The organism is Variovorax paradoxus, assembly GCF_040544635.1.
Classification (GTDB): domain Bacteria; phylum Pseudomonadota; class Gammaproteobacteria; order Burkholderiales; family Burkholderiaceae_C; genus Variovorax; species Variovorax paradoxus_R.
Genome location: NZ_JBEPKJ010000007.1, coordinates 1 through 225987, shown reverse-complemented (window position 1 = coordinate 225987; position 225987 = coordinate 1). Strand labels below are relative to the sequence as shown.

Here is a 225987-nt window from a genome sequence, read left to right as displayed (position 1 = left end):
CACAGGCAAGTTCAAGGCCTTCTACGACAAGTGGGCCGAACTGCGGGCACTGCAAGGCGATGTGGATGTTCTGGCCTGAGCTGCGTGCCGCTGTTTGCCGCAACCTTCTCCCGTTTGCGGCGGTGCAAATGCACTCAATGCCTCCATCGCCCGTGCTTTTGCCGAACTCAATCTAACGTACCGAGCCCCTCCGAATGTCCCGACAGAAAAAAATAGCGCTGTGCGTGATTGGCTTCGCCTGCCTGTTTCATGTGCTCGCCGTGATGGGCTACCTGCAGCGCAGCGGGCGCTTGGCGATCGTTCCAATCTACGACGACGTTGTCTACTTGATCGATGGCTTGAAGAGGCTCGAGGTGCTCGATCGCTCGGGCTTGATCGGGTTTGCGGCCAGCTTTTTCTCGTTGCCGGCGCACTCTCCTTTCAACACGCTGTCTGCGACCTTCGGGCTCATGATGAGTGGGGGGGCGGTATGGGGGGCGTATCTTCTCAACGCAAGCTGGGTGTTCGTGATCGTCGGACTCGCGCTGTTGGTGCTTCGAAAGTCCGGCAACTACGGCCAGATCGGAATCGTTCTAGCGCTACTCGCGACGCCAATTCTCGGCAGCTTGGTCGCGGAGTTTCGGCCAGACCCGGCCTGGGGATTGCTGGTTGGATTTTCCTTGGCGCTGACCGCTTCTGTCGACGTCACGCTTTTGCGCACTTCGCGCCTGCTCGGGTTGGGGCTGCTTTTCGGTGCCGCTGTGCTTGCAAAGCCGACGGCTGCTCCAGCCACGGTCGTCGTGCTGGGTGTTGGCCTGGTGACGCAGATGGCGCTGACCCTGATCTTGCAGCGCAGGTGGTCAACCAGGCTTTTCGTCCGCGCACTGGTGCTCGTGGCCGTCGGTGCCGTGCTGTTCATCACTCCTTATGCCGTAACGAACGGCTTGGAGATCCTCGCTTACATCCGTACGGTCATGGGCTCGGACATTGGCGTGTGGGGTGTGCAGGCCTCCTTGTTTGAGCACCTGACGTTCTACCTGAACAGGGGCGCCGGAGCATCGATGCTGGGATGGGTCTGGTATTGGATGGTGCCCATTTTTGCAATTTGCGTTTACGTCTTGATCCGCGTTCGCGATAAGCGGTCGCTGTGTGGGCTGGCGGGCATGGCCGTCGCAGCGCTCGCGGCCTACGCCATCGTGACCGCAAGCCAGATGAAGACGATGATGATCGGCAGCATCCTCTACGGGACGATCGTTGCGATCACAGTCTGGTGCCTCGGGCAGATCGTGATTCACATCCGTGTCCGTCGAAAGCTCCTGCCGGTGTTGGGCGCCTTGGTCTTTGCTACGCAATGGGTGCCGCGCGCAGGCATGATCCAGCAGGCGGACCCGGCGATGGTGACTACCGACAAGGCGAGTCGGGCGGTCTTCCCCGAGGTGCTCCGGGCTTTTGCCTCCGGCAATGCAAAGACAGCCCTGGTCACCGTGCCGGGCCCTGTCTATGCCGGCACCCTGGATTTTCTTGCGCGCCAGCAGGGGGTAGCCCGCAATTTCATCTGGGCTGATACGTGGAATTCCTGGGACCTGTTCCTTAAAGGTGTTGCCGTTTCGGATGTGATCATCTTGAGTGAACCCGGCATGAAAGGGCAGGCACTCGGATTCAATTTTCCGGGCGTGAAGTTTCAGGCACCTTTGCTCAAATTGCTGCAGGGCGACCAGGCGTTCTCCGGACGGCCTGTCTATACGGATGAGCAGGGGCGGTCCGTCTGGGTGTTCGTTCGCAAGTAAGGACAGTTCGACAGGCGCTGGCATCCCGAGCATTGCCTCATGCTCGAATCGTAGATGCCGGCGGCAGTTTCGCGAGTGAGCTAACCCAGTGCGGGTTGCGGCATCCGCGGCCGCGAAGCCGGCATGCCGGTGAACACGAAATCGATTTCAGGCGCAAGCCCGCTCACGATCCGCGCAATCGACTTGCCCGAGCCGCAGGCGTGCGTCCAGCCGAGCGTGCCGTGGCCGGTGTTCAGGTACAGGTTCGGCAGCTTCGTCTTGCCGATCAGCGGCACGTTGCTGGGTGTCGCGGGGCGCAGGCCGGCCCAGAATTGCGCTTGTGCGGTGTCGCCGGCGCCCGGGAAGAGTTCTTCGACCCGCCGCACGATCGCTTCGCAGCGCACCCGGTTCAAATCGCGGTCGTAGCCGTTGAGCTCGGCCGTGCCGGCAATGCGCAGGCGGTCGCCGGAGGCCGAGGTATAGCGCGAGAAGACCAGTTTGAACTCGTCGTCGGTCAGCGAAACCTGGTGCGCCTTGGAGGCGTCCTTCACGGGCAGCGTGACCGAGTAGCCTTTCGCCGGATAGATCGGCAGGCGAATGCCCAGCGGCGCGGCGTACAGCGGGCTCAACGAACCCATCGCAAGCACGAAGGCGTCGCCGCGAATGCGCTGGAAGCGGCCTTCGTTGTCGGTGGCTTCCACGTGGTCGATGCTGCCGCCGGCTTCTCGCAGCGCGGTCACCGTATGGCTCATGAGGAACTTCACGCCGGCCGCAGCTGCGAGGCTTGCCAGCTCACGTGCGAAGAGGTTGGCATCGCCCGATTCGTCCTCCGCGGTGTAGGTGGCGCCGGCCAGCTGCGGGCGGATGTGGGCAAGGGCGGGCTCGATCTTCACGGCTTCGTCCGCGGAGATGACTTGCCGTTCGCATCCGAGCGCGCGCATCTGCTCGGCGGGCTCGAGGGCGCCGTCGAATTCCTTTTGCGTTGTGTAGAAGTGCAGGATGCCCTGTGTGCGTTGGTCGTAATCGATGCCGGTGTCGCGGCGCAACTGCTGCAGCACTTCGCGGCTGTAGGTGCCGAGGCGCACGATCTGCTCGATGTTGTGCTTCGTACGGGCGGGCGTGCATTCGCGCAGGAACTGCAGCCCCCAGAGCCATTGGCGCATGTCGGCGCGTATGCGAAAAAGCAGCGGGGCGTCTTCCTTGCCCAGCCATTGCAGCACCTTGAGCGGTGCACTCGGATTGGCCCAGGGTTCGGCGTGGCTGACCGAGATCTGCCCGCCGTTGGCAAAGCTGGTTTCGGCGGCGGGGGTGGCCTGCCGGTCGATGACGGTCACTTCGTGGCCGAGTTGCTGGAGGTAATAAGCCGAGGTCACGCCGAGCAAGCCGGCGCCGAGAACGATCACGCGCATTTCAAGTACCTTTGAGGTTGAAGCGCTTGAACGGCGGGGTAAGCGCGCTATCGGATAGATAGCAAGCAACCGGACGACGCCGTCCAAGTTGCCGCTCCCCCTGTCCTCGGTACCTGAGAGATTCACCCGTTGCGCCCGCAGCGGGTTTGCTCCTTCGGTGCATCACGCGAGGTGATGGCTCTCCAGACGGCGTGTCAGTTGGTGCAGTACAAGCCCCTTGCCGAAGTTTCGGGAACTTCGTCGGGCCGACCTGAGCGTTTATGGGAGTTTGCGCCTTCGGTAGGGCAACCGGGGTTGCCCGCTCTCCTGCAGTGGGGCGATTGTAGGCGGGGCTCGCGTGCTCGCCAACCCCCGGCTCTGGCCCCGGCGGGGGCAATGGGATAATCGCCTGTTCATTCGCCAGAGGGCGATCGTTCGACAACAACAGGGGACCTCATGATCCTGGTAACCGGCGGCGCGGGCTTCATAGGCGCCAACTTCGTACTCGACTGGCTGGCGCAGAGCGACGAGCCCGTCCTCAATCTCGACAAGCTGACCTACGCCGGCAACCTCGAGACGCTCGCCTCGCTTAAAAGCGACCCGCGGCACATCTTCGTGCAGGGCGACATCGGCGACAGCGCCCTGGTCGATCGCCTGCTGGCCGAGCACAAGCCGCGTGCTGTGGTGAACTTTGCCGCGGAATCGCACGTGGATCGCTCCATCCACGGCCCCGAGGACTTCGTGCAGACCAACGTGCTCGGCACCTTCCGCCTGCTCGAATCGGTGCGCGGCCACTGGAGCGCGCTGCCGGCCGAGCCAAAGGCCGCCTTCCGCTTCCTGCACGTGTCCACCGACGAAGTCTACGGCTCCCTCTCCAGGACCGACCCCGCCTTCACCGAAGAGCACAAGTACGAGCCCAACAGCCCGTATTCGGCCAGCAAGGCCGCCAGCGACCACCTCGTGCGCGCCTGGCACCACACCTACGGCCTGCCGGTCGTCACCACCAACTGCTCCAACAACTACGGGCCGTTCCACTTCCCCGAGAAGCTCATCCCCCTGATGATCGTCAACGCCCTGGCCGGCAAGCCCCTGCCCGTGTACGGTGACGGCATGCAGGTGCGCGACTGGCTCTACGTGAAGGACCACTGCAGCGCCATCCGCCGCGTGCTCGAAGCCGGCAAGCTCGGCGAGACCTACAACGTCGGCGGCTGGAACGAGAAGCCCAACATCGAGATCGTGAACACCGTGTGCGCGCTGCTCGACGAACTGCGCCCGCGCGCCGACGGCAAGCCCTACAAGGAACAGATCAGCTACGTCACCGACCGCCCCGGCCACGACCGGCGCTACGCCATCGACGCGCGCAAGCTCGAACGCGAATTGGGCTGGAAGCCCGCCGAAACCTTCGACACCGGCATCCGCAAGACCGTCGAGTGGTACCTCGCGAACGGCGAATGGGTGCGCAACGTGCAAAGCGGCGCCTACCGCGAGTGGGTCGAGAAGCAATACGACGCCGCACCCGCGCCCGCGGCCAAGGCCACCGCATGAAGCTGCTGCTGCTGGGCAAGGGCGGACAGGTCGGCTGGGAGCTGCAGCGCAGCCTCGCGCCATTGGGCGAACTGGTCGCGCTCGACTTCGACAGCACCGATCTCAACGCCGACTTCAGCCGCCCCGAGCAGCTGGCCGAGACCGTGCTGAAGGTGCGCCCCGACGTCATCGTCAATGCCGCCGCGCACACCGCGGTCGACAAGGCCGAGAGCGAGCCCGAGTTCGCGCGCACCCTCAACGCCACCTCGCCCGGCGTGGTGGCCGAGGCCGCGCAGCAGATCGGTGCGCTCATGGTGCATTACTCCACCGACTACGTGTTCGACGGCAGTGGAGCCACGCCCTGGCAGGAAGACGACGCCACCGGCCCGCTCAGCGTGTACGGTCGCACCAAGCTCGAAGGCGAGCAGCTGGTGGCCCGGCACTGCCCGAACCACCTGATCTTCCGCACCAGCTGGGTGTACGCCGCGCGCGGCGGCAACTTCGCCAAGACCATGCTGCGGCTGGCCAAGGAGCGCGACAAGCTGACCGTCATCGACGACCAGTTCGGTGCCCCGACCGGTGCCGAGCTGCTGGCCGATGTCACGGCGCATGCGATCCGCGCCACCTTGCAAGACCCCGCCAAGGCGGGCCTGTACCACGCGGTGGCCGGCGGCGAGACCACTTGGTGCGGCTATGCGCGCTTCGTGCTCGAGCAGGCCCAGGCGGCCGGCGTCGAACTCAAGGCCGGGCCTGAGCAAGTCGAGGCCGTGCCCACCACTGCATTCCCGACGCCGGCCAAGCGCCCGCACAACTCGCGCCTCGACACGCGCAAGCTGCAGTCCACCTTCGGCCTGGTGCTGCCCCATTGGCAGCAAGGCGTGGCCCGCATGCTGCGCGAGACCCTTTGACCGCAGAGCGGCAAGCAAGCACAAAGACACACAACGATGACGACCAAGACCACGCAACGCAAGGGCATCATCCTGGCCGGCGGTTCGGGCACCCGCCTGCACCCCGCCACGCTCGCGCTCAGCAAGCAGCTGCTGCCGGTGTACGACAAGCCGATGATCTATTACCCGCTGAGCACGCTGATGCTCGGCGGCATGCGCGACATCCTCATCATCAGCACGCCGCAGGACACGCCGCGGTTCCAGCAACTGCTGGGCGATGGCAGCCAGTGGGGCATCAACCTGCAGTATGCGGTGCAGCCGAGTCCGGATGGGTTGGCGCAGGCGTTCATCATCGGGGACAAGTTCGTGGGGAACGACCCGAGTGCGTTGGTGTTGGGCGACAACATTTTCTACGGGCACGACTTTGCTCACTTGCTGTCGGGCGCGGACGCCAAGGATTCGGGCGCGACCGTTTTTGCGTACCACGTGCACGACCCCGAGCGTTATGGTGTGGTGGCCTTCGATGCGCAGGGCAAGGCCAGCAGCATCGAAGAAAAGCCCCTTGAGCCCAAGAGCAGCTACGCCGTCACGGGGCTGTACTTCTACGACAACCAGGTCGTCGAGATTGCCAAGGCCGTGAAGCCCAGCGCGCGCGGCGAGCTGGAGATCACGGCGGTCAATCAAGCCTACCTGGACCTCAACCAACTCAACGTGCAGATCATGCAGCGCGGCTATGCGTGGCTGGACACGGGCACGCATGAAAGCCTGCTCGAAGCCGGCCAGTTCATCGCGACACTGGAGCATCGCCAGGGGCTGAAGATTGCTTGTCCTGAGGAGATCGCTTGGCGCAACGGGTTCATCACCACCGAACAACTGGAAAAGCTAGCGGTTCCCCTGGAGAAGAGTGGCTACGGAAAGTATCTGCGGCATCTGCTTAAGGACGAGGTGCGTTCTTAAGTGAAACGCGCACCTCCCTGGAAGTGCAACTTGCAATGACAAAGCGACCACGCTTCAGTGTTGTTGTTCCGACGCGCAATCGCCCGGAGACATTGCGACACGCATTGAAGACTTGTCTCGACCAGGATTTCGACGACTACGAGATCATCGTTTGCGATAACAGCGATCCCGTGGCCGCGGCGGAGGTGGCTGCAATCGTAGAGGCGGTGAATTCGCCCAGAATTCGCCACCTGCCTTCCGATCGTCCGCTGGCGATGAGTGCCAACTGGGAGCGTGGCTTGAATGAGGCGCGAGGCGAGTACGTTACGGTGCTGGGTGATGACGACGGCCTTATGCCTTATGCATTGCGCGAGCTGGATCGCCTGGCATCGCGCACTGGTGCGAAGGCCATTCGATGGCAGCGCTGTATCTACACCTGGCCGACGATCGGCGTAGAGGGCGAGGCAAACCTTCTCATCCTGCCCCTTTTTCGAACCCTCGCCGAGATCGACGGAAAGACGCAGATCGCAAAGGTCATGCGGTTCGAAGCCGGGACCGATTCTCTGCCGATGATCTATTGTTCCGTGATTCATCGGGACCTGATCGAGCAGCACCGCGCAACGGTTGGCCGAGTTTTTCTGAACATCTACCCGGATATTTACTCGGCTTTTGGTTTTGGCTATCTCGTCGGAACGTACTTGTCAGTCAGCGTACCGATGAGCATCGCCGGGCTCTCTCATGCGAGTAATGGTGTAGCGACCCTGATGAAGGAAAAGCAAACCGCGGTCGCCAGCGATTTTTCGCGGCTGAACGAAGCGTTCGGCTATGTCCACCATCCGCAAGTGCCTGAAAAGACGATTCTCGGGCCGGTTCATATCGCGGACTCCTTTCTGCATGCCCGAGATGCGCTTTTTCCGCTCGAGGACGCCCTGGTGTTCGACCGCAAGCTGTTCGTGGAGCGCTGCCTCGGGGCGATCCCAGACACAGACCCAGAAGACCGCAAGCGTGTGCGCCAGGTCATCCGGGCGTCTATTGCAGACAGCCCTGAGCTGCTGAGGTGGTTCGATGACGAGGCTCCCAGCCTTCCACCGGCACCCTTGCACACCTTCCGACCGCAACGCTTCGGTTTCGACGGTGCGACGCTGAGCCTGGATGTTGCAGCCCTAGACATCAAGGATGTTTCGCAGGCGGTCGGCTTGGCGGCTTCGCTGCTGGGTATCGGAGAAAAAGAGATTCCCTTCGACGTGCCGGCCTTGGGTGACGTGTACGCCCATGTTTGGGCGGAACAAGAAAAGGTCGCGCGCGCAGAGCGCGAAATCGAGCAAATGCGGTGCCAAGCTGCGAGCAGCACCGCTGATGCGAACACGCAGGTACTTGCTTTGCAGGAGCTTTGCGCGCAGCAAGGGCGCCAGTTGGACGAGGCGCGCCATGCGGGCTCGCTGCGCTACGTGCCCAAGAGAGTTTTGCGCAAGATGTTCGATCTGTTTCGCAAGCCTCCCAGCGCCGTCTAGAGCGTGGGGAACATTTGCAATCGATTGCGATATCAGCGACAACCGTCAGTAAGCATCATTGCAAGCCCGGCCGCACGAAGATTTATCTCACGAAAAGATTGGCACTTTCATGGCTAGGTTTTCCATTCGAGATACAAGTTTGAAGGGACTCCACGTCGTACAGCGGCGGAAAGTCGAAGATTCGCGTGGGTTCTTCAGCCGATTCTTTTGCGCTGATGAAATTGCAGCCGTGGGCTTCCTTCGGCCCATTTCTCAAATCAATCACACCTTGACGAAGCGCCGCGGCTCTGTGCGTGGCATGCACTTTCAGTTTTCGCCTCACTCAGAAGACAAATTCGTGAGTTGTTTGCGAGGAGAGGTGTTTGATGTTGCTGTTGACTTGCGAAAGGACTCGCCAACATTCCTTCAATGGCACGCTGAAATCCTTACTGCCGACAACGACCGCAGCTTGCTGATTCCCCAAGGGTTTGCGCATGGCTTTCAAACTCTGGTGGATGACGTCGAGTTGCTATACCTCCATTCGGCTCCTTATGCTCAATGTGCAGAAGGGGGAGTGAGCCCCACTGATCCAAAGCTTGCTATTGCGTGGCCGCTGGAACTGACCGAGTTGTCGCCTCGCGACGCAGCGCATCCTCATTTAACGAACGATTTCGGTGGAATCTGAAATGAAATGCCGCTACTGTCATTCAGGCCTTTCGCTGGAATTGATGGATTTGGGAACGTCGCCTCCCTCGAATGCGTATCTTCGCTTGCCCCAGCTCTCTGCGCCTGAACAGTGGTATCCGCTGCGTGTGTTGACCTGCACGAAGTGCTGGTTGATCCAGACGGATGACTATGCGCACTATGCGGAGCTGTTTTCCAGCGACTATGCGTATTTCAGTTCCTATTCGACAAGCTGGCTTGCACACAGCCGCCGTTATGTCGCTGAAGTTGTGCAGCGGTTTGCCCTCTCGTCGGAATCGCATGTCGTTGAGATTGCGGCAAACGATGGCTATTTGTTGCAGTACGTCCGGGAAGCAGGGATCCCGTGCCTTGGTGTGGAGCCGACCGCGAGTACAGCGCGTGCGGCGCGTGCCAAGGGGCTTGAAATTGTCGAGAAATTCTTCGGTGTGGCTCTGGCGGAAGAACTTGTTGCCGATGGCAGAGCCGCCGACCTGACTGTGGCCAATAACGTCCTTGCGCACGTTCCCGATGTCAACGATTTCGTCGCCGGTTTTGCGAAGTTGTTGAAGCCCCAAGGCGTGGCCACGTTCGAGTTCCCTCATCTGATGCGCTTGATTGAGGAATGCCAGTTCGACACGATTTATCACGAGCACTTCTCGTATCTTTCGTTGGCAACCGTGCGTCGGCTGTTCGAATCGAACGGCCTCGGGATCTTTGACGTCACAGAACTCGGCACGCATGGTGGGAGTCTGCGCCTCTATGCGCAACGGCTCGACACCGGAAGGCGTCGCGAGGAAGAAAGCGTCGGGCGGCTTCTGCGTGTTGAAGCAGACGCAGGCGTGGAGACGCCCGCCTATTACGCTGGTTTCCAAGCCCGTGCCGACGATATTCGCGATGGGCTGATGACGTTCTTGATCGAAGCCAGGCGGGCGGGCAAGCGCGTGGGCGCCTATGGCGCGGCAGCCAAAGGCAATACCTTGCTCAACTACGCCGGCGTGCGCGCGGGGTTGCTGCCTTGGGTGGTGGATCGCAATCCCTCCAAGCAGGGGCTCTACCTTCCGGGAAGTCGGATCCCGATCGTCAGCGAGGAGCAGCTGAAGCGTGAGAAACCCGACTACGTACTCATCTTGCCGTGGAACCTCAAGGCGGAGGTGATGAGCCAGCTTTCTTATGTCCGAGATTGGGGAGGCCAGTTCGTCTGCGCGATTCCCCAGATCCAAATCTCATGAAGATCGCGGTCACTGGCGCCAGTGGATTTATCGGTCGGCATCTGCTGGGCGTACTCGCGACTGCAGGCCAAGACCAGGTTGTAGCGGTGTCGCATCAAACGCAGGACCTGTCATGGCTGCCCAACGGCGTCGCGCATGCCTCCATCGATCTGACGCGGCCGCCGTCGAACGCATACAGAGTGCTCGGTGAACCCGACGTGTTGATCCACCTGGCCTGGAGCGGCCTGCCAAACTACCAGTCGCTGCATCACTTCGAGACGCACCTAGGTGAGCAATACCAGTTTCTTCGTCTGCTCGCGACCAGTGGCCTGCGGTCCCTTGTGTGTGCTGGCACCTGCTTCGAATACGGCATGCGCACTGGCGAGCTCGACGAGGCGTTGCTGGCAGACCCCCGCAATCCGTATGGTTTTGCCAAGGATGCGTTGCGTCGTGAGCTCGAGTTTCTAGCTGCCGAAACAGGCCTCGCTCTGACTTGGGCAAGACTGTTCTACATGTATGGAGATGGGCAAGCTCCTACATCGTTGTACAGCCAATTGATGGCTGCCGGCGCGCGTGGTGATGCCGAGTTCCGCATGTCCGCGGGCGAGCAGCTTCGCGACTACCTGCATGTGCGTGATGTAGCGCGCTATCTCGCGGCATTGGCCAGGAATGCGCCCGGTGCGGGTATTGTCAATGTGTGTTCCGGCAAACCCAGGTCCGTTCGATCCCTCGTCGAGGAATGGCGAGACGCTTATCGGATATCGGCGAAGCTCGTGTTGGGACACTTTCCCTATCCGTCATACGAGCCCATGGCGTTTTGGGGGCGAAATGCCAAGCTAAGGCAACTCCTGGGAGGCGAGTGATGCAGCGCAAGTTGTTGCACATCGAGCGATTGCCCGTCCTCCAGAACCGTGTCTACGATTCCGCGCTGGCCGGCAGGGAGTCGCCCACAGGGGACATGATGCTTGTCCAGGACGCTGTAAGTGGACTGGTGTTTAACACAGCCTTCGACTCTTCGCTGCTTGCCTACGATGCGGACTATCAGAATGAGCAGGCTTGCTCTGGTGTTTTTCGTGAGCACCTGGAGGTCGTTCTCTCCATCATCGGGCGACACTTCACGCATCGTTCTGTGATCGAGGTTGGCTGCGGCAAGGGCTACTTTCTGAACCATCTTCGCGAAGCTGGGTATGAAGCAACAGGCATCGATCCGGCGTATGAAGGGGACAGCCCTCATGTGATCAAGGCGGCGTTTTCGCCGGGTCTTGGGCTTTCAGCCGATGCGCTCGTTCTGCGCCACGTTCTCGAGCACATCCAGAATCCGGTGAGCTTTCTTCGGTCCATTGCGGCTGCCAACGGCGGGCAGGGAAAAATCTATATCGAGGTCCCGTGCTTCGACTGGATTCGCGCACGCAGAGCGTGGTTCGACATTTTCTACGAACACGTCAATTATTTTCGTGCGTCCGATTTCCAACGGATGTTCGCGACCGTCCACGAGCAGGGCCATGTCTTCGGTGGGCAGTATCTGTACGTTGTGGCCGATCTGGCAACATTGCGCCCCCCGGTTGCTGACGCTCGAGACCAAGTTGAATTGCCAAGCGACTTTCTGGCCGGAGTTGAACGCGGCAGGGTGGTTGCCAGCGCCACTTCGGGTCCCAAGGCTATCTGGGGCGCATCGTCCAAGGGTGTAATCTTTGCGCATCATCTAGGTCATGCCGGCATCGCCTTCGACATGGCGATAGATATCAACCCGGTCAAGCAAAACCGCTATATGGCGGGGACAGGCTTGCGAATAGTTTCGCCACAAACCGCATTCGAGACGTTGCCTGCCGACGCGCTCATGTTTGTAATGAACTCCAACTATTTCGACGAAATCCTCGAGCAGTCTCGAGGAAAATTCCGTCTTGTGAAGGTAGACCAGAATGACATTTGAAGCTGAAGTCGCGGCCCGCATCGCCGCCAACGAAAGCAACGCCGCGCTGCAGGTTGATGCCAAGGCGCTGATGAACTCTTCCATCAGCGCCGGCTACTCCTACAACTTTTCCTGGATGGGGCGACCGATCATTCAGTATCCGCAAGACATGGTGGCAATGCAGGAGATCATCTGGCGCGTTCAGCCTGACCTGATCATCGAAACAGGAATAGCGCACGGCGGATCTTTGATCTTCTCTGCCGCCATGCTGGAGCTGAACGCTGCATGCGGTGGACCTACCAATGCGAAAGTGGTGGGCGTTGACATCGACATTCGCGCTCACAACCGGCGCGCCATTGAGGAGCACCCGATGGCGAAGCGCATTTCAATGATCGAGGGCTCGAGCATCGCGCCCGATATCATCGCGGCAGTCCAGCGCGAGGCGCTGGGCAAGAAGAGTGTTCTTGTTTGTCTCGACAGCAATCACACTCATGCACATGTCCTCGACGAACTGAAGGCTTACGCGCCGATGGTATCGGTCGGTAGTTACTGCGTGGTATTCGACACGATTGTCGAAGACCTACCCGCCGACTTCTTCCCGGATCGTCCATGGGGGCCGGGAGACAATCCGAAGACTGCAGTGCATGAGTTTCTCAAGACGCACGGTTCTTCGTTCGAAATTGATCGGGCTGTCGATAGCAAGCTGCTGATCAGCGTTGCGCCCGACGGCTACCTGAAGCGCGTCGCCTGATCTGCCCCACTTATTCTTTGCTGCGCCATGAAAGCCACGCCCACAGCCATCCCCGAGGTCCTTGTGATCGAGCCGAAAGTGTTCGGCGATGCACGCGGATTCTTTTACGAGAGCTTCAACAACAAAGCCTTTGACGAGGCCGTTGGAAGACATGTCGATTTTGTTCAAGACAACCATTCGCGTTCCGCCAGAGGCGTGTTGCGCGGACTTCACTATCAACTCGCGCAGACACAAGGCAAGCTGGTGCGCGTTACGCGCGGCGCGGTGTTCGATGTGGCCGTGGATATCCGCCGCTCTTCATCGACATTCGGTCAGTGGGTAGGGGTCGAGCTCAGCGAAGACAATCACCGGCAGCTTTGGGTGCCGGAAGGCTTTGCGCATGGGTTCCTGGTGCTCAGCGAATCTGCCGACTTTCTCTACAAGACCACCGACTACTACGCACCCGCGCACGAGCGGGCGATCCGCTGGGACGATCCGATCGTGGGCATCGCGTGGCCGGATGTTGGCGCTGCGCCGACGTTGTCGACCAAAGACCTCGCCGGCGCGTCGTGGGACAGCGCCGAATTGTTCGAGTAGCAATCATGTACCGCCTCGAGTGCGAGACCAAGTTGAAAAGATATGGAATGAAGGCGAAGCAGGAATGAGCGAACTGGCAGATTTCGAGAAGGTGCTGCAAGGCCGTCGCGTCTTCGTGACTGGCCACACCGGATTTACCGGCAGCTGGGTTTGTCTTTGGCTGCAATCGATTGGTGCGATTGTGGAAGGCTACTCCTTGCCCCCCGAGACCTCGCCGTCGTTGTTCGAAGCGGCAGACCTTGGAAGCGCCGTCAAGGGCACCTTCGCGGACATCTGTGACTACCCCCGTCTGCTTGCCGCGATGCAGGCTTTTGCGCCCGAATTGGTGCTGCACCTGGCGGCGCAGCCGCTGGTGCGCCGGTCGTATCGCGAGCCGCTTCGGACATTCGAGGTCAATGCCCAAGGCACGGCACATGTCCTGGAAGCTGCGCGCACAGTTCCCGGGGTCAGAGGGGTGGTTTGCGTGACTACCGACAAGGTTTACCGGAACAATGAATGGCCTTGGGCCTACCGGGAAAACGATCCGCTGGGCGGCAAGGACCCCTACAGCGCATCGAAGGCCTCTGCCGAGATGGTCATCCAGAGCTACGCCGCGTCGTACCCGTTCGCCGAGGGAAAGGGCCCTGCCATCGCCACGGCGCGCGGCGGCAACATTGTCGGCGGCGGCGACTGGTCGGAGGATCGGCTCGTCCCTGACTTCGTGCGAAGCGTTGTTGATGACCTTCCTCTAACGCTGCGCTACCCGCAGGCGACGCGCCCCTGGCAGCATGTGCTGGCTTTGGTGCATGGTTACATGCTGTTAATGGCCAAGTTGATTGGTCCGGAGCCGGAGTCCGCGGCGCGCGCTTGGAACCTCGGGCCCCATGACCCACGGCAGTTTTCGGTCCGCGAGGTGCTGGAGCTTATGAGCGACGAGTGGCGGCGTCCGCCGCTCGAGTTCATGAGTAACCCTCTGCCGGAAGCCGGGGCGCTCGCGCTAGACAGTGCACTCGCGCGCAACCTGCTGGGCTGGACGCCGGTGTGGGATACGCATCGCGTGGCGCGCGAGACAGCGACCTGGTACCGCAAATACTACGAGGCGCCGCAGTCCGCGCGCGAAATCACGCTGGCACAGATCGAGAGCTGGCGCCGGGACATGCGCGCATGATCTATCTTGTCGGCGGGCGAGGCCGGGTCGGACAGGCGATTACTGCGTCGCGTCCGGCCAGCGAAGTCACGCTGCTGGAGCGGGACCGGTATCAGGATTGGTGGCGCCCGGGTTCGGCCAAGGACGTTGCGCAATTTTTCAAGGGCGCGCCCGCAGGATCGGTCGTCGTCGTGGCGGCGGGGTTGCTCGACCCTGCATTGCCGCACCAACTGCTGCGTCGCGTGAACGTAGATCTGCCGTTGCAGGTCCTTGAGGGTGCGACCGATGCCGGCTTGCGCGTCATCACCCTGGGCACCGTGATGGAGCAGCTGACGTCTCATCCCAACGTCTATGTCGCCAGCAAGTCCGAACTTGGGTTGCAAGTGGCACGGCGGGCGGGTGCTGGCGATCCGGTGCTGCATTTGCAGATACATACGCTCTATGGTGGTGGACCACCCGCGCCGTTCATGTTTCTGGGGCAGATGTGCCACGCGATACATCGAGGTATTCCGTTCGAGATGTCGCCGGGCCGCCAATTGCGCGAGTACCACCACGTCGACGATGACGTGAGCGCATTGCATGCATTGATTGCGGCCGGCGTGGTGGGCATTGCACCCGTCAGCCATGGCGAACCCAGCACGCTGGCCGATCTTGCTTCAGCGGTTTTCAAGGCTGTCGGCCGCATGGACCTGTTGCGTATTGGGGCGCGTCCGGAGCCGCCCGACGACAACTATGCGACCGTGTTGGCCAGGCCGGCGGTGCTTGCCGGTATCAGTTTCAGGCCCGCTCAGGCTGGCGTCGCAGAGTACGTCAAATCTCAGCTGTCGAGGTCGGAGAGGCTGCCAAAGTGAACAGAGGTACTGATTTGCCTGGACTACGTCCGTTGATTTCAATTGCGATCCCGGTGCTCAACGAAGCGGGAAATCTCCAAGCGTTGTACGCCCGACTTGTTGCGCTAGGCGAGCGCATGCGCGACCGCTGTGATCTCGAGTTCGTTTTCACGGACAACCATTCGGACGACGATACCTGGCCGATGCTGACGCAACTCGCCCTTGCAGACCCTCGTGTGCGGGCATTGCGGTTCTCGCGCAATTTTGGTTTTCAGAGTTCGATCCTTGCCAACTACCTGCATGCCCGCGGTGACGCGGTGATGCAGATCGATGCCGACCTCCAGGACCCGCCCGAGATGCTCGAGGATTTCTTCTTGCTTTGGCAGCAGGGCTATCACGTGATCTACGGAATCCGTCGCAAGCGGCAGGAGGGCGTGGCGATGAACCTGATCCGCAAATGCGGCTACTGGGTCATCGATCGCGTGAGCGAGCACCCGATTCCCCGTGATGCTGGTGATTTCAGGTTGGTCGATCGTGCGGTCATAGAGGCAATCGCAAGGTCGCGCACGAGCAACCCCTACTTGCGCGGAATGATCGCGGGCATGGGATTCAATCAGACCGGCATCGAATACGACCGTGACGCGCGCACGGCAGGCGAGAGCAAGTTCAACGTCATGCGGTTGATGCGGCTGGGCCTTACAGCCGTGTTTAACCATTCGACAGTGCCGCTTCGGATGGCTTCCTTCTTGGGAGTTGTCATCCTGCTCGGCTGTCTTCTAGCTTCGCTGTATTACGTGGGGCTGCGCTTGCTGCAACCCGATCTGCCTCGCGGCTTTGTCAGCATCCAGTTGTTGATCCTGTTCGGCATCGGGCTCAACGCTTTCTTGCTTGGCATCATCGGCGAATACATCCTGCGCATCTATCGCCTGTTGCGTGCCGATCCGGTGGCGATCGTTGAATGCACGCTTAACATGCAACCAAGCGAACTCAAGCTCTAGGAACACTCATATGAAAGCAGTCATCCTCGCAGGGGGCCTCGGAACGCGAATTGCCGAGGAATCCGATACAAAACCAAAGCCGATGGTCGAAGTGGGCGGACGCCCCCTGCTATGGCACATCATGAAGATGTACGCTCACCATGGGATCAAGGACTTCGTCGTTTGCCTGGGATACAAGGGCTACGTGATCAAGGAGTTTTTTTTCAACTATTACCGACATATGTCGGACATGCGTATCGACTTGCGCAACGGCGATCACCAGATCCTGGACAGTCACGCCGAGGACTGGCGCATTACGCTGGTCGATACGGGATCTGAGACTATGACAGGTGGGCGCCTCAAGCGTGTCGCCAAGTACCTGGACGACGACGCGTTCTGCATGACGTATGGCGATGGACTGTCCGACGTCGATATCTCCGCCGAGGTCGCGTTTCACAAACGGCAGGGCAAACTCGCCACTGTTCTTGCGGTTCAGCCGCCTGGCCGGTTTGGCGTTCTCAACATCGGTGCGGACCAAGCGGTATCGAGCTTCGAGGAAAAGCCGAGCGACGAGATCGGCTGGATCAACGGAGGTTTCTTCGTGTTGGAGCGCTCGGTGATCGACTATGTGGCGGACGATGCCACGTCGTGGGAGCGCGCACCGCTGATGAATCTGGCGCGTGATGGCCAACTTGCGGGATTCCAGCATCACGGCTTCTGGCAGCCCTGTGACACCTTGCGCGACAAGCGCGAACTGGAAGCGCTTTGGAACAGCGGCCACGCTCCGTGGCGCAAGTGGGAGTGAAGCAGCTCCTGCGTTTTGCAGCCGTCGGCGTGTTGAATACTGCCGTCGGCTACACCGTCATCTTCGCGTGCATGTACCTGCTTGACATGGGGCCGGTTCCGAGCAATGTGACTGGCTACGCCTTTGGCCTCGTGGTGTCGTATGCCCTGAACAGGACGTTCACTTTCCGCAGCGTCGCGGGAAAGAAGCGTGAAATCACGCGCTTCTTGTTGATCTTCGCTGTCGCCTATCTCGCAAATATCGGTGTTCTGGTTGTGTTGACCGAACATGCCAATGTGCATAAAGGCTGGGCACAGTTGGTCGCTGGCGTGGTTTACACGTGCTTATTCTTTTTGCTGAGCAAGTACTACGTTTTTGTCGACAGGCAGCCTCGGACGCCGACCCGGTGAATGTCGAATTGAACGACAAGGCTTTCGAGTTGTCCAACGATATGCATCTCGACTTTCTCAGTTTCCCGTTTACGATTTGACCATCTGACGACTGCCGGCTCGACGGTCGCGACACTTTCAAGCATGAGGGAGAAGTTGCAATGAAATGGCTTGCTTTAGCGGTCAGCACCGCGGTATTCGTGGGAGGAGTGACAGGGTGTGGCGGCGGCGGTGGAGGAGCCCCCATTCTTCCCATCACTCTTCCGATCTCAGTCAGCGTGACGGTCAACGGCAATGCTGTGAACTCCAGCAACGACCATTATTCCGTGAGGCCCGGTGACAAGATCACGGTCACGCCAAACCAAAGTGCGGACTGGACCATGATTTCGGATCCCGACGGCTCGATAAGCCTGCGCAATCCCGAGATCTCCGCCGCCAAGTGGTCGGCGCAACTCGTCAACACAACTGGCGCAGCAGGAGTGCTCACCGTCAGTGCGAAAGCCACTGCCAATGCCGCGTTCATCAAAGACGTTGTGTTCAACGTTGCTGCGGGCGACGCGCGCAATGGCATATACAAGGTTTTCTCGACCAACGGAACGAAGCCGACGCTGTCCCTCAATTTCGACACGATGTCGTACACGTTAACGGATTCTGGGGGCACCACCCTATCGGATGTTTTTGTCCCCGATCCCTCGGAGGTGGGTGCCTATGTGTTCAAGAGCGTCCGCAACACGCCGCAGGCGGTTACTACGCGGTTCCGGCTTGCTGGCGACACGGTCGTCGGTACGTTCCCGTTCGCCGTGACAGCTACGCTTGCGTCCAACGTCTACACAAGCCAGCCGTTCGTCGCATCTCGTGCACTCGTCACCACGCAAAGCGCGCTGGACGGTGTCTACAACCGTCTCGGTCTCGATCGATGGATACTGACGCACGACAAAACACTGCACAACTCCGAAATCCGCCAGGTCCAGGTAACCGCCGGCGGCACGGTGTACCTTCTGTGCGACGAGCCGAGCATCACATCCATAGCGTCTTGCCCCGCGGCCTCTTTGCGGACCTATAACGTTTCCGCAGGCATCGCACCCGACGAATGGAGCATCACAAACGTTGCAGATTCGTCCGACACGGATACCTTCTCCGTCGCCCGTGTGGCTGGAAAGAATGTCTACCTCGCAGCCGGGCCCTACCCGAAACTTCCGAACAGCATGGTGTTTCGTATTGGATTGGCCGAGTCCGCGACGTGGCCGGTTACCAATGCCAGCGGCGGCGATACCGCATGGAATTGGGGATCACTGAATTTCGATGCCACGACCTACAGTACTGTGCGAATCGCGCAAGACGGCACGACTTCGGGATTCGTGGCCAACCTGAGTTCGCCCAGCCCAACGATTATGGGTTTGCGGACCTTCGTCGGCCCCGATGCGGGTAACTACTTTGCGATGCAAGACGGCGCGCTGTCAGTCGTGATTGGCGCTCCCAGTACTCCTCCCACTGCCCCTTTCGACGCTGGTGATCCAGTATCTGGCTATTTGCAGATTGGCTTGGTGCACTGATGGGCCTGGGGGCCAGATATCCTATGGCTGTTGGATTCCATCGATTCTGACCCCAAATTTCCATTGAATACTGACCCATTCGCTTTGTGAGCCCGAAGGCGTCGCGGTGTGGATAAGTGCTTGGTTGTGTGGATCTGCCGCAGATTGCGCTGCTGTTTCCTCGATTTGGTGGCCTCGACCGCGAGCTTGCTCGAGCTCGCCCGCTCGCAGGTACTTCTTTACGGTGTTGCGAGACAGGTCTGTACGCCTGGCTATCTCGCGGATGGACATCTGCTCACGCAGGGCCCAGCGTCTGATGACACCCAATGTCGCCACGTCTATTACTCCTAGGATCCTCTGCCTTAAAAATGAGCAGGGCAGGGTTCTACGTGGGTCAGTCTGAGACGGAAATTTGTGCGTTAGCCGGGTCAATTTTCGGTGGCAATCAACACAAAGGCGCCGCGTGACTCCTACCTAAGCCCGCGCAACTGACCAGGGCGCGCGAACTCGGATGCTGATGCTGGTCGGGCCAATCGCTGCGCTTGAAGGGCTGAACGAGGACTCCGCATGGAATGTGAGCACATAGAATGCCGCTCTGGAGACAAGGCGTCGCCCTCATAACGCTGACCGCGGCGCAGCCAGAACATCAATGCTCTTCAACTCACTCGAGTTCCTCTTCGCGTTTCTTCCCTTAACTCTGTTTGCCACTTGGTTGGCGATACGGTGGGGTGGGCAGCAATCAGGCATCTTCGCACTCACCTGTGCGTCGATCTTCTTTTATGGTTGGTGGGAGGTTGGAGCCGTTTTGGTTCTTGGCGCCTCGGTCGCTTTCAACTTCACCATTGCGCAGAAGTTGGCAGAGCAGAACGAGTTTGCCCGACGCAAGAAGCTTCTTGTCTTGGGAGTGGCTTGCAACTTGTTTGCCCTCGGATACTTCAAGTATGCAAACTTCTTCGTTGAGAACGTTGCTGCAACGACCGGATGGCGTGTGCAGCACCTGCACATCGTTCTGCCGCTTGCCATCTCGTTCTACACCTTCCAGCAGATCGCCTTCCTCGTTGATACCTATCGCGGACAAGTCGGACGCGTCGCGTTCAAAAACTATCTGATCTCGGTGGTCTTCTTCCCGCATTTGATCGCGGGCCCGTTGCTGCACTACCGCGACATCATTCGTCAGTTCGAAACAAAGTTCGCGCTATCGACTTCGACGCTGTCTGCGGGATTTCCTGTTTTTCTCATGGGCCTGTTCAAGAAGGTCGCCATCGCCGATCCGATTGCGCAGTTCGTTTCGCCCTTGTTCGCCAAAGCGCAGAGCGCGCCGCTGGATTTCGTCGAGGCGTGGGCCGCCTCTCTCGGGTATACGGCACAGCTGTACTTCGACTTCTCCGGCTATTCGGATATGGCGATCGGCCTCGGGCTGATGTTTGGGATCACACTTCCGCTGAACTTCTTCTCGCCCTACAAAGCCACTTCGATCATCGAGTTCTGGCGCCGCTGGCACATGACGCTGTCGAGCTTTCTGCGGGATTACCTCTACATCCCGCTGGGTGGCAGCCGTGTGCATCCGGCCAGGCGCTATGTGAATCTGATGATCGTCATGTTGCTCGGAGGCCTTTGGCACGGGGCGGCATGGACGTTTGCCTTTTGGGGAGCGCTCCATGGTTTATTTCTCGTGGTGAACCACCTGTGGCGACATTTCGTACCGGAGCGCTTGGACTCGTTGCATCGCTTGCTCACACCGGTCTACGGCGTGCTGACCTTCTTACTCGTTGTCGTTGCCTGGGTCTTCTTCCGAGCACCTTCGTTCGACTCGGCTTTGCGAATCCTGGCGTCGATGTTCGCGCCTGCGATGGTCGCGCTGCCGAGCGAGATCGCCTATCACTTCGGCGCGGACATCCTGAGTGGGATCTCCTGGGGCCAGGGCATGAGCTTCGCCGACTTCACGGCCTTCTTCACATACCTTTTCTTCGCGTACCTGATCATTTTCTTCGCGCCGAACACCAGCGAGATTTATGGTTTTGGCCAACAGCATGGTTTCGCGCGACAACCGATCGGCCGGACACGGAGTGCCGCTCGTGTACTTGGCACGGCGGCATTGGCGTGGGCTGTTGGGTTCGGCGTATTCAGTGCGGCGCCGTCCGAGTTTCTCTACTTCAAGTTCTAGAGATGCGCCTGAGGCCTTTCCTGCTCGGAGCCGCGGTGTTCTTCTGCATGATGGCTCTTTGGGTCGCTGCACTGCAGCTGTTTCCGCGGCCCATCGAGGCGTCCTGGATCGAGGGGATTTACGAGAAGAAGGAGGCCGCTGCGTCTCGGATCGAAGGGCCGAAGCTGGTCATCATCGGCGGGTCGGGCACACACTATTCGTACTCTGCTGAAGAGTTGTCGAGGCTCACCGGCTTTCAGGTTGTCAATCTTGGAACTCACGCAGGATTGGGAGGCGACTACATATTGCACCGCGCAAGGGCGTCGTTGAAGTCCGGCGACGTTGCCGTGCTCGCTTTGGAACATCAGTTGGTTTATCGCTCACGGCCCTCGACGGTTCTTTCGACGTTCGTGCTGACGAGCGACCCTCGCTATCTGCTGAGCGCGCCCCTTCAGAATATTCCTGCACTTCTGTTCGGTTATCCGCCAGTACAAGTAATCCGGCAAGCGGCCGCCAGATCGATCCCCTACAACTCTCCGCTTTATCGCCCTGAGACTGTCACGGCTTCGGGAGATGAGAGTGCCAACATGGTGGCGAACAAGCTGCCCTATATGGCAGCCACTGTTAGTGCACTGCCGGCCCTGAATCTCAGATTGACGCCCAACCCTCACGTCCCAGCCCCATTTCTGTTGGCCTTCGCGCGCTGGGCTAGGAAGCACCAAGTCGGCGTGGTTCAAGCTTGGCCGGCCACAACTTTCAGAAGCGCGTATCTCACGCCGAACTACGAAGCGTACTTCGAACGTTACGCTCAGACTTACCGGAATGCTGGCTTCTTGGTTGTGGGGCGGCCCGAAAGATACCTGCTTCCGGAGAACCTCATGCTCGATTCCATGTATCACGCGGACTTCGAGGGAGCCAAGAGGATCTCGCGGGTATTTGCAGAAGATCTCTGCAAGGCAATCGTCTGCCCCCGCAATCCGCTTCGGGTTACAGGCGAGTAGCCGGGTTAAATTTCGATGGCCTTCAACACGAAGAGGCTGTGGCCGCGTCTGAGCCAACAGCCACGAGCGCATGGCATGGTTGTCGGTATTCCTGAGCTACTACGACGCCCGATGGCCCATGCTGCACTGAGCTACAGGCCTCCGGCTTCCCGTCTCGGTGGGAATAATCTATTGCAACTCGGCATCTAGCGGGGTGAAGCGCCAGCGGCGGCAACGTCCAACATGCGCTGCAAAGTATCTTTCAAAGAAGGCATCTGCAACGGCGCTCGATGCGCTGAGGCAACCTTGTTCAGCTTGTCGGGATTCCCGCAAAGCCGATGCACTTCGTTGGGTCTGACAAACCGCGAATCGACCTCTACCTTGATCGAGTGTCCCGTCAGTTGTTCGAAGGTATCGATGACATGCTGCAGTGTGTACGGCTGACCCGAACATACGTTGTAAGCCTCGCCCGGCTGCCCATGCGAGAGCAGCAGCAGATAAGCATCGCACACCATGCGGATGTCGTTGAATTCACGCTCCACCAGCAGGTTGCCCAGCGAAACTGAAGGCGCACGTGCGGCAAAGTGCTCGGCCAGCTTTGGGATCAGAAAATTCGAATCCTGCCCTGGTCCGGTGTAATTGAACGGCCTCGTGATCACGAGGTCGAGCCGCTCGGCGTACGTGCGAGCCATGTATTCCATGGCCAGCTTGCTCATCGCGTAGTGATTGACCGGCGCGGGCGGCTGGGTTTCCGCAAGCGGCGATTGCTCGCTGTTGCCGTAGATGTTGGCGCTGCTGGCCAGCAACACACGCCGTGGAGGCACGGGTAGCTGCACGAGCGCATCGAGCAGGTTCGTGGTGCCAACTACATTGACGGCGTAAAACGCTTGCTCTGCCGCATGCCCGACGAAGCTGATTGCCGCCAGGTGAACGACCGCATCCGGTCGGGCATCCTGGATTTCCTGCAGGAGGCCCGCCCTATCCGTGAGGTCAGCACGCAAAGCAACAACTTCATGGCCCGCATCGCGGGCCTGTTGTGCGAAAGGACGGCCGGTGAAACCTCCCGCCCCGGTCAGCAAAATTCTCAAAACGAGAAGCCTTTGGTGTTTCGCCGCAAATCGGCCTCGACCATCATCTGGCAGAGCTGTTCCAGCGTGGTTTTGGGCTCCCAGCCCAGTTTTGCTTTCGCCTTGGCGGGGTTACCAATGAGCAGTTCGACTTCTGCGGGCCGGTAGAACTTCGGATTGATGCGCATGACGGTCTTGCCTGTGGCGGAGTCGACTGCCACTTCGTTTTCCGCAGAACCCTTGAACTCCACTGCAATGCCTGCGCCCTTGAAGGCCATTTGAACGAAGTCACGCACGGTTTCCGTGCGATTTGTGGCAAGTACAAAGGTATCGGGCTCGTCGGCTTGCAGCATGAGCCACATGCCTTCCACGTATTCCTTGGCAAAGCCCCAGTCGCGCTTGGCGTCGAGATTGCCCAGCTCGAGCGTGTCGAGCAGGCCGAGCTTGATCTTGGCCACCGAGTCGGTGATCTTCCTGGTTACGAATTCGCGGCCGCGCAGCGGGCTTTCATGATTGAAGAGGATGCCGCTGCTCCCGAAGATGTCGTAGCTTTCGCGATAGTTGATGGTGATCCAGTGGGCATAGAGCTTCGCCACACCGTAGGGGCTGCGCGGATAGAACGGCGTTTCCTCGATTTGCGGAATGGCTTGCACCTTGCCGAACATCTCCGAGGTCGACGCCTGATAAAAGCGGATCTTGGTGTTTGTGAGGCGGATGGCTTCGAGCAGATGCAGGGTGCCGACGGCGGTGATCTGTGCGGTGGCGGCTGGCTGGTTGAAGCTCACGCCCACAAAGCTTTGCGCGGCAAGGTTGTAAACCTCGTCGGGCTTGGCCTCATTGATCAGCGCAATCGAACTACCCAAGTCCGTCAGGTCGTACTCGACCAGATGCAGGTCGGGATTGTTTTGAATCCCGAGTTCCTCGATGCGCCAGAAGTTCACTGAACTCGTGCGGCGATAGGTGCCATAGACCACATAACCCTTGGACAAGAGCAATTCAGCCAAATAGGCGCCGTCCTGCCCTGTAATGCCGGTAACAACAGCGCGCTTCTTCATAACAACCTCTTTCCTGAATTCTTGATGATGGATACAAACTTGCGAGGGCCAGGACCGTGATCGCAGGCCATATTTTGCTGCATACGCAATGAGGCCCTGCTACGGCAGGTGCCGATCATCGGATCGAGGCACGCTCACAGCGTTCCCCTCGAGCAATGCGGCCTTGAACTGCTCGGCACTTTGTTGCCAAGTCAGATACGGCATTTTCGTGGATGACGGATGGCGGCCTTGGCTGAACAGTAGGAGCCATTCAGTGACCGACTGGGCGATGGCTGCGGCGTCGCCGCTGAAGTAGAGGGCGTGGGAGCCCGCAACTTCACGAAACACCGGCAGATCGCGCGCAATGATGGGAGTGTCGTGTCTTGCAGCTTCGATCAGTGGCAATCCAAATCCTTCGCCCTCGGAGGCCGCGATGAGGCATGCCCCCACGGCATAGACGCGTTCGAGGTATTCATCGCTGATGCCTTCAAGCCAGAACAGGCGCTTTCCCAGTTCCGGATGCTGGCGCAGACGGGAGACCAGGTCGTCCACCATCCAGCCCTGTTTACCAACAATAACGAGATTCGCCTGGAGTTCCTGGTCTGCCCAAAGGTGCTCGAACGCCTTCAGCACCTGCTCGTACCCTTTGCGGGGTTCGAGGGTGCCAACCATGAGAAAGCTCGGCCTCGCCGAAATGTTCTCGAGAATGGCGACCGCTTGGGTGGGCATGCCCGATGTCGGCCGCGAAGACGCGAGATCGGCACCCAAGTGGAACGACCGAATCTTGAAGCGGGCCAGGTTGCAGCTCGGGACGTTGCGGGCCAGCCAGTCCGTCAACTCGTCGGCCACGGCCTGCGATATACAGATGGCACCGTCGTTCTCGGCAACCGCCCGCAGCCAACGCTCATGGCCTTCGTTCAGGTTCTGGGCAAAACGCGAGCTGAGCAGGATGGGGAGAAGGTCATACACCACAAAGTCGACCTGCACTCCCAAATGGCGCAGTCGGCGGAAAAAATCTCCTTGCTCAGGAACGATTTGTGGCGAGAGGTCCAAGCCGACGAAAACGTCGTCTCGTCGCGCATCAATCCATTCGTCCTGCAAGCTTTCTGGCGGGCATTGCAAGAACTGAAGGGTGAATCTGCGTGCGTATTTGTAGCCTTGTTGCCCTGCAGCTGAATAAACGGGCTCGATTCGATAGCCTTCAGGCGGGGAATCGAAAAGCGCCTGCAGCAATGACTTCACGAGTCGCTGGATGCCGCTGCGGGAGTCGTGGCGAACGAGTTCTGAAACGTCCACGAAGAGCTGGCGGCGTGGAGCGGGCAAAGGCAGCGAAGCTGTAATGCTTCGCGCCATTTCGGCAAGCTCGACCGGCGTCAGGCGATCGCTCTCGCCGATGGCTTTGATGAGGCCATCGCGTCCCTGCATGGCCTTGGCAGCAAAAATCTCGATTGCGCCGGCATACTGGCGCGCGCAAGTTTCGGGCGCATGCACCGCCTGAATCAATGCCCGGCCGCTCGTCGCGAGCGCCAGGCGTGCAGAGGCCGAGCCTCTCAGGTCTTCGAGTGCTTTGATCAGATCCGCATCCGAAAAATCATCCGGCAGCATCCGGACCGCATCGCTCGGCAGGCCCGCCATAGACCCGTTGGCATTCGTGATGGTCGCGACCTCGTTCGCCATTGCGTCGAGCACCGCCGCTGAGGTTTCGCCGCGCGACAAGGTTCTCAGCTGAACCGCAATGTCGGCGGCTTGGAGGTAGCGCTGGAAAGCCGCTTGCTCCGCCCAGCCGGTGATGGTGACTTGCCCTTGCGTTGCCAGCACATCTTGCTGAATCTGGGCGCCATAGGTGCCCTGGTCGTTCTCGCCAACGAAAACCAGCTTGCATCTGGCATCTCGGGCCAAACTTGACGAGAGCCACGCCTGAAGCAGACGATGGTTGAGCTTGGTGGGCCCGAGCATGCCGAACGCGCACACCAAGACATCTGGTTCGCTCAATCCCAGTTCCGCACGTGCGCTTGCCCGGCGGTCCGGGGAGGGCGCGGGCAAGGTGCGGAGCAGAGGAATCAATGCCCAATCGGTTGCTGCATCGTTGCCGAGCCATGCACTGGCCAGTTTCTTCGAGTGGTCGGAGTGAACGATGACCCCTTGGGCAAAACGAAGAACGTCGAAATTGCACGGGTACTTGAAGACGACGTCTGCGAGTTCGTTCGCCTTGGAGCGGTCGACAACGGCGGGATAGCCATGCGACGCGTAGAGGGCCTGAGTCCAGCTGTTGGCTCGCTGGCTGGCAAATTCGCGATGAGCTTGAATGTTGCCCAGAAAAAAATCGTGGAGGACGACGATCCCCGGGATTTCGGCAATCAGATCGAACATGTGTTCGTGAAGATCTGAATTGCCGAAGTGATACAGCACACGGTCGAATTCGCCTGAATGCTGCCGAAACCAATCGATGCTGCGTACCGCGAAGCGGCCGCCCAAGCGTGCGTCCTCGACATTCGAGAGAGGCGTGATCAGGTCGATTTCGTAGTGCCGGGAGAGCTCTGGCAGCAGTTCTGCACTGTAGTCCGCGATACCACTGCGTTCCGGCGGAAGCGGCGACACATAGGCGAGTCGTGGTCGCGGTTGGCGGCGGTGCACTGCCGGCGCTCCATTTCGCAGCGTGGAGGCATGCAGTGCCTCCAAGCCGTCTAGTGCTCGACGCGCGGATTCGTCCCACGAGAATTTCTTCGCCTGGGCGAGTCCATGCTGGGCCAGGTCTTCTCGAAATTCGTGGTCCGTCAGCGCTTGATTTATCTTGGCCGCGATGGCTGCTTCGTTGCGCGGATCGAACAGGGCATCATCGCGGCCAATGACCTCGGGCAAGCTCGACGTGTTGGCGCCGATCACAACGGCGCCGCACTGCATTGCCTCGAGCGCAGGCAGCCCGAATCCTTCGTGCCATGACGGAAAAACGAAGAGCTTGCACAGGTTGTACAGGTCTACGAGGTCCGGCTCGGGAACAAAGCCCGTGACGACCACCCCATCATCGGCCAATCCCAGGCTCTGCCCCAATTCAAGCAGCCGACTACGATCCTCGGGCCGCGCGGAGCATACGATGGCCAACTGGTGGCTTTGCCGCACGTCGCTAGGTAGCAGCGCGAAGGCCTTGATCAGTCCATCGAGGTTTTTCCGGTGATCGATGCCCCCCGTGTACATCACGAACGGCTTGTTGAGTCCATAGTGCGTCTTCAGCTGCTGTTGGCGTTCTACCGGGACATCGGTCTGCCGGAAGTGGTCGTACGCCGCAGTCGAGACGTTGATGCAGCGTTGCGGATCGAGATCGAGCTGTGTGATCCCTTCCTGGCGGGACGATTCCGAAATGGCAAGCCACATGTTCGCCCGTTGCAGCGCCTCGACCTTTCCCATGTACCACGCGCGAACGCTTCCATCGTCCAGATAGGGATGCGGATTGATCAGCGGAATGAGGTCGTACAGCGTGACGGCTGTCGGCAAGGTTGCGAATCGGCCCACGCTCGTGACAGAAGCATCGCCTAATCCTTCGAACAGGCTGGCCACATGCACGACGTCGGGACGCAAACTTTTCAGGAAGGCCTCGTAGAGCTTTTCTTGCGCGCGGCGGCCATGAGCACTGACCGATCCGGGGGCGGCGTACCAGACGTGAACATTCTTCGGATCGACCAAGCCGTCGAAGGCAACGCGTACTTCATCGACCGCATCGGCGAAACACCCATTCAAAGCCAGCACTACTTCATGGCCACCCGCGCGGGTCGCCATCGCTTGGGCAAGGGACGACGAATAGCGCCCGATGCCTCGTGTTCTGCTGCCGACGGATTGCGCCCCCTGAAGATCGATCACTATCCGCATCAGGGGCCCTCCTGCCCGCGCTGGCTTTGTGCCAGTTGACGCAAGGTGATGAGGGTGTCGGGCGATTGCGTGTCTGAGCCTGGGGTTGCAACTGTCGTGGATTCGGTTGCAAGCACCGCGCTCAGCCGCCGCTTCAGCGGAGGGATGAGGCCGATGATCGATCTGGCGGCCTTGCCGAGCGCTGGTGAACGGCTGACTGCAGTGGCTGAGAGGCGGAGCGCGGATTTCACGCGTCGTTTGCCCCCCTCGAGCAAACGACCATCCCGGGCTGCGGTAATGAGCCGGCGGCCCAGTGTGCGTTCAGCAAGGCGGGCACGTTCTTCTGCGAGTGCGACACGAGCTTCCAGATGCTTGGCGCGTTCCTCCGCGCGGCCCATGCGCACATCAGCTTGGCTGGCACGCGCTTCAGATTGGGCGGTCTGGGCATTGAGTTGAACGACGCGCGCCTCGGCCAGAGCAGCCTTTGCTTCGGCTTGGGCAGCCTTCGCCTCGGCCTGGAGCGCGCGCTCTTCAGCATGGTGAACCTGCGCGACGGCTTGGTCTCGCAGCGTAGAGAGCTGATTCACGGCGTCCTGCATCTCCGCGCGAACGCGCGCAACCGCACCTACGCACCAGGTCCCGGACAGCCCACTGAGCTGCGCTTCGTCGAATACGTTGGGTGGAACCTGCAGCTTTGCCGCGAGTTCCCTGTGCTCGGCTGCGACATAAAACCGGTTCAAACCGTCGAAATAGGCAAACTCGTAGCCCGAATTGACGAGGACCCGTTCGGCACCTTCGTAGCGAAGCTCGGTCGACATTGGAACCGTTGCTTCAATCGCGATGATCCATGGGCGCAATGCCTTGCTGTCCCAGCCCCGGAGTACCTGCTCCTCCAATCCTTCCACGTCGATCTTGAGCCAGTGCACATCCCTGCCTGCCAAAGACGCGAATGCCGTTTTCATTGTCAACACGGGCGTCTGGATCACCTGGTGGGCGAATCCATGCTTTGCCTCATGGAGATCTGCAAAGGCTTTCACTCCGGTGCTGAGGCCTGAGTTTTCGATGACGTACAGTTCCATCACGCCTTCCTGATCTGAAAGCGCAACCTGCAATACTTGCTCGCCCGGGCGGTCCTCCCGGATCATCGCCGCGTAGTGGGGCACCGGCTCAACGTGAATTCCGCGCCAGCCGTGTTCATAGAAGGCCTTGCTGACGGAATCGAGCACGGGGTGCTGGGCACCTATGTCGATGTACAGGCCTTCGGAGATGTGCTTCAAAGCCCGCCACAACACGACGTCTTCAAAATTTTGTGCGTACGAAGTGAAGACTTCGGGCTTGGTGTCATCTGTCATGGGCGACGTGTGGGTGGTCTGCTTCTTTTAGGAAAAGAACGTTGATCTCTAGTGCATTTTACAAGGTGGAATACGGATTCTTGGCATGATGCCGCTCGACCCAAGATCCTCCTCGATGAAGACAAAGACAATAAAGACAAGTTTTGCAGTGAAAGTAAACACAGATGTCCAAGCTTGACACTTTGCGGCGAAATGCGCGCCGGGCTCCCAAGCTTGCGTACTGGCTGCTCACGCCTTGGCGCATGCCTGAACGGTTGCGCTTGCTTAAGGAAGGCGCGGCCCGTGAGAAGCGGGCACGTGCATTGGCACTTTTTATTGAGCAGGAGCGTGCTCGGCTGGATGCTTCTCATAGAGGAGGCAACACTGGCCATGTCGGCGGGCTCGATCTTTACAACATCGCAGACGTGCTTGATGCATTGGCCGCCCGCGAAGGTGAGGTGGTTTGGCCGCTCCAGGAGGCGCGGTCGATTCGTGATCGCTTGGCGGCCGCCCGCTTTGTCCTGGACCTGCTCCGTACGCGCCCCGATCTTCGAGAGCGCTTTCCCTTGGCCTTGTCTGCACCGCAACAAGATGGATTTCTGGCGTGGCTGCAGAGCCAAGGCACTCAACGAGAACTGGGGCTGGACAGCGAGGCAGGGCAACATCTGGGTGCGCTTTTCTCGAGCGACTTTGGAGGCCGGGCGAGACAACTCTTCCTCGCAAATGACGAGATCCGAACGGTGTTGCCTCACGGGCTGACTCCCGCTGGCGCCCGGAGCTTGTTCAGGTGGTTCGTGCACCACGGCATGGAGCTTGGCGACCTTCAGATAGAAGAGGTGTGGTGGCTGTTCATCCAGGCTGCTGAAGCACCGCAGGCCGAACTGGTTCGCGCATATCTTTTCACGCCCGAGTGGCAGCGGCTTTTTCCCGATGCGCTGACAGTCTTTGCTTGGGATGAGTTTTCTGCCTGGTTTATCGAACGTTTCGGTGCGGAAGCAGCATGGGCCGGTCCTGCCGCGATGCCTGACGTCTACGAACCTGCGCTGCAAGTCCGCATTGCTTATTGGGCACGCCCCACGTGGCGAGCAGCGCATCCAAATGCCTTGTCGGATGTGTCTGCGGCGCGGGCGATGTTGCAATGGCTTACCTCAAGCCTGGACGCAGAATTGTCGCCAGGGGCTCGGCAATGGTGCGCTTCGCTGGATTCGACCCTTGTTGTTCCAGCATTGCTACAGCCGCGAGTGAACGTCATCGGACACTTTTGCTATCCCTCGGGACTGCGTGTTTCGGTGGAAGCAATGACCGAGGGTCTCGGACTTGCAGGCACGGCCACGTCGCTTCGAGATGTGCGCACCGACGTGCGGGACGATCCTCGTCATGTGCACTTCGACGGCCTGGAAACTGGCGATATCACCATCATCCATGTTCAGCCCGAACCGTTTTTTCCCGATGCCTACGCGCGCGCGGACTTGGCTGAGCGGGTGCCACGTACCTACAGGATTGCCTACTGGTATTGGGAATTCGATTCGATCCCGAGTTCTTGGACGGTTCATGCTCAAGAGGTGGATGAAGTGTGGGCGGCCACAGAATTCATCGCTCGAGGCCTGCGAGAGCAATTGACCGTTCCGGTCAGAACACTCTTTCCCGGCGTGACTCTTGCACCATTTCAGGTTCGAGAACGTGCGCACTTCAACCTGGATGAGAGCCGCTTCACCTTTCTGTTCACCTTTCACATGCTGAGCGTGATGGAACGGAAGAATCCGATGGGGCTCATCCGTGCATTCAAGATGGCGTTCGATGCCAGCGAGCCCGTCACACTCGTGCTCAAGACTTCATTCGGCGATCGGCATCCTGAGCAGTTCCGAGAACTGTGCGAGGCGGCAGCCGACATGCCGTCCATCACGATCATCGATCAGGTTCTCAGTTCCGACGAAGTGCTGTCGCTCATGCATGTGTGCGACGCCTACGTGTCGCTTCATCGCAGCGAAGGTCTGGGCCTGACGATGGCCGAAGCAATGCTGATGGGCAAGCCCGTGATCGCGACCGGCTTCTCGGGCAACATGGATTTCATGAATGACGAGAACAGCCTTCTTGTGTCGTACGAGCGCGTGAAGGTCGGACGTCCCATTCCTCCCTACGATGCGGATCTGGAATGGGCAGCGCCTTCGGTTGAGCACGCAGCGAAGCTAATGCGCCGCCTCTACGACGAACCAGAGTGGGCTCGCGAAGTTGGGGCCCGCGGCAAGCTGAGTGCAGAGAAGAACCTATCGCTGGGAGCAGCAGGACGGCGGATATCGGACCGCTTGAACGAGATCAGTGCCTTGCGTGTCGGTGCTCCGGCGACGAATCTGCCCTAGCGCTCGACGATCCGTCCGTGCTCGAGGTGGATCACGCGGTTGCATTCCTTGGCGATGAGCTCCGGTGAATGCGACGCGAGTACCAAGATACCGGATTTCGAGACCACGTCCCTCATCCGCTTTTCGGCCTTCTCGGTGAACTCCGCGTCTCCCACAGACAGCCACTCGTCCATGAGCAGGATGTCGGCCTCGACGCTGGTGGAGATCGAGAACGCCAGGCGCATCATCATGCCGGTCGAATAGGTGCGCACCGGCATGTTGACGTATTCGCCCAGTCCGCTGAATTCGCAGATGTCGGGCGTGAGGCGGTCGACGTCCTTCTTGCTCATGCCCATCACGAGTCCGCGCAGCATGATGTTCTCGATGCCTGTGGCGTCCATCTCGATGCCGAGCGAGGGGTCGATCAAACTGGCGACCGAGCCTTGCCGCGTGAATTCGCCCGACGAGGGTTCGTAGACGCCGGCGAGGGTGCGAAGCAAGGTCGACTTGCCTGCGCCATTGTGGCCAACCAGGCCCAGCCGGTCGCCGCTCTTGAGCTCGATGTTGATGTCACTGAGCGCCTGAACCACGGTGACGCCGGTTTCCTTGCCGAAGCGTCCGCCAGTGACGGAGGCTGCGAGGGTTTTCTTCAGGGAGTTGGCGCCGGCGCCGTAAATAGGAAAATTGACGGCGACGTTCTTGAGTGAAATGAATGCCATGGATCAGAGCCAGTAGACCACGCGGCGGCGGTACTTCGAGAACAGCAGAACGGCCACGACGAGGCACAGCACCGTCCAGAACAGGATGCCGATCCAGCTGTGAATGTGCGCGACACCGCCCATCAGCGGGGTGCGAAGAAGGTCGAGCATCTGCGCAAACGGGTTCCACAGCACGTACTTGGCGCGTCCGGGCAAGCTCTCGGGCAACCAGAACACCGGCGTCAGGAACATCAGCATCTGCATCACGCTGGTGACGATTTGCGTGACATCGCGATAGCGTGTGCAGATCAGGCCCAGCAGCAGTCCCAGCGCATGCGCGTTGATGATGAGGATGGCGAAGGCCGGCAGGACAAGCAGCACCGACCAGGACAGCGAAATGCCGGCCCAGATTGCCACCGGGATATAGAGCACGATCTGGTGGGCAAACTGGATCAGGTTGCGTGCCAGGCTGCGCCAGACGAACAGGCTGATTGGAAAGTAGCCTTGCTTGAGGTAATTGGACGACCCGACGAAAGCATTGCACGCGTCCGTCACGATGCTGGAGAAAAAAGCCCAGAAGATGATGCCCAGCGCAAGATGCGGAAAGAACCTTGAAAGCTCGGTACCGAAGAGCGAGCTGTACAGCGGGCCCATGCCTGCAATCATCACGCCCATGCTCAATGTGAGCCACATGGGCCCGAGCATCGAGCGTCGGTAGCGCAGCACGATGTCGAACCAGGCGAGAGTCCACCAGATGTCTGTCCGGCGGGTGCCTTCCCACCAATCGGAAACCGCGCTTCGGTGGAGATTCGAATGAACTTGACTCATGTACGCCCGTAAGTGTCTGCAAGGCGGACGATGTCGTCTTCGCCGAGGTAGCCGCCGCATTGGACTTCGATGAGCACCAGCTCTTCGTCGCCGATATTGGTCAGGCGGTGTTTTTCCTTCAATGGAATGTAGCGGTACTGGCCTGGAAGCGTTTCATGCTCGGTTTCTCCGATTTGCACGATGGCTCGACCCTGAACGACCACCCAATGCTCAGCGCGCTGGTGATGATATTGCAGGGACAGCGCTTCGCCGGGCCTGACGGTGATGCGCTTGACCTTGTAGCCTTCTTCTTCCTTGAGCGAGGCGTATGTGCCCCACGGACGATGGACCACCGGCGGCAGGTGCACCGTGTCGTGCTTGCGGGCCTTGAGCACGTCGACAACCTTCTTCACCTTTTGCGCGCTGTCCTTATGAAGGACAAGCAGCGCGTCGGGCGTGTCGACGATCACGAGATCGTGAACGCCGACGGTGGCAACGACCTTCGGGCCGTAGCTTTCGACCTGTACGTGCGTGCCGGTCGTGTCGAGGGCCACGACGTCGTCGGGAAGCGTGTTGCCGCTCGCGTCAGGCGTCAGCGCGTTGGACACCGCAGGCCACGAACCCACATCGCTCCAGCTGAACTTGGCGGGCACCACATGGACATTCGAGGCGCGTTCCAGCACCGCGTAATCGATGCTGATGTCGGGTTGCAAGCCGAAGGCATGCAGATCGAAGTTGATGGATGCACCGGAGGTCTTGGCGGTTTCGAGCGCATGCCTTGCTGCCCTGATCACGTCCGGGGCGTGCTTTTCCAGCGCCGCGATGATGGTGTCTGCCGTGAACGCGAACATGCCGCTGTTCCAGTAGTACCGGCCGGTGGCCAGATACTTCTGCGCCGTCTCGAGGTCGGGCTTCTCGACGAAGCGCTTGACCCCCTGGCTCTCGCGTGAAACGTGCTCGACCTCGATGTAGCCGAAGCCCGTGTCGGGGCTCGTCGGGCTCACGCCGAACACCACGAGCTTGCCCTCCTGGGCCAGGCGGAAGGCTTCTGTTGCGCTGGCCACGAAAGCGTGCACGTCCGGTACGAGGTGGTCTGCAGAAAGAACCAGCATCACCGTGTCGCCGCTGAACTGGCGCGCACATTGGAGCGCTGCCAGCGCGATGGCCGGACCGGTGTTGCGCCCCTTGGGCTCGAGGAGAAAGGTCGTGGCGGGCGGATCGCTCATCTGCCCGAGCACGTCCTTCGTGAGGAACAGGTGGTCCTTGTTGGTCACGACCATCAGGTCGCCGGTCCCGCAAGCCTGTCCGCGCTCGACGGCCTGCTGAAGCAGCGTGGAGTCGCCGATCTTCATGAATGGCTTGGGAAAAGCCTGACGCGAGGCAGGCCAGAGCCTGGAGCCGGCGCCTCCCGAGAGCACCACAGAGAGTAGTCTCATTGTTTTCCTTTAGCTTTTTAACGGGGCAATTTTACGGGCAGCCCTCCGGCGGTCAGCGGCGGGGTGAACAGTTGCCGCCGTCCTTTGTTGCGGGGCGTTGCGAAGATAATGCCTGCCGCAAGACCAGCGGCGCCATGTTTCGGCATCGCGCCGTCTATTTCAGGTATTTCCTCACAAGCGCCGCTTCATCCGCCCAGCGGACGCGCTCAATCTCTATGAAATCTGTCTATCGATTCATCCTCGGCCTGGCCGGACTCTGGCAAGGACCCGGAATGATGGGGCGCGTGCAGCGGGCATGGCGAATGTTCAAGAAGTCGGGCTGGCCCGGCATCCGCTGGGAGCTGGGACGGCGCATCGGCGGCTACAACGACTATTCGAAATGGGTGCGGCGCTACGACACGCTCACGCCCGAACTGCGCGAGAAGATTGCGCAGCGCGTAGCCACCATGAAAGACCGGCCGCTGATTTCGGTGCTGATGCCCACCTACAACCCGAACCCGGCTTGGTTGCGCGAAGCCATCGAATCGGTGCGCGGGCAGATCTACCCGCATTGGGAACTGTGCATTGCCGACGACGCTTCGCCCTCGGCCGAGGTGCGGCAGATTCTCAAGTCGTACAGCGAGACAGACCCGCGCATCAAGGTGGTGTTCCGACCCAAAAACGGCCATATCTCGGCGGCTTCGAACAGCGCGTTGGAGTTGGCTGCGGGGCCCTGGGTGGCGCTCATGGACCACGACGATCTGCTGCCGGCGCATGCATTGTTCTGGGTGGCCGAATGCATTGCCGAACACCCCGGCGTGCAGCTGATCTATTCGGACGAAGACAAGGTCGACGAGGGCGGCCATCGCTTCGGGCCGTATTTCAAGTCCGACTGGAACGTCGATCTCTTTCGTTCGCAGAACATGTTCAGCCATCTGGGCGTGCTGTCCACCGAGCTCATGCGCTCGGTCGGAGGCTTTCGCGTGGGGCTCGAGGGCTCGCAGGATTGGGACCTGGTGCTGCGCTGCATGGAGCGCACAGAGCTTGGGCAGATTCGCCATATTCCCCGCGTGCTTTATCACTGGCGCGTGCATGCCGAAAGCACGGCCCGTTCGATGACTGCCAAGCCTTATGCGGCCATAGCGGGCGAGCGGGCGCTGAATGAGCATTTCGTGCGCACGAGGGTGCGCGCTACCGCCGAGCATCTCGATTTCGGCTATCGCGTGCATTACGCCTTGCCCGATGTCTTACCGCTGGTTTCATTGATCATTCCCACGCGCAACGCCTTGCACCTGATGCGCCAGTGCGTCGACTCCATCCTGAAGAAGACGAGTTACTCGCGCTACGAAATCATCATCGTCGACAACGGTTCCGACGATCCCGCCACGCTCGCCTGGTTCAAGACCATTGCCGCAGATAACCCGAACATCCGTGTGCTGCGTGACGACCGGGACTTCAACTACTCGGCACTCAACAACGGCGCGGCCGCCATCGCACAAGGCGATGTGCTCGCGCTGGTCAACAACGACATCGAAGTCATTTCGCCCGATTGGCTCGGCGAGATGGTCAGTCTCGCGTTGCAGCCGGGTGTCGGTGCGGTAGGTGCGAGGCTCTGGTATCCGGACAAGACGCTCCAGCATGCTGGCGTGATCCTGGGCGTCGGGGGCATTGCCGCGCATTCGCATCGCGGCATGCCGGCGGGAAGAGAGGGCTACGCTGGACGCGCTGCGCTCATCCAGTCGCTCTCGGCCGTCACGGCCGCATGCCTGGTAATCCAGAAAAGCCACTACCAGGAGGTTGGCGGCCTCGACGAGGTGCACCTCAAGGAGTCCTTCAACGACATCGACTTTTGCCTCCGGCTGCGCGAGGCGGGCCTGCGCAACGTGTGGACGCCCTATGCGGAGCTGTTCCACCATGAGTCCGCCACCCGTTCCAAGAATGTCTCGCAGCAGAGAAAAGAACAGTTCCAGGAAGAGGCGGCCTACATGCAGCAGCGCTGGGGCGATTTGCTGAAGAACGACCCTGCCTACAGCCCGAACCTGATGCTGGCCCGCGAAGACTTCAGCTACGCGTGGCCACCGCGCCTGGCGCCGGTTTGAAGATGCTGGGTATTTCAGTCGCGCTTTGCACGCGCAATGGCGCACGCTTTGTGGCGGCGCAGGTGCGCAGCATCTGCACGCAGGACAGGCTGCCGCATCAAATCGTGCTTTCCGACGATGGTTCGACGGACGACACCATTGCCATCGTGCGCGATACCCTGGCCGCCTGCGGTGTTGCCGAGCGCGTCGAACTCGTCGTCCTTCAGAATTCGCCGGCGCTGGGCGTCACGCGCAATTTCGAGCAGGCGGTGCGGGCATGCACCCACGAGCTCATCGCGCTCAGCGATCAGGACGACGTGTGGCACCCCGGCCGGCTGGCCCGCATGGCGGCCCGCTTCGAAGCCGAGTCTGAGTTGCTGCTGCTGCACACCGATGCCCGGCTGGTCGACGCCGAGCTCGTGCCGCTCGGCCATTCGCTCTTTCACGCGCTGGAGGTGCGCCCCGCCGAGCTGGCCGCCATTGCCGATGGAAACGCCTTCGACGTCCTGCTCCGGCGCAATCTGGTGACCGGCGCCACCACCATGTTCCGCAAGTCGCTGCTCGCATCGGCGCTGCCGTTCCCCGAAGACTGGGTGCACGACGAATGGCTTGGCGCCATGGCCGCAGCCACAGGCCGTGTCGACGTGCTGGCGGAGCCGCTCATCGACTACCGGCAGCATGCAAGCAACCAGATCGGCGCGCGGCGGCCGACGCTCTCCGAAAAGATCCGCAAGGCCTTTGCCGAGCGCGGCGACAAGCACTGGGCGCGCCTGCGCAGGGCCGAGGCCCTTCTGAACCGATTGAACTCCCTCGGTGCGAAGGTGCAATCGAAGTACCTCGAGGCCCAGCGTGCCAAGGTGGCGCACCAGCGCTTCAGGGCTGAATTGCCGCGTTCGAGGCTTGTGCGCCTCGGCCCCGTGATGTTGGAGGTTGCCCGCGGTCGCTATGACCGTTTCGGGCGCGGCTGGCACGCCGTGGCGCAGGATCTGCTCGAGCGCGGATAGTTTTCTTCAGCCTCAGCTTCAGCTTCAGCGCGCGGAAGTCGACGGCTGCGCGCTCGCTCTGAGCCGCCTGTAGCGCCAGAAGGCGGCCGAGGTCCATACCTTCAGCAGGCTGGTCACGTGCCAGTACAGGTGCTTCTTGCTGCTGCGGCTCGCGCGCTGGGCCTCGTGGCGCGCCAGCAGGTCTTCTCCCACCTGCAGCTTCCAGCCCGCGAGTTGGGTCCGGGCGCAGATGTCGAAGTCTTCGCCGTACATGAAAAAGCGCTCGTCGAAGCCGCCGATCTGGCGGTAGGCGTCGCTGCGAAACAGCATGAACAGGCCCGGAATCCAGGCCGGCACCGCCGGGCGCACATAGCCGGGCCTGCGGCGGGTCACGATTTCGAGCGGAGTGATGATCTCGCGATGCTGCTCGGGTGTGTTCTTGCCCGGTTCCAGAATGCGCGGCGTCAGCAGGCCGGCCTCGGGTGCGGCCTGTGCCATCAGCGGCGCCAGCACGTCGCCGTCGAAGCGGATGTCCGGGTTGAGCACCAGAAACCACGGCGTTTCGCAGCGTTCGAAGGCCTGGTTGTGGTTGGCGCCGAATCCCTTGGGGCTGGCGTTTTCGATGCGCTCGACCGGAAAGCGCCACTCCAGGCCCGCCAGCACGTCGGGTTCGGGGATGTTCAGCGTGAGCACGACCTTGGCGGTCGACGCCTCGCTGAAGCAGTTCAGCTGCTCGAGCAGCGGCCGTATCAGCGCGAGCTGACCGTGACTGACGATCGAAACGGTGATGGGGGGAAAGGAGGGGGAGGGCGCTGGCATGGTCTAATTTCGCTCGGGAATTCTAGAGTTCCCCAACACCCACACATGATTGCTCTGATCGTCATCAGTTTTTTTGCCTCCGCCTTCGCGGTCCAGCTGTTCATGCGCCGGGCACGCAGGCATGCGCGGCTCTACGGCACGGACATGCCCCAGCGCTTCCACAAGGGCCACGTGCCCCGGCTCGGCGGCGCCGGCATCATGTTCGGCATGGGGGTGGCCTGGCTGGCGGCCGGCGTCACCGGAACCGATCCGTTCAACGTGTCGTGGCCGGTCAAGACCTCGATGCTCACGCTGCTGTGCATTGCACCGGCCGTCATCGCCGGCATCGTCGAAGACGTGACGCAGAACGTCCGGGTGCGCTACCGGCTGGGGCTCACCATCGGGTCCGCCTTGCTGGCGTGCTGGCTGCTGGGGCTCAGCCTGTCGCGCACCGGCGTCGAGGCCGTCGACGGCTGGCTGGCAATGGTTCCTTACGGCGCCGTGCTGTTCGCGGCCCTGGCCATCGGCGGCCTGCCCCACGCCTTCAACATCATCGATGGCTACAACGGGCTCGCGGGCACCGTGGCCGTTCTGGTCTGCCTTGCCATTTCGCACGTGGCCCTGCAGGTGGGCGACCGCCAACTCGCGGCGATGATGGTCTGCCTGGTCGGCGCCACCGTCGGTTTCCTGATCTGGAACTACCCGCGCGGCAAGATCTTTGCCGGCGACGGCGGCGCCTACGTGTGGGGCATGGTGATTGCCGTGGCCTGTGTAACCCTGGTGCAGCGCCACCGCGTCGTTTCGCCATGGTTCCCGATGCTGCTGCTGATCTACCCGGTCTGGGAGACGCTGTTTTCCATCTACCGCAAGCTTGCGCGCGGGCAGTCGCCCGGCACGGCCGATGCGCTGCATTTCCACCAGCTCATTTTTCGCCGCATCGTGCGGGTGGCGTTCGCGGACGACGAAGCCCGGCAATTGCTCGCCCGCAACAACAGGACGTCTCCCTACCTGTGGATGTTCGCAGCGCTGTCGGTGGTGCCAGCCGTGCTGTTCTGGAACAACACCGTCGTGCTGATGCTGTTCTGCCTGCTGTTCGTCACGACGTATGTGGGCGCGTACCTGATGATCGTGCGATTCAAGGTGCCGCGCTGGCTGCGCCCGTGACGGCATCGTTGTTGCGACAATTTCCTCTATTCATCGTCCTCCTCACCGTTTTGGAGCCTGCCCGCCCATGACCGACCCCGTCCTCAACATTCCTCCGCGCGACAAGGCCGAGATATTGGCCCAGGCGCTGCCCTACATCCGCAAGTTCCACGGCAAGACCATCGTCATCAAATACGGCGGCAACGCCATGACCGACCCGGCCCTGCAGGCCGACTTTGCGGAAGACGTGGTGCTGCTCAAGCTGGTGGGCATGAACCCGGTGGTGGTGCACGGCGGCGGCCCGCAGATCGAGGCGGCGCTCAACCGGCTGGGCAAGAAGGGCAGCTTCATCCAGGGCATGCGCGTGACCGACGCCGAGACCATGGAAGTGGTCGAATGGGTGCTGGCCGGCGAGGTGCAGCAGGACATCGTGGGCCTCATCAACCAGGCCGGCGGCAAGGCCGTGGGCCTGACCGGGCGCGACGGCGGCATGATCCGGGCGCAAAAACTCAAGATGGCGGACCGCACCGACCCCAACCTGCACCACGACGTGGGCCAGGTCGGCGACATCGTTTCCATCGACCCCAGCGTGGTCAAGGCGCTGCAGGACGACGCCTTCATCCCCGTGGTCAGCCCGATCGGCTTCGGTGAGGAGAACGAGAGCTACAACATCAATGCCGACGTCGTCGCAGGCAAGCTCGCCACGGTGCTCAAGGCCGAGAAGCTCATGCTCCTGACCAACACGCCCGGCGTGCTCGACAAGAACGGCAACCTGCTCACCAACCTGAGCGCGCGCGAAATCGACGACCTGTTCGCCGACGGCACCATCTCGGGCGGCATGCTGCCCAAGATCGAAGGCGCGCTCGATGCCGCGAAGAGCGGCGTCAACGCGGTGCACATCATCGACGGCCGCGTGCCGCACGCCATGCTGCTCGAAATCCTGACCGACCAGGCCTACGGCACGATGATCCGCGCGCGCTGAGGCACCTGCAGGGCTGGCCTCAGCCCTCGTACCCGTTCGGATTGCCTTGCTGCCAGCGCCAGCTGTCCGCACACATCTGGTCCAGCCCGCGATGCGCACGCCACCCCAAGGTCGCCTGCGCAAGCGAAGGGTCACCCCAATACGCAGGCACATCGCCGGGCCGGCGTGGACCGATTTCATAGGGGAGCGACCGCCCGCTCGCGCGTTCGAAGGCATGCACGACCTCCAGCACGGACGCGCCGCGGCCTGTGCCGAGGTTCAGCGTGACCAGGCCCGGATGGGTCTGCGCGTGCTGCAGGGCCGCGACGTGGCCTTCGGCCAGGTCCATCACATGCACGTAGTCGCGCACGCCGGTGCCGTCGGGCGTCGGATAGTCGTTGCCGTGGATGACCAGCTTGTCTCGCTGCCCCACCGCCACCTGGCACACGAAGGGCATCAGGTTGTTCGGCTTGCCTTGCGGGTGTTCGCCGATGAGCCCGCTTTCATGCGCGCCGACCGGGTTGAAATACCGCAGCAGCGCAATGCGCCACCCGGCCTCGGCGCGGTGCAGATCGGCGAGCGCTTCTTCCACCATCTGCTTCGAGCGCCCGTAGGGGTTGGCTGGCCGGCAGGGCGCATCCTCCGGAATGGGGGAGTGGTCGGGTTCGCCGTACACCGTGGCGGAAGACGAAAAAATCAACGTCCTGACCCCCGCCTGCTGCATGGCCGAGGCAAGCACGAAGCTGCCGTGCACGTTGTTGTCGTAGTAGGCGAGCGGGTCGGCCACCGAGTCGCCGACGGCCTTGAGGCCTGCAAAGTGAATCACGGCCGAGAAGCGTTCGCTGCCCAATACACGGTCGAGCAGGGCCCTGTCGCGTACGTCGCCCTCGATCAGCCGCGGCGCGCTGCCCGAGATCTGGCGCAAGCGTTCGAGCACCCGGACATCGCTGTTGCCCAGGTTGTCCAGAATCACCGGCACATAGCCGGCGGCCGCCAGCGCCACGCAGGTGTGGCTGCCGATGAAGCCCGCACCGCCGGTCACCAGAACGCTGCTTTGGGACATGTGAACTCTTTCCTGTTTGCAGGGCCCGATTCTGTACGAGCTTTCCCGGGGCTGGTTTGCACGCGCTCACTGCGAGCAGCCCTGTGCGAGAATCAATTGATTACATCTTTGCACGCGCTCCCATGCAGAACGAAGAGACAAGCTATCCCGGCGTAGAAACTCCAACAGAGACGCTGGCAGCCGCCGCCCCGGTGCGAAAGCGCCCCAAGCCAGGGGAGAGGCGCGTGCAGATCTTGCAGGCGCTGGCCGCCATGCTGGAACAGCCCGGTGCCGAGCGGGTGACCACCGCGGCATTGGCCGCGCGGCTGGACGTCAGCGAGGCCGCGCTTTACCGCCATTTCGCCAGCAAGGCCCAGATGTTCGAGGGCCTCATCGATTTCATCGAGCAGAGCGTCTTCACGCTGGTGAACCAGATCCTTGAGCGCGAAGGTGCGACGGGCGCGCAGCAGGCCGCAAGAATTCTCACGCTGCTCGTGCAGTTTGCCGAGCGCAACCCGGGCATGACGCGCGTCATGGTGGGTGACGCGCTGGTGTTCGAGAACGAGCGGCTCCAGCAGCGCATGAACCAGTTCTTCGACAAGATCGAAGCGACCCTGCGCCAGGTGCTGCGAAGCACCGCCGCCGCGGACGGCTCCGCGACTCCCAGCGTGGATGCGCAGGTGCGCGCCGCCGCGCTCACGGCCTTCGTGGTCGGCCAGTTGCAGCGTTTCACGCGCTCGGGCTTCCGCCGCCTACCGTCGGAACATCTCGAAGCCACGATCGCGCTGATCGTCTAGCCGGCAGGACCGCTCGGTCGGCTACTTCCGCCAGGCCGCGCCGGCCGCAGGGTACCCAGGGGTCGGCGCGGGGCCGGGTGGCGCGCTCGACTTGCTTCGTTGCGAAGCGTAGGATCAGCGCCCCCCTTGCCGCCGAGTTGCGGCGACAAGTCCGTGTTCGTGTGGCTTCTGAACGGAGGTTCGTATGAGCTATCACCTGGAAGGTCGCCTGCTCGAGGTCTGCAACTGCAACGTCCTGTGCCCCTGCTGGATCGGCGAGGATCCTGACAACGGCACCTGCGACACCATCGTCGCGTGGCGCATCGACAAGGGAACCATCGACGGCGTCGATGTCGGTGGCAACACCATCGCGGCCGTGGCGCATGTCCCCGGAAACATCCTGGAAGGCAACTGGACGGCGGCGATCTTCGTCGACGACAACGCATCCAAGGCGCAGGAAGAGGCGCTGCTCAAGGTCTACACCGGGCAGGCCGGCGGACCGATCGCCGACCTGGCAGCGCTCATTGGCCAGGTGGTGTCGGTCGAGCGGGCGCCCATTCGCTTCACTGTGAACGAAGGCAAGGGCGAGTTGGAAATCGGCAAGGACTACTACGCCGAACTCGAGCCCTATCGCGGCGCGACCGGCGGCCAGACCACCCTTTCCGACACCGTGTTCTCCACCGTTCCGGGCGCGCCGGTGTTCGTCGGCAAGGCCCCGACCTACCGCTCGAAGAATGCCGCGCTGGGCATCGACCTCGACATCAAGAACCACAACGCCCTGCAGAGCACCTTCGTCTTCGATTCATGAGCGCCGCGCCGGGCCGCCCCAAGCAAGCTCGCACCGCAGTGCGAAGCACGGAGGTCGCCCAATGAATCCGACGGCCGGCTTGCCGCCGCGCAACGCCGTGCGCCACCGCCGCGTGTTCCTGCCGGTTCTCGCCGCACTGGTCACGCTCGCGTGGATGGTGTTGTGGGCCTGGGCACGCAGCCCTTACGGGCGCTATCTCGAACACGGCGACTGGACCGCCTCGGGTCCGGCCGCGTTCCTGTGCCAGGCCATTCCCGCCGGCAACGTGGTCGTGCCCGCGGTGCTCTACGCCGCTGCGTGGATCCTCATGACGGCGGCCATGATGCTGCCGACCACGCTGCCGCTGTTCAACGCCTTCGACCGGTTGACCGCGGGGCGCCCGGACCACGCGCGCCTGCTCGTGCTGCTGGGGCTGGGCTACATGGCGGTGTGGGGTGCCTTCGGGCTGCTGGCGCACGCGCTCCACAGCGGGGTGCTGGCCCTGCTTGCCAGCGCGCCGACGCTGGCCTGGCATGGCTGGGTGATCGGCGCCGCGACCATCGCGCTGGCCGGCGCCTTCCAGTTCAGCCGCCTCAAGCACCGGTGCCTGGAGAAGTGCCGCACGCCGCTGAGCTTCGTCATCGAGCATTGGCGGGGGCAGGCGCAGGCCAGGCAAGCATTCGCGCTGGGCGCGCACCACGGCCTGTTCTGCGTCGGCTGTTGCTGGGCGCTGATGTTGTTGATGTTCGCGCTCGGCACCGGCAGTCTCGGCTGGATGCTCCTGCTTGCCGCCGTCATGGCGCTGGAAAAGAACGTTCCCTGGGGCCATCGACTCAGCGCGCCGCTCGGGTTCGCGCTGCTGGGCTGGGCCGTGTTCATGGTGGCGACCCATGTCTGAAGCCATGTCCGAAGCGCGCCGCGCGCCGTCCACCCTGCAGACCGTCGCCCTCACCGTGGTGGCCATGGTCGCGTTCGCGGCCAATTCGCTGTTGTGCCGGCTGGCGCTGCAGCAGCGGGGCATCGATCCCGCCAGCTTCGGCAGCATCCGGCTGGTTTCCGGTGCGATCACGCTTGCAATCGTCGTGCAGCTCCGGGCGCGGCCTGCTTCGCCCGACAGGGCCGACTGGCTCGCGGCCGCGATGCTGTTCGCTTACGTGGCATTCTTTTCTTTCGCTTACCTCTCTTTGTCCGCGGGCACGGGCGCGCTGATTCTGTTCGGTGCGGTTCAGCTCACCATGCTCGGCGCGGGCCTGGGCTCCGGCGAGCGCTTCGGGCCGGTTGCGTGGCTCGGCTTCGTGCTGGCGGCCGGCGGGCTGGTCTACCTGGTGTTGCCCGGCGTCACCGCGCCGCCGCTTCTCGGCGCCGTGCTGATGGCTATCGCCGGCGTGGCGTGGGGCGTGTATTCGCTCCGCGGCCGCGGCGTGGCCGATCCGCTGGCCGCCACAGCCCGGAATTTCACGCGTGCCGTGCCGCTGGCCCTGGCGCTGAGCCTTGTCTTCGTGGCCCGCGCCCATGTGGATGCCACCGGCATCGCGCTGGCCGTGGCTTCCGGCGCATTGACCTCGGGCCTCGGCTATGTCGTCTGGTATGCGGCGCTGGCCCGTCTGTCGGCCATGCAGGCGGCCACCGTGCAGCTGTCGGTGCCGCTCCTGGCTGCAATCGGCGGCGTGCTGCTGCTTTCGGAAGCGATCACGCCGCGGCTCGCGGCCGCCTCGGTGGCCATTCTGGGCGGCATTGCGATCGTGCTGAGCCAGAAGTCGCGCAACGCGCGCCGCTAGCAGCGCGAGCCTTTACGCGACGGCCACGTCCACCTTGGCCCCGGCCGCGACGATTTCCCCCCACGTCGCATCGTCCAGCCAGATGCCGTCGCGCTCCCGCGCCACGCGCGCGGCGCGTTCCGGTTCGCCGGCGATCTGCACCTGGTCGAAGCCCGTACCCGGCGGGCTCTGGCGCAGCCATTCGACGAACGCCGTCGCTTCCTGCGCAAAGCTGGCCTGGGTTCCCAGCTTGGCAGGGTCGATCAGTATCGTCAGCATGCCGTTGAGCACCGTGCGGGCGGTATCGGCCGGGCGGTGCCAGGTTCCTCCGCCGGTGAGTGCGCCGCCCAGCAGCTCGCAGGCCATCGCCATGCCGTAACCCTTGTGCTCGCCGAAAGTCATGAGCGCGCCGAACAGGCCGTTGGCCTGCGGCACCACCACCACCCCGGGGTCGTTGGTCGGCGCGCCGCGCTCGTCGATCAGGTAGCCGTCGGGCACCCGTTCGCCCTTGTTGTGGGCGACGCGCATCTTGCCCTGCGCCACGCGGCTGGTCGCGAAGTCGAGCAGGAAGGGCTCGGCCCCCGCCAGCGGAATGCCGATGCAGCACGGATTGGTGCCGAAGCGTCCGTCCCCGCCGCCCCACGGCGCCACCACGGGCCGTGACAGCACGTTGACGAAGTGCATCGAGACCAAGCCTTCGGCCGTTGCCATTTCGGCGAAGTGCCCGATGCGGCCCAGGTGGTGCGCATTCGCGAGCGTGAAGATGCAGCTGCCGTGCTGCTTTGCACGCGCGATGCCGAGTTCCATCGCCTGCACGCCGACGATCTGCCCGTAGCCATGCTGGCCGTCGAGCGCGAGCATCGTGCCGATGTCGGCATTGACCTTGACCGACGCGTTGGGCACGAGCCCGCCCTCGGCCACCGCATCCACATAGCGCGGCAGCATGCCCACGCCATGCGAATCATGGCCGCTCAGGTTGGCCAGCACCAGGTTGGCGGCTACCTGTTCGGCTTCTGCCGGCGTGCTGCCCGCGGCGACCAGGATGCGGGCGCAGTGCGAACGGAGATCAGAAGCTGGAAGAGTTTGGGGCATAGGTTCCTTACATCACGGCGCCGACTTGCCACGGCACGAATTCGTTCTGGCCGTAGCCGTGTTTCTCACTTTTCGATGGTTCGCCGGACGCAGTGGCCAAGACCAGTTCAAAGATGCGCTGGCCCATTTCCTGGATCGACGACGTGCCGTCCACGATCTCGCCGCAGTTGATGTCCATGTCCTCTTCCTGCCGCTGCCACAGCGCCGAATTGGTCGCGAGCTTGAGCGAAGGGGAGGGCGCGCAGCCGTAGGCCGAGCCGCGCCCGGTCGTGAAGCAGATGATGTTCGCGCCGCCGGCCACCTGCCCGGTGGCGCTCACGGGGTCGTAGCCCGGCGTGTCCATGTAGACGAAGCCGTGCGCCGTGACCGGCTCGGCGTATTCGTACACCGCCTCGAGATTGCTGGTGCCGCCCTTGGCCACCGCGCCGAGCGACTTTTCGAGAATCGTCGTGAGGCCGCCCGCCTTGTTGCCCGGCGAGGGGTTGTTGTTCATCTCGCCTTCGTTGATCTGGGTGTAGTGCTCCCACCACTTGATGCGGTCCACCAGCTTCTGGCCCACCTCGCGCTTTACGGCGCGGCGCGTGAGCAAGTGCTCGGCGCCATAGACCTCGGGCGTTTCGCTGAGGATGGCCGTGCCGCCGTGCGCCACCAGCAGGTCGACCGCCGCACCCAGTGCCGGGTTGGCGCTTATGCCCGAATACCCGTCCGAGCCGCCGCACTGAAGCCCGATCGTGATGTGCGCTGCGCTGCAGGGCTCGCGCTTCGCCGCGTTGGCGCGCGGCAGCATCTCGTTGATCAGCGCAATGCCTTTCTCGACCGTCTTGCGCGTACCGCCGGTGTCCTGGATGTTGAAGGTGCGGAAGTTCTCACCCTCGGCCAGGTGGCCGGTCGCGAGCCAGGCGTTGATCTGGTTCGCCTCGCACCCCAGGCCCACCACCAGCACGCCAGCAAAGTTGGGGTGCGTGGCATAGCCCGTGAGCGTGCGCTCCAGGATCTGCATGCCCATGCCCTGCGTGTCCATGCCGCAACCCGTGCCGTGCGTGAGCGCCACGATGCCGTCGACGTTCGGGTAATCCGCCAGCGCCGACGGATTGGTCTTGCGCGAGAAGTGGTCCGCAATGGCGCGCGCAGCGGTGGCCGAGCAGTTCACGCTCGTCAGCACGCCGATGTAGTTGCGCGTGGCCACGCGGCCGTCCGCCCGCTTGATGCCCATGAAGGTGGCCTCGCGCTTGGCGGGCGCAGGCTTCACGTCGGCACCAAAGGCGTAGTCGCGTTCGAAGTCGCCCTTGTCCGGGCCCATGTCGAGGTTGTGCGTGTGCACGTGCTCGCCGGCGGCAATCGGCTTGCTCGCAAAGCCGATGATCTGGTTGTAGCGGCGCACCGGCTCGCCCGCGGCAATGGCATGTGTCGCCACCTTGTGCCCGGCGGGAATGAGGCCGCGCACGGCAAAGTCTTCGACCTTCGCGCCGCCGACCAGCTGGCTGCGCGCGATCACGACATCGTCGGCCGGATGGAGACGAATAAACGGGGTCATGGATGTCATGGATGAATCTCCTGGGGAACACCGCGGAACCGGCTTTGCCGGGCCGCTGGTGTTGCCCCCTGCAAGGGGGTTGGCGAAGCGACACGAAGTGCGCGAAGACTGGGGGTGTGCAACATTTCTCAGAAGAACATTTTCGGCAGCCACAGTACCAATGAGGGCACATAGGTAATCACGACCAATGCCAGCAGCAGCGGAATGAGCCACGGCAAGATCGCCATCGTCGTGCGCTCGAAGCTCAGCCCCGCCACGCGCGCCAGCACGAACAGCACCATGCCCATCGGCGGATGCAGCAGGCCGATCATCAGGTTCAGCACCATCACCAGGCCGAAGTGAATCGGGTCGACGCCCAGCTGCGTGGCAATCGGCAGCAGGATCGGAACCAAGATGGTGATGGCGGCCGTGGGCTCCAGGAAGCAGCCCACGAACAGCATCAGCAGGTTGGCCAGCAGCAGGAACACCCAGGCTTCCTTGGTGAAGCCCAGCACCCAGCTCGCAATGTCGGTGGTCACGCCGGTGGCGGTCAGCATCCAGCCGAAGATGGAGGCCGCGGCCACGATGAACAGCACGGTCGACGTGGTCTCGATGGTGTCAAGGCAGACCTTGACGAACATCTTCCAGGACAGCGTCTTGTACCAGGCGAAGCCGAGAATCATGGCCCATACGCAGGCGGCAATCGCGCCTTCGGTGGGCGTGAACAGGCCCGTGCTCATGCCGCCGATCAGCAGCACCGGCGTCATGATGGGCAGCAGCGCCTCAAACTTGAAAATCCTGTCGAGCACGAAGAGCGACGCCAGGCCCGCAAACACCGTGAGCTGCGGCGGCGTGCCCAGCTTGGACACCAGCAGCCAGATCAGGAGCGGCCAGCCGATCACCACGGCCAGCTCGCACATGGCCTTGAAGAATCGCGTGCTCGAGAACTTGACGTCGCCGCCCCAGCCGTTGCGGTGGGCAAAGTAGGCCACCGTGAGCATCATCAATATGGCCAGCAGCGCGCCGGGCAAGATGCCCGCGAGGAACAGCGCTCCTACCGACACGTTGGCCATCATCCCGTAGATCACGAACGGCAGGCTGGGCGGAATGATCGGGCCCAGCGTGGCCGATGCGGCGGTCACGCCGACCGCAAACTCGGTCGAATAGCCGTGCTCCTTCATCGCCTTGATCTCGATCGTGCCCAGGCCCGCGGCATCGGCAATGGCGGTGCCGCTCATGCCCGCGAAGATCACCGAACCGAGCACGTTCACATGGCCGAGGCCCCCCTTGAGCCAGCCGACCAGCGCAAGCGCGAAGTTGTAGATGCGGGTGGTGATGCCCGCGTTGTTCATCAGGTTGCCGGCCAGGATGAAGAAAGGCACCGCCAGCAGTGGGAAGCTGTCGATACCGCTCACCATCCGGTGGATGACGACGAAAGGCGGCAGGCTGCCGCTCACGAGGATGTAGGCCAGCGAAGCGCCGGCCATGGCCACGGCCACCGGAATGCCGCCCGCCATGAAGATCAGGAAGAATATTTTCAGCATGCAGTTGTTCTCGTCGGGCTCAGGGCTCAGGGCTCAGTGGTCGGCCAGGGTGGATTCGGGTCGTTCGAGCACGCTGTAGCCGCGCTTCCAGTGAATGCGTGCCACCTGGATAGAGCGCCAGGTCATTGCAATGAAGCCGAACAGGCACAGCGCGTAGACGATGTTCATCGGTGCATCGACGATGGTCATGCGCGTGTTGTTGCCGATCTTCAGCATCATCTGCACCGTCATGATTACGGCCGCAACGAAGAAGGCAGTGCGCAGCACGTCGACTGCGCGCGACATCCAGCGGCCCATGGTCGCCGGCATGTGGCGATAGAAGAAGTCGACCTGGATCTGGTTGTTCTTCGCCACGCCGATGGCCGCACCGATGAAGACCACCGCAATCAGCATGTAGCGCGCCACTTCTTCCGTCCATGCGGCCGAGTCGTTCATCACGTAGCGCGTGATGAACTGGTAGAACACCGTGAGCCCGAGCATCCAGAAGATCGCGAGCGAGATCCAGCCTTCGGCAATGGTGTGGGAAAGGTCGACGGCCTCGTCTTCTGCGTGGAAGTGGCCTTCGTCATCAATGATTTTCTGTTCGGTCATGCCAAGTCTCGTGAAAGGGTGCGGGCCCATTCCAGAAACACCGCGGAACCGGCTTTGCCGGGCCGCTGGTGTTGCCCCCTGCAAGGGGGTGGGCGAAGCGACACGAAGTGCGCGCAGACTGGGGGTTTACTTAATTGCAGTGATGCGGTCGTAGTCCTGCTGGCGATAGCCGTGGTCCGTGGGCTTGGTGTTCTTCAGCACGGCTTCGCGGAACGCGGCCTTGTCTACCGTGATCACGTTGTTGCCCTTCTTCTTGAACTCCTCGACCAGGCGGGCTTCCGAAGCGATGATGTCGCGGCCCGTTTTTTCAGCGGCTTCCTGCATCACCTCGGTGAAGATCTTCTTCTCGTCGGCCGAAAGCTTGCCCCACAGCTGGCCGGAGGTCACGGTGAGCAGCGAATCGATGATGTGGCCCGTGAGCGAGATGTTCTTCTGCACCTCGAAGAACTTCTTGGCTTCGATGGTCGGCAGCGGGTTCTCTTGCGCATCGACCGTGTTGTTCTGCAGCGCAAGATAGACCTCGGCGAAGGCGATGGGCGTGGCGTTGGCGCCCAGTGCCTTCGGGAAGGCCAGGTAGGCCGGCGCGTCGGGCACGCGGATCTTCAGGCCCTTCATGTCCTCGGGCTTGGTCACGGGCTTGGCGGCGCTCGAGGTGACGTGCCGCGCGCCGTAGTAGTTGAGCGCCGTGATGTGGTTGCCGCTCTTGTCGTCGTAGCCCTTGGCAAGCTCCTGGAACACATCGCTCTTGGCGTACTTCAGCAGATGCTCCGCATCGCGGAAGATGAACGGAAAGTAGGTCACGGCCAGCGGCTTGTAGGTGTTGCCCGCAAAGCTGGCGCCGGTCAGAACGATGTCGACCGTTCCGAGCGTCATGCCCTGGTTGATGTCCGCTTCCTTGCCCAGGCTGGAGGCCGGGAACACCTGGATGTCGTACTTGCCATTGGTGCGCTTCTTGATCTCTTCGGCGGCCCACACGGAATACTTGTGGAACGGCTCCGAGGTTTCGTACACGTGCGCCCACTTGAGCTTGGTTTGCGCGCCGGCGATGCCGTAGGCGCCCAGGGCGGTGGCCGCCAGGGCGCAGGCGGCGATGGCTTTCAAGGTGTTGCGTTTGCTGTTCATCGGTTTGTCTCCGTTGTAGTAGTGGCTGAAAGGAAATGCTGCTGGCGATTCAGGAGGCTTTTGCGCGGCGCCAGCTCGCGCTGAATCTCTGGTGCGAGTTGTCCATGTGGGTGTGCATCGCGGCACGCGCGCCCTCGGCGTCGTGTGCGGCCACCGCATCGCGAATGGCCTCGTGCTCGGCAATGGCCGAGCGCCAGGAGGGCACCGTTTCGAAATAGCCGCCCAGGCGCGTGAAGATCGGCCCGTTGCGGGAATCCCAGAAGCTTTGCACCGTTTCGATCAGCACGGCGTTCCCGCTGGCGGTGACGATGGCCACGTGGAACGCGCGGTCGCCGTCCAGGGGCAGCACTTCGCGGTCGGCGAGTTCGCGCATCAGTTCGATGGCGCGGCTCATGGCGTCGACGTCCTTGCGCTTGCCGATGGTGGCCGCAATGGCTGCCGTTTCGCCCTCGATCACGCGGCGCGCGCGAATCAGCTCCAGCGGCCCCCATTCCGTGGGCGCCACCGGCTTGCTTGCGCGATGCGACCGGTCGAGCACATACACGCCCGAGCCCGTGCGAACCTCGACCCAGCCTTCGACCTCGAGCGCAATCAGCGCCTCGCGCACCGAGGGCCGGCTCACCCCGAGCTGCTTGGCCAGGTCGCGTTCGGCCGGCAGCCGCGCGCCGACCGCGAATTCGCCCTCGCCGATCAGCCCGCGGAGCTGGTCGGCAATCTGGCGGTACAAGCGCTGGGGTTCGACGGTCTGGAGCGGCACGGGGTTGTTGTCAGGGGTTAAGGGTTGTCCTGAATTGGACAAGTGGTAAGGCCAATTCAGAATACGATCCGCACCGCGCCATTGCCATCAGGCCAAACCCTGAACGGGCCGGTTCCCATCTTTCAAGGAGACATGCATGAGACTCAAGGGCAAGACCGTGCTCGTGACGGCGGCCGGACAAGGCATTGGCCATGCGAGCGTGCTCGCCATGGCGGCCGAAGGCGCACAGGTCTGGGCAACCGACGTGAACGAGAAGCTGCTCGAGCGCTACGCCGGCGTGGCCAACGTTCGCACGGCCAGGCTCGACGTGCTCGACAAGGACGCCATCGGCGCCTTCTTCAAGAGTCTTCCCGCGCTCGACGTGCTGTTCAACTGCGCGGGCGTGGTGCACAACGGCACTGCGCTCGACGCCACCGACAAGGACCTGGAGTTCGCGTTCAACCTGAACGTGCGCGCGCAGTTCTGGACGATCCAGGCCGCGCTGCCCGGCATGCTGGCCGCAGGAAGCGGCAGCATCATCAACATGGCGAGCGTGTGCTCCAGCATGAAGGGGCTGCCCAACCGCTTTGTGTACGGCACCACCAAGGCTGCGGTGCTCGGCCTCACCAAGAGCGTGGCGGCGGACTTCGTGGCGCGCGGCATCCGCTGCAATGCCGTCTGCCCCGGCACGGTCGACACGCCTTCGCTCGGCGAGCGCATCAACGCCAACGAAGACCCCGAAGCGGCACGCAAGGCCTTCATCGCCCGCCAGCCCATGGGGCGGCTCGCACAAGCCGAGGAAATCGCACCCGTGGTGGTGTTCCTGGCCAGCGACGAATCGGTGTTCGCCACCGGCCAGGCCTTCACGGTGGACGGCGGCCTCACCATATGAACCAGCTCGACTTCGCCGGCCGCCATGCCGTGGTGACCGGCGGCGCAGCGGGCTTGGGCTACGGCATCGCCGAACGGCTGATCGCATCGGGCGGCAGCGTCACGCTGTGGGACCGCGACGAGGCCGCGGCCACCAAGGCCGCAGCGGCGCTGGGTCCCAGGGCATTTGCGGTGAAGGTCGACGTGGCGCAGCAGCCTTCCGTCGTCGCTGCCGTGGCGGCCACGCTGGCGCATTCGCCGCGCATCGACGCATTGGTCAACAGCGCCGGCATCACCGGCCCCAACACCAAGCTCTGGGACTACCCGGTGGACGATTGGCGGCAGGTGATGGAGGTCAACATCAACGGCGTCTTTCTCTGCTGCCGCGAAGTGGTGGCGCAGATGCGCAAGCAGGGCTACGGCCGCATCGTCAACATCGCTTCGGTGGCGGGCAAGGAGGGCAACCCCAACGCCAGCGCCTACAGTGCGAGCAAGGCCGCCGTGATTGCGCTCACCAAATCGCTGGGCAAAGAGCTGGCCGACACCGGCATTCGCGTCAACTGCGTAACGCCAGCGGCAGTAAAGACCGCTATCTTCGACCAGATGACACCCGAGCACATCGCGTTCATGCGCTCGAAAATTCCCATGGGCCGCTTCGGCACGGTGGAAGAGGTTGCCGCGATGGTCGGCTGGCTCTGCAACGAAGATTGCTCGTTCTCCACCGGCGCTGTGTTCGACCTCTCCGGCGGCCGCTCCACTTACTAATTAATCAGTCTCCCCCCAAGAAAGGACAACATGAAACTCGTTCGCTATGGCAATCCCGGCAAGGAAAAGCCCGGCCTCATCGACGACAACGGCAAGTTGCGCGACCTGAGCGCGCTGGTCAAGGACATCGGGCCCGAACAACTCGGCGACGCCGCCATTGCCAAGCTGCGCAAGCACAAGGTCGACAAGCTTCCGCTGGTCAAGGGCAAGCCGCGCTTCGGCAGCCCGGTGGCCAATGTCGGCAAGTTCATCGCCATCGGCCTGAACTATGCCGACCATGCGGCCGAGTCCGGCTTGCCGATCCCCGCGGAGCCGGTGGTCTTCATGAAGGCGACCAGCTGCATCCAGGGGCCGAACGATCCGGTCATGCTGCCCAAGAACTCGGTCAAGAGCGACTGGGAAGTGGAGCTTGGCGTGGTCATCGGCACGCGCGCGCGCTACGTCTCGCAAAAGGACGCGCTCAACTTCGTGGCCGGCTACTGCACCATCAACGACGTGAGCGAGCGCGAGTTCCAGATCGAGCGCGGCGGCACCTGGGACAAGGGCAAGGGTTGCGACACCTTCGGCCCCCTCGGCCCGTGGCTGGTAACGCGCGACGAAGTGCCCAACCCGCAAAAGCTGTCGATGTGGCTCGACCTCAACGGCAAGCGCATGCAGACCGGCAGCACCAAGACCATGATCTTCAGCATCGCGAAGATCGTGAGCTACCTGAGCCAGTTCATGACGCTCTTGCCCGGCGACGTGATCACCACCGGCACGCCGCCCGGCGTGGGCCTGGGCATGAAGCCGCCGCTCTACCTGAAGAAGGGCGACGTGATGACGCTGGGCATCGAAGGGCTTGGCGAGCAGCGCCAGGAAGTGGTGCCTTTCAAGCTTTGAGCCGACCAAGGCCAGCAACGGCGCGGCGGGCGAGAGCCCGCCGCGCCTTTTTGTTTGTTTGTTTGCGCGCCGTGACGCGCTCAGCGCAGCACCCGGATCAGCTCGTCATACACCAGCCGCACGCGCGCGGGCACCGGCGCGCGTTGCGGACGGTAGACGTGAATCGGAAATGGCTCCGGCGCGTCCGCCTCCAGCACGGACACCAGCGCGCCCGAGCGCAGCCAAGGCTCGGCCAGCGGCCCGATCAGCTGGCCGAAACCCACGCCAGCGAGCACGGCAGCGCATTCGGCATCGATGTTGTCCGTCACGAATGCGGGCGATGACACGGTCACCACGCGCCGCTTGCTGAAAGGCCATGGCCACGGACGGCCCGAGCTGCGGTCGATCAGCGCCGTGAGCGGCAATGCCGAAAGCGCATCGAGGCCCTGCGGCGTGCCGACTCTTTCGATAAGCCCCGGCGCCGCCACCACATGCAGCGGCATTTTTCCGACAGCGCGCGCAACGAACCGGGCGTCGCGCATCGGTCCGACGCGCACGCCAATGTCGATCTGCTCGTCGACCACGTCGGCATGCTGCTCCGACAGCCGCAGGTCGAGAACCAGCCCGGGGTGTGCTGCGAGCAGCGGCGCGAGCGCCCGCGGAATGAGTCGGGCATACACATGCGGCGCCGTGACCCGCACCGTGCCCGCATGCTGCGACAGCGTGCGCCGGTCGATCTGATGAAACAGCTCGTCCACGCCGCCCACCGCCACACGGGCGCGCTCCGCAAGCTGACGGCCGAAATCGGTGAGCTGCACGCCGCGCGTGCTGCGGTGGAACAGCGGCTCGCCCAGTTCTTCTTCGAGCTCGCGCACCGCACGCGTCACCACCTGGGGCGAGACCGACAGGCGCACGGCGGCCTCGCGAAAGTTGGCGGCATCCGCGGCAGTGCAGAACACGCGCAGGGCTTCGAGGCGGTTGGCCATGGGGGGCTTTCGGGAGATCAGGAGAACGAGTATTCCATTTTCAGGAATTCTGAAGTCGCAAGAGTTTCATTTACGGGAACGCGTGGATTTTCCACACTGCATGCACTTCTTGTTTTTCTTCAGCACACCCGAAAGGAACTTCCATGACATCCGTTCAAGACAATATCCGCGGCAAGGTTGCCATCGTCACCGGCGCGAGCAGCGGGCTCGGCGAATCGACCGCCCGCCACCTGGCCGCACGCGGCGCCAAGGTGGTGCTCGCGGCGCGCCGCACCGACCGGCTCGACAAGGTGGTCGCCGAAATCCGCGAGGCCGGCGGTGAAGCGATTGCGGTCGCCACCGACGTGGCCCAGCGCGCCGACCTGGAAAAGCTTGCAGCCGCCACCGTCGAAGCCTTCGGCCGCATCGACGTGCTGGTCAACAACGCGGGCGTGATGCCGCTCTCACCCCTCGAAAAGCTCAAGGTCGACGAATGGGACCGCACCATCGACGTCAACATCAAGGGCGTGCTCTACGGCATTGCCGCGGTGCTGCCGCGCATGCAGGCACAGGGCAGCGGCCACATCGTCAACGTCGCGTCCATCGCTGGGCTGAAGGTGTTCACGCCCATCGGCACCGTGTACAGCGCGACCAAGCATGCGGTGCGCGCCATCTCCGAAGGGCTGCGCGTGGAAATGGGCAACAGCGGCGTGCGCGTGACCATCGTCTCGCCGGGCGCGGTGGAGTCGGAACTGAAGTTCGGCAGCTCCGACGCCGAAAGCGCGGCCGGCGTGAAGGCGTTCTACGAGGCCAACCAGATTCCGGCCGATTCCGTGGCGCGCGCGGTGGTCTATGCCGTGGAGCAGCCTGCAGACGTGGCCATCAACGAGGTGGTGCTGCGGCCGGTTTCGCAGGAGTTCTGATCCGGGGCGGGGCGGCAGCGGCCCCGCTCCGCACCAATTAACCTTCAACCTCTGAAGGACATTGACAGCCAAAAGTGCAAAGCCCCTGCAAAATAGAACGACCGTTCGTTTTATTCGGAGCTTTCCACGATGTCTGTCAATGCCGTTCCCGCCAAGCCGGTCCGCGCCGCCCAGAAGGGCCAGCAGACCAAGGCCGTCATCGTCGACGCGGCGCTGGCGCTGGCGGCGCAGATCGGGCTCGAGGGCTTGTCGATCGGCGCCGTGGCCGAGATCACCAAGATGAGCAAGTCGGGCGTATTTGCCCACTTCGGCTCGCGCGAGGAGTTGCAGATCTCGGTGGTTCGCGAGTATCACGCGCGCTTCGAACAAGAGGTGTTTTTCCCCGCCCTCAAGGCGCCGCGCGGCCTGCCGCGCCTGCGCGCGATGTTCGCCAACTGGATGAAGCGCACCTCGGCCGAGATCGACTCCGGCTGCATCTACATCAGCGGCGCTTCCGAATTCGACGACCGCCCCGGCCCGGTGCGCGATGCGCTGGTGGAGTCGGTCAGCATCTGGCAGGCGGCCGTTCTGCGCGCCATCGTGCAAGCAAAGAGCGAAGGCCATCTGCGCGCCGACGCCGACGAGCGCCAGGTTGCATTCGAAATCCATGGCCTGATCCTCGCGCTGCATTACGAAGCACGCTTCCTGCAGGTGCCCGGCTCCATCGGCCGCGCCAACATCGGCTTCGACAACATCCTGGCGCGCAGCGCCACGCCCGATGCCCCGGCGGCCGAAGCCGCTGTTTCTGCGCCGGCCGGCCGCCGTCTCAAGCCCGTGCGCTGAGCTCGCGGCCCCGTTTTCTTTTCGCTTCCCCCTTTTTTTATCTAGCTTCGACCAGGAGAGTTCCGGATGCCTACCTACAACCCACCCGTACGCGACATGCAGTTCGTGCTGCACGAAATGCTCAACGTCGCCGAAGAACTCAAGGCGCTTCCGGCCCACGCGGAAACCGATGCCGACACCATCAACGCGGTGATCGAAGAAGCCGGCAAGTTCGCCGCCGAGGTGACCTTTCCGCTGAACATCAGCGGCGATGAAGAGGGCTGCAAGCTCGACAAGACCACGCACGAAGTCAAGACGCCGAAGGGCTTCAAGGACGCCTACGCCAAGTACGTCGAAGGCGGCTGGCCCGCGCTGTCGTGCGACCCGGCCTTCGGCGGCCAGGGCCTGCCCTTCGTGGTGAACCAGTGCCTGTTCGAAATGCTCAACAGCGCGAACCAGGCCTGGACCATGTACCCCGGCCTCTCGCACGGCGCATACGAAGCCCTCGTGGCCCACGGTACCGAAGAGCAGAAGAAGACCTACCTGCCCAAGCTCACGAGCGGCGAATGGACCGGCACCATGTGCCTGACCGAACCCCATTGCGGCACCGACCTGGGCCTGTTGCGCACCAAGGCCGAACCGCAAGCGGACGGCAGCTACCGCATCACCGGCAGCAAGATCTTCATCTCGGCCGGCGAGCACGACATGACGGACAACATCATTCACCTGGTGCTGGCCCGCCTGCCCGATGCGCCCAAGGGCAGCAAGGGCATCAGCCTGTTCGTGGTGCCGAAGTTCAAGGTCAAGGCCGACGGCTCGCTCGGCGAGCGCAACCCGATCTTCTGCGCCGGCCTCGAGCACAAGATGGGCATTCACGGCAACGCCACCGCGCAGATCGTGATCGAAGGCGCCATCGGTTCGCTGGTGGGCGAGCCCAACAAGGGCCTGGCCGCGATGTTCGTGATGATGAACGCCGCGCGCCTGGGCGTGGGCAACCAGTCCCTCGGGCTGACCGAAGTGGCTTACCAGAATGCACTGGCCTACGCCAAGGACCGCACGCAGATGCGCTCGCTCTCCGGCGTGAAGGCCAAGGACAAGGAAGCCGACCCCATCATCGTGCACCCCGACGTGCGCAAGATGCTGCTCACGGCCAAGGCGTATGCCGAAGGCGGCCGCGCGCTGCAGATCTTCTGCACGCTGCTGCTCGACAAGGAGCACCACCACCCCGACGAGAAGGTGCGCAAGGACTCGGGCGAACTGGTGGCGCTGCTCACGCCCATCGTCAAGGCCTTCATCACCGACAACGGCCACATCGCGACCAATTCGTGCATGCAGGTGTTCGGCGGCCACGGCTTCATCAAGGAATGGGGCATGGAGCAGTTCGTGCGTGACAACCGCATCAACATGATCTATGAAGGCACCAACACCATCCAGTCGCTGGACCTGCTGGGCCGCAAGGTGCTGGGCAACAATGGCGCGTCGCTGAAGAAGTTCGGCAAGCTCGTCGCCAAGCTGGTGGAAGAAGAAGGCGTGAACGAGAAGATGGCCGAGTTCATCAACCCCATTGCAGGCCTGGGCGATCAGCTCACCAAGTTCACGACCGAGATCGGCTTCAAGGGCTTCCAGAACCCCGACGAAGTGGGCGCCGCCGCGGTGGACTACCTGCGCGTGGCCGGCCACTTCGTGTTCGGCTACCTGTTCGCCCGCATGGCCCAGGTGGCCCTGCGCGAAATTGCTGCCGGCAACACCGACCCGTTCTACGTGGCCAAGCTGCAAACGGCGCGCTTCTACTTCGCCAAGCTGTTCCCCGAAACCGCGACGCTGATGCGCACCGCGCGTGCCGGCAGCAAGGTGTTGATGGACACCGAAGCGGCGCTGGCATAAAGCCGCAGCCTTTCTTCATCGCTCAACCGGCACTGCCCATGAAATCGACGCTTGCAGCCATCTTTCTCGCCGCCATTTCTGCCACAGCCATGGCCCAGGGTGCAGCCCTGACTCCGGTGGGCTTGTGGCGCAACGTCGACGACAAGACCGGCGAGGCCAAGGCCGAGATCCGCATCGGCGAATCCAACGGCGCGCTCATCGGCCGCATCGAGAAGTCGCTCCGGAAGGACGCCAAGCCCGACGCGATCTGCGATGAATGCAGCGACGACCGCAAGGGCAAGCCCATCACGGGCCTCGACATCATCCGCGGCGGCAAGAAGGCCGAAGGCAAGGACGTCTGGGAAGGCGGAAAGATCCTCGACCCCGAGAACGGCAAGGAATACCGCGCGAGCTTCACGCCCATCGATGGCGGCAAGAAGCTCGAAGTGCGCGGCTACCTCGGCCCCTTCTGGCGCACCCAAACCTGGAACCGTGTCCAGTAAACCGCCGCGTTTTCAATCCAAGAAATACCAATCAACATGTCCCGATTTCAAGTGAAGAAGGTCGCCGTGCTCGGCGCCGGCGTGATGGGCGCGCAGATTGCGGCCCACCTCGTCAACGTGCGCGTGCCTGTCGTGCTGTTCGACCTGGCCGCAAAGGACGCGACCGGAGCTGTCGCTCAAGGTGCAGCGAAGAACGGCATCGTCACGCGCGCCATCGACAACCTCAAGAAGCTCAAGCCCGCGCCGCTCGGCGACGTGGCCGATGCGGTGCTCATCGAGCAGGCCAACTACGAAGACGACCTCGCCAAGCTCGGCGAGTGCGACCTCATCATCGAAGCCATTGCCGAGCGCATGGACTGGAAGCTCGATCTCTACAAGAAGATCGCGCCGCACGTGGCCAAGCACTCGATCCTGGCCTCGAATACCTCGGGGCTTTCGATCACCAAGCTCAGCGAGGCGCTACCCGAAGCATTGAAGCCGCGCTTCTGCGGCATTCACTTTTTCAACCCGCCGCGCTACATGTTCCTGGTGGAGCTGATCAACACGCCCACCACCCAGCCGCAGGTGCTCGACGACCTCGAGGCCTTCGTCACCAGCACGCTCGGCAAGGGCGTGGTGCGGGCGCACGACACGCCCAACTTCATCGCCAACCGCGTCGGCATCGCGGGCATGCTGGCGACGCTGAAGGAAGTCGAGAAGTTCGGCCTCACACCCGACGTGGTGGACGACCTCACCGGCAAGAAGCTGGGCCGTGCAAGCTCGGGCACCTTCCGTACCGCCGATGTGGTGGGCCTTGACACGATGGCCCACGTCGTCAAGACGCTGCAGGACAACCTGAACGCCGAGACAGATCCGTTCTACGCCAACTTCTCGACGCCGCCGGTGCTCGCGAAGCTGCTCGAGATGGGCAACCTCGGCCAGAAGACCAAGGCCGGTTTCTTCAAGAAGGTTGGCCGCGACATCCTGCGCTTCGACCTCCAGAGCGGCGAGTACCTGCCCGCCGGCGCCAAGGCCGACGAGGTGTACGGCCGCATGCTCAAGAAGCCCGCGGGCGAGCGCCTGAAGCTGCTGCGCGAGAGCGAAGGACCGCAGGGCCAGTTCCTCTGGGCCATTCTGCGCGACAGTTTTCACTATGCCGCCGTGCATCTGGCCAGCATTGCCGAGAGCGCGCGCGACATCGACTTTGCGATGCGCTGGGGCTTCGGCATGAAGCAGGGCCCGTTCGAGCTCTGGCAGGAAGCCGGCTGGGCGCAGGTCGCCAAGTGGATCCAGGAAGACATCGACGCGGGCAAGGCGCTGAGCACGGTGCCGCTGCCGAAGTGGGTGTTCGAAGGCGCGGTGGCCAAGGCCGGCGGCGTGCACACGCCCGAAGGTTCGTGGAGTGCGTCGCAAGGCCAGTTCGTGCCGCAGCGCAAGCTGCCGGTGCATGAACGCCAGCTGTTCCCCGAGAGTGTGCTCGGTGCGAACGCGGCCGACGCCAACACCGCGGGCACCACGATCAGCGACGAAGGCGATGTGCGTGTGTGGACGCTCGATAAGGAAGGGTTTGAAGGAGTGCTCATCGCCAGCATCCATTCGAAGATGCACGCCATCAGCCCCGACGTGGCCGAAGCGCTGGGCGCTGCCGTCGACTTGGCCGAAGCCGAATACAAGGGCCTGGTGATCTGGTCGCCCGACGAGATGTTCTCGGTTGGCGCCGACCTGCAGGCGATGCTTCCGGCCTTCGTGGTCGCGGGCATCGGCGCGGTCGAAGGCGCCGAGGAAGAGCTGCAGAACGTGATGCTCAAGATCCGCTATGCCAGCGTGCCGGTGGTGTCGGCCGTGCGCGGCATGGCGCTGGGCGGCGGCTGCGAACTGGCCGTGTACTCGTCGAAGCGCGTGGCCGCGATGGAAAGCTATATCGGCCTGGTCGAGGTGGGTGTCGGCCTGATTCCCGGTGCGGGCGGCCTGACCTACATCGCGCGTCGTGCGGCCGAGAACGCAGCGGCCTCGACGGGCACCGATCTGCTGCCTTTCCTTACCGAAGGCTTCACCGCCGCGGCGATGGCAAAGGTGGGCACGGGCGCTCTGGACTCGAAGAAGCTCGGCTATCTGCAGGGCAGCGACGTGATCGTGCCGAACAAGGACGAGCTGCTGTACGTGGCGTTGCAGCAGGCCAAGGCGATGGCCGATGCCGGCTACCGCGCACCGCTGCGCCGCACCTTCCGCGTGGCGGGCCGCAGCGGCGCCGCGACGATCAAGGGACAACTCGTGAACATGCGCGACGGCGGCTTCATCAGCGCGCACGACTTCCACATTGCCAGCCTGATCGCCAACGTGGTCACCGGCGGTGACGTGGACGCGGGTTCGCTCGTGACGGAGGAATACCTGATGACGCTGGAACGCAAGGCGTTCTGCTCGCTCATCGTGCATCCGAAGACGCAGGAGCGGATCATGGGGATGCTGAGTACCGGAAAGCCAGTGCGCAACTGACGAGGTTTCCTCTTCCTCCTTCCCCCTCTGGGGGAAGGCCGGGATGGGGGCATCGGCCTATGCAGAACCAATCCACTCCCAACGCGCAAAAAAATGCTCGCGCCCTTCGGCGCGAGATGACCGACTCCGAACGAAAGCTCTGGAGTGGTCTGCGCAGCGAGCAATTGGGAGTGAAGTTTCGCCGGCAGCATCCGCTCGGAAATTACATCACCGACTTCGCATGTCTCGATCCGAAACTGATTGTCGAACTCGACGGATCGCAGCATCAGGCACAAGAAGGCTACGACGCGCGACGCGACGCTTTCCTGCGCGCGCAGGGTTTTGAGGTCTTGCGCTTCGGGTCGAACGATCCGTTTGTCAATTTTGAAGGGGTGTTGCAGGCGGTCATCAATCGACTTGATGAATTGACGGCCGCTTGCCCCCATCCCAGCCTTCCCCCAGAGGGGGAAGGAGCCAAATCCAGGAGCTATCCATGAAACAAATCCAAGACGCCTACATCGTCTCCGCCACCCGCACCCCCATCGGCAAGTCGCATCGCGGCTACTTCCGCAACTACCGTCCCGACGACCTGCTCGCGACCACGCTGAAGGCTGCACTCGCCGCTGTGCCCGGCCTCGACCCCAAGGCCATCGAGGACATCATCTGCGGCTGCGCGATTCCCGAATCGCAGCAGGGCCTGAACGTCGCGCGCATTGGTGCGGTGCTGGCGGGTCTGCCGACCAGCATCGGCGGCATCACCGTGAACCGGTTCTGCGCTTCGGGCCTCTCTGCAGTGCAGATGGCCGCGGACCGCATCCGCGTGGGCGAGGCGGACGTGATGATCGCGGCCGGTGTCGAAAGCATGAGCATGGTGCCGATGATGGGCAACTCGCCGTCGCTCTCGCCCTCGATCTTCGAGCGCGAAGGCGACGTCGGCATTGCCTACGGCATGGGCCTCACGGCCGAGAAGGTCGCGCAGCAGTGGAAGGTGAGCCGCGAGGCGCAGGACGAGTTCGCGCTGGCTTCGCACCAGAAGGCCCTTGCCGCGCAGAAGGCCGGCAAGTTTGCCGACGAGATCACGCCCATCGAAGTGACCGACCGCACGCCGAACTTGGAGACAGGTGAGTCTATTGCGAAGACACGCACGGTGAACCTCGACGAAGGTGCGCGCCCCGACACCAGCCTCGAAGGCCTGGCCAAGCTGCGCACCGTGTTCGCCGCGCGCGGCACCGTGACAGCCGGCAACAGCTCGCAGACTTCCGACGGCGCGGGCGCGCTCATCCTCGCGAGCGAGAAGGCCGTGAAGCAATACGGCCTCACGCCGCTCGCGCGTTTTGTGAGCTTTGCGAGCAAGGGTGTGCCGCCGCACATCATGGGCATCGGGCCGATCGAAGCGATCCCGGCCGCGCTTCGCTACGCCGGGTTGAAGCACGAAGACATCGACTGGTTCGAGCTCAACGAAGCCTTCGCCGCGCAGTCGCTCGCGGTCATCAACACGCTGGGGCTCGATCCGAGCAAGGTCAACCCGATGGGCGGCGCGATTGCACTGGGCCACCCGCTCGGCGCGACGGGCGCGATTCGCGCGGCGACCGTGGTGCACGCGCTGCGCCGCGAGAACCTGAAGTACGGCATGGTCACGATGTGCGTAGGAATGGGGCAGGGCGCTGCGGGAATTTTCGAGCGCGTCTGATCGGGAACGCGCAAGACACCGCAACGAGTGTCGGAAGGAGACAGCATCATGCAGACGCAGCAGATCCCGGTCGACAACGGCGTGCAGGTGGCTGTGCGCCGCTACGATCCGGCCGGTGAACCTCGTGCCAGCATCGTCATCGGCGGTGCGATGGGCGTGCGCCAGTCGTTCTACGAACCCTTCGCGCAGTGGCTCGCCGGCCAGGGCCTGCGGGTGTGGACCTTCGATTACCGCGGCAGCGGCGATTCGCGCAACGGCGCCTCGCTGCGCGGCTTCGAGGCCGACCTGTTCGATTGGGCGCGCGATTACGAGGCGGTCGTCGACGCGGCCAAGGCTGCGCTGCCTGCGCATCCGCTCTATCTTCTGGGCCACAGCCTGGGCGCGCAGCTGCCGGGCTTCCTGCAGCGGCCCGAGCAAGTCGACGGCCTGATCAGCATTGCCGCCGGCAGCGGCTACTGGCGCGAGAACGCGCCGAAGCTCAAGCGCAGCATTCTCTATTTCTGGTTCGTGCTGGTGCCGCTGGTCACTCGGGTTTGCGGCTACTTTCCGGGCCGCAAGCTCAAGAAGGTCGGCGATCTGCCGCGCGGGGTCATCCTGCAGTGGCGCCGCTGGTGTCTCCATCCGCGCTACAGCGTGGGTGCCGAAGGCGACAGCGCTTTGCAGAGCTATGGGCGTGTGCGCTTCCCGGTGCTCGCGCTGTCGATGACCGACGATGAACTCATGACGCTCGCGGGCACCGAAAGCCTGATGAGCTTTTATGCGGGCGCGCCGCGTGCGGTGGAGCGCATCGCACCGGCCGACGTGCAGGCGCGGCGCATCGGGCACTTCGGCTTCTTCCGCGAACAGTTCAGCCAAAGCCTGTGGCCGAGCATGCTCGACAAGCTGCACCGCCTGGCCGCACTTACCGCGGTGCAGCAAGCCAGCGTCCCGCACACGACTGCGTGACGCGGCCCACCGGAGGCACACTGCAAATCATCATGAGTACGCATCCCTTCGACAAAGCCATTGCGCTGCACCACAGCGACATCCGCGTCGGCCATTTCACCGGTGCCACGAGCCCGGACTACTGGAACATGGTCGGGCCCTTCGGCGGCGCCACGGTGGCCATTGCGCTGCAGTCTGTGCTGCGGCATCCTGACTTGCTGGGCACCCCCCTCGCACTGACCGTCAACTTTGCGGCTGCACTCGAAGCCGGCGCTTTCGACGTGCAGGCCACGGCCGTGCGCACCAACCGGTCGACCCAGCACTGGACCGTGCAGATCACGCAGCCCGGCGCGGGCGGCGTGCCGAACATGACGACCACCGCCACGGTGGTCACGGCCGCACGGCGCGAGACATGGGGCGAAAGCGACATGCCGATGCCCACCGAGGCACCGAAGCCCGAAACGGTCGAACGTTTCAGCATCGGTCCGCCCGGTGTGGCCTGGCTGAACCGGTACGAGATGCGCCCGTTCAGCGGCGGTATCCCGACGAAGTGGGACAACAGCCTGCATCACAGCGAAAGCCGGCTCTGGCTGCGCGACGCGCAGGAGCGGCCGCTCGATTACTGCTCGCTTGCTGCAATGAGCGACATGTTCTATCCACGCGTCTGGCTGCGCCGCGCCAAGCATGTACCGGCAGGCACGGTGTCGATCACGACGTACTTCCATGCCGGGCCGGCGCAACTGGCGGAGGTGGGCACAGGCTACCTGCTGGGGCGCGCGGTGGGGCAGCAGTTCTTCAACGGCTTTTTCGACCAGGCGGCGCATCTGTGGAGCGAGAAGGGCGTGCTGCTTGCCACTTCCAACCAGATCGTCTACTACAAAGAGTAGGGGAGAACACCATGCAGAAGACCGCACTCATCGTAGGCGCCGGCGACGCAACCGGCGGCGCCATTGCCCGGCGCTTCGCACGCGAAGGCTATGCCGTCTGTGTGACGCGGCGCAGCCTCGACAAGCTGCAGCCGCTGGTCGCGCAGATCGAAGCGGGGGGCGGCCGCGCCCATGCGTTCGGCTGCGATGCGCGCAAGGAAGAAGAAGTGGTTGCGCTGGTCGAGCAAATCGAATCGACCATCGGCCCCATAGAGGTGATGGTGTTCAACATCGGCGCCAACGTACCCGAGAGCATCCTGACGGAAACCGCGCGCAAGTATTTCAAGGTATGGGAGATGGCCTGCTTCTCGGGCTTTCTCAACGGGCGCGAGGTGGCGAAGCGCATGGTGGCGCGCGAACTCCCGAAAGGCGGGCATCGCGGCACGATCATCTTCACGGGCGCCACCGCGTCGCTGCGCGGCGCCGCGAACTTCGGCGCCTTCTCGGGCGCGAAGATGGCCTTGCGTGCGCTGGCCCAGTCGATGGCCCGCGAGCTCGGTCCCCAGGGCATTCACGTGGCGCATGTGGTGGTCGATGGCGCCATCGACACCGAGTTCATCCGCAGCAATTTCCCCGAGCGTTATGCGCTGAAGGGGAACGACGGCATCCTGAACCCCGAGCACATTGCCGACAGCTATTGGATGCTGCATTCGCAGCCGCGCGACGCTTGGACGCACGAGCTTGATTTACGGCCCTGGTCGGAGAAGTTCTGAGATGCCGGTTTGCTGCGTTGTGCGTTCGATGGCTCATTCAGGGCGCGCACCCGCCGACGGGGTACCTTTCTCCGCGAATGTCCCCCGGCCTGCGGCCTCCTCCTTTATTTCGCTGCGCAAGGCACCCCATCGACGTGAGCGTTGGAAAGAGCGGTGGTTGATCAGCGATACACCACGAGCGTGCCCCAGTGCACAGGGCATCGGGTGCTCCCCGCAGCGAAATAAAGGAGGAGCCGAAGGCGGGGGACATTCGCGGAGGGGAGTACCCGGTGGCCTTTGCACACGCCCTGAACAGCAGCGCCCCGAACAGCAGCGCCCCGAACAAGAGCACTCTGAACAAGCCCGCGTCCCAAACTGACAGTTGCACCGCGAAGCATCAAAGGAGACATCATGACCAAATCCGTCGACTTCTATTTCGACTTCGGCAGCCCCGCCGCCTACCTGGCCGCCACGCAGTTGCCGCATGTGTGCGCCGACACCGGCGCCGAACTCGTCTGGAAGCCCATGCTGCTGGGCGGCGTGTTCCAGGCCACGGGCAACCGGTCTCCGGCCGAGGTGGTGCCCAAGGCGCCGTACATGACCATCGACCTGCAGCGCTTTGCAAAGCGCTACGGCGTGCCCTTTGTGCACAACCCGCACTTCCCCATCAACACGCTGCTGCTGATGCGCGGCGCCACCGGCCTGCAGATGAAGGAGCCGGCACGCTTTGGCGCCTACGTCGACGCCATCTTCCACGCCATGTGGGTCGAGCCGAAGAACATGAACGACCCGGCCGTCGTCGGCGCCGTGCTTCAGAATGCGGGCTTCGACGCCGCCGGCTTGCTCGCGCTGGCCGGTTCGCAGGAGGTGAAAGACCGCCTGAAGGCCGTCACGCAAGAAGCCGTGGAGCGCGGCGTGTTCGGCGCGCCCACCATGTTCGTCGGCGACCAGATGTTCTGGGGCCAGGACCGGCTGGATTTTGTGCGAGAAGCCCTCGACGCCTGAGCGCGGCGTGACCCGTTTTTATTCAAGGACCATTCCCATGAGCGACATCCTCGTCCACACCGAAGCCGGTGTGATGACCATTACCTTCAACCGCGTCGACAAGAAGAACTCCATCACCAGCGGCATGTACGCCGAGCTGGCCGACGCGCTCGCCACGGCCGAGAACGACGCGGCCGCGCGCTGCGTGCTGATCCAGGGCGACCCGACCATTTTCAGCGCCGGCAACGACATCGGCGACTTCCTGAACGCCCCGCCCGCCGGCAAGGAGTCGCCGGTATTCCGCTTCCTGCGCGGCATCGCGACCTTTCCCAAGCCTGTCGTCGCGTCCGTCTGCGGCCCGGCCGTCGGTATCGGCACCACGATGCTGTTCCACTGTGACCTCGTCTATGCCGGCGACAACGCGGCTTTCTCGATGCCCTTCGTGAACCTGGGCCTGTGCCCCGAGGCGGCCTCGAGCCTGCTGGTGCCGCAGATGCTGGGCTACCACCGCGCGGCCGAGGCGCTGCTGCTGGGTGAGCCTTTCATGGCCGAGGCCGCACTCGAAGTGGGCCTGGTCAACCGCATCGTGCCGCCGACCGAAGCCAACGCCATCGCCCAGGTGCAGGCGCGCAAGCTCGCGGCCAAGCCGCTGAGTGCGCTGGTCGAGACCAAGCGCCTGCTGAAGAAGGCGCAACTGCCCGCCGTGCTCGAGCGCATGGACGAAGAGGGCGCGAGCTTCGGCCGCATGCTGCGGGAACCAGCCGCACGCGAAGCCTTCGGCGCGTTCATGGAGAAGCGCAAGCCGGATTTTTCGAAGGTCTGAGGGCTCGACGTCCCCTGCGCTGATTACTTCTCGATCGGGCGGGGGCGGCCGTTGTCGTCGATGGCCACATAGGTGAAAGTGGCTTGCGTGACCTTGATGTACTCGCCCTGCGCCCGAAAACGCTCGGCGAACACCTCGACGGTCACCGTGACCGAGGTGCGCCCGATGCGCACCAGCTTCGAATAGAACGACAGGATGTCGCCCAGCCGCACCGGCTGCTTGAAGATGAATTCGTTCACCGCCACCGTGGCCTGGCGGCCCTTGGCGTAGCGCGCCGGAATGACCGAGCCGGCCAGGTCGCACTGCGCCATGACCCAGCCGCCGAAGATGTCGCCGTTGGCGTTGCAGTCCGCCGGCATGGGAATGACCTTGAGCACCAGCTCCATGTCGGTGGGCAGGCTTTTGAGGGTCGCGGCGGCGTCGGTGCTGGAAGTATCGGACATGGGCACAATCTGAGGCAGAACAAAGCAACCACGATTGTCCCTCATGCGCCGCAGCGGCGAAGCCCTACCTCCTCCCTCCCATCCCGTCGCCGGACACCCCCCGGCGCGCAGCGATCGCTCCGACTGGGCCACGCTGCGCCGCCTTTTTCCCTACCTCTGGCAGTACAAATGGCGGGTGATCGCCGCGCTCGCCTTCATGGTGGGGGCCAAAGTGGCCAACGTCGGCGTGCCGGTGCTGCTCAAGAACCTGATCGACACGATGACGCCCAAGCCCGACATGGCGCAGGCGCTGCTGATCGTGCCCATCGGGCTTTTGCTGGCCTACGGGCTGCTGCGGTTCTCGACCGCGCTCTTCGGCGAGCTGCGCGAACTGATCTTCGCCAAGGCCACCGAAGGCACGGCCCGGCAGATCGCGCTGGAGGTGTTCGGCCACCTGCATTCGCTGAGCCTGCGCTTCCACCTGGAGCGCCAGACCGGGGGCATGACGCGCGACATCGAGCGCGGCACGCGCGGCGTGCACTCGCTCATTTCGATGTCGCTCTACAGCATCGTGCCGACCATCATCGAGCTGGTGCTGGTGCTCACCATCCTGGGCGTGAAGTTCGACTCGCTCTTCGTCTGGATCACGGGGGCGGCGCTGGTGCTGTACATCACCTTCACGGTCACGGTGACCGAGTGGCGCACCCAGTTCCGCAAGACCATGAACGAACTCGACTCCATGGCGCAGAGCCGCGCGGTCGATTCGCTGTTGAACTACGAAACCGTCAAGTACTTCAACAACGAGGAGTTCGAGGCGAAGCGCTACGACGCCAGCCTGGACCGCTACCGCAAGGCCGCCATCAAGAGCCAGCGCACGCTGAGCATGCTGAATACCGGCCAGCAACTGCTGATTGCCATCAGCCTGGTGCTGATGCTCTGGCGCGCCACCTCGGGCGTGGTCGAAGGGCGCATGACGCTGGGCGACCTGGTCATGGTCAACGCCTTCATGATCCAGCTCTACATTCCGCTCAATTTCCTGGGCGTGATCTACCGCGAGATCAAGCAGAGCCTGACCGACCTGGACAAGATGTTCGTGCTGATGGAAAAAGAGCGCGAGGTGCGCGATGCGCCCGGTGCGCAGCCGCTCGCGGGCGTCGACTCGACCATCCGCTTCGAAGACGTGAGCTTTGCCTACGAGCCCGCGCGCCCCATCCTGAAGCACGTGAGCTTCGAGATTCCGGCCGGCAAGACCGTGGCCGTGGTCGGCCCCTCGGGCTCGGGCAAGTCCACGCTGGCGCGGCTGCTCTACCGCTTCTACGACGTGGGAATTGGCCCCCCACCCCCCGAGGGGGGCGCCGCCGACTTGGGGCGGCCCGGCGTCGGCGGGGGCCGCATCACCATCGGCGGCCAGGACATCCGCGAAGTGCAGCAATCCAGCGTGCGCCGCGCCATCGGCATCGTGCCGCAGGACACGGTGCTGTTCAACGACACCGTGGAATACAACATTGCCTACGGCCGGCCGGGCGCAACCCGTGAAGAGGTGGAGGGTGCTGCGCGCGCGGCCCGCATTCACGACTTCATCTCGGCCACGCCCCTGGGCTACGAGACCACCGTGGGCGAGCGCGGCCTCAAGCTTTCGGGCGGAGAGAAGCAGCGCGTGGCCATTGCGCGCACGCTGCTCAAGAACCCGCCGATCGTGATCTTCGACGAGGCCACCTCGGCGCTGGATTCAGCCAACGAGCGCGCCATTCAGTCCGAACTCAAGAGCGCGGCGCAGGACAAGACCACGCTGGTCATCGCACACCGCCTCTCGACGGTGGTCGACGCGCACGAGATCCTGGTGCTCGAAGCGGGCGTGATCGTCGAGCGCGGCACGCATGCCGAGCTGCTGGCCAGGCAAGGCCGCTATGCGCAGATGTGGGCTTTGCAGAAGAGCGAAGCAATGCCTCTGCTCTAACCCGATCATTCATTCCTCTGCTTTTATCGATCCAGGAGTTCAGACGTGTCGACCAAGATTCCCCTGCTGGTGCTCAACAGCCTCTCGAGTGCCCACCAGGCCCAGATTGCCGAGGTCTACGACGTGACCTACGCCTTCGACGCCGCCGCGCGTGCCGCGGCCATTGCCGAGCACGGCAAAAAGTTTCGCGCGGTGCTGACCATCGGCGTGATCGGCATCACGCCCGAAGAGATCGCGGCCATGCCGGCGCTCGAACTCGTCTGCTGCATGGGCGCGGGCTACGAAGGCGTGCCGCTGGAGGTGACCCGGGCGCGCGGCATCGTCACGGCGAACGGCGCGGGCACCAATGACGACTGCGTGGCCGACCATGCCTTCGGCCTGCTGATCAGCATCGTGCGCGGCTTTCGCCAGCTCGACCGGCTGTGCCGCGAGGGCGTGTGGCGCGAGGCCATTCCGCAGCCACCGAACGTGTCGGGCAAGAAGCTCGGCATCCTCGGGCTCGGCACCATCGGCCAGAAGATCGCCAAGCGCGCCGCCGCGTTCGACATGGAAGTGGGCTATCACAACCGCAAGCCGCGCGAGGGCGCGACGCACCGCTACTTCGACGACCTGAAGTCCCTCGCCACCTGGGCCGATTTTCTGGTGCTCGCCGCGCCCGGCGGGCCGGCCACGCGGCACCTGGTGAATACCGAGGTGCTCGATGCGCTCGGCCCGCAAGGCTTTCTGGTCAGCATCGGGCGCGGCAGCGTGGTCGATACCGAGGCGCTGGCCGCGGCGCTGCGCGAGAACCGCATCGCGGGTGCGGGGCTCGATGTGTACGAAAGCGAGCCGAAACGGCCCGAGCCGCTGGTCGGCCTAGACAACGTGCTGCTCACGCCGCACATGGCGGGCTGGTCGCCGGAGGCGACGCAGAAGTCCGTCGACCATTTCCTTGCGAATGCCGAAGGGCATTTCGCGGGGCGTGGTGTCTTGACACCGGTCTGATGGTTTTGCCCCTTCCCCCAGAGGGGGAGGGAGTCAAGCCAAGACCGGAGGGCGCCGGGCGCCCCATCCGGACGCCTTCTCATACACATGCCCCAGCCGCAGCACGCCGAGATCCGCATGGGTCGGCCCGGCCAGCTGCAAGCCCATCGGCAACCCGCTTTCGCCGAAGCCCGCGCGCACGTTCAGCGTGGGCAGGCCGGCCAGCGTGAACGGCGTCACGATTTCCATCCAGCGGTGGTACGTGTCGCTCGGCACGCCGGCCACTTCGGCGGGCCAGTGCAGTTCCGCATCGAAAGGGAACACCTGTGCCGTCGGCGCCAGCACGAAGTCGAAGCGCTCGAAGAGCTTGACGAACGCGCGGTACACGTTCGAGCGATAGAGCGAAGCCTGGTACAGCGATGCCGCATCGAGATGGCGGCTCTGCTCTATTTCCCACTGCGCCTCGGGTTTGAGCTGGGCAAACAGCTTCGGGTCGCTCACATAAGCCCCGAGCTTGCCGCCGACCAGCAACTGCCGCAGGCGCAGCCACGCGCTCCAGTTGTGCTCGCGCGGCACGTCGAGCGTGCAGGGTTCGACCTCGCAGCCGATGGCGCGAAAGGTGTCGAGCGCGCGCTCGCCCAGTTCGCGGATGCCCGGCGCCAGCGGCAGATCGGGCCAGATGCTGCCGAGCCAGCCCACGCGCAGGCCCTCGACGTTGTCGTCGAGCCGCAACGCATCGGGTGCCGGCAGGGCCTGCGGCGACGACAGCGGCACGCGCGTGTCGAAGCCCGCCTGCACCGCAAGCAGCCGCGCGGTGTCTTCGACCGTTCGGCCCATCGGCCCTTCGGTGCCCAGTTGCTGGAAGAACAGTTCCTGCTCCGGATCGCCGGGCACGCGGCCGCGCGAGGGCCGCATGCCGATCACGTTGTTGAAGGCCGCCGGGTTGCGCAGCGAACCCATCATGTCGCTGCCGTCGGCCACCGGCAGCATGCCCAGCGCCAGCGCAACGGCAGCGCCGCCGCTGCTGCCACCGGCGCTGCGGTCGGGCGCATAGGCGTTGCGGGTGATGCCGAACACCGTGTTGTAGGTGTGCGAGCCCAGGCCGAACTCGGGCGTGTTGGTCTTGCCGATCACGATGGCGCCGGCCTCGCGCATGCGCGCGACGTGCAGGCTGTCGGTGCGTGCCGCAGAGCGCGGCGACAGGGGCGAGCCCATGGAAGTCGGCAGGCCGGCGGCGTGGCTCAAATCCTTTACCGCCAGCGGAAAGCCGTGCATCCAGCCGCGCCGCTCGCCGCGTGCCAGCTCGGCGTCGCGCTCGCCGGCTTCGGCCAGCAGGGCCTCGGGTTCGCGCAGCGACACGATGGCGTTGAAGCGCGGGTTGAGCGCCTCGATGCGGGCCAGCGAGGCTTGCATCACCTCGCGGCAGGACACCTTGCGCCCCGCAATGAGGTTCGACAGGTCGGTGGCGGTCAATTCGAGCAGGTCGGCAGAAAACATGGCGAGTGCGGGAAAAGGAGGGGGGGCCCAGTATGGCGCGGCGCTCGCATAATCGCCGCGTATGGAAACAAAGTGGCTAGAAGACTTCATCAGCCTGGCGGAAACGCGCAGCTTCAGCCGCTCTGCCCAATTGAGGCACGTCACCCAGCCGGCTTTCTCCAGGCGCATTCAGGCGCTCGAGGGCTGGGCCGGTACCGATCTGGTCGACCGCAGCTCCTATCCCACGCGCCTCACGCCCGCGGGCCAGACGCTCTACAGCCAGGCCATCGAGATGCTGCAGTCGCTGCAGAGCACGCGCGCCATGCTGCGCGGGCACTCGGCCGCCGGGCAGGACGTGATCGAGATTGCCGTCCCGCACACGCTGGCCTTCACCTTCTTCCCCTCGTGGGTGACCAGCCTGCGCGAGCACTTCGGGCCCATCAAGAGCCGGCTGATCGCGCTCAACGTGCACGACGCCGTGCTGCGGCTGGTCGAAGGCAGCTGCGACCTGCTCATTGCCTATCACCACCCCTCGCAGCCGCTGCAGCTCGACGCCAACAAGTACGAGATGGTCAGCCTGGGCGAGGAAACCGTGGCGCCCTGGGTCAAGGCCAATGCCGACGGCGCGCCGCGCTTCCGGCTGCCCGGCCGGCCCGGCCAGCCGCTGCCTTACCTGGGCTACGCGCCCGGCGCCTACCTGGGACGGGTGGTCGACCAGCTGCTGAAAGAGTCGGGCACCGCCATCCACCTCGACCGGGTCTATGAAACCGACATGGCCGAAGGCCTGAAGGTCATGGCGCTCGAAGGCCACGGCATCGCCTTTTTGCCGCAGAGCGCGGTGCGCAAGGAAATCAAGGCGCGCAAGCTGGTGAGCGCGCTGCCGCCCGAGATCGACAGCCTGGAGGCGACGATGGAAATCCGCGCCTACCGCGAACGGCCGAGCGCACCGGTCCCTGTAAAGACCGGCACCGGCCGCTCCGCGAAGGCCGTTGCGGGCTCGGAAGGCTTGCAGCCCAAGCGCACGGCCGATGCGCTGTGGTCGTACCTGGTCGGCGCCCAGCCCAATCGGTGACCTGATTGACGGATGGAATTTGTGCGCTGCACAATCTATAAATGCTGCGCATAGGGGCCCCCGCAAACGGCATTGGCGTCGCAGACTGGGCGCCACTAAAGTCGCGGCAGTTTCCGATCACACCGCTGTCACAGCAAGACTTCCGGCACGCGCCACCCGCGTGCTTTTTTTTAGCCGAGGAACCTGTATGACCCCCAATTTCAGGACCGAACACGACTTCCTCGGCGAAAAGCAGATTCCTGCCGTTGCCTACTGGGGCGTGCACACGGCGCGCGCGGTCGAGAACTTCGCCATCTCCGGTACCCGCGTGTCGGCCATGCCCGACCTGGTGCGCGCGCTGGCGTTCGTGAAGAAGGCCGCCACGCGCGCCAATGCCGACCTCGGCGCCATCGACCGCGACCGCGCCGCGGCCATCATCCTGGCCTGCGACGACCTCATCGAGGGCAAGCTGCTCGACGAATTCGTGGTCGACGTGATCCAGGGCGGCGCCGGCACCTCGACCAACATGAACGCCAACGAGGTGATCTGCAACCTCGCACTCGAGAAGCTCGGCCATGAAAAGGGCCGCTACGACGTGCTGCACCCCAACGACCACGTCAACGCCTCGCAGAGCACCAACGACGTCTACCCGACGGCGGTGCGGCTGGCCCTGTGGTTTGCCATCGACAAGCTGCTCGAATCCATGGCCGCGCTGCGCCAGAGCTTCGAGGCCAAGGCGCTCGAGTTCAAGGACATTCTCAAGATCGGCCGCACCCAGCTGCAAGACGCCGTGCCCATGACGCTGGGCCAGGAGTTCCTGACCTACGCCATCATGATCGGCGAAGACGAGGCCCGGCTCGGCGAGGCGCGCGCGCTCATCGAGGAAATCAACCTCGGCGCCACCGCCATCGGCACCGGCATCAATGCGCCGCACGGCTATGCCAACCTGGCCTGCCAGTACCTGGCCGAGCAGAGCGGCGTGCCGCTGAAGCAAGCCGCCAACCTCATCGAGGCCACGCAGGACACCGGCGCCTTCGTGCAACTTTCGGGCGTGCTCAAGCGGGTGGCTACCAAGCTCAGCAAGACCTGCAACGACCTGCGGCTGTTGTCCAGCGGCCCGCAGGCGGGCTTCGGCGAAATCCGCCTGCCGGCGCGCCAGGCCGGTTCGTCGATCATGCCGGGCAAGGTCAATCCGGTGATTCCGGAAGTGATGAACCAGGTGGCCTTCGAGGTCATCGGCAACGACATCACGGTCACCATGGCGTCGGAGGCCGGCCAGCTGCAGCTCAACGCCTTCGAGCCCATCATGGGATGGAGCCTGTTCAAGAGCATCAAGCACCTGAGCAATGCCTGCATCACGCTGCGGGAGAACTGCATCGTCGGCATCGAGGCCAACCGCGAGTTCCTGGCCAAGCGGGTGCGGGAATCGGTCACGCTGGTCACGGCGCTCAACCCCCTCATCGGCTACGAAAAGGCGGCGCTCATCGCCAAGACCGCGCTGGCCACCGGCGGACCCATCGACCTGGTGGCCGAATCGCTGGGCATCATGACGCGCGCCGAGATGGAAGCGCTGCTCGTGCCCGAAAATCTGACCCAGCCCGTGCGCCTGTCCGCGCCGGTGCCGGCGGCTGCCGAGCCCTCGGGCACAAAGGCTGCTTAGTGAAAGTCGGACAATGCCAATTGGTTCGCCTGCACCACGAAAGCGCTTCGATGCGCGCGGCCGGTGCGGGCGTCATCGAGAATGCACCGGGTTGGCCCGGGTATTCCCCATGACGTGAATGTCTAGAATTTCGTTGTATCTGTATCTTCCAGTCACCCTCAGGAGTTTTCCGTATGAATAAGCAAGTATTGGCATTGGCAATCGCAGCCCTGGCTGCCGGCGGCGCGTTTGCACAGGCCAATGACACCCTGGCCAAGATCAAGGCTTCGGGCAGCATCACCGAAGGCGTGCGGGAATCTTCCGGCCTTTCGTACACGCTGGGCAACGGCCAGTACACCGGTTTCCACTACGACATCTGCGCCAACATCATCAAGGACATCCAGAAGAACCTGGGCCTTGCCAAGCTGGAAACCAAGTACCAGCCCGTGACCTCGCAGAACCGCGTGCCCCTGGTGCAAAACGGCACCGTCGACCTCGAGTGCGGCTCCACCACCAACAACGCCACGCGCCAGAAGGACGTGTCGTTCGCAGTCACCACCTACGTCGAGGAAGTGCGCATTGCGGTCAAGGCCAACTCGGGCATCAACAGCATCAAGGACCTGAACGGCAAGACCGTGGCCACCACCACCGGCACCACGTCGGTCCAGACGCTGCGCAAGAACGAGCGCGCCGGCGGCATCGACTTCAAGGAGCTCTACGGCAAGGACCACTCCGACAGCTTCCTGCTGCTCGAATCGGGCCGCGCAGACGCCTTCGTGATGGACGGTTCCATCCTGGCCTCGAACATCGCCAAGTCGAAGGCGCCCGCCGAGTACAAGATCGTCGGCGAAGTGCTCAGCGTCGAGCCCATCGCCATCATGATCCGCAAGGACGACCCGGCCTTCAAGAAGGTGGTGGACGACAGCATCAAGGCACAGATCAAGAACGGCGACCTCGCCAAGCTCTGGGACAAGTGGTTCCTGAAGCCGATTCCCCCGGCAAACGTCACGGTGAACCTGCCGCTGTCCGATGCCACGAAGGCGGCTTGGGCCAACCCGAACGACAAGCCGATGGAAGACTACGCCGCCAAGAAGTAAACACGGCAAGGTCATCCGCGCAACGCCCGCCGCCCCCGGCGGGCGTTTGTTTTCGCAAGGCAGCGCAACGCGGCGCGCGGGCACGGCCTGTGCAAGCTAGCAGTCTGGAAATCTGAAAGAAGGAGAGTCCCCGATGGGATCAAACTGGGATTGGCAGGTCTTCTTGCAAGACCCGGGCGGGAAGTACCCGACCTACTGGGAGTGGATGCTGTCCGCATGGGGCTGGACCGTGTCGGTCGCCCTGCTGGCGCTCATTGTCGCGCTGGTGCTGGGTTCGCTCGTCGGCATCATCCGCACCTTGCCCAACAGCCCATGGCTCATACGCCTGGGCAATGCCTGGGTCGAGCTGTTCCGCAACATTCCGCTCTTGGTGCAGATCTTCCTCTGGTACCACGTGATTCCGGCCATGATTCCGGTCATGAAGGGCGTGCCGAGCTTCGTGCTGGTGGTGCTGGCGCTGGGCTTCTTTACCTCGGCGCGTATTGCCGAGCAGGTGCGCTCGGGCATTCAGGCGCTGCCCAAGGGCCAGCGCTATGCGGGCATGGCGGTGGGCTTTACCACGCCGCAGTACTACCGCTACGTGATCTTGCCCATGGCCTACCGCATCATCATTCCGCCGCTCACGAGCGAAACGATGAACATCTTCAAGAACTCGTCGGTGGCGTTTGCCGTGTCGGTGACCGAACTCACGATGTTCGCCATGCAGGCGCAGGAAGAAACCTCGCGCGGCATCGAGGTGTACCTTGCCGTGACGGGCCTCTACGTGATCTCGGCCTTTGCAATCAACCGCATCATGGCGTTCATCGAGAAGAAGACGCGTGTGCCGGGCTTCATCGTTTCGGCCAGCGGCGGCGGGGGACACTGACATGATGAATCTCGACCTGTCGTTCTACAACTGGGACGTCATCAGCAATTTCGTCGTCAAGGGCTTCTACTTCAGCATCATGCTGACGATCGTGGCCACCATCGGCGGCGTGCTCTTCGGCACCGTGCTGGCGCTCATGCGGCTGTCGGGCAAGAAGTGGCTCGACGCGCCAGCCGCCATCTACGTCAACGGCATGCGCAGCATTCCGCTGGTGATGGTGATCCTGTGGTTCTTCCTGCTGGTGCCGGCCTCGTTCTACGCGGCCTTCGGCTCCATCGGCTCGAACTACCGTTCGGAAATCTCGGCCGTGATCACTTTCATCGCGTTCGAGGCGGCCTACTTCAGCGAGATCATGCGCGCGGGCATCCAGTCGATTCCGCGCGGCCAGGTGAATGCGGGCCAGGCGGTCGGCATGACCTACGGGCAGAACATGCGCCTGATCGTGCTGCCGCAGGCCTTCCGCAACATGCTGCCGGTGCTGCTCACGCAGACCATCATCCTGTTCCAGGACACCTCGCTGGTGTATGCCATCGGCGCCTACGACATGCTCAAGGGCTTCGAGACCGCGGGCAAGAACTTCGGCCGCCCGATCGAGGCCTACCTGCTCGCTGCCGTCGTTTACTTCATCATGTGCTATGCCTTGTCGTGGCTCGTCAAGCGCCTCCACAAGAAGATTGCCATCATTCGCTGAGTGGCTGAACCGGAGAAAGAAATGTCCGAAAAAATGATTGAAATCAAGAACGTCTCCAAGTGGTATGGCCCGGTGCAGGTGCTCAACGATTGTTCGGTGAGCATCTCCAAGGGCGACGTGGTGGTGGTGTGCGGGCCCTCGGGCTCGGGCAAGTCCACCCTCATCAAGACCGTGAACGCGCTCGAGCCCTTCCAGAAGGGCGAGATCACCGTCAACGGCATTCCGCTGCACGACCCCAAGACCAACCTGCCCAAGCTGCGCTCCAAGGTCGGCATGGTGTTCCAGCACTTCGAGCTGTTCCCGCACCTCTCGGTCACCGAGAACCTCACGATCGCCCAGATCAAGGTGCTGGGCCGCAGCCCCGACGAAGCCAAGACCCGCGGCCTGAAGATGCTCGACCGCGTGGGCCTGATGGCGCACAAGGACAAGTTCCCGGGCCAGCTCTCGGGCGGCCAGCAGCAGCGCGTGGCCATTGCCCGCGCGCTCAGCATGGACCCGATCGTGATGCTGTTCGACGAACCCACGTCGGCGCTCGACCCCGAAATGGTCGGTGAAGTGCTCGACGTGATGGTGAGCCTGGCCAGGGACGGCATGACCATGATGGTGGTCACGCACGAAATGGCCTTCGCCCGCAAGGTGGCCAGCCGTGTGATCTTCATCGACGTGGGCGGCAAGATCCTGGAAGACTGCCCGAAGGACGAGTTCTTCAGCCACCCGGAAAACCGCCAGCCGCGCACGAAGGACTTCCTGAACAAGATCCTGCAGCACTGATCTGCTGCGGCGCCAAGGCAAAAGCCACGCTGTTCGCAGCGTGGCTTTTTTATGGGCGATCAACTGCGTTCAGGGCAGCCGCGCGATGTGCTCCGTCAACAGGTCGAAGAAGCCCTGCGCATCGCCCCCCACGATCCAGTTCACATTGGCGGGGCGCTGGAGGCTGCCGTACCAGTCGGCCGCCGTCTGGCCGAAGCCCATGCCTTCGCGGCTGTCGACTTCGACATTGATCCGCCTGCCCCTGAAGAGCGATGGCTGCAGCAGGTAAGCGACAACGGTCGCATCGTGCACCGGTCCGCCGGGCATCTCGTAGTGCTGCATTTCCTGCGGCGCGTAGGCGCCCAGGATGTCGGCGACGATGGCACCGGCCCGGTTGCCGATGTCGCGCAGTCGCGCGATGCGCTCGTCGCTCGTGAGAATCTTGTGCGTCACGTCCAGCGGCAGCATGGTCGTCGGCACGCCGCTTTTCAGCACGGCCTCGGCCGCGTGCGGATCGGCGAACACGTTGAACTCCGCGGTCGGCGTGATGTTGCCGCCGTTGAAATGCGCGCCGGCCATGAGCACCAGTTCGCGCAGGCCGCGCACGATGTCGGGGGCTTGTTCAAGCGCGAGCGCCAGGTTGGTCTGCGGGCCGAGCATGGCGAGCGTCACGCTCTTTTCGGGCGCCGCACGCAGCGTGCGAATGAGGTAATCGACCGCGTGCCCTTTGGCCAGCGGCACAGCCGGCTCGTGAACCTCGACGCCGGTGATGCCTTCTTGGCCGTGGATGTTGGCCGCATAAATTGGCGTGCGCTGCAGCGGGCGCTCGGTGCCGGCATACACCGGAACGTTCGGACGCCCGGCCCATTCGCAGGCGAGGCGGGCGTTGCGCGAAGTCTTGGCCAGCGGAACGTTGCCGGCCACCGTGGTCAGCGCCTGGAGCTTCAGCGTTTCAGGCGCCGCCATGGCGAACAGCAGCGCGATCACATCGTCCGCGCCGGGGTCCGTGTCGATGATCAGGGTGTGCATCGCGACATTGTCGCGGCGCCACCCTGAATCGACGCCGGTGCTGTCTTCCTGCTGAGTTACTTCCTGCGCGCCGCGATCGCCTTCTCGGCCGTTGCCACCAGGTCTGCGCCCACGGTGGTCTTCCACTTGTCGTACACCGGCCGCGTGGCCTTCACGAAGGCTTCGCGCTCGGCTGGCGTGAGGCTGGTCACCGTCACGCCCATGGCGGCGATGTCTTTCAGCACCGGCTTGTCGGCTTCGACGAGGCCCTTGCGCGCAAGGGCGATTTCCTGCTGGCCGGCGTCGACAGCCGCCTGGCGCACGATGGCCTGGTCGGCTGGTGTCCATGAAGCCCAGATTTCCTTGTTGACCACGAACACCAGCGGGTCGGCCACATAGCCCCAGGTGGTCACGAACTTCTGGCCCACGTTCTGCATCTTGAGCACGGTGAACAGGAAGAGCGGGTTCTCCTGGCCGTCGACGGCGCCGCTGGCGAGCGCGGGCTGTGCGTCGGCCCAGCTCATCTGCGTGGGGTTGGCGCCCAGCGCGGTGAACATGTCGGAATAAATCGGCGAGCCGACGACTCGGATCTTCATGCCCTTCAGGTCTTCGGGCGACTTGATCGGCTTCTTGGAGTTGGTAATTTCGCGGTAGCCGTTCTCGCCCCAGGCGAGCGGCACGACGCCGGCCTTGTCGAGGGTCTTGAACATTTCCTTGCCGACTTCGCCCTGGGTGAGCGCGTCGATGGCCGCGTAGTCGGGCATCAGGAAGGGCATGGAGAAGAGGTTGAGCTGCTTGACCTGCGGCGACCAGTTGATGGTCGAGCCTACGGCCATGTCGATCACGCCCTGGCGCAGCGCGCTGAACTCGCGGGTCTGGTCGCCCTGGATGAGCGACACGCCGGGGTACAGCTTGATGTTGATGCGGCCCTGGGTACGCTCCTTCACGAGGTCGGCCCAGATCTTTCCGGCCTGGCCCCAGGGTGTCGGCGGGCCGAGCACGAGCGACATCTTGTATTCGGGCTTGTAGGTGGCCTGCGCCATGGCGCCGGTCGAGAACATGCCCAGGGCGGTGGCTACGGCGGCAAGGCCCAAGAGGGTGCGGCGGAATTTCATGAGAGGTCTCCTTGTTTTCTGAACACAACTAAGCGATGGATGTTTTTGGGAACATCGTTGAACTGGGAATGGTTGCTGATGTTTTGGCGCTGCTGTTCAGGGCGCGTGCAAAGGCCACCGGGTACTCCCCTCCGCGAATGTCCCCCGCCTTCGGCTCCTCCTTTATTTCGCTGCGGGGAGCACCCGATGCCCTGTGCACTGGGACGCGCTGCTGGTGCGTGGCCGATCAATGACCGCTCTTTCCAACGCTCCCGCTGATGGGGTGCCTTGCGCAGCGAAACAAAGGAGGAGGCCGCAGGCCGGGGGACATTCGCGGAGCAAGGTACCCCGTCGGCGGGTGCGCGCCCTGAACAAAGCACCCAAACGCACGGCCCCATCTCAATACCCCAGCTTGCGCGGCAACCAAAGCGCGAGCTCAGGAAACGCGATCACCAGCACCATCACCAGGAACATCGAGAACAGCATCCAGCCCACCCACCGCACGGTTTCTTCCATGCGCACCTTGGCAATCCGGCACGACACCATCAGGTTGACCGCGAGCGGCGGCGTGAACTGCCCTAATGCCACCTTGAGCGTGAGGATGACGCCGAACCACACCGGATCCCACTTGTAATACTGAACGATGGGCAGCAAGAGCGGCACGAAGATCAAAAAGATCGACACGCCGTCGAGGAACATGCCCACCGTGATGAGCAGCAGGATCAGCAACGCCAGGATGCCGTATTCGCCCAGGCCCGAATTCACGATGGCGCGCGTCACCGGGTCGATGATGCCGAGCGTCGAGAGGGAGTACGCGAAGATGCCCGCAAGCGACACCACCAGCAGGATCACGGCCGAAAGCTCGCCCGATTCACGCAATATGACGAACAGGTCGCGCACCTTGATCGTCCGGTGCACGCACATGCCCACGAACAGGCCGTAGAACACCGCCACTACCGCTGCTTCGGTTGGTGTGAACCAGCCCGCGCGCATGCCGCCCAGAATGAGCACCGGCGCCGCCAGGCCCCAGATCGCTTCGCGAAAACTCTTCCAGAACGGCGGGCGCGGCAACGTCGATTCGAGCGCGCCCATCTTGTGCTGGCGGGCCAGCAGCACGGCCGGAATCATCAGCGCCAGGCCGGCCATCACGCCCGGGATCATGCCGGCGGCAAACAGCGCCGGCACCGAGGCACCCGGGACCAGCACCGAGTAGACGATGAACGCGACCGAAGGCGGAATCAGGATGTCGGTGGCCGCCGCGGCGCCCACTACGCTGGCCGAGAACGCGGCAGGGTAGCCGGCGCGCGACATGGCCGCGATCATCACCGCGCCCACGGCGGCGGCATTGGCAGGGCCCGAGCCCGAGATGCCGCCGAGAAACATGGCCACCGCAATCGCCACCAGCGGCAGCATGCCGGGGCCGCGGCCGACGATGGCGACCGCAAAGTTCACCAGCCGCAGCGCCACGCCCGAGCGGTCGAAGATGGAGCCCACCAGCACGAACATCGGAATGGCCAGCAGCGGGTACTTGCCGAGGCCGGCATAGAAGTTTTGCGGCACGGCCAGCAAGCCGAACCACTGCGCGTCGCCGTTGGCGAGCGCAATGCAGGCGGCACCGGCCAGGCCGAGGGCGGCGCCAATGGGCACGCCCACCAGCATCATCGCAACGAAGGCGACGAACAGGAGGGTGGCGATCACGATGCGTCGCCTTTGAAGTTCCGGCTTTCTTCGCCGGCGTACGCCTTGCGGCCGCGGCGGATCATCAGGCCCACGGCGCGCAGCGCGATGGCAAAGGACACGATGGGCAGCCACATCGAATACCACCAGGCCGGAAGGCCGATGCCCGGCGTGGTTTCTTCGAAGCGGTAGTCGTCCCACACCATGCGGATGCTGAGCGCGCCGATCAGCGTGAACAGAATGGCGATCATGAGCGCGCCGAACTGCGCCAGGCGCTTGCGCCGCGCCATGGAGCCGCTCTCCGAGAAGTACTCGATGCGGATGTGCCGGTCGCGCGCCACCGCGGCCGAGCCGGCCACCAGCGCCAGCATGATCATCAGGAAAACCGAGAACTCTTCGGTCCACGCGAACGAAGAGTCGGTGAAGTAGCGCACCAGCACGTTGGCAAAGGTGATGAGCGCCAGCGCGCCCATGATGATCACGGTGAGCCAGTCCTCGATGGCGAGCGGCACCCGGGTGGGCTCGTCGGCGGCTTCGATGTCTGGGGGGAGGGGGCTGGCGGCGTCCAGCAAGGGGCCGGACTCGTTGGGAGTGGTCATCGAGAGGGAGGGGGAAAGCAGCTATGGATGGTAACGATCCATGTCCATCCGTTCATCGGGGTTTTCCTAAGCTGCGGCCCCGTTCCGCGCCCCTCCGGCCCCTCTGGAATCGGGCTACTCGAGCTTGGCGCCCGAATCCTTGATCAGGCGCTCCCAGATCGGGCTTTCCTTCTTGTACACGGCGGCAAAAGCCTCCGGCGAGCTCTCCTTCAGGTCGAAACCCATGGCCGCCACGCGCGCCTGCACGTCGGGCTGGCGCGTGGCCTTACCCACTTCTTCGGCGATGCGTTGCACGATCGGCTTGGGCGTGCCAGCCGGCATGGCAATGGCGAGCCAGCCGGTCACGCGGTAGGCCTCGTCGCCCAGGCCCTGTTCGGCCAGCGTCGGCACGTCGGGCAGCGTGGCCATGCGGCGCTCGCCGCTCACGCCGACGGCCTTGAGCTTGCCCGCCTCGATGTGCGGCTTGGCCACCAGCGCGCTGGCAAAGGCCATCTGGATCTGGCCGCCGATCAGGTCTTGCAGCATGGGCGCCTCGCCCTTGTAGGCCACGTGGTTCATTTCGGCCTTCTGCGTAAGGCTCATGTGTGCGCCGGCCAGGTGCGGATACGCGCCGACGCCGTACGAGCCGTAGGCTACCTTGCCCTTGTTGGCGGCCACGTATTTCAGAAGCTCCGGCCCGTTCTTCACCGGCACGCTCGGGTGCACCACCAGCACCAGCGGCGCGGTGGCAATCTGGTAGACCAGCGTGAGGTCGCGCTGCGTGTCGTAGGGCAGCTTCTGGTAGAGGAACTGGTTGGTCAGCAGCGAATTGCTCAGCGCCAGCACCAGGGTGTAGCCATCGGCCGGCGCCTTGGCCACGGCGTCGGTGCCGATGATGCCGGCGGCGCCCGGCTTGTTGTCGATGATGACCGGCTGGCCCAGCCCGGCTGCCATCTTCTCGCCCACCACGCGGGCCAGCACGTCGGTGGCGCCGCCCGCGGCAAAAGGCACCACCATGCGGATCGGCTTGGTCGGATAGGTCTGCGCCCAGCCGGCGGTGGTGGCTGTGAGCGCGAGCGATGCAATGGCAAGGCCGTGCAGTGCGCGGCGGGTGATGGTGAATGTGGCGTTGTTCATGTTCTCGATGTCTCCGATGGTTGATTTATTTTTGTGTGCGTGCCGCCAGTCAGCCGGTGCCTCGGCTATTCCGTGCGCACCCTGGTCTTGAACGGCAGCGGCGCAAGCGCCGCTTCGATCCGCTGCTGCAGCGCCGCCGCAAGCGTGCCCGCGGCGGCTGCGTCGACGCGCACCTCCACCAGGCTTTCGCCCTCGCTGCGTACGCTCGGCCGGGCGGCTTCCGCCACGCCGAGTTCGTTGCAGATCTGCACCACCGCGGCCGCCACCACGCGGCTCGCCGCCATGGCGCGCAGCTCGGGCTTGTAGATCTTGCCGACGTTGGTCATCGGCATGTTCTCGATGACGATCACAGACTTGGGCTTGGCGGGTGCCTCGTCCACGCGCGCGGCGGTAAAGGCCAGCAGTTCGTCTTCCGTTGCCGATGCGCCCGGCACCAGCGTCGCGAACACCACCGGCAGTTCGCCCGCATACGCATCGGGCGCACCCACTGCCGCACACAGCTGCACCGCCGGATGCGCGCCCAGCGCGTCTTCGATCACCTTGGGGTCGATGTTGTGGCCGCTGCGGATGATCAGGTCTTTCGAGCGGCCGCTGAGGTTGAGCCGCCCCTCGCCATCGATCCAGCCCAGGTCGCCGGTCGCAAGCCAGCCGTCGGCCGTGAAGGCCTTGGCGTTGTCGGCCGGGTCGACGAAACCGGAGAACAGGTTGGGCGACTTGAACAGCACCATGCCCTGCTCGCCCGGCGGCAGCTCGCGGTCGCTGGCGTTGCCGTTTTCGTCGAGCGCCACGATGCGCATCCGCATATACGGCAGCGGAAAGCCCACGCAGCCCGCCGGCCCGTCCACGCCGGGCGGCGTGATGGTCGAGATGCCGGCCATCTCAGTCATCCCCAGGCTCTCGTGCACATGCAGCCCGAACAGCCGCTCGAAGCGCGCGGCCAGCTCCGGCGAGAGCACCGCAGCGCCCGTGCGGCAGTAGCCGATCGATGAAATGTCCGCGCCGTCCAGCGGCACGTTCGCCAATGCGGCCAGCACCGTGGGCACGGCCGAGAGCGAGGTCGGCCGGTATGTCTCGACCAGCTTCCAGTAGTTGGCCAGCACCTCCTTGTTGCGCAGCAGCGAGGTCGTCGGAATGATCACCTCCATGCCCGCCGAGAGCGATGCCAGCGAGGCCGGCAGCACGCCCGCCACGTGGAACAGCGGATAGCCGTTGATCGAGATGCCCTGGTCGTTCATGCCCGCGACCTGCACGCTGGCCCAGGCGGTAAACACCTGCGCGCCGTGGCTGTGGCGCGCGAGCTTGGGGGCGCCGGTGGTGCCGCCGGTGTGGAAGTAGGCGGCAATGTCGGTGGGCGCGATGTCGCGGCCGCTCACGAGTCGGTCGGCAGGCTGCGCGGCGCGCAGCGTGTTGAACTCGGCGACACCTTCGGGCAGCCCGCCCGCGGCGCTCGGTGCCTCCTCGTGCGGCGCCACGCGCAGCACAGTGGTGAGTGTCGGCACCTGGCTGCGCAGCCGCATCGCCTTCGACCACATGCCCGATTCGCTGTCCGAGCCGTAGGCGATCAGCACCTTGGCGCGGCCCGCCGTCATCAGCGCGACCAGCTTCTCATCCGTGAGCAGCGGATTGAGCGGCTGCACGATGCCGGCCGCTTCGCCGCCCCAGAGCGCGAGGTGGTATTCGAGGCAGCCCGGCAGCAGCACCGCCACCGCGTCTTGGGGGCCCACCCCCAGCGCATGCAGCATGTTCGCGGTCTGGTGGATGCCCGCGAGCAAGTCGGCGTACGACCAGCGGATCGGCTCGTCGGCCGGGTTGCCGGTGCGCAGGAAGGTGAGTGCCGTCTTGCCGCCGAAGGCCGCGCCCGCGTTGCGAAAGATCTCGTAGGTGCTGCGCACCGTCAGCGCCTGTGCGAGCGGTGTTTCCTCGAGCCGCCGGATATCGGCGAGGCTGCGCACCGGAAGCAGGGGGCGGAACGGCTCGCCGGCCACCTTCGTCTTCTTGCTGTCTGCCATGCGTGTCTCCTGATGTTGTCTTTTGCCGGCCGCGTGCGAAGCGCTGTTTTACTGGTTCGTGATCTTGTTGTCCCGAATGACCTTGCCCCAGCGCTCGAAATCCTGGCGCATGCGCGAGCCCGTCTGCTCGGGCGTGCCGTAGGCCGCGAAGGAGCCGACGCTTTCGAGCTTGTCCTGCACTTCCTTGTCGGCCAGCGCCGTCTTCAGCTCGGCGCTCATGCGGTCGACCACGTCCTTGGGCGTGCCGGCCGGTGCCAGCAGGCCGCCCCACGAGGTCGCATCGAAGCCCGGGAAGCCTTGCTCGGCGACAGTCTTCACGTCGGGCAGCAGGCTCACGCGCTTGCCGGAACCGACCGCAATCGCGCGCAGCGTGCCCGCGCGGATGTGCGGCATTACCGCCACCAGGTCCGAGAACATGGCCGGCACCTGCCCGCCGATCAGGTCGGTCACGGCCGGCGCGCTGCCGCGGTAGGGCACGTGCTGCATGTCGAACTTGCCGATGTTCTTGAGCTGCTCGGTCGTCAGGTGACCGAAGCTGCCTGCGCCGGCGGTCGTGTAGTTGAGCTTGCCGCCTTCGGCCTTGGCCTTGGCGATGAGCCCTTGCAGGTCGTTCACGCCGGGCAACGCCTTCGGATTGACCACCATGACGATCGGCAAGTCATACACGACGCCCACGGGCGTGAAGCTCTTGAAGATGTCGTAGGGCGTCTGGCCGTACAGGTGCGCGGCCAGCAGCGTGGGCGTGGCCAGCATCACGAAGGTGTAGCCGTCGGGCGCGGCCTTGGCCGCAGCCGCCGCGCCGATGGTGCCCGAGGCGCCGCTGCGGTTGTCGATCAGGATGTTCTGCTTCAGGCCCTGCGACATCTTCTGCGCCACGATGCGCGTGGCCACGTCGGTCGGGCCGCCGGGCGGGAAGGGCACGATGACGGTGATCGGCTTGGCCGGCCAGGCCTGCGCGAACGCGGCGCCGGCCACCAGGGGAAGGGCCAGAGCGATGAGCGCGCGGCGCGCGGGGTTGCGCAGGGAGCGGGGGAAAGGAAATGCCATGACTTTTTCAGGGAATCAGAGAGAGAGAAAGAAGGATCGCCTTCAGACGACGCCGTTCGTTTTCAGTTGCGCAAGCTTGTCGTCCGAGAGGCCGAGCAGCGACTGCAGCACCTCGTTCGTGCCTTCGCCCAGTTGCGGTGGCGCACTGCGCACCGGCAGCCGCTCGCCGTCGAAGCGGTAGGGCGGCGCCAGCACGTTGACCGTGCCGGCCACCGGATGCGGCTGCTCGGTGACAAGGCCGGCATCGGTCGCGCGCTTGGAGTTGAGCGCTTCCAGCAGGCCGAGCACCTCGCCGCAGGGAATGCCCGATTGCGTGAGCTTCGCGAGCAGGTCGGCGCGCTGGTGCTTGGCCAGTTCGGCATGCAGCTCCGGCAGCAGCACCGCGCGGTTTGCCGAGCGCAGGATGTTGGTCTTGAAGCGTTCGTCCGCCGCGAGGTCGGGCCGCTCGAGCACGTCGGTGCAGAAGCGCGAGAACTGGGCGTTGTTGCCAACAGTGATGACCAGCGGGCCATCCGCCGCGTCGAACACGCCGTAGGGCACGATCGACGGATGCGAGTTGCCGTAGCGCGGCGGGTCTTCGCTCATCAGCAGCGCCTCGAGGCCGTAGTAGGCCGTGATCATCAGGCCGCAGTCGAACAGCGCCATCTCCACATGCCGGCCCTTGCCGGTCTTCTCGCGCTGGTACAGCGCGGCCAGTACGGCCTGTGCCGAATACATGCCGGTGAACAGGTCGACCACCGCCACGCCGAACTTGAGCGGCGGCTGGTTGGCTTCGCCGTTCAGCGCCATCAGGCCCGCCTCGCCCTGCACCACCAGGTCGTAGCCCGGGCGCGCGGCCTCGGGGCCGGTGCGGTCATAGCCCGAGATCGAGCAGTAGATGAGTTTCGGGTTTTCCTTGCTCAGCTGTTCATAGCCGAGGCCCAGCTTGTCGATGCCGCCGAACTTGAAGTTCTGGATCACCACGTCGCACTGCCTGGCAAGATCGCGCGCAATCTGCTGGCCTTCGGGCGTCTGCAGGTCGAGCGTGATCGAGCGCTTGTTGCGGTTCACGCTGTTGAAGTAGGCCGTCTCGGTGTTGCCGACGCGCAGGCCCCAGTCGCGCGTGTCGTCGCCGCGGCCCGGGTGCTCGACCTTGATCACTTCGGCGCCCATGTCGGCCAGCACCATGCCGCACCAGGGGCCCGCGAGGATGCGGGACAGATCGAGAACGCGCACGCCGGCAAGCGGCAGCGAGGAATTCAGCATGGGCATGAGAGCAACTCCCTTGAAACGAGAAAGCCCCGCAGCGTGTGCGAGGCATGAGGTTGGCTGGATGCGGGCGGTGGCGTCAGGACGACGGGTTCTGTTTCTGGCGGCGCAACGCGGCGAAATCCGCCGTGCGTTTGCCAAGAAAGGCGCCAATGCCTTCGGCTGCTTCGGCATCCGCCTGCGACTCGACCATGTACACGGCCTCGGCCTCGAGCTGTTCTTCGAGCGTGGCGCGGTGCGCCTGGCGGCACAGCGTCTTGATGCGTGCGCTCGCGCGCTGCGGTCCGTTGGCCACCTTGGCGGCAAGTGCGATGGCCTCGGCCAGCGCGGCGCCCTTGTCCGTCAGCCGGTTGACCGCGCCCAGCGCATGCAGGCATTCTGCGGGCATGCGGTCGCCGGTGAGGCACATCTCGGTGAGCACCTGGCGCGAGACGAACTCCGCAAGGAAGGCGGTCGCGCCGCCGTCCGGCGTGAGGCCGACCTTGACGTAGGCCACGGTGTAGAACGCATCGCGCGCCGACACCAGCATGTCGCACGCCAGCGCCATCGACAGGCCCGCGCCGGCAGCGCCGCCTTCGACCGCGGCGATGATCGGCTTGCCGCAATCGCGGATCGCGCGGATCAGGTTGTGCAGGCCTTCGAGCTTTTCGCGGCGCTCCGAGACGGGCAGTTCGCGGCGCTTGGCCAGCAGGTTCAGGTCACCGCCGGAGCAGAAGAAATCGCCTGCGCCGGTGAACACGACGGCGCCCACTTCGGGGTCGTTCTCCGCATCGGTGAGCGCGGCCGAGAGTTCGGCGTACAGCGTCGGCGTGATCGCATTGCGCGCGCCCGGGTTGCTGTTGGTCAGGATGCGGACGGCGCCCTGCTGCGAGATGAGAACGGTCTTGTCGCTCATTGCACAGTCTCCTTGCCGAGCGCGATGTAGCGCTGCAGATGATGGTCTTCGTCGCCGAGCTGGTGGTCGATCATCACGAGCCGCTTGGCATAGTGGGGCAGCGGCAGCTCCCACGTCATGCCGATGCCGCCGTGCATCTGGATGCTTTCTTCCGCCACCAGCGCGCCGATGCGGCCGATGCTGAACTTGGCGGCCGACAGCGCGCGCTCCCGCGCGACACGGTCGGTGCCGTCGATGGCGGCTGCCGCGTTGATCACCGCCGAGCGTGCCTGCTCGATCTCGAGCAGCAGGTTGGCCATGCGGTGCTGCAGCGCCTGGAAGCTGCCGATGAGCGTGCCGAACTGCTTGCGCGTGCGCAGGTAGTCGAGCGTGGCGGTCTTGGCGGCTTCCATGGCGCCCACGGCCTCGGCGCACAGCGCGAGCACGCCGCGGCCGATCGCGCGTTCGAGCGTGGCAGCGCCTTGGCCTTCAGCGCCCAGCAATGCATCGGCGCCGAGCTTCACACCGTCGAGCGTGAGTTCGGCCACGCGGCCGCCGTCGATGGCGGGGCAGCCGCGCACCGTGAGGCCCGCGGTCTTCGCGGGCACGAGAAACAGCGAGATGCCCGCTTCGTCGTCGACGTTGCCGGAAGTGCGGACGGAGACGAGGAAAAGGTCGGCCTGCTCGCCCTGCGGCACGACAGCCTTGGCGCCGTTCAGCACCCAGCCGTCGCCGCTGCGCTCGGCCTTGGTTTGCACGCGCGTGCGCTCGTAGTGCGTGTCGGCCTCGTCGTGCGCGAAGGCCGCGACGGTCAAACCGTTGATGATGTCGCCGAGCTTTTCTTTCTGCGCTTCGCTGCCGGCGGCGCTGAGCGCCTCGCCGACCATCACCGCGCCCAGCAGCGGCTCCACCACGAGGCCGCGGCCCAACGCTTCGAAGACCACGGCAATGTCGAAGCCGCCGCCGCCGAAGCCGCCATCGGCTTCGCTGAACAGCGCGCCGATCACGCCGAGTTCGGCGAACTGCTGGAAGATCTCCTTGCTGAAACCGTGCTCGGACTTCGCAATGCGATCGCGCGCATCGAAAGCGTACTGCTCGGCGATGAAGCGGTTCAGGCTGTCGGCGAGCATGCGCCGGTCTTCGGTGTGTTCGAAGTTCATGTGCGTGTCTCCTTTACAGCCCGAGGATCATCTTGGAGATGATGTTCTTCTGGATTTCATTCGAGCCGCCGAAGATCGACAGCTTGCGGTTGTTGAAGTAGCGCGCGGCCGCGGCCGATGCGTAGGCCGGGCCGAAGGTGTCGCCGTCGAAACCGTCGTGCAGCGCTTCCTCGATGAAGGGCCGCCCGTACACGCCCATCGCGCGGCGGGCGAGCGACGAGATTTCTTGCCGGATCTCCGTACCGCGAATCTTCAGCATCGAACTCTCCGCACCCGGCACGCCACCGCCGGCCACGGCGGCAATCACGCGCAGGTTCGTCGTCTTCATGTTCTCCAGGTCGATTTCGACACGCGCCATGCGCGCGGCAAAGGCCGGGTCTTCCGCCAGCGGCTTGCCGTTCTTCGTCTGCGTGGTCGCAATGCCCTTGAGCTGTTCGAGCGCGGCCACCGAGAAGCCCACGCCCGCGATGTTGGTGCGCTCGTAGGTCAAGAGGTACTTGGCGCAGGTCCAGCCCTTGTTCTCTTCGCCGACCAGGTTTTCGGCCGGCACGCGCACGTCGGAGAAGAACACCTCGTTCACCTCGTGCTCGCCGTCCAGCGTGATGATCGGGCGCACTTCCACGCCGGGCGAGGTCATGTCGATCAGCAGGAAGCTGATGCCTTCCTGCTTCTTCGCCTCGCGGTTGGTGCGCACCAGGCAGAAGATCATGTTGGCGTGCTGGCCCAGCGTGGTCCAGGTCTTCTGGCCATTCACGATGTAGTGATCGCCCTGCGCATCGATGCCGCGCACGGCCGAGGTTTTCACAGCCGCCAGGTCGGAGCCCGCGCCCGGTTCCGAATAGCCCTGGCACCACCAGTCGGAGCCGTCGAGGATGCGCGGCAGCCAATGGCGCTTTTGCGCCTCGTTGCCGTACTTGATGAGCACCGGCCCGAGCATGTTCACACCGAAGGGCACGATGCGCGGTGCAAAGGCCAGCGCGCATTCGTGCTCGAAGATGAATTTTTCGACTGCCGTCCAGCCCGGGCCGCCGTACTGCTCGGGCCAGTGGTTGGCAAGCCAGCCGCGCGCGTTGAGGATGGCGTGCCATTCCTCCATGTCCGCCTTGGCCAGGATCTTGCCGCTGCTGACCTTGGCCGAGAGGCGTGCGGGCAGTTTGTCGGCGAGGAAGGCGCGCACTTCCGCGCGGAAGGCTTCTTCTTCGGGGGTGAAGTTCAGGTCCATGGCGTCGCTTCTTCCTAAGGGGTTCAGGCGTGGTTGAGGCTGTCGAAGTTCGCGCCGCGTTCGACCAGGTCGACCAGCAGCGGCGAGGGCTGCCAGAAGAGCGGATCTCGCTTCGCGAATTCGCGGATGTCGGCCAGCACCTTGGGCAGGCCCACGGTGTCGGCGTACTTCATCGGGCCGCCGCGGTGGCGCGGGAAGCCGTAGCCGTAGAGAAAGGTCACGTCCACGTCGAGCGGGCGCAACGCAATGCGCTGGTGCACCACGTTCGCGCCTTCGTTGATCATCGCGGCCATGTAGCGGCGCATGATTTCTTCTTCCGTGAAGGCGCGCGGCTCGATGCCGGCGCGCTCGCGCTCGGCGTCGATGATGGCCAGCACCTCGGGGTCGGGCACGCCGGTGCGCGCGCCTTCCGGGTACAGGTAGTAGCCGCGCTGCGTCTTCTGGCCGAACCAGCCGCGCTCGCAGATGCGGTCGGCAATCTGCACGTAGCGCGCCTCCGGGTTGCGCGTGGCCGCCTTGCGCTTGCGCGTGGCCCAGCCGATGTCGCCGCCCGCCAGGTCCGACACCTGGAACGGCCCCATCGGATAGCCGAAGTTGCGCACCGCCTCGTCGATCTGGTAGGGTGAGGCGCCGTCTTCCATCATGTGGTCGGCGGCCTGGCGGTACACCGCGAGGATGCGGTTGCCGATGAAGCCGTCGCACACGCCGGCACGTACGGGCACCTTTTTGAGTTTCTTCGCGAGCTCGAAGCCGGTGGCCACCACATCGGCGCTCACCTTGGCGGGCACCACGATCTCGAGCAGCTTCATGATGTTGGCCGGCGAGAAGAAGTGCAGGCCCACTACGTCCTGCGGGCGCTTGATGCTGGCCGCGATCTCGTCGATGTCGAGGTACGAGGTGTTGGTGGCCAGCACCGCGCCGGGCTTGCACACGCGATCGAGTTCGGCGAACACGGCCTTCTTCACGCCCATGTCTTCGAACACGGCTTCGACCACGATGTCGGCCTGCGCGAGTGCGTCGTAAGACATGGAGCCCGAAAAGCGCGCCATCACGGCGGCCTTGGCATCGGGAGTCATGCGGCCCTTCTGGATGAGGCCGTCGTACACCTTCTCGACATGCTGGCGGCCGCGCGCGAGGCTGGGCTCGTCGCGCTCGATCATGACGACGGGCAGGCCTGCATCGAGCATCGCCACCGCAATGCCCGCACCCATGGTGCCGCCGCCGATGATGCCGGCCGATTCCAATTGACGCGGCTTGGCGGCCTTTGTCTCGGGCGCCTTCAGCACTTCGCGCTCGGCGAAGAAGGCGTGGATCAGGCCGGCGCGCTGCGGGCTGTCGATGCACTGCAGGAACAGCTTGCGCTCCAGCGCCATGCCTTCGTCGAAAGGCAGCGTGAGCGCGGCCTCGACGGCTTCGATGATCTTCATCGGCGAGAACAGGCCACGGCTCTTCTTGGCGGTGTCGACGCGTGCAGCTTCGAGGGCGGCGCGGCTAGCTTCGGCATCGGCCAGCGCGGTGGCTTCGCGCGTGCGGCGCACTGGGGCCTTGGCGGCGACGAGTTCCTTCGCGTAGGCCAGGCCTTCGGCGCGCGCATCGGCTTCGGTGCCGAGGCGGTCGACGAGCCCGAGCGACAGCGCTTCCTTCGCGCCCGCATGGCGGCCGCTGAGCATCAGTTCGAGCGCGGCCTTCACGCCGACGAGGCGCGGCGCGCGCTGCGTGCCGCCCGAGCCGGGCAAGAGGCCGAGCTGCACTTCGGGCAAGCCCAGCTTGGCCGAAGGTGCGGCAAGGCGGTAGTGCGCCGACAGCGCCACTTCGAGCCCGCCGCCAAGTGCTGCGCCGTGGATGGCGGCAATCACAGGCTTCGTGCAGTTCTCGATCTTCAGGCACACCTCGGGCAGCGACGGCGGCTGCGGCGTCTTGCCGAACTCGCGGATGTCCGCGCCCGCGATGAAGTTGCGGCCCGCGCCGACGATCAGCACCGCAGCGGCAGCGCTGTCGGCTTCCGCCGCTTCGATGGCGGCCACGAGGCCGCGGCGCACATCCACGCCCAGGGCGTTGACGGGCGGGTTGTCGATGGTCACCACGAACACGTCGCCAAGACGCTCGAAGGTGACAGGACCGGAAGACGTGGAAGGGGCGGGAGTGGTGGTGGCCATGTGCTTGTCTCTTGCGTTGGCGGGCCCTGCGGATGCGGATGCAAGGCGAGGGGCCCGAGGCTCTGGGGTGAACCCCGCATTCTTGGCCCGCACCGCCGCTTTGACAATTGCATAGATGGTTGACAGACTGTCAAAGAATTTTTGACACAATGGCCGCATGGACCTCCAATCGCTCACCCTGCTGGTGGAAATCCTCGATGCCGGCAACCTGAGCGCTGCCGCCCGCCGGCTGAAGATGAGCCGCGCCAATGTCAGCTACCACCTGAACCAGCTGGAGCGCTCGGTTGGCGCACAGCTGGTGCGGCGCACCACGCGGCGGGCCGAGCCCACCGAAATCGGCCTGCGCCTGTACCAGCACGGCGTGGCCATCCAGACCGAATTGCTGGCCGCGCGGGAATCGGTCACCACGCTGGGCGAGGGGTTGCAGGGGCGCGTGCGGCTCAGCGTGCCCAGCGGCTACGGCCAGCTCGTCATGGCCGACTGGCTGATCGACTTCAAACGGCAGTACCCCGGCATCGTGCTCGACGTGGTGTTCGAGAACCGCATCGAAGACCTGCTGCGCGACGAGGTCGACATTGCCATTCGCGTGGTGCCCGAGCCGCCGCAGAACCTGGTGGCGCGGGAGCTGGGGCCGGTGCGCTACGTGGCCTGCGCCTCACGCGACTACGCGGCGAAGCACGCGCTGCCCACCCAGCTCGACGAACTGCAGGGCGCGCCGGTGGTCACGGCCGCCGTCATCGGCCGGCAACTGCGCGTGTCGGCCTACCAGGGTGAGACCCGGCGCGAAGTGATTTTGGAACCGACGCTGATTTCAGAAAACTTTTTGTTCCTGCGCCAAGCCATTCTCGCGGGGCTCGGCATCGGCTTGGTGCCCGACTACGTGGTGAACGAAGACATCCGTCGCGGCGAGGTAGTGACCACGCTCGACGACTGGCGCCTCAGCATCTTCGGCACGCAGATGTTCATGCTCTACATGCCCAACCGGCAGCACACGCGGGCGATCCGGACATTCATCGATTTCATTCTGGAACGGGTGCGGCCGCCCGCAACGGACTCGGCCGATCAATCGCAGCGGTAAGTGACTTCGCCGACGACCGGCGCGCGCGGGCCCTTGGGGTCGAGATAGCGCAACGGAGCGCCGAAATTGCGGCAGTAGGCCTCGGCGTCTTGCGGGCTGGGCGACTTGAACACGCCGTCGCCCAGCCAGACAACGCGCGGTGCGGTGGTTCCCGATGCGCATCCTGCGGCAAGGAGGACGACCGGAACAAGCAGGAAGAGGGTGAGAGAGCGTCGCATCGGAAAGGAAAGCGCATGGTTAGCGCACGGGAAGAGGAGGCGTTCGACTTTAGCCTGCCGTGTCGATGTTCTGGTGAGCCCCGATCGGGCCGGGTGACCACCGGCATGTTTTCTGCTGTACTCGCGGCATGAACGATGCCCTTTTCCATGCCCGGATGCAGCTCACGGCGCAGCCGTTGACGCAGCAGGCCTTTGCGCCCTACGGCACGGTACTGGCCGCGCCCGCGAACGCAGGCCGCTCGATCAACGGCGGCAATGCCGAGCGTTTCGACCTCGTCGACGACCTGCAACTCGGCGCCAAGGACGGACGAGCGATGCTCGCGCTGTTCCGCGCGCAGGCACGCCGCTTTCCACACGAGGTCACGGAGATGGAGCGCCACGCGCTCGGCAGCCAGACCTTCGTGCCCCTGGGCGAAAGACGTTTCGTCATCGTCGTGGCGCAGGCCGGTAAAGCGCCTTCGGCCGATGCACTCGCTGCGTTTGTCACCAACGGCCTGCAGGGCGTAACGCTTGCGCCCGGCACCTGGCACCACGCGCTGCTGGCGGTGGATGCGGGCGACTTCGTGGTGGTGGAACGCGCCGGCCAGCACGTCGATTGCGACACCTGTGCGGTCGGGGCGCCGGTGATCGTCGGCTGGAAAGGCTAGGCGCCTTTGCTGCCGGCGGGCTTGTTCTTCAGGCTTTGCGCCACCAGAACGGCTTCCCGTGCCAAGGTCGCCAATGCCTCGTGGTGTCAACCGGCCGCAGGAGCCAGCCCTGTGTCGACTGCGGCGCCGGCCTGATCGAACGGACGCAAGTGCTTCCCGAGATAACGGGTCTTCCAGAACGATACGGGTTGGCTATGTGACCGTTTCCCGAAATGGCTCAGCCGTGATCTGGAACTCATCTTCATAGACGATATACCCAGGTCTTTCGGTTCGAAGTGTGTCGACGACGATGCCATGCGCTTCCAGGATCTGAATCAGTTCGTGCATCTTCGAGATGTGTTCGATAGCCGTGTCCTTGAACCAGCTCAACGCCACTTTCTTTGCATGCGGCTTGGACGACCTGGTAAAGCTGCGTGGCTTCCTGAGGTGCTTTCGAAACCACTCGTAGGTTCCGTCGTACTGCGCTTGCTCGTGCTCGAGAAGAACCCCTTCGTACTCAAGGTCGGACAGCGCCTGGAAGAGCCCTTGCCGTCGACCCGAATCCTGATCGTTCTTGTGAATGACGAAACGTACGAGCATGAGTGCGTCGCATCGTATCCAGCCTCGTCGCGCGACGGCAAGGACTTTGGCCGCACCAGCTCGCGATGTGTTGCGCCCGCGAGTCAGCCTTGCCGCTAGAGGGTTCCACCGTCCGGCCAATTCTCCCAGTGCGTGTTCGGCTCGAGCGTGGGCTGGTAGTGCGAGACATCCCCGGTGACCAGGACCTTCGCCAGTTGCTGAAAGGTCGGCGAATTGCTTGGCCGGTGCTCTTCATCGACCACATCGGGGTGGTGCCACGCTTCAAGTTGCAGGATCTGCTGCATTTCCGGGAGGACACTCACTCGGCGTTCCGAGGCGCTTGCCAGCACGTCGTCGCGGTGCGTGGCCGCGAGGGCGCGGCAGAGTTCGAAGGTGTATAGCCGTGCCGTTTCGAGCGGCACGATGCCCTGGGTGTGGACGTCCGTGACGGTTGGTGCCGACACTGCCTTGCCTCGCAATCTCAATTTACACGGGCCATTGGAGGCCCACTCCGGGTTTTCCGGGTCCTGCCATTCGCCTTCCTCGATCGGGTAAACGAAGCGCGATTCGTTGTGCGGGTTGTGCGCCAGGTACTTCTCATAGGCTTCTCTGCTGGCGTAGTTCGCTTCCTCGTTGCGGTTGTGCAGTCGGCTGGCAAAGGTGTGCACGTGCGTGTCCGGAATGCCCGCCCGGGGCGAAAAGCCGAACACTTCGATCACCATCGCCCAGTCCTCACTCGAGCGGTACAGCGACATCCGCGTGGCCGCGAGGTAGACGTAGCCGTTGTCCAGCATCGGGAACACGTAGCTCTCGCAACACCGGTCGAGGACGGAAAGGATGTCGGCTTCTTGGCAGTTCAGCATGGGACGCGGCTCCGGTATTGGCTTCGGGGTCGACTCTAGCGCCTGAGACCGCCGCGGCGCGCAGCGCGCTCAGGCCGCGATGCGCTGCGCCAATGCAATCAACGACCGGTCCGAACCCGCCGGACCGAGCAGCGAAATGCCCAGCGGCGCACCCTCGCGTTGCGCGAGCGGCATCGACAGTTGCGGAAATCCGCTGAGGCCCGCGATGCACAGCATCTGGATCGCGCGGTTGCGGTAGTCCTCCAGGCCGGCTTCGCTCTCGCTGCGCAGCGGCGCGATGTCGGGCATGGTCGGCATCAGCAGCACGCCGTCGGTGCCCAGCAGCACGGCCAGGTGCGCGCGGAACGCGGTGCGAAAGACGCGCGCGGCCGCGACCTGCGCATCGGTCACCTCGCGCGACCACGCAAAACGTTCGGCCACGCCAGGGCCCAGCGGCGGTGCGTAGCGCTCGATCAGCGGACCGTCGGTAAGCCAGGCCTCGCGCGACTGCAGGTAGCGAAAGTTCCAGTACATCGCATCGAACGATTCCATTGCCACTGTCGTGCCCTGCGCGGGTCCGAGCAGGCCTTGCACACGGTCGATCACGCCTTGCAGCGCCTTCGTCGCGGCGGGCGCGGCCAGGCCCCACATGTCGTCGGGGCCCAGCAGACGCACGCGCTCGGGCAGGGCCGATGCGTCGGCGCCCAGCAGCACGTCGGCCACGCGCGCAAAGGTGCCGATGTCGCGCGCGAACCAGCCGCAGGTGTCGAAGCTCGGCGCCAGGTCGAGCGCACCCTCCAGGCTCACGCGGCCATGCGTCGGGCGCAGGCCATACAAGCCGCAGTGGTTGGCCGGTGCACGCACCGAGCCGCCGGTGTCGGTGCCGAGCGCAAAGTCGCAAAGGCTCGACGACACCGCCGAGGCGGACCCCGACGACGAGCCGCCCGTGATGCGGTCCTTGGCCGCGCCGTTGACCGGTGCGCCGAAGTGGGCGTTGTTGCCGTTCATCGAGAACGCGAGTTCGTCGGTCACGGTCTTGCCCGCGAAGCGCGCACCCGCATCGAGCAGCTTCTGCACGGTAGGCGCGGTGCGGGTCTTGATGCCCGACATCGCCAGCACGATCGGGCTGCCGCCGCCGGTGGGATAACCGGCCACGTCGAACAGGTCTTTCGCCGCAAAGCTCAGGTCGGCCAGCGGACCGGTGGGCGCATGCGGCACCGGCGCGTCGGGGTACGGAACGAAGGCGTGGGCGGGGTCGTGCAGGGGCATGGCGTGTTGTCGTGTGTGGGTGCAGTGCGGGTCAGGCGACCAGCGTGGGCGCAATGGCTGCTGCGGCGTCGGTGTGGATGCAGCGCGCGCGGTGGTTCGGCGCGAGCTCGACCACTGGCGGCTGCGCGGCGCGGCAGGCATCGGTGGCGAGCGCACAGCGTTCGGCAAAGGCGCAGCCGGGCGGCAGTGCCGAGAGATCGGGCGGCGCCCCGCCGATGGTTTCGAGCCGTGCGCCGCGTGCCAGGGCGCCATGCGCGCGGCTCTTGAGCAGCGCGATGGTGTAGGGGTGGCGCGGCGAGCGGATCAGCTCGCGCGCAGTGCCTTCCTCGACGATGCGGCCTGCATACATCACGGCGATGCGGTCGGCCACCTCGACCGCGGCGCCGATGTCGTGCGTGACGAAGATCACCGACAGGCCGAGGTCGCGTTGCAGCTCGCGCAGCAGCAGAAGGATCTGGATCTGCACCGTGGCGTCGAGCGCGGTGGTCGGCTCGTCGGCCAGCAACAGCTGCGGCCGGCAGGCCAGCGCCAGCGCGATCATCGCGCGCTGCCGCATGCCGCCCGACATCTCGTGCGGATAGGCCGCAAGGCGCCGCTCGGGGCTCGGGATGCGCACGCGCTCGAACAGCGCGAGCGCACGCTGATGCGCCTCGACTGCCGTCACCTTCTTCTCGTGCCGGCGGATCGACTCGACGATCTGCGCGCCGACCGAATACACGGGGTCGAGCGCAAGCAGCGGCTCCTGGAAGATCATCGAAGCGACCTTGCCGCGGAAATCGTCGAGCTCGCGCGCCGGCATCGCGAGCACGTCGCGCCCGGCCACCTGCACCTGCCCGCCCATGCGCGTGCGGCGCTCGGGGTGCAGCCGCAGCAGCGTGCGCATGGTCACGCTCTTGCCGGAGCCCGATTCGCCGATCAGCGCGACCACTTCGCCGCGCTGCACTTCCAGGCTCACGCCGCTGACCGCATGCACGGGCTTGCGGCCGCCGCTGAAGGTAACGCTGAGGTCGCGCAGGCGGACCATCGGCTCGGCGGAGGAGGATGAAGAAGATGGGTTGTTGTTCATCGTGGTCTTCATGCGTTCACGCGGCCCGGGCCAGCGTCGCGGCCATCGGATGCCCGCTGCCAGGCTCGTGGACAAGGCAACTCGCCGCGTGCCGCGCGCCGGTGGCGATGGGCTCGGGCACCACCTGGCTGCACACCGGCGCGGCCAGCGCGCAGCGCGGATGAAAGCGGCAGCCCGAGGGCGGGTTGATCGGATTCGGCGGGTCGCCGGCCAGCGCCGCTTCCTCGGTGCGGTTGTCGGGGTCCATCGAGGGCATCGACGAGAGCAGCGCGCGGGTGTAGGGATGCGCCGGCGCATCGTAGAGTGCGTCGGCCGGCCCGATCTCGGCCACCTGGCCGAGGTACATGACCATGACGCGGTCGCTCACGTAGCGCACCACGTTGAGGTCATGGCTGATGAAAAGATAGGTCAGGCCGAACTCGGCCTTGAGGTCGAGCAGCAAGTTGATGACCTGCGCTTCCACCGATTTGTCGAGCGCCGACACGGCCTCGTCGAGAATCACCATGCGCGGCTGCAATGCGAGCGCGCGCGCAATGTTGACCCGCTGGCGCTGTCCGCCCGACAGCTCATGCGGATACCGTTCGGCAAAGCGCTGCGGCTCCAGGCCCACGCGCGCGAGCAGGTCGCGCGCACGCGCCACCGATTCACGCCGGCTCACGCCGTGCACCTGCGGGCCGAAGGCGACCGAGTCCTCGATGGTGAGGCGCGGGTTGAGCGAGGCGTAGCTGTCCTGGAACACCATCTGCACCTGCCGCCGAAACTCCTTGAGCGGAAGTTCGCGGCCACCGACTTCGCGGCCGTCGAACACCACTTCGCCCCGGGTTGGTGCAATGAGCTGCATCAGCAGTCGTGCGGTGGTCGATTTGCCGCAGCCCGATTCGCCGACGACGCCGAGTGTTTCTCCCTTGAGCACCTCGAAGTCGACGCCGTCGACCGCGCGCACCAAGCCGCCGCCGCGGCCCAAAGGGTCCTTCTTGAGCGGGAAGTGCTTGACCAGGCCGGTGATGGTGAGCAGCGGTTGTGCGGGGCCGCCGATGTCTTTCAGTGCGTCCATGCTGTCCTTGGTTGCTCTTGTTTTTGGCGCTGCTGTTCTTGGCGCTCTTGTTCGGGGCGGGTGCAAAGGCCACCGGGTACTCCCCTCCGCGAATGTCCCCCGTCGGCGGGTGCGCACCCCGAACGCTCCCCAACGCGGCGAACAAAGAAAGCGCCCATCCTCAACCCTTGTTGTCCATCGCCGACCGCAACCCATCGGACAGGAGATTGAAAGAGATCGATGTAATGAAGATCATCGCTCCGGGCAACGCAGCAACCCACGGCTGCACATAGATCGCAGTGCGCAGCGTGTTGAGCATCAGGCCCCACTCCGGCTCCGGCGGCTTTACGCCCAGGCCCAGGAACGACAAGCCCGAGGCCAGGATCATCGACACCGCGATCAGGCTCGTGGCGTACACGAAGATCGGACCAAGCACATTGCCCAGCACATGCACCCGCACGATGGTGAACGGGTTCGCACCCGAGGCCCGGGCCGCCTCCACATAGTCGCGCGTGCGCACCTGCGTGGTCACGCTTTCGGCCACGCGCGCAATCTGAGGAATGAACACGATGGTCAGCGAGATCAGCGAATTGACCACGCCCGCACCCAGCGTGCCCGACAGCGCGATGGCCAGCAGCACCGACGGGAAGGCGTAGAACACGTCGATGGTGCGCATGATCAGCGTGTTGGTAAGGCCGCCCGCATAACCCGCGACGATGCCGATCATCGTGCCCAGCACGAAGGCGCAGATCACCGGCGTGATGCCGATGAACAGCGAGAGCCGGGCACCGACGATCAGGCGCGACAGCATGTCGCGGCCCAGCTCGTCGCTGCCAAGCGGCAGGCCTTCGGTGCCGATGGGCTTGAGCCGCTTGAGCATCGACGAAGCGTAAGGGTCGGCCGGCGCGAGCCAGGGGCCGAACACGGCCAGGCCTATGAGCAGCAGCACCACGAACGCGGCTCCCATGGCGACCGGATCGCGCGTGAAGCGCAGCAGCGCCGACGTCCAGTAGCCGCGCGAGCGCTGCATCGGCAGCGGCTTCACATCGGCGGCTGCAGCAGGAGAAGAAGGGATGGGGAGTGCGCTCATGGTGGTCAGGCCCGCGCAATCCGCGGATCGAGCATGGTTTGCAGCACGTCGACCAGCAGGTTCAGCAATACGAAGAACAGCGCCAGCACCAGGATGGTTCCTTGCAGCAACGGCAGGTCGCGCTGGAAGATCGCGGAGTTCAGGAGAAAGCCGGTGCCGGGCCAGGAGAACACGGTCTCGATCAGGATCGAGCCGCCGAGCAGGTAGCCCAGCTGCAGGCCCATCACGGCCAGGGCGGTGGGCGCCGCGTTCTTCACCATGTGGCGGAACACGCCGAAGTGCGTGAGGCCCTTGGCGCGCAGGCCGACGATGAATTCCTGGTCCAGGATGTCGGCCACCAGCGCGCGCACCGTGCGCGCGATGATGCCCATGGGAATCACCGACATCGTGAGGGCCGGCAGGATGAGGAACTGCACATGCTCCCAGTCCCACGCCCAGTCGCTCGAGCCGCCCGGCCCCGCCCCGGTGGCCGGCAGCCACATGAGCTGCGACGAGAACACGATCACCATCACCATGCCCAGCCAGTAGTGCGGCACGCTCACGCCCAGCACCGACAACATCGAGGCGAAGCGGTCGAGCCACGAGTTGCGGAAGTAGCCGGCCACGAAGCCGAACAGGCAGCCCAGCACAAAGCCGATGAACGTAGCCACCACCGCCAGCCGCAGCGTGTTGCCCACGGCCGTGAACACCTCGCCCGCCACCGCGCGGTTGCTTGCAATGGACACGCCCAGGTCGCCGTGCAGTGCGCGCCAGATCCACATCGCGAACTGCTCGGGCAGCGAACGGTTGAAGCCGTAGAGCTCGCGCAGCTGCGCCTGCAGGTCGGCCGAGGCATCGGGCGGCAAGATGGACACCAGCGGATCGCCGGGCGCGATGTGCACGAGCAGGAAGCACACCAGCGCTACGCCGATCATGATCGGCACGGCGTAGACCACGCGGCGCAGCAGATAGGCCAGCATCAGTCCATCGTCATGGTTGCAATGTCGATGAACCAGCTCTTGGGCTGCACCACGTTCTTGACCTTGGCCGACATCGCGCGCGGGCCGACGTCATGCGCAATCCAGACGAACGGTGCGTCGTCGACGATGTGCGCATGCAGCTTGGCCAGCGCGCCGTCGCGTGCCTTGTCGTCGAAGCTGGTGCGCGCATCGGCCACCAGCTTGTCGACCTCGGCGTTGCCGTAGTAGCCCCAGTTGTTGGACACCGGCGGGAAGGTCTTGGTGCTGACGAAACGCACCATGGCGAAGAACGGGTCCATCGCCGCGAAGCTCACGTTGGTGGCGTTGGCACCGTTGGCCGAGGGGTCCTTCACGCCCTTGCGCCAGTTGGTGAAGAGCGTGTTCCATTCGATCACGTCGAACTCGACATCGAAGAAGCACTGCTTGAGCGACTGCTGCGCAAACTCGTTCATGGGCAGCGGCTGCATCTGGCCCGAGCCCGAGGCGGAGATCTGCACCTTCACCTTGATCGGCTTGGCGGCCGAGTAGCCCGCCTGTGTCATCAGCGCCTGGGCGGCCTTCACGTCGTACTTGATGTCGAACTTGGGGTTGCCCCACCACGGGTGGCCGGGCGGCACGGTGCCCTTGGGCTCGGCCATCATGCCGCCGAGCAGCTGCTTCATGCCGCCGCGGTCGATGCACAGGTTGGCGGCCTGGCGCACGCGCTTGTCGAGCCAGGGCGAACCTTCGGCAAACGAAAGCTGCCAGGGCCACACGTGCGGTTGCGCGTTGGAGTAAATCTTGAAGCCGCGCTGCGTGATCTGCGGCATGGCGTCGGGCGCGGGGGCTTCGATCCAGTCGACCTGGCCGCCCAGCAGCGCGGCGGTGCGCGCGTTGGCTTCGGGCATCGGCAGCATCACGACCTTGTCGATCTTCGGCACGCGCTTGGGATCCCAGTAGGCCTTGTTGGCGGCCAGTTCGAGCCGCTCGCGGGCCACGAAGCGCGTGACCTTGAACGGGCCCGAGCCGGCGGGGTCGGCGGCAAAGGCGGTCCATGCGGCCTTGGCCTTGTCGGCGGGCGTCGCGCCGGCTGCGGCGTCGAACTTCTTCTGCCACTGCGCGGGCGAGGCCATGAACAGGTTGGTCAGGTTGATCGGCAGGAACGCATCGGGCTCGCTGGTGGTGAGCTCGACCGTCATGTCGTCGATCTTGCGCGCGGTGCGCAGCGTCGGCATGCGCGAGGCGGTCACGCCCACCTGGCTGGGGTCGAACTGCGGGGCGTCCTTGTCGAGCACCTTCTGCACGTTCCACACCACAGCGTCGGCAGTGAAGGCCGAGCCGTCATGGAACTTGACACCGGGGCGCAGCTTGAAGACCCACTTGGTCTTGTCCTTGGCATCGACGGCCCAGGAGGCGGCCAGCGCCGGAATCAGCACGCTCGGCGCATCGGCCTTCGACAGGTCCCACTGCGTGAGCGAGTCGTAGATGGGAATGCCGGTGAAGCGGTTGCCCTCGAAGCCCTGGTCGGGCTGGCCCAGGGTGCGCGGAATGTCGGCCGCGGTCATCGCGATGCGCAGCGTTTTCTCCTGGGCCAGGGCCGGCGTTGCGAAGGCCAAGGTGGCGAGCGCCGCGCAGGCGGCCAGGGGTTTCAGGATCAAGGCGGGAACAGCACGCTTCACATGGAACTCCTAGGGATGAAAAGGCAAAAGGTGTCGAACCGGTGGTGAAGCACGACGTGTGCCAGCCGTGGTCTTCAGGGCCAGGCCCAGGCCATCTCGCGGCGGGCGCAGCGCAGGTCCATCTCGTATTCCATGTCGACGATGGGCGGGCGCGCGAGGTGCCAGGTCAGGCCGGTCGTCAGGGCGCCGCGCTGCACGATCTCGTCGAACACCAGGGCGCCGATGTCGTGCGTGGTGTAGGCCTGCACGGCCGATGCGTCGCTCCAGCCGAAACCCAGTGCCGCGAGCCGGCGCTCCATCTCGGTCATCACATAGGCCAGCTTGGCGCGCATGCCCTCGGTGCTGGTGTCGCCCAGGCGGACCATCACGTCGCGGTAGCTCGCGTGGCCGTCGGGCGCCTCGCCGCCGCCGGACACCACGAAGCTCGGCGGGCCGGCGTCGTCGTCGGCCGGCACCGTGTACGAGAAGGCCTGGAACGCCGGCGTCGCGGGTGCGCCCAGGCGCGGGCAGACGTTGGTGCGCGCGACCGGGTTGCGCTCGCCGCGCACGAGGCCCCAGCTTTCGAGCGTGCCGGCATAGAGCCGGTTGAAGTCATGAAAGCCGCGTTCGGAGAACGGCGCGGGCGAACGCAGTTCGCACCCGCACAGCGCCGCGAGCGGCCGGCCGATGGCGGCCAGGTGGTTGGCGATGGCGTCGAACCCGTCGGCCAGCGGCACCGCCTTCTGGAAGCGCACCCGCTCGATCGCGAACCCCGGCTGTGCGGCCACGCCGGCCGAATACTGGAACACGCCTTTCACGTAGCGGTAGCCGCCCTCGGGAAAATCCACCACCTCAGTCGCAGTCTTCATGCAGCCTCTCCAAGTCAGCGCTCAATGTAGGGAGCGCCGGCTCCGGCGGGAAGGCTGATTCCGGCACGCCGCTGTTGCCGGAATCAGAACAGGCGGGCGCGCCGCCGCCGTAGCGGCGCATGCTGGCCGACAGTATTTCGAGCAGCGCGCGCGCAGCCGGGGAGAGCCGGTGGGCGGGCATTGTGAGCAGGCTGGTTGCCGTGGCCGCAAAGTCGCGCTCCTGCAGCGGCACCGCGCAAAGGTCGCCGTTCGACACCTCGTGCAGCGCGGCATAGCGCGGCAGGAAGGTGGCCAGATCGCTGTTGCGCACCACGCCCTTGGCCATGTCCAGCGTGCTGGTCTCGATGACGAGCTCCAGCGCAACCTGCGTCTGGCCGGCGATGCGGTCCACCAGGTGGCGGATCTGGAACGAGCGGTCGGGCAGCGCCACGCGCTGGCCCGCCAGCTCCTGGAAAGACACGCTGCGCCGCCGCGCGAGCGCATGCGTCGGCGCCACCACCACGCACAGCGGCTGCTCGAGTCGCGCATGCTCGCGAAACGCATGGCGTTCCGGAAGGTTGAACGCCAGCGCGATGTCGACGCGGCCCTCTTGCAGCGCCTCCAGCACCGCGCGCGAGCCGACCACCGAGGCCACCACCCTGACCTGCGGATGCCGCTTCTGGAAGCGCGCAAGGTTGTTCGAGAGAAAGTGGCCGACCATGCCCTCGATGCTGCCGATGCGCACCACGCCGCAGGGCTGGCCCACCAGCTCCTGCAGTGCGCCGCGCAGTGCCGTGCTGTCCTGCAGCACCCGCTCGGCATGTGCGAGGACCAGTTCGCCGGCCGGCGTCAGCACCGTGCGGTTGGCGCGGCGGTCGAGCAGCGCGGTCTGCAGCTCGCCCTCCAGGTTGGCGATCTGCCGGCTGATGGCGCTCGGCGCCACGCCCAGCTGTTCCGCCGCCCGGCGCAGAGAGCCGGCGCGCGCGGTCTCGCGGAAGTAGAGCATTGCCGTGGAAAGCATCGTGGTGTTCCTTTTCGTGTTCCGGATCGCGCAACCCGGCCGAACCATCGGCCGTTCGGCGCACCACGTCAAGCAACGGGCGTGCCGCAGGGGCCGATGCGACAATCGTCTCCCCATGACAGACACCCTCACCATCACCCGCCCGGACGACTGGCATCTGCACGTGCGCGACGGCGCCGCGCTCGAAGCCGTGGTGCCGCACAGTGCGCGCCAGTTCGGCCGCGCGCTGATCATGCCGAACCTGCGCCCCCCCGTGACCACCGCGGCGCAGGCCACGGCCTACCGCGACCGCATTCGCGCAGCGGTGCCTGAAGGCACGGCCTTCGAGCCCGTGATGTCGCTCTACCTGACGGACAAGCTGCCGCCCGAAGAAATTGCCCTGGCCGCCCAGGCCGGCGTGCGCGCGCTCAAGCTCTACCCGGCCGGCGCCACCACCAACAGCGATGCCGGCGTGACCGACATCCGCCACACCTACAAGACGCTCGAAGCCATGCAGAAGCACGGCCTGCTGCTGCTGGTGCACGGCGAAGTGACCGACCCGGCCATCGACCTGTTCGACCGCGAGGCTGTGTTCATCGACCGCGTGATGATTCCGCTGCGCCGCGACTTCCCCGAACTCAAGGTGGTGTTCGAGCACCTCACCACGAAAGAGGGCGCTCACTACGTGCGCGACGCCGGCCGCTTCACGGCCGCCACCATCACCGCGCACCACCTGCTGTACAACCGCAACGCCATCTTCACCGGCGGCATTCGCCCGCACTACTACTGCCTTCCCGTGCTCAAGCGCGAAACACACCGCGTGGCGCTGGTCGAGGCCGCCGCCAGCGGCAGCGACCGCTTCTTCCTGGGCACCGACAGCGCGCCGCACCCGGCGCACCTGAAGGAACATGCGCTCGGCTGCGCCGGCTGCTACACCGCGCTGACCGCCATCGAGCTCTATGCCGAGGCCTTCGACAGCGTGGGCGCGCTCGACAAGCTCGAGGGCTTTGCGAGCTTCCACGGGCCCGACTTCTACGACTTGCCGCGCAACAGCGGCACCATCACGCTGAAGCGCGAAAGCTGGACCGTGCCCGAAACGGTGCCTTATGGCGACGCCACGCTCAAGCCGCTGCGTGGTGGTGAAACCGTCGCCTGGAGACTCGCATGACACCCTCGCTGCGCGTGATGCTGCTGATCGATGCCGACAACGTTTCGGCCGACGTGATCGAGCAGGCCGTGCAGCGAACGATGTCCGAGTACGGCGCGGTTCATGTGCGCCGTGCCTACTGCAACGCCGAAACCGCACTCAAGCAGCAGGCGCTCTTCAAGCGGCTGTCGGTGCGGCCGATGGTCAATATCTCGGCCGGCAAGAACAGCACCGACATCGCGCTCGCCGTGGATGCCATCGATCTCGTGATCGCCGAGCGTCCCGACGTGGTGGTGCTGGTGTCTTCCGATTCCGACTTTGCGCCGCTCGTGATTCGCCTGCGCGAAAAGGGCTGCCGCGTGTGCGGCCTCGGCCAGCAGGGCAAGACCGGCGAAGAGACCGTGACGGTCTACGACGAGTTCACCGACCTGCGGCACCACGGCGCGCCGGTTGCGCCGCGCGCCGCGCCGGCGAAGAAGGCAGTGGCCAAGGTGGCCGCCAAGCGCGCACCCGCCAAGACCGAGAAGAAGAGCGCGGCAGCGCCGGCCCGCAAGACCGCGGCCAAGACGCCGGCCCGAAAGACCGCCAAGGCGGCGAAGCCGGCACAGGCACAGCCGCAACCGCCCTCCGAGGCCGCCGAGTTCATCCTGCAGGCCGCGCCCGCGCTGCGCGGCGGCACCGATGTGCCGCTCAACGACGTGGCCCAGGCCCTGCGCGCTGCCGGGCTGCTGGGCAAGCACGGCAGTTCGCTCAAGCTGTTCGACAAGCTCCCAGCGGAGTTCACTGTGCTGCAGCACCCCGACCGCATCCGCTGGACAGGGGCTCACGCGCCTTGAGCCTGGCGGCGATCGACTGGGCGCAGCCGTGGCTCGCGCCTTATCGCGCCATCGGCGAGGCGGCAGCCCTCGCCGCACTTCACACCACCACGGTCGCGGCCGCGCTGCAGCAGAGCGCGGCGCCGGACTCCTCGCCCGTCTTCGTGCCGCAGCTGGACCTGCCCGCGGGCCTGGCGTACGAAGCGCACATCTTCCAGACCGGCACCGTGCCGACACGCGACAACCTGCACGACTTCTTCAACGGGCTGGTCTGGCTGGCGTTCCCCGAAACCAAGCGCCGCCTCAACGAGCTGCAGGCCGCGGAAATCGCCCGCAGGGGCATCGCGTCCACGCGCGGCCCGCTGCGCGATGCGCTCACGCTTTTCGACGAGAACGGCGCCGTGCTCGATGCACCCGCCGCGCTATGGAAAGCACTGGCCGCGCGCGACTGGCACACCCTTTTCGTGACGCAGCGCGCCTTGTGGGCCGAGGCGCGGCTGCTCGTGTTCGGCCACGCGCTGCTCGAGAAACTCACCACCCCGCGCAAGGCGGTCACCGCGCACGTGCTGCTGCCTGCGCCGGGCGCGGGCGGGTTGCCGGCGCCCGACGACCGGGCACTGGCCCGCAGCCTCGATGCGGAATACCTGGCGCAAAAACCTTTTGTTCCGCTGCCGGTGCTGGGCGTGCCCGGCTGGTGGCCGGAGAACGAATCGGCGGATTTCTATGACGACCCGAAGGTCTTCCGACCCGGGCCGTAGAACTTTTGCTCCTATCATCGCTCTACCCGCGAGCCGCCGTGCAGGCCGTCTTCAGAACCAAACAACAATGGAAGAAGGCCACCACACATTGCACGGCTTGAAGAGGGCCATCCGGTCCTCATCTATGCGGCAGCGTTCCCCCACGGAGAATTCAACTTGAAACGTATCCTTCTGTTCGTTTTGACCAATGTGATGGTCGTTGCGGTGCTCGGCATCGTTGCCAGCCTGCTCGGCGTCAACCGCTTTCTGACGGCCAACGGGCTGAACCTGACGGCACTGCTCGGCTTTGCGCTGATCATGGGCTTTGGCGGCGCGATCATTTCGCTGCTCATCAGCAAGCCCATGGCCAAGTGGACGACCAAGCTGCACATGATCGACAACCCCCAGACGCCCGACGAGGCCTGGATCGTCGGCACCGTGCGCAAGTTTGCCGACAAGGCCGGCATCGGCATGCCCGAGGTCGGCATCTTCGAAGGCGAACCCAACGCCTTCGCCACCGGCGCGTTCAAGAACTCGTCGCTGGTGGCGGTGTCCACCGGCCTGCTGCAGGGCATGACGCGCGAAGAGGTCGAGGCCGTCATCGGCCACGAGGTGGCACACATCGCCAACGGCGACATGGTGACCATGACGCTGATCCAGGGCGTGATGAACACCTTCGTCGTGTTCCTCTCGCGCGTGATCGGCTATGCGGTCGACAGCTTTCTGCGCCGCGGCGACGACCGCTCGTCGGGCCCCGGCATCGGCTACTACGTGAGCACCATCGTGCTCGACATCGTGCTGGGCTTTGCGGCTGCCATCGTGGTGGCATGGTTCTCGCGCCAGCGCGAATTCCGCGCCGACGCCGGCGCTGCCGCGCTCATGGGCCAGAAGCAGCCGATGATGAACGCGCTGGCCCGCCTTGGCGGCCTGCCGGCCGGCGAACTGCCCAAGGCGGTGGAAGCCATGGGCATCACGGGCAGCATCGGCAAGCTCTTTGCCACGCACCCGCCGATCGAAGAGCGCATTGCGGCGCTGCAGAACGCGCGCTGATCTTCCGCGTAAAAAAAAGCCGCCACGGTTGCCCGTGGCGGCTTTTTTACTGGAGTCGAGGCTTCGTCAGTACGAACGCAGAGAAATGCCCCAGCGCCCGGCCACGCGGGTGGCAATCCAGAGATTGCGGTGCGTGCTGAGCACCGTGCCGGCCTCGTCTTCACGCGTGTAGGTGACGACGAAGTGCACCTTGTCGGCGCTGGCCAGCACGGCTTCCTTCGACTGGTAGCGCGTACGGCGCCAGCCCGAAGCCCTGAGCTTCTCGAAGAAACCGGCCGGATGGTTGCCGGGCGCCTGCCATTCGAGGCGGTCGGCACCCGAGAGCATCACATGCGGAAAGTGAAGCTCGCCGTCCATGCCCGCGGTGTCGCAGGCATTGAAGCGCTCGGTAAAACGGTCGAGGCAGGCGGAGGCTTCGCGAATCGCATCCGCATCCGCCGCGCTCCCGGATGCGGGAGGCGCAACGAAGTCCGCGAAGTCGGTCACGGGTACGGGGGAGAAAAAACGGGGGGCGATCAGCCCGCCGGAGCAACCTGCTGCCGGTCGGCCCGGGCGCGTGCGAGCGTGCGGCCCACTTCGTCGGGGTTCATGCCGTACATCTCGGCGAACTCGTGCTCGTTGCTGCGGCCGCTGGCCTCGAAGGCGCGCAGCAGCGCTTCGCGCTTGGCGGCCTGCTGCGCCAGTTCGGCCAACGCCTCGTCGAGCACGGCATTGGTTTCTTCGTCGCGCGAGCGCACCAGCACCGCGTAGGCTTCGCGGTCGAGGCCCGAGGCTTCCACGGCGCGGGCGATGCGTGCCACCAGCTGCGGGCGCAGGTCTTCGCCGCTGCGCTGCACGCGGCGGCGGTGCAGCTCGAGGATGGCGTGGTGCACGTGCTCGGGCGCCACAGGTTCCACCACGTTGCCGTCGAGGTCGTGGCGCGCAAGGCCCGCCGCCACCGCTTCGAGATAGCGCGTGGAGCGCGCGTGCAGGCCCAGCGCGACCTTCAGCTCGTCTTTCTTGAAATCGTCCGGGTGCTTTTCGAGCAGGTCCTGGAACACGCCGAGCTTGAGCGGCAGGAAGCGCGCGCCGAACATGTTGGGATAGAGCTCGAACAGTTTCTCGAGCGCCGGATGCACCTTGCGCGAGCGCTGCGGCTGTTGTGGCTGCTGCTGCGCGGCCTGCTTGGGCTTCTGCTTTTGCTGCTGTTGCCGTGGCTGGCGCGGCGGGCGTGGCGACCGGGGCGGGCGTCCGTCGGCTTGCGGCTGCTGCTGGGCGGCGCCCTCGGCTTCCGCCGGCTGGACTTCCTGGATTTCTTCTTGAGGCATGGCGGTGTCGGTCATCGGTCGGTTCTTGTCAGGTTGGCAGCAGGCGTGAAAAAAGCGGTGTTCCCGCTCAGCGCGGTCGGAACATCTTGAAGAGATTGTCGGGGCTGATCTCGAAATAATCAGCCGGCCCGCCGCCGCGCAGGATCGGGCGCGCGGCAGCCGTGTCGTAAATGCCGTTTTTCAGCAGGTGCCGTGCAATGTGCACGCCCACCACTTCGCCCAGAATGAGCCACGTGGGCACCGGCTCGCCGTTCACACCCTCGAGCTGCAGCAGCTGCGTGAGCCGGCACTCGAACGAAACCGGGCTTTCGGCCACGCGCGGCACCGCGATGTGGCGCGAAGCCACGGGCGTGAGGCCCGCGAGCTCGAACTCGTTCACCTCGGGCGGCACGGCCGCGCACGACTGGTTCATTTGCTCGGCCAGCGGCCGGGTGGCCAGGTTCCAGCCGAACTCGCGCGTCTGGCGGATGTTGTGCAGGCTGTCCTTGGCGCCGATGCTCGCAAAGCCAACGATGGGTGGCGTGTAGTTGAAGGCGTTGAAAAAGCTGTAGGGCGCGAGGTTGAGCGCGCCGTTCTCGTCCTGCGACGAGATCCAGCCGATCGGCCGCGGACCGACCATGGCATTGAACGGATCGTGCGGCAGGCCGTGGCCCTTGGCGGGCTCGTAGAAGTGGAAATCGTCGTCGTTGTTGCTGGACACAGCCATGGCTCCTTAGGCCCCCGTAACGCTGCGCGCCACGGCTTCGGCCACCTTGATGCCGTCCACGCCGGCCGAGAGAATGCCGCCCGCGTAGCTCGCGCCTTCGCCGGCCGGGTACAGGCCACGCACGTTGAGGCTCTGGAAGTCGTCGCCGCGCGTGATGCGGATCGGCGACGAGGTGCGCGTTTCCACGCCGGTCAGCACCGCGTCGTGCAGGTCGAAGCCCTTGATCTTGCGGCCGAAGGCGGGGAAGGCCTCGCGCATCGCCTCGATGGCGTAGGCCGGCAGCGCCTGGTGCAGGTCGGTGGGTGTGACGCCGGGCTTGTACGAAGGCGTCACGCTGCCGAGCGCGGTGGAGGGCTTGCCCGCGATGAAATCGCCCACCAGCTGGCCCGGGGCGCGGTAATCGCCGCCGCCGAGCACGAAGGCGTTCGATTCGAGTTCGCGCTGCAGCGCGATGCCGGCGAGCGCGTCGCCCGCGGTCTCTGCCGTCCAGCCGGGAAAGTCGCGCGGGTCGATGCCCACCACGATGCCGGCGTTGGCGTTGCGCTCGTTGCGCGAATACTGGCTCATGCCGTTGGTGACCACGCGGCCGGGCTCGCTGGTGGCCGCCACCACGGTACCGCCCGGGCACATGCAGAAGCTGTAGACCGAGCGGCCGTTGCTTGCGTGGTGCACCAGCTTGTAGTCGGCCGCGCCGAGCAGCGGATGGCCCGCGTGCCGGCCCCAGCGCGCACGGTCGATGAGGCCTTGCGGGTGCTCGACGCGAAAGCCGATGGAGAAGGGCTTGGCCTCGATGTGCACGCCGCGCTCATGCAGCATGGTGAAGGTGTCGCGCGAACTGTGGCCGAGCGCCATCACCACGTGGTCGGCGCGCAGCTCGCTGCTTTGGCCGGTGGTTTGGTCGAGCACGGTCAGGCCGCGAAGCTGGCCGTTTTCGATCTGCACGTCGGTCACGCGTTGCTCGAAGCGGATTTCGCCGCCCAGCGCCACGATCTGCTCGCGGATGTTCTCCACCACCTTCACCAGCTTGAAGGTGCCGATGTGCGGATGCGCGACGTAGAGAATTTCGGGCGGTGCGCCGGCCTTCACGAACTCTTCCATCACCTTGCGGCCGAGGAAGCGCGGGTCCTTGATCTGGCTGTAGAGCTTGCCGTCGGAGAAGGTGCCGGCGCCGCCTTCGCCGAACTGCACGTTCGACTCGGGGTTGAGCACGCTCTTGCGCCACAGGCCCCAGGTGTCGCGGGTGCGCTGGCGCACGGTCTTGCCGCGTTCGAGCACGATGGGCCTGAAGCCCATCTTCGCGAGCATCAGCGCCGCGAAGATGCCGCAGGGGCCGAAGCCGATCACCACGGGCCGGGGCGCGCCTTCGGGCGCGTGCGCCGGTGGCGTGTAGCGCATGTCGGGCGCGGGCTGGATGTGCGGGTGGCCGGCGTGCCTGGCGAGCAATGCGGCCTCCAGCTCGGCATCGGCAAGCTGCACGTCGACGATGTAGACCTGCAGCAGCTGCGGCTTGCGCGCGTCGAAGCTGCGCTTGAACACCTTGAACTCGCGCACGCTGGAAACCGGCGTGTCGAGGGCGGTGGCAATGGCTTGGGGGAGCGCCGCGTCGTCGTGGTCGAGCGGCAGTTTGATTTCAGAAATTCGCAGCATGTCGGTGTGGCTTGTGGTTATCAAGCAGGCCGCAGATTTTACGCGCCCGGGGCGCTATGAAAGAGATAGCTGATCAGGCAGGGAGGAAGCCTTCGACTGACAGATAGCGTTCGCCGGTGTCGTAGTTGAAGCCCAGCACCACTGCATCGGGTGCCAGCGTGGGCAGTTTCTGTGCAATGGCCGCGAGCGTGGCGCCGGAGGAAATGCCCACCAGCATGCCTTCCTCCACCGCGCAGCGGCGGGCCATTTCGCGCGCCGGTTCGGCGTCCACCTGCAGCACGCCGTCGAGCAGCGAGGTGTCGAGGTTCTTCGGAATGAAGCCGGCGCCGATGCCCTGGATCGGATGCGGCGAGGGCTGGCCGCCCGAAATGACCGGCGAGGCCACCGGCTCCACCGCAAACACCTGCAGCTTGGGCCACTTCTTCTTGAGCACCTTCGCCACGCCCGTGATGTGGCCGCCGGTGCCTACGCCGGTAATCAGCACGTCGACGCCGTCGGGGAAGTCGGCCGCAATTTCCTCGGCCGTGGTGCGCATGTGCACCTCGACATTGGCGGGGTTGTTGAACTGCTGCGGCATCCACGCGCCCGGCGTGCCGGCCACGATTTCTTCGGCGCGGGCAATGGAGGCCTTCATGCCGCCGGCGCGCGGCGTCAGGTCGAAGGTGGCGCCGTAGGCCAGCATCAGCCGGCGGCGCTCCACCGACATGCTGTCGGGCATCACCAGAATGAGCTTGTAGCCCTTGACGGCCGCGACCATCGCCAGGCCGATGCCGGTGTTGCCCGAGGTGGGCTCCACGATGGTGCCGCCGGGCTTCAGCGCGCCGGATTTCTCGGCGTCTTCCACCATCGAAAGCGCAATGCGGTCCTTGATGGAGCCGCCGGGGTTGGCGCGCTCGGACTTGATCCACACCTGCTGCTTCGCATTGCCGAACAAGCGGTTGATGCGGATGTGCGGCGTGTTGCCGATGGTCTGGAGGATGTTCTGGGCCTTCATTGGGTCTCCTTGGGCTTTGTTTGGGGGGCAGGGCGGGCTGTCGAAGCGCCATTGTGAAACGGGCCGCCAACGGATGCGAGGGGATCAGGCGATAATTCCCTCCGTGAAGCACGCCAGACCGCCGCTGGTGCAAGCCCGAAAGGGGCGACGCCGCAAGGCGCCGCGTCGAAAGACCGCACTGGAGGAACGTCCGGACTGCACAGGACAGCGCAGGAGTTAACGACTCTCCACCGTGAGGTGAGGATCAGAGCAACAGAGACGAGCCGATTAAGTTCGGGTGAAACGGGCAATCTCTGCGCGCAGCAACACCAAGTAGGCCAGTATCGAGGTGGTTCCGCTGAGCTGGCGGGTAGGTGGCATCGAGCCGTTTGGCGACAAACGGCCCAGAGTAATGGCGGTCACGTTGGGGGCAACCTCAACGCACAGAATCCGGCTTATCGGCGGGCTTCACACTTTTTTCTTGCCCCGGCGGCCCAGGCGCTACCGCGCAGCCGCCCGGGCGCACGCCCTCAGCGCGTGAACAGCCAGCCGCCCTTGGGCTGGCGCATCAGCTCGTGCCGCCTGACGGAGCGCTCTTCGCCGTCGTCTCCCACGTACACCACGTCGAAGCGCAGCAGCTTCGGCGACACCATCTTCCAGTTCTGGATGCGCTTGACGGTCACGCAGGCTGTCTTGTCGTGGTATTGCATTTCCGCCATCGGCCCGCCCTGGAAGCCGGTGTTGTCGAACAACCGTCCCGGCGCCGCGAAGGGGTTGAGCACGGCGCCGTTGCGCGCGGTGATGCAGCCTTCGGTCCGCACGAAAGACTCGATGGTCGGCGCCGCGCTGCGCACCACCTTGGCCACGGCCGGGGAGGGCGGCTTGGTGACGATGGCCTCGCGGATGCGTTCCACCTGCTCCTCGGTGATCGGTGCGAGCCCGCTGGGGGAAACGACCGGCGGCGGCGCCGGTGGCGGCGCATGGTTGGGCAGCAATGGCGCGAGATAACTGCAGCCCGCCAGCGCAAGAGGCGCTGTGCAGGCAAGTGCGGCGGTCCTGAGTCCGAACTTCATTTTTTCTCCTGTCCCTGTACCTGTTCCTGTCCCTCGATAGCTTCTTTCTTGTTGTTGTCGTTGTCGTGTCAGAAGCGTTCGTGCGGCGAAAGATAACGCCACTGCCCGGGCTGCAGCCCCGACAGTGGCACGCGGCCGATGCGGATGCGCCGCATCGCGAGAATGCGCACGCCTGCCTCGTCGCACAGATGCGCAATCTGCCCAGGCCGCGCGCCCTTGAGCGCAAAGCGCAGGCCGGTCTGGTCGTCGGCCTGGCGTCCGATGCTCACGCGTGCGGGCGAGCGCTCGAAACGCACCAGTTGTTCCGGGCTGACCGTGCCCGCCACGTCGACCATCACTTCGTGTTCGATCACACCCGCGTCCTCATGCAGCTTGCGCTCGATGCGCCAATCCTGCGTGTAGACGACCAGCCCGCTGGCGCCGGTTTCCAACGGCGTCATGCAGTTCTGGCCTTTGGCGTGCGCCGGCAGAAAGCGCATGCCCGCGCGTTCGGGTTCGTGGTGATTGGCGGCCACCAGCAGCCGGTGCGCGGTCTCGGTCGGCATGCCGGCCGGCTTGTGCAGCAGCAGGGTAACGGACACCACCGGCTCAGGCTTGGCACCGGGCTCGATCTCGACCTTCTGGTGGTCTTGCACGCGCGACTGCGGCAGCAGCGCCGGCACGCCGTCGACGCGCACCGAGCCGTTCTCGATGAGCAGCTCGGCCTCGCGGCGCGAGCAGCCGGCGAGTGCGGCCACGCGCTTGGCAAGGCGTATGCCTTCTTCGCTGGAGCCGTTCATTGGGCGGAAGCCAGTTGCCGGATGCGCGCCACGTGCGCGGCCAGCGAGCGGGCCGCCACCGGCCACATGCGCTCGGGCACGTCGTCGTAAGCAAGCGGCAGCCAGTCTTCAGGCGTGCCTTGGGGAAGTTTTTTCATGGCGGAGGCAATCTTGGCTTCGCGCTTCAGGCGATGCGCTTTCAGTTGGGCGATGGCGGCGCGTGCGCTGCCGATGACGTAGCCGTGCGCCGGCAGGATGAAGTCGATGCCGCCCGCTTCGCAGGCCGCGTCGAGCTTGTCCAGCGAATCGAGGTACGCGTTCATGTCGCCGTCCGGCGGGTCGACCACGGTGGTGCTGCCGTTCAGGATGTGGTCGCCGGAGAACAGCAGCCCGTCTTCTTCCAGCACCAGGCACAGGTGGTTGGCCGCGTGGCCCGGCGTGTGGACGGCGCGCAGCGTGTGGGTAATTTCCTTGCCCTCGGCGGTGATGCCCGAGAGCACCAGGCGCTCGCCGTCGCGCAGTTCGCGCTCGGCGGCAAAGCGTGCGGACGAACGCGCCGTGGGCGCCGAAGACAGCCCGAGGATCGGCGGTTTCGCCTTTTCGCACAGCGCCTGCAACGGCGCCGCACCGGGTGAATGGTCGGCGTGCGAATGGGTGCACACGATCATGCGGATGTCCCCCTGCGTGGTGCGCCACAGCCGGCCGATGTGATCCGCGTCGTTCGGGCCCGGGTCGATCACGATGTAGCCCGTGGCCGCGTCGCCCACGACGTAGCTGTTGGTACCGGGGCCGGTCATCATGCCGGAATTGGGTGCGGTCAGGCGCTGCACGTTGCCGAGCAGCGGCACTGCGCGCTCGCTCTGCCAGTCGAGCGTGTGCAGCAATTGGCCGTCGGGGCACACCAGCGCGAGTTCGCCGTAGGGCGACTCGCTCTCCATGTAGCGCGCATCTTGCCCGCGGAGCAGTCCGGCGCGCGGGCAGCTGGTCCACAGCGGCTTTTCGCCGGCGCAGGCTTGCAGCACCGCATCGACCTTGGCATAGGCCGCCAGCCGCTGCAGCGTGCGCACCGTCGGAAAAATCATGAAGAAGCTGCCCGCTGCGTGCCGAGCCAACGCATCGGCCGGCCGCACCCAGCAGGGTTCGAACTGCTCGTTTTCGTCGGCCGTGGGCGTCTGGCCCTCGGGCATGCGCGCCACCAGAAAGGGCACGTCGAAACGCCTGGGCAGATCGCGGTCGGTGATCCAGTGCGCGAGGCTGAACACCTGGTCGGACGCAAGCACCAGCCCGCGTTGCTCGCACTGCTCGGCAAAAGAAATGGGCGACGTGGTGCTGCGGTCCATCGACGCGATGTCTTCCGCGCTCACCGGACGGCCGTCGGCATGGCGCGCGAGCAGCACGCCAAGCTCTTCGAAGCCTTCGCGAATGGCCGCAATGGCCTGCGTGAGCTGCAGGCCGCTCTGGGTGGGCCGATGGGTGGCAATGCGCTTGGCGGCTTCGTCGGCCTCGTCGATCTGGCCACCGGGGAACACATAGGCGCCTGGCGCGAAGCTTGCTCTATCGGAACGGCGCGTCATCAGCACTTCGATGCCGGCTTCGGAATCGCGCAGCAGCAGCACGGTGGCTGCCGCGCGCACGGGCACCGGCTCGCGTGCGGGGTGGAGTTGTTGGGTGGGGCGGACCATGCGGCGATTATGGAGAGGTACTGCGATGCGGGCGGGTCCCGCATAAGCTCATACCGGATCGGGCATGAACCGCACGCCACAATCCCGGGCTGCACCGCCCGCATCGAGGAAAGACAGTCATGACCCATTCTCCCTTTTCGCATTCCTTTCGGCAGAACCTGCGCGCGGCCGGCGCCGCCCTGTGCGCCGCCTTCTACGCGGCCTGCGCGGCCTTGTCGTCCGCCGCATGGGCCCAGGCCGACTGGCCGCAACAACCCGTCACGCTGATCATGGGCTTTCCGGCCGGCTCGGGTGTCGACGTGGTGGCCCGCGCCATCCAGGAACCGCTCTCCAGGCAGCTCGGAAAGCCCGTGATCATCGACTACAAGTCGGGCGCGGCCGGTAACATTGCCAGCGAGTACGTGGCCCATGCCAAGCCCGACGGCTACACGCTCTCTTTCGGCACCGCCGCCACGCATGGCAGCAATGCCGCGCTCTACAAGAAATTGCCGTTCGATGTGGAGGCCGACTTCGTGCCCGTGGCGCCGGTGCTCGACGTATCGAACGTGCTCACCATCAACCCTGAAGTGATCAACGCGCGGACATTGAAGGAGTTCGTCGATCTCGTCAAGGCCAACCCCGGCAAGTACAACTATGCGTCTACAGGCAACGGCGCCGGCACGCACATGGCCTTTGCCGAATTCAATTCGCGCCTCGGCCTGAGCATGGTGCACGTGCCCTACAAGGGCGGGCCCGAGGCCATCACGTCGGTGGTGCGCGGAGAAACCTGCTGCATCATGAACCAGGTGCAGACCGTGCTGCCGCACTACAAGGCAGGCAAGGTGCGCTTGCTGGGCGTGACCACGGCCGCGCCGGTGGCGGCGGTCAAGGAGGTGCCCACCATCGCGTCGAGCGGGTTGCCGGGTACGAAGGGTTTCGACAGCTCGATCTGGTTCGGCATCTTCGCGCCCAAGGGCACCGACCCGCAGATCGTCAACAAGCTCAATGCCGCCGTGAAAACGGTGCTCGAGCAGCCCGAAATTCGCGAGCGCTTCGAAAGCCAGGGCAACACCGTGCGCATCGAATCGCCCGCGCAATTCAAGAAGACCGTGCACGACAACCGCGTGAAGTGGGCCGAGGTGGCCAAGGCCGCGAACATCAGCATCGACTGAAGCCGGTCCCGCGCGCGGCTCGGGCTCGGGCTGGCTCGGCTAAGCCGCTTGCCGCAGGGAGGCGCGCGCGCACGCCAGGAACGGCTCGATCAGCGGGCTCTCCCAATCGCTGCGCCAGCAGGCGGCGATGTCCATCTTTGCGTCGGCGTTGCGGAACTGCCTGAACACCACGCCCGGCGGCCGACCGATCCGGGCGCATGCGGGCAGGATGGCCACGCCCTTGCCTGCGAGGACGAGCGCCAGCGCCGACACCATGGTCTCGACGCGTTGCGCAACCGGCATGCTGACATCGTGCCGCCGAAGCATCGAAGCGACGACGGATTTGTCGACATCCCCTTCGGGCATGGGGAGCCCGATGAGCGGCATGCCTGAAAGCCGCTCCAGCGGAATGCCGGACATGCGGGCCAAGGGCGAATCCGCACGCACGGCCAGCATCAAGGGCTGGGTTCCGATGCGTTCGACCGAAATGCCGGCCTGGACAATGGGCGGAATGCAGATAGCCACGGACACCTGCGAATCGGCAATGGCCGAAACGTTGTTGACGGCGTTCAGCTCCACGTACTGGATCTCCACGTCCGGCAGCTTTGCCCGAAGCGCGTTGTCCAGGCGGGGGAGCACCAGGTAGGAAAGCGCGACCATGGTTCCGACCGTGAGCCGGCCCCTGCTGCCCGACCCGATGGCACGCGCAGCCTCGAACCCTTCGTTGGCCAGGAGCAGCGCCTCCTTCGCGCGCTGGAAGAGCGCATTGCCGGCGTCGGTAATTTCCATGCCGCGCGCCGCCCTGCGAAAGAGGGGCGTGCCCACCGCAGCCTCCAGATTCTTGATGTGCACCGACAGCGGCGGCTGGGCCATGTTGAGCCGGCGTGCCGCCTTTCCGACGCTGCGTTCTTCGGCCACGGCCACGAAGTAGCGGAGCGTTCTGAAGTCTGGTGCTGCCATATGCCAATCGTATGCCTTTTCGAGAAAACAGTATTGGACTCGATGCTGCGGTGCATCAATCATTTGCGCATGAAAGAGTTTCCCCGCCTTCCGAAATCTGAAATTTGCGAAATGCCTGCCGCGGCGCTGCGCACGCTCGTCGCGCAGCGAAAGCTCTCGCCGGTGGAGATCGTCGAAGAGGTACTGCGCCGGGCCGATGCAGTGCAGCCGCACCTGAACTGCTTCATCACGCTTTGCCATGAGCAGGCGATGGCGCAGGCCAGGGATGCGGAAGCGGCCGTCATGAAGGGCGAGGCGTCGGGCCTGCTGCACGGGCTGCCCTTCACGGTGAAGGACATCGTCGACACCGAGAACGTCAGGACGACCTACGGTTCCTTGCTGCATCGCGACCACGTTCCCACGCAGGACGCAGTGGCCGTGGCGCGCCTGCGCCAGGCGGGCGGCATTCTCATCGGCAAGACGACCACATCCGAGTTCGGTGCCAAGTGCCTGACCGACGCCCCTCTTTTCGGGAGCACCCGCAACGCATGGGATGCAACGCGCACGAGCGGCGGCTCGAGCGGCGGGGCGGCCTCGTCCATGGCGGCGGGTGTCGCGCCCCTTGCCATTGCCACCGACGGCGGAGGCTCGACCCGCATTCCCGCCGCCTGCAACGGCGTGGTCGGGTTGAAGCAGAGCCTGGGCGTGGTGCCCCACAGCCAGGTACAGGACGCATTCGGCAACTACACCTATGTGACGCCCACCACGCGCAACGTGGCCGACACCGCGCTCATGCTGCAGGCCATGACCGGCGCCCACGGGTCCGATCCCTGGTCATTGGGTGTGCCGGCGCAACGCTACTTCGACGCGCTGCAGCCCGGCGGCGATCTTCGCGGCAAGCGGGTTCTCTACTGCGCGGCGCTCGAAGGGCGGCCCATTTCCGCCGACGTGGCCGCCGCCTTCGAGGCCGCCCTTGCAACACTGCGCTCGATGGGCGCGCAGCTCGAGGAGATGCCGAGCGGCGGGTACGACGTCGAGCCCGTGTGGCGCGTGATCAACCACACCAGCTGGCGCGGCCGCTTCGCGCCGCTGGCCGAAGCGCACGCCGACCGGTTGAGTCCGTCGTTGCTGCAACAGCTCGCGCTCGCAGAGCACGTCGACGGGGTCGCGTTCCAGCAGGCCATGTTCGCCAGGACTGCGCTCTTCCGCAAAGTCCAGGCTCAGCTGGAGACCCACGACTTCATCTTCACGCCGACCCTCTCGCGAACGGCCTTGCCGATCGACCAGGACCTGTTCGGCAGCATCGAGATCGATGGGCAAGCGTATGCCGAGGTTCGGTCGAACTGGTTCCCGTGGACGATGCCCTTCAACCTCACGGGCCACCCCGCGATCAGCCTGCCATGCGGCGCGGGCCGCGACGGCCTGCCCATCGGCATGCAGCTCGTCGGCCGGTTTCGCGAGGACTTGCAGCTGCTGCAAGCCGCGGGGTCTTTCGAAGCCGCACACCGGCCCGCCAACGCGCTGCCCACGCTGGCCTTCTGAGTCTTCCTTCCCTCCCCTCCGTTCGTCTTTCAACCCTGCAGGTACTCCCACCATGGCCTCGTTACTCAAGACACTTCTTCTCGGTGCGTCGATTGCCTTGACCGGCGCCGGCGCGCATGCCGACAACAGCACGCCCGTGCGGCTGATCGTCGGCTTTCCGCCGGGCGGCGCGCTCGACAACCTGGCGCGCTCGCTGGCCGAGGACTTGCGCACAGCCTTGGGTGAGTCCGTGCTGGTGGAGAACCGGCCCGGCGCCTCGAGCCGGATTTCCATCGAAGCCGTCAAGGCCTCGCGGCCCGATGGCCGCACCATCCTGCTCGCCAGCACGCCGCCGTTCGTGCTCTTTCCGATGACCTATGCGCGGCTGAACTACGACGCCGAGAAGGATTTCATTCCCATTGCGCACCTGGCGTATGTGCCCAGTGTCATTTCCGCGGGCGCCAACCAGCCGTTCAAGACCATTCCCGAATACGTCGCGTGGCTCAAGAAGAACCCGGGCGGCGGCAGTATGGGGTTGACGAACCTCGGAGGCGGGCTGCATTTCAGCGTGCTGCAGTTGTCCAAGGCCATCGGCGTGCCGCTCGCGCCGGTTACCTACAGGGGCGGCGCGCCGCTTGCAACCGACATCGTCGGCGCCCATGTGCCGGTCGGCACCGATGCGCTGGCCAGCCAGCTCGAGCTCCACCGCGCGGGCAAGCTGCGGATACTGGGCGTTGCGGGAACCAGGCGTGTGAGCTGGCTGCCCGACATTCCGACCATCAAGGAATCGGGCTACGACGCTTTCGACCGCGCCAACGCCTCCTACGCCGCATTCGTGCCGGCCGGCACGCCCAAGGAGATGGTCGCAAAGCTGGAGGCCGCCTTCGTCGCCGCCATGCGCAAGCCGCAGGTGCGCGCGCAGGTCGACCGCATGGGCCTGGAGCCCACGGGGCTTCCCGGCGCGGAAACGAAACGGATCATGGACGAAGACCGCGCGTACTGGCGTCCCATCGTCAAGGCATCGGGCTTCAAGAGCGAAGACTGAGATCGATGGCCGACGACGCGGACAAGGCGGGCTGGCCGGTGCTCGCCGCCGCGAGTTCGGGCGCGCTGCTGTGTTTTCTCAACCTCAGCGCACTCAATGTCGCGCTGCCCGCCGTGGCGCGCAGCTTGCACGCCACGCCAACGCAGGCGAGCTGGATCCTGCTGTCCTACATGCTGGTCAGCACCGTTTGCATTCTGAGCTTCGGACGGCTGGCCGATCTCTGGGGGCGGCGCCAACTCTTCCTCGCGGGGCTGTCGCTTTTCGTGGCCGCCTGCGCGGCATGCGCCTTTGCACCTACCGCCGAGCTGATGCTGGCGAGCCGCACAGCGCAGGCCATCGGTGCGGCCGGCGTCATGGCCAACGCCAGCGCGTTGGTGAGCGATGCATTCGGCCGCCGCAAGACGGGATTGGCCCTCGGCGTGCTCGCCATGGTTGCGGCGCTGGCCCAGGTCGTGGGCCCGCTGGCCGGCGGCTTCGTCGTGTCGTGGTGGGGATGGCGCGTTCTCTTCATGCTCAATGTGCCTGCCGGGCTTTGCGTACTGGCGTGGTCGTGGAAGGTCTTGCCAACAAGCGCGGCCGCCAAGGCGGAGCGCTTCGACCTGGCAGGCGCGGCGCTTTCCCTCGTCGGTATCGGATGCGTGACCTATGCCCTCTCGATGGCAGGCACCCGTGGATGGACAAGCACGCCGGTGTGGGCATTCATGCTCGCAGGGCTTTGCGCCATCGGCCTTTTCTCAGGCGTTCAGATGCGTGTGGCCAGCCCGCTGGTCGACCCGTCGCTCTTCAGAGACCCGGCCCGCCGGACCGCCTATGCGGGCATCCTGCTTCTGTCGATGACGCAGGCGGCTCCCCTCCTGCTGGTGGCCTTGTACCTGCAAGCTTGCGCGGGCCTGCAGCCATCGGAAGCCGGCCTGCGCATTGCACCGGTTGCATTCGGCATGCTGATGGCCGCGCCGGTGGCGGGCATTCTGCTTCGGCGCTTCAGGCCCGAATCCATTTGCGTGGGCGGAATGCTGCTCGCAGGGGGCGCGTTGGCGCTGTTGGCCGCTCTGCTGCAGCCGACGATCGGCACCGTGCAGCTGTCCATGTGCCTCTGGGTGCTCGGCCTGGGCATCGGTAGTTTCGTAACGCCGAACAACGCGTCGATCCTCCAGAGCGTGGTCCCCCAGCGTCGAGGCATTGCCAACGGCGTGCGGTCGACGCTGCAAAACACCGGCATCATGGTCGGAACCGCGCTGACGTTGAGCGTGGCGCTGGCGCAGCTCCCTTCAGGCTCGCAACGCACGGTTCTGGGAAATGGCAGCGCGGGGCTTTCGGGTGTGGATGTGGCTGCCTTTACCCAAGGGGCGAGTTCTGCGCTGGTTTTGCTTGCAGTTCTTTGCTTTGCCGGCGCCGCACTGGTCGCGAATACGTGGCATCGCGCCGGGCGGCTGGAGTGGGGGAAGGGCTCGCAGTGATTTCGGGCAGCAGTGAAGCGGTCGTCAAACCGGGTCCACCCTTTCGTACCGCATGAGCATTGCAGGTCCGTCAGGCGTCATGACTTCGCCAACCTCCTTGAAGCCGACTTTGTTGTAGCACCGTATGGCACGGGCGTTGTCGGGTGAGGGATCGGTCTGCACCTTCGAAACGCCAGGGTCTTGAAAGAGCCGCTCGACAAAGGCCTTGATCATTGCGGTGCCCAAGCCCTGATTCAGGCGCGCGGCGTCTGCCAGGAACTGATCGATGCCTCTCGCGCCGGCATCGGTTTCGTCTTCCCACCAGCCGTCTCCGGAGCCTTGCACAACGTAGACCTGGATGAACCCGATCGGCTCACCGTTCAGTGTGGCAATGAATGCCTTGGTCGAAGACCGGCCGTCGAGCGTGGGAAGGTAGTCGTCCTTGATCTCTTCCATCGTGCTGGGCTCGCTCCACCATTCGGCAACGTGGGGCCGCCGAACCCACTCGTGGAGCATCGGAAAGTCGTCTTCTGCCAGTGGCTTGAATGAAAGTGTCATGGACACGAGCGGGTGATTCCTTTTCAAGGCGAGGGCAGGTCTTTACTATAGAACCTCGAGTCGGCGTAGACCTGCACCAGGAGTTCCCATGAACCGCGCTGCCTTCCGCATGCTGCTGGCCAGTGCCCTCGTGCTGGGTTGCGCGCCAGGTCCGGGCCAAACCGATACCGGGTGGGGCGCGCTGCGCAATGGCGACGTCGTTCTGTTCCGGCATGCAGAGGCGCCGGGAATCGGAGACCCGCCCGGCATGCGCCTTGACGACTGCGGCACCCAGCGCAACCTCGACGACACCGGCCGCAAGCAGGCGCGCCGCATCGGCGAGCGATTTCGCGAACGCGGCATTGCCGTGTCCGCCGTGGTCACCTCCGAATGGTGCCGCGCGCGCGATACCGCGGCACTCGCCTTTCCCGCCATCAAGGCTCGCGCCGACAGCGCGTTCAACTCGTTGTTCTTCGATCGATCGCACGAACCCGAGCAAACCGAGCGCGCCCGGGCGCTGCTCCTGGCCTGGCGCGGCCCGGGCATGCTAGTGGTGACCACTCACCAGGCCAATATCAGCGCACTGACGGGCACCGCCACGGCGTCCGGCGAAGGTGTCGTCATGCGAGTGCAGCGGGGCGCACTGACGGTGGTGGGCACGCTACCTGTCGACGGGCCTTGACGCTTCGTCGGTGAACGAGTCCATCCAATCCCAAACCTGCCCGGGCGCCTCGATCATCACGTTGTGGCCGTGCGGGCCCAGGTCACGTGCATCGGGGTCGAGCGCGCGGGTCTGCTCCATCGTCACCAACGCATCGTCGCGTCCGCGACCGAGATGAACCGGGCAGCGAGCCAGCGCCATCAGCTCGGACAGCGGCGGCTTGCCGACAGCATTTGCCTTTGGGTCCATCGCGAGACGCCATTCGTCGGCATCGCGGCCGACGCCTCTCGCAGCCACTGGCGCCGATGCACCGGCGAGTCCCGCGAGGCCTGAAACCTTCAGGTATCTCTCCCACGCTTCTTCTTCGGTAGAAAACTTCTTCGCGGGCTGCGATGCCAGTGTTTCCATGCGGCGAAGCTCATCGTCGCTCCACGCCGCCTTGATGCCCGCCCCAAAGACCCGGTGCGGCGTAACACCGAACCAGCCCGTGGCCAATGCGAGGCCGATGACTCCGCCCAGCGAGTGCCCCAGAACCACGAGCCGCCCTGCGGCATCGACGTGCGGCATCGCGGCGCGCGCAACGGTTGCGGCGCATTGGCCAATGGCATAAGAGTCTTGCCGGCGGGATCGGCCGTGGCCGGGCAGGTCGAGAGCCATCCAACGCCCGGCCCAGCGAGTGCTCGCCATTTCGCACATCGGCGACCACACGGCCCCGGTCGCGCCCATCCCATGCAACATGAGAAGCAGGTCGGGGCCTTCGCCGCCTTGTTCCGTGTAGATGCCTGCTGTTTCCATTGCATCGCTCCTCAGGCGCGGCGCACTTCCATCACGCCGTGCTCGCAAGCCTGCTCGTAGACCGAAGGCATGCGCGTGGCCAGGTGCAGCAGCATGCGCGGCGCCTGGGTCTTGACGGACCACCGCACCAGAATGCCGGCCACCACCAGCGGCCCGCCGATCCACGGATAGCCGGCCAGCGCCGCGGCAATGCCCGGGCCGATGAGTGCAAGTGCCAGCGCCGTGGCATGCATGCGGTGGGACACGAACGGTACCGCCAGCGCGGGGTTGACGACGACGCGAAAGCGCCCTTGCGCCAGCCCCTGGCGGAATTCCTCGAAAGGGATGTATTCGACGGTTTCCTGCTGCGTGTCGTTGTGGCGGTTCATGCGCGCATTCTGGCGCCAAACGGCAATTGACCATCCGCCATCTACGGCCAGCGCTGGCGCAGGAGGCGGTCATCGAGGGCGTCTCGGCCGCGCCACCCCACGCCTTACTACACTGCTCCGATGAGCCACTCTCATGACCGCATCGCGTGCGAGACATCCTGACTTCCTACTTCTGGAGCGGCGACGCCATTCGCAGCCGGAGCGTGAGCAATGTCGTGCTGTCGGGCATGGTCGACGTGCCCGTGCCTCCCGCAAGGCTCACGGCAGATTGGGAGCGCGAGATATCTTCGCGCCTCGCGCTGGAGCCCGGAGACGTGGAGCCGCTGCCCCTGGCGCGAGCGCGTGCGCGGTGGCCGGACTACGCGCGCTGCGTGCAGGCCGTGGCGGACTGGACGCGCACGCTCGGTCTGCCCGACGTGCTTGCATCGAGCGATGTCGCGCTCATGGCTTGCCGCGGCGCGCGTTACCACCACGACGGCGCGCAATACGGCGGTGCGGCGTTCTGCAATCTCTTCGTGAGCGAGGACAAGGGGCTCGACGTTCACTTTGCTTCTACGGGCCATCGCATTCCGCTTGCCCGCGGCACGGTCCTGATCTTCGATACCGGCCAGCCTCATGCCGTAGTTCCGCGCGGCGGCAGCGGCTTCGACGCGGCCGACTTCGGGCCCGAGAAAGACTGCACCCAAGTGTTTCTAACGTGGGAGCTTCCCATCGAAGATGCTCACGTGGCGCGCGCACTCGGAGTTGCGTTCGACGTCGATCCTTCGACCGCCTCGCAACTCGATGAAGAGCAGGTGCGGGTGAACGGCAAGCGCGCAATCGTTCGCCCCACTTCAGGCCAATGGGAACCGTTCGACTGACCTGCATCGGCAATGCATTACCAATGCATTACTGATGTGCCGTAAATGCCTACCAAGGTTCGCATCACTGCTACATCGCTGTGTCACAGCGGCTTCGTACGCTTGAAGTTGCCTTGATGCGCGGCGGTGGAGACACTGCCGTTCGTCGAGGCCATTCAACTGCCTCGATGAAACAAGGAGTGACTCATCCATGCATTCACGGCTTTCTTATTTGCGCGCGCCGCTCGCGCTGTTGGTCATGGCCTTCGCGTTGAGCGCGTGTGGCGGTGGTGATGGCGGCGGGGGTGGCGCCGGCTTCAGCGGCAGCGCCACCGCGAAGGACAGCGGCGACAACACGGCCAAGACCGATGCCGCTTCGACCACGCCCAACGCAGCCAGCAGCGAGCCCACCGTGAGCTACGCCCCCTGAGTCGCTCCCATCAATATTCGAGACTGACCACCCCACCATGACCACACGCCGCAAGTTTCTACAAAGCGCCACGGGCACCGGCATCGCAGCCGCCACGTTGGCCACTTTTCCGCCCAGCATTCGCCGCGCGCTGGCCATTCCGGCGCACCACGAGACCGGCACCGTCAAGGACGTGAAGCACGTCGTGCTGCTGATGCAGGAGAACCGTTCGTTCGACAGCTACTTCGGCACCTTCAAGGGCGTGCGCGGCTACGGCGACCGCTTTGCCGTGCCCGCGCCCAACGGCAAGACCATCTTTCACCAGACCTACACCAAGACCACGCCGCCCGGCACCTACACGCCCTACCGCCTCGACGAGAGCAAGGGCAACGCGCAGCGCGCGGGCAGCACGCCGCACGGCTGGTCTGATTCGCAGGCCGCATGGGACCACGGGCGCATGTTCAAGTGGCCCGACGTCAAGAACCTGCTGTCGATGGGCTACTACGACACCGCGGAAGTGCCGTTCCAGCGCGCGCTGGCCGAGGCCTTCACGCTGTGCGACCACTATCACTGCGGCATGCACACCGGCACCATTGCGAACCGGTTGTTCTACTGGAGCGGCACCAACGGCCCCAACGGCATCAGCCCCGTCGACGGCAGCAAGGTGCAGCTCGCGGTGCTGAACAACCAGTTCAACGCCGGCAACGACATCGGCGCATCCACCGAAGGCTGGACCTGGACCACCTATGCCGACCGGCTCGAAAAAGCCGGCGTCAAGTGGAAGGTCTACCAGAGCCTGATCGACAACTTCGGCTGCAACGAGATGATGAGCTTTCGCCACTGGCGAACCGCCGTCGAGCAGATGCCCGAAGCCCGGCGCCCCGTGTATGTGCCCGCCACCGACATCACGCAGCCGGTAACCGCCGCCGGTCCGTTCTACGACCCGGCCATCGACGACCCGCTCAGCCCGCTGGCCAAGGGCTTCGGCAACACCATGCCCTACGGCTTTCTGGAAACCTTCCGCGAAGACATCCGCAACGGCACCTTGCCCGCGGTGTCGTGGATCATTTCGCCCTCGGCCTACAGCGAGCACCCCGGCCCCTCGAGCCCGGCCAAGGGCGGCTGGTATGTGCAGGAAGTGCTGGACGCACTCACCGCCAACCCCGAGGTGTGGAGCAAGACCGTGCTGCTCATCAACTTCGACGAGAACGACGGCTTCTTCGACCACCTGCCTTCGCCCGCCGCGCCGTCGCGCAACCCCGACGGCTCACTGGCCGGCGCCACCACAATGGCCGAAGCCGACGTGGCCGTTGAATATCACAACTACACGCCGGCCACCCCCAAGCAGCCCGCCATGGACGGCCGCCCCTACGGCCCCGGCCCGCGCGTGCCGATGTGGGTGGTCTCGCCGTGGAGCCGTGGCGGCTGGGTCAACTCGCAGGTCTGCGACCACACCTCGACGCTCATGTTTCTGGAAAAGTGCTTCGGCGTGGCCGAGCCGCAGATCAGCAAGCACCGCCGCGCCGTTTGCAGCGACCTGACCAGCGCCTTCAACTTCGAGCGCCCGAACGACGAGCCGCTGCCCACCCTGGCCGGGCGCAAGACCAAGGCCGAGGCCGACGCGCTCACCACCGCGCAGGAGGCGCTCCCCAAGATCGTGCCGCCGGTCGACGCCGACTTGCCGGTGCAGGCCACCGGCGTGCGCCCCTCGCGCGCCTTGCCTTACGAACTGCACACCAGTGCGCGCAGCGATTCGCTCAACGGCCGCGTTCAACTGCTGTTTGCCAACAGCGGCAAGGCTGCTGCCGTGTTCCACGTGTACGACAAGCTGCACCTGGCAGACCGCGTGCCGCGCCGCTACGTGGTCGAGCCCGGCAAGCAGCTCGACGGCTACTGGAGCGCCATGACCGACGACGCCGGCCTGTACGACCTGTGGGTGCTCGGCCCCAACGGCTTTCACCGCCAGTTCAAGGGCAACCTGAACAGCCTGCGCGCCGGCGGTGCGGCCGCGCCGGAAATTCGCGTGGGCTACGACGCGCGCCGCGGCGACATCTACCTGCAGATGCGCAACGACGGCCGGCGCGATTGCCGCTTTACCGTGCAATCGAACAAGGCCTACCCGCGCCCCGATGCCTACCAGGCCGGCGGCAAGGGCCACCATGAAGACCGCGGCAACGGCGACAACAACGACAACAGCGACCGTCGCGGCAACAACGAAAACAACGGCGTCTACGGCACCCACCCCGACGGCTCATGGCGCATTCGCGTCAAGGGTGGCGGCGACACCGCCATGCGCTGGAGCCTGGATGGCAGCGGCCAGTGGTACGACTTCGTGGTGACCTGCGATGCCGACCCGTCGTTCTACCGGCGCTTTGCCGGCCGCATCGAAACGGGCCGGCACTCGGTGAGCGACCCGGCCATGGGGCTGCCCGACCGCTTCTGAAGAGAAGAAAAAGAAAGCCGGGGCTACGGCAGCAGCTTTGCGATCGCATCGGTGAACGACGGAATGTCGGCTCCAGTGTGCGTCGTCGAGTAGGTGGTTTCTTCCACCGTCAGGCCCTGGTATACGCGCCCCAGCAGCCGCTTGAATATCGAGTCCACCGGGCCGGAGTTGCATTCGGTCGGGTGGTCGCAGCGCGTAAGAACGAGCGTTGCAGGCAGCGGCCTGCCGTTGAGTGCGTCGTGCATCTGCTGCTCGAGGTTTTCATACTCGGGCCCCTGATAGTCGTACGCGCCTTCGAACGAGAGGAAGTGCGAGAACACCAAGTTGCCCGCCGCGCCTTCGAGGAACAGCGCAATGCCGGCCATGCTTCCGCTCAGCGAGAGGCCCGTCAACAGGCGCTTGTTCGAATTGGCGCGGTACTTCGCTTCGATGAACGGCACCAGCTCCAGCGTGAGGAAGTCGTGGTACGCCGTGGCGCCAGGCAAGGCGTAGTCCTGTTCGCGGCGAGCCGTGCCGCCGATGCCGACCAGAATCGCCTCCGTGCGGCGGCTGTCGAGAATGTCCTTGAAGTTCGAAAAGCGCGTGCCAGGCGGATTGAAGATTCCGTCGCCGTCCATTGCATAAATGACCGGATAGCTCGCTGGTGAGCCGCCGTCGTAAGAGGCGGGCAGGTAGATGTCGAGCGGATAGGTTGCGCCGGTCTTGGCCGAGACGATGCTGTCGGAGACGACGCGGCTGGTTGCCACGGGCGGCTCGGCCGGCTCATCGGGTGCAGGCGGTGCGGCGGGTGGCGGTGCATCCGGAGCAGGCGGCGCGGGAGGCGCAACAGGCGCATCGCTTGGCGGCGGAGCAGTGCCCACGGTTCCAACGGGCAACACAGCGCCCCCACCTCCGCCCCCACCGCCGCAACTCGACATGCCGAGCGCAAGGGCCCAGCCCCCGACGAATACGAACGCGCGCACCGCTCGTCCAAGCTGCTGCATTGCAACTCCTCGATCGATTGTGGTTTCAAGAGACCGTCAGGCATCACGTTGATGAATGTGATCGCCAGGCGAATACAGCCCCTCTTCAGAATGCCACACGAGCCCGCTTTCTCGGGCCGATCAAGGGGTACCTCAGGGGTGAAACACCCGTATCAATCCCACGCTGGCGAAAGGCCCGCCGAACTCGTCACCAACAACCGGCGCACCTGCCAGCGGGCTATCCTGCGCAACCCGCTTCTTCTTCACGCCAAAGCCGATGCCTGCTCCGCACGTTGCCAACAAGAACAAGCCCTACGTTGTTCCCCCTGCTTGGGCGCGCCTACGCGAAATGGTCGCGGCGCGAACCCCCATGGATGGCCGTACCGACGCGCTCTATCCTGGCCTGCGCTGCTACCGCTTCTCCCACCCAATCCGCTACGAAAAAACCCAACGCCTCACACCGGGCGTCGTGGTGGTCTTGCAAGGCCGCAAGACCGCGCACCTCGGTAGCGACCGCCGTTCGCTCGACTACGGCGCAAACCAATGCCTGGTGCTCGGCGCCGAGGTCGCGTGCCTCGGCACGGTCGTCGGGGCGAGCGCCGAAGAGCCGTACCTCGCCATTCATCTCGACCTACCGCCCGACGTGCTGGTCAAGTCTTTCGTCGCGCTGGCAGAAAGCGGCACGCTCGCGGCCGAGCCCGCCCGCGTGACCGAGAACTTCACGGCCCCGGTGGGGCCGGAGGTGGTCGAGGCCTTCGCGCGCTTGCTGCTGGCGGCGGATGACCCGGTGGACCGCCGCACGCTCGCGCCGCTGGCGGTCGAAGAGATCGTGCTGCGGCTGCTGCGCTCCGAGGCGGCGGCGGCCATTCGCAGCGCGAGTGCGGTTACCAAGGCGGGCGCACGCATACAGGCGGCCATCGCCTTCATGCGCCGCCACTTGGGCCGGCCGCTGTCCGTGGCTGAAATTGCCAGCCACGTGCACATGAGCCCTTCGCACTTCGCGCACAGTTTTCGCGAGGTGGCCGGGGTCACGCCGATGCGCTGCATTCGCGACTTGCGGCTGGAAGAGGCGCGCATGCTGATGTTGGGCACCGGGCTGCGCCCCGGCGATGCGGCTGCGAAGGTGGGCTTCGAGAGCGCGGCGCATTTCAATCGCGCGTTTCGCAGGCGGTTCGAGGCAACGCCTGCGGAATACGTACGGCGCGTGCAGTCGGGTTGAAGCTCCGCAGCCATGGTCAATTTGTTCGCAGCTTCGCGTCTTGGCACGGGGGAGGGTGCTGGCTAACCTGCCTGTTTCCTTTTTCTTTTCTTCTTGAAAGCAACGCGAAATTTCATGGACCCGATCAACGTCATCATCACTTTCGAAGCCAAGCCCGAGGGCGCCTCCGCCTTCGCCGAGCTCATGAACCAGGTCAGGCAGTCGCTGCCGTCGGCGGATGGCTGCCGGGGCGTGCGGATATTTGGGCACAGCGACAACGCGTGCGCGTTCACGCTGGTCGAATCGTGGGAGTCAACGCGCCACCATCAGGCGCATATCGATCGCGCGGTGGCGTCGGGCGCCTGGAGTGCGCTGGAGGCGCAGCTGGCTTGTGCGCCTGTGAGTCGCTATTGCGCGGAGCTTTGATCGAGGCGGGTGTTGTGTTTCACTCGGAATGAATTTTTTCATTGAGCTTGGAGCTGCGGCTGCTTGCGCCGCTGACGGAGCCGGCGAACTGGAACGCCTTTGTATAAGGGCAATCGCCCTCGTCGCCCTCAAAAGACCCCGAATACCTTCAACAAGATAATGACGCCAATGGGCACGCCGCATAGCCAAAGGATGATGCTTTTCATGTGACTTCCTCGGTGGTGGGGATGCTGTCACGGTAGCCAGCGTCACCTCGGTCGGCGAAGGGAAAAAGCGGCCCTTGCAGTAGGAAAACGTCCGCGCCGGTGATCGCCGACGGTTTGCGCCGGGATAGTGCAAATGCTTCGCCCGGATGTGTCGAGCGAGACGGGGAGTGGCGCTCCGCCTGCCGCTGTTGCGGATTCGGTCAACCCCTACAAGCCTCGTCATCAGGAGACGACGCCGGGAGCCCTGAGGCGCGCGACCATAGTTCGCAAGACTGCGCCGCGGCGGCCCGGGCGGTCTTATTTCTGTTCCGCATCAAGCAACACCAAGGAGCAAATCATGGCCAATGGCAGCGTTTTGGGTCGCGCCGACCAAGCTTGTGCTGATCGCGTTCCTTTTGCCGATGCGCCGGCCGATGAGCAGGCGGTTGATGTGTTGAGCGAACTGCTCGAACACGCGCGCGACAGCGAATACGGCTTTCGCACCTGTGCCCGAGAGGTGCCTTCTGCATCAAGCCTGAGGCAGTCGTTCAACCGGCGCGCTTCGCAGTATCACGAGGCCTGCGATGACTTGGAACGAATGATACGGCGCCACGGTGGCACGCCCATCGAGTGTGGTACGACCGGGGCGACCATCCATCGGGGGTGGGTCCGGGTGAAAGGAGCGATCGGCGCCAACAGTGAGTTGTCGCTGCTTGAAGACTGCGAACGTGGCGAAGAGGCAGCCGTCGCACTCTACCGCGAGGCGATGCAACGAAATCTGCCACCCGACGTCCGCGACCTGGTCGAGCGCCAGGCTGCAAGCGCGCAGCAAAGCCATGACCAGCTCCGGGTGCTGCGCGGCGAAACCCGCCCACGCGCGTGACGAAGACAATCCGGTGCGTGTCGCCGATGCGATCGTCGAGCTGGTCCATTCACCGAATTTCGAAGCGTTGATGGGGCTCAGCCGCTTCGTGCCTTCTGAAGGTCGACAGCGGTGCGCAGGGCCGCCCTTAACCATCGGTTAAGACCGGCTAAACAAGACGCGAATTGCCGGCGTGTCTCCGAATTGTGAGGATGGATGCACAGCGCCGACGCCGTCGGATCCGCACAAAAAAAGAACAGGAGACAGCATGCACCCCAGAAGCCCGGCTGGGCGCCAGCCACGCCTGCACTGGCTCGCGGCGGCGGCCACGGCGGCCATCGTTATTGCTGCCGAGCCGGCCGAGGCCCGCGTCACTCGCATCGTGATCGACAGTGTCGCGCCCCTGGCGGGGCAGTCGATTCCGTACGAGCAGATTCGCGGCCGGGCCTTCGGTGAGCTCGACCCGAACGACCCGCACAACAGCGTCATCACCGACATCAAGCTGGGGGCAGACGCCGACGGCAAGGTGCGGTACGAAACCACTTTCAATCTGGCGAAGCCGGTCGACATGAGCCGGGCAAGCGGCTTTCTCTGGCACGACGTGCCCAACCGTGGTGGCGCGGGCACCATTGTTGTGGACGAACGCGAGCTGGGCGATATGGGCCTGCGCAGCGGCTGGCAGGCTGACAACGCGGGCAACACGGGCATTCCCGCCAACCGGGCCGAGGGTACCAATCATTGGGTGGCGGCGCCCATTGCCAAGGTGAACGGCGTGGCGGTTACAGGCAAGGTGTTCGGGCGCATCGTCAACCGCAGCGGCGCGGGCTCGCAGCCGCTGATGGTGCAGACCAACCCCGTGCCCTACCTTCCGGCCACGCTGGACACGACCAAGGCAACGCTGAAGACGCACATCAAGGAGACCGTTGATGGCGTCGTCACCGAAGGGCCGGCCATTGCAGCGGGCGACTGGGCCTTTGCCAAGTGCGATGCGGGCAATCCGTTTCCGGGCATGCCGATCGACATCAACCCGGCCAATGCGCCGGGCAATCTGCCGGTGCACATCTGCCTGCGCAACGGCTTCGACGCCAACCTGCTGTACCAGGTGGTGTACCCGGCGCAAAACGCCTACATATTGGGCGTGGGCATGGCGGCGTTTCGCGACGTGGGCACCTTCTTCCGCTACGAGGCGGCCGACGACTTCGGCACGCGCAATCCGGTGGCGGGCCTGGTCAAGGGCACGGCGGTGCGGGGCGTGTCGCAGTCCGGAAACATGGTGCGGCAGTTCATCTTCATGGGCCTGAACCAGGACGAGCGCAACCGCAAGGTGTACGACGGGGCCTGGCCGATCATCGCGGGCCGCCGGGTGGCGGCCAACTCACGCTGGGCCCAGCCGGACGGCGTGCTGGAGCTCTACCAGCAGGGCAGCGAAGGCCCGCAGTGGTGGGTGGAATGGCCAGACCCGGTGCGCAAGCAACCCACCGGCAGCATCTTCTCGCGCTGCGACACCAACGACACCTGCCCGAAGGTGATCGAGCATTTCGGGTCGGCCGAGGTGTACGCGCTGAAGCTCACGCCCGAGTGGATCGGCACGGCCGGCGACGCGGACATTCCGCTGCCGCGCAACGTTCGGCGCTACTACGTACCGAGCTCCCACCACGGCGGCGGCGCGGGCGGCTTCACGCACATGCCCGCGGCCACGGGCACGGCCAGCACTGGCCCGAGCTGCCCCGGCAACAACTTTGGCCGCGGCACGTTGGCGGCAAACCCGGTGCCGCACACTGAAATTACCAACGTGCTGCGCCTGGCCATGCGCGATTGGGTGCTGAACGGAATGCCGCCGCCGCCCAGCCGCTGGCCCACGCTTGCGGCCAGGACGCTGGTCGACGCCAACAAGAAGGCAATGGGCTTTCCGAGTGGTGTGCCCGGCATTCCGGACTCGATCTTTCAGCCGGAGAACTTTGCGTTTCCGGTGTTCGACTACGACTGGGGGCCGCAATTCAATCATGCCGAAGCTTCCGGCGTGCCCACCAACGTGCCGCCGGTCATCAAGAAGGTGATTCCGATGAAGGTGCCGAAGGTCGATGCCGACGGCAACGAGATCGACGGGGTTCCCACGGTGCTGGTGATGGCGCCGCTGGGCACTTACCTGGGCTTCAACGTCACCGCCGAGGGCTTTCATCGAGGCCAGGTGTGCAACTACGTGGGCGGCTATGTGCCGTTCGCACGCACGCGTGCCGAGCGAACTGCCAGCGGCGACCCGCGCCTCTCGCTCGAGGAGCGCTACGGCAGCCACGAGGGTTACGTGGCCGCGGTGCGGGCCGCCGCCGGAAAGGCGTCTGCAGAGGGCTTTCTTCTCCCGGCGGACCGCGACCGCCTTATCCGGCAGGCTTCGGAGAGTGCCGTGCTGCGCTGAACGCAGCGGTGCTTTCTTCGATCATTTCCACCAGGGCAGCCGCCGGCGCGGAGAGTTCCGCGCGGCTGCGCATGGCCAGCAGCAGCACGCGCTCCATCTCGATGCCTTCAAGGCCCACCTGCACAAGGCCGAGGGCCTGGGCATAAAGCGCGGCGGCCGCGCGCGGCAAGATGGCGAGGCCAAGCCCGAACGAGACCATGCGGCACATCGAGTCGAAGCTGCGCACCTGCACCCGGATGCGGGGTGTGCGCTTCACAGCGTCGGCCGCCGCCATCACCTTGCGCGTGAGCGAGGCGCTGCGTGCCAGCGTGACCAGGTCATGGTCGAGCACGTCCGCGATGGAGGCGTTCTGCTGGCCGGCCAGCGCGTGGCCCGCCGGCACCAGCAGCACCAGCTGGTCGACGTTGCAGACGATGGTCTCCAGGCCTTCGTGCGGCACGTTGTCGCCAATCACTGCCAGCTCGGCCGTGCCCTTGAGCACGGCGCGAATGCCGTCTTCGCTCAAGGCATCTTCCATGTCGATCACCACGTGCGGATAGCGCCGGGCGTACTCGGCCAGCACGCTGGGCAGAAAACCGCCGAAAGCGGAAGGATTGGCGCACAGCCGCAGATGGCCGGTGGCACCCGATTGAAGATCGTCGACGGCCTGCACCAGCTGTTCCAGCCGCGCAATCACCTCGATGGCGTGGCGGTGCAGGGTCTGGCCTTCGGGCGTGGCGGTGACGCCGCGCTGTCCGCGCTGGAGCAGCGCCATGCCGCAATGCTGCTCCAGATCGGTGATGCGCTTGCTTGCCGCCGGGAGCGAAACGCCGAATCGGTCTGCGCCCGCGGTCAGGCTTCCTCCATCGACAACTGCGACAAAAAGCCGCAGGGAGATGAGATCGAAACGATTCAGGTTGATCATGGCGGGTGGATTTGACCACCGCCGGCGCTACGATCCGTTGAAAGAAGCGACACACACCATGCCAATCCCCAAGCAATCCGGTTTCATCTCTTCCACGCGTGCGCGCGGCGCCGTGGCGGCGGTTCTTTGCGCGGCATCACTGTTCCTGGCCGGCTGCCAGGCACAGCCCGAATTCCGTCCGCTCACTTCCGAGGTGCCGCCGCCGCCGACCTTCGCGACCGTGCCCGCCGAGGAAGCCTGCCAGGCCGCGCAGGCGCGCTACGCGCTCGGTCGGCCCATCGATGCGCCGCTGCTGGAAGAAATGCGCACCCGCACCGGCTCCAAATCTGCGCGCACTTCGCCAGCCGGCACGCCGTTGCCGGCGCCGGCCGATCCGGCGCGGCTCAATGTCGATGTCGACCCTCAAGGTCTCGTGGTCGCCGCGCGTTGCGGTTGACCGAAGTTAACAATAATCCCGCGATGACGACGAAGACCACCACCTCCACCCCCATCGCGCTCGACTGCTATTACAGCCTTTCCTCGCCCTGGGCCTACCTGGGCGGGCCGCAGCTGCAAGACATCGTGCGCCGCCACCATGTGCGGCTCACGCTCAAGCCTTACGACTTTCAGGCCGTGGTGCCGCAAACCGGCGGCATTCCGCTGAAGACGCGGCCGGAGCCGCGCCGCACGTACCACGCGCTCGAACTGGCGCGCTGGAGCGACTACCTGGGCCTGCCGCTGAACCTGGAGCCGGCGTATTACCCGAAGGGCGCGCCGGTCGATCCGCACTGGAACAAGTACCCGGGCTGGATGGTGATTGCGGCGCAGCTGCAGGGGCTCGATGCGCAGCCGCTCTCGCATGCGCTGCTGCGCGCGCTGTGGGCGGAAGAGCGCGACACCTCCGAAGCGGCGGTGCGCATCGCGGTGGCCGACGAAAACGGCTATGACGGCGCCTCGCTGCAGGCGCTGGAGCAGGCGGCCGAAACGCTGGCGATCTACCGCGCCAACAGCGCCGAGGCCATAGAGGCCGGCGTGTTCGGCGCGCCGACGTTCATCCTGAACGGCGAGCGCTTTTGGGGGCAAGACCGGCTGGCGTTTCTGGACCGGGCCCTGGACAAGCTGCGCGCGGCGCGCTGAACGACCCGGCCCCGGCGCGCCGCACCTCTTCTTACAAGAACGACCGCGGCAGAAGCGCCGGCACCAGCGTGCGGTTCATCCGCTCGCGCCACCAGCGCAGCGCCTGTCCCTGTGCGCCGGTCTTCCATGCGAGCCAGAACGCCTCGGGCGCGCGGGGCTCTTCGGTCGATAGTTCCACCAGCGTGCCGCGTTTCAGTTCATTCGCGATGCACGCGCGCGGCAGGAATCCGTGGCCCAGCCCGGCCACCTGGCAGGCGACCTTCGCAGCCATCGAAGGCACGGTGATGCGGGGCTGCCCGGCGAGCAGGCCGACGGTGCGGTCCGACAGTGTGCGGGCCGAGTCGCCCACCACGATGGCGTTGCAGTCGAGCAGGTCGCCGCGCTGCAGCGGCCGGCCCAGCCGCGTAAGCGGGTGCGTGGGCGCGACGCAGAACGCGAATTCGAGGCTGCCTACGGTCGCGGCCTGGTAGCCGCCGCCGGCGGGGCCTTCGCCCGCGGCGATGACGATGTCGGCGCGCCCCTCGCGCAGCGCCTCCCAACTGCCGGTGAGCGCCTCGCAGCCGATGCGCAGCCGCGTGCCGCAACGCAGGTCTTCAAAGGCGCGGATGTCGTCGATGAGCGCCTCGGTGGGAATGAGCGAATCGTGCACGAGCCGCAGTTCTGATTCGTAGCCGGTGGCGATCTGGCGCATGCGCGATTCGAGGTCGTTCGCGGCGCTCAGCAGCCAGCGGCCCTCCTTGAGCATTTCTTCGCCGACGGCAGTGAGCGTGACGCGCGGGCCGTTGCGCTCGAACAGCAGCATGCCGAGTTGCTCCTCGAGCTTGCTGACCGCGTACGAGATGGTGGAGGGCACCTTGTTCAGGCGTGTGGCGGCGGCCGCGAAGGAGCCGTGGCGCGCAATGGCGTCGACGACCTCGATGGCTTCCAGACTGAGTTTGAGCACGCGGCGGTTCCTCGCAAAAAGGAATGATCGAAAACTTCGATCATTAGGTGTGAAAATTTTCGTTGATGACGGATGTTCGGGGCTCGATGATTCAGCCCATGCCAAGGAGATTCCCTCCGAAAGCAATTGTGAATCCAATCGATCATCTATTCAAACAAAAGGAGTATTTTCATGTCCATCAAAGCCACCCCGACCGCCGGTTCCAAGCTGCTTACCCCCACCGACCACACGCTGGTCATGATCGACTTCCAGTCGCAGATGGCCTTTGCCACGCACTCGATCGACGCGGTGAACCTGCGCAACAACGCCGCGCTGGTGGCGCAGGCGGCGGCCGGCTTCAAGGTGCCGACCATCCTGACGACGGTGGCCGAAAAGAGTTTTTCGGGCCCGATGTTCAGCGAGATCACCGACGCCTTTCCGGGCCAGAAGATGCTCGACCGCACCTCGATGAACACCTGGGAAGACGCCGCCGTGATCGACCGCGTGAACGAAATCGGCAAGCCGCGCATCGTGCTGGCCGGCCTGTGGACCAGCGTGTGCATCGTGGGCCCCGCGCTGTCGGCGCTCGACCAGGGCTTTGAGGTGTACGTGATCGCCGACGCCTGCGGCGACGTGTCCACCGAGGCGCACAACCGCGCGATGGACCGCATGGTGCAGGCCGGCGCACGGCCGATGACCTCGCTGCAATACCTGCTCGAGCTGCAGCGCGACTGGGCCCGCGGCGATACGTACGAGCTGACCACCGGCATCGCGAAGAAGGTGGGCGGTGCGTACGGCCTGGGCGTGACCTACGCGAAGACCATGTTCGGCGCGCACGAAGGCTGACGAGGCACGAATAAACCTACTGCGCGCCCCGATCTCGCACCTGCGGTCCTCGCCGTACCTGGGTACGGCTGCGGTCCTCGGCGCGACCTCGGAGCGCTCGCTACGGTTTCTTCGCGCCTCGTCGCGCCCTCGACAACTTTCGTCAAGGACAAACAGACCATGAAGACCTATGTCGTTTCCCTCGCGCTCGGCCTGCTGGTCGGCGTGATCTACGCGCTCTTCCAGGTGCGCTCGCCGGCGCCGCCGGTGATCGCCCTGGTGGGCCTCCTGGGCATCCTGCTCGGCGAACAGATCCCGCCGCTGGTGCGGCAGGTGTTCGACCGGCCGGCCGCCACCTCGTGGCTGCAGCATCAGGTCAAGCCGCACGTGTTCGGCGAGCTGCCGACCTGCGTGCAGCCCGAGGCGGTGAAGACCGTCGCCGCCCGCCCGTCCGAGCGGAGCGACGCATGAGCTCGCAAGACCCGCAGCGCCGTCACTTCCTCGGCGCCCTTGGCGCCCTCGCAGCCACCTCTATCGCACCCGCATCGACCATGGCCCACACCCTGAACCCCACCCCCGACCTCATCCTGCGCAACGGCCGCTTCACCACGCTGGACCGCGCCAACCCCACGGCCGACGCGGTGGCCATCAAGAACGGCCGCTTCACCCGCGTGGGCCGCGCCGAAGACGTGATGCCGCTCGCGGGCGGCAACACCCGCGTGATCGACCTGCAAGGCAAGCGCGTGCTGCCGGGGCTGATCGACAACCACCTGCACATCATTCGCGGCGGGCTCAACTACAACATGGAGCTGCGCTGGGACGGCGTGCGCAGCCTGGCCGACGCGATGTCGATGCTCCGGCGCCAGGTGGCGATCACGCCCGCGCCGCAGTGGGTGCGCGTGGTGGGCGGCTTCACCGAGCACCAGTTCGCCGAGAAGCGCCTGCCGACCATCGCCGAGCTGAACGCGGTGGCGCCCGACACGCCTGTTTTCATCCTGCACCTGTACGACCGCGCGCTGCTCAACGGCGCCGCACTGCGCGCCGTGGGCTACACCAAGGACACGCCCGCGCCCCCCGGCGGCGAGATCGTGCGCGACAGCGCCGGCAACCCGACCGGCCTGCTGCTGGCCAAGCCGAACGCGGCCATCCTCTACGCCACGCTGGCCAAGGGGCCGAAGCTGCCCTTCGACTACCAGCTCAATTCCACGCGCCACTTCATGCGCGAACTCAACCGCCTGGGCGTGACCGGCGCCATCGACGCGGGCGGCGGCAACCAGAACTTCCCCGACGACTACGAAGTGATCCGCAAGCTGCACGACGACGGGCAGCTCACGATCCGCCTGGCCTACAACCTCTTCACGCAGAAGCCCAAGGCCGAGAAGGAAGACTTCCTGAACTGGACGGCCAGCTCCACCTACAAGCAGGGCGACGATTATTTCCGCCACAACGGCGCGGGCGAGATGCTGGTGTTTTCGGCCGCCGACTTCGAGGACTTCCGCCAGCCGCGCCCCGACATGGCGCCCGAGATGGAAGGCGAGCTCGAAGGCGTGGTGCGCATCCTGGCGCAGAACCGCTGGCCGTGGCGCATGCACGCGACCTACGACGAAACCATCAGCCGTTCGCTCGACGTGTTCGAGAAGGTCAACAAGGACACACCGCTCGCGGGCCTGAACTGGTTCTTCGACCATGCCGAGACGATCTCCGAGAAGTCGATGGACCGCATCGCCGCGCTGGGCGGCGGCGTGGCGGTGCAGCACCGCATGGCCTACCAGGGCGAGTACTTCGTCGAGCGCTACGGCCCCGGCGCGGCCGAGGCCACACCGCCGGTCAAGCGCATGCTCGAGAAGGGCCTGAAGGTCTCGGCCGGCACCGACGCGACGCGCGTCGCCTCGTACAACCCGTGGGTGTCGCTGTCGTGGCTGGTCACGGGCAAGACGGTGGGCGGCATGCAGCTCTACCCGCAACGCAACTGCCTGGACCGCGAAGGCGCGCTGCGCATGTGGACCGAGAACGTCACATGGTTCTCCAACGAAGAGGGCAAGAAGGGCCGCATCCAGGCCGGCCAGCTTGCCGACCTGGTGGTGCCCGATCGCGATTTCTTCGCCTGCGCCGAATCGGAAATTGCCGACACGACCGCGCTGCTCACGATGGTGGGCGGCAAGGTGGTCTACGGCGCCGGCCCGTTCGCCGCGCACGACGAAGGCACGCTGCCGCCCGCCATGCCCGCCATGCCCGACTGGTCGCCTGCGCGTACTTTCGGGGGCTATGCGGGCTGGGCCGACACGGCTGAAGGCGCGCCGCTGCAGAAGGTGATGCAGAACTCGATGCGAAAGGCGGCGATGTCCTGCGCTTGCGCCAACAACTGCAACGTGCACGGCCACCAGCACGCAACGGCATGGAGCAGCAAGCTGCCCATCGCCGACCTGAAGAGCTTCTGGGGCGCGCTGGGTTGCGCCTGCTGGGCGGTGTGATGAAGGCGATGCACTGGACCCTTTCACCTGCTGTGCGCTGGATCGCGTTGCTGCTGCTGTGCGCAGCCTACCTGCAGGGCGGCCTGAACAAGGCGATGGACTTCAACGCGGCCCTCGCGGAGATGAACCACTTCGGCCTGTCGCCGGCCGGCCCGCTGGCCGTGGCAGTGATCGTGCTGGAGCTGGGCGCCGCGGCGCTCGTGCTCATCGGGTTCTGGCGCTGGCTCGGCGCGCTCGCACTGGGCGGCTTCACGCTGATGGCGACCTTCGTCGCACTGCGTTTCTGGGAGATGCCGCAGGGGCCCGAGCGCTTCATGGCGGCCAACTCCTTCTTCGAACACCTGGGCCTGGTCGGCGGCTTCCTGCTCGTTGCCTGGTTCGACCTGAAAGAGCGTGCCCATGTCTGAGTCCCCCAAAGCCGCCGGCGCCTTCGCGCCGCTGCGCCAGCCGGTCTTCGCGGTGCTGTGGGCTGCCACCGTGCTCGGCAACATCGGCAGTTTCATGCGCGACGTGGCCAGCTCGTGGCTGGTGACCGACCTGTCGGCCAGCCCGACGGCGGTGGCGCTGATCCAGACGGCGGCCACGCTGCCGATCTTCCTGCTGGCGATTCCGGCGGGCGTGCTGTCGGACATCCTCGACCGGCGGCGCTTTTTGATCGGCGTGCAGGTGTTGCTGGCGGCCGTGAGCGGCATGCTGCTGGTGCTGTCGCACACGGGCTCGCTCACGGTCGAATACCTTGTCGCACTGACCTTTGTCGGCGGCATCGGCGCGGCGCTGATGGGGCCGACCTGGCAGTCGATCGTGCCGGAACTGGTGCCGCGCAGCGACCTGAAGAGCGCGGTGGCGCTCAACTCGCTGGGCATCAACATCGCGCGCTCCATCGGGCCGGCGGCGGGCGGGCTGATCCTCGCGAGCTTCGGCGCGGCAGTCACCTACGGGCTCGACGTGCTGAGCTACGCGTTCGTGATCGCGGCGCTGTTGTGGTGGAAGCGGCCGGCGGCAACGGACAGCGGGCTTTCCGAGAACTTTCTCGGTGCCTTCCGCGCGGGCATCCGCTACACGCGGGCCAGCAAGGAGCTGCACGTGGTGCTGTTGCGCGCGGCGGTGTTCTTCCTGTTCGCGAGCTCGGTGTGGGCGTTGCTGCCGCTGGTGGCGCGCCAGATGCTGGGCGGCAGCGCGGGCTTCTACGGCATCCTGCTCGGCGCCGTGGGCGCGGGCGCCATCGGCGGCGCGCTGGTGATGCCGCGCCTGCGCGCACGGCTCGATGCCGACGGCATGCTGCTGCTGGCCTCGCTGCTGACGGCCGCAGTGATGGGCGGGCTGGTCTTCGCGCCGCCGCAATGGCTCGCGGTGCCGATGCTGGGGGTGCTGGGCCTGGGCTGGATCATCGCGCTCACCACGCTCAACGGGGTGGCGCAGTCGATCCTGCCGAACTGGGTGCGCGGGCGCGGGCTGGCCGTGTACCTCACGGTGTTCAACGGCGCCATGGCGGCCGGCAGCCTGGGCTGGGGCCTGGTCGCGCAGCAGGTCGGCGTGCCGGCCACGCTGGTGGCGGGCGCGGTGGGGCTGGTGGTGATGGGGCTCGTCTTCCATCGCGTGCGGCTGCCCGCCGGCGAGGCCGACCTGCAGGCCTCGAACCATTGGCCCGAGCCGCTGCTGGCCGAGCCCGTGGCGCACGACCGCGGGCCGGTGATGGTCCAGGTCGAGTACCGCATCCGCAAGGAAGACCGCCCGGCGTTCCTCGAGGCGATGAAGCGGCTGTCGCTGGAGCGCCGCCGCGACGGTGCCTACGCCTGGGGCGTGCACGAGCACACGACCGATGCCGAGCGCGTGATGGAGTGGTTCCTCGTCGAGTCGTGGGCCGAGCACCTGCGCCAGCACCGCCGCGTGTCGCACGCCGACGCCGACCTGCAGGCCGAGGCGCTGCGCTTTCACATCGGGCCGGACAAGCCCGAGGTGCATCACTTCCTGGCGCTCTGAGCGGCGCGAACCCTTTCACCCTTTCATCAACCTCAAGGAAAAACCATGGCAACACTGACCCTTCGCGACGGCACCGAGCTCTATTACAAGGACTGGGGCAGTGGCCAGCCCATTCTGTTCAGCCACGGCTGGCCGCTGAGCGCCGACATGTGGGACGCGCAAATGCTGTTCTTCGCCGAGCGCGGCTACCGCGTCATCGCGTTCGACCGCCGCGGCTTCGGCCGCTCGAGTCAGCCCTGGACCGGCTACGACTACGACACCTTCGCCGAGGACATCGCCGAGCTGATCGAGACGCTCGACCTGAAGGACGTGATCCTTGCGGGCTTCTCGATGGGCGGCGGCGACGTCACGCGCTACATCGCGCGCAAGGGCAGCGCGCGCGTGGCGAAGCTCGCGCTCATCAGCGCCGTGACGCCGCTCTTCATGAAGACAGCCGACCATCCCGTGGGCCCCGAGGCTTCGGTGTTCGCAGGCATCCGCGCCGGGCTGGCCGCCGACCGGCCGCAGTTCATCGACAACTTCAGCACGCTTTTCTACGGCACCAACCGCCCGGGCGCGAAGGTGTCGCAGGGCGTGTTCAAGCAGACGCTGCAGATCGCGCTGCAGGCCTCGATCAAGGCCACCATCGACTGCGTGACAGCGTTCTCCGAGACCGACTTTCGCCCCGACATGGCGAAGATCGACGTGCCAACGCTCGTGATCCACGGCGACGACGACCAGGTCGTGCCGTTCGAGGCCACGGGCAAGCTGGCGGCCGAAATGATCGAGGGCAGCCAGCTCAAGGTGTATGCCGGCGCGCCGCACGCCACCTGCACCACGCATGCGGCGCAGGTGAACGCCGACCTGCTGGCGTTCATCCAGGGCTGAGGCAAGGCACGCTGAAAGGGCCGTGCCCTGCGGCCCTTTCAGTGCGAAGGGCGGCGCCGGTGGCGATAATCGCCCGATGCGAATCCGCTTTACCAAGATGCAGGGAGCCGGCAACGATTTTGTCGTGCTCGACGAAACGCGCGGCACGCTGGGCCTCACGGCTGCGCAATACCGCTTTCTGGCCGACCGCCACTTCGGCGTCGGCGCCGACCAGATCCTTACCGTGCGGCGCCCCTCCAAGGACGCGGGCGAAGACATCGACTTTCAGTACGTGATCCACAACGCCGACGGCGGCGAGGTGGAGCAGTGCGGCAACGGCGCGCGCTGCTTCATGCGCTTCGTGCGCGAGCACCAGCTGACGGACAAGGACACGGTGCGCGTCGAAACGCTGGCCGGCATCATCGAGCCGCGCATGAGCGAGGACGGCCGGGTGACGGTCGACATGGGCCCGCCGATTTTCGAGCCGGCCCGCGTGCCCTTCGATACCGCGGGGCTCGATCCGCAGCCCACGGGCGCGTGGCACACCTGGCATCTGGCGCTTGGCACGCATGCCGATTCGGCGATTGTTTCGGTCGCGGTTCTGTCGATGGGCAACCCGCATGCGGTGCAGGTGGTCGACAACGTCGACACGGCGCCGGTGGCCCGGCAGGGCCCGCAAATCGAGCACCATCCGCGCTTTCCGCAGCGGGTGAATGCGGGCTTCATGCAGGTGGTCGACCGCACGCACGTCAAGCTGCGGGTGTTCGAGCGCGGCGCCGGCGAAACGCTGGCCTGCGGCACCGGCGCCTGCGCGGCGGTGGTGGCGGGCATCCGGCTCGGCCTGCTCGACAGCCGGGTCGACGTGCAAACGCACGGCGGCGTGCTCACCATCGGCTGGGAGGGCGAGGGGAATCCCGTGCTCATGACCGGGCCGGCCACCACGGTTTTCGAGGGGGACATCGAGGTGCCCGAGCTGCCATGACCAACTTCAGAAACAACAAAGACGACGCCATGAACCCGATCACCGAAGACGACATCGCCAATTACCTGGCGAACACGCCCGACTTTTTCGAGCGGCACGCACAGTTGCTGGCGCAGGTGCAGCTCACCAGCCCGCACGGCAACCGCGCCGTGAGCTTGCAGGAGCGCCAGGCCGAAATGCTGCGCGAAAAAATCAAGGCGCTGGAGCATCGCCTGATGGACATGGTGCGCCACGGCACCGAAAACGTCGTCATTGCCGACCGCCTGCAGCGCTGGACCAAGGGCCTCTTGACCACGCGCGACCCGCGCAGCCTGCCGTACCGCATCGCGGTCGACCTGCAGTCGCTGTTCCTGGTGCCGCAAACCGCCATCAAGGTGTGGGACTGCGGGGCCGATTACCTCAACGAAGCCTACGCACAGTGGGTGAGCGACGACGTGAAGGCGCTGGCCACCTCGCTCACTTCGCCTTACTGCGGGCTCAACTCGGGCTTCGAGGCGGCCAACTGGCTGCCCGAGCCGGCCGGCGCCATGTCGATTGCGCTGATTCCGCTGCGTCCCGATGCCGAGTCGCCGGCCTTTGGCCTCTTGGTGCTGGCCTCGCCGGACGCGCAGCGTTTCAACGCCGAAATGGGCACCGACTTTCTCGAGCGCATCGCCGAACTGGCTTCGGGCGCGCTGTCGCGGCTGCGGCCTTGAGCGGGCGGCACCGGTCCTGGCGGGCCGTGCGGCCCGTGCTGTGGACGGTGCTGCTTGGCGGGCTGCTGGCTTACCTGGCCATTGCGGCCATCGTCTGGCGGCGTGCGGTCGAGATCCTCGACAGCCCGCCCCAGCGTGCGGCCGATGCCGCGCTGATCCTGGGCAACCGCGCCTACCTGAAAGGCAAGCCCAACCCGTGCCTCACCGGCCGGGTCGACACCGGCATTGCGCTGGCCAATGCAGGCCGCGTGAAGCAGCTGGTGCTGTCGGGCGGCGTCGACAAGGAAGACGGGCGCGTCGAAGCCGAGGTCATGCAGCAGCATGCGCGCGCCGAAGGCTATGCCGGTCCGCTGCTGCTGGAGCCGGCCTCCACGTCCACCCGCCTGAACCTGGCGATGTCGCGCCCTCTGCTGCAAGCCGCGGGCATCCGCAGCGTGGTCGTGGTCTCGGAGCCCTATCACCTGTGGCGCGTGGAGCGGCTGGTGCGGGCCAGCGGCTTCGACAAGGACTTCGACGTGCAGTACGCCGCTGCCAGCACGCGCTGCTGGCAGCGCTGGGGCATGGTTTTCAAGGGCGCATTGCGCGAGCCTTTGGCTGTCGTGAACAATGCGTTCAATGGCTACCTCCACTGAGACGACCGACACGCGCTGGGTCGAAAAGTACCTGGAGCACGTGCGCGTGGAGCGCCGGCTGGCACCGCGCACGGTCGATCTCTATGCCATTCACCTGCAGGCGCTCACGGCCAACGCCGCCGAGGCCGGCCTTCCGCTCGACCGCGTGCAAACCGCGCACGTCCGGCGCTGGATGGCGCAGCTGCACGGCGCGGGCCGCGAGCCGCGCGGCATTGCGCTGGTGCTCTCATGCTGGCGCAGTTTCTACCGCTGGCTCGGCAACGAGGGGCTGGTGGGCTTCAACCCCGTGCAGGACGTGCATGCGCCCAAGGCCGCGCGGCCGCTGCCCAAGGCGCTGGCGGTCGACGACGCGGTGCGGCTCGCCGAAATGTACGACCCCGAGGCCGACCCCTGGACCGAGGCGCGCGATGGCGCCATCGTCGAGGTGCTCTACGGCTGCGGCTTGCGCGTGAGCGAGCTCACCGGCCTGGATGCGCGCGCCAGCAACACGGCCCTCGGCTGGGTCGACCTGGATGCCATGGAAGCCAATGTGCTCGGCAAGGGCAGCAAGCGGCGCCTCGTGCCGATCGGCGGCAAGGCGGCCGAGGCGCTGCGCGATTGGCTCGCGGTGCGCGGCGATTGCGCGGCGCTGGCCACGGCGGGGCTTCGAGACCCGGCAGGCGCCGCGGCGCTTTTCATCAACGCCAAGGGCTTGCGGATGTCTTCGCACGCGGTGTGGAAGCTGTTGCGCGAGCGCAGCCTGAAAGCCGGCCTTGCGGCGCCGGTGCATCCGCACATGCTGCGGCATTCGTTCGCGAGCCACGTGCTCCAGTCGAGCAGTGACTTGCGGGCCGTGCAGGAGCTGCTGGGCCACGCCAATATTTCCACCACCCAGATCTATACCCGGCTGGATTTTCAGCATCTGGCCAAGGCCTATGACGCGGCCCACCCGCGCGCGCAGGCGCGGCCGGAGGGCACGGATGCGCCGGCACGCGCTGAAAAAAGTGCGCGGGCCAAGCCCAAAAAAGACGACACCCACAAATGAAAACCCTCCGCCTCAAGCCCGGCAAAGAGCGCTCGCTGCAGCGCCGCCACCCCTGGATCTTCGAATCGGCCATTGCCCGCGGCGGTGCCGATTCGGGCGAAACGGTGCGCGTGGAATCCCATGAAGGCGCCTTTCTGGCCTGGGCCGCGTTCAGTCCGGTTTCCAAGATTCGCGCGCGGGCCTGGAGCTTTGTCGAAACGCAGCGCATCGATGCCGCCTTTCTGGCGTCGGTGTGTGCGCGTGCGGTGGCGGGCAGGGCGCTTTTCGATCTGCAGAGCGACGGTGTCCGGCTGGTCCATGGCGAGGCCGACGGGCTGCCGGGCCTCATCGTCGACCGTTACGGCGACACGCTGGTGGCGCAATTTTTGTCGGCCGGCGTCGAGCGCTGGAAGGCCGCCATTGCCGATGCGCTGCTCGAGGGGACCGGCCTGCACAAGCTCTATGAGCGCTCCGATGCCAGCGGGCGCGAGCGCGAAGGCCTGAAGCCCGTTACGGGCTGGCTGCGCGGGGAGGGCGACACCCAAATCACGATTCGTGAACACGGCTGGAAGCTCTCGCTCGACATTGCGACCGGCCACAAGACCGGCTTCTACCTCGACCAGCGCGACAGCCGCCAGCGCTTTGCCGAGCTGGCGCAGCACCGGCGCTTTCGGCGCGTGCTCAACTGCTTTTGCTACACCGGCGGCTTTACCGTGGCTGCGCTCGCGGGTCTTCAGGCAGCCGGGGCATTGGAAGGCGCCGAGCTGGTGTCGGTCGATTCGTCGCAGCCGGCGCTCGAGCGGGCGCGGGCCAACCTGGCGCTGAACGGCTTCGGGGGCGAAGGTTCGGGCGTGAAGGCGGAGTTTCTGGATGCCAACGTCAACACCGTGCTGCGCGAGTTCATCGAACAAGGCCGCACCTTCGACGCCATCGTGCTCGACCCGCCCAAGTTTGCGCCCACGGCGGCCCACGCCGAGCGCGCGGCCCGCGCCTACAAGGACATCAACCGCCTTGCGCTCAAACTGCTGGAGCCCGGCGGCGTGCTGCTGACTTTTTCCTGCTCGGGCGGCATCAGCGCAGATCTTTTTCACAAGATCGTGGCTTCGGCCGGTATCGACGCGCAAGTAGACGGTTACATCAGCGAACGCCTCGGTGCGGCGCCCGACCACCCGATGACCATCGAGTTTCCCGAGGGCGAGTACCTCAAGGGGCTGGTGGTGGTGAAAAAGCCGGCTTGACCCCGCGCCAACGCAACTGAGTGGCATTGGCTAAACTGCCTGCCAGTTTTTCTTCTTCCCTGTTTTCCGCTTCCGGAGCACTCCATGGCCCTTATTCCTGCCACCATCCTCACCGGCTTTCTAGGCTCGGGCAAGACCACGCTGCTCAAGCGCATCCTGACGGAGGCCCACGGCCAGAAGATTGCGGTGATCGAGAACGAGTTCGGCGAAGAGAACATCGACAGCGACATTCTGGTGACCGAATCGAAAGAGCAGATCATCCAGATGAGCAACGGCTGCGTCTGCTGCACCATCCGCGAAGACCTGCGCGAAGCGCTGCAGTTGCTGGCCGCCAAGAAGCGCCAGGGCCTGCTCGACTTCGACCGCGTGGTGATCGAGACCACCGGCCTGGCCGACCCCGGCCCCGTGGCGCAGACCTTCTTCATGGACGACGAAATTGCCGAGAGCTACCTGCTCGACTCCATCCTGACGCTGGTCGATGCCAAGCATGCGCCGCAGCAGCTCAACGACCGCCAGGAGGCGCGCCGCCAGGTGGGTTTTGCCGACCAGATCTTCATCAGCAAGAGCGAGCTGGTGTCGGCCGAAGAGACCGAGGCGCTGATTCACCGCTTGAAGCACATGAACCCGCGCGCGCCGCAGCAGAAGGCGCACTTCGGCGACGTGCCGCTGAAAGATATTTTCGACCTGCGCGGCTTCAACCTGAACGCCAAGCTCGACATCGACCCCGACTTCCTGAAGGAAGACGACCACGGCCACGACGACCACGATGGACATGCTCACGCGCATGGCGAGCATTGCGACCATCCCTCGCACAAGCACGAGGGGCACGGCCACCATCACCACACGGACGACGACGTGAAGAGCTTCGTCTACAAGGCCGACCGTCCCTTCGACCCGGCCAAGCTCGAAGATTTTCTGGGCGCCATCGTCAACATTTATGGCCCGCGCATGCTGCGCTACAAGGGCGTGCTGAGCATGAAGGGCACCGAGCGCAAAGTCATTTTCCAGGGAGTGCACCAGCTGATGGGCAGCGACCTGGGCCCCGAGTGGGGCAAGGACGAAGCGCGCCAGAGCCGCATGGTGTTCATCGGCATCGAGCTGCCGCGCGAGATCCTGGAGCAGGGGCTCGAGCAGTGCCTGGTGTGACGGCGCGCTGCCGGCACTGACCAGCCAAATAAAAAAGGCGCTGCCCCGAGGGGGCAGCGCCTTTTTTTTTGTTTTAGCCGAGGCTTACTTGCCGGCCATGCCGCCCATCGGCTTGCCGTTGATCTTCAGGCTGCCTTCGCTGTATTCGACCTGGCTCGTGATGTCTGTGCCGTCGCGCTTGACGAAGCCCATGCCTTCGCCCTGCTCGACCAGCCCCGCCACCATTTCGGGCGGCGGCGTCTGGCCGCTTTCGGCGCCGGTGGCGGCAATCTGCTCGATCCATTGCATCGGCAGCCGCACGCTGGCCTTGAGCACGCCGCGCTTCATCAAGAGCGCCATGCCCGGGTCCTTCAGGTCTTCGTCGGTGACGCCGACCATGCCGGCCGTGTAGCTGATTTCGCCGCGCTTGCCGCCGATTTCGACCAGCATCTTGTCCAGGCCGAGCTCGGGATTGTACTTGGCCATGGCCTTGAGGTCGGGGGCCAACTGCTCCATCAGCGCCTGCATGGCGGCCTGGGAGGCTTTGCTGCCGCCCTTGCAGCCGTTGATGGCGGCCGACTGCATCCAGGCGTCGGCCAGCTTCTTGTAGCCGGCGGCGTGAATGCGGCGTCCGCCGCTGGTCATCTCGAACTTGTCGATCTTCGTCTCGCCGACCTTGCCGGTGCCCTTGATGGTGCCGATCGATTCGTAGAGGCCGTCCTTGATGTTGGCATCGGCAATCATGTCGATGTTCTGCAGCAGCACGGCGGGCAGGGGCTTGCCGCTGCCGCCGGCGCCCAGGCCCTTGGGTGCCGCGAACTCGAAGCTGTCGAGCCGGGCTTCGGTCTTGCCGGTGGCCAGGATCCAGCCTTCGCTCTTGTTCATGTCGGCCTTGCCGGCCAGCTTGCCCATTTTCAGGGTCACGCCGGTGCGCGTGTCGGTCAGGTCCAGGCCGGGCATTGCCAGGCTGTAGTTCACCTGGGTACGGGCGCCGTTCATCTCGGCGCGCATTTGCGCGCCTTGCCAGGTGAACTGTCCCTTGCCTTCTTCGGCCAGCTTGATCGGCGCCACGGTCAGGTCGGTTGCGTAGCCGCCGTTGAACGCCACCTTGGTGTGGGCGGTCAGGGGCTTGGCCTTGCCGAAGAGCTTTTCGGCTTCGGCCTGGGCCTTCACGTCGAGCACCAGCTCGCTGTCGATGGTGGCCGCGGCCAGCGTGCCGCCGGCAATCGGGCCGTGGTGGATGGTGTCGCGCACGGTAATGCGCACGGGCTTGAACGGCGCGCTCTCGGCATCGGCTTCTTCGTCGTCTTCTTCTTCGCCCGGTTCGGCGGGCTTGGCGTCGGCGGGCTTGGCGGCGGCAGCCGTATCGGCGGCGCATCCGAACTCGAACGTCACGGTGCTGACCGCACCGAAGAACCCGCTTTCGTATTTGCGATCGATCACGCGCACCAGCGCGGTCTGCTTCGGCAACTCCTCCAGGGCGGCTTCGTAGCTGGACTTGACTTTGGAGCCGGCCCACCAGGTGCTGCCACCATAGGCAACGGCGATGGCCGCGGCCAGCGTGCCCAAAACTGCTTTTTTGCTCAAGATTTCTTCTCTTTTGTATGAATGATTGGATCGACCGGCACGGCTGATTCGCCTTCGCAGGTCTTCGTTGCCCCCTCCGGCAACGCCGGCGATGCTAACGGAGGTAAGCGCTTTGCAGGCACATTTCCCTTCCGTTTAGAGTTCTCTATACAATCGCGCGCCTGTTCCGGCGGCCACGCTTTCGTTTTAAGGGCGAGATGTGGCTTACGGCACGGGGCGCCGCAAGTTTCTGGCGGGCTTTCGGGGGTATAACCCCGGGGTTCGTCACTGCGAGCACTCCGACAATGTGGACCCCGCGGCCTCAACCCCGCAGTGGTTCCCTTGGGAGGAGACACCCAGTGAAAGCGCGTTCCAGTTCGTTCAAGGAGCCAGTCACCGTGAAGAAACCCGCCGCCAAGGCAATGCCAGCAACCAAGTCCACCGCCAGGAAAGCGGTGGCTGCAAAGCCGGCTGTACCCGCGGCAAAAAAGACTTCTTCCGCTGCTAAAGCTCCGGCCACGAAACAAAAAAGCGCTCCAAAGAAGCCAGCAACGCCATCGGCCAAGGCCGCAACCGTTGCAAAGAAGCCCGTCAAGCCTGCAAAGTCTGCTGCGCCGCCGGTGGCATCCGCCCCGGCCAAGAGTGCAACCAAAACTGCAGCTGCGGGTCTACCGCCATCCAAAACTGTCGGCCGCACTGCTGCCGTTCCTTCTGCCCCTCCGATCCCAATGAAAAAAACGGCTGCCGCCTCTTCTTCCGCCACGGCGACACCTTCGATACCCGCTCAGACCGCTGCACCCGCCCCCGCGCGAGGTGGCCGCGTGTCCCGGCTGTCGCAGCTGACCGTGCCTTCCATGCCGCAATCGGTGGCTTCCACCGCCGCCAAGTCTTCCTTCTCGCAGGCGCCTTCCAATGCGCTGGTGCCGCCGCCTCCCGTGGCAGTGAAAAAAGACCCGAAGCTCGCCAACAACTGGAAAGCCAAGTCGGCTGCCGAGTTGACCGACGCCGAGGTCATCGCCATGCCCGACGCCGAGTACATGAACGAAAAGCAGATGGCGTTCTTCCGCCTGAAGCTCGTGGAACTCAAGCGCGGCATTCTCGAAAACGCCGGCGAAACCACCGAGCATCTGCGTGAAGACACCGTGGTGGTGCCCGATCCGGCCGACCGTGCCACCATCGAGGAAGAACATGCACTCGAGCTGCGCACGCGCGACCGCGAACGCAAGCTGCTGAAGAAAATCGAGCAATCGATCCAGCGCATCGACGCCGGCGACTACGGCTACTGCGACGAAACCGGCGAACCCATCGGCGTCGGCCGCCTGCTGGCTCGCCCCACGGCCACGCTGTCGCTCGAAGCGCAGCAGCGCCGCGAACTCAAGCAAAAGATGTTCGGGGACTAAGCAGGTAAAGAGACAGAAAACCAGTACGCCTCGAAATTCTTGTCGATGCCAAAGGAAGAATCGGGCCGCCTTTTTTCCAAGGTGGCGAAGTTCGTCCGCAATCCGCTCAAGGATTGGTCGGAGCTGAATGCGACCGCCGATTCCACGCTGCCCGACCAGGCTTACAGCCGGGAAATGCTCAAGGAAATGATCGAGCGGCGCCAGCGCAACGATTTCGTGCGCCGGCGCGAGTTCGACATGCTCCGCAAGCTCCGCCAGCGCGAGGCGGCCGCCCATGCCTTCGAAGGAACGGTCACGCCGTCGTCCTTCAACCTGAACACCACCACGGAAAAGTCCGAGGGACGCGCGCTCACGCTCAAGAAGATCGACGAGATCGAGGAGCAGATGTCGCAGCAGTGGTGGAAAGGCCGCGGCCCCAACGGCGAGGTGCTGTCCAACGCGCCGCCCGATGCCGGCGCCGAGACCCTGCCGCCGCCCGTGGACGAGGCCGAGGTGGCCAGCTTGCTCGCGGCACCGGCATTCCGGGCTCCGCCGGTTGCACCGCCTGCTGCTGCGCCTGTCGCGCCTGCAGCATCCGCCGCTGCTGCCATTGCGCCGGTCCCTGCGCCGGCTCCCACTCCCACATCTGCCGCCGGTCCCGTTGCCGCCGGTACGGCCGCCGTCGACGACACGGCGCTGCTGACGGCGCGGCTCGCTCGCGACGGCGCGCTGGAAGAGGCCGTGATCCGCTTCGCGCACGGCGACGACACCGGTGCCGAGGCCATTCTTCTTCAGGCCCTGGCCTCCGAGAGTGTGGCCGCCGAAGGCGAGGGCGACCACGCCGCCATCGATCGCGACGACACGCGCTGGCGCGCATTGTTCGACCTGTACCGTGCCACCGGCGACGCCACGCGGTTTGCCGCTGCCCGCATGCGCTATGCGCAGCGCATGAAGCGCATGGGCCCCGACTGGGTGCCGCTCGACGAACTGGCGCGCAACGTGCAGGCGGTGGTCGCCAGCGAGTACGCCGAACTGGCTCCTGCGGGTGCCGACTGGATCAGCCCCGCACGCCTGTCGCGCGACGGCCTGGTGAACCTCACGCGGGCGTTGTCGCAGGCCGGATCGATCTGGACGCTCGACTGGCGGGCACTGGCCGCCATCGAGGCCGATGCCGCCGCGCCGCTGCGCGTGCTGTTCACCCATTGGGCCAATTCGCCGGTCAAGCTGCGCTTCATCGGATCCGCGACGCTGCTTGCCGTGCTGGCCGAGGCCACCCCCAACAACGAGCGCAGCACCGAAGACGTCTGGTGGCAGTTGCACCTGGCCACGCTGCGCATGATGAACCTGCCGGACGACTTCGAGCTGGTGGCGCTCAACTACTGCATCACCTACGAGGTGTCGCCGCCTGCCTGGCAAGACCCGAGCGGCGAATGCACCTCGCTTGCCGCGCCGGAAGGGAGTCGTTCGGGCGCCGGCTCCGTGTGGTCGCTGTTGTCGGCCAATAACGGCGAATCGGACAGCTTTCTCTCCGCCGACAGCGGCTTTACGGCACTGGCCGGCGACTTGCGCGGCGAGTCGCATTCGAGCCTGCAACGGCTGGATGCAGACTTGCGCCACACCACCGCACCCGTCATTTCATGCGCCGCACTGCTGCGCATGGACCTTGCCGCGGCCAGCACGCTGCTGAGCTGGGTGCGCGCGCGAGACGCCCAGGGCGAGCGGGTCCAGTTCGTGGACGCCCACCGCCTGATCGCGTCGCTTTTCGACCTGGTGGGCATTGCCGACCACGCCACGGTAGCCGTCAGGAAGAACTAGCCCCGGTTCGGTAAGACGCCGGGGCAAAACGGTATCGGGCGCGGGGTTGCATTGCCTTGCGGCGTCCCCAGATGGCTTCGATGGAACAGTTTCACGGCACCACCATCGTGAGCGTGCGCCGCAAGACCCCCCAGGGCGACCAAGTCGCCATCGGCGGGGACGGGCAGGTCACTCTCGGCAATATCGTCATCAAGGGCACGGCGCGCAAGGTGCGGCGGCTCTATCACGGCAAAGTGCTGGCTGGCTTTGCCGGCGCCACCGCCGACGCCTTCACGCTCTTCGAGCGCTTCGAGGCCAAGCTTGAAAAGCACCAGGGGCACCTGACCCGCGCCGCGGTCGAGCTCACCAAGGACTGGCGCACCGACCGCGTGCTGCGCAAGCTCGAAGCCATGCTGGCCGTGGCCGACGCCACCACCTCGCTCATCATCACCGGCAACGGCGACGTTCTGGAGCCCGAAGACGGCGTGATCGCCATCGGCTCGGGCGGGGCCTATGCGCAGTCGGCGGCGAAGGCGCTGCTCGACAATACCGACCTCTCGGCGGAGCAAATTGTGCGCAAATCGCTGGCGATAGCCGGCGAAATCTGCATTTACACGAACATGAACCACACGGTGGAAGCGCTCTGACCATGTCCATGACCCCCCAGGAAATCGTCTCCGAGCTCGACAACCACATCGTCGGGCAGCCGGCCGCCAAGCGCGCCGTGGCCATTGCGCTGCGCAACCGCTGGCGCCGCCAGCAGGTCGAAGAAAAGCTTCGCACCGAGATCACGCCCAAGAACATCCTCATGATCGGCCCCACGGGCGTGGGCAAGACCGAAATCGCGCGCCGCCTTGCGCGGCTGGCCGATGCGCCTTTCATCAAGGTCGAGGCCACCAAGTTCACCGAGGTGGGCTATGTAGGCAAGGACGTCGATTCGATCATTCGCGACCTGGCCGAAATTGCCGTCAAGCAGACGCGCGAATCCGAAAGCGCCAAGGTGCGCGCGCGTGCCGAGGATGCCGCCGAAGACCGCATTCTCGACGTGCTGCTGCCGCCGGCGCGCGGTGCCGAGGGCGCCGCGCCGGCGCTGGACGGCCCCAACCCCACCCGGCAGGCCTTCCGCAAGAAGCTGCGCGAGCACCAGCTCGACGACAAGGAAATCGAGCTCGATCTCGCCGAAACCCGCGCCCCGCTCGAAATCATGGGCCCTGCGGGCATGGAGGAAATGACCGAGCAACTGCGCGGCATGTTCGGCCAGCTCGGCGGCGGCAAGCGCAAGACGCGCAAGCTCAAGATCGCCGAGGCCATGCGCCTGTTGATCGACGAGGAGGCCGCCAAGCTGGTCAACGAAGACGAGATCCGTACCCAGGCCATCACCAATGCCGAGCAGAACGGCATCGTCTTCATCGACGAGATCGACAAGGTCGCCACGCGCAGCGAAGCCCAGGGCTCCGATGTGTCGCGCCAGGGCGTGCAGCGCGACCTGCTGCCGCTGGTCGAGGGCACGGCCGTGTCCACCAAGTACGGCGTGGTGCGCACCGACCACATGCTCTTCATCGCAAGCGGCGCCTTCCACCTCAGCAAGCCGAGCGACCTGATTCCCGAGCTGCAGGGGCGCTTTCCGATTCGCGTCGAGCTGCAGTCGCTCTCGGTGCAGGATTTCGAAAGCATCCTCACGCAGACGCGCGCCTCGCTCGTGAAGCAGTACCAGGCGCTGCTTGCCACCGAAGGCGTCACGCTCGATTTCACGCCCGAGGGCGTCAACCGCCTGGCGACCATCGCCTTCGAAGTGAACGAGCGCACCGAGAACATCGGTGCACGCCGTTTGTCGACCGTGATGGAAAGGCTGCTCGATGAGGTAAGCTTCGACGCGACCCGCATCGAGGGGCAGACGATCCTCATCGATGCCGCTTACGTCGACGAGCGCCTTGCGGCACTAAGTCACGACGAAGACCTTTCGCGCTTCATCCTCTGAAGCTGCCTTGCAGCCCCCTGTAACGGGGCTGCGCTTCACGCATCACATTCACTGCGTGAGCTAAGTGCTTCATTTTCAACGAAATTCGCCGATTTCCAGCTTTGGAAATCGTCGCTAAGTCGTTGATTCCATTACAAAAAATACCACCAACGACCAGTTGCGCCTGAAGTGTTTCCTGCTACAGTGCAAAAAAGTGCAGTTAAGTGGGAAAAAGTGCGGATGGTGCCTCTTTCGGGTACCGCGACACTCCCAACACAAGGGTTCTGGTCGTGTTTCAAGGCGCTTCATCGCTCAGTCTGGATGCCAAGGGGCGGCTCTCCGTGCCGACCCGGCACCGTGACGTCCTGAGCGCGACGGCGAACGGCCAGCTCACGATCACCAAGCACCCGCACGGGTGCCTCATGGTGTTCCCCCGCCCCGAGTGGGAGAAATTCCGAGATCGCATCGCCGCATTGCCGATGTCGGCACAGTGGTGGAAGCGCGTATTCCTCGGTAACGCCATGGACGTCGAGATGGACGGCACCGGCCGCATCCTCGTGTCGCCCGAATTGCGTGCGGCCACCGGCATCACGCGCGAGACGCTGTTGTTGGGCATGGGCAATCACTTCGAGCTCTGGGACAAGGCCACCTACGAAGCCAAGGAGGCCGAGGCCACCCAAGGCGATATGCCCGATGTGTTTCAGGACTTCGCGTTCTGAGGACTTGTGTGAACACTCCATGGATTCATACAACCGTGTTGCTGAACGAAGCGGTGGAAGCCCTTCTTTCCGGCAGCACGGCGGCGACCGGAACCTACGTGGATGCCACGTTCGGGCGGGGAGGGCATGCGCGCGCAATTCTCGCGAGGCTGGCACCGGAAGGCAGGCTGATCGCATTCGACAAGGATGCGGAAGCGGTGGCCGAAGCAGCGCGCATCTCGGATGCGCGTTTTTCCATCCGGCACCAGGGATTCCGTTCGCTGGGCGAATTGCCCGATGCCAGCGTGGCGGGTGTGCTGATGGACCTGGGCGTGAGTTCGCCGCAAATCGACAACCCGGTGCGCGGCTTCAGTTTTCGTTTCGACGGCCCGCTCGACATGCGCATGGACACCACGCGCGGCGAGAGCGTGGCCGAATGGCTGGCAACAGCCGAACTTCAGCAGATTGCAGAGGTGATCCGTGACTATGGCGAAGAACGGTTTGCTGTTCAGATTGCAAAGGCGATTGTTGCTCGCCGACAAGAACGGGGCGCAATTTCAACCACCACCGAACTGGCCGAGCTCGTGGCTGGCACGGTCAAAACCCGCGAGCAGGGCCAGAACCCTGCAACGCGCACATTTCAGGCTTTTCGGATTTTCATCAACGCCGAGCTTGAAGAGCTGCAACAGGCGCTAGAGGCGAGCCTTTCCGTGTTGCAGCCCGGAGGCCGGCTCGCGGTGATCAGCTTCCACTCGCTGGAAGATCGCATCGTGAAGCAGTTCATCGCCAAGCACTCGAAGGAGGTGTACGACCGTCGAGCGCCTTTCGCCGCGCCCAAGGTGATGAAGTTGCGCGCGCTCGAGCGCATCAAGCCGTCCGACGAGGAAGTGCGCGGCAACCCCCGCTCGCGCAGCGCAATTTTGCGCGTGGCCGAGCGCACCGGGGCCAACTGATCATGGCCCGCCTCAACCTGCTCCTGCTGCTGGCCGTCATTGCGACGGCGCTGTACCTTGTGCACACGCAGTACCTGTCGCGCCAGCTGTACACCGAACTCGACCGCACCCAGCAGGAAGCCCGCCGCCTCGAAACCGACCACGACCGCCTGCAGGTGGAGAAGCGCGCGCAGGCCACACCGCTGCGCGTGGAGAAGCTCGCCAAGGAGCAGCTCCAGATGCGCACCACCACGCCGGCCATCACGCAGTACGTGCGGCCCGACGGCACGGTGATTCCGGCCGTAGTGGCGCCGCCGCCCGCACCCCCGGCCGGCCCGGCGCCGAAGCCCGTCGCAGCGAGGACCCAGCGATGAGCCGGCGCAGCGTTCGCTACACCACCAGCCCCTTGCTCGCGAGCAAGACGCCGGTCTGGCGCAGCAAGTTCATCGTGGCCGGCATCGCGCTCGGCTTCGTCGTGCTGGCGGGCCGGGCAGCGTACGTGCAGGTCTTCAACAACAGCTTCTTCCAGCGGCAGGGCGAAGTGCGTTTTGCGCGCACGCTGGAGCTGCCGGCCAACCGCGGGCGCATCCTCGACCGCAACGGGCTCATCCTGGCCTCCAGCGTGGTGGCGCCGAGCATCTGGGCCATTCCGGAAGACATCGAGCGCGACGACCCCGAGGTGCGGGCCAAGCTCAAGCAGGTGGCCAAGCTGCTTGAAATGCCGCAGAAGGAGTTCGACAAGAAGCTCGAGGACGAAGACAAGACCTTCGTCTGGATCAAGCGCCAGGTCGACGAGCCCATTGCCAAGCAGATTGCCGCGCTCAACCTCAAGGGCATTTACCAGCGCAAGGAATACAAGCGCCAGTACCCCGAGGGCGAGGCCGCCGCGCACGTGGTGGGTTTCACCAACGTCGAAGACAACGGGCAGGAAGGCATCGAGCTTTCCTTCAACAAGGACCTGGCCGGCAAGGCCGGGTCGCGCCGCGTCATCAAGGACCGCCTGGGCCGCGTGGTCGAGGGCGTGGGCGAGCAGGTGCCGCCGGTCGACGGCAAGGACATCCAGCTCAGCGTCGACAGCAAGGTGCAGTTCTTTGCCTACCAGAAGCTGCGCGACGCGGTGACCGCGCGCAAGGCCAAGGCCGGCAGCGTGGTGGTGCTCGACGCCGTGACCGGCGAGGTGCTGGCGCTGGCCAACTACCCGAGCTACGTGCCCGACAAGCGCCAGAACCTCACCGGCGAGCAGCTGCGCAACCGTGCGCTCACCGACACCTTCGAGCCCGGCTCGACCATGAAGCCGATCACCGTGGCCATGGCGCTGGAGGCCGGCCGCGTGAAGCCCTCGACGCTGATCGAAACCTCGCCCGGCCGCTACCAGATGGGCGGTTTCACCATCAGCGACACGCACAACTACGGCACGCTCACGGTCGAAGGCGTGATCCAGAAGTCGAGCAACGTCGGCGCGCTCAAGATCGCGCAGAAGATGTCTCCGCACGAAATGTGGGACACCTACACCGCGCTCGGCTACGGCCAGAAGCCGCAGATCCAGTTCCCTGGCGCGGTGACCGGGCGCCTGCGCCCCTGGAAGACCTGGAAGCCGGTCGAGCAGGCCACCATGGCCTACGGCTACGGCCTGTCGGCGTCGCTGTTTCAAATGGCGCATTCGTATACAGCGTTTGCGCACGACGGCTCGATCATTCCGGTCACCATCCTCAAGAACACCGAGTCGCCCGTGGGCGTGCGGGTGTTCTCGCCGTCGAATGCGCTGGCGGTCCGCAAGATGCTGCAGATGGCGGCTGGGCCGGGCGGCACCGGCACGCGCGCACAGACCATCGGCTATTCGGTCGGCGGCAAGTCGGGCACCGCGCACAAGCAGGTTGGCAAAGGTTACGCGAGCAACAAATATCGCGCGTGGTTTACCGGCATGGCGCCGATCGAAAAGCCGCGCATCATCGTCGGGGTAATGATCGACGAGCCGAGCGACGGCCAGTACTTCGGCGGCGTGGCCGCCGCGCCTGTTTTCAGCGAAGTCGTGCAGCAGACCCTGCGCATGATGAACGTTCCGCCCGACCTCGCGGTCAAACCTCTGGTGATGACGCAAGGCGTCGACGAGAGCTTTTGAGCATGCTGACACTCACTTCCCCCCAACTCGCCGCGCTCTGGCTCAAGGAGCGCGTGCAGGGTGCGCTGCATGCGGACAGCCGGCCGGTGGGCGCCGGCGACGGCTTCGTTGCGTGGCCCGGCGCCGCGACCGACGGCCGCAAGCATGTTGCGGCCGCGCTGGCACAGGGGGCTGCGGCCTGCCTGGTCGAAGACGAGGGCGTGGATGCTTTCGGTTTCGACCAGGGCGAGTTCAGCGACCGCATTGCAAGCTACCCAGGCCTCAAGGCCGCCACGGGCCCGATCGCCTCGGCCTTCTACGACAACCCCTCGGCCGCGCTCGAAGTGCTGGCCGTCACGGGCACCAACGGCAAGACCTCCACCGCATGGTGGCTCGCCGAAGCGCTTTCCACCCTGGCCGTGCCCGGCGGCGTTCGCGCGCTGCGGCTCGACGGCACCACCGAGCGCAGCGTGCCGTCGCCCTGCGCGGTCATGGGCACGCTGGGCATCGGCGTGCCGCCGGAGCTCACCTACACCGGGCTCACCACGCCCGACCCGGTGATGATGCAGCGCGAGCTGCGCGCGCTCGTCGAGCGCGGTTTCGGCGCCTGCGCCATCGAGGCTTCGTCGATCGGCATTGCCGAGAGGCGGCTCGACGGCGCGCGCATCGCGGTGGCCGTGTTCACCAATTTCACGCAGGACCACCTCGATTACCACGGCAGCATGGAGGCCTACTGGGAAGCCAAGGCCGAGCTGTTCCGCTGGCCTGGGTTGCGCGCCGCGGTCATCAACATCGACGACGTGCACGGCGCCAGCCTGTGCGCAAACCTGATCGAAGCCGGCGTCGGCGCGCTCGACGTCTGGACCGTTTCGGCCGCTGGCTCGCCGGCGCGGCTCATGGCGCGCGACGTCGGCTACGACGCGCAGGGGCTTCAGTTCTCGGTGGCCGAGCACGGCACCGATTCCGTGGTTCGCATCTCGACCGGGTTGATCGGCCAGTACAACGTGGCCAACCTGCTGGGCGTGCTGGGCACGCTGCGCGCCCTGGGGCTTTCGCTCGCGCAGGCGGCGGCCGCCTGCGCCAACCTCGGCAGCGTGCCGGGCCGCATGGAGCGCGTGAACGCCGCCGATGCGAGCGCGGGCGCGCCGCTGGCGGTGGTCGACTATGCCCACACGCCCGACGCGCTCGACAAGGCGCTGGCCGGCCTGCGTCCGCTCGCGCAGCAGCGCGGCGGCGCGCTCTGGTGCCTGTTCGGCTGCGGCGGCGACCGCGATCCGATCAAGCGCCCGATGATGGCCGCGGTGGCCGAGCGCCAGTCCGACCACGTCATCGTGACCAGCGACAACCCGCGCAGCGAAACCCCCGACGCGATCATCAGCCAGGTGCTGCTCGGCCTCTCGCGTCCCGAAGCAGCCCAGGTGCAGCCCGACCGCGCGGCCGCCATTGCCGACGCCATTGCGCAGGCCGCGCCGCAAGACGTGGTGCTCATCGCCGGCAAGGGCCATGAAGCCTGGCAGGAAATTGCCGGCCAGCGCATTCCGTTCTCCGACCGGGCCCATGCGCAGGATGCGCTCGCCCAGCGAGGTGCCGCATGAGCGATTCGACGCCGATGATGCTCACGCTCGCCCAGGCGCAGCAATGGATTCCCGGTTCGCGACTGGTAGGCGACGCCGAAACCGTCATTGCCCGCGTCCACACCGACACCCGCACGCTTTCCGAGGGCGATTTGTTCGTGGCGCTCAAGGGCGAGCGCTTCGACGCCAACGAATTCCTCGCCGATGCCAAGGCGCGCGGTGCCATTGCCGCCATTGCGCACCATGGCCTGGAGGCGGCTGGCCTGGCCGGTCTCGAGGTGCCCGATTCGCTCGCGGCACTCGGCGCACTGGGCGCACGCTGGCGCGCGCAGTTCGATCTGCCGCTCATCGCCGTGACCGGCAGCAACGGCAAGACCACGGTCACGCAAATGATCGCGGCCATCCTGGTCGCCTTCAGGGCCGACCGCGCCCTGGCGACGGCCGGCAATTTCAACAACGAGATCGGCGTGCCGCTGACGCTGCTGCGCTTGCGGGCCAAGCACCAGCATGCCGTGATCGAGCTGGGCATGAACCACCCGGGCGAGATTGCACGGCTGGCGGCCATTGCGCGCCCGACCATCGCGCTGGTGAACAACGCCCAGCGCGAACACCTGGAATTCATGGCCACGGTCGATGCGGTGGCGCGCGAGAACGGCGCGGTGTTTTCCTTCTTGCCGGAGGGCGGCACCGCCGTGTTCCCGCATGCCGACGAGTTCACGCCGCTCTGGAACGACATGGCACGTGACGGCGCATCGCCCCGCTGCATGACTTTCGGCGAGCAGGCGGACGCCGACATTTCGCTGGTCCGCGCCGAATGGCAGCAGGGCGCCTGGCAGGTCGGCATTCGCACGCCGCTGGGCGACTTCGATGCGAGCCTGCACATTGCGGGCCGGCACAACGTCGTCAATGCGCTCGCGGCCACCGCCTGCGCGCTCGCGGCCGGCGTATCGCTCGACACCATTGCCGCGGGCCTCACCAGATTCGAACCGGTGAAGGGCCGCTCCAAGGCGAGCGAGGTCGTGCTGGCCGGCGGGCATTCGCTCACGCTGGTGGACGACAGCTACAACGCCAACCCCGATTCCGTGCGCGCCGCCATCGACGTGCTGGCAGCCTTGCCGGGCCCGCGCCTGCTGGTGCTGGGCGACATGGGCGAGGTCGGCGACCACGCACTCGAATTTCATACCGAGGTGGGCGACTGGGCGCGGCAGCGCGGCATCGAGGCCGTGTACGCGCTGGGTACCGAAACCGCGCACAGCGTTGCCGCATTCAACGGTGGCAGCAGCGCCACCGGCAGCAATGGCGGCCGGCATTTCGAAGACATCGATGCGCTCAACGCTGCGGTGCTGGAGCGGTTGCCGCAGCTCGCGAGCGTGCTCGTCAAGGGCTCGCGCTTCATGAAGATGGAGCGGGTGGTGCAGGCGATCGTGCAATCACAACAACAAAAGGAGGCCGGTCATGACGCATGAGCCGCGCAAGTCAACATGCTGATGACCCTGGCCCAATGGCTGCAGACACTTTCGCCCGAGTTCGGGTTTTTGCGCGTTTTTCAGTACCTCACGTTCCGTGCGCTGATGGCGGCGCTCACGGCTCTGGTGGTCGGCCTGGTTGCCGGCCCCTATGTGATCCGTCGCCTGGCCGCTTTGAAGATCGGCCAGCCGGTGCGCGGCTACGGCATGGAAACGCACCTGACCAAGAGCGGCACGCCCACCATGGGCGGCGTGCTGGTGCTGTTTGCCATTGCCTTCGCCACCCTGCTGTGGTTCGACATCTCGAACCGGTTCGTGTGGATCGTGCTGTGGGTCACGATGGGCTTCGGCGCCATCGGCTGGGTCGACGACTGGCGCAAGGTGGTGCGCAAGGACCCGGAAGGCATGCGCTCGCGCGAGAAGTATTTCTGGCAGTCGGTGGTCGGCCTGCTCGCGGGCTTCTACCTGCTCTTCAGCATCTCGGAAAGCTCGAACTGGCGTGTGCTGCAGCTGTTCTTCGCCTGGGTGCAATCGGGCTTCGACCTCGACTTTCCGCCCAAGATCAACCTGCTGGTGCCCTTCTTCAAGGAAGTGAGCTATCCGCTGGGCGGCATCGGCTTCGTGGTGCTGACCTACCTGGTGATCGTGGGCGCGAGCAACGCCGTCAACCTGACCGACGGCCTCGACGGCCTGGCGATCATGCCGGTCGTGATGGTGGGTTCGGCGCTGGGCGTGTTCGCCTACGTCACTGGCAGCGCGGTGTATTCCAAGTACCTGCTGTTCCCCAACATTCCGGGCTCGGGCGAGCTGCTGGTGTTCTGCTCGGCCATGGCCGGCGCGGGCCTGGCGTTTCTCTGGTTCAACACCCATCCGGCGCAGGTCTTCATGGGCGACGTGGGCGCGCTGGCGCTCGGCGGCGCGCTGGGCACCATCGCGGTCATCGTGCGCCAGGAGATCGTGTTCTTCATCATGGGCGGCATCTTCGTGGTCGAGGCGATCTCGGTGATGGCGCAGGTCATGTACTTCAAGTACACCAAGAAGCGCTACGGCGAGGGCCGGCGCGTGCTCAAGATGGCGCCGCTGCACCATCACTTCGAGAAAAGCGGCTGGCGCGAGACGCAGGTCGTGGTGCGCTTCTGGATCATCACGATGCTGCTGTGCCTCGTGGGCCTTTCAACGCTGAAGCTGCGGTAACGGGCACATGCGACATCTGAAAGACCTCCCCGTATTGATCCTCGGCCTCGGTGCGTCCGGGCTGGCGATGGCGCGTTGGTGCGCACGCCACGGCGCGCAGGTGACCGTGGCCGATACGCGCGAGGCGCCCGCGCTGCTTGCAACGCTGCAGGCGGAGTTGCCCGACGTGGCGTTCGTCGGCGGGCCATTCTCGGCCGCGCTGATCGAAGGCACGCCGATCCGGGCCGTTTACCGTTCGCCCGGCCTGGCGCCCGCAACCATCGCACCGGTCGTCGATGCGGCACGGGCTGTCGGGCTGCCGGTCGGCGGCGAGCTCGATCTCTTTGCGCGTGCGCTGCAGGACCTGCAAACCGTCGAAGTGCCAGTCGTGGAAGCGGAGCCCGAAGCCGAAGCACCAGCCGAAGCCGAACCCGCCGCGGAAGTGCCCGTGGAAGTCGCGGAGCCTGAAGCGCAGGCCGAATTGGCCTTGGACGTGGAACCGCCGGCAGCTGCACCTGTCGAGACCGAAGTCCCTGAAGCGGCCGAAGTTCCGGAATCGGCCGAGCAGACCGAAGCTGCCGTACCTGCGGAAACGCCTGAAGCTGCAGAGTCTGCTTCGGCAGCCGAAGCCACCGAAGCAACGAACGCAGCCGAAGCTCCGGCAACACCCGAGGCAGCGGAAGCGCCGGCCGAACCGACCGAGGGCGAACCCGCGGCAACCCCCGCGATGGCGGAAGCCATGCCGCGCGATCCCTCGCTGAGCGTTCCTGTTTCGCCGCCTTCGGACGAAGCATCGAGCGCAGAAACACCGACCGCAGAAACACCTGAAGCGCCCGCCGCATCGCCGGCGCCCGCCACCGTTTCGAGGCTGCTGAGCACCGGCAAGCCCTACGTGCCTACCGCGGCCAGGGAAGCGGCGGAGTTCGTCGCCAAGATTGCCGAGCTCTCCGCCTCCAACCCGGCTTCCGCCGCCGTCGAGGAAGAGCCGACGGCCCAGCTCCCGTTGGTGCCCATCGAAGAACCGCCTGCACCCAAGGGCTACACGCCCGCCGTGCTCGCCATCACCGGCACCAACGGCAAGACCACCGTCACCGCGCTCACCGGACAGCTCGTCGAGCGCGCGGGCAAGACCGTGGCGGTGGCAGGCAACATCGGCCCGACGCTGCTCGACACCCTGGCTGCGCACATCGATGCCGAGACGCTGCCTGACGTGTGGGTGCTCGAACTCTCGAGCTTCCAGCTCGACGGCGTGCAGGGCTTCGAGCCGACGGCCGCAACGGTGCTCAACCTCACGCAGGACCATCTGGACTGGCATGGCGACATGCCAGCTTACGCATCGGCGAAGGCACGCATCTTCGGTTCGCAGGGCCTCATGGTGCTCAACCGCGACGACCCGGGCGTGATGGCGATGCTGCCCGCGCCCGTCAGGGTGAAGCTGCAGCGCCCGCAGATCCGCACCCACGTCACCTTCGGCAGCGCGATGCCGCTGCGCCCGGGCGACTACGGCATCGAGCGCGTCAACGGCATGACCTGGCTGGTGCGTGCGTTGGAAGCCGACGAGACGCAAAAGCGCAAGCGCGGCGCGGTGGTGGAAGAAGAAATCTTCCTTCAGCGCCTCATGCCCGCCGACGCCCTGCGCATCCGCGGGCGCCACAACGCCATGAACGCATTGGCGGCGCTTGCGCTCGCCAGCGCCGCCGACTGCCCGCTCGGCCCCATGCTATACGGCCTGCGCGAATACCGCGGCGAGCCGCACCGCGTCGAAGCGATTGCGCTGGTGGACGACGTCGAATACTTCGACGACAGCAAGGGCACCAACGTCGGTGCCACGGTCGCCGCCTTGAGCGGCCTCGGCGAAGACCGCCGCGTGGTCGTCATCCTCGGCGGCGAGGGCAAGGGGCAAGACTTCTCGCCGCTGGCCGAACCGGTACGCCAGTACGCGCGCGCCGTGGTGCTCATCGGCCGCGACGCGCCGCTCATCGAGCAGGCACTGGCCTCTACCGGCGTGTCGCTGATGCATGCCGGCTCGATGGAAGAGGCCGTGAACATTGCCGCCGCGCGCGCCAACCCCGGCGATGCCGTGCTGCTGTCACCGGCCTGTGCGAGCTTCGACATGTTCAAGGACTACGAGCATCGCGCGGCTGTGTTCCGCGAGGCCGTTCAGGCGTTCGCGGACAACCCGCGCGAGGCGGCTTCGTCGAACGATCCAGATTTTTCTTCAGGAGACCCGGCTTGAACACCGCAGCCGCCGGCGCCACGCCCAACGCAAAGACCAGCCGCTTCGGCGGCTGGTTCGGGCGCGCGCGCAGCGGCATCGATGCGTTGCCCATGCACCTGCCGGTGCGGCTGGGCAGCGCCGACATCACGCAGACCAAGGCCACGCCGATGCGCGTGCTGGGCTTCGACCAGGCGCTGGTCTGGGTCACCGTTGCGCTGCTCACCTGGGGCTTGGTGATGGTGTATTCGGCCTCCATTGCGCTGCCGGACAACCCGCGCTTCGCGCGCGCCGGTTACGGCCCGGTGTTTTTCCTGACGCGGCATGCGGCTTCGGTGGCGGTCGCATTCATTGCGGCCTTGCTGGCCTTCCAGATTCCCATGAAGACCTGGGAGCGTTCCGCCCCGTGGCTCTTCGTGGTCTCGCTGCTGCTGCTGGTGGCCGTGCTCATTCCGCACATCGGCATCAACGTCAACGGTGCGCGGCGCTGGCTGCCGCTGGGCTTCATGCGCTTTCAGCCCTCCGAACTCGCCAAGCTCGCGATGGTGCTCTACGCCGCCAGCTACATGGTGCGCAAGATGGAGATCAAGGAGCGCTTCTTCCGCGCCGTGCTGCCGATGGGCATCGCGGTGGTGGTGGTCGGCATGCTAGTGATGGCCGAGCCCGACATGGGCGCCTTCATGGTGATTGCCGTCATTGCCATGGGCATCCTGTTCCTGGGCGGCGTGAACGCGCGCATGTTCTTCGTGATTGCGGCGCTGGTAGTGGTGGCCTTCGGCACCATCGTCGCCAGCAGCCCGTGGCGCCGCGAGCGCATCTTTGCGTATCTCGATCCGTGGAGCGAGGAGCATGCGCTGGGCAAGGGGTATCAGCTCTCGCACTCGCTCATTGCCATCGGCCGCGGCGAGATCTTCGGCGTGGGCCTGGGCGGCAGCGTCGAGAAGCTGCACTGGCTGCCCGAGGCGCACACCGACTTCCTGCTGGCCGTGATCGGCGAAGAGTTCGGCCTGGTCGGCGTGCTGCTGATCATCGGCATGTTCCTCTGGCTGACCCGCCGCATCATGCACATCGGCCGCCAGGCGATTGCGCTGGACCGCGTGTTCTCCGGCCTCGTCGCCCAGGGTGTAGGCGTGTGGATCGGTTTCCAGACCTTCATCAACATGGGCGTGAACCTCGGCGCACTGCCCACCAAGGGGCTGACCTTGCCGCTGATGAGCTTCGGCGGTTCGGCCATCCTGATGAACCTTGTGGCGCTCGCGGTGGTGCTGCGCATCGACTACGAAAACCGCGTGCTGATGCGGGGAGGTCGCGTATGACCGCCCGCACCGCACTCGTGATGGCCGGCGGCACGGGTGGCCACATTTTTCCGGGACTCGCGGTGGCCGAGGCCTTGCGCGAGCGCGGCTGGCGCGTGCACTGGCTGGGCGCGCCCGGCAGCATGGAAGAAAAGTTGGTGCCGCCGCGCGGCTTCGCCTTCGAGCCGGTGCAGTTCGGCGGCGTGCGCGGCAAGGGGCCGCTCACGCTGTTCCTGCTGCCGCTGCGGCTCTTGCGTGCCTTCTGGCAAAGCTTCGGCGTGGTGCGCCGCGTCAAGCCCGACGTGGTGGTGGGCCTCGGCGGCTACATCACTTTTCCGGGCGGAATGATGAGCGTGCTGCTCAACAAGCCGCTGGTGCTGCACGAACAGAACTCGGTCGCAGGCCTTGCCAACAAGGTGCTCGCGGGCGTGGCCGATCGCGTGTTCACGGCTTTCCCCAACGTGCTGAAGAAGGCGCAGTGGGTGGGCAATCCGCTGCGCGCGGCGTTCACCTCGCAGCCCGTTCCGTCCGTGCGTTTTGCGGGACGCAGCGGGCCGCTGCGTCTGCTGGTGGTCGGCGGCAGCCTGGGGGCCAAGGCACTCAATGCCGTGGTGCCGCAGGCGCTCGCGCGCATCGAGCCGGGCACGCGTCCACGGGTGCTGCACCAGAGCGGCGCCAAGCAGATCGACGAGCTGCGCGCCAACTATGCCGCGGCCGGCGTCGAGGGCGAGCTCACGCCGTTCATCGAAGACACCGCGCAGGCCTATGCCGACGCCGACATCATCGTCGCGCGCGCAGGGGCCAGCACCGTCACAGAAATCGCGGCCGTCGGCGCAGCAGCGCTGTTCGTGCCTTTTCCTTCGGCGGTCGACGACCACCAGACCACCAACGCGCGCTTCCTCGTCGATGCGGGCGGCGGCTGGCTGGTGCAGCAGACCGACCTCACACCTGAATTGCTGGCTGACTTGCTACAGAAAACCGAGCGCACCGCGCTGATCGAACGGGCCGCCAAGGCCAAAACCATGCAGAAGACCGAAGCGGTGGAAGCGGTCGTCCGCGCCTGCGAGGAGCTTGCCAAATGAAGCACGCAATTCGTCATATTCACTTCGTGGGCATCGGCGGCTCGGGCATGAGCGGCATCGCCGAGGTGCTGCTGAACCTGGGCTACCGCATCACGGGTTCCGACCTGGCCGACAGCGCCACGCTGCGCCGGCTCGCGAGCCTGGGCATCGGTACCTTCGTGGGGCATGCCGCCGCGCACATCGACGGCGCCGATGCGGTCGTGACGTCGACCGCGGTGCAGTCCGACAACCCAGAAGTCCTGGCCGCGCGCGAGAAGCGCATTCCGGTCGTGCCGCGGGCCATGATGCTGGCCGAGCTGATGCGCCTGAAGCAGGGCATCGCCATTGCGGGCACGCACGGCAAGACCACCACCACCAGCCTGGTGGCCAGCGTGCTCGACGCCGCCGGGCTCGACCCGACCTTCGTGATCGGCGGCCGGCTGAACAGCGCCGGCGCCAACGCGCAGCTCGGCAGCGGCGACTACATCGTGGTGGAAGCCGACGAGTCGGACGCCTCGTTCCTGAACCTGCTGCCGATCATGGCGGTGGTCACGAACATCGACGCCGACCACATGGAGACCTACGGGCACGACTTCGCAAACCTCAAGAAGGCGTTCGTCGACTTCCTGCACCGCATGCCGTTCTACGGCGTGGCCATCTTGTGCACCGACGATCCGGCGGTGCGCGACATCGTGGGCGAGGTCACCTGCCCGGTGACCAGCTACGGTTTCGACGAAGGCGCCCAGGTGCGCGCGGTCGACGTGCGCGCGGTGGGCGCACAGATGCATTTCACGGCGCAGCGGCGCAACGGCGTCACGCTGCCCGACCTGCCCATCGTGCTGAACCTGCCTGGCGAGCACAACGTGCGCAACGCGCTCTCGGTGATCGCTGTGGCGGTGGAACTCGGCATTCCCGACGAAGCGGTGCAGCGCGGGCTGGCCGATTTCAAGGGCGTGGGCCGCCGCTTCCAAAGCTATGGCGAGGTCGCCGTGCAGGGGCAGGCGGGCGTGGACGCACCGGGCAGCTTCACCGTGATCGACGACTACGGCCATCACCCGGTCGAAATGGCCGCGACCATCGCCGCCGCGCGCGGGGCGTTTCCGGGGCGCCGGCTGGTGCTGGCCTTTCAGCCGCACCGCTTCACCCGCACGCGCGACTGCTTCGAGGACTTCGTCAAGGTCATCGGCAATGCCGATGCGGTGCTGCTGGGCGAGGTGTACGCCGCCGGCGAGCCGCCCATCGTGGCGGCCGACGGCCGCTCGCTGGCGCGCGCACTGCGCGTGGCCGGCAAGGTGGAGCCCGTGTTCGTCGACGACATCAACGAGATGCCGCAGGCCATTCTGGACAACGCGCGTGCCGGCGACGTGGTGCTTTGCATGGGCGCGGGCTCCATCGGGGCGGTGCCGGGCAAGGTTGTCGAAATTGCCACCGCCGCGGGCGGCGCGGAGGTTACCCAATGACTCTTCAAGATCCCAAACAATTCGGCAAGGTGGCCGTGCTGTTCGGCGGAAGTTCCGCCGAACGCGAAATTTCGCTCTTGTCCGGCACCGGCGTGCTCGAGGCGCTGCGTTCGCGCGGTGTCGATGCGCATGCCTTCGATCCGTCCGAGCGCGATCTCGTCGAGCTCCGGCGCGAAGGTTTTGCGCGCTGCTTCATCGCGCTGCACGGCCGGCATGGCGAAGACGGCACGGTGCAGGGCGCGCTCGAGCTGCTCGGCATTCCCTACACCGGCTCGGGCGTGATGGCGTCGAGCGTGGCCATGGACAAGGTCATGACCAAGCGCATCTGGCAGGCCGACGGCCTGCCGACGCCGAAATACGTGCGCCTGGCCTTCGACCAGCAGAGCCGCGAGCAGGTTCGCGCCGTGCCTGATGTGCTGGGCCTGCCGCTGATCGTGAAGCCGCCGCGCGAGGGTTCGTCCATCGGCGTGACCAAGGTCGAGGGCTATTCGCAGATGCAGGACGCGGTGACGCTTTCGGCCAAGTACGACGCCGACGTGCTGTGCGAGGAATTCATCGAAGGCGAGGAAGTGACCTGCGCCGTGCTCGGGCAGGGGCTCGATGCGCGCGCGCTGCCCGTGGTGCGTATTGCCGCACCCGAAGGCGCCTACGACTACCAGAACAAGTACTTCACCGACGACGTGAAGTACCACTGCCCGAGCGGCCTGCCCGAAGCCGAGGAGCACGAGATCCAGCGCATCACGCTGGCCGCGTACCACACGCTCGGTTGCCGCGGCTGGGGCCGTGCCGACGTGATGATTCGCGCGAGCGACCGAAAGCCCTTCCTGCTCGAGATGAACACCTCGCCCGGCATGACCAGCCATTCGCTGGTGCCGATGTCGGCGCGCGCATCGGGCATTGCCTACGAAGACCTGTGCCTGCGCGTGCTGGCCTCGGCTTCGCTGGACGCCAAGGGAGGAGCGCAGTAGCCATGGCCGACAGCATCCCCGCGCCCTTCGACGTCAAGCTCATGAACATCGTCTCGAACCTCGCGTTCGCGGTGGTGGCGCTCATGCTGTTGGCGGCGGGCGCATGGTGGGTGCTGCGGCAGCCGTTCTTTCCCATTGCCGGCATCAAGGTCGACGGCGACGTGACGCATAACAACGAAGTGACCCTGCGCGCGAACGTGGCACCGCAGCTCTCGGGCAACTTCTTCACGGTCGATCTCGCCCGCGCGAGAACGGCCTTCGAGTCTGTGCCCTGGGTGCGCAAGGCGGTGGTGCGGCGCGAGTTTCCGAACAGGCTGCGCGTCACGCTGACCGAGCAGGTGCCGGTGGCCAACTGGGGCGACGACGCGGGTTCGAAGCTGATCAACGGCTTCGGCGATGTGTTCGAAGCCAACGTGGCCGAGGTCGACGACCGCCTGCCGCGGCTCGACGGTCCCATCGAGCAGGCTGGCCAGGTGCTGGGCATGTACCGCGTGATTGCGCCGATCTTCCAACCCTACGACTTCAGCGTCGACGAGCTCACGCTCTCGAGCCGGGGCAGCTGGAAGGTGGTGCTGAACAGCGGCGCCGAAATCGAACTCGGCCGCGGCCAGCCTGAAGAGGTGGCCGCCCGTACGCAACGTTTCCTGAAAACCGTGACCCAGGTCGCGGGCCAATACCACCGCACCGCTGCGGACGTCGAAGGGGCCGATCTGCGCCACAACGACGCCTATGCGTTGCGCCTTCGTGGCGTCACCACGGTCGTTACCGACCCGAAGACCAAGAAGAAATAAATAGAAGCGAATACCGAGGACATTCAATGCCCAAAGAATACAAAGACCTGGTTGTCGGACTCGACATCGGCACCGCCAAAGTGATGGTGGTGGTGGCCGAGGTGCTGCCCGGCGGTGAACTCAAGCTGGCCGGACTCGGCATTGCGCCGAGCAACGGACTGAAGCGCGGCGTGGTGGTGAACATCGACGCCACCGTGCAGAGCATCCAGCAGGCCTTGAAGGAGGCCGAGTTGATGGCCGACTGCAAGATCAGCCGCGTCTACACGGGCATTACCGGCAGCCACATCCGCGGCATCAACTCGAGCGGCATGGTGGCGGTGAAGGACAAGGAAGTCACGCCCGCCGACGTGGCCCGCGTGGTGGAAACCGCGCGTGCCATCAACATCTCGAGCGACCAGCGCCTCTTGCTGGTGGAGCCGCAGGAGTTCGTGATCGATGGCCAGGACGTGAAGGAGCCGATCGGCATGAGCGGCATGCGGCTGGAGGCCAAGGTGCACATCGTGACCGGCGCGCAAAGCGCGGCCGAGAACATCATCAAGTGCGTGCGCCGCTGCGGCCTCGAGGTCGACCAGCTGATGCTGAACCCGCTGGCCTCGAGCCAGGCGGTGCTGACCGAAGACGAACGCGAGCTCGGCGTGGTGCTGGTCGACATCGGCGCGGGCACCACCGACGTGGCCATCTTCACCAACGGTGCGATCCGCCACACGGCCGTGATCCCGATCGCGGGCGACCTGATTACCAGCGACATCGCCATGGCGCTGCGCACGCCCACCAAGGACGCGGAAGACATCAAGGTCGAGAGCGGCTACGCCAAGCAATTGCTGGCCGATCCGGACCAGCAGGTGGAAGTGCCCGGCCTCGGCGACCGCGGCCCGCGCATGCTGAGCAAGCAGGCACTGGCGGGCGTGATCGAGCCGCGCATCGAAGAGATCTTTTCGCTCGTGCAGCAGGTGGTGCGCGAGTCGGGCTATGAAGAAGTGCTGTCTTCGGGCGTGGTGCTCACGGGTGGCAGTGCAGTGATGCCCGGCATGGTCGAGCTCGGCGAAGACATCTTCCTCAAGCCGGTGCGGCGCGGCATTCCGAAGTATTCGAGCGCGTTGTCCGACATGGTCGCGCAGCCGCGCGCCGCCACCGTGATGGGGTTGCTCGAAGAAGCGCGCTTCGCACGCATGCGCGGCTTCAAGGTCGCGCAGAAGAACGGATCCGTAAAGACTGCGTTCGGACGTTTCAAAGACTTCATCGTGGGGAACTTCTGACCATGAATCACTCCCCACTCTGGCTCGCACGCGGCGGTCCTCCCGTGCATTTCAACGAGCGATGGCGGCGCACAGGTCCACCGCCACGACGACGGCTACGTTGAACTCGTCAAGACACTTAAAAAATTCATAGATACACAACGGCAACTGCAAATTCAAGGAGTTAGAAATGACCATCGAAATGATCGAAGTCGAAGAATTCAACCAAGGCACTCAGATCAAGGTGATCGGAGTCGGCGGCGGCGGCGGCAATGCCGTCGCGCACATGATGGAGCGTGGCGTGCAGGGCGTGCAGTTCGTTTGCGCCAACACCGACGCGCAGGCGCTCCAGCGCAGCAATGCCCACAAGAACATCCAGTTGGGCACCAGCGGCCTGGGCGCGGGCAGCAAGCCCGACAAGGGGCGTGAAGCGGCCGAGCTCGCGGTGGACGACATCCGTGCGGCCATCGACGGCGCGCACATGCTGTTCATCACCGCCGGCATGGGCGGCGGCACCGGCACCGGCGCCGCGCCGGTGATCGCGCGCGTCGCGAAGGAAATGGGCATCCTCACCGTGGGCGTGGTGACCAAGCCCTTCGACTGGGAAGGCGGGCGCCGCATGACCAACGCCGACGCCGGCCTGGCCGAACTCGAGGCGAATGTCGACTCGCTGATCGTGGTGCTCAACGAGAAGCTGCTCGACGTGCTGGGCGAGGACATCACCCAGGACGAAGCCTTCGCGCATGCCAACGACGTGCTGAAGAACGCCGTGGGCGGCATCTCGGAAATCATCAACGAGTACGGCGGCGTGAACGTCGACTTCGAAGACGTGCGCACCGTGATGGGTGAGCCCGGCAAGGCCATGATGGGCACGGCCGCCGCTGCCGGCCCGGACCGCGCGCGCATCGCCGCCGAACAGGCCGTGGCCTGCCCGCTGCTCGAAGGCATCGACCTCTCGGGCGCCAAGGGCGTGCTGGTGCTGGTGACCGCCTCGAAGGGTTCGCTGAAGCTGAACGAATCGAAGCTCGCGATGAACACCATCCGCGCCTACGCTTCGCCCGATGCGCACGTGATCTACGGCGCCGCCTACGACGAAAGCCTGGGCGACGAGATGCGCGTGACCGTGGTGGCCACCGGCCTCTCGCGCGCCGACGCGCGCCGTCAGGCACCGACGCTCGAAGTGATTCGTACCGGCACCGACAACATCCCGTTCAACGTGCCCACGCTCGGCGGCACGGGCCATGCCGGTCACGGCGGCCATGGCGGCGGAAGCCAGCCGAACTACGACGGCATGGCGGTTCCCAGCGTGTGGCGTACCAACCGCACGATGGCCGCAGCCAAGGTGGACGCGCTGTCGTCGGGCGGTATGGACGACTTCGAGATTCCCGCATTCCTGCGCCGTCAAGCTGACTAAGGCCAGGCCACCGAACGCAGAGGGCACGAAGGTTCGCAAGGGGTACGGGGAAGACCTGAAAGGGACTTCCGCCGACCCTAGGCGCTGCGTTCGCTTCGTGCCCTTTGCGTCCATCGCCCCGCGCTTGAAATAGAACCTATGTCTATCGGTGCCATAGCGAGGGGCATAGGCCGCCATGCCCGCCGCGCGCCTAAAATCCCGGGCGTGCTGCAACAAAGAACTCTCAAGTCGATCAGCCGCGCCGTGGGCGTGGGGCTTCACAGCGGGCAACGCGTGGAGCTCACGCTGCGCCCGGCTCCAGCAGACACGGGCATCGTGTTCCGGCGCGTCGACCTGCCCGAGCCGGTCGACATCCGCATGACCGCCGAAGCGGTGACCGACACGCGCCTGGCTTCCACGGTCTCGACCGGCGGGGCGAAGGTGCAGACGGTCGAACACCTGATGTCGGCCTGCGCGGGCCTGGGCATCGACAACCTCTACATCGACATCACGGCTGACGAAGTGCCGATCCTCGACGGGTCGGCCTCTTCGTTCGTGTTCTTGCTGCAGAGCGCGGGCATCGAACTGCAGAAGGCGCCGCGCCGCTTCATCCGCGTGACCCGCAAAGTCGAGGTGCGCGAAGGCGAGGGCCCCAACGAGAAGTGGGCAAGCCTGGAGCCGTACCACGGCTACAAGCTGAGCTTCGAGATCGACTTCGATCACCGCGTGGTCAATTCCACCGGCCAGCGCGTGGAGTTCGATCTCGGCAAGGACTCCTACAGCCGCGACATTGCACGCGCCCGCACCTTCGGTTTCACGAAAGAAGTCGAGTACATGCGCAGCAAGGGCCTAGCGCTCGGCGGCGGGCTCGACAACGCCATCGTGATGGACGACACCAAGGTGCTCAATGCCGGCGGGCTGCGCTACGACGACGAGTTCGTGAAGCACAAGATCCTCGACGCCATGGGCGACCTGTACATCATCGGCAAGCCGCTGCTCGCGGCGTACACCGCGTTCCGCTCGGGACATGCGCTCAACAACAAGCTGCTGCGCGAGTTGCTGGCGAACAGTGACGCTTATGAGGTCGTGACCTTCGAAGACGAAAAGCGCGCACCGCGCGGTTTCGGCGAAGTGGCGCGGGCCTGGTAGCAGGCCCCTCTCTTTCTCGCCCTCGCCAATGCTCGTCTTCCGCTGGGCCATCCTGCTGCTTCTGCTGGTGGCGGGCGCGTCGTTCGCGTTCTATGCGGGAACAGGGCAGGTCAAGTACCGGCGCTTCGGCTGGATCGTGCTCAAGTGGACGCTGCTCGCAGCGTTCGGCTTCTTTGCGGTGTTGATCGCTGAACGGGTGGCCTAGCAGTAGCCAGGCTTCGCGCGCTTCGCCGTTGATTGATGAAAGCCTGAAGCGGCTTTACCTCGAACGGCCCTGCCGGTAAGTGCCCGCATGCGTTTTCGACAGCTCGGCCGCTTCAGCCAGCCGCGCCATCGAGCGGCCCACCTGCGCATGCGTGATGGCAATGCCCAACGCGTCGGCCGCGTCGGCACCGGGCAGGCCGGGCAAATCGAGCAGGCGCTTCACCATCTCTTGTACCTGCGCCTTGGCGGCCTGGCCGTGACCGGCCACCGCCTTCTTCATTTGCAGCGCGGTGTATTCGGCCACCGTGAGCTTGCTGTTCACCAGCGAGGTCACGCAGGCGCCGCGCGCCTGGCCCAGCAGGAGCGTCGACTGCGGGTTGACGTTGACGAAAATGATTTCGACCGCCGAAGCGTCGGGCTGGTAGCGCTCGGCGATTTCCGCGATGCCGTCGAACAGCACCTTGAGGCGCGCCGGCAGGTTGCCGCTGCCCAGGTGCCGCGTGCTGATGGTGCCGCTCGCAACATAGCGCAGCGCATGGCCGTCCGCATCCACCACGCCGAAGCCGGTGGTCAGAAGGCCGGGGTCGATGCCGAGAATGCGCATGTCAGACGTTGAAGTACCAGCGGATCGAATGGAAGAAGATGGGGGCTGCAAAACACAAGGCGTCCACGCGGTCCAGCAACCCGTTCGCACCGGTCACGCCCACGCCTTTCTTGCCCCAGTTCGGAATGCCGCGATCGCGCTTGAGCGCTTTCATCACCAGGTGGCCCATCGAGCCGGCGATGCAGGCGATGACGGACACGGCGAGGGCCTGGCCGAACTTGAAGGGCGTGATGAACGAGAACAGCGCACCCACCAGGCTGGCCACCACGATGCCGATGCCCCAGCTGGTCCAGTTGAAGCTGCGGCTCACGTTGGGTGCAAAGGGCTTGCGTTGCGTGCGGCGCGAGATCACGTGCTGCACCAGCACCGAGGTCTGCACCACGAACACCAGGAAGAACACGAGAAACGCGCTCTTGCCTTCATAGCCCGGAAAGCTCAGGAGCAGCAGCGCCGGCACGTGGCTCATGCCATAGACGCAGACCATGATGCCCCACTGCAGCTTGGCGTTGCGCTCGAGAAAGTGGCTGGGGTCGTTGGCCAGCGCGCTGGCGACTGGAATCGCAAGGAACACGTAGACCGGAATGAACACGGTGAACAGGTCGAAGCGCGCGGTGGCTACGAGCCAGAACTGGATCGGCAGCACCACGAAGAAGGCCACGATCAGGCTGCGGTGGTCGCCGCGCCGCGTGGGCGAGAGCGTGATGAACTCGCGCAGCGCGAAGAAGGCGATGAGCGCGAACAGCACGGTGGCCACGGTTTCGCCCAAGGCCCAGCCGATCCAGAACACGATGACCATGAACCAGGTGGTGCCCAGCAGCTTGCGGTAGTGGGCGAGCTCGGCTTGCCAGGTGGCGTCGTGGACGGGGTTGCGGCGTTCCCTGAAACTCAGGAAGAGTGCCGTTGTGCTCGCGATCACGAGCAGCCCGAAGACGATGAGGAACAGGGTCGCGACTTGCTGGGTCGGGGTGAGGCTGCGCAGGAACTGGTTCATGTCAGTTCTCCACCGCGCGTTGTTGTTCGGGGCGCGTGCACAGGCCACCGGGAGCGCGCCCTGAATGACGCACAGCACGACACAAAGAAAAAGCCTTCATTTCAGACATCGCGCAAAGCGATCACCGCAGCACGTGCGCGATCGAGAAAGGGACGGCGCTCTTCGCTCTCTTCGACGCGGATCGGCGCACCGAAAGTGACCGAACACAAGATCGGCACCGGCACGATCTCGCCCTTGGGCATGACGCGCTGCACGTTGTCGATCCATGCCGGCACCAGCACCACTTCGGGAAACATCGTCGCGAGTGTGTAGAGGCCGGACTTGAACTTCTGCGGCTCGCCCGCGTGGCCGCGTGTGCCTTCGGGAAAGATGATGATCGAGTCGCCGCTGCGCAGCGCTTCGACCAAGGGTGCGAGCGGGTCAGGGGCGGGGGCTGCAGCGGGCTCGGACGGCGTTGCTTCCGCCATTACGGCCGGGGGGTCGACAGGGAGTGCGGCCGGTGGGGGAGGCGGTGGCGCCGGAAGATCGAGCAGCCCTTGCAGTTCGTCGAACGCCTCGGGGGTGACATCGACGACTGGCGATGCCATCGGCGCCATCGGCAGCAGCGGCTCCATCGAAGGCTCGATGCGCTCGGCGCGCGGTGCAACGGAATTTCGCACGGGCGCCGGTGGCGCCTCGGGTTCCGCCGGGGCCGCCGGTGGTGCGGTCGAGCCCGGTGCCGTGGCCGCACGCTCCACATACACCGCGTTGAACACCTCGGTCGTGATCCAGCGCTTGAACGGCGTATTGGCCCAGTAGTCGCGCGCCGCAATGGGCCGCGTGATGCTGCGCAGCTCTTCGGGCAGGGCGGCCCAGATCATCACGAGGTCGGCATGGCTCTGGTGATTGGCGAAATAGATGCGCTGCTCGGCCTTCGGCGGACAGCCGTACCAGCGCGCCTGGGCCCCCGTGAGCAACCGGATAACCCCCAACAACAACCAACCCGTGAGCTTTGCCAGCATGAGCGCGATGATACGGGTCATGCGATGGCGTTTCGATCTCCTTTCTCTGGCGTGGGCGGTGGCCCTGTTCCTTGTTCTCGTGCTGCTGGCCACCGTCGGCGCGCGTTGGGGGTGGCTGCGGAGTTTCTTCGGCGACGTGCTGGCCGTGATGTGGGTCTACGTCGTCTTCAAGACCTTCATTGCCGCGCGTGTGCTGCCATTGGCGCTGGCCGCGCTTGGCGTGGGCCTGGCGGTCGAACTGGGGCAGTTCCTGGCATCGGCCTGGCAGCTGCACATTCCGAACCGCGCCCTGCGCATCGTGCTCGGCAGCACGGCGGACTGGTGGGATGTGCTGGCCTACGCGATCGGCTTTTTGGCGGTGCTGGCCATCGAAGCGTTGCGCGACGCCGTCAGGGCAGTTCCACCGCAGGCATCCGCGCCGCGATGGTCGAAGCCCGCCCGCTGAGGTAAGAAGACGAGCCCAGCCGGCGCTCGAAGAACTTGGGGCTCGGCAGCATCACCGCCAGGCGCGCGGCCTCGCCGGCGCTCAGGCGCGAGGCGGGTTTTCTGAAGTAGTACTGGGCTGCTGCTTCGGCGCCGAACACGCCTTCGCCCCATTCAACGTTGTTCAGGTAGATCTCGAGGATGCGCCGCTTGTCGAGCAGCACCTCGAGCAAGGTGGCAAGCACCAGCTCCTGGCCCTTGCGCAGCAGCGTGCGCTCGCCGGAGAGCAGCAGGTTCTTCGCGAGCTGCTGCGTGATGGTGGAGCCGCCGCGCAACTGCACGGGCCGCACCGGCTTGCCGCGCGCAATGGCACGGGCCGCCCGCCGGGCCGCGAGTTCCTCGGCCTTGGCATTGCGTTGCCGCGCACGTTCGATGGCTTCCCATTCCACGCCGTTGTGGTCGATGAAGTCGGCGTCCTCGCTGGCGATGACTGCGCGCTTCAGGTTGTCGTTGATCTGCGCGTAGGGCACCCACTCCTGGCGCCAGGCGCCCTTGCTGCCCTGGTGAATGGTGATCTGCCAGGCTTCGGAGCGCTGGAATGCGGTGCTTTGCGGGTCGATCACGGCCATGGCGGCAATGCGCGCCACGAAGAAAAGCTCGAGTGCCACTGCCGCGACCAGCAGGTACGCAATCAGCCGCAGCAGCCCCTTCATTGGCCGGCGGCGATTGAAGCGCGCAATTCCGTCAGCACCTGCGCAGCGGGCGGGCGCACGCCGCGCCAGGCTTCGAAGGCTTCGGCCGCCTGCTCGACCAGCATGCCGAGTCCGTCGCGCCCCACAGCGCCGTGGGCTTCGGCCCATGCGATGAAGCCGGCTGCGGCGGGGCCGTACATCAGGTCGACCGCAAGCGCGCCAGGGCGCAGCACCTGCGCGCGCACCGGCACCGCATCGCCCGCGAGGCTGGAGGCCGTGGCGTTGATCACCACGTCGAAATTGCTGGGTACTTCGTCGAGCGCCCACGCTTCGAGCGTGGCGCCATGGCGCAAGGCCAAGGCCGCGTGGCGCTGCACCAGGGCCATGGCCTTGCCGACGGTCCGGTTGGCCACCACGATGCGCGAGGCACCGGCATCGAGCAGCGGCCCGAGCACGCCCGCGGCAGCGCCGCCCGCACCGATCAGCAGCAGCTCGCGGCCGGCCAGCGGCACGGCGGCGTTGCGCACGATGTCGTTGACGAGCCCGATGCCGTCGGTGTTGTCGGCGCGAATGCTGCCGTCGGCTTCGAAGCGCAGCATGTTCACCGCTTGCGCGAGCAGGGCGCGTTCGCTGGTGTGCTGCGCAATTGCGGCCGCATCGAACTTGAAAGGCACGGTGACGTTGCAGCCGCGCGCGACGTTGCCGTGTTCGGCAGCTTCTCGTCGGAAGCTGGCAACGCCTTCGGCGAAGGCGCCGATCGGCACGAGCCGGCGGGTGTATTCCAGCTGTTGGCCGCAGAGCTCGGCAAATCGGGCATGGATGCGCGGCGAGCGGCTGTGCTCGACGGGATTGCCCATTACGCAGTACAGGTCCATGGCGCCGTGATTTGCTGTTGCTGTTGCTATTGGGAAGAGAGTTCGATGGTTTCGTCGCGCGTGAACTTGAAGCGCGACTGCAGCACGATCTGGTCGGTCTGCTTTCGCATCGCGTCGGTGAATTTTCCGAAGTTGCCGATGCTGAGCACGATGGCCTTGGCGCGGCGGTCGAGCGTGGTGTCGCCGGAGCTTTCGTCGACCACGGTGTCCAGGATCTTGCCGTCGTGGTTGATGGTGATCGTCATCTTGAGCTGGCCGTAGAGCTTCTTGCCGGCCGCCGTGGGGAAGTTCTCGGTGCCCCGCACCTCGATGCGGCGGCGCAGCGTGTCCACGTAGATGGCATAGGCCGCCTCGCGCGTGGAAGGGCTCAGGTAGCGCTTCTTGGGGCGTGCGTTTTCTTCGTTCACGCGCCGTTCGATTTCGGCCAGCAGCTCGACCATCTGGCGGCGCTTTTCCTCGCGGGCAACGGATTCCTTCGGATCGCCGGAGGCGCGCGGGTCGGGCGCGGGCATCGCGGCCAACTCGCGCTTGAGCTGGGCGAGCAGCTGCATCTGCTGCGCCTGCATGGCCTCGACCTGGCGCTGCGCTTCCTCGATGGAGTCGCCGACGGCGGTAAAGCTCGACGGCGGCAGCGGACTGGTGGCGCGGCCCCGTTCGAGGTCGCCGCCGCCCGCCAGCGAGGTCTGTGCCATGACGCGGGCCGTGGGGTCGGGCTTGTCGTTGGTCTTGCTGTTGACCAGGATCACCTCGAGCGGCGTGTCGCTGAAGACCCGGTTGAACGATTCGGGGTCGACGAAGCGCACCGCCAGAAGCGCGGCATGCGCGATGACCGACACACCGAGTGCGATCTGCAGCGTGCTCAGATCCCTGAAGTTCATTGACGGCGCTCCTCGCGGCTCATTGAATAATTTTCGTGCCCGGCGCGGCGTTCATGCCGGCGTGTTTTCCGGTGCCGCCTCGCTGTCGGTGAGGTCGACTGCGATCGCGATGGGACCGGCCACTTCTTCTTCCTCTTCGTCGCCGCTTTCTTCCTCGGTCGCGGCATCCGCCTTGGGCGCGTCGAGGCGTTCGAGCACCGTGCCGTGCACGTCGAGCGCGATTTCGTCGATCTCGCCGAGCTTCACGCGCAGGCGCGCGCCGCGCTCCTGCTGGCCAGCCACCGGAAACACCAGCGGCAGCGTGTCCGCGCGCACCAGTGCGCCGTTCTGGATGTCCTTGATGACAGTGACTTCAAGCTCGGTGATGCCTTGCTGCTCCAGGTACTTGAGCGTCCAGAAGCGTTCCATGCCGCCCTGGTAGGCGTTGTAGGTGGCATAGGCGGCGTCGAAGCCCGAGAGAATCGAGAACAGGTCGGCGTCCTTCGGCTTGAAGGGCGCGGCCAGTGCGGCCGTCTTGCCGTGGCGCGCGGCCGCGATGATCTGCCACTGGTTCACCAGGTCGGTGTAGCGGCGCAGCGGCGAGGTGCTCCAGGCGTAGCTCTTCACGCCCAGGCCCGCGTGCGGCAATGCCCGCGTGCCCATGCGCACCTTGATGCCCGGCGCCAGGCTCGCCTGGCTGCGGTAGAGCCCGGGCACGCCGAGTTCGCCGAGCCAGCCGCCCCAGCTGCTGTTGGCAAGGATCATGGCCTCGGACACGATCAGGTCGAGCGGCGCACCGCGCTGGCGCGTGGTGATCTGCACCTGCTCGCTGCCGTTCGGCTCGCCGTCCTTGCCGACGAGGCGAAAGTTGTAGTCGGGCCGGTTGAAGTTCTCGGGCTTGCCGCGCACCACTTCGCGCTGGGCCTTCAGCTGCTTCGCGAGGCGGAACAGGAAGGAAAGCGGAGCGCGCAGGTTGGCAGCCGCTTCAGGCGTGTTCTCGCCCGTGAACGATGCGTCTTCGAGCCACGGCTGCGTGACGACGCTGTCGAGCTGGTCGTGCCGCAGATTAGCCACGATGGGCACGCGCTCGAGCTTGGTCTCGGTCGATTGCAGCTCGAGCGTGGCTTCGTCGAAGCGCGCGTAGAGCGACACGGCCGGCCGGTCGCCGCCTTCGAGCAGCGTGTAGGCATTGACCACCTCGTCGGGCAGCATCGTGATCTTGTGGCCCGGCATGTAGACCGTGGACATGCGCGCGCGCGCCACCTGGTCGATGGCGCTGCCCGGCGTCAGCGCAAGGCCCGGCGCCGCAATGTGGATGCCGACCGTGACGGTGCCGCTGCCCAGGCCCTGGACCGAAAGCGCATCGTCGATTTCAGTAGTCTGCGAATCGTCGATCGAGAAAGCCTGCACGCCGGCAGCCAGCGGCAGCTCGTCCACGATGGCCGGTGCGGCGAGCGCCGGAAAACCCGTGCCCTTGGGGAAATTCTCGAACAGGAAGCGGCGCCAGTGGAACTGGTAGGGCGAGTCGATGGCGCCGGCGCGCTCCAGCAGCTCAAGCGGCGGGCGCTGCGTGGCGCGCGCTGCATCGACCACGGCCTTGTACTCGGGCGCGTTCTTGTCGGGCTTGAAAAGAATCTTGTAGAGCTGCTCTCGAATTGGCTGCGGGCACACGCCTTCGGCCAACTGCCCGGCCCATTCGACGATTTGCGCCTGGACGACTTTTTTCTTTTCGATGGCGGCGAGCGCCTGCTGCACGATTTCGGCCGGCGCTTTCTTGAAGCGCCCCTTGCCCGCGCGGCGGAAGTAGTGCGGCGCCTCGAACAGCGCGAACAGCGCGGCGGCCTGCTGCGCGAGCGTGGGCTTGTCGCTGAAATAGTCGGCCGCGAGTTCGGCAAAGCCGAATTCGCCCTCGGCCGCGAATTCCCAGGCCAGGTCGAGATCCATGGTGGCGGCGAGCGCGCGGGCTTCGGCCATCAGCTCGGCCGGCGCCGGCTTCTCGAAACGCAGAACGATGTTGACGCCCTTGACCTTGACGCGCTTCCCGGTGTCGAGCTCGACCTGCGCCGATGCTTCGGCCTCCGACAGCACGCGGCCGCCGAGGTACTTGCCGGCTTCTTCAAACAATACAAACATGCCCGGATTGTCCCACGCTGAACCCGGCTCGCCGCCCGGCCCCGGGGACTCAGATCGGGTTGATGAAGTCGATGACGTCGTCGAGATGGTTCTGCTCGAAATCGGACAGCGCATGGTCGCCTCCCTCGAGCAGCTTGATGTTGCTGTCGGGGTAGCGCGCGGACATTTCGTGCCAGTCGAGCGCCTCGTCGCCCTTGGCGATGATGGCCAGCACCCGCTCGGGGCGCGTGAGGGCGCCGACTTCCATGGTGCGCAGTTCCTGGATGTACTCGGGCCGGAAATAGAAATGCTCGGCCGGGTCCTGCCACATGGTCTGGTCGCCGATATAGAGCGCCAGGTCGCGCGCCGGGTGCACGGCCGGGTTGAGCAGCACGGTGCGGCAGCGCGTCATGCCCGCGACGTACGTGGCATAGAAGCCGCCCAGCGAGGAGCCGACCACGGCCATCGATTTGCGCGGCCAGTCCGCAATGCCCTTCATCACCATGTCGATGGCTTCGCGCGGGGAAGGCGGCAATTGCGGACACCACCACTGCAGCTCGGGATGCTCCAGTGCCACGCGACGCGCCATCAGCCGCGCCTTGGTCGAGCGGGGCGAGGAGCGGAAACCGTGCAGATACAAGAGATGGGTGGTTTTCGGATCCATGCGAGGCGGAGACTGAAAGTGGTGCGTTCGACGCAGCTCCATTGAAGGCGTCGGACAATTTTGCATGAGGTCCGCGTGCGCGACGCGGCTTCCGGTGAGGGCTCTCGCATGCAGGCTTCGTGCAGGGAGGTGATTGTTGACCACTGGAATCTCTGGGCCGCGGAAATTTCTGGCGCGGGCCGTGACTCGGAACCCGAAAGTATTCAGCTTGTGCCCCGGAAGTGCCCAAGTCCGTCGGATCGTGTTGCGTTTTCGGTATTGCCGCGGGTTTGGCAGCTTGTCGGCGGCTTGAATTGCCCGGCCGGATTCCGAAAGGCGGCACAAAGTTTCGCGGCCGGCGGAGGTGTCCGCATCCCATGAAAAAGGGAGGTGCCGCGGCCTTTTGGATGCGCGCGGCGGCTTATGCTAAGCCCATGAATATTGAGGCTCAGGATGCCGGGACGGCACGCCGCTGGGGCGTGCTCGTGGTCGAAGACGACAGCCGCGCACGCGCCTTCTTCGAGGCCAGCGTGCAGCGCAGCGCAAGCCTGTTCTGGCTGGGAAGCGCCGGCACGGTGCACGAGGCATTGGCCTGGCTGGCCCAGACCACCACCATTCCCGACGTGCTGCTGGTCGACCTCGGCATGCCCGACGGCAGCGGGCTGGACGTGATTCGCGAGGCCGTCGCACGCTTTCCGGGCTGCGAGCCGCTGGTGATCTCCGTCTTCGGAGACGAGGAAAATGTGCTTTCCAGCATCGAGGCCGGCGCTGTCGGCTACATCCACAAGGACGCCGCGCCGGAGGACATTGCGCAGACCATCGTGGAGATGAAGGCGGGGGCGTCGCCCATCTCGCCCATGATCGCGCGGCGCGTGCTCGCCAAGTACCGCAGCCTGCAGTTGGCGGGTACGCCCACCGCCGCCGCGGCGCCCCAGGCGGCCGTCGGCGGCGCGGCGCCCAGCCTGCTCTCCGCCCGCGAGCACGAAGTGCTGACGCTGATCGCGCGCGGCTTTTCCTATGCGGAAATTGCACGGCTCAAAGGGTTGAGCGTGCACACGGTGCAGACACACATCAAGAATCTCTACGGCAAGCTGGCCGTGCATTCCAAGAGCGAGGCCGTGTTCGAGGCCACGCGGCTCGGCCTGCTCTCCCACCCCGGGTGACCCGCGTGGTGGGGCGCATGTTCGGAAGGCCGGGGAGGGCCCTTTTTGCGCTGTGGCTCGCGGTGGTCCTGACGGCAGCGTCCTCTGCCACGGCGGCGGAAGGCCCGATCGAATTGCGCAGCGGCACCGTCACCGTCACTGTCGACGGCGTCACGCGCACGGCGCCCCTCGAGCTTTCCTACCACTGGGACCGCGAGCACCGGGGGCGCACCGGCTTTGCGAGCTTCGAACTGCCTTTCACCCTCGCCGCCGAACCCGGGACGCCGTGGGGCATCTTCATTCCGCGCACCGGCAACGTCCTCGAGGTGTGGCTGAACGATGCGTTGCTGCAGGTTTATGGCGATCTGGGCCGCGGCAACGGACCCGACTACGCCAAGGCGCCCATCTATGTGCCGATTCCGGGGCACCTCTTGAAAGCCGGCGACAACCGCCTGCAGATTCGCATCCGCGCCGACAGCGCCCGGCGGGCCGGTCTTTCGCGCGTGACGGTCGGGCCGGCCACGCCGGTGCGCACCGATCTTTTCGAGAGTGCCTACGGCTGGCGCTTTACCGGCTCGGTGCTTCTGACCGCCTTCAGCCTCATCGTCGGCGGCATTGCGCTGGCGCTGTGGCTCACGCAGGTCGATGCCGACGCCGTGGGGCGGCGTCGGCGCGACGGCATCTATTTCTGGGCGGCGCTCGCCGAATTCTGCTGGGCGATGCGGGTGGCCGACGGGGTGATTGCCGAACCGCCCCTTCCCTGGCCGGCCTGGGGGGTGCTCATGGCCGCCTGCTACGCGGGCTGGGCCGCGTCCGCCATGATGTTCTGCTACCACCTGGCGGATTGGGACGCCAACCCCCGCATGCGCTGGTTGCGGTGGCCGATGGCCGGCGTGGTGGCCGGAACGATCGGCGCGAGTTCAATGGCGCTGTTCCGCGAAGAGCCTTACTGGCTCACCGGCTGGCTCGCGGGGGAAATTGTGTTCATTACGCTGTTCGTCTGCGCGTTTGTCGTGGCGACTGTTCGGCGGCCGAACGTGGGGCGCCTGCTGGTGGCGGCCGCCGCGCTGGCGACGCTGGGCTTCGGCGTCCGCGACTGGCTGGTGATCCGCCTGAGCGACGCCTACGGCGAGACCACCTGGGTGCGCTATTCCTCCGTGTTCTTCGGCATTGCGCTGCTTTTGATCGTACTGCGGCGCTTCCATGCCGCGAGCGTCGAGGCCCGCGGTTCGGTCGTGGCCTTGGCCCAGCGCGTGGCGCAGCGCGAACGCGAGCTCGCATCGACCTTCGCCGCGTTGGAGCAGGTGGCGCGCGACCAGGCGCGCACCCACGAGCGCGAGCGCATCCTGCGCGACATGCACGACGGCGTGGGCTCGCACATCAGCTCGGCCATCCGGCAGCTGCAGTCGGGCCAGACCAGTTCCGAGGAGCTGCTGCGGACCCTGCGCGACTCGCTCGACCAGCTCAAGCTGTCGATCGACTCCATTCATCTGCCGCCGGGCGATGTCGGTGCCTTGCTGGCGGCGCTGCGCTACCGGCTGGAGCCGCGCCTGGCGGCCGGGGGCATCGAGCTGGAGTGGGCGGTGGACGAGGTGCCCACGGTGAAGCGGCTCGACGCGCAGGCCATGCGGCAACTGCAGTTCCTGCTGTTCGAGGCCATTTCCAACGTGCTGCAGCACGCCCAGGCGAAGAAGCTCCGCATCGAAGCAGAAACGGTGGCCGGGGCGGTGCAGCTGCGCGTGATCGACGACGGCCGGGGCTTCAATGCATCGCGGGTGCCGCGGGCGCTGACGGAGCGCGCGGGCACTGTCGGTGTCCGGCTGGCGCTCGAAAGCCGACCTGGGCGCACGGTCGTTCTGCTCGATTTCGGCTGAAGCGCCTTGCGGGGCGCGGATAATCCGCCCCCATGTCCGCCGTGTTCAATCAGCCCTCCCTGGCGCGCCGCGTCGCGCCCATCTTCCTGGGGTTCGACGGCTTTCTGGCCTTTGCCGTGCTGTTGCTGGCCTTTGCCGGGTTGCTGACCATGTATTCGTCGGGCTACGACCATGGCTCGCGTTTTGCCGATCATGGCCGCAACATGCTGCTGGCGGGCTTCATCATGTTCGTGGTGGCCCAGGTGCCGCCGCAGCGGCTGATGATGTTCGCGGTGCCGGTGTATGTCGCTGGGGTGGCGCTGTTGATCGCGGTCGCTCTTTTCGGAATCACGAAGAAGGGCGCCACCCGCTGGATCAACGTCGGCGTGGTGATCCAGCCCAGCGAAATCCTCAAGATCGCGATGCCGCTGATGCTGGCGTGGTGGTTCCAGCGCCGGGAAGGCCAGCTGCGGCCGCTCGATTTCGTGGTGGCCACGGTGTTGCTGGCGATTCCGGTCGGGCTCATCATGAAGCAGCCCGACCTGGGCACTTCGCTGCTGGTGCTTGCCGCGGGCCTGGCGGTGATCTTTTTCGCCGGGCTGCCCTGGAAGCTCATCGTGCCGCCGGTGGTGATCGGTGCCGTGGCCATCACGCTGATCGTGGGCTTCGAGTCGCAGCTGTGCGCCGACGGCGTCGACTGGCGGGTATTGCACGACTACCAGAAGCAGCGGGTTTGCACGCTGCTCGACCCGAGCAAGGATCCGCTGGGCAAGGGCTTTCACATCATCCAGGGAATGATCGCCATCGGTTCGGGCGGCGTGGGCGGCAAGGGGTTCATGCAGGGCACGCAGACGCACCTCGAATTCATTCCCGAGCGCACCACCGACTTCATCTTTGCCGCCTATTCCGAAGAATTCGGCCTGGTGGGCAACCTGGCGCTGATTGCGGCCTTCATCCTGCTGATCTTTCGCGGGCTGGCCATTGCAGCGAGCGCCACGAGCCTGTTCTCGCGGCTGCTGGCCGGGGCGGTGACGATGATTTTCTTCACCTATGCCTTCGTCAACATGGGCATGGTGAGCGGCATCCTGCCCGTGGTGGGCGTGCCGCTGCCTTTCATCAGCTACGGCGGCACCGCCATGGTCACGCTGGGGCTGGGGCTGGGCATCCTGATGTCCATCGCCCGCGCCAGGAAACTCTCCCAAAACTAGCGTCAAAGCCGACGCGGGCGCGGGTCAGGAGCACGGCGGAACCCGCTTCGCCGGACCGCTGGTGTTGCCCCCGGCAAAGGGAAGGCGAAGCGGGACGAAGTGCGCGCAGCCCGGGGGCGAGCCCTAGAATCCCGGAATGATCTCTCGCGAACCCACCATCGAGCGCCTCGCCACGGCGCAACAGCTCCTGCTTACGCCGTTCGGCCTCGACGAATCGCACCTGAGCAAGGCCCTGGCCGAGATCACCGCCCACAAGGTGGACGACGCCGATCTGTACTTCCAGTACACGCGCAGCGAGGGCTGGAGCCTGGAAGAAGGCATCGTCAAGACCGGCAGCTTCAGCATCGACCAGGGCGTCGGCGTGCGCGCGGTCAGCGGCGAGAAGACGGCATTCGCCTATTCGGACGACATCTCCGAGGCGTCGCTGCTCGATGCGGCCCGCACGGTCCGCTCCATTTCTTCGGCGGGCCGCACTGCGCGCGTGAAGACACCGGCCCGCAAGATCGCTTCGAGCCGCTCGCTCTACAACGGCGTCGACCCCATTTCCACGCTCGACAGCACGGCCAAGGTCAAGCTGCTCGAACGGGTCGAGAAGCTCGCGCGTTCGCGCGACCCGCGCGTGGCGCAGGTCATGGCGGGTCTGGCAAGCGAGTACGACGTGGTGCTGGTGGCGCGTGCCGACGGCACGCTGGCGGCCGACGTGCGTCCGCTGGTGCGCCTTTCGGTGACCGTCATCGCCGAGCAGAACGGCCGGCGCGAAGTCGGTTCCGGCGGCGGCGGCGGCCGTTTCGGGCTGGCCTACTTCACCGACGAGCAGATTGCCGAATATGTCGACCAGGCCGTGAAGGCCGCGCTCACCAACCTCGATGCCCGCCCGGCACCGGCCGGCGAAATGACGGTGGTGCTCGGCTCCGGCTGGCCCGGCATCCTGCTGCACGAGGCGATCGGCCACGGGCTGGAGGGCGACTTCAACCGCAAGGGATCGAGCGCTTTTTCCGGCCGCATCGGCCAGCGCGTGGCGGCCAAGGGCGTGACGGTGCTCGACGACGGCACCATTGCCGACCGCCGCGGCTCGCTCAATGTGGACGACGAGGGCAATGCGAGCCAGCGCAACGTGCTCATCGAAGACGGCATCCTCAAGGGCTACATCCAGGATTCGCTCAACGCGCGCCTCATGAAGGTCAAGCCCACGGGCAACGGCCGGCGCGAGAGCTACGCCCACGTGCCGATGCCGCGCATGACCAACACCTACATGCTCGGCGGCGACAAGGACCCGAAGGAAATCGTCGCCAGCATCAAGAAGGGCCTGTACGCCACCAACTTCGGCGGCGGCCAGGTCGACATCACGAGCGGCAAGTTCGTGTTCTCGGCCAGCGAGGCCTTCTGGGTCGAGAACGGCAAGATCCAATACCCCGTGAAGGGCGCAACCATCGTGGGCAACGGCCCCGACGCGCTCACCCGCGTGACCATGATGGGCAACGACATGGCGCTCGATTCGGGCGTGGGCACCTGCGGCAAGGAAGGCCAGAGCGTGCCCGTGGGCGTCGGCCAGCCCACCTTGCGCATCGATGGTTTGACCGTAGGCGGAACGGCCTGATACCTTGCTAAGCTCCGCTCCTTATTCTTAAAAAGAGGAGCGTTCGATGAGGATCAGGATCAATTCGTCTGCGGCCCTGTGGGCCGCGACCGCCGCAGTGGCGCTCGCAACCGCAGGCTGCGCTTCGCGCGGCGGTTCTGGTGACAGCAGCCAGCCCGCGGCGTCGGCGCCCGCCGCCAGCGCACCCGCTGCCCCGGCACGCGGCGGCTCGAAGGCCGGCATGGACACCAAGGGCAACGTCGTTGATTCGTCCAAGGTCGAGGCCGGCAGCGGCCGCACCGTCAAGGGCTTGAACGGCTACGAAGGCGAAATCACGGGCGTCCCCGCGCGCAACAGCAAGTTCTCCCGGTTGCAGATCGGCATGAGCGCCAGGCAGGTCACCGACCTTGCAGGCCAGCCGACCGACCAGGGCGCCTACGTCACGGGCAAGGCTTTCATTCCGTTCTATTTCGGCAGCGACCGTCACCGCTACGAGATGACCTACAAGGGCCAGGGACGGCTGGTTTTCGCAGGCGGCGGCATGGGCGACTACTCGAGCGGCAACCTGATCTGGATCATTCACAACCCCAACGAGTCCGGCTACCGCTGAGCCGTCCGTAGCCGGGCCCTTTGCCCGGCTTTTTGTTTTCCGTGCTACATTTCGCCCACATGTCCGCCCTCCGCGCTTATTTCTTTGCCTACTTTTGGTTCCCGGTTTCCGGCGGACGAGAGGCGAGCGCGTAAAGCAAACGAACACCCTCCCAAAACCGCCGGCGCCTCCAGCCCCGGCGGTTTTTTTATGCCCTGACGATATTCACACCCACAAGGAAAGAACCATGAGCACGAACACTGCCCCGGCCAGCGACAGCTGGTATGCGAGCGTCGAGAAAACCAGCAAGACCGACGACGAACGCATCAAGGACATCAACGTGCTGCCCCCTCCCGAACATCTGATCCGCTTCTTTCCGATTCGCGGCACGCCGGTCGAAACGCTGATCGAGGGCACCCGCCGGAACATCCACAACATCATGGCGGGCAAGGATGACCGGCTGCTGGTGATCATGGGGCCGTGCTCGATTCACGACCCGGCCGCCGCACTCGAATACGCCCGCCGCCTCAAGGTGGAGCGCGAAAAATACGCCGGCACGCTCGAGATCGTGATGCGCGTGTACTTCGAGAAGCCGCGCACCACGGTCGGCTGGAAGGGCCTCATCAACGACCCGTACCTCGACGAGAGCTTCCGCATCGACGAAGGCCTGCGCATTGCGCGCCAGCTGCTCATCGACATCAACCGGATCGGCCTGCCGGCGGGCAGCGAGTTCCTCGACGTGATTTCGCCGCAATACATCGGCGACCTGATCGCCTGGGGCGCCATCGGTGCGCGCACCACCGAAAGCCAGGTGCACCGCGAACTGGCCTCGGGCCTCTCAGCGCCCATCGGCTTCAAGAACGGCACCGACGGGAACATCCGCATCGCCACCGACGCCATCCAGGCGGCGGCGCGCGGCCACCACTTTCTCTCGGTGCACAAGAACGGCCAGGTCGCCATCGTGCAGACCAACGGCAACCGCGACTGCCACGTGATCCTGCGCGGCGGCAAGGCGCCGAACTACGATGCCGCGAGCGTCGAAGCCGCCTGCAAGGATCTCGAAGCCGCCAAGCTGCCGCCCACGCTGATGGTCGACTGCAGCCACGCCAACAGTTCCAAGCAGCACCAGAAGCAGATCGACGTGGCGAAGGACATCGCCAATCAGATCGCCGGCGGTTCGAACCGCGTTTTCGGCGTGATGGTCGAGAGCCATCTGCAAGCCGGCGCCCAGAAGTTCACCCCGGGCAAGGACCAGCTCTCGGGCCTCGAATACGGCAAGAGCATCACCGATGCCTGCATCGGCTGGGACGATTCGGTGCAGGTGCTCGACACGCTGTCGCAGGCGGTGAAGCAGCGCCGCGGTTAAGCAGAGGTTTAAAGCATCCCGGCCAGTTCGGGCCAGTGGTGCCGCATGGCGGTGGCTTCATCGCTGTCGGGCGGCACCAGGGAAAAGTCGGCGAAGTCGAAGCCCGGGCCGACCAGGCAGGCGACCAGCGTGTAGTCGCCGCTCGTGTGGCCCTGGATCGGCCGGGCGGCCTGCCACTGGCCGGCCGACACCACGTGCTGGGGGCGCGTGCCGTGCGCGTCGACCGGGCCGAGCCGCACATGGGCCGGCGCGGTGCGCAGGGCGGCGTCGCAAGTCCAGAGCGCCAGCGGCACGCCTTCGAGGTGCACCCAGACTTCATCCGACAGCACCCGGTGCCAGCGCGAATGCTGGCCGGCCTCGAGCAGGAAATAGATGCTGGTGAGTGCGCTGCGCGGCGCGCGGCCATCTGTGGGAACGACGCTCGCCGCCGAGCGGAACACCTCGCTGTACCAGCCGCCCTCGGGGTGCGGCTGCAGCCTCAGGCTTTCGATCAGTTCGCGGGCGCGCGTGGCGGTCATGGGGCCGTCGTGCTGCGGAGTGCCGCAAGCAGCTTGTCGTGCACGCCGCCGAAGCCGCCGTTGCTCATGCAGACGATGTGATCGCTGGGCCGGGCTGCGGCCACGACCTGCGCCACCAGCGGCTCGATGGCGCCGGCCACCTGGGCGCGGTCGCCCATAGGGGCCAGGGCCGCGGCGGCGTCCCAGTCGAGCCCGGCTGTATGGCAGAACGACAGGTCGGCCGCTTCCAGGCTCCACGGCAGCTGCGCCGCCATGACGCCCAGCTTCATCGTGTTGCTGCGCGGTTCGAAGGCCGCGAGGATGCGCTCACTTTGCTTGCCGGCATCGTCGAGCTTCTTGCGCAGGCCATCGAGCGTGGTGCGGATGGCCGTGGGGTGATGGGCGAAATCGTCGTAGACGGTGATCGCGCCGCCGCTGCGCTCGACTGTGCCGCGCAGCTCCATCCGGCGGCGCACGTTTCTGAAGCTGCCGAGCGCGCGCGCCGCATCGGCCGGCGCCACGCCCACGTGCTCGGCGGCCGCGATGGCGGCCAGCGCGTTCATCTGGTTGTGCAGGCCCGAGAGTTCCCACTCGACCCGGCCGACCGCTTCGCCCTGGCGCAGTACGTCGAAGGCGTCATGCGTGCCGCGGGCTTGCCATTCGCTGTTCTGTCCGCCCGCGCCGAAGCGGGCGAGTTCGCTCCAGCAGCCCTGCGCCAATACGCGCTGCAGGCTTTCTTCGGTGGCGTTCACCACCAGCCGGCCGGTGCCCGGTACCGTGCGCACGAGGTGATGGAACTGCCGCTCGATGGCGGCAAGGTCGTCGAAGATGTCCGCGTGGTCGAACTCGAGGTTGTTGAGAATCGCGGTGCGCGGGCGGTAGTGCACGAACTTGCTGCGCTTGTCGAAGAAGGCGGTGTCGTATTCGTCCGCCTCGATGACGAAGGCTGGCCCATCGCCGAGGCGGGCCGACACGCCGAAGTCGAGCGGAACCCCGCCGACGAGAAAGCCCGGCGCCTTGCCGCCCTGCTCGAGCACCCAGGCCAGCATCGACGTGGTGGTCGTCTTTCCGTGGGTTCCGGCCACGGCCATCACATGGCGGCCCAGCAGCACGTGCTCGGCGAGCCATTGCGGTCCGCTGGTGTAGGGCTTGCCGGCATCGAGGATGGCTTCCATCAACGGAAACTTGGGGCTGCCGTCGGACAGCCGGGCCCGCGAAACCACGTTGCCGACCACGAACATGTCGGGCGACAGTGCCAGCTGGTCGGCGCCGAAGCCTTCGATCAGGTCGATGCCGAGCGACCGGAGCTGGTCGCTCATGGGCGGGTACACGCCGGCGTCGCAGCCCGTAACCCGATGGCCCGCTTCGCGCGCCAAAGCGGCCAATCCGCCCATGAACGTGCCGCAGATGCCGAGAATATGAATGTGCATCGGGCGATTTTAGGGAGGCCATGCCGCAGCCCTTGTCCTTTGTGCTGATGTTTTGTGTGAGGGCGGCGTACTGCGGGCAAAATGTCCCGATGGACACGACCACCAAGCGTGAGATCGCCGCCACCGCAGCCCGCCTCGTTGTCGAGGAGGGGCTGGAGTACGGCCCGGCCAAGCGCCGGGCGGTGCGCGATCTTGGCCTGTCGTCGCGCACGGCGCTGCCTAACAACGACGAGGTCGAAGCCGAAGTCCGCGACTACATCGCGCTTTATTGCGCCGACACCCAGCCGCAGGAGCTGCATGCTTTGCGGCTGCTCGCACTCGAATGGATGGAGCGCATGGCGGCGTTCCGGCCGCACATCGGCGGCGCGGTCTGGCACGGCACCGCCACGCGGCTGTCAGACATTTATATTCAGTTGTTCTGCGATGATTCCAAGTCGGCCGAAATTGCCCTGATCGACCACCACGTGGACTACGAGCCGCGAATGGTCACCGGGTTTCATGGCGAGCAAGTCGAAGCTCTGAGCGTGCATGCCGCGAGCCGCGCGCTCGGCGAGGAGATTGGCGTGCACCTGCTGGTGTACGACCTCGACGACTTGCGCGGGGCACTCCGGCCCGACGCACAGGGCCGCACGCCGCGCGGCGACCTGGCCGCGCTGCGCCGGCTGATTGAAAAAGAAAAGGACAAGTGAATGACTTCTTCGCCCACACGGCGCCGCGTCCTGTATGGCGGCGTGGCAGTCGCGGCCGCTGCGGCGGGCCTGGGCGGCGCGTGGTGGCGTGAGCGCGGAAGCGGCACCAAGGGCGAGGCTCTGGACGCGGCCTTCTGGGAGCAGCGCTTCGACCGTCCGGAGGGTGGTGAACTGGTTTTTTCCAGCCTGCGCGGCAAACCGCTGTTGCTGAATTTCTGGGCCACCTGGTGCCCGCCATGCGTAGAAGAAATGCCGATGATCGATCGCTTCTTTCGCGAAAATGGTGGCAACGGGTGGCAAGTTGTCGGTCTGGCCATCGATCAGCCGAGTGCCGTCCGCAAATTCCTGCAAAAAACGCCCGTCAGCTACCCGCTTGGGTTGGCCGGTTTGCAGGGCACCGAACTGGTAAAAAGCCTTGGCAACACCGCCGGTGGACTGCCTTTCACGCTGGTTCTTTCGGGTACGGGGACCGTGGCGGCTCGTAAAATGGGCAAGCTCGAGCCCGCCGATCTGGACACTTGGCGACGTGAACTCGTTCACGGTTAGAATCAGATACACCTCGGCATTCGCCGCCAATCGCTAAAGATCAACGATTTTTAGCCAAGTTACATCCTAATGACCGGCAAAGTCGGCACTGGAGCCTCATGGATCTGCGCAAACTCAAGACACTGATCGATTTGGTGTCGGAATCCAATATTTCCGAACTGGAAATCACCGAAACCGAAGGCAAGGTTCGGATCGTCAAGGGCGGCGGCGCTGCCCCGGTGCAATATGTTCAGACCGTGGCGGCACCTGCCGCTGCTCCTGCCGCCGGTGCTCCGGCCGCGCCCGCACTTGCCAGCGTGCCGGCAGTCGAGGCCGCACCCGCGGGCCACGCCGTCAAGTCGCCGATGGTCGGTACGTTCTACCGTTCGTCCAGCCCGGGCGCCGCCGCTTTCGTCGAAATCGGCAGCAAGGTGAACGAGGGCGACACGATCTGCATCATCGAAGCGATGAAGATCCTCAACGAAATCGAAGCCGACAAGTCCGGCACGATCACCCAGATCCTCGGCGAAAACGGGCAGGCGGTCGAATACGGCCAGCCGCTGTTCATCATCGAGTGACCATGTTCAAGAAGATCCTGGTTGCAAACCGGGGGGAAATCGCCCTCCGGATTCAGCGCGCCTGCAGCGAGATGGGCATCAAGGCCGTGATGGTCTATTCCGAAGCCGACCGCGACGCAAAGTACGTCAAGCTCGCGCAGGAAGCCGTGTGCATCGGCCCGGCGCCCTCGGGGCAGAGCTATCTCAACATGCCGGCGATCATCTCGGCGGCCGAGGTGACCGACGCCGAAGCCATCCACCCCGGCTACGGCTTCCTGAGCGAAAACGCCAATTTCGCCGAGCGCGTGGAGCAGAGCGGTTTCCAGTTCATCGGCCCGACGCCCGACAACATCCGCACGATGGGCGACAAGGTCTCGGCCAAGCAGGCCATGATCAAGGCCGGCGTGCCGTGCGTGCCGGGCTCCGAAGGCGAGCTCTCCGACGACGCCGCCACCAACAAGCGCATTGCGCGTGCCATCGGCTACCCGGTCATCATCAAGGCGGCGGGCGGCGGCGGTGGCCGCGGCATGCGCGTGGTGCACACCGAAGCGGCGCTGATCAACGCGATCCAGATGACCAAGGCGGAAGCCGGTGCTGCATTCAACAATCCGGCCGTGTACATGGAGAAGTTCCTCCAGAACCCGCGCCACGTTGAAATCCAGATCCTGGCCGACAAGCACAAGAACGCGGTCTACCTGGGCGAGCGCGACTGCTCCATGCAGCGGCGCCACCAGAAGGTGATCGAGGAATCGCCGGCACCCGGCATTCCGCGCAAGCTGATCGAGAAGATCGGCGAGCGTTGTGCCGCGGCCTGCAAGAAAATCGGCTACCGCGGCGCCGGCACCTTCGAGTTTCTCTACGAGAACGGCGAGTTCTACTTCATCGAGATGAACACGCGCGTGCAGGTGGAGCACCCGGTGACCGAGTTCACCACCGGCATCGACATCGTGAAGACGCAGATCATGGTGGCGGCGGGCGAGAAGCTGCCGTTCACGCAGCGCCAGATCGAAATGCGCGGCCACGCCATCGAATGCCGCATCAACGCCGAAGACGCCTGGAAGTTCACGCCGTCGCCGGGCCGCATCACGATGTGGCACCCGCCGGGCGGCCCCGGGGTGCGCGTCGATTCGCATGCGTACACCAACTACTTCGTGCCGCCGAACTACGACTCGATGATCGGCAAGATCATTGTTTACGGCGACACGCGCGAGCAGGCCATGGCGCGCATGCGCACGGCGCTGAACGAAACCGTGATCGAAGGCATCCAGACCAACATTCCGCTTCACCGCGAGCTGATGGTCGACGCCAAGTTCATGAGCGGCGGCACCAACATCCACTACCTGGAAGAGTGGCTGGCGGCGCACAAGCGCTGAGCGGTCCCCGACGCCATGTTTGAACTTCGCCTGATGGCGCCGGAAGACCGGGTCGAAATGCTCAGCGATGCGCTCGACGCACTCGATGCGCTGAGCGTGTCGGTGGAAGACGCCGACGCGCAGACCGATGCCGAGCAGGCGCTGTTCGGCGAGCCCGGCATGCCGCCGCCAAAGGAGGGCTGGCAGCGTTCGCGCGTGATTGCGCTGTTCGCCGACGAGGCCCTTGCCAACGAGGCGGCCTCGGTGCTCGCGCTGCAAGACTTCTTCGAAGGCTGCGCGGTGCTCGGCGTGGCGCCGGTGCCCGAGCAAGATTGGGTGCGGCTCACGCAATCGCAGTTTGCGCCGGTCGAGATCACGCCCGAATTCTGGATCGTGCCGACCTGGCACGAACCGCCCGGGCAAGCCAGACAGGTGATTCGGCTGGACCCGGGGCTCGCCTTCGGCACCGGCACCCATCCCACCACGCGCATGTGCCTGCGCTGGATCGCAAAGCAGGGCGAAGGCGCATTCGGCGATCAACGCGTGCTCGACTACGGCTGCGGTTCCGGCATTCTTGCAATTGGTGCGGCGAAGTTCGGCGCACTGGATATCGACGCCGTCGACATCGACGAGGCCGCTGTTTCGTCGACCCGCCTCAACGCCGAGGCCAACGGCGTGCGCCTGAACGCCGGCCTGCCCGAGGCGGCCAAGGGCCACTACGACACCGTGCTGGCCAACATTCTCGCCACGCCGCTCAAGGTGCTTGCGCCCTTGCTGCGCAGCCACGTGGCGCCGGGTGGATCGCTGGTGCTCGCGGGCATCCTCGAGCGGCAGGCCGACGAGCTGAAGCAGGCCTACGCGCCCTATGCCGCGCTCGAAGTCAGCGACACCGAGGACGGCTGGATCCTCATGACGGCGCGCTGCTGAGCAGCGCGGCCGGGATTCCGCATCGCCGCGCACCGCTCGCGAGGCGAGGGCTCAACCCTACAATCGCCCGGTCATGAGCCTTGTCACGCGTTGCCCCGCCTGCGCCACCACCTTCAAGGTGGTGCGCGATCAGCTTCGCATCTCGGATGGCTGGGTGCGCTGCGGCCGCTGCAGCCATGTGTTCGACGCCACGCTCGATCTGCACGAAGCGCCGGACAACGCTCCGGGTGCTGCGGCCTCATCTCCGCCGGAGCCGGCACCTGTACCGCTCGTGTCTTCCGCGCAGCCTGCTGCCGAACCCGAGCTCTCCGGGCGGCCCCCGGCGCCCGCGGAGCAAGCCCCGGAGGAGTCCTCGAGTCCTGCCGACGATGCGGACTTCTTCGACGACGAAACCGAGCATCGCGATTTGCCGGATGCTGCTGCCTCGACGCCGCCGCAGGAGACAGGCGAGCTCCTGGCGCCTGCGCCGCTCCCCGGCCCTGAGCCCGCACCAACGCCTGCGCCAAGTCCGGCGGCGGCTACCGCGCCTGCTACCGCTTTCATCTTGCCGGCGCACGGCATCGTCGCCGATGAGCTGTGGTCCGACTTCGAAGCCAACGAGCCCGAATGGCGGCCGCCGGTGAGTTCGCTGCCCCCGTTTCCGAACATCGACCTGAATCTGGCGACGCCGCCTTCGCCTCCACCACCGCCGCCCCCGTTGCCGGCCCTGCGCATCAAGGCCAGGGAAATGGCAGCATCGGCGAGCGATGAAGACGAAAAGCACGAGCCCGCCCAGGACCGCGACCAGGTGCAGATGCAGAAGGCGCTGCGCCGGGCGCGTATCAAGTCGGCGAAGATTGCGAGCGCCAAGGCCCGCGACGAACGCGCTGCCGAAAAGGCGTCGGCTTCGATGGTGCGGGAGGCGAGCGAGCCGGATCGGAGCGCGGGCTTCTCGCCGCTTCCATCGCCCCTTCACGAATCGGACGATTCGGACAGGGTGCCTTTCTCCGGTGACGAGAAAGCGGACCGCGGCGCCAAGGGCTTCTGGCAGCGTGGTGCCGTGCGATTCTGGCTTTGGGTTCTCGCCGTGCTGGCCGTTGTGTTGTTCGTCGCGCAGGTCTTGCACCACGAGCGCGATGGCATCGTGGCCCGGCAACCGAACCTGCGCCCTGCATTCGCCGCAATGTGCCGATGGGCCGGCTGTGAGCTCACGGCGTTGCGCCAGATCGGCGACATCGTGATCGAAGGTGCCGCCTTTGCACGCGAGAAGACCGGCAACAACGACTATCGGCTCAGCTTTACCTTGCGCAACGGCGCCGCGGTTCCTCTCGCCATGCCGGCCATCGAGCTGTCGCTGCTCGACACGCAGGAGCGCGCCGTGATGCGCCGCGTGTTGACGGCTGCGGATTACGGAGCACCATCGGTGCTTGCGGCGCGCTCCGACCAGGCCGCATCGCTGCCGCTCACGTTGTCCGCAACAGAAGCGGCGACACTGCCGCCCATCGCCGGCTACCGCGTGGAAGCGTTCTATCCTTAGCTCAGGCCGGCTCGTGCCCGTGCCTTTGTTCAATCCTTCATTCATCTTCAACCAACGGCACACCATGGCAGCAGTGATTTGCGGTTCCCTCGCGTTCGACACCATCATGACTTTCGAGGGCCGGTTCGCCGACCAGATCCTTCCGGACCAGCTGCACATTCTCAATGTGTCGTTCCTGGTGCCGGGCCTGCGGCGTGACTTCGGTGGTTGTGCCGGCAACATCGCCTACAGCCTCAACGCACTGGGCGGCACGGCGCTGCCCATGGCCACGCTCGGCAGCGACGGCGCCGACTACCTTGAGCGCATGCGCACCCTGGGCATCAGCACGGAGTTCGTGCGCCAACAGGGCGACACCTTCACTGCGCAGGCGATGATCATGAACGACGTCGACAACAACCAGATCACCGCATTCCACCCCGGTGCGATGCAGCAGGCGCACCTCACGAAGATCGCTGCCCGCGAAGACATCCGCGTCGGGATCATCGCCCCCGACGGCCGTGAAGCGATGCTGCAGCACGCGGAGCAGTTCGCCGCCGCCGGCATTCCGTTCGTGTTCGATCCGGGCCAGGGCCTTCCGATGTTCGACGGCGAGGCGCTCAAGCACTTCATCGATCTGGCGAGCTGGGTTGTGGTCAATGACTACGAAGGAAAGATGCTCTCGCAGCGTACCGGCTGGAGCCTGGCCGAGATCTCGAAGCGCGTGCGCGGCCTGGTGGTTACGCTGGCGGCCGAAGGCTGCGAGGTCTGGACCGATGGCGGGCGTGAGCATGTGCCGGGCGTGACGCCGACCGCGGTGGTCGAACCCACCGGTTGCGGCGATGCATGGCGCGGCGCGCTGCTGTTCGGTCTGGAAAAGGAATGGCCGCTTGCGCAGTGCGCAGCGCTGGGCAATCGCATCGGTGCGCTCAAGATCGCGCAACGCGGGCCGCAAAACTACCAGGTCGACCGGAAAGCCCTGGGCCTTTGAGGCGATTGTTCGTCTTCTTCATCAGGCGCGCATAAAAAAAGCCCGACACCGTGAGGTGCCGGGCTTTTTGCCGTCAAGGGCGCTGAGAAGCTCAGGGCTTGCTGGCCGTCGGAAACGGCCAGGCTGCCTGCGGGTTCAGCGTCGTTTGCGCAGCAGGAGCAGGCGCTGCGGCAGGTGCTGCCTTTGCGGCCTTCTTCGCAGCAGGCTTCTTGGCAGCAGCGGCAGGCTTGGCAGCGGGCTTTTTCGCGGCTTTCTTGGCCGCAGCCTTTTTGGCAGGAGCCTTCTTGGCGGCAGCCTTCTTCGCAGGGGCCTTCTTGGCAGCGGCCTTCTTCGCCGGAGCCTTCTTAGCGGCCGCCTTCTTGGCAGGAGCCTTCTTCGCTACGGCCTTCTTCGCCGGAGCCTTCTTGGCAGCGGCCTTCTTTGCCGGAGCTGCCTTCTTGGCGGCTACCTTCTTCGCAGGCGCCTTCTTGGCGGCTACCTTCTTCGCTGCGACCTTCTTGGCCGGAGCCTTCTTCGCAGCTACCTTCTTGGCGGGAGCCTTCTTAGCGGCCGCGACCTTCTTTGCCGGAGCCTTCTTTGCAGCGGCTTTCTTAGCCGGCGCTTTCTTTGCAGTTGCCATTTCTATTTCTCCTTGATCAAGTTGAAAAAATCAACCTATTGAAGCACTCCACGCACGTTGGTAGCGTGAAGCGATTCATGGCGTTGGAATCTGAGCTCCAGCACCATGAACACCTGAGCCCTCATCCATGCCGCGCTCTTCGGCGCGATCGGTGGCAAGGGCAATTCTTGAATTCATTAATTCTTGTCGGAAAGATTCAATCCCAGGAGAGCGCGCCACCCGATTGGTACTCGATCACGCGGGTCTCGAAGAAGTTGCGCTCTTTCTTCAGGTCAATCATTTCGCTCATCCAGGGGAACGGGTTTTCCTCGTTCGGGAAGAGCGTTTCGAGGCCGATCTGCTGTGCACGCCGGTTGGCAATGTAGCGCAGGTAGCCTTTGAACATGGAGGCATTCATGCCGAGCACACCGCGCGGCATGGTGTCTTCGGCGTATTTGTACTCGAGCTCGACGGCCTTCATGAAGAGGGCCTTGATCTCTGCCTTGAACTCGTTGGTCCAGAGGCCGGGGTTCTCGAGCTTGAGCTGGTTGATCAGGTCGATGCCGAAATTGCAGTGCATCGACTCGTCGCGCAGGATGTACTGGTACTGCTCGGCGGCGCCGGTCATCTTGTTCTGGCGGCCCAGTGCGAGGATCTGCGTGAAGCCGACGTAAAAGAACAGGCCTTCCATCAGGCAGGCGAACACGATGAGCGACTTGAGCAGCGTCTGGTCGGTTTCGTGCGTGCCGGTCTTGAAGTGGGGGTCGCTGATGGCGTCGATGAACGGGATCAGGAACTGGTCCTTCTCGCGGATCGACGGCACTTCGTTGTAGGCGTTGAAGATCTCGCTCTCGTCCAGGCCGAGCGACTCGACGATGTACTGGTACGCGTGCGTGTGGATCGCTTCCTCGAAAGCCTGGCGCAGCAGGAACTGGCGGCATTCGGGCGCGGTGATGTGGCGGTAGGTGCCCAGCACGATGTTGTTGGCGGCCAGCGAATCGGCGGTCACGAAGAAGCCGAGGTTGCGCTTGACGATGCGGCGCTCGTCTTCGGTCAGGCCGTTCGGGTCTTTCCACAACGCGATGTCGCGCGTCATGTTCACCTCTTGCGGCATCCAGTGGTTGGCGCAGGTGGCGAGGTATTTTTCCCAAGCCCACTTGTACTTGAACGGCACCAGCTGGTTGACGTCGGTCTGGCCGTTGATGATGCGCTTGTCGGAAGCCTTGACGCGCTGCGCTGCGACGGGGGCCGTGGGTTGTGCAATCGACGAAGTCGGAGCGTCCACCGATCGGCCTGCGGGCAAGCCGCTGGTCGATGCGTGGTGTTGCTGCAATCCTTGTTGCATATCCTTTGGTAAGGAGGGCTTGACTTCTTCGTCCCAGGTCAACATAGAAAAATCCAATGCTCGATTATCGGAGCAACGATGTGAGTTGCAAAGTGCTCGTTCACATCGCGCTCCATTTATGTGGTTGTTATGTTGCTCTCATGCATCGCGCGATGTCAGTCAATGCCGTGATCGACTGAGAGTTCGCGCGTTGTGCATGGACCTCGCTGACTTCACTGACGCGTCATTGGCAGGCTTCGCAAGTCGGATCGTCCACACCGCAGAACGCGATGTCGGTTGCGGGAATCGCATTCATCTGCGCCTTCGCTGCGGCAGCCGCGGCCTCGAGCGCGCTCATGCCCGAAGGTGCATCGCTGCCCGAAGACACTGCGTTGAGGCGGCCCGACTGCACGGTGGATTTCTCGGCGTGCGTCGCGCTCTGCGTGCGCAGGTAGTAAGTGGTCTTCAAGCCGCGCAGCCATGCGAGCTTGTAGGTGTCGTCGAGCTTCTTGCCCGATGCGCCGGCCATGTAGATGTTGAGCGACTGCGCCTGGTCGATCCATTTCTGGCGACGCGCTGCGGCTTCGACGAGCCAGGTGGTTTCCACTTCGAACGCGGTGGCGTAGAGCGCCTTCACGTCTTGCGGCACGCGGTCGATCGGACGCAGCGAACCGTCGAAGTGCTTCAGGTCCATGACCATGACGTCGTCCCACAGGCCCAGGCGCTTCAGGTCGCGCACCAGGTAGTGGTTGATCACGGTGAACTCGCCCGACAGGTTCGACTTGACCGAGAGGTTGCCGAAGCAGGGCTCGATGGAGGCGTCGACGCCGATGATGTTCGAGATGGTCGCGGTCGGTGCGATGGCCACGCAGTTGGAGTTGCGCATGCCGTCGGCCTTGATCTTCTGGCGCAGCGCGTCCCAGTCGAGCGTGGTCGAGCGGTCGACCTCGACGTAGCCGCCGCGCGCTTTTTCGAGCAGGTCGAGCGTGTCGATCGGCAGAATGCCTTTGTCCCACAGCGAGCCCTTGTAGCTCGAATACTTGCCGCGCTCACGGGCCAGTTCGGTCGAAGCCCAGTAGGCGTGGTAGCAGATGGCTTCCATCGACTCGTCGGCGAACTGCACGGCTTCCTGTGAGGCGTAGGGAATGCGCAGTTCGTACAGCGCGTCCTGGAAGCCCATCAGGCCCAGGCCGACCGGACGGTGGCGCAGGTTGGAGTCGCGTGCCTTCTTTACCGCGTAATAGTTGATGTCGATCACGTTGTCGAGCATGCGCATCGCGGTTGCGATCGTGCGCTTGAGCTTGTCGTGGTCGACCTTGCCGTCCTTCAGGTGCTGCAGCAGGTTCACGGAACCCAGGTTGCAGACGGCGGTTTCGGTGTCGCTGGTGTTCAGCGTGATCTCGGTGCACAGGTTCGACGAGTGAACCACGCCGGCGTGCTGCTGCGGCGAGCGCACATTGCAGGCGTCCTTGAACGTGATCCACGGATGCCCGGTTTCGAACAGCATCGTGAGCATCTTGCGCCAGAGGTCCGCCGCCTGGATGGTGCGGGCGGGCTTGATCTCGCCGCGCGCGGCTTTTTCTTCGTAGGCGGTGTACGCCTTCTCGAAGTCGGCGCCGAACAGGTCGTGCAGGTCGGGCACGTTCGACGGCGAGAACAGCGTCCAGGTGCCCTTTTCCATCACGCGGCGCATGAAGAGGTCGGGGATCCAGTTGGCGGTGTTCATGTCGTGCGTGCGGCGGCGGTCGTCGCCGGTGTTCTTGCGCAGCTCCAGGAACTCCTCGATGTCGAGGTGCCAGGTTTCGAGGTACGTGCAGACCGCGCCCTTGCGCTTGCCGCCCTGGTTCACCGCCACGGCGGTGTCGTTCACCACCTTGAGGAACGGCACCACGCCCTGCGATTCGCCGTTGGTGCCCTTGATGTGGCTGCCCAGCGCGCGCACGCGGGTCCAGTCGTTGCCCAGGCCGCCCGCGAATTTCGAGAGCAGGGCGTTTTCCTTGATCGACTCGTAGATGCCGTCCAGGTCGTCGGGCACGGTGGTCAGGTAGCAGCTGGAGAGCTGCGAGCGCAGCGTGCCGGCGTTGAACAGCGTGGGCGTGCTCGACATGAAGTCGAAGGACGACAGCACTTCGTAGAACTCGATGGCGCGCGCTTCGCGGTCGATTTCGCCGAGCGAGAGGCCCATGGCCACGCGCATGAAGAAGGCCTGCGGCAGCTCGATGCGGCTCTTGCGCACGTGCAGGAAGTAGCGGTCGTACAGCGTCTGCAGGCCGAGATAGTCGAACTGGTTGTCGCGTTCGGCCTTGAGCGCGGCGCCCAGGCGGGGCAGGTCGTACTGCAGCAGCTTCTCGTCGAGCAGGTCGTTCTCGACGCCCTTCTTGATGAACTGCGGAAAGTAGTCGGCGTAGGCCGTGGCGCGCTCGGCGGGCATCACTTCGCGGCCGATGATCTCCTTGAAGATCGTGTGCAGCAGCAGGCGGGCGGTGGCAAAGGTGTAGTCGGGGTCTTTTTCGATCAGCGTGCGTGCGGCCAGGATCGAGGCCTTGTAGACCTCGTCGAGCGGCACGCCGTCGTACAGGTTGCGCATCGTCTCGGCGACGATCGGCGCGGCGGTGATGCTGTCGCCCAGGTTTTCGCAGGCCGATTCGATCAGGCCCTTGAGCTGGTTCAGGTCGAGCGCGACGCGTTCGCCGTTGTCCAGCACATGCAGCGTCGGAGTGGCCGGCGCTTCCTGTTCGCCCTGCTTGGAACGCTCTTGCGTGCGGCGTTCGCGGTACAGCACATAGGCGCGCGCAATTTCGTGGTGGCCGCCGCGCATCAGGCCGAGCTCGACCTGGTCTTGCACGTCTTCGATGTGGAAGGTGCCGCCGCCCGGACGCGAACGCACCATGGCGCGGATCACGCCTTGCGTGAGGGCGTCGACCGTTTCGCGCACGCTGGCCGAAGCCGCGCCCTGGGTGCCGTGCACCGCCAGGAAGGCTTTCATCATCGCAATGGCGATCTTGTTGGGTTCGAAGGGAACCACGGCGCCGTTGCGGCGGATGATCTGGTAGTGCGCGAGGTTCTGGCCGGTGGGCGAGCCGGCGGTGTCCCGCTGCTGCGGCGTCGAGGGAACGGCACGCGGGGTCGATGGGGTGTTCAGGGCTGTTTGCATTCGCTTCCTCTCGGTATGGCAATTCTTGTTGGGTGGCAACGTCTTGGCCGGGCGTTGCGCCGGTACTTGATGACCGGACGGAGGACACTATATCTAGGGTGTGAAGCGTCTACAACCACTAGATGTAGTGTTTTACGGAAGAATCAATGGCTGTGTGAATTTCTTTGGGCGCGGCACATGGCCAGCGATGCCCCATGAATACTGACCTATGGTCGCGCAACCCGCATGGGCCGTGGCTTGCGAGCGGATTTGGGCCTGCAAGGCGCATGGTTGCTGCACCTGCGCCTTGAATTTTCGAGATTGTTGCGGCGCAAGAACAGCGCATCGCACGCCGCTCGGCGATTAAAAAAATTAGCGCTGCAGCACCTGCTCGGGGAACATCCGCGGACTCCAGCCGAGTTGGCCGCGCAGCAATTGCCAGTCGAAGCCCGCGCCCGGATCCTGTTTGCGGCCCGGCGCGATGTGTTCGTGGCCCGCGATGTGAGCGATGGCGTAGTGCTGCGCAATCGCCGGACACAAGCTGGTCAGCGTTTCGTACTGAGCATCTTCGAAGGAATGGCCTTCCAGGCCTTCGAGCTCGATGCCGATCGAATCGTCGTTGCAGTTCTCGCGGCCGCGCCACGACGACACGCCGGCATGCCAGGCGCGGTCGTCGCAACTCACGAACTGCCAGAGCTCGCCGTTGCGCCGCACATAGAAATGCGAGGAAACCTCGAGGCCGCGAATGGATTGGAAGTAAGGGTGCGCGTCCCAGTCGAGCTGGTTGGCGAAGAGTTGCTGCACCGCATCGCCGCCATATTCGCCGGGCGGCAGGCTGATGGAATGCAGCACGATGAGGTCGGTTTGCGCGCCTGCGGGCCGGGGGCCGAAATTGGGCGAGCGCAATGCCTTGGCGAAGCGGTACCAGCCGGCGCGCCAGAGCCCGTCGTCCCCGGCATTCGATGTTGCTTCAGTCGTCGGCATTGCTCGCGGCACCTTCGTCGCCGTTGGGCGTGGTGATGCCCAGCCGCGCGATGCGGTAGCGGATCTGGCGCAGGCTCATGCCGAGCCGCGCGGCGGCCGCCGTACGGTTGAAGCCGCTCTCATGCAGCGCGCGCACGAGAATCTCGCGCTCCTGCTGGTCGAGGTAGGCCTGCAGATCGGACGGCAACGGAGGCGGCGGGGTCTTGGGCTCTGCGAATACCGTGGCGCTTGGCGCCGCCGTGGCGAGCAGTTCGTCTACCGGCGGAACAGAAGAAGAAGGAAGCGCGGACTCGGACGCCGCAATGGCCGAGCCGGCAGGCGCCGCAGCGAGCTGTCCGCTTCCCATCAGGTCCAGGTGCAGTTCGTCGCCGTCGTTGAGCGCCACTGCGCGGTGCAGCAGGTTTTCGAGCTCGCGCACGTTGCCATGGAGCGGGTGCTGCGCCAGCCGGCGCAGCAGTTCGGCGGAAAGATGCGGCACCGGCAGTCCGCCGTCGTGCGCAATGCGCGTGAGCAGCGCGGCGCAAAGGGCCGGCAGGTCTTCGCGCCGGTCGCGCAGCGCGGGCACCGCAATCTCGATCACGTTGAGCCGGTAGAAGAGGTCTTGCCGGAACCGGCCGGCATGGACTTCGGCGTGCAGATCCTTGTGCGTGGCGCTCACGATGCGCACGTCGACCGCGTCTTCCTGTGTCGAGCCGATGGAGCGCACGCTGCGCTCCTGGATCGCGCGCAGCAGCTTGGATTGCATCGCCAGCGGCAGGTCGCCGATTTCGTCGAGGAACAGCGTGCCGCCGCGTGCGGCCTGGAAATAGCCGTCCCGGTCTTGCGACGAGCCGGTGTACGAGCCCTTGCGCGCGCCGAAGAATTCGGCCTCGAGCAGGTTCTCGGGAATTGCGCCGCAGTTGACCGCGACGAAGGGGCCTTCGCTGCGCTGGCTGCAGGCATGCACGGCGCGCGCCACCAGCTCCTTGCCGGTGCCCGATTCGCCGCGCACCAGCACGGGCGCCATGCCGCGTGCCACTTTGGCGATGCGCGACTTGACGAGGCGCATCGGCTCCGAGTCGCCCACCAGCCGGTCGAGTGCCGCGACGCCGCTGCCCGGAACGGCGGAGGTGTCGATGCGTTCGCCTTGTGCCGCCGGTGCTGCCCGCATGGCCTTGGCCGGTGCCGTCTGCTGGGCCTGAACGGCGGAAGCGACCACGGCGCGGAACTGCTTCAGGTCGACCGGCTTGGTCAGGTAGTCGAATGCGCCGGCTTTCAGCGCCTCGACCGCGTTCTCGGCGGAGCCGTAGGCCGTCATCACCACGCAGCGCTCGCTGCGCTGGTCCTTCTGGATGCGGTGGATGATTTCCATGCCTTGGCCGTCGGGCAGCCGCATGTCGGTGATCACCGCATCGAATTGCCCGGCCTCGAGGTGCTCCCATGCTTCCGAAACGCTGCCCGCGGCCTCCACGCGGTAGCCCTCGCGCAGCAGCGTCAGTTCGTACAGCGTGCGCAAATCGGGTTCGTCGTCGATGACCAGGATGTTGGCCGGGCGCTGCGTGGAAGGAGGGTTGGGAGTGCTCACGGCGCTATTGTGTCAGCCGGTTTTCGCTCGGCGTGAAGCTGACGAAGAATTCGTTGCCTTCGGGTCCGCCCGCGACAAGCGCGCGGCGCTCGTAGCCGATGGTGGCGCCATGGCGCCGGCACAGCTCGCGGCACAGGAACAGGCCAAGCCCGCTGGAGCGGCTTTCGGAAGAGAAAAAAGGCTCGAACAGATGGCGCTGCACCGCCGGCTCCAGCGGTGCGCCGTCGCTCCACACCTGCAGGCTGGGCCGGCCGGAACTGCCGCGCTGCATGGTGGTGACGACCTGGATCGAGCCCTCCCGTTTGCCCGCGTAGCGCGCCGCGTTGTCGAGCAGGTTCACGAGCAGCCGGCGCAGGTGCTCGGCATCGAAGCGCACTTCGCTGTCGGGCGCATCGAGCGTGATCAGCACACCCTGGCGCTGCGTCTGCCGCACCCATTCTTCGGCCAGCGCCCGCACCGCGGGGTCGAGCGCGACCTGCTCGCCGAGAGAAAGCACGCGTTGTTGGCGCGCCCGCGAGACGTCGAGCACGTCGTCCACGATGCGCGCGAGCCGCTGCGCGTTGTGCTGCACCATGCTGGTCAGCTTGCGGTGCGCGGGATCGGTGAGGTCTTCGTTGAGCAGGGCGCTGGCCTGCGTGATGGCGGCCAGCGGATTGCGGATTTCGTGTGCCACCGCGGCCGACATGCGGCCCATGGCCGCCAGCTTTTCGGTGCGGATGCGGGCCTCGAGTTCGCGCAGGTCCTGCAGGAACATCACGCAAAGGCTGTCGACGCGCTGGTCGCTGGTGGGCGTGAGCCGCGTGCGCACGCGCACTTCGCGCGCCGCGCCGCGCGCTTGCGCCACCGGAATTTCTTCGGATTGCGGAGCCCGGCGCGAAAAGGTCTGTCGCGCCAGAGCGGCCAGCGCATGCCAGGCGGGCTGCGCGTGCAGGGCGAAGGGGAGTGGGAGCTTTGCCAGACCCTGCCCGAGGATGGCATCGGCCGCCGGGTTGGCCGCGTGCACGAGGCCTTCGGCGTCGATCACCAGCACGCCTTCGCTCAGCGTTTCGATCACCAGGTCGTTCACCTGCGCCTGCATCTGCGCACTGCTGCGATTGCGCTCGGCGGTGGCTTCCTCCCGCGCGAGCCGGCGTGCGAGCTCGTGCGCCAGCAGCGCCACCACGAAGAGCCCGGTGCCCGTGAGCGCCGCCTGCACGAAGCGGGTGGACGAATCGCCGGGCTGCTGAAGCCAGTGCCAACCCGCGTCCGCGAGCAGCAGCAGCGTGACGGTGGCGGTGGTGCCCAGGCCCACGGTCACCGTGCCGAGCACCGCGCTCATGAGCACCGGCAGCGCGAACAGCGGCGTGTAGTTGATGTTGCCGCCCTGCAGCACCTGCAGCGCCGTGAAGGTGCCCAGGTCGATGCCAATGGTCAGGAACCAGAGCGTCGCGAAGCCTCGGATCGGCGGCGTGAAATGCGCGTAGCGGGCGCCCAGCCAGGTGGCGACCAGGTAGCCGGCCGAAAGCGCAATGGCCAGCGGCTGCATCGTCTGGCCGAGTGCCAGCGCCACGCCCTGCAGCAGCACGAGCACCAGCGCCACGAAGCAGCGTGCCGCCATGAAGCCGCGCCACAGCCGGAGCAACGCCGCGCTTTCGGTGCGGCCCGGCTCGAGCACGTCCCAGTCGGTGACGGTCTCGCCGCGCGACCAGAGGGAAGAGCTCATGGAGGCAGCGCCCGTTCAGCCGCGCTCGGCGGCCTCACGGTGCGCGGCGCTGCAGTAGACCGCCTCGCCCGGTCCGCCGAGTGCATCGCTTGCAGGCAGATGCAAGCCGCAATGGGCGCAGCGCAGCATCGCCTTGGGGGGCGCCGGCGCGGCGGGCTGGCGCTGGGCGCGGGCTGCCTTTTCGCGCTGGGCGTCGCGCATTTCTTCCCGGCGGTTCTTGCGCCAGAGCCAGATCGCCACCCAGAGCACCGCGAGAACGAGCAGATATTTCATGTCGTGCCGCGCGCCAGCACCACTTCGAGCACGAAACGCGAACCCACATACGCCAGCAGCAACAGTGCGGCGCCGGCGTACAGCACGCGGCGCGCCGTGCGGCCGCGCCAGCCGAAGCGGGCACGCCCGACCAGCAGCACGGCGAAGCTCATCCACGCGAGCACCGAGAACACCGTCTTGTGGTCCCACTTCCAGCCGCGGACGGCGGCGCCGTACAGCGTTTCGCTGAACAGCAGTCCCGCGAGCAGCGTCGCGGAAAGCAGCACGAAGCCCGCCGTGACGAAGCGGAAGGTGAGCCGTTCGAGCGTGAGCAGCGGCACGCCGGCCTGCGGTTCGGTGGCGAGGCGAATCTGTTTTTCAGCCCGCGTGATCAGCCAGGCATGCACCACTGCGGCGCCGAACAATCCGTATGAGGCGATGCCGAGTGCAAGATGCAGCGGCAGCCAGGGCGATGCCGAGACGTGCAGCGGCGTGCCCGGAAACAGAATGGCCAGCAGCACCGCGACCGCGCCGAGCCAGGCCAGCGCGCGCCGTACTTTCAGCTGCGGGTACATGCGGCTTTCGACCGCGTAGACGGTAAGCACCAGCCATGCCGTGACGGAAAGCGCCGGTGCGAAGCCGAATTTCGGTTCGCTGCCGATCAGGCCGTGGGCCAGCACCGCGGCATGCAGCAGCCATGCGAGCCCAAGGGCCCACTGGGTGGCTTTTCGGCTCAGACGGGCACCCGCGGCGGCGGCAAATCCGTAGGCAGCCGCGGTGGCGATGCCCAGCGCCACGGCAAGTGGGGAGGGGATCGCTAAAATCATTGGTAGAGTTTATCTCCCCCAGGCTTGCGCACTTCGTGTCGCGGCGCCAACCCTCTCACGGGGGCAACACCAGAAGCCCGGCAAAGCCGGTTCCCGGTGTTTCGCGAAGGGGCATAAGCGGCCGATCTCCAGTTCACGACTCTCCAATGACCCGCCGCGGCGGGCAGCAAGGCATCTCCTTCATGGCCACCGCCCTCACAGAAAAGTTCTCCCGCCTCGTCAAGACGATGAGCGGCCAGGCGCGCATTACCGAAAGCAACGTGCAGGACATGCTGCGCGAGGTGCGCATGGCGCTGCTCGAGGCCGACGTGGCGCTGCCCGTGGTGCGCGACTTCGTGGCCCGCGTCAAGGAAAAGTCGCTCGGCCAGGAAGTGCTGGGCTCGCTCAAGCCGGGCCAGGCGCTGGTCGGCATCGTGAACCGCGAACTCGCCGCCACCATGGGCGAGGGCATCTCCGACATCAACCTTGCGGCCCAGCCGCCCGCGGTGATCCTGATGGCCGGCCTGCAGGGCGCGGGCAAGACCACCACCACCGCCAAGCTGGCCAAGCACCTGATTGAAAAGCGCAAGAAGAAGGTGCTTACCGTGTCGGGCGACGTCTATCGGCCCGCCGCCATCGAGCAGCTCAAGATGGTGACCAAGCAGGCCGGCGCCGAATGGTTCCCGAGCACGCCGGACCAGAAGCCGCTCGACATCGCGCGCGCCGCGCTCGACCACGCCAAGCGCCATTTCTTCGACGTGCTGCTGGTCGACACGGCAGGCCGCCTGGCCATCGACGAAGTGCTGATGACCGAAATCAAGCAGCTGCACGGCGCGCTCGATCCGGTCGAAACCCTGTTCGTGGTCGACGCCATGCAGGGCCAGGACGCGATCAATACCGCGAAGGCCTTCAAGGACGCGCTGCCTCTCACCGGCATCATCCTGACCAAGACTGACGGCGATTCGCGCGGCGGCGCGGCACTGTCGGTGCGGCAGGTCACTGGCGTGCCCATCAAGTTCGCCGGCACGAGCGAGAAGATCGACGGCCTCGAGGTGTTCGACGCCGAGCGCCATGCGGGCCGCATTCTCGGCATGGGCGACATCGTCGCGCTGGTCGAGCAGGTCACGGCCGGCGTCGACGTGGCGGCGGCGCAGAAGCTCGCGGCCAAGGTCAAGAGCGGCGCGGGCTTCGACCTGAACGACTTCCTCGGCCAACTGCAGCAGATGAAGCAGATGGGCGGTCTCTCCAGCCTGATGGACAAGCTCCCGCAGCAGATGGCCGCCAAGGCCTCCGAAGCCGACATGACCCGCGCCGAGCGCGACATTCGCCGCAAGGAAGGCATCATCCAGAGCATGACGCCGCTGGAGCGCCGCAAGCCCGAACTGCTCAAGGCCACCCGCAAGCGCCGCATCGCAGCCGGCGCGGGCGTGCAGGTTCAGGAAGTGAACCGCCTGCTCAACGAGTTCGAGCAGATGCAGGGCATGATGAAGAAGATGAAGGGCGGCGGCCTCATGAAGATGATGAAGAAGATGGGCGGCATGAAGGGCATGGGCGGGATGGGTGGCCCCGGCGGCCCCAAGCTGCCGTTCTAAGTCATATATATAGAGAGATGGCTGCTGCCTTGGCAGCCGCTCCATGAAAAAAGCCGGCCCAGTGGCCGGCTTTTTTATTTGCGCTGAGCTTCAGCGCATCAGACCGTCATCAGGCCGTGGCCAGCGCCGCAGGGCGCGCCAGGCGCAACGCATGCATCCAGGCGCGGCGCAGCACGGCCGGCGAACGCGATTCCTCGGGAATCAGCAGGAAGCCGCGGTCGCGCAGCGACGTGCCCAGCGCGATCTGGCTGGTCAGCACCGTCAGCGGAATGGCCAGCAGCAGCGGCAGGCCAACCGGCATGAGCCAGATCAGCGCGCTCGGATCGATCATTGCGACGCCGAGGGCCAGCGCGCCGACCACCAGGCTCATGGGAGCGAGCTGCGACACGGCAACCTTCCAAGGCACGGCAGCGGCTTCACGCGGGGGCGACTTCCAGTCGAGCTTGATGCCGGTGAGGGCAACCAGCACGAACAGCGAGTGGGCCAGCATGCGAACCGGCGCCTGCACGATGGCCAGGCCGCTTTCGAGCACCGAGCTCTTCACCAGGCCCCAGAGGCCGCCGTACTGGCGTTGCTCGCCGCGCATCAGCACGGCAGCAATGCCGAGCACGCGGGGCAGGAACAACAGGCACAGGGTCCAGACCCACAGGCCGGCCAGTTCCGCCGGCAGCACGCTCCAGCTGGAGATCAGGCTCGAGCCGCTCAGCCACAGCGCGGTGCCGAGCGTCAGGAAAGCGAGCCACAGCGGCGCCGAGACGTACGCCATGGTGCCGGTCACGAACATCGCGCGGTGCACCGGGTGAATGCCGGGTTCGGCCATCAGGCGGGCGTTCTGCAGGTTGCCCTGGCACCAGCGGCGGTCGCGCTGGAGTTCGGCCAGCAGGTCCGGCGGTTGCTGTTCGTAGCTGCCGACCAGGTCGGCGCAGAGCCACACGTTGTAGCCGGCACGGCGCATCAGCGCAGCTTCGACGAAGTCGTGCGACATGATGCCGCCCGACATGCCGCCGGTGCCCTTGATGGGCGCCAGCGCGCAATGCTTCATGAAGGGCTCGACGCGGATGATCGCGTTGTGGCCCCAGTAGTGCGATTCGCCCAGTTGCCAGAACTGCATGCCCAGCGTGAACAGGCGGCCCGTCACGCGGGAAGCGAATTGCTGTGCGCGGGCATGCAGCGTCACGTGGCCGATGGCCTGCGTGGCGGTCTGGATGATGCCGGCGGTCGGGTTGGCTTCCATCAGCTTGACCATCGAGGTCAGGCAGTCGCCGCTCATCACGGAGTCGGCGTCGAGCACCACCATGTAGCGGTAGTCCTTGCCCCAGCGGCGGCAGAAGTCGGCCACGTTGCCGGCCTTGCGGTGCGTGCGGCGGGTGCGCAGGCGGTAGTACACCTCGACCTGCGGCTGGTTCGGGCTGTCGGCCAGTGCGGCGCGCAGGTCTTCCCATGCGGCGCGCTCGGCAGCGGCGGTTTCGGGCGAGTAGCTGTCGGACAGCACGAACACGTCGAACTGCCTGGCGTGGCCGGTGGCCGCAACCGATTCGCAGGTGGCGCGCAGGCCGGCGAACACCGTGGCAACGTCTTCGTTGCAGATCGGCATGATGATCGCGGTGCGTGCTTCGGGGTTCATCGGGTGGTTGGCCACCTGCTTGACCGAGAGCGCGTGCTTGTCACCGCGCACCGAGACGTAGAAGCCCATCAGTGCCGTGACGAAGCCGGTGACGACCCAGCCCGAAAGCAGGCCGTACAGGCCGATCTGGCCGTATTCGAGCCAGACGTTGTCATAGTCGGGTTGCACGCCGGCAAACAGCGTGGACGCGATCACGGTGCTCAGCAGCGTGAGCGCCATGAAGGCGAAGCGGCGCTGCGCCGCGGCGCGCTGCCACGGCTGCTTGACCTGGGCGCCGGCTTCGGCGGTTTGGCTTTCCGGCTTGCCGCCGGCGCCGAGCTTGACCAGCAAGGCCGTACCGAGGCTGTTCCAGAAGCCGCGCCAGGGGCGGGGCGCCATGGAGCCGCGGTTGACCGGCGGAGCGGTCACGGAATTGGGATGGCGTTCCTCGCGCACCGGGCTGCGGTGCGAAAAGTCGGCTTCGGTCAGCACGTTCAGTTGAGAGAAGTCGTTTGGCTTCATGTGTGATTTACCAACGTTGCTTGTCGAGGGAAGGGGTGTCGCCAATGGCAGGAAAGCGCTTGATCACGCAATCCGGTTCGGCGCCGCCTGCGCTTGCGAGCGCGGCCAGCGAATGACCCGCGGCACGGGGCCGCGAGGGGGAAAACTGCTTTTGACGCAGGCCGTCGCGCTGCTGGCGCAGTGCGAAAGATGGGCTGGTGAGTGCTGTCATGCCTGTACAGGGGCAAACCCTGTGCCAGGCTGGAAAAACGCTTTCAGATCAACGACTTGGCGCGATCTGGATGCAGTTTTCGGGGTTGGAGCCGGTTGGAAGGCCCCGAAACCCCTGTTTTTGTCGCCGAATCCCGACAAGCCTTGGAGGCTGGTGGAAAAAAGCCTTATGAATCAACAGTTTAGGGGCGTCGCTACTCGGCGACAGGCTCACTGCCGGGAGCGACAGCATCGGCCTTGAAGTGGCCGGGCGTGAGCTCGTGCTTCTGCAGCAGGCGGTAGAACTCGGTGCGGTTGCGGTCGGCCAGCCGGGCGGCATCGGCCACGTTGCCGTCGGTCAGCTTGAGCAGCCCGACGAGGTAGTCGCGCTCGAAACGCTGCTTGGCCTCGGCATAGGTCTGGACCTCGACCGTGGGCACGCGCAACGCCCGCTGCACCAGCGCCAGCGGGATCAGCGGCGAGCTCGAAAGCGCGCAGACCTGTTCCACCACGTTGTAGAGCTGACGTACGTTGCCGGGCCAGGCCGCGGTGGCCAACGCCTTCAGCGCCTCGGGGGCGAAGCCGGAGAGCCGTTTGCCGTACTTGGTCGAAAGCTTCTGCAGAAAGTGGTTGGCCAGGAGCGGAATGTCCTCGCGCCGGGCCGACAGCGGCGGCAGCGTGAGCGTGACCACGTTGAGCCGGTAATAAAGGTCTTCGCGGAACTGGCCCGCCTCCATAGCCACGTCCAGGTCGCGGTGGGTGGCCGAGATGATGCGCACATCGACCTCGATCGACTGGCTCGCGCCCAGCGGGCGCACCGCGCGCTCCTGCAGCACGCGCAGCAGCTTGACCTGCAATGCGGGCGGCATGTCACCGATTTCGTCGAGCAGCAGCGTGCCGCCGTCGGCCTGCTGGAACAGGCCCTTGTGATTGGCATGGGCGTCGGTGAAGGCGCCCTTCATGTGGCCGAACAGTTCCGACTCGAGCAGTGCCTCGGGAATGGCGCCGCAATTGACGGCCACGAAGGGCTTGTCGGCGCGGGCGCTGGCACGGTGGATGGCGCGCGCCAGCAGTTCCTTGCCGGCGCCGCTGTCGCCGCGCAAAAGCACCGAGGCATCCGATTTGGCGACCATGCGCGCCTCGGCCAGCAGCTCGGACATGCGATTGCTGCGGCTCACGATTTCGGCGCGCCAGCTTTCGTCGCCCGCCTTGGCGGGTGTGCTGGCCGGTGCGCCGAGCGCCAGCGCCTGGGCGATCTTGTCGAGCAGCTCGCGGCCGTCGTAGGGCTTGGTGAGGTAGGTGAACACCCCGCGCGCCGTCGCTTCGACGGCATCGGGAATGGTGCCGTGGGCGGTGAGCAGGATCACCGGCAGCGAAGGATGGCGCTTCCTGATCTCGTCGAACAGCTGGAGCCCGTCGCGGCCGGGCAGCCGCACGTCGCTGAGCACGAGTTGCGGATGCTCGATCTCGAGCTGCGTGAGCGCGGTTTCGGCCGAGGTCACGGCCGTGACCTGATAGCCGACCGAGCTCAGCCGCATCGAGAGCAGCCGCAGCATGTCCGGGTCGTCGTCCACCACCAGCAGGCGTGCGCCGGTCGTGCTCATCGAAGAACCTCTTTCTGCAACCGCTGGATGTTCATGGGGTGGGCTTGGTGCCGTTGGGTGGAGGCAGGGTCGGCGCCCCCGGTGTGTTCGGGCGCGCGAAGCTGCGCTCGATGGCGCGCAGCGCTTCGATGCGGTCATTGAGCTGGTCGATGCGGCGCTGGCTTTCGCGCACCTGCTGCACCTGCTTGTCGCGATCGTCCTCGACGCGGCGCTGCTCCACGTAGCGAGCGGCCAGTGCGCGCGCGAGCGGCTGCAGGGGCTGCGCCTCGGGCGAGGGGTTTGCCGCCACGCGCTGCATCAGGCCAAGGGCGCGTGCCAAGTCGGCCGGCACGCGCGTTTGCGCAAGCAGCAGCGCCAGCTGCATCTGTGCGCTGGGTGAATCGCCGGGATCGCCGGCACGGGTGATTTCGGCCGCCAGCTCGGCCCCGCCCAGCGGGCGGACCTTGTCGGCATACGCCAGCATGGCCGCCACGGGCCCTTGCGTCATCAGCGTGAAGAGCGACGCGGGCTGCGTGGCGGGCGCCTTGGGTTCGGCCTCGACCGGCATCACGCGCGGCACCGCGGGCGGCGGCGGCAGGGCGTTGGCCTCGGCCGGGGGCTCGGGCTGCGTCGCGCAGGCGGCCAGCAGCAGGACGAAAGGCACGGCCATCGCCCCGGAGAAGGTCGAACTGCGGACGAACGAAAAAGACATGGATCGGCGAAGGAAAGACAAAAGGCAGTGTTTCAGGTGGATGCCCGAAGGCTTCACGAGGGATTCGCGGTGGGTTGTTCTGGAGGCTGGATCCGGGATCAGGCCGTGCGCGGCAGTTCGATGCGAAAGCGCGCGCCAGGCCCGCTCGGCTGCAGGGTGATGCGGCCTCCATGGGCAGCAATGTACTCCTGCACGATGGAAAGGCCGATGCCGGTGCCCTTGACCGCGTGCTCCGGCTGGCGTTCGCCCCGGTAGAAGGGCTCGAAAATGCGGTCACGGTCGCCTTCGGCAATACCCGGGCCCGCGTCATTGACATCGATGCAGACCGAATCCGGCGTGCTCGAGACCACGATATTGATGACTCCGCCGCGCGCCGAATAACGAATGGCATTGGACAGCAGGTTGGCTATCGCGGTGCCAAGCTTGGTGCGGTCCACCGTGACCGCGATGGGCTCGCCCTCGGCGCGCACGCGCAAGCCGTGCGCTTGCCACTGCAGGCGCTGCGCCTCGATCTGTTCTTCGATCAGCGGCAGCAGTTCCGTGCGTTCCCGGCGCAGCTCGCGCGCCTCGAAGGCCGCGGCATTGAAGCGCAGCAGCGCCTCGATCTGACCCTGCAGCGAGACGGTGTTCTGGTTCAGGATTTGCGCCACCTCCAGCTGGGCCGGATTCAGCGGGCCCGTCACCCCGTCTTCGAGGAGCGAAACGCCTTCCCTCAGCGCGGCCAGCGGCGTTTTCAGTTCGTGCGACACATGGCGCAGGAAGCGCGCCTTGTCGGCGTCCAGCTCGGTCAGGCGCAGGCGCAGCCACTCGAGCTGCTGCGACACGCGCCGAATGTCGGCCGGGCCGCGGATGTCGATCGGCTCGTCGAGCCGGTTCTGCCCCAGGCCGACGATGGCGTGCTCCAGCCGCTTGAACGGGCGCGCGAGCCAGATGCCGAAAGCCAACGCCAGCGACACCGCGAGCACGCTCGCGGCGATCACCTCGCGCATCAGGCGGCGGCGCGCGTTCTCGATGCGCTTGGCCAGCGCGTCGTTCTGCGTTTCGATGAGGAACTGGGCCTGCTGCGCAAGGTTGGTGTTCAGCGAATCGAGCTCGCGGAACTGCATGGCCATGGTGCTTTCGCGCGAGAGCGCGCTGTCGGCGCTTCCGCTCATCAGGCCTTCGATCACGCCGAGCTGGGCCCGCCACATTTCGATGCCCGCGGGTGCGAGGCCGTTGATCTCGAGCCGGTCGAGCACCTGGTGCGCTTCGCGCGCGGCGTCGTCGAAGCGGCGGCGCAGCACGGCGTCGTTCAGCACCAGCGACTGGCGCCCGGCACGCTCCATGGCCGCGCTGCGCTCGGCCAGCGACTGGGCCGCGCCCGAGAGCCGCAAAGCACGGGCGGCCGCATCGCGGCTCTGGCTCATGAGCGCGTCGTACTGGAACACCGAGCGCAGCACCACGCCGACCAGCAGCGCGGTGATCAGCAGAAACGCGAAAAGAAGGAGCTGCTGGAACGAGCCCCGCGTCGATGGTCGCTTCGCCATCAGGCGGCGAGCGCGGCGGTGGAAACCGGCGCCGTCGACGATTCGCGCGTGGCCACTTCGCCGCGCAGCGTGTAGGCCAGCGAGCGCGTGATGCGCAGGTCGGCCATCTGCCCCACCAGCCGCGCGTCGCCTTCGAAGTTGACCACGCGATTGCACGCGGTGCGGCCCATCAGCTCGTTCGCGTCCTTGCGGGAAGCGCCTTCGACCAGCACGCGCTGCGTGGTGCCCACCAGCGCATCGCCGAAGCGGCGCACGTTGCCGTCGATCACGCGTTGCAGCGTTTGCAGGCGGGCCAGCTTCACTTCGTGCGGCGTGTCGTCGTGCAATGCGGCGGCCGGCGTGCCGGGGCGCGGGCTGAAGATGAAGCTGAAGCTGTTGTCGAACTGGCAGTCGTCGATCAGCTTCATCATCTTGGCAAAGTCTTCATCGGTCTCGCCTGGGAAGCCGACGATGAAGTCGCTGGAGAGCGCAAGCTCGGGCCGGATGGCGCGCAGCTTGCGCACCGTGCTCTTGTATTCCATGGCGGTGTAGCCGCGCTTCATGGCCATCAGGATGCGGTCGCTGCCGTGCTGCACGGGCAGGTGCAGGTGGCTCACGAGCTGCGGCACCTTGGCGTAGGCCTCGATCAGCCGCGGCGTGAACTCGTTGGGGTGGCTGGTCGTGTAGCGGATGCGCTCGATGCCGGGGATCTCGGCCACGTACTCGATGAGCAGTGCGAAGTCGGCAATCTCCGCCGTGTCACCCATGCGGCCGCGGTAGGCGTTCACGTTCTGCCCCAGCAGCGTGACCTCGCGCACGCCCTGGTCGGCCAGGCCTGCAATTTCCACCAGCACGTCGTCCAGCGGACGGTTCACTTCCTCGCCGCGGGTGTAGGGCACCACGCAGTAGCTGCAGTACTTGGAGCAGCCCTCCATGATCGATACGAATGCGGTCACGCCCTCGACGCGCGCTGGCGGCAGGTGGTCGAATTTCTCGATCTCGGGAAAGCTGATGTCCACCTGCGGGCGGTCCAGCCGCTCGCGGTCGTTCAGCATTTCGGGCAGGCGGTGCAGCGTTTGCGGGCCGAACACGATGTCGACGTAGGGTGCGCGCGCGATGATGGCGGCGCCTTCCTGGCTCGCCACGCAGCCGCCCACGCCGATCTTCACGCCCTTGGCCTTCAGGTGCTTTACGCGGCCGAGGTCGGAGAACACCTTTTCCTGGGCCTTCTCGCGCACCGAGCAGGTGTTGAACAGGATCAGGTCGGCCTCGTCCACGTTCTGGGTAGGCTCGTAACCCTGCGCGGCATTGAGCACATCGGCCATCTTGTCCGAGTCGTACTCGTTCATCTGGCAGCCGAAGGTTTTGATAAAGACTTTTTTGCTCATGGGGTGCTCTCTGGGCCCTCCCGAGCGGGAAGGCGGAATGCAGGACGCTCGCGGCGTCCGGCTGCGCAGCGGGCGAGGGCCCGCTGGCATTTTTATTGCGTGTTGACGGTGTCGTTCGTGGTGAACGGCCAGATGTTCAGGAGCGGCTTGTCGAGCGATTCGCGCCTGGCAACGGCTTCGTCGGGCGTCAGGATCCACACCTCGCGCAGCAGGCCCGCTGCGTCACGCGTGTAATTGACCAGGAATTTCTGACCGGTGATGGCGCTCGACATGACCAGCATGTTCTGGGCACTGCGGATGCGTGCCGCCGGCGCCATGCGATCGGGCCTGCCGTCGAGTTCGACGTCGGCCCCGTCGATCACCATGAACTTGCCGCGCAGCGTGCCGACCGGGAACGTGCGGCCGCCTACCAGCGATTCGTTCTGGGTCTGGGGCCGGGGCACGTCGGCCTGGGCCGCGGCGTCAATGGAAAAAAGGCTTGCAGCTACTGTGCAAAGCGCTATGGAAGTGAGAGCATTCATGGATTTCTTGCAGCGGTTCATGGGGTATATCCAGAGGCTGTGGAGCGGCGATTTTAGCGGCGAGGTTGAATTCGACCTTGCGCCTGCCACAGCGGGTTGTGCATGGGCCCTTGCGTTGCGGCTTTACTTATCTTTACGGTACCCGTCGACACTGTGAACCGGCCGCTGATCCAATAGCCGCTGTCAGCCCAAAGTGCACAAAAAATCCATGAAGAAAAAACTCGTCTTCGCCCTTGCAGGTGTGTTGATCGTAGCCGTCGCGGGATGGTGGTGGAGCGGGTCTGGCGATCGCATTGCGGCAAAGAACGCCAAGCCGGCCGCGGGAGCCGGTGGCGCAACTGGCGCTGCGCCCGCCGACGGCATGCCGCCGGCGCTCGTGACGCTCGCAACCGCCGTGCGGCAGGACGTGCCGGTGACGGTCCAGGTCAACGGCAGCGTGGTGTCTCTCAACAGCGTCGATCTGCGGCCGCAGGTGACCAACACCGTCGCGGCGGTGCACGTGAAGGAAGGGCAATTCGTCAAGGAAGGCCAATTGCTTTTCACGCTCGACGACCGCAACGACCAGGCCAACCTGGCCCGCGCCCGCGCCCAGCAGAAGCGCGACGAGGCCACGCTGGCCGACCTGGAACGCCAATACAAGCGCAGCCAGGAGCTGGTGGCGCAGAACTTCATTGCCAAGAGCGCCGCCGACGCCACGCTGTCGCAGCTCGAGGCGCAGCGCGCCGCGGTGGCGGCCGACCGCGCCGCCGTGCAGTCGGCGCAGGTGGCGCTGGGTTACGCCACGCTGCGCGCGCCCATTGCGGGGCGCATCGGTGCCGTCAACATCTATCCCGGCACGCTGGTGCAGCCCACGCTGTCGCTGGTCACCGTCACGCAGCTCGATCCCATTGCGGTGAGCTTCCCCGTGCCGGAGGCCAATCTGCAGGACCTGCTGGCTGCGGCGCGCAGCCGGGCCAGGGTCGAGGCGCTCGTGACCGGGCGCCAGGAGCCGCTGAGCGGCGTGCTCAATTTCGTCGACAACACGGTCGATCCGCAGATCGGTACCGTGCGCGCGAAGGCGGTGTTCGACAACGCCGACCAGAGCCTGTGGCCCGGCCAGTTCGTCGGCACGCGCATCACGGTGCGCACCCTGCCCGGTGCCACGGTGGTGCCGGCCGCGGCGCTCATGATGCTGTCCGACGGTACCTCGCTCTACGTGGTCGACAAGGCCGCAACCGCCGCGCGCCGCAAGGTCCAGGTGCTCTACACCTTCGGTACCAAGGTGGCAGTGAGCGGCGTCGAGCCGGGGGAGCAGGTGGTCATCGAGGGCAGCCAGAACGTGCGTCCGGGCGGCAAGGTCCGCGTAGACGCAAGGGCCGCGCCGGCGGGCACGACCGGGGTCACGCCCGGTAGCGCGGCCTCTTCGGACATCAAGACTCCGCGGGAACGCGCATGAACATCTCGGAGCTGTGCATCCGTCGTCCCGCGATGACGGTGCTCTTGTCTGCCGCGGTGGTGGTGGCCGGCATCTTTGCGTATTTCAGCATCCCCGTTGCCGCGCTGCCGAGCTACAACACGCCGGTCATCAACGTGAACGCCCAGCTGCCCGGCGCGAGCCCGGACACCATGGCGTCGTCGGTCGCGTTGCCGCTGGAAAAGCAGTTCTCGACCATTCCGGGCCTGCAGACCATCAGCTCGGTCAACACGCAGGGCGTGAGTTCGATCACGCTGGAATTCGTGAGCAGCCGCGACATCGATGCCGCCGCCGTTGACGTGCAGGCCGCGCTGCTGCGCGCCCAGCGCCAGCTGCCGCAGGAGCTGACGCAGCTGCCTTCGTACCGCAAGGTGAACCCGGCCGATGCGCCGGTGCTGTTTATTGCGCTGATTTCGCAGTCGATGAATCCGTCCGAGCTCAACGACTACGCCGAGAACCTGATCTCGCCCACGCTCTCCACCATCGACGGCGTGGCGCAGGTGGCCGTATACGGGCGCAAGGCCTTCGCGGTGCGCATCAAGGCCAATGCCGATCTGCTCAATGCGCGCAACATCACGCTCGACGAGCTCGCCAGGGCGGTGAATTCGGCCAATGCCAACACGCCGGTCGGCACGCTCGACGGGCCGCGCCAGACGCTCACCATCCAGGCCAACCGGCAGCTCACGAAGGCGGAAGACTTTGCCAAGCTGATCGTCGGGCAGCGCAACGGTGCGCCGGTGCGGCTCGACGAAGTGGCCACCATCGAAGACAGTTTCGAATCGGTCAAGACCGCGAGCAGCTTCAACGGCCAGAGCTCCATCTCGTTGGCCGTGCAGCGCCAGCCCAATGCCAACACCGTGGAAGTGGTGGATGCGGTGCGCGCGCTCATTCCGCGCTTCAAGGCCGAGCTGCCGCAGTCGGTCGAGATCCACATGGTGAACGACCGCTCGCTGTCCATCCGCGAGGCGGTGCACGACGTGCAGCTCACGCTGCTGGGCACCATCGCGCTGGTGGTCATGGTGATCTTCCTGTTTCTGCACCGGCTGGTGGCCACGCTGATTCCGGCCGTCACCATCCCCATCTCGCTCATCGGCGCGGTGGCGCTGCTCTATGCCTTCGGCTACAGCCTGGACAACGTTTCCCTGCTCGGCATCACGCTCGCGGTGGGCCTGGTGGTGGACGACGCCATCGTGGTGCTCGAAAACATCATGCGCTACGTCGAGAAGGGCATGGAGCCGTTCGCGGCGGCGCTGCGCGGGGCGCGAGAGGTGGGCTTCACCATCATCTCGATCTCGATTTCGCTGGTGGCGGTGTTCATTCCGATTTTTTTCATGCCTGGCGTGATCGGCTTGCTGTTCCACGAGTTCGCGGTAGTGGTGGCGCTGGCAGTGCTGGTGTCGGCCATCGTGTCGCTCACGCTGGTGCCGATGCTCGCGAGCCGGCTGCTCAAGCACACGCCGCGGCCCGAAGGCGCGATCGACCATGAAGAGGAGCATCCGGAACCCGGAACCGCCATCGGCCGCGCTTTCGAGCGCGGCTACCGCTGGGTGCATGGCAGCTACATGCGAACGCTCGACTGGACGCTCGGCCATCGCACGCTGATGCTGCTGGTGGCCGGCGCCACCTTCGTCGTCACGGCCTGGCTGTTCGTTTCCATACCGAAGGGCTTCTTCCCCGAGGAAGACATCGGGCAGATCCAGATCACCACCGAAGCGGCCGAGGACATTTCCTTCACCGCCATGAATGCGCTGCAGGAGCGTGTGGCCGCTTCGCTCCAGGCCGACCCGAGCGTGGCCTACGTGAGCTCGTTCGTCGGCGTGGGCGGCCCCACCGCCACGCAGAACTCCGGCCGCCTTTTCGCCGTGCTCAAGCCGCGCGGCCAGCGCCCCAAGATGGCCAAGGTGCTCGAATCGCTGCGCCAGCGTTTCCGGGAGATTCCGGGCATTGCGGTCTACATGCAGCCGGTGCAGAACCTGCGCCTGGGCGGCCGCCAGAGCAAGGCGCGCTTCCAGTACACACTGCAGAGCGTGAACGCCGGCGAAATGGTGCCGTGGTCCACGCGGCTCATGGAGCGCATGCGCGCCGACCCGGTTTTCCGCGACGTCACCAGCGACTCGCAGAACCGCGGCCTGCAGGCCACGCTGGAAATCGACCGCGACAAGGCCGGCGTGCTCGGTGTCGCGGTGGGAGACCTGCGCCTGGCGCTGTACAACGCGTACGGCGACCGGCAGATCGGCAGCATCTACGGCGCGAGCAATACCTACCAGGTGATTCTGTCGGCCTCCGACAGCGACCGCCAGTTCGAAGACGACGTGTCGCGCCTGTCGGTGCGCAGCACCGGCGGCCAGTTGGTGCCGCTGTCGGCCTTCTCGACCGTCAAGCGCACCGTGGGGCCGACCTCGGTCAACCACCAGGGCCAGCTGCAGGCGGTCACGGTGTCGTTCAACCTCGCGCCCGACGTGCCGCTGGGCAACGCGACCGCGAAGATCGACCAGTTCAAGGCAGAGCTGAAGATGCCGCAGTCGATCATCACCACCTACGGCGGCGATGCGGCGGTGTTCCAGAGCTCGCAGGCCAGCCAGGCCGTGCTGCTGGTGCTGGCGGTGCTGGTGATCTACGTGCTGCTGGGGGTGCTGTACGAGAGCTACATCCACCCGCTGACCATCCTGGCCGGGCTACCCTCGGCGGCTGTGGGCGCGTTGATCTCGCTGAAGATATTCGGCTTCGACCTGACGCTGATCGCGACCATCGGCATCCTGCTTTTGATCGGCATCGTGAAGAAGAACGCGATCATGATGATCGACTTCGCGCTCGATGCGCAGCGCACCGAAGGCATGAAGCCGGTCGACGCCATCCGCGAGGCCTGCCGGCTGCGCTTCCGCCCGATTCTCATGACCACGCTGGCTGCGCTGATGGGTGCGCTGCCGCTTGCACTTGGATTAGGCGCCGGTGCCGAGCTGCGTCAGCCGCTGGGTGTGGCGGTGGTGGGCGGGCTGATCTTCTCGCAGGTGATCACGCTCTACATCACGCCCGCGATCTACCTGGCGCTCGACCGCTACAGCGGCACCGGGCCGATGATCGATCTGCCGGGCGAGGCCAAGACCGAAGCCGATGCCGCCGGGCACACGGCGTCGCATGCCTAGCTGTGAAGCTTCAATAGGTTGTATCCGGTGTTCATCCGGATTGGGTTTGAGAGACTGGAAGTCGCCAAACACCCAATCCACTCAGGACGCCCAACC

206 protein-coding genes, 1 other RNA gene, 2 pseudogenes and 2 riboswitches (1 of these 211 only partly in view) are annotated in these 225987 nt (G+C 65.3%); of the genes and pseudogenes, 124 read left to right on the top strand and 85 right to left on the bottom strand.

Annotation, left to right across the window (positions count from 1 at the left end; all coding sequences use genetic code 11):
* A protein-coding gene (locus ABIC94_RS14305) for a glycosyltransferase family 4 protein (protein WP_354373656.1) crosses the window boundary here: on the top strand, positions 1 to 79 show its 3' portion. The gene continues 1067 nt to the left of window position 1, outside the view; the window shows 79 of its 1146 coding nt (coding positions 1068-1146); its start codon lies off the left edge, out of view; its stop codon occupies positions 77 to 79.
* Positions 80 to 194: 115 nt separating this feature from the next.
* Positions 195 to 1766: a hypothetical protein gene (locus tag ABIC94_RS14300; protein ID WP_354373655.1), complete on the top strand. Its 1572-nt coding sequence runs from the start codon at positions 195 to 197 to the stop codon at positions 1764 to 1766.
* A gap of 80 nt (positions 1767 to 1846) precedes the next feature.
* Here the strand turns inward: ABIC94_RS14300 and ABIC94_RS14295 are convergent, their stop codons facing one another.
* On the bottom strand, positions 1847 to 3154 hold the full coding sequence (locus ABIC94_RS14295; RefSeq protein ID WP_354373654.1) for a D-amino acid dehydrogenase: 1308 nt from the start codon (positions 3152 to 3154) through the stop codon (positions 1847 to 1849).
* 90 nt (positions 3155 to 3244) lie between these two features.
* A riboswitch (glycine riboswitch) is annotated at positions 3245 to 3350 on the bottom strand.
* A 32-nt stretch (positions 3351 to 3382) separates the two neighbouring features.
* Positions 3383 to 3473, bottom strand: a riboswitch (glycine riboswitch).
* A 116-nt stretch (positions 3474 to 3589) separates the two neighbouring features.
* Here ABIC94_RS14295 and rfbB point away from each other — a divergent pair.
* From rfbB to ABIC94_RS14215, 16 genes are all read left to right on the top strand, one after another.
* Entirely contained in the window at positions 3590 to 4678 is a 1089-nt protein-coding gene (gene rfbB, locus ABIC94_RS14290) for a dTDP-glucose 4,6-dehydratase (protein ID WP_354373653.1), read from the top strand.
* Positions 4675 to 5565, top strand: coding sequence for a dTDP-4-dehydrorhamnose reductase (gene rfbD / locus ABIC94_RS14285; protein ID WP_354373652.1), 891 nt, complete (start codon positions 4675 to 4677; stop codon positions 5563 to 5565). Before rfbB ends, rfbD begins: the two co-directional genes overlap by 4 nt.
* 36 nt (positions 5566 to 5601) lie before the next feature.
* The gene (rfbA, locus tag ABIC94_RS14280; protein ID WP_354373651.1) at positions 5602 to 6501 is read left to right on the top strand and encodes a glucose-1-phosphate thymidylyltransferase RfbA; all 900 of its coding nucleotides are present in this window, start codon (positions 5602 to 5604) and stop codon (positions 6499 to 6501) included.
* A 35-nt stretch (positions 6502 to 6536) separates the two neighbouring features.
* Positions 6537 to 7991, top strand: a complete 1455-nt coding sequence (locus ABIC94_RS14275) for a glycosyltransferase family 2 protein (RefSeq protein ID WP_354373650.1) — start codon at positions 6537 to 6539, stop codon at positions 7989 to 7991.
* Positions 7992 to 8100: 109 nt separating this feature from the next.
* Positions 8101 to 8655, top strand: a complete 555-nt coding sequence (locus ABIC94_RS14270; RefSeq protein WP_354373649.1) for a dTDP-4-dehydrorhamnose 3,5-epimerase family protein — start codon at positions 8101 to 8103, stop codon at positions 8653 to 8655.
* Position 8656: 1 nt separating this feature from the next.
* Positions 8657 to 9883 (top strand): class I SAM-dependent methyltransferase, encoded by a 1227-nt coding sequence (locus tag ABIC94_RS14265; RefSeq protein ID WP_354373648.1) that lies wholly within the window; start codon positions 8657 to 8659, stop codon positions 9881 to 9883.
* Positions 9880 to 10725 (top strand): NAD-dependent epimerase/dehydratase family protein, encoded by an 846-nt coding sequence (locus tag ABIC94_RS14260; protein WP_354373647.1) that lies wholly within the window; start codon positions 9880 to 9882, stop codon positions 10723 to 10725. The genes ABIC94_RS14265 and ABIC94_RS14260 overlap by 4 nt, the downstream gene beginning before the upstream one ends.
* Entirely contained in the window at positions 10725 to 11792 is a 1068-nt protein-coding gene (locus ABIC94_RS14255; RefSeq protein WP_354373646.1) for a class I SAM-dependent methyltransferase, read from the top strand. The genes ABIC94_RS14260 and ABIC94_RS14255 overlap by 1 nt, the downstream gene beginning before the upstream one ends.
* Positions 11782 to 12522 (top strand): cephalosporin hydroxylase family protein, encoded by a 741-nt coding sequence (locus tag ABIC94_RS14250; RefSeq protein ID WP_354373645.1) that lies wholly within the window; start codon positions 11782 to 11784, stop codon positions 12520 to 12522. The genes ABIC94_RS14255 and ABIC94_RS14250 overlap by 11 nt, the downstream gene beginning before the upstream one ends.
* 27 nt (positions 12523 to 12549) lie before the next feature.
* Positions 12550 to 13098: a dTDP-4-dehydrorhamnose 3,5-epimerase gene (rfbC, locus tag ABIC94_RS14245; protein ID WP_354373644.1), complete on the top strand. Its 549-nt coding sequence runs from the start codon at positions 12550 to 12552 to the stop codon at positions 13096 to 13098.
* Between the two features lie 64 nt (positions 13099 to 13162).
* Positions 13163 to 14245: a CDP-glucose 4,6-dehydratase gene (gene rfbG / locus ABIC94_RS14240; RefSeq protein WP_354373643.1), complete on the top strand. Its 1083-nt coding sequence runs from the start codon at positions 13163 to 13165 to the stop codon at positions 14243 to 14245.
* A complete protein-coding gene (locus tag ABIC94_RS14235) occupies positions 14242 to 15075 on the top strand; it encodes an NAD-dependent epimerase/dehydratase family protein (RefSeq protein ID WP_354373642.1) in 834 nt (277 codons plus the stop codon). Before rfbG ends, ABIC94_RS14235 begins: the two co-directional genes overlap by 4 nt.
* A 32-nt stretch (positions 15076 to 15107) precedes the next feature.
* On the top strand, positions 15108 to 16052 hold the full coding sequence (locus tag ABIC94_RS14230; RefSeq protein ID WP_354373641.1) for a glycosyltransferase family 2 protein: 945 nt from the start codon (positions 15108 to 15110) through the stop codon (positions 16050 to 16052).
* A 10-nt stretch (positions 16053 to 16062) separates the two neighbouring features.
* Positions 16063 to 16836, top strand: a complete 774-nt coding sequence (gene rfbF, locus ABIC94_RS14225) for a glucose-1-phosphate cytidylyltransferase (protein WP_354373640.1) — start codon at positions 16063 to 16065, stop codon at positions 16834 to 16836.
* Positions 16833 to 17225: a GtrA family protein gene (locus tag ABIC94_RS14220; RefSeq protein ID WP_354373639.1), complete on the top strand. Its 393-nt coding sequence runs from the start codon at positions 16833 to 16835 to the stop codon at positions 17223 to 17225. The genes rfbF and ABIC94_RS14220 overlap by 4 nt, the downstream gene beginning before the upstream one ends.
* A gap of 140 nt (positions 17226 to 17365) precedes the next feature.
* The gene (locus ABIC94_RS14215) at positions 17366 to 18757 is read left to right on the top strand and encodes a hypothetical protein (protein ID WP_354373638.1); all 1392 of its coding nucleotides are present in this window, start codon (positions 17366 to 17368) and stop codon (positions 18755 to 18757) included.
* A 128-nt stretch (positions 18758 to 18885) separates the two neighbouring features.
* Here ABIC94_RS14215 and ABIC94_RS14210 read toward each other — a convergent pair.
* Positions 18886 to 19027: pseudogene (locus tag ABIC94_RS14210) on the bottom strand (helix-turn-helix domain-containing protein); the annotation flags it as partial.
* 358 nt (positions 19028 to 19385) lie between these two features.
* On the opposite strand from ABIC94_RS14210, the gene ABIC94_RS14205 reads away from it, so the two are divergent.
* The 3 genes and pseudogenes from ABIC94_RS14205 to ABIC94_RS14195 form a co-directional block, all read left to right on the top strand.
* On the top strand, positions 19386 to 20900 hold the full coding sequence (locus ABIC94_RS14205; protein WP_354373637.1) for an MBOAT family O-acyltransferase: 1515 nt from the start codon (positions 19386 to 19388) through the stop codon (positions 20898 to 20900).
* 2 nt (positions 20901 to 20902) lie between these two features.
* Positions 20903 to 21880: a hypothetical protein gene (locus ABIC94_RS14200; protein ID WP_354373636.1), complete on the top strand. Its 978-nt coding sequence runs from the start codon at positions 20903 to 20905 to the stop codon at positions 21878 to 21880.
* Between the two features lie 52 nt (positions 21881 to 21932).
* A pseudogene (locus tag ABIC94_RS14195) lies at positions 21933 to 22069 on the top strand (IS481 family transposase); the annotation flags it as partial.
* On the opposite strand, the gene ABIC94_RS14190 reads toward ABIC94_RS14195, so the two are convergent.
* From ABIC94_RS14190 to ABIC94_RS14175, 4 genes are all read right to left on the bottom strand, one after another.
* Positions 22066 to 22947: a GDP-mannose 4,6-dehydratase gene (locus ABIC94_RS14190; protein WP_354373635.1), complete on the bottom strand. Its 882-nt coding sequence runs from the start codon at positions 22945 to 22947 to the stop codon at positions 22066 to 22068. The pseudogene ABIC94_RS14195 and the gene ABIC94_RS14190 sit on opposite strands and share 4 nt — an antisense overlap.
* A complete protein-coding gene (gene gmd, locus ABIC94_RS14185) occupies positions 22944 to 23981 on the bottom strand; it encodes a GDP-mannose 4,6-dehydratase (RefSeq protein ID WP_354373634.1) in 1038 nt (345 codons plus the stop codon). Before gmd ends, ABIC94_RS14190 begins: the two co-directional genes overlap by 4 nt.
* A gap of 99 nt (positions 23982 to 24080) precedes the next feature.
* A complete protein-coding gene (locus ABIC94_RS14180) occupies positions 24081 to 27821 on the bottom strand; it encodes a glycosyltransferase (protein ID WP_354373633.1) in 3741 nt (1246 codons plus the stop codon).
* On the bottom strand, positions 27821 to 29152 hold the full coding sequence (locus ABIC94_RS14175) for an FkbM family methyltransferase (protein ID WP_354373632.1): 1332 nt from the start codon (positions 29150 to 29152) through the stop codon (positions 27821 to 27823). Before ABIC94_RS14175 ends, ABIC94_RS14180 begins: the two co-directional genes overlap by 1 nt.
* Positions 29153 to 29316: 164 nt before the next feature.
* Between ABIC94_RS14175 and ABIC94_RS14170 the strand changes: the two genes are divergently transcribed.
* A complete protein-coding gene (locus tag ABIC94_RS14170) occupies positions 29317 to 31488 on the top strand; it encodes a glycosyltransferase family 4 protein (RefSeq protein ID WP_354373631.1) in 2172 nt (723 codons plus the stop codon).
* Here ABIC94_RS14170 and ABIC94_RS14165 read toward each other — a convergent pair.
* Genes ABIC94_RS14165 through ABIC94_RS14155 form a run of 3 tightly spaced genes read right to left on the bottom strand, consistent with a single transcriptional unit; the run spans position 31485 to position 34408 of the window.
* On the bottom strand, positions 31485 to 32186 hold the full coding sequence (locus ABIC94_RS14165; protein ID WP_354373630.1) for an ABC transporter ATP-binding protein: 702 nt from the start codon (positions 32184 to 32186) through the stop codon (positions 31485 to 31487). The two genes, ABIC94_RS14170 and ABIC94_RS14165, sit on opposite strands and share 4 nt — an antisense overlap.
* A gap of 3 nt (positions 32187 to 32189) precedes the next feature.
* A complete protein-coding gene (locus ABIC94_RS14160) occupies positions 32190 to 32993 on the bottom strand; it encodes an ABC transporter permease (RefSeq protein ID WP_354373629.1) in 804 nt (267 codons plus the stop codon).
* Complete coding sequence (locus ABIC94_RS14155) at positions 32990 to 34408, bottom strand: mannose-1-phosphate guanylyltransferase/mannose-6-phosphate isomerase (protein ID WP_354373628.1); 1419 nt, start codon at positions 34406 to 34408, stop codon at positions 32990 to 32992. Before ABIC94_RS14155 ends, ABIC94_RS14160 begins: the two co-directional genes overlap by 4 nt.
* A gap of 215 nt (positions 34409 to 34623) precedes the next feature.
* Between ABIC94_RS14155 and ABIC94_RS14150 the strand changes: the two genes are divergently transcribed.
* Positions 34624 to 36486, top strand: coding sequence for a glycosyltransferase family 2 protein (locus ABIC94_RS14150; protein ID WP_354373627.1), 1863 nt, complete (start codon positions 34624 to 34626; stop codon positions 36484 to 36486).
* A complete protein-coding gene (locus tag ABIC94_RS14145) occupies positions 36459 to 37469 on the top strand; it encodes a glycosyltransferase family 2 protein (RefSeq protein ID WP_354373626.1) in 1011 nt (336 codons plus the stop codon). The genes ABIC94_RS14150 and ABIC94_RS14145 overlap by 28 nt, the downstream gene beginning before the upstream one ends.
* 24 nt (positions 37470 to 37493) lie before the next feature.
* Here ABIC94_RS14145 and ABIC94_RS14140 read toward each other — a convergent pair whose 3' ends face one another.
* The gene (locus ABIC94_RS14140) at positions 37494 to 38267 is read right to left on the bottom strand and encodes a glycosyltransferase family 2 protein (protein WP_354373625.1); all 774 of its coding nucleotides are present in this window, start codon (positions 38265 to 38267) and stop codon (positions 37494 to 37496) included.
* Between the two features lie 45 nt (positions 38268 to 38312).
* Between ABIC94_RS14140 and ABIC94_RS14135 the strand changes: the two genes are divergently transcribed.
* Together ABIC94_RS14135 and argB are read left to right on the top strand one after the other, a co-directional pair.
* Positions 38313 to 39410 (top strand): glycosyltransferase family 4 protein, encoded by a 1098-nt coding sequence (locus ABIC94_RS14135; protein ID WP_354373624.1) that lies wholly within the window; start codon positions 38313 to 38315, stop codon positions 39408 to 39410.
* Positions 39411 to 39477: 67 nt separating this feature from the next.
* Entirely contained in the window at positions 39478 to 40371 is an 894-nt protein-coding gene (gene argB, locus ABIC94_RS14130) for an acetylglutamate kinase (RefSeq protein ID WP_354373623.1), read from the top strand.
* Positions 40372 to 40390: 19 nt separating this feature from the next.
* On the opposite strand, the gene galE is transcribed toward argB, so the two are convergent.
* The gene (gene galE / locus ABIC94_RS14125) at positions 40391 to 41413 is read right to left on the bottom strand and encodes a UDP-glucose 4-epimerase GalE (RefSeq protein ID WP_354373622.1); all 1023 of its coding nucleotides are present in this window, start codon (positions 41411 to 41413) and stop codon (positions 40391 to 40393) included.
* A 122-nt stretch (positions 41414 to 41535) separates the two neighbouring features.
* Between galE and slmA the strand changes: the two genes are divergently transcribed.
* From slmA to ABIC94_RS14105, 4 genes are all read left to right on the top strand, one after another.
* Entirely contained in the window at positions 41536 to 42189 is a 654-nt protein-coding gene (gene slmA, locus ABIC94_RS14120) for a nucleoid occlusion factor SlmA (RefSeq protein ID WP_354373621.1), read from the top strand.
* A gap of 184 nt (positions 42190 to 42373) precedes the next feature.
* Positions 42374 to 42976 (top strand): DUF1326 domain-containing protein, encoded by a 603-nt coding sequence (locus ABIC94_RS14115; protein WP_354373620.1) that lies wholly within the window; start codon positions 42374 to 42376, stop codon positions 42974 to 42976.
* Positions 42977 to 43037: 61 nt separating this feature from the next.
* The gene (locus ABIC94_RS14110) at positions 43038 to 43853 is read left to right on the top strand and encodes a DUF2182 domain-containing protein (protein ID WP_354373619.1); all 816 of its coding nucleotides are present in this window, start codon (positions 43038 to 43040) and stop codon (positions 43851 to 43853) included.
* Positions 43846 to 44733 (top strand): DMT family transporter, encoded by an 888-nt coding sequence (locus ABIC94_RS14105; protein WP_354373618.1) that lies wholly within the window; start codon positions 43846 to 43848, stop codon positions 44731 to 44733. The genes ABIC94_RS14110 and ABIC94_RS14105 overlap by 8 nt, the downstream gene beginning before the upstream one ends.
* A 12-nt stretch (positions 44734 to 44745) precedes the next feature.
* Here ABIC94_RS14105 and ABIC94_RS14100 read toward each other — a convergent pair whose 3' ends face one another.
* The 6 genes from ABIC94_RS14100 to ABIC94_RS14075 form a co-directional block, all read right to left on the bottom strand.
* A complete protein-coding gene (locus tag ABIC94_RS14100) occupies positions 44746 to 45804 on the bottom strand; it encodes a malate/lactate/ureidoglycolate dehydrogenase (protein WP_354373617.1) in 1059 nt (352 codons plus the stop codon).
* Between the two features lie 7 nt (positions 45805 to 45811).
* Positions 45812 to 47338 carry a UxaA family hydrolase gene (locus ABIC94_RS14095; protein WP_354373731.1) on the bottom strand — a complete coding sequence of 509 codons (1527 nt, stop codon included), beginning with the start codon at positions 47336 to 47338 and terminating at the stop codon, positions 45812 to 45814.
* Between the two features lie 128 nt (positions 47339 to 47466).
* Positions 47467 to 48861 (bottom strand): TRAP transporter large permease, encoded by a 1395-nt coding sequence (locus tag ABIC94_RS14090; protein WP_354373616.1) that lies wholly within the window; start codon positions 48859 to 48861, stop codon positions 47467 to 47469.
* A gap of 33 nt (positions 48862 to 48894) precedes the next feature.
* The gene (locus ABIC94_RS14085) at positions 48895 to 49452 is read right to left on the bottom strand and encodes a TRAP transporter small permease (protein WP_354373615.1); all 558 of its coding nucleotides are present in this window, start codon (positions 49450 to 49452) and stop codon (positions 48895 to 48897) included.
* 126 nt (positions 49453 to 49578) lie between these two features.
* Positions 49579 to 50574, bottom strand: a complete 996-nt coding sequence (locus ABIC94_RS14080) for a sialic acid TRAP transporter substrate-binding protein SiaP (protein ID WP_354373614.1) — start codon at positions 50572 to 50574, stop codon at positions 49579 to 49581.
* Positions 50575 to 50623: 49 nt separating this feature from the next.
* The gene (locus ABIC94_RS14075) at positions 50624 to 51331 is read right to left on the bottom strand and encodes a FadR/GntR family transcriptional regulator (RefSeq protein ID WP_354373613.1); all 708 of its coding nucleotides are present in this window, start codon (positions 51329 to 51331) and stop codon (positions 50624 to 50626) included.
* A gap of 136 nt (positions 51332 to 51467) precedes the next feature.
* Here ABIC94_RS14075 and ABIC94_RS14070 point away from each other — a divergent pair, with 136 nt between their 5' ends.
* The 3 genes from ABIC94_RS14070 to ABIC94_RS14060 are packed head-to-tail and all read left to right on the top strand — an operon-like array spanning position 51468 to position 53824.
* The gene (locus ABIC94_RS14070) at positions 51468 to 52202 is read left to right on the top strand and encodes an SDR family oxidoreductase (protein ID WP_354373612.1); all 735 of its coding nucleotides are present in this window, start codon (positions 51468 to 51470) and stop codon (positions 52200 to 52202) included.
* Entirely contained in the window at positions 52199 to 52945 is a 747-nt protein-coding gene (locus ABIC94_RS14065) for an SDR family NAD(P)-dependent oxidoreductase (protein WP_354373611.1), read from the top strand. The genes ABIC94_RS14070 and ABIC94_RS14065 overlap by 4 nt, the downstream gene beginning before the upstream one ends.
* A gap of 30 nt (positions 52946 to 52975) precedes the next feature.
* A complete protein-coding gene (locus ABIC94_RS14060; RefSeq protein ID WP_354373610.1) occupies positions 52976 to 53824 on the top strand; it encodes a fumarylacetoacetate hydrolase family protein in 849 nt (282 codons plus the stop codon).
* 80 nt (positions 53825 to 53904) lie between these two features.
* On the opposite strand, the gene ABIC94_RS14055 is transcribed toward ABIC94_RS14060, so the two are convergent.
* Positions 53905 to 54789, bottom strand: coding sequence for a LysR family transcriptional regulator (locus tag ABIC94_RS14055; protein ID WP_354373609.1), 885 nt, complete (start codon positions 54787 to 54789; stop codon positions 53905 to 53907).
* Between the two features lie 143 nt (positions 54790 to 54932).
* Here ABIC94_RS14055 and ABIC94_RS14050 point away from each other — a divergent pair, with 143 nt between their 5' ends.
* The 12 genes from ABIC94_RS14050 to ABIC94_RS13995 all read left to right on the top strand — a co-directional run bounded on the left by ABIC94_RS14050 (position 54933) and on the right by ABIC94_RS13995 (position 67348).
* A complete protein-coding gene (locus ABIC94_RS14050; RefSeq protein ID WP_354373608.1) occupies positions 54933 to 55691 on the top strand; it encodes an SDR family oxidoreductase in 759 nt (252 codons plus the stop codon).
* Positions 55692 to 55820: 129 nt separating this feature from the next.
* Complete coding sequence (locus ABIC94_RS14045; RefSeq protein WP_354373607.1) at positions 55821 to 56513, top strand: TetR/AcrR family transcriptional regulator; 693 nt, start codon at positions 55821 to 55823, stop codon at positions 56511 to 56513.
* Positions 56514 to 56579: 66 nt separating this feature from the next.
* Positions 56580 to 58376 carry an acyl-CoA dehydrogenase C-terminal domain-containing protein gene (locus ABIC94_RS14040; RefSeq protein WP_354373606.1) on the top strand — a complete coding sequence of 599 codons (1797 nt, stop codon included), beginning with the start codon at positions 56580 to 56582 and terminating at the stop codon, positions 58374 to 58376.
* Positions 58377 to 58414: 38 nt separating this feature from the next.
* Positions 58415 to 58858 (top strand): DUF2147 domain-containing protein, encoded by a 444-nt coding sequence (locus ABIC94_RS14035; protein WP_354373605.1) that lies wholly within the window; start codon positions 58415 to 58417, stop codon positions 58856 to 58858.
* 36 nt (positions 58859 to 58894) lie between these two features.
* The gene (locus ABIC94_RS14030; protein WP_354373604.1) at positions 58895 to 61330 is read left to right on the top strand and encodes a 3-hydroxyacyl-CoA dehydrogenase/enoyl-CoA hydratase family protein; all 2436 of its coding nucleotides are present in this window, start codon (positions 58895 to 58897) and stop codon (positions 61328 to 61330) included.
* Positions 61331 to 61389: 59 nt separating this feature from the next.
* Complete coding sequence (locus tag ABIC94_RS14025; protein ID WP_354373603.1) at positions 61390 to 61806, top strand: endonuclease domain-containing protein; 417 nt, start codon at positions 61390 to 61392, stop codon at positions 61804 to 61806.
* Positions 61803 to 62999 (top strand): acetyl-CoA C-acyltransferase, encoded by a 1197-nt coding sequence (locus tag ABIC94_RS14020; protein WP_337321349.1) that lies wholly within the window; start codon positions 61803 to 61805, stop codon positions 62997 to 62999. Before ABIC94_RS14025 ends, ABIC94_RS14020 begins: the two co-directional genes overlap by 4 nt.
* 48 nt (positions 63000 to 63047) lie before the next feature.
* Positions 63048 to 63944: an alpha/beta hydrolase family protein gene (locus ABIC94_RS14015; protein ID WP_354373602.1), complete on the top strand. Its 897-nt coding sequence runs from the start codon at positions 63048 to 63050 to the stop codon at positions 63942 to 63944.
* Between the two features lie 32 nt (positions 63945 to 63976).
* Positions 63977 to 64810 carry an acyl-CoA thioesterase gene (locus tag ABIC94_RS14010; RefSeq protein ID WP_354373601.1) on the top strand — a complete coding sequence of 278 codons (834 nt, stop codon included), beginning with the start codon at positions 63977 to 63979 and terminating at the stop codon, positions 64808 to 64810.
* Between the two features lie 11 nt (positions 64811 to 64821).
* Positions 64822 to 65562, top strand: a complete 741-nt coding sequence (locus ABIC94_RS14005) for an SDR family oxidoreductase (RefSeq protein ID WP_354373600.1) — start codon at positions 64822 to 64824, stop codon at positions 65560 to 65562.
* A 390-nt stretch (positions 65563 to 65952) separates the two neighbouring features.
* Positions 65953 to 66546 carry a 2-hydroxychromene-2-carboxylate isomerase gene (locus ABIC94_RS14000; RefSeq protein WP_354373599.1) on the top strand — a complete coding sequence of 198 codons (594 nt, stop codon included), beginning with the start codon at positions 65953 to 65955 and terminating at the stop codon, positions 66544 to 66546.
* Between the two features lie 37 nt (positions 66547 to 66583).
* Positions 66584 to 67348 (top strand): enoyl-CoA hydratase, encoded by a 765-nt coding sequence (locus tag ABIC94_RS13995; RefSeq protein ID WP_354373598.1) that lies wholly within the window; start codon positions 66584 to 66586, stop codon positions 67346 to 67348.
* 23 nt (positions 67349 to 67371) lie between these two features.
* Here the strand turns inward: ABIC94_RS13995 and ABIC94_RS13990 are convergent, their stop codons facing one another.
* Complete coding sequence (locus ABIC94_RS13990; RefSeq protein ID WP_157611956.1) at positions 67372 to 67791, bottom strand: acyl-CoA thioesterase; 420 nt, start codon at positions 67789 to 67791, stop codon at positions 67372 to 67374.
* A gap of 43 nt (positions 67792 to 67834) precedes the next feature.
* Here ABIC94_RS13990 and ABIC94_RS13985 point away from each other — a divergent pair, with 43 nt between their 5' ends.
* Both ABIC94_RS13985 and ABIC94_RS13980 read left to right on the top strand, forming a co-directional pair.
* Positions 67835 to 69727 carry an ABCB family ABC transporter ATP-binding protein/permease gene (locus ABIC94_RS13985; protein ID WP_354373730.1) on the top strand — a complete coding sequence of 631 codons (1893 nt, stop codon included), beginning with the start codon at positions 67835 to 67837 and terminating at the stop codon, positions 69725 to 69727.
* A gap of 45 nt (positions 69728 to 69772) precedes the next feature.
* On the top strand, positions 69773 to 70711 hold the full coding sequence (locus ABIC94_RS13980; RefSeq protein ID WP_354373597.1) for a 2-hydroxyacid dehydrogenase: 939 nt from the start codon (positions 69773 to 69775) through the stop codon (positions 70709 to 70711).
* 33 nt (positions 70712 to 70744) lie between these two features.
* Here ABIC94_RS13980 and ABIC94_RS13975 read toward each other — a convergent pair whose 3' ends face one another.
* On the bottom strand, positions 70745 to 72187 hold the full coding sequence (locus ABIC94_RS13975; RefSeq protein WP_354373596.1) for an amidase: 1443 nt from the start codon (positions 72185 to 72187) through the stop codon (positions 70745 to 70747).
* A 61-nt stretch (positions 72188 to 72248) separates the two neighbouring features.
* On the opposite strand from ABIC94_RS13975, the gene ABIC94_RS13970 reads away from it, so the two are divergent.
* The 6 genes from ABIC94_RS13970 (at position 72249) to ABIC94_RS13945 (ending at position 78280) form a co-directional block, all read left to right on the top strand.
* Positions 72249 to 73238, top strand: a complete 990-nt coding sequence (locus ABIC94_RS13970) for a LysR substrate-binding domain-containing protein (protein WP_354373595.1) — start codon at positions 72249 to 72251, stop codon at positions 73236 to 73238.
* 187 nt (positions 73239 to 73425) lie between these two features.
* Entirely contained in the window at positions 73426 to 74877 is a 1452-nt protein-coding gene (locus tag ABIC94_RS13965; RefSeq protein WP_354373594.1) for an aspartate ammonia-lyase, read from the top strand.
* A 173-nt stretch (positions 74878 to 75050) separates the two neighbouring features.
* Complete coding sequence (locus tag ABIC94_RS13960; RefSeq protein WP_354373593.1) at positions 75051 to 75953, top strand: amino acid ABC transporter substrate-binding protein; 903 nt, start codon at positions 75051 to 75053, stop codon at positions 75951 to 75953.
* A gap of 133 nt (positions 75954 to 76086) precedes the next feature.
* Complete coding sequence (locus ABIC94_RS13955) at positions 76087 to 76818, top strand: amino acid ABC transporter permease (protein ID WP_354373592.1); 732 nt, start codon at positions 76087 to 76089, stop codon at positions 76816 to 76818.
* A 1-nt stretch (position 76819) separates the two neighbouring features.
* Positions 76820 to 77509 (top strand): amino acid ABC transporter permease, encoded by a 690-nt coding sequence (locus ABIC94_RS13950; protein ID WP_258503943.1) that lies wholly within the window; start codon positions 76820 to 76822, stop codon positions 77507 to 77509.
* Positions 77510 to 77542: 33 nt separating this feature from the next.
* Positions 77543 to 78280: an amino acid ABC transporter ATP-binding protein gene (locus ABIC94_RS13945; RefSeq protein ID WP_157616571.1), complete on the top strand. Its 738-nt coding sequence runs from the start codon at positions 77543 to 77545 to the stop codon at positions 78278 to 78280.
* A 69-nt stretch (positions 78281 to 78349) separates the two neighbouring features.
* Here the strand turns inward: ABIC94_RS13945 and ABIC94_RS13940 are convergent, their stop codons facing one another.
* The 12 genes from ABIC94_RS13940 to ABIC94_RS13885 all read right to left on the bottom strand — a co-directional run bounded on the left by ABIC94_RS13940 (position 78350) and on the right by ABIC94_RS13885 (position 93469).
* Entirely contained in the window at positions 78350 to 79288 is a 939-nt protein-coding gene (locus tag ABIC94_RS13940) for a nucleoside hydrolase (protein ID WP_354373591.1), read from the bottom strand.
* Positions 79289 to 79344: 56 nt separating this feature from the next.
* The gene (locus tag ABIC94_RS13935; RefSeq protein WP_354373590.1) at positions 79345 to 80382 is read right to left on the bottom strand and encodes a DctP family TRAP transporter solute-binding subunit; all 1038 of its coding nucleotides are present in this window, start codon (positions 80380 to 80382) and stop codon (positions 79345 to 79347) included.
* 378 nt (positions 80383 to 80760) lie between these two features.
* Positions 80761 to 82059 carry a TRAP transporter large permease gene (locus ABIC94_RS13930; RefSeq protein ID WP_354373589.1) on the bottom strand — a complete coding sequence of 433 codons (1299 nt, stop codon included), beginning with the start codon at positions 82057 to 82059 and terminating at the stop codon, positions 80761 to 80763.
* The gene (locus ABIC94_RS13925) at positions 82056 to 82637 is read right to left on the bottom strand and encodes a TRAP transporter small permease (RefSeq protein WP_354373588.1); all 582 of its coding nucleotides are present in this window, start codon (positions 82635 to 82637) and stop codon (positions 82056 to 82058) included. Before ABIC94_RS13925 ends, ABIC94_RS13930 begins: the two co-directional genes overlap by 4 nt.
* A gap of 114 nt (positions 82638 to 82751) precedes the next feature.
* On the bottom strand, positions 82752 to 83753 hold the full coding sequence (locus ABIC94_RS13920; RefSeq protein WP_354373587.1) for a Bug family tripartite tricarboxylate transporter substrate binding protein: 1002 nt from the start codon (positions 83751 to 83753) through the stop codon (positions 82752 to 82754).
* Between the two features lie 65 nt (positions 83754 to 83818).
* A complete protein-coding gene (locus ABIC94_RS13915) occupies positions 83819 to 85762 on the bottom strand; it encodes an acyl-CoA synthetase (RefSeq protein ID WP_354373586.1) in 1944 nt (647 codons plus the stop codon).
* 48 nt (positions 85763 to 85810) lie between these two features.
* Positions 85811 to 86809, bottom strand: a complete 999-nt coding sequence (locus tag ABIC94_RS13910; protein ID WP_354373585.1) for a Bug family tripartite tricarboxylate transporter substrate binding protein — start codon at positions 86807 to 86809, stop codon at positions 85811 to 85813.
* A gap of 42 nt (positions 86810 to 86851) precedes the next feature.
* Positions 86852 to 88060 (bottom strand): CaiB/BaiF CoA transferase family protein, encoded by a 1209-nt coding sequence (locus ABIC94_RS13905; protein WP_354373584.1) that lies wholly within the window; start codon positions 88058 to 88060, stop codon positions 86852 to 86854.
* Positions 88061 to 88136: 76 nt separating this feature from the next.
* Entirely contained in the window at positions 88137 to 88952 is an 816-nt protein-coding gene (locus ABIC94_RS13900) for an oxepin-CoA hydrolase, alternative type (protein ID WP_354373583.1), read from the bottom strand.
* Positions 88949 to 90091, bottom strand: a complete 1143-nt coding sequence (locus tag ABIC94_RS13895; protein WP_354373582.1) for an acyl-CoA dehydrogenase family protein — start codon at positions 90089 to 90091, stop codon at positions 88949 to 88951. Before ABIC94_RS13895 ends, ABIC94_RS13900 begins: the two co-directional genes overlap by 4 nt.
* Before the next feature lie 13 nt (positions 90092 to 90104).
* A complete protein-coding gene (locus tag ABIC94_RS13890; protein WP_354373581.1) occupies positions 90105 to 91313 on the bottom strand; it encodes an acyl-CoA dehydrogenase family protein in 1209 nt (402 codons plus the stop codon).
* Between the two features lie 23 nt (positions 91314 to 91336).
* Positions 91337 to 93469 carry a 3-hydroxyacyl-CoA dehydrogenase NAD-binding domain-containing protein gene (locus ABIC94_RS13885; protein ID WP_354373580.1) on the bottom strand — a complete coding sequence of 711 codons (2133 nt, stop codon included), beginning with the start codon at positions 93467 to 93469 and terminating at the stop codon, positions 91337 to 91339.
* Positions 93470 to 93626: 157 nt separating this feature from the next.
* Between ABIC94_RS13885 and ABIC94_RS13880 the strand changes: the two genes are divergently transcribed.
* Positions 93627 to 94547 (top strand): LysR family transcriptional regulator, encoded by a 921-nt coding sequence (locus ABIC94_RS13880; RefSeq protein WP_354373579.1) that lies wholly within the window; start codon positions 93627 to 93629, stop codon positions 94545 to 94547.
* Here ABIC94_RS13880 and ABIC94_RS13875 read toward each other — a convergent pair.
* The gene (locus ABIC94_RS13875) at positions 94532 to 94765 is read right to left on the bottom strand and encodes a hypothetical protein (protein WP_354373578.1); all 234 of its coding nucleotides are present in this window, start codon (positions 94763 to 94765) and stop codon (positions 94532 to 94534) included. The two genes, ABIC94_RS13880 and ABIC94_RS13875, sit on opposite strands and share 16 nt — an antisense overlap.
* A gap of 128 nt (positions 94766 to 94893) precedes the next feature.
* Here ABIC94_RS13875 and ABIC94_RS13870 point away from each other — a divergent pair, with 128 nt between their 5' ends.
* Positions 94894 to 95412: an ureidoglycolate lyase gene (locus ABIC94_RS13870; protein WP_354373577.1), complete on the top strand. Its 519-nt coding sequence runs from the start codon at positions 94894 to 94896 to the stop codon at positions 95410 to 95412.
* Between the two features lie 192 nt (positions 95413 to 95604).
* On the opposite strand, the gene ABIC94_RS13865 is transcribed toward ABIC94_RS13870, so the two are convergent.
* The 10 genes from ABIC94_RS13865 to ABIC94_RS13820 form a co-directional block, all read right to left on the bottom strand.
* A complete protein-coding gene (locus tag ABIC94_RS13865; RefSeq protein WP_354373576.1) occupies positions 95605 to 95991 on the bottom strand; it encodes a hypothetical protein in 387 nt (128 codons plus the stop codon).
* Positions 95992 to 96086: 95 nt separating this feature from the next.
* Positions 96087 to 96833 (bottom strand): DUF7003 family protein, encoded by a 747-nt coding sequence (locus ABIC94_RS13860; RefSeq protein ID WP_354373575.1) that lies wholly within the window; start codon positions 96831 to 96833, stop codon positions 96087 to 96089.
* Between the two features lie 69 nt (positions 96834 to 96902).
* Positions 96903 to 98081 carry an amidase gene (locus ABIC94_RS13855; RefSeq protein ID WP_354373574.1) on the bottom strand — a complete coding sequence of 393 codons (1179 nt, stop codon included), beginning with the start codon at positions 98079 to 98081 and terminating at the stop codon, positions 96903 to 96905.
* Positions 98082 to 98112: 31 nt separating this feature from the next.
* Complete coding sequence (locus ABIC94_RS13850; protein WP_354373729.1) at positions 98113 to 99105, bottom strand: ABC transporter ATP-binding protein; 993 nt, start codon at positions 99103 to 99105, stop codon at positions 98113 to 98115.
* Positions 99106 to 99163: 58 nt separating this feature from the next.
* Positions 99164 to 100201: an ABC transporter ATP-binding protein gene (locus tag ABIC94_RS13845; RefSeq protein ID WP_354373573.1), complete on the bottom strand. Its 1038-nt coding sequence runs from the start codon at positions 100199 to 100201 to the stop codon at positions 99164 to 99166.
* A gap of 160 nt (positions 100202 to 100361) precedes the next feature.
* Positions 100362 to 101270, bottom strand: coding sequence for an ABC transporter permease (locus ABIC94_RS13840; RefSeq protein ID WP_354373572.1), 909 nt, complete (start codon positions 101268 to 101270; stop codon positions 100362 to 100364).
* A gap of 5 nt (positions 101271 to 101275) precedes the next feature.
* Positions 101276 to 102229, bottom strand: coding sequence for an ABC transporter permease (locus ABIC94_RS13835; protein ID WP_354373571.1), 954 nt, complete (start codon positions 102227 to 102229; stop codon positions 101276 to 101278).
* On the bottom strand, positions 102229 to 103887 hold the full coding sequence (locus ABIC94_RS13830; RefSeq protein WP_354373570.1) for an ABC transporter substrate-binding protein: 1659 nt from the start codon (positions 103885 to 103887) through the stop codon (positions 102229 to 102231). Before ABIC94_RS13830 ends, ABIC94_RS13835 begins: the two co-directional genes overlap by 1 nt.
* A 74-nt stretch (positions 103888 to 103961) precedes the next feature.
* Positions 103962 to 104735 carry a 2-amino-5-chloromuconate deaminase CnbZ gene (gene cnbZ / locus ABIC94_RS13825; RefSeq protein WP_354373569.1) on the bottom strand — a complete coding sequence of 258 codons (774 nt, stop codon included), beginning with the start codon at positions 104733 to 104735 and terminating at the stop codon, positions 103962 to 103964.
* Positions 104719 to 105735 (bottom strand): LysR family transcriptional regulator, encoded by a 1017-nt coding sequence (locus ABIC94_RS13820; RefSeq protein ID WP_354373568.1) that lies wholly within the window; start codon positions 105733 to 105735, stop codon positions 104719 to 104721. The genes cnbZ and ABIC94_RS13820 overlap by 17 nt, the downstream gene beginning before the upstream one ends.
* A 115-nt stretch (positions 105736 to 105850) precedes the next feature.
* Between ABIC94_RS13820 and pyrC the strand changes: the two genes are divergently transcribed.
* From pyrC to htpX, 4 genes are all read left to right on the top strand, one after another.
* Entirely contained in the window at positions 105851 to 106882 is a 1032-nt protein-coding gene (gene pyrC, locus ABIC94_RS13815) for a dihydroorotase (RefSeq protein ID WP_354373567.1), read from the top strand.
* A complete protein-coding gene (locus tag ABIC94_RS13810) occupies positions 106879 to 107697 on the top strand; it encodes an NYN domain-containing protein (RefSeq protein ID WP_354373566.1) in 819 nt (272 codons plus the stop codon). The genes pyrC and ABIC94_RS13810 overlap by 4 nt, the downstream gene beginning before the upstream one ends.
* On the top strand, positions 107694 to 108434 hold the full coding sequence (locus tag ABIC94_RS13805) for a DUF3025 domain-containing protein (protein ID WP_354373565.1): 741 nt from the start codon (positions 107694 to 107696) through the stop codon (positions 108432 to 108434). The genes ABIC94_RS13810 and ABIC94_RS13805 overlap by 4 nt, the downstream gene beginning before the upstream one ends.
* Positions 108435 to 108590: 156 nt before the next feature.
* Positions 108591 to 109463, top strand: a complete 873-nt coding sequence (gene htpX / locus ABIC94_RS13800) for a protease HtpX (RefSeq protein ID WP_354373564.1) — start codon at positions 108591 to 108593, stop codon at positions 109461 to 109463.
* Positions 109464 to 109529: 66 nt separating this feature from the next.
* On the opposite strand, the gene ABIC94_RS13795 is transcribed toward htpX, so the two are convergent.
* The 5 genes from ABIC94_RS13795 to cysK all read right to left on the bottom strand — a co-directional run bounded on the left by ABIC94_RS13795 (position 109530) and on the right by cysK (position 114117).
* Positions 109530 to 109949: a hypothetical protein gene (locus ABIC94_RS13795; protein WP_354373563.1), complete on the bottom strand. Its 420-nt coding sequence runs from the start codon at positions 109947 to 109949 to the stop codon at positions 109530 to 109532.
* 29 nt (positions 109950 to 109978) lie between these two features.
* On the bottom strand, positions 109979 to 110785 hold the full coding sequence (locus ABIC94_RS13790; protein WP_354373562.1) for a ProQ/FINO family protein: 807 nt from the start codon (positions 110783 to 110785) through the stop codon (positions 109979 to 109981).
* A gap of 52 nt (positions 110786 to 110837) precedes the next feature.
* Positions 110838 to 111476 carry a flavin reductase family protein gene (locus tag ABIC94_RS13785; protein WP_354373561.1) on the bottom strand — a complete coding sequence of 213 codons (639 nt, stop codon included), beginning with the start codon at positions 111474 to 111476 and terminating at the stop codon, positions 110838 to 110840.
* 6 nt (positions 111477 to 111482) lie between these two features.
* Positions 111483 to 113123, bottom strand: a complete 1641-nt coding sequence (locus tag ABIC94_RS13780; RefSeq protein ID WP_354373560.1) for an NAD(P)/FAD-dependent oxidoreductase — start codon at positions 113121 to 113123, stop codon at positions 111483 to 111485.
* A gap of 73 nt (positions 113124 to 113196) precedes the next feature.
* On the bottom strand, positions 113197 to 114117 hold the full coding sequence (gene cysK, locus ABIC94_RS13775) for a cysteine synthase A (protein WP_354373559.1): 921 nt from the start codon (positions 114115 to 114117) through the stop codon (positions 113197 to 113199).
* A gap of 105 nt (positions 114118 to 114222) precedes the next feature.
* On the opposite strand from cysK, the gene rnpB reads away from it, so the two are divergent.
* An RNA gene (gene rnpB, locus ABIC94_RS13770) (RNase P RNA component class A) lies at positions 114223 to 114570 on the top strand.
* Positions 114571 to 114626: 56 nt separating this feature from the next.
* On the opposite strand, the gene ABIC94_RS13765 is transcribed toward rnpB, so the two are convergent.
* The 3 genes from ABIC94_RS13765 to ABIC94_RS13755 form a co-directional block, all read right to left on the bottom strand.
* A complete protein-coding gene (locus tag ABIC94_RS13765; RefSeq protein WP_354373558.1) occupies positions 114627 to 115169 on the bottom strand; it encodes a hypothetical protein in 543 nt (180 codons plus the stop codon).
* A 68-nt stretch (positions 115170 to 115237) separates the two neighbouring features.
* The gene (locus tag ABIC94_RS13760; RefSeq protein ID WP_354373557.1) at positions 115238 to 115948 is read right to left on the bottom strand and encodes an RNA pseudouridine synthase; all 711 of its coding nucleotides are present in this window, start codon (positions 115946 to 115948) and stop codon (positions 115238 to 115240) included.
* Positions 115945 to 117609 (bottom strand): MBL fold metallo-hydrolase, encoded by a 1665-nt coding sequence (locus ABIC94_RS13755; protein ID WP_354373556.1) that lies wholly within the window; start codon positions 117607 to 117609, stop codon positions 115945 to 115947. The genes ABIC94_RS13760 and ABIC94_RS13755 overlap by 4 nt, the downstream gene beginning before the upstream one ends.
* Before the next feature lie 119 nt (positions 117610 to 117728).
* Between ABIC94_RS13755 and ABIC94_RS13750 the strand changes: the two genes are divergently transcribed.
* Positions 117729 to 118760 carry a Bug family tripartite tricarboxylate transporter substrate binding protein gene (locus ABIC94_RS13750; RefSeq protein WP_354373555.1) on the top strand — a complete coding sequence of 344 codons (1032 nt, stop codon included), beginning with the start codon at positions 117729 to 117731 and terminating at the stop codon, positions 118758 to 118760.
* Positions 118761 to 118799: 39 nt separating this feature from the next.
* On the opposite strand, the gene ABIC94_RS13745 is transcribed toward ABIC94_RS13750, so the two are convergent.
* Positions 118800 to 119699 carry a LysR family transcriptional regulator gene (locus ABIC94_RS13745; RefSeq protein WP_354373554.1) on the bottom strand — a complete coding sequence of 300 codons (900 nt, stop codon included), beginning with the start codon at positions 119697 to 119699 and terminating at the stop codon, positions 118800 to 118802.
* Between the two features lie 111 nt (positions 119700 to 119810).
* Between ABIC94_RS13745 and ABIC94_RS13740 the strand changes: the two genes are divergently transcribed.
* From ABIC94_RS13740 to ABIC94_RS13730, 3 genes are read left to right on the top strand one after another with little or no spacing between them, the layout of a single operon-like run.
* A complete protein-coding gene (locus tag ABIC94_RS13740; RefSeq protein ID WP_354373553.1) occupies positions 119811 to 121220 on the top strand; it encodes an amidase in 1410 nt (469 codons plus the stop codon).
* A gap of 52 nt (positions 121221 to 121272) precedes the next feature.
* The gene (locus tag ABIC94_RS13735) at positions 121273 to 122244 is read left to right on the top strand and encodes a Bug family tripartite tricarboxylate transporter substrate binding protein (protein WP_354373552.1); all 972 of its coding nucleotides are present in this window, start codon (positions 121273 to 121275) and stop codon (positions 122242 to 122244) included.
* Between the two features lie 5 nt (positions 122245 to 122249).
* A complete protein-coding gene (locus ABIC94_RS13730) occupies positions 122250 to 123701 on the top strand; it encodes an MFS transporter (RefSeq protein ID WP_354373551.1) in 1452 nt (483 codons plus the stop codon).
* Positions 123702 to 123725: 24 nt separating this feature from the next.
* Here the strand turns inward: ABIC94_RS13730 and ABIC94_RS13725 are convergent, their stop codons facing one another.
* A complete protein-coding gene (locus ABIC94_RS13725) occupies positions 123726 to 124238 on the bottom strand; it encodes a GNAT family N-acetyltransferase (protein ID WP_354373550.1) in 513 nt (170 codons plus the stop codon).
* An 88-nt stretch (positions 124239 to 124326) separates the two neighbouring features.
* Here ABIC94_RS13725 and ABIC94_RS13720 point away from each other — a divergent pair, with 88 nt between their 5' ends.
* Positions 124327 to 124899 carry a histidine phosphatase family protein gene (locus ABIC94_RS13720; protein WP_354373549.1) on the top strand — a complete coding sequence of 191 codons (573 nt, stop codon included), beginning with the start codon at positions 124327 to 124329 and terminating at the stop codon, positions 124897 to 124899.
* Here the strand turns inward: ABIC94_RS13720 and ABIC94_RS13715 are convergent.
* Both ABIC94_RS13715 and ABIC94_RS13710 read right to left on the bottom strand, forming a co-directional pair.
* Positions 124879 to 125673, bottom strand: a complete 795-nt coding sequence (locus ABIC94_RS13715; RefSeq protein WP_354373548.1) for an alpha/beta fold hydrolase — start codon at positions 125671 to 125673, stop codon at positions 124879 to 124881. The two genes, ABIC94_RS13720 and ABIC94_RS13715, sit on opposite strands and share 21 nt — an antisense overlap.
* Positions 125674 to 125684: 11 nt before the next feature.
* A complete protein-coding gene (locus ABIC94_RS13710; RefSeq protein WP_354373547.1) occupies positions 125685 to 126041 on the bottom strand; it encodes a hypothetical protein in 357 nt (118 codons plus the stop codon).
* A 146-nt stretch (positions 126042 to 126187) separates the two neighbouring features.
* Between ABIC94_RS13710 and ABIC94_RS13705 the strand changes: the two genes are divergently transcribed.
* The 3 genes from ABIC94_RS13705 to ABIC94_RS13695 all read left to right on the top strand — a co-directional run bounded on the left by ABIC94_RS13705 (position 126188) and on the right by ABIC94_RS13695 (position 129732).
* Positions 126188 to 126901, top strand: a complete 714-nt coding sequence (locus ABIC94_RS13705; protein ID WP_354373546.1) for a hypothetical protein — start codon at positions 126188 to 126190, stop codon at positions 126899 to 126901.
* A gap of 190 nt (positions 126902 to 127091) precedes the next feature.
* Positions 127092 to 127310: a hypothetical protein gene (locus ABIC94_RS13700; RefSeq protein ID WP_354373545.1), complete on the top strand. Its 219-nt coding sequence runs from the start codon at positions 127092 to 127094 to the stop codon at positions 127308 to 127310.
* Between the two features lie 37 nt (positions 127311 to 127347).
* Positions 127348 to 129732: a phosphocholine-specific phospholipase C gene (locus ABIC94_RS13695; protein WP_354373544.1), complete on the top strand. Its 2385-nt coding sequence runs from the start codon at positions 127348 to 127350 to the stop codon at positions 129730 to 129732.
* Between the two features lie 23 nt (positions 129733 to 129755).
* Here the strand turns inward: ABIC94_RS13695 and ABIC94_RS13690 are convergent, their stop codons facing one another.
* Positions 129756 to 130715 (bottom strand): alpha/beta hydrolase, encoded by a 960-nt coding sequence (locus ABIC94_RS13690; RefSeq protein ID WP_354373543.1) that lies wholly within the window; start codon positions 130713 to 130715, stop codon positions 129756 to 129758.
* A gap of 256 nt (positions 130716 to 130971) precedes the next feature.
* Here ABIC94_RS13690 and ABIC94_RS13685 point away from each other — a divergent pair, with 256 nt between their 5' ends.
* The 4 genes from ABIC94_RS13685 (at position 130972) to ABIC94_RS13670 (ending at position 135778) form a co-directional block, all read left to right on the top strand.
* Entirely contained in the window at positions 130972 to 131913 is a 942-nt protein-coding gene (locus ABIC94_RS13685; protein ID WP_354373542.1) for an AraC family transcriptional regulator, read from the top strand.
* Positions 131914 to 132027: 114 nt separating this feature from the next.
* The gene (locus tag ABIC94_RS13680; RefSeq protein WP_354373541.1) at positions 132028 to 132318 is read left to right on the top strand and encodes a putative quinol monooxygenase; all 291 of its coding nucleotides are present in this window, start codon (positions 132028 to 132030) and stop codon (positions 132316 to 132318) included.
* Between the two features lie 543 nt (positions 132319 to 132861).
* Positions 132862 to 133386 carry a ferritin-like domain-containing protein gene (locus tag ABIC94_RS13675; RefSeq protein ID WP_354373540.1) on the top strand — a complete coding sequence of 175 codons (525 nt, stop codon included), beginning with the start codon at positions 132862 to 132864 and terminating at the stop codon, positions 133384 to 133386.
* A 247-nt stretch (positions 133387 to 133633) separates the two neighbouring features.
* Positions 133634 to 135778: an alpha/beta hydrolase domain-containing protein gene (locus ABIC94_RS13670; RefSeq protein ID WP_354373539.1), complete on the top strand. Its 2145-nt coding sequence runs from the start codon at positions 133634 to 133636 to the stop codon at positions 135776 to 135778.
* Here ABIC94_RS13670 and ABIC94_RS13665 read toward each other — a convergent pair.
* Positions 135741 to 136682, bottom strand: a complete 942-nt coding sequence (locus tag ABIC94_RS13665; protein WP_354373538.1) for a LysR family transcriptional regulator — start codon at positions 136680 to 136682, stop codon at positions 135741 to 135743. The genes ABIC94_RS13670 and ABIC94_RS13665 overlap by 38 nt on opposite strands.
* Positions 136683 to 136740: 58 nt before the next feature.
* Between ABIC94_RS13665 and ABIC94_RS13660 the strand changes: the two genes are divergently transcribed.
* Entirely contained in the window at positions 136741 to 137118 is a 378-nt protein-coding gene (locus ABIC94_RS13660) for an I78 family peptidase inhibitor (RefSeq protein ID WP_354373537.1), read from the top strand.
* Between the two features lie 23 nt (positions 137119 to 137141).
* Complete coding sequence (locus ABIC94_RS13655) at positions 137142 to 137798, top strand: 2-hydroxychromene-2-carboxylate isomerase (protein ID WP_354373536.1); 657 nt, start codon at positions 137142 to 137144, stop codon at positions 137796 to 137798.
* Between the two features lie 31 nt (positions 137799 to 137829).
* Here ABIC94_RS13655 and ABIC94_RS13650 read toward each other — a convergent pair whose 3' ends face one another.
* Positions 137830 to 138741, bottom strand: a complete 912-nt coding sequence (locus ABIC94_RS13650) for a LysR family transcriptional regulator (protein WP_354373535.1) — start codon at positions 138739 to 138741, stop codon at positions 137830 to 137832.
* Between the two features lie 171 nt (positions 138742 to 138912).
* Between ABIC94_RS13650 and ABIC94_RS13645 the strand changes: the two genes are divergently transcribed.
* The 12 genes from ABIC94_RS13645 (at position 138913) to ABIC94_RS13590 (ending at position 150538) form a co-directional block, all read left to right on the top strand.
* Positions 138913 to 139566: a hydrolase gene (locus ABIC94_RS13645; protein ID WP_354373534.1), complete on the top strand. Its 654-nt coding sequence runs from the start codon at positions 138913 to 138915 to the stop codon at positions 139564 to 139566.
* A gap of 159 nt (positions 139567 to 139725) precedes the next feature.
* Positions 139726 to 140016 (top strand): DUF1427 family protein, encoded by a 291-nt coding sequence (locus tag ABIC94_RS13640; RefSeq protein WP_354373533.1) that lies wholly within the window; start codon positions 139726 to 139728, stop codon positions 140014 to 140016.
* An 80-nt stretch (positions 140017 to 140096) separates the two neighbouring features.
* Positions 140097 to 142016 (top strand): amidohydrolase, encoded by a 1920-nt coding sequence (locus ABIC94_RS13635; protein WP_354373728.1) that lies wholly within the window; start codon positions 140097 to 140099, stop codon positions 142014 to 142016.
* A complete protein-coding gene (locus tag ABIC94_RS13630; protein ID WP_436318008.1) occupies positions 142016 to 142423 on the top strand; it encodes a DoxX family protein in 408 nt (135 codons plus the stop codon). Before ABIC94_RS13635 ends, ABIC94_RS13630 begins: the two co-directional genes overlap by 1 nt.
* On the top strand, positions 142416 to 143996 hold the full coding sequence (locus tag ABIC94_RS13625; RefSeq protein WP_354373532.1) for an MFS transporter: 1581 nt from the start codon (positions 142416 to 142418) through the stop codon (positions 143994 to 143996). The genes ABIC94_RS13630 and ABIC94_RS13625 overlap by 8 nt, the downstream gene beginning before the upstream one ends.
* A gap of 45 nt (positions 143997 to 144041) precedes the next feature.
* Positions 144042 to 144863, top strand: a complete 822-nt coding sequence (locus ABIC94_RS13620; RefSeq protein ID WP_354373531.1) for an alpha/beta fold hydrolase — start codon at positions 144042 to 144044, stop codon at positions 144861 to 144863.
* 76 nt (positions 144864 to 144939) lie between these two features.
* Positions 144940 to 145824 carry a diaminopimelate epimerase gene (dapF, locus tag ABIC94_RS13615; protein WP_354373530.1) on the top strand — a complete coding sequence of 295 codons (885 nt, stop codon included), beginning with the start codon at positions 144940 to 144942 and terminating at the stop codon, positions 145822 to 145824.
* Positions 145821 to 146519 carry a DUF484 family protein gene (locus tag ABIC94_RS13610; RefSeq protein WP_157612032.1) on the top strand — a complete coding sequence of 233 codons (699 nt, stop codon included), beginning with the start codon at positions 145821 to 145823 and terminating at the stop codon, positions 146517 to 146519. The genes dapF and ABIC94_RS13610 overlap by 4 nt, the downstream gene beginning before the upstream one ends.
* A 26-nt stretch (positions 146520 to 146545) precedes the next feature.
* Positions 146546 to 147151 (top strand): YdcF family protein, encoded by a 606-nt coding sequence (locus ABIC94_RS13605; RefSeq protein ID WP_354373529.1) that lies wholly within the window; start codon positions 146546 to 146548, stop codon positions 147149 to 147151.
* The gene (locus tag ABIC94_RS13600; RefSeq protein ID WP_354373528.1) at positions 147135 to 148175 is read left to right on the top strand and encodes a tyrosine recombinase XerC; all 1041 of its coding nucleotides are present in this window, start codon (positions 147135 to 147137) and stop codon (positions 148173 to 148175) included. Before ABIC94_RS13605 ends, ABIC94_RS13600 begins: the two co-directional genes overlap by 17 nt.
* Positions 148172 to 149392 (top strand): class I SAM-dependent rRNA methyltransferase, encoded by a 1221-nt coding sequence (locus tag ABIC94_RS13595; protein ID WP_354373527.1) that lies wholly within the window; start codon positions 148172 to 148174, stop codon positions 149390 to 149392. The genes ABIC94_RS13600 and ABIC94_RS13595 overlap by 4 nt, the downstream gene beginning before the upstream one ends.
* 84 nt (positions 149393 to 149476) lie before the next feature.
* Positions 149477 to 150538: a CobW family GTP-binding protein gene (locus ABIC94_RS13590; protein ID WP_354373526.1), complete on the top strand. Its 1062-nt coding sequence runs from the start codon at positions 149477 to 149479 to the stop codon at positions 150536 to 150538.
* 84 nt (positions 150539 to 150622) lie between these two features.
* Here the strand turns inward: ABIC94_RS13590 and ABIC94_RS13585 are convergent, their stop codons facing one another.
* Both ABIC94_RS13585 and ABIC94_RS27375 read right to left on the bottom strand, forming a co-directional pair.
* Positions 150623 to 152104 carry a YdgA family protein gene (locus ABIC94_RS13585; RefSeq protein ID WP_354373525.1) on the bottom strand — a complete coding sequence of 494 codons (1482 nt, stop codon included), beginning with the start codon at positions 152102 to 152104 and terminating at the stop codon, positions 150623 to 150625.
* Positions 152105 to 152405: 301 nt separating this feature from the next.
* Positions 152406 to 152846 (bottom strand): hypothetical protein, encoded by a 441-nt coding sequence (locus ABIC94_RS27375; protein ID WP_436318007.1) that lies wholly within the window; start codon positions 152844 to 152846, stop codon positions 152406 to 152408.
* A gap of 58 nt (positions 152847 to 152904) precedes the next feature.
* Between ABIC94_RS27375 and dksA the strand changes: the two genes are divergently transcribed.
* The 21 genes from dksA (at position 152905) to ABIC94_RS13480 (ending at position 176926) form a co-directional block, all read left to right on the top strand.
* Positions 152905 to 153483: an RNA polymerase-binding protein DksA gene (gene dksA, locus ABIC94_RS27370; protein ID WP_317617013.1), complete on the top strand. Its 579-nt coding sequence runs from the start codon at positions 152905 to 152907 to the stop codon at positions 153481 to 153483.
* A gap of 45 nt (positions 153484 to 153528) precedes the next feature.
* Positions 153529 to 155277: an STAS domain-containing protein gene (locus ABIC94_RS13575; RefSeq protein WP_354373524.1), complete on the top strand. Its 1749-nt coding sequence runs from the start codon at positions 153529 to 153531 to the stop codon at positions 155275 to 155277.
* An 80-nt stretch (positions 155278 to 155357) separates the two neighbouring features.
* Positions 155358 to 155903, top strand: coding sequence for an ATP-dependent protease subunit HslV (gene hslV / locus ABIC94_RS13570; RefSeq protein WP_093442010.1), 546 nt, complete (start codon positions 155358 to 155360; stop codon positions 155901 to 155903).
* A 2-nt stretch (positions 155904 to 155905) separates the two neighbouring features.
* Positions 155906 to 157234: an ATP-dependent protease ATPase subunit HslU gene (gene hslU, locus ABIC94_RS13565; RefSeq protein ID WP_354373523.1), complete on the top strand. Its 1329-nt coding sequence runs from the start codon at positions 155906 to 155908 to the stop codon at positions 157232 to 157234.
* 269 nt (positions 157235 to 157503) lie between these two features.
* Complete coding sequence (gene mraZ / locus ABIC94_RS13560) at positions 157504 to 157932, top strand: division/cell wall cluster transcriptional repressor MraZ (RefSeq protein WP_354373522.1); 429 nt, start codon at positions 157504 to 157506, stop codon at positions 157930 to 157932.
* A gap of 8 nt (positions 157933 to 157940) precedes the next feature.
* Positions 157941 to 158864, top strand: a complete 924-nt coding sequence (gene rsmH / locus ABIC94_RS13555; protein WP_354373521.1) for a 16S rRNA (cytosine(1402)-N(4))-methyltransferase RsmH — start codon at positions 157941 to 157943, stop codon at positions 158862 to 158864.
* Between the two features lie 2 nt (positions 158865 to 158866).
* The gene (gene ftsL, locus ABIC94_RS13550; RefSeq protein ID WP_354373520.1) at positions 158867 to 159217 is read left to right on the top strand and encodes a cell division protein FtsL; all 351 of its coding nucleotides are present in this window, start codon (positions 158867 to 158869) and stop codon (positions 159215 to 159217) included.
* Positions 159214 to 160962 carry a peptidoglycan D,D-transpeptidase FtsI family protein gene (locus tag ABIC94_RS13545; protein ID WP_354373519.1) on the top strand — a complete coding sequence of 583 codons (1749 nt, stop codon included), beginning with the start codon at positions 159214 to 159216 and terminating at the stop codon, positions 160960 to 160962. The genes ftsL and ABIC94_RS13545 overlap by 4 nt, the downstream gene beginning before the upstream one ends.
* Positions 160963 to 160964: 2 nt before the next feature.
* A complete protein-coding gene (locus ABIC94_RS13540; RefSeq protein ID WP_354373518.1) occupies positions 160965 to 162536 on the top strand; it encodes a UDP-N-acetylmuramoyl-L-alanyl-D-glutamate--2,6-diaminopimelate ligase in 1572 nt (523 codons plus the stop codon).
* Positions 162533 to 163981, top strand: coding sequence for a UDP-N-acetylmuramoyl-tripeptide--D-alanyl-D-alanine ligase (locus ABIC94_RS13535; RefSeq protein WP_354373517.1), 1449 nt, complete (start codon positions 162533 to 162535; stop codon positions 163979 to 163981). Before ABIC94_RS13540 ends, ABIC94_RS13535 begins: the two co-directional genes overlap by 4 nt.
* 15 nt (positions 163982 to 163996) lie before the next feature.
* Positions 163997 to 165175 carry a phospho-N-acetylmuramoyl-pentapeptide-transferase gene (mraY, locus tag ABIC94_RS13530; protein ID WP_354373516.1) on the top strand — a complete coding sequence of 393 codons (1179 nt, stop codon included), beginning with the start codon at positions 163997 to 163999 and terminating at the stop codon, positions 165173 to 165175.
* Positions 165176 to 165182: 7 nt separating this feature from the next.
* Positions 165183 to 167390 (top strand): UDP-N-acetylmuramoyl-L-alanine--D-glutamate ligase, encoded by a 2208-nt coding sequence (gene murD / locus ABIC94_RS13525; protein ID WP_354373515.1) that lies wholly within the window; start codon positions 165183 to 165185, stop codon positions 167388 to 167390.
* Positions 167387 to 168685, top strand: a complete 1299-nt coding sequence (gene ftsW / locus ABIC94_RS13520) for a putative lipid II flippase FtsW (RefSeq protein WP_354373514.1) — start codon at positions 167387 to 167389, stop codon at positions 168683 to 168685. The genes murD and ftsW overlap by 4 nt, the downstream gene beginning before the upstream one ends.
* Positions 168682 to 169746, top strand: coding sequence for an undecaprenyldiphospho-muramoylpentapeptide beta-N-acetylglucosaminyltransferase (gene murG, locus ABIC94_RS13515; protein WP_354373513.1), 1065 nt, complete (start codon positions 168682 to 168684; stop codon positions 169744 to 169746). The genes ftsW and murG overlap by 4 nt, the downstream gene beginning before the upstream one ends.
* Positions 169743 to 171185 carry a UDP-N-acetylmuramate--L-alanine ligase gene (gene murC / locus ABIC94_RS13510; RefSeq protein WP_354373512.1) on the top strand — a complete coding sequence of 481 codons (1443 nt, stop codon included), beginning with the start codon at positions 169743 to 169745 and terminating at the stop codon, positions 171183 to 171185. Before murG ends, murC begins: the two co-directional genes overlap by 4 nt.
* Entirely contained in the window at positions 171182 to 172153 is a 972-nt protein-coding gene (locus tag ABIC94_RS13505) for a D-alanine--D-alanine ligase (protein ID WP_354373511.1), read from the top strand. Before murC ends, ABIC94_RS13505 begins: the two co-directional genes overlap by 4 nt.
* A 2-nt stretch (positions 172154 to 172155) precedes the next feature.
* A complete protein-coding gene (locus tag ABIC94_RS13500) occupies positions 172156 to 172944 on the top strand; it encodes a cell division protein FtsQ/DivIB (protein ID WP_354373510.1) in 789 nt (262 codons plus the stop codon).
* Positions 172945 to 172970: 26 nt separating this feature from the next.
* The gene (gene ftsA / locus ABIC94_RS13495; RefSeq protein WP_013539446.1) at positions 172971 to 174200 is read left to right on the top strand and encodes a cell division protein FtsA; all 1230 of its coding nucleotides are present in this window, start codon (positions 172971 to 172973) and stop codon (positions 174198 to 174200) included.
* A gap of 169 nt (positions 174201 to 174369) precedes the next feature.
* Entirely contained in the window at positions 174370 to 175593 is a 1224-nt protein-coding gene (ftsZ, locus tag ABIC94_RS13490; RefSeq protein ID WP_354373509.1) for a cell division protein FtsZ, read from the top strand.
* A 204-nt stretch (positions 175594 to 175797) separates the two neighbouring features.
* Positions 175798 to 176721 carry a UDP-3-O-acyl-N-acetylglucosamine deacetylase gene (gene lpxC, locus ABIC94_RS13485; protein ID WP_354373508.1) on the top strand — a complete coding sequence of 308 codons (924 nt, stop codon included), beginning with the start codon at positions 175798 to 175800 and terminating at the stop codon, positions 176719 to 176721.
* Positions 176722 to 176749: 28 nt separating this feature from the next.
* Positions 176750 to 176926, top strand: a complete 177-nt coding sequence (locus ABIC94_RS13480; RefSeq protein WP_354373507.1) for a hypothetical protein — start codon at positions 176750 to 176752, stop codon at positions 176924 to 176926.
* Positions 176927 to 176980: 54 nt separating this feature from the next.
* On the opposite strand, the gene ruvC is transcribed toward ABIC94_RS13480, so the two are convergent.
* The 3 genes from ruvC to ABIC94_RS13465 all read right to left on the bottom strand — a co-directional run bounded on the left by ruvC (position 176981) and on the right by ABIC94_RS13465 (position 179521).
* Positions 176981 to 177529, bottom strand: a complete 549-nt coding sequence (ruvC, locus tag ABIC94_RS13475; protein WP_157612051.1) for a crossover junction endodeoxyribonuclease RuvC — start codon at positions 177527 to 177529, stop codon at positions 176981 to 176983.
* 1 nt (position 177530) lies between these two features.
* Positions 177531 to 178520 carry a phosphatidate cytidylyltransferase gene (locus ABIC94_RS13470; protein ID WP_354373506.1) on the bottom strand — a complete coding sequence of 330 codons (990 nt, stop codon included), beginning with the start codon at positions 178518 to 178520 and terminating at the stop codon, positions 177531 to 177533.
* Positions 178521 to 178621: 101 nt separating this feature from the next.
* Positions 178622 to 179521: a lysophospholipid acyltransferase family protein gene (locus ABIC94_RS13465; protein ID WP_354373725.1), complete on the bottom strand. Its 900-nt coding sequence runs from the start codon at positions 179519 to 179521 to the stop codon at positions 178622 to 178624.
* Between the two features lie 7 nt (positions 179522 to 179528).
* Here ABIC94_RS13465 and ABIC94_RS13460 point away from each other — a divergent pair, with 7 nt between their 5' ends.
* A complete protein-coding gene (locus ABIC94_RS13460) occupies positions 179529 to 179966 on the top strand; it encodes a DUF2809 domain-containing protein (protein WP_354373724.1) in 438 nt (145 codons plus the stop codon).
* Here the strand turns inward: ABIC94_RS13460 and ABIC94_RS13455 are convergent.
* Genes ABIC94_RS13455 through ABIC94_RS13435 form a run of 5 tightly spaced genes read right to left on the bottom strand, consistent with a single transcriptional unit; the run spans position 179911 to position 185144 of the window.
* Positions 179911 to 180657, bottom strand: a complete 747-nt coding sequence (locus ABIC94_RS13455; protein WP_354373505.1) for a transglycosylase domain-containing protein — start codon at positions 180655 to 180657, stop codon at positions 179911 to 179913. The two genes, ABIC94_RS13460 and ABIC94_RS13455, sit on opposite strands and share 56 nt — an antisense overlap.
* A complete protein-coding gene (gene aroE / locus ABIC94_RS13450) occupies positions 180654 to 181511 on the bottom strand; it encodes a shikimate dehydrogenase (protein WP_354373504.1) in 858 nt (285 codons plus the stop codon). The genes ABIC94_RS13455 and aroE overlap by 4 nt, the downstream gene beginning before the upstream one ends.
* Before the next feature lie 26 nt (positions 181512 to 181537).
* Positions 181538 to 182389, bottom strand: a complete 852-nt coding sequence (locus ABIC94_RS13445; protein WP_354373503.1) for an energy transducer TonB — start codon at positions 182387 to 182389, stop codon at positions 181538 to 181540.
* Positions 182390 to 182440: 51 nt separating this feature from the next.
* The gene (locus ABIC94_RS13440) at positions 182441 to 184501 is read right to left on the bottom strand and encodes a ribonuclease catalytic domain-containing protein (RefSeq protein WP_354373502.1); all 2061 of its coding nucleotides are present in this window, start codon (positions 184499 to 184501) and stop codon (positions 182441 to 182443) included.
* Between the two features lie 49 nt (positions 184502 to 184550).
* Complete coding sequence (locus ABIC94_RS13435) at positions 184551 to 185144, bottom strand: YqiA/YcfP family alpha/beta fold hydrolase (protein WP_354373501.1); 594 nt, start codon at positions 185142 to 185144, stop codon at positions 184551 to 184553.
* Between the two features lie 413 nt (positions 185145 to 185557).
* Between ABIC94_RS13435 and ABIC94_RS13430 the strand changes: the two genes are divergently transcribed.
* The 6 genes from ABIC94_RS13430 to ABIC94_RS13405 all read left to right on the top strand — a co-directional run bounded on the left by ABIC94_RS13430 (position 185558) and on the right by ABIC94_RS13405 (position 192857).
* Positions 185558 to 186286, top strand: coding sequence for a response regulator transcription factor (locus ABIC94_RS13430; protein WP_354373500.1), 729 nt, complete (start codon positions 185558 to 185560; stop codon positions 186284 to 186286).
* Positions 186283 to 188139 (top strand): sensor histidine kinase, encoded by a 1857-nt coding sequence (locus ABIC94_RS13425; RefSeq protein WP_354373499.1) that lies wholly within the window; start codon positions 186283 to 186285, stop codon positions 188137 to 188139. Before ABIC94_RS13430 ends, ABIC94_RS13425 begins: the two co-directional genes overlap by 4 nt.
* Before the next feature lie 32 nt (positions 188140 to 188171).
* The gene (rodA, locus tag ABIC94_RS13420) at positions 188172 to 189326 is read left to right on the top strand and encodes a rod shape-determining protein RodA (protein WP_354373498.1); all 1155 of its coding nucleotides are present in this window, start codon (positions 188172 to 188174) and stop codon (positions 189324 to 189326) included.
* A 136-nt stretch (positions 189327 to 189462) separates the two neighbouring features.
* The gene (tldD, locus tag ABIC94_RS13415) at positions 189463 to 190923 is read left to right on the top strand and encodes a metalloprotease TldD (RefSeq protein WP_354373497.1); all 1461 of its coding nucleotides are present in this window, start codon (positions 189463 to 189465) and stop codon (positions 190921 to 190923) included.
* Positions 190924 to 190969: 46 nt separating this feature from the next.
* Positions 190970 to 191512, top strand: a complete 543-nt coding sequence (locus tag ABIC94_RS13410; RefSeq protein ID WP_354373496.1) for a hypothetical protein — start codon at positions 190970 to 190972, stop codon at positions 191510 to 191512.
* Positions 191513 to 191738: 226 nt separating this feature from the next.
* Positions 191739 to 192857, top strand: a complete 1119-nt coding sequence (locus ABIC94_RS13405; protein WP_354373495.1) for a 3-deoxy-7-phosphoheptulonate synthase — start codon at positions 191739 to 191741, stop codon at positions 192855 to 192857.
* Positions 192858 to 192865: 8 nt separating this feature from the next.
* Here the strand turns inward: ABIC94_RS13405 and ABIC94_RS13400 are convergent, their stop codons facing one another.
* Together ABIC94_RS13400 and mpl are read right to left on the bottom strand one after the other, a co-directional pair.
* Positions 192866 to 193375, bottom strand: coding sequence for a cupin domain-containing protein (locus ABIC94_RS13400; RefSeq protein WP_354373494.1), 510 nt, complete (start codon positions 193373 to 193375; stop codon positions 192866 to 192868).
* Positions 193372 to 194784: a UDP-N-acetylmuramate:L-alanyl-gamma-D-glutamyl-meso-diaminopimelate ligase gene (gene mpl, locus ABIC94_RS13395; RefSeq protein WP_354373493.1), complete on the bottom strand. Its 1413-nt coding sequence runs from the start codon at positions 194782 to 194784 to the stop codon at positions 193372 to 193374. Before mpl ends, ABIC94_RS13400 begins: the two co-directional genes overlap by 4 nt.
* An 89-nt stretch (positions 194785 to 194873) precedes the next feature.
* Between mpl and ABIC94_RS13390 the strand changes: the two genes are divergently transcribed.
* The 7 genes from ABIC94_RS13390 (at position 194874) to ABIC94_RS13360 (ending at position 201317) form a co-directional block, all read left to right on the top strand.
* The gene (locus tag ABIC94_RS13390) at positions 194874 to 195473 is read left to right on the top strand and encodes a hypothetical protein (protein ID WP_354373723.1); all 600 of its coding nucleotides are present in this window, start codon (positions 194874 to 194876) and stop codon (positions 195471 to 195473) included.
* On the top strand, positions 195474 to 196019 hold the full coding sequence (locus tag ABIC94_RS13385; protein WP_354373492.1) for a TlpA family protein disulfide reductase: 546 nt from the start codon (positions 195474 to 195476) through the stop codon (positions 196017 to 196019). It abuts the gene before it with no gap.
* Positions 196020 to 196117: 98 nt separating this feature from the next.
* Positions 196118 to 196576, top strand: a complete 459-nt coding sequence (gene accB, locus ABIC94_RS13380) for an acetyl-CoA carboxylase biotin carboxyl carrier protein (RefSeq protein ID WP_354373491.1) — start codon at positions 196118 to 196120, stop codon at positions 196574 to 196576.
* A 2-nt stretch (positions 196577 to 196578) separates the two neighbouring features.
* Entirely contained in the window at positions 196579 to 197928 is a 1350-nt protein-coding gene (gene accC, locus ABIC94_RS13375; protein WP_354373490.1) for an acetyl-CoA carboxylase biotin carboxylase subunit, read from the top strand.
* Positions 197929 to 197943: 15 nt separating this feature from the next.
* Entirely contained in the window at positions 197944 to 198834 is an 891-nt protein-coding gene (gene prmA, locus ABIC94_RS13370) for a 50S ribosomal protein L11 methyltransferase (RefSeq protein ID WP_354373489.1), read from the top strand.
* Between the two features lie 73 nt (positions 198835 to 198907).
* The gene (locus ABIC94_RS13365) at positions 198908 to 200350 is read left to right on the top strand and encodes a zinc-ribbon and DUF3426 domain-containing protein (RefSeq protein ID WP_354373488.1); all 1443 of its coding nucleotides are present in this window, start codon (positions 198908 to 198910) and stop codon (positions 200348 to 200350) included.
* A 64-nt stretch (positions 200351 to 200414) separates the two neighbouring features.
* On the top strand, positions 200415 to 201317 hold the full coding sequence (locus ABIC94_RS13360; RefSeq protein WP_354373487.1) for a carbohydrate kinase family protein: 903 nt from the start codon (positions 200415 to 200417) through the stop codon (positions 201315 to 201317).
* Between the two features lie 91 nt (positions 201318 to 201408).
* On the opposite strand, the gene ABIC94_RS13355 is transcribed toward ABIC94_RS13360, so the two are convergent.
* From ABIC94_RS13355 to ABIC94_RS13320, 8 genes are all read right to left on the bottom strand, one after another.
* Positions 201409 to 201936, bottom strand: coding sequence for a histone H1-like DNA-binding protein (locus ABIC94_RS13355; protein ID WP_354373486.1), 528 nt, complete (start codon positions 201934 to 201936; stop codon positions 201409 to 201411).
* A gap of 196 nt (positions 201937 to 202132) precedes the next feature.
* Positions 202133 to 203305 (bottom strand): ribonucleotide-diphosphate reductase subunit beta, encoded by a 1173-nt coding sequence (locus tag ABIC94_RS13350; protein ID WP_337313415.1) that lies wholly within the window; start codon positions 203303 to 203305, stop codon positions 202133 to 202135.
* Between the two features lie 178 nt (positions 203306 to 203483).
* Entirely contained in the window at positions 203484 to 206393 is a 2910-nt protein-coding gene (locus ABIC94_RS13345) for a ribonucleoside-diphosphate reductase subunit alpha (RefSeq protein WP_354373485.1), read from the bottom strand.
* 351 nt (positions 206394 to 206744) lie between these two features.
* On the bottom strand, positions 206745 to 207356 hold the full coding sequence (gene ampD / locus ABIC94_RS13340; RefSeq protein WP_354373484.1) for a 1,6-anhydro-N-acetylmuramyl-L-alanine amidase AmpD: 612 nt from the start codon (positions 207354 to 207356) through the stop codon (positions 206745 to 206747).
* On the bottom strand, positions 207343 to 208920 hold the full coding sequence (locus tag ABIC94_RS13335; protein ID WP_354373483.1) for a sigma-54-dependent transcriptional regulator: 1578 nt from the start codon (positions 208918 to 208920) through the stop codon (positions 207343 to 207345). Before ABIC94_RS13335 ends, ampD begins: the two co-directional genes overlap by 14 nt.
* A 4-nt stretch (positions 208921 to 208924) precedes the next feature.
* Positions 208925 to 210622 carry a two-component system sensor histidine kinase NtrB gene (locus ABIC94_RS13330; protein ID WP_354373482.1) on the bottom strand — a complete coding sequence of 566 codons (1698 nt, stop codon included), beginning with the start codon at positions 210620 to 210622 and terminating at the stop codon, positions 208925 to 208927.
* Positions 210623 to 210637: 15 nt separating this feature from the next.
* Positions 210638 to 210895, bottom strand: coding sequence for a PP0621 family protein (locus ABIC94_RS13325; RefSeq protein ID WP_354373481.1), 258 nt, complete (start codon positions 210893 to 210895; stop codon positions 210638 to 210640).
* Entirely contained in the window at positions 210892 to 211701 is an 810-nt protein-coding gene (locus ABIC94_RS13320) for a cytochrome C assembly family protein (RefSeq protein ID WP_354373480.1), read from the bottom strand. The genes ABIC94_RS13325 and ABIC94_RS13320 overlap by 4 nt, the downstream gene beginning before the upstream one ends.
* A 182-nt stretch (positions 211702 to 211883) precedes the next feature.
* On the opposite strand from ABIC94_RS13320, the gene ffh reads away from it, so the two are divergent.
* Entirely contained in the window at positions 211884 to 213272 is a 1389-nt protein-coding gene (gene ffh, locus ABIC94_RS13315) for a signal recognition particle protein (protein ID WP_354373479.1), read from the top strand.
* A 109-nt stretch (positions 213273 to 213381) separates the two neighbouring features.
* Here ffh and mdoH read toward each other — a convergent pair whose 3' ends face one another.
* The 7 genes from mdoH to ABIC94_RS13280 form a co-directional block, all read right to left on the bottom strand.
* Positions 213382 to 215397 (bottom strand): glucans biosynthesis glucosyltransferase MdoH, encoded by a 2016-nt coding sequence (mdoH, locus tag ABIC94_RS13310; RefSeq protein ID WP_354373478.1) that lies wholly within the window; start codon positions 215395 to 215397, stop codon positions 213382 to 213384.
* A gap of 7 nt (positions 215398 to 215404) precedes the next feature.
* A complete protein-coding gene (locus ABIC94_RS13305) occupies positions 215405 to 215608 on the bottom strand; it encodes a hypothetical protein (protein ID WP_093056182.1) in 204 nt (67 codons plus the stop codon).
* Between the two features lie 193 nt (positions 215609 to 215801).
* Positions 215802 to 217190: a sigma 54-interacting transcriptional regulator gene (locus ABIC94_RS13300; protein WP_354373477.1), complete on the bottom strand. Its 1389-nt coding sequence runs from the start codon at positions 217188 to 217190 to the stop codon at positions 215802 to 215804.
* Positions 217191 to 217221: 31 nt separating this feature from the next.
* Positions 217222 to 217881, bottom strand: coding sequence for a hypothetical protein (locus tag ABIC94_RS13295; RefSeq protein ID WP_354373476.1), 660 nt, complete (start codon positions 217879 to 217881; stop codon positions 217222 to 217224).
* A gap of 98 nt (positions 217882 to 217979) precedes the next feature.
* Complete coding sequence (locus ABIC94_RS13290) at positions 217980 to 219407, bottom strand: sensor histidine kinase (protein ID WP_354373475.1); 1428 nt, start codon at positions 219405 to 219407, stop codon at positions 217980 to 217982.
* The gene (gene miaB, locus ABIC94_RS13285; RefSeq protein WP_354373474.1) at positions 219407 to 220774 is read right to left on the bottom strand and encodes a tRNA (N6-isopentenyl adenosine(37)-C2)-methylthiotransferase MiaB; all 1368 of its coding nucleotides are present in this window, start codon (positions 220772 to 220774) and stop codon (positions 219407 to 219409) included. The genes ABIC94_RS13290 and miaB overlap by 1 nt, the downstream gene beginning before the upstream one ends.
* Before the next feature lie 92 nt (positions 220775 to 220866).
* The gene (locus ABIC94_RS13280; protein ID WP_354373473.1) at positions 220867 to 221295 is read right to left on the bottom strand and encodes a hypothetical protein; all 429 of its coding nucleotides are present in this window, start codon (positions 221293 to 221295) and stop codon (positions 220867 to 220869) included.
* A gap of 292 nt (positions 221296 to 221587) precedes the next feature.
* On the opposite strand from ABIC94_RS13280, the gene ABIC94_RS13275 reads away from it, so the two are divergent.
* Positions 221588 to 222730, top strand: a complete 1143-nt coding sequence (locus ABIC94_RS13275) for an efflux RND transporter periplasmic adaptor subunit (RefSeq protein ID WP_354373722.1) — start codon at positions 221588 to 221590, stop codon at positions 222728 to 222730.
* Complete coding sequence (locus ABIC94_RS13270) at positions 222727 to 225891, top strand: efflux RND transporter permease subunit (protein WP_354373472.1); 3165 nt, start codon at positions 222727 to 222729, stop codon at positions 225889 to 225891. Before ABIC94_RS13275 ends, ABIC94_RS13270 begins: the two co-directional genes overlap by 4 nt.
* Positions 225892 to 225987: the final 96 nt, after the last annotated feature.

What these genes read in the sequence shown, in the direction of transcription:
- rfbF (WP_354373640.1), top strand. Translation starts at nt 16,063, where the DNA reads ATGAAAGCAGTCATCCTCGCAGGGGGCCTCGGAACGCGAATTGCCGAG.
- ABIC94_RS14030 (WP_354373604.1), top strand. Translation starts at nt 58,895, where the DNA reads ATGTCCCGATTTCAAGTGAAGAAGGTCGCCGTGCTCGGCGCCGGCGTG.
- ABIC94_RS14260 (WP_354373647.1), top strand. Translation starts at nt 9,880, where the DNA reads ATGAAGATCGCGGTCACTGGCGCCAGTGGATTTATCGGTCGGCATCTG.
- ABIC94_RS13955 (WP_354373592.1), top strand. Translation starts at nt 76,087, where the DNA reads ATGGGATCAAACTGGGATTGGCAGGTCTTCTTGCAAGACCCGGGCGGG.
- rfbB (WP_354373653.1), top strand. Translation starts at nt 3,590, where the DNA reads ATGATCCTGGTAACCGGCGGCGCGGGCTTCATAGGCGCCAACTTCGTA.
- ABIC94_RS13455 (WP_354373505.1), bottom strand. Translation starts at nt 180,657, where the DNA reads ATGAAGGGGCTGCTGCGGCTGATTGCGTACCTGCTGGTCGCGGCAGTG.
- ABIC94_RS13400 (WP_354373494.1), bottom strand. Translation starts at nt 193,375, where the DNA reads ATGACCGCCACGCGCGCCCGCGAACTGATCGAAAGCCTGAGGCTGCAG.
- ABIC94_RS14295 (WP_354373654.1), bottom strand. Translation starts at nt 3,154, where the DNA reads ATGCGCGTGATCGTTCTCGGCGCCGGCTTGCTCGGCGTGACCTCGGCT.
- ABIC94_RS13390 (WP_354373723.1), top strand. Translation starts at nt 194,874, where the DNA reads ATGGACACGACCACCAAGCGTGAGATCGCCGCCACCGCAGCCCGCCTC.
- ABIC94_RS13685 (WP_354373542.1), top strand. Translation starts at nt 130,972, where the DNA reads ATGCCTGCTCCGCACGTTGCCAACAAGAACAAGCCCTACGTTGTTCCC.
- ABIC94_RS13745 (WP_354373554.1), bottom strand. Translation starts at nt 119,699, where the DNA reads ATGGCAGCACCAGACTTCAGAACGCTCCGCTACTTCGTGGCCGTGGCC.
- ABIC94_RS14255 (WP_354373646.1), top strand. Translation starts at nt 10,725, where the DNA reads ATGCAGCGCAAGTTGTTGCACATCGAGCGATTGCCCGTCCTCCAGAAC.
- ABIC94_RS13960 (WP_354373593.1), top strand. Translation starts at nt 75,051, where the DNA reads ATGAATAAGCAAGTATTGGCATTGGCAATCGCAGCCCTGGCTGCCGGC.
- ABIC94_RS13920 (WP_354373587.1), bottom strand. Translation starts at nt 83,753, where the DNA reads ATGAACAACGCCACATTCACCATCACCCGCCGCGCACTGCACGGCCTT.
- ABIC94_RS14105 (WP_354373618.1), top strand. Translation starts at nt 43,846, where the DNA reads ATGTCTGAAGCCATGTCCGAAGCGCGCCGCGCGCCGTCCACCCTGCAG.
- ABIC94_RS13695 (WP_354373544.1), top strand. Translation starts at nt 127,348, where the DNA reads ATGACCACACGCCGCAAGTTTCTACAAAGCGCCACGGGCACCGGCATC.
- ABIC94_RS13365 (WP_354373488.1), top strand. Translation starts at nt 198,908, where the DNA reads ATGAGCCTTGTCACGCGTTGCCCCGCCTGCGCCACCACCTTCAAGGTG.
- ABIC94_RS13790 (WP_354373562.1), bottom strand. Translation starts at nt 110,785, where the DNA reads ATGACCGACACCGCCATGCCTCAAGAAGAAATCCAGGAAGTCCAGCCG.
- ABIC94_RS13820 (WP_354373568.1), bottom strand. Translation starts at nt 105,735, where the DNA reads ATGCTTTCCACGGCAATGCTCTACTTCCGCGAGACCGCGCGCGCCGGC.
- ABIC94_RS13785 (WP_354373561.1), bottom strand. Translation starts at nt 111,476, where the DNA reads ATGGCTGTGTCCAGCAACAACGACGACGATTTCCACTTCTACGAGCCC.
- ABIC94_RS13765 (WP_354373558.1), bottom strand. Translation starts at nt 115,169, where the DNA reads ATGAAGTTCGGACTCAGGACCGCCGCACTTGCCTGCACAGCGCCTCTT.
- gmd (WP_354373634.1), bottom strand. Translation starts at nt 23,981, where the DNA reads ATGAAGAAGCGCGCTGTTGTTACCGGCATTACAGGGCAGGACGGCGCC.
- rfbD (WP_354373652.1), top strand. Translation starts at nt 4,675, where the DNA reads ATGAAGCTGCTGCTGCTGGGCAAGGGCGGACAGGTCGGCTGGGAGCTG.
- ABIC94_RS14115 (WP_354373620.1), top strand. Translation starts at nt 42,374, where the DNA reads ATGAGCTATCACCTGGAAGGTCGCCTGCTCGAGGTCTGCAACTGCAAC.
- ABIC94_RS13480 (WP_354373507.1), top strand. Translation starts at nt 176,750, where the DNA reads ATGCTCGTCTTCCGCTGGGCCATCCTGCTGCTTCTGCTGGTGGCGGGC.
- hslV (WP_093442010.1), top strand. Translation starts at nt 155,358, where the DNA reads ATGGAACAGTTTCACGGCACCACCATCGTGAGCGTGCGCCGCAAGACC.
- ABIC94_RS13345 (WP_354373485.1), bottom strand. Translation starts at nt 206,393, where the DNA reads ATGCAAACAGCCCTGAACACCCCATCGACCCCGCGTGCCGTTCCCTCG.
- ABIC94_RS13690 (WP_354373543.1), bottom strand. Translation starts at nt 130,715, where the DNA reads ATGCAGCAGCTTGGACGAGCGGTGCGCGCGTTCGTATTCGTCGGGGGC.
- ABIC94_RS13620 (WP_354373531.1), top strand. Translation starts at nt 144,042, where the DNA reads ATGGCAACACTGACCCTTCGCGACGGCACCGAGCTCTATTACAAGGAC.
- hslU (WP_354373523.1), top strand. Translation starts at nt 155,906, where the DNA reads ATGTCCATGACCCCCCAGGAAATCGTCTCCGAGCTCGACAACCACATC.
- ABIC94_RS13780 (WP_354373560.1), bottom strand. Translation starts at nt 113,123, where the DNA reads ATGCTGCGAATTTCTGAAATCAAACTGCCGCTCGACCACGACGACGCG.
- rfbC (WP_354373644.1), top strand. Translation starts at nt 12,550, where the DNA reads ATGAAAGCCACGCCCACAGCCATCCCCGAGGTCCTTGTGATCGAGCCG.
- ABIC94_RS14005 (WP_354373600.1), top strand. Translation starts at nt 64,822, where the DNA reads ATGCAGAAGACCGCACTCATCGTAGGCGCCGGCGACGCAACCGGCGGC.
- ABIC94_RS13535 (WP_354373517.1), top strand. Translation starts at nt 162,533, where the DNA reads ATGAGCGATTCGACGCCGATGATGCTCACGCTCGCCCAGGCGCAGCAA.
- mraY (WP_354373516.1), top strand. Translation starts at nt 163,997, where the DNA reads ATGCTGATGACCCTGGCCCAATGGCTGCAGACACTTTCGCCCGAGTTC.
- ABIC94_RS14250 (WP_354373645.1), top strand. Translation starts at nt 11,782, where the DNA reads ATGACATTTGAAGCTGAAGTCGCGGCCCGCATCGCCGCCAACGAAAGC.
- ABIC94_RS13740 (WP_354373553.1), top strand. Translation starts at nt 119,811, where the DNA reads ATGCCTGCCGCGGCGCTGCGCACGCTCGTCGCGCAGCGAAAGCTCTCG.
- ABIC94_RS13640 (WP_354373533.1), top strand. Translation starts at nt 139,726, where the DNA reads ATGAAGACCTATGTCGTTTCCCTCGCGCTCGGCCTGCTGGTCGGCGTG.
- ABIC94_RS13855 (WP_354373574.1), bottom strand. Translation starts at nt 98,081, where the DNA reads ATGCCCCTGCACGACCCCGCCCACGCCTTCGTTCCGTACCCCGACGCG.
- ruvC (WP_157612051.1), bottom strand. Translation starts at nt 177,529, where the DNA reads ATGCGCATTCTCGGCATCGACCCCGGCCTTCTGACCACCGGCTTCGGC.
- ABIC94_RS13295 (WP_354373476.1), bottom strand. Translation starts at nt 217,881, where the DNA reads ATGTCTTTTTCGTTCGTCCGCAGTTCGACCTTCTCCGGGGCGATGGCC.
- ABIC94_RS13350 (WP_337313415.1), bottom strand. Translation starts at nt 203,305, where the DNA reads ATGTTGACCTGGGACGAAGAAGTCAAGCCCTCCTTACCAAAGGATATG.
- ABIC94_RS14080 (WP_354373614.1), bottom strand. Translation starts at nt 50,574, where the DNA reads ATGAACAGCAAACGCAACACCTTGAAAGCCATCGCCGCCTGCGCCCTG.
- ABIC94_RS14300 (WP_354373655.1), top strand. Translation starts at nt 195, where the DNA reads ATGTCCCGACAGAAAAAAATAGCGCTGTGCGTGATTGGCTTCGCCTGC.
- ABIC94_RS13810 (WP_354373566.1), top strand. Translation starts at nt 106,879, where the DNA reads ATGACACCCTCGCTGCGCGTGATGCTGCTGATCGATGCCGACAACGTT.
- ABIC94_RS13870 (WP_354373577.1), top strand. Translation starts at nt 94,894, where the DNA reads ATGAACGATGCCCTTTTCCATGCCCGGATGCAGCTCACGGCGCAGCCG.
- ABIC94_RS13725 (WP_354373550.1), bottom strand. Translation starts at nt 124,238, where the DNA reads ATGACACTTTCATTCAAGCCACTGGCAGAAGACGACTTTCCGATGCTC.
- ABIC94_RS13630 (WP_436318008.1), top strand. Translation starts at nt 142,016, where the DNA reads ATGAAGGCGATGCACTGGACCCTTTCACCTGCTGTGCGCTGGATCGCG.
- ABIC94_RS13945 (WP_157616571.1), top strand. Translation starts at nt 77,543, where the DNA reads ATGATTGAAATCAAGAACGTCTCCAAGTGGTATGGCCCGGTGCAGGTG.
- ABIC94_RS13850 (WP_354373729.1), bottom strand. Translation starts at nt 99,105, where the DNA reads ATGGTCCGCCTGCGCGACCTCAGCGTTACCTTCAGCGGCGGCCGCAAG.
- ABIC94_RS14270 (WP_354373649.1), top strand. Translation starts at nt 8,101, where the DNA reads ATGGCTAGGTTTTCCATTCGAGATACAAGTTTGAAGGGACTCCACGTC.
- ABIC94_RS14035 (WP_354373605.1), top strand. Translation starts at nt 58,415, where the DNA reads ATGAAATCGACGCTTGCAGCCATCTTTCTCGCCGCCATTTCTGCCACA.
- ABIC94_RS13910 (WP_354373585.1), bottom strand. Translation starts at nt 86,809, where the DNA reads ATGGCATTTCCTTTCCCCCGCTCCCTGCGCAACCCCGCGCGCCGCGCG.
- ABIC94_RS13890 (WP_354373581.1), bottom strand. Translation starts at nt 91,313, where the DNA reads ATGGACCTGAACTTCACCCCCGAAGAAGAAGCCTTCCGCGCGGAAGTG.
- ABIC94_RS14025 (WP_354373603.1), top strand. Translation starts at nt 61,390, where the DNA reads ATGCAGAACCAATCCACTCCCAACGCGCAAAAAAATGCTCGCGCCCTT.
- ABIC94_RS14165 (WP_354373630.1), bottom strand. Translation starts at nt 32,186, where the DNA reads ATGGCATTCATTTCACTCAAGAACGTCGCCGTCAATTTTCCTATTTAC.
- ABIC94_RS14020 (WP_337321349.1), top strand. Translation starts at nt 61,803, where the DNA reads ATGAAACAAATCCAAGACGCCTACATCGTCTCCGCCACCCGCACCCCC.
- ABIC94_RS13270 (WP_354373472.1), top strand. Translation starts at nt 222,727, where the DNA reads ATGAACATCTCGGAGCTGTGCATCCGTCGTCCCGCGATGACGGTGCTC.
- mpl (WP_354373493.1), bottom strand. Translation starts at nt 194,784, where the DNA reads ATGCACATTCATATTCTCGGCATCTGCGGCACGTTCATGGGCGGATTG.
- ampD (WP_354373484.1), bottom strand. Translation starts at nt 207,356, where the DNA reads ATGCCGACGACTGAAGCAACATCGAATGCCGGGGACGACGGGCTCTGG.
- ABIC94_RS13995 (WP_354373598.1), top strand. Translation starts at nt 66,584, where the DNA reads ATGAGCGACATCCTCGTCCACACCGAAGCCGGTGTGATGACCATTACC.
- ABIC94_RS13900 (WP_354373583.1), bottom strand. Translation starts at nt 88,952, where the DNA reads ATGAGCGACAAGACCGTTCTCATCTCGCAGCAGGGCGCCGTCCGCATC.
- prmA (WP_354373489.1), top strand. Translation starts at nt 197,944, where the DNA reads ATGTTTGAACTTCGCCTGATGGCGCCGGAAGACCGGGTCGAAATGCTC.
- ABIC94_RS14235 (WP_354373642.1), top strand. Translation starts at nt 14,242, where the DNA reads ATGATCTATCTTGTCGGCGGGCGAGGCCGGGTCGGACAGGCGATTACT.
- ABIC94_RS13935 (WP_354373590.1), bottom strand. Translation starts at nt 80,382, where the DNA reads ATGAAATTCCGCCGCACCCTCTTGGGCCTTGCCGCCGTAGCCACCGCC.
- ABIC94_RS13625 (WP_354373532.1), top strand. Translation starts at nt 142,416, where the DNA reads ATGTCTGAGTCCCCCAAAGCCGCCGGCGCCTTCGCGCCGCTGCGCCAG.
- ABIC94_RS13440 (WP_354373502.1), bottom strand. Translation starts at nt 184,501, where the DNA reads ATGTTTGTATTGTTTGAAGAAGCCGGCAAGTACCTCGGCGGCCGCGTG.
- ABIC94_RS13665 (WP_354373538.1), bottom strand. Translation starts at nt 136,682, where the DNA reads ATGATCAACCTGAATCGTTTCGATCTCATCTCCCTGCGGCTTTTTGTC.
- ABIC94_RS13950 (WP_258503943.1), top strand. Translation starts at nt 76,820, where the DNA reads ATGATGAATCTCGACCTGTCGTTCTACAACTGGGACGTCATCAGCAAT.
- ABIC94_RS13465 (WP_354373725.1), bottom strand. Translation starts at nt 179,521, where the DNA reads ATGCTGGCAAAGCTCACGGGTTGGTTGTTGTTGGGGGTTATCCGGTTG.
- ABIC94_RS13700 (WP_354373545.1), top strand. Translation starts at nt 127,092, where the DNA reads ATGCATTCACGGCTTTCTTATTTGCGCGCGCCGCTCGCGCTGTTGGTC.
- ABIC94_RS13600 (WP_354373528.1), top strand. Translation starts at nt 147,135, where the DNA reads ATGGCTACCTCCACTGAGACGACCGACACGCGCTGGGTCGAAAAGTAC.
- ABIC94_RS14010 (WP_354373601.1), top strand. Translation starts at nt 63,977, where the DNA reads ATGAGTACGCATCCCTTCGACAAAGCCATTGCGCTGCACCACAGCGAC.
- mdoH (WP_354373478.1), bottom strand. Translation starts at nt 215,397, where the DNA reads ATGAAGCCAAACGACTTCTCTCAACTGAACGTGCTGACCGAAGCCGAC.
- ABIC94_RS13735 (WP_354373552.1), top strand. Translation starts at nt 121,273, where the DNA reads ATGGCCTCGTTACTCAAGACACTTCTTCTCGGTGCGTCGATTGCCTTG.
- ABIC94_RS14205 (WP_354373637.1), top strand. Translation starts at nt 19,386, where the DNA reads ATGCTCTTCAACTCACTCGAGTTCCTCTTCGCGTTTCTTCCCTTAACT.
- ABIC94_RS13355 (WP_354373486.1), bottom strand. Translation starts at nt 201,936, where the DNA reads ATGGCAACTGCAAAGAAAGCGCCGGCTAAGAAAGCCGCTGCAAAGAAG.
- ftsZ (WP_354373509.1), top strand. Translation starts at nt 174,370, where the DNA reads ATGACCATCGAAATGATCGAAGTCGAAGAATTCAACCAAGGCACTCAG.
- ABIC94_RS13460 (WP_354373724.1), top strand. Translation starts at nt 179,529, where the DNA reads ATGATACGGGTCATGCGATGGCGTTTCGATCTCCTTTCTCTGGCGTGG.
- ABIC94_RS13710 (WP_354373547.1), bottom strand. Translation starts at nt 126,041, where the DNA reads ATGAACCGCCACAACGACACGCAGCAGGAAACCGTCGAATACATCCCT.
- ABIC94_RS13545 (WP_354373519.1), top strand. Translation starts at nt 159,214, where the DNA reads ATGAGCCGGCGCAGCGTTCGCTACACCACCAGCCCCTTGCTCGCGAGC.
- ABIC94_RS13715 (WP_354373548.1), bottom strand. Translation starts at nt 125,673, where the DNA reads ATGGAAACAGCAGGCATCTACACGGAACAAGGCGGCGAAGGCCCCGAC.
- ABIC94_RS13970 (WP_354373595.1), top strand. Translation starts at nt 72,249, where the DNA reads ATGGAAACAAAGTGGCTAGAAGACTTCATCAGCCTGGCGGAAACGCGC.
- dapF (WP_354373530.1), top strand. Translation starts at nt 144,940, where the DNA reads ATGCGAATCCGCTTTACCAAGATGCAGGGAGCCGGCAACGATTTTGTC.
- murG (WP_354373513.1), top strand. Translation starts at nt 168,682, where the DNA reads ATGACCGCCCGCACCGCACTCGTGATGGCCGGCGGCACGGGTGGCCAC.
- ABIC94_RS13680 (WP_354373541.1), top strand. Translation starts at nt 132,028, where the DNA reads ATGGACCCGATCAACGTCATCATCACTTTCGAAGCCAAGCCCGAGGGC.
- ABIC94_RS13290 (WP_354373475.1), bottom strand. Translation starts at nt 219,407, where the DNA reads ATGGCGAAGCGACCATCGACGCGGGGCTCGTTCCAGCAGCTCCTTCTT.
- ABIC94_RS13965 (WP_354373594.1), top strand. Translation starts at nt 73,426, where the DNA reads ATGACCCCCAATTTCAGGACCGAACACGACTTCCTCGGCGAAAAGCAG.
- ABIC94_RS13670 (WP_354373539.1), top strand. Translation starts at nt 133,634, where the DNA reads ATGCACCCCAGAAGCCCGGCTGGGCGCCAGCCACGCCTGCACTGGCTC.
- ABIC94_RS14070 (WP_354373612.1), top strand. Translation starts at nt 51,468, where the DNA reads ATGAGACTCAAGGGCAAGACCGTGCTCGTGACGGCGGCCGGACAAGGC.
- murD (WP_354373515.1), top strand. Translation starts at nt 165,183, where the DNA reads ATGCGACATCTGAAAGACCTCCCCGTATTGATCCTCGGCCTCGGTGCG.
- ABIC94_RS14140 (WP_354373625.1), bottom strand. Translation starts at nt 38,267, where the DNA reads ATGCCAGCGCCCTCCCCCTCCTTTCCCCCCATCACCGTTTCGATCGTC.
- ABIC94_RS13300 (WP_354373477.1), bottom strand. Translation starts at nt 217,190, where the DNA reads ATGAGCACGACCGGCGCACGCCTGCTGGTGGTGGACGACGACCCGGAC.
- ABIC94_RS13505 (WP_354373511.1), top strand. Translation starts at nt 171,182, where the DNA reads ATGACTCTTCAAGATCCCAAACAATTCGGCAAGGTGGCCGTGCTGTTC.
- ABIC94_RS14200 (WP_354373636.1), top strand. Translation starts at nt 20,903, where the DNA reads ATGCGCCTGAGGCCTTTCCTGCTCGGAGCCGCGGTGTTCTTCTGCATG.
- argB (WP_354373623.1), top strand. Translation starts at nt 39,478, where the DNA reads ATGACCGACCCCGTCCTCAACATTCCTCCGCGCGACAAGGCCGAGATA.
- cysK (WP_354373559.1), bottom strand. Translation starts at nt 114,117, where the DNA reads ATGAAGGCCCAGAACATCCTCCAGACCATCGGCAACACGCCGCACATC.
- ABIC94_RS14065 (WP_354373611.1), top strand. Translation starts at nt 52,199, where the DNA reads ATGAACCAGCTCGACTTCGCCGGCCGCCATGCCGTGGTGACCGGCGGC.
- ABIC94_RS14170 (WP_354373631.1), top strand. Translation starts at nt 29,317, where the DNA reads ATGTCCAAGCTTGACACTTTGCGGCGAAATGCGCGCCGGGCTCCCAAG.
- ABIC94_RS14180 (WP_354373633.1), bottom strand. Translation starts at nt 27,821, where the DNA reads ATGCGGATAGTGATCGATCTTCAGGGGGCGCAATCCGTCGGCAGCAGA.
- slmA (WP_354373621.1), top strand. Translation starts at nt 41,536, where the DNA reads ATGCAGAACGAAGAGACAAGCTATCCCGGCGTAGAAACTCCAACAGAG.
- ABIC94_RS14060 (WP_354373610.1), top strand. Translation starts at nt 52,976, where the DNA reads ATGAAACTCGTTCGCTATGGCAATCCCGGCAAGGAAAAGCCCGGCCTC.
- ABIC94_RS13470 (WP_354373506.1), bottom strand. Translation starts at nt 178,520, where the DNA reads ATGAACCAGTTCCTGCGCAGCCTCACCCCGACCCAGCAAGTCGCGACC.
- tldD (WP_354373497.1), top strand. Translation starts at nt 189,463, where the DNA reads ATGATCTCTCGCGAACCCACCATCGAGCGCCTCGCCACGGCGCAACAG.
- ABIC94_RS13305 (WP_093056182.1), bottom strand. Translation starts at nt 215,608, where the DNA reads ATGACAGCACTCACCAGCCCATCTTTCGCACTGCGCCAGCAGCGCGAC.
- ABIC94_RS14175 (WP_354373632.1), bottom strand. Translation starts at nt 29,152, where the DNA reads ATGACAGATGACACCAAGCCCGAAGTCTTCACTTCGTACGCACAAAAT.
- ABIC94_RS13750 (WP_354373555.1), top strand. Translation starts at nt 117,729, where the DNA reads ATGACCCATTCTCCCTTTTCGCATTCCTTTCGGCAGAACCTGCGCGCG.
- ABIC94_RS13985 (WP_354373730.1), top strand. Translation starts at nt 67,835, where the DNA reads ATGCGCCGCAGCGGCGAAGCCCTACCTCCTCCCTCCCATCCCGTCGCC.
- pyrC (WP_354373567.1), top strand. Translation starts at nt 105,851, where the DNA reads ATGACAGACACCCTCACCATCACCCGCCCGGACGACTGGCATCTGCAC.
- ABIC94_RS14040 (WP_354373606.1), top strand. Translation starts at nt 56,580, where the DNA reads ATGCCTACCTACAACCCACCCGTACGCGACATGCAGTTCGTGCTGCAC.
- ABIC94_RS13320 (WP_354373480.1), bottom strand. Translation starts at nt 211,701, where the DNA reads ATGATTTTAGCGATCCCCTCCCCACTTGCCGTGGCGCTGGGCATCGCC.
- ABIC94_RS13730 (WP_354373551.1), top strand. Translation starts at nt 122,250, where the DNA reads ATGGCCGACGACGCGGACAAGGCGGGCTGGCCGGTGCTCGCCGCCGCG.
- ABIC94_RS13845 (WP_354373573.1), bottom strand. Translation starts at nt 100,201, where the DNA reads ATGGACGCACTGAAAGACATCGGCGGCCCCGCACAACCGCTGCTCACC.
- ABIC94_RS13655 (WP_354373536.1), top strand. Translation starts at nt 137,142, where the DNA reads ATGACGACGAAGACCACCACCTCCACCCCCATCGCGCTCGACTGCTAT.
- ABIC94_RS13610 (WP_157612032.1), top strand. Translation starts at nt 145,821, where the DNA reads ATGACCAACTTCAGAAACAACAAAGACGACGCCATGAACCCGATCACC.
- accB (WP_354373491.1), top strand. Translation starts at nt 196,118, where the DNA reads ATGGATCTGCGCAAACTCAAGACACTGATCGATTTGGTGTCGGAATCC.
- ABIC94_RS13645 (WP_354373534.1), top strand. Translation starts at nt 138,913, where the DNA reads ATGTCCATCAAAGCCACCCCGACCGCCGGTTCCAAGCTGCTTACCCCC.
- ABIC94_RS13860 (WP_354373575.1), bottom strand. Translation starts at nt 96,833, where the DNA reads ATGCTGAACTGCCAAGAAGCCGACATCCTTTCCGTCCTCGACCGGTGT.
- ABIC94_RS14275 (WP_354373650.1), top strand. Translation starts at nt 6,537, where the DNA reads ATGACAAAGCGACCACGCTTCAGTGTTGTTGTTCCGACGCGCAATCGC.
- ABIC94_RS14045 (WP_354373607.1), top strand. Translation starts at nt 55,821, where the DNA reads ATGTCTGTCAATGCCGTTCCCGCCAAGCCGGTCCGCGCCGCCCAGAAG.
- miaB (WP_354373474.1), bottom strand. Translation starts at nt 220,774, where the DNA reads ATGAGCAAAAAAGTCTTTATCAAAACCTTCGGCTGCCAGATGAACGAG.
- rodA (WP_354373498.1), top strand. Translation starts at nt 188,172, where the DNA reads ATGTCCGCCGTGTTCAATCAGCCCTCCCTGGCGCGCCGCGTCGCGCCC.
- ABIC94_RS13360 (WP_354373487.1), top strand. Translation starts at nt 200,415, where the DNA reads ATGGCAGCAGTGATTTGCGGTTCCCTCGCGTTCGACACCATCATGACT.
- ABIC94_RS14155 (WP_354373628.1), bottom strand. Translation starts at nt 34,408, where the DNA reads ATGAGACTACTCTCTGTGGTGCTCTCGGGAGGCGCCGGCTCCAGGCTC.
- ABIC94_RS13280 (WP_354373473.1), bottom strand. Translation starts at nt 221,295, where the DNA reads ATGAATGCTCTCACTTCCATAGCGCTTTGCACAGTAGCTGCAAGCCTT.
- ABIC94_RS13905 (WP_354373584.1), bottom strand. Translation starts at nt 88,060, where the DNA reads ATGCCCATGCTGAATTCCTCGCTGCCGCTTGCCGGCGTGCGCGTTCTC.
- ABIC94_RS13915 (WP_354373586.1), bottom strand. Translation starts at nt 85,762, where the DNA reads ATGGCAGACAGCAAGAAGACGAAGGTGGCCGGCGAGCCGTTCCGCCCC.
- ABIC94_RS13590 (WP_354373526.1), top strand. Translation starts at nt 149,477, where the DNA reads ATGGCCCTTATTCCTGCCACCATCCTCACCGGCTTTCTAGGCTCGGGC.
- ABIC94_RS13940 (WP_354373591.1), bottom strand. Translation starts at nt 79,288, where the DNA reads ATGCACACCCTGATCATCGACACGGACCCCGGCGCGGACGATGTGATC.
- ABIC94_RS13660 (WP_354373537.1), top strand. Translation starts at nt 136,741, where the DNA reads ATGCCAATCCCCAAGCAATCCGGTTTCATCTCTTCCACGCGTGCGCGC.
- ABIC94_RS13410 (WP_354373496.1), top strand. Translation starts at nt 190,970, where the DNA reads ATGAGGATCAGGATCAATTCGTCTGCGGCCCTGTGGGCCGCGACCGCC.
- ABIC94_RS14215 (WP_354373638.1), top strand. Translation starts at nt 17,366, where the DNA reads ATGAAATGGCTTGCTTTAGCGGTCAGCACCGCGGTATTCGTGGGAGGA.
- ABIC94_RS14135 (WP_354373624.1), top strand. Translation starts at nt 38,313, where the DNA reads ATGATTGCTCTGATCGTCATCAGTTTTTTTGCCTCCGCCTTCGCGGTC.
- ffh (WP_354373479.1), top strand. Translation starts at nt 211,884, where the DNA reads ATGGCCACCGCCCTCACAGAAAAGTTCTCCCGCCTCGTCAAGACGATG.
- ABIC94_RS13435 (WP_354373501.1), bottom strand. Translation starts at nt 185,144, where the DNA reads ATGGATCCGAAAACCACCCATCTCTTGTATCTGCACGGTTTCCGCTCC.
- murC (WP_354373512.1), top strand. Translation starts at nt 169,743, where the DNA reads ATGAAGCACGCAATTCGTCATATTCACTTCGTGGGCATCGGCGGCTCG.
- ABIC94_RS13835 (WP_354373571.1), bottom strand. Translation starts at nt 102,229, where the DNA reads ATGCTGGCCTATCTGCTGCGCCGCGTGGTCTACGCCGTGCCGATCATG.
- ABIC94_RS14265 (WP_354373648.1), top strand. Translation starts at nt 8,657, where the DNA reads ATGAAATGCCGCTACTGTCATTCAGGCCTTTCGCTGGAATTGATGGAT.
- ABIC94_RS13755 (WP_354373556.1), bottom strand. Translation starts at nt 117,609, where the DNA reads ATGGTCCGCCCCACCCAACAACTCCACCCCGCACGCGAGCCGGTGCCC.
- ABIC94_RS13595 (WP_354373527.1), top strand. Translation starts at nt 148,172, where the DNA reads ATGAAAACCCTCCGCCTCAAGCCCGGCAAAGAGCGCTCGCTGCAGCGC.
- ABIC94_RS13575 (WP_354373524.1), top strand. Translation starts at nt 153,529, where the DNA reads ATGCCAAAGGAAGAATCGGGCCGCCTTTTTTCCAAGGTGGCGAAGTTC.
- cnbZ (WP_354373569.1), bottom strand. Translation starts at nt 104,735, where the DNA reads ATGAAGACTGCGACTGAGGTGGTGGATTTTCCCGAGGGCGGCTACCGC.
- ABIC94_RS13875 (WP_354373578.1), bottom strand. Translation starts at nt 94,765, where the DNA reads ATGCGACGCTCTCTCACCCTCTTCCTGCTTGTTCCGGTCGTCCTCCTT.
- ABIC94_RS13330 (WP_354373482.1), bottom strand. Translation starts at nt 210,622, where the DNA reads ATGAGCTCTTCCCTCTGGTCGCGCGGCGAGACCGTCACCGACTGGGAC.
- ABIC94_RS13840 (WP_354373572.1), bottom strand. Translation starts at nt 101,270, where the DNA reads ATGAGCGCACTCCCCATCCCTTCTTCTCCTGCTGCAGCCGCCGATGTG.
- ABIC94_RS14110 (WP_354373619.1), top strand. Translation starts at nt 43,038, where the DNA reads ATGAATCCGACGGCCGGCTTGCCGCCGCGCAACGCCGTGCGCCACCGC.
- ABIC94_RS14085 (WP_354373615.1), bottom strand. Translation starts at nt 49,452, where the DNA reads ATGACCGAACAGAAAATCATTGATGACGAAGGCCACTTCCACGCAGAA.
- aroE (WP_354373504.1), bottom strand. Translation starts at nt 181,511, where the DNA reads ATGGACCTGTACTGCGTAATGGGCAATCCCGTCGAGCACAGCCGCTCG.
- ABIC94_RS13720 (WP_354373549.1), top strand. Translation starts at nt 124,327, where the DNA reads ATGAACCGCGCTGCCTTCCGCATGCTGCTGGCCAGTGCCCTCGTGCTG.
- ABIC94_RS13975 (WP_354373596.1), bottom strand. Translation starts at nt 72,187, where the DNA reads ATGTTTTCTGCCGACCTGCTCGAATTGACCGCCACCGACCTGTCGAAC.
- ABIC94_RS14050 (WP_354373608.1), top strand. Translation starts at nt 54,933, where the DNA reads ATGACATCCGTTCAAGACAATATCCGCGGCAAGGTTGCCATCGTCACC.
- ABIC94_RS13895 (WP_354373582.1), bottom strand. Translation starts at nt 90,091, where the DNA reads ATGAACTTCGAACACACCGAAGACCGGCGCATGCTCGCCGACAGCCTG.
- ftsL (WP_354373520.1), top strand. Translation starts at nt 158,867, where the DNA reads ATGGCCCGCCTCAACCTGCTCCTGCTGCTGGCCGTCATTGCGACGGCG.
- ABIC94_RS14055 (WP_354373609.1), bottom strand. Translation starts at nt 54,789, where the DNA reads ATGGCCAACCGCCTCGAAGCCCTGCGCGTGTTCTGCACTGCCGCGGAT.
- ABIC94_RS13760 (WP_354373557.1), bottom strand. Translation starts at nt 115,948, where the DNA reads ATGAACGGCTCCAGCGAAGAAGGCATACGCCTTGCCAAGCGCGTGGCC.
- ABIC94_RS14100 (WP_354373617.1), bottom strand. Translation starts at nt 45,804, where the DNA reads ATGCCCCAAACTCTTCCAGCTTCTGATCTCCGTTCGCACTGCGCCCGC.
- ABIC94_RS13675 (WP_354373540.1), top strand. Translation starts at nt 132,862, where the DNA reads ATGGCCAATGGCAGCGTTTTGGGTCGCGCCGACCAAGCTTGTGCTGAT.
- ABIC94_RS14015 (WP_354373602.1), top strand. Translation starts at nt 63,048, where the DNA reads ATGCAGACGCAGCAGATCCCGGTCGACAACGGCGTGCAGGTGGCTGTG.
- ABIC94_RS13540 (WP_354373518.1), top strand. Translation starts at nt 160,965, where the DNA reads ATGCTGACACTCACTTCCCCCCAACTCGCCGCGCTCTGGCTCAAGGAG.
- ABIC94_RS14090 (WP_354373616.1), bottom strand. Translation starts at nt 48,861, where the DNA reads ATGCTGAAAATATTCTTCCTGATCTTCATGGCGGGCGGCATTCCGGTG.
- rfbA (WP_354373651.1), top strand. Translation starts at nt 5,602, where the DNA reads ATGACGACCAAGACCACGCAACGCAAGGGCATCATCCTGGCCGGCGGT.
- ABIC94_RS13430 (WP_354373500.1), top strand. Translation starts at nt 185,558, where the DNA reads ATGAATATTGAGGCTCAGGATGCCGGGACGGCACGCCGCTGGGGCGTG.
- ABIC94_RS13885 (WP_354373580.1), bottom strand. Translation starts at nt 93,469, where the DNA reads ATGGCCACCACCACTCCCGCCCCTTCCACGTCTTCCGGTCCTGTCACC.
- ABIC94_RS13925 (WP_354373588.1), bottom strand. Translation starts at nt 82,637, where the DNA reads ATGACCACTCCCAACGAGTCCGGCCCCTTGCTGGACGCCGCCAGCCCC.
- rfbG (WP_354373643.1), top strand. Translation starts at nt 13,163, where the DNA reads ATGAGCGAACTGGCAGATTTCGAGAAGGTGCTGCAAGGCCGTCGCGTC.
- ABIC94_RS13865 (WP_354373576.1), bottom strand. Translation starts at nt 95,991, where the DNA reads ATGCTCGTACGTTTCGTCATTCACAAGAACGATCAGGATTCGGGTCGA.
- accC (WP_354373490.1), top strand. Translation starts at nt 196,579, where the DNA reads ATGTTCAAGAAGATCCTGGTTGCAAACCGGGGGGAAATCGCCCTCCGG.
- ABIC94_RS13325 (WP_354373481.1), bottom strand. Translation starts at nt 210,895, where the DNA reads ATGAAATATCTGCTCGTTCTCGCGGTGCTCTGGGTGGCGATCTGGCTC.
- ABIC94_RS13445 (WP_354373503.1), bottom strand. Translation starts at nt 182,389, where the DNA reads ATGAACTTCAGGGATCTGAGCACGCTGCAGATCGCACTCGGTGTGTCG.
- ABIC94_RS14095 (WP_354373731.1), bottom strand. Translation starts at nt 47,338, where the DNA reads ATGACCCCGTTTATTCGTCTCCATCCGGCCGACGATGTCGTGATCGCG.
- ABIC94_RS13635 (WP_354373728.1), top strand. Translation starts at nt 140,097, where the DNA reads ATGGCCCACACCCTGAACCCCACCCCCGACCTCATCCTGCGCAACGGC.
- ABIC94_RS14160 (WP_354373629.1), bottom strand. Translation starts at nt 32,993, where the DNA reads ATGAGTCAAGTTCATTCGAATCTCCACCGAAGCGCGGTTTCCGATTGG.
- ABIC94_RS13385 (WP_354373492.1), top strand. Translation starts at nt 195,474, where the DNA reads ATGACTTCTTCGCCCACACGGCGCCGCGTCCTGTATGGCGGCGTGGCA.
- ABIC94_RS13500 (WP_354373510.1), top strand. Translation starts at nt 172,156, where the DNA reads ATGGCCGACAGCATCCCCGCGCCCTTCGACGTCAAGCTCATGAACATC.
- ABIC94_RS13990 (WP_157611956.1), bottom strand. Translation starts at nt 67,791, where the DNA reads ATGTCCGATACTTCCAGCACCGACGCCGCCGCGACCCTCAAAAGCCTG.
- ftsA (WP_013539446.1), top strand. Translation starts at nt 172,971, where the DNA reads ATGCCCAAAGAATACAAAGACCTGGTTGTCGGACTCGACATCGGCACC.
- ABIC94_RS13880 (WP_354373579.1), top strand. Translation starts at nt 93,627, where the DNA reads ATGGACCTCCAATCGCTCACCCTGCTGGTGGAAATCCTCGATGCCGGC.
- ABIC94_RS14000 (WP_354373599.1), top strand. Translation starts at nt 65,953, where the DNA reads ATGACCAAATCCGTCGACTTCTATTTCGACTTCGGCAGCCCCGCCGCC.
- ABIC94_RS14150 (WP_354373627.1), top strand. Translation starts at nt 34,624, where the DNA reads ATGAAATCTGTCTATCGATTCATCCTCGGCCTGGCCGGACTCTGGCAA.
- galE (WP_354373622.1), bottom strand. Translation starts at nt 41,413, where the DNA reads ATGTCCCAAAGCAGCGTTCTGGTGACCGGCGGTGCGGGCTTCATCGGC.
- ABIC94_RS13405 (WP_354373495.1), top strand. Translation starts at nt 191,739, where the DNA reads ATGAGCACGAACACTGCCCCGGCCAGCGACAGCTGGTATGCGAGCGTC.